The sequence below is a fragment of the Rhizobacter terrae genome (assembly GCF_003852895.1).
In the GTDB taxonomy this organism is placed as follows: Bacteria; Pseudomonadota; Gammaproteobacteria; order Burkholderiales; family Burkholderiaceae_C; genus Albitalea; species Albitalea terrae.
Genome location: NZ_QUSW01000004.1, coordinates 226518 through 457203 on the forward strand (window position 1 = coordinate 226518; position 230686 = coordinate 457203).

192 protein-coding genes, 5 tRNA genes and 2 riboswitches (2 of these 199 only partly in view) are annotated in these 230686 nt (G+C 66.1%); of the genes, 80 read left to right on the forward strand and 117 right to left on the reverse strand.

Annotated elements, in window-relative coordinates:
- Positions 1 to 138, forward strand: partial view of a glutamate racemase gene (gene murI, locus DZC73_RS15895; RefSeq protein WP_124541333.1) — the 3' portion only. The gene continues 702 nt to the left of window position 1, outside the view; the window shows 138 of its 840 coding nt (coding positions 703–840); the start codon falls outside the window, past its left edge; it ends in the stop codon at positions 136 to 138.
- Here the strand turns inward: murI and DZC73_RS15900 are convergent.
- The 11 genes from DZC73_RS15900 to DZC73_RS15950 all read right to left on the reverse strand — a co-directional run bounded on the left by DZC73_RS15900 (position 110) and on the right by DZC73_RS15950 (position 11915).
- Positions 110 to 490, reverse strand: a complete 381-nt coding sequence (locus tag DZC73_RS15900) for a hypothetical protein (protein WP_124541334.1) — start codon at positions 488 to 490, stop codon at positions 110 to 112. The genes murI and DZC73_RS15900 overlap by 29 nt on opposite strands.
- A gap of 381 nt (positions 491 to 871) precedes the next feature.
- Positions 872 to 963 (reverse strand) — tRNA-Leu (locus DZC73_RS15905).
- Between the two features lie 66 nt (positions 964 to 1029).
- Positions 1030 to 1103: transfer RNA gene (locus tag DZC73_RS15910), tRNA-Cys, on the reverse strand.
- A gap of 106 nt (positions 1104 to 1209) precedes the next feature.
- A tRNA-Gly gene (locus DZC73_RS15915) sits at positions 1210 to 1285 on the reverse strand.
- 134 nt (positions 1286 to 1419) lie between these two features.
- The gene (lon, locus tag DZC73_RS15920; protein ID WP_124541335.1) at positions 1420 to 3834 is read right to left on the reverse strand and encodes an endopeptidase La; all 2415 of its coding nucleotides are present in this window, start codon (positions 3832 to 3834) and stop codon (positions 1420 to 1422) included.
- A 91-nt stretch (positions 3835 to 3925) separates the two neighbouring features.
- Entirely contained in the window at positions 3926 to 5194 is a 1269-nt protein-coding gene (clpX, locus tag DZC73_RS15925) for an ATP-dependent Clp protease ATP-binding subunit ClpX (protein ID WP_124541336.1), read from the reverse strand.
- A gap of 115 nt (positions 5195 to 5309) precedes the next feature.
- Entirely contained in the window at positions 5310 to 5918 is a 609-nt protein-coding gene (clpP, locus tag DZC73_RS15930; RefSeq protein ID WP_124541337.1) for an ATP-dependent Clp endopeptidase proteolytic subunit ClpP, read from the reverse strand.
- Between the two features lie 140 nt (positions 5919 to 6058).
- Positions 6059 to 7366, reverse strand: coding sequence for a trigger factor (tig, locus tag DZC73_RS15935; protein WP_124541338.1), 1308 nt, complete (start codon positions 7364 to 7366; stop codon positions 6059 to 6061).
- Between the two features lie 28 nt (positions 7367 to 7394).
- A tRNA-Leu gene (locus DZC73_RS15940) sits at positions 7395 to 7481 on the reverse strand.
- A gap of 88 nt (positions 7482 to 7569) precedes the next feature.
- Positions 7570 to 10755 carry an efflux RND transporter permease subunit gene (locus tag DZC73_RS15945; RefSeq protein ID WP_124541339.1) on the reverse strand — a complete coding sequence of 1062 codons (3186 nt, stop codon included), beginning with the start codon at positions 10753 to 10755 and terminating at the stop codon, positions 7570 to 7572.
- A gap of 11 nt (positions 10756 to 10766) precedes the next feature.
- Complete coding sequence (locus tag DZC73_RS15950) at positions 10767 to 11915, reverse strand: efflux RND transporter periplasmic adaptor subunit (RefSeq protein ID WP_124541340.1); 1149 nt, start codon at positions 11913 to 11915, stop codon at positions 10767 to 10769.
- On the opposite strand from DZC73_RS15950, the gene DZC73_RS30470 reads away from it, so the two are divergent.
- The 4 genes from DZC73_RS30470 to hpnE all read left to right on the forward strand — a co-directional run bounded on the left by DZC73_RS30470 (position 11914) and on the right by hpnE (position 15144).
- Positions 11914 to 12045, forward strand: coding sequence for a hypothetical protein (locus tag DZC73_RS30470; protein WP_268879045.1), 132 nt, complete (start codon positions 11914 to 11916; stop codon positions 12043 to 12045). The two genes, DZC73_RS15950 and DZC73_RS30470, sit on opposite strands and share 2 nt — an antisense overlap.
- 83 nt (positions 12046 to 12128) lie before the next feature.
- Positions 12129 to 12992, forward strand: a complete 864-nt coding sequence (gene hpnC / locus DZC73_RS15955) for a squalene synthase HpnC (protein WP_124541341.1) — start codon at positions 12129 to 12131, stop codon at positions 12990 to 12992.
- Positions 12989 to 13837, forward strand: a complete 849-nt coding sequence (hpnD, locus tag DZC73_RS15960; protein WP_124541342.1) for a presqualene diphosphate synthase HpnD — start codon at positions 12989 to 12991, stop codon at positions 13835 to 13837. The genes hpnC and hpnD overlap by 4 nt, the downstream gene beginning before the upstream one ends.
- Positions 13837 to 15144, forward strand: coding sequence for a hydroxysqualene dehydroxylase HpnE (gene hpnE / locus DZC73_RS15965; protein ID WP_235835156.1), 1308 nt, complete (start codon positions 13837 to 13839; stop codon positions 15142 to 15144). The genes hpnD and hpnE overlap by 1 nt, the downstream gene beginning before the upstream one ends.
- Here the strand turns inward: hpnE and DZC73_RS15970 are convergent.
- Positions 15104 to 16087 (reverse strand): TIGR03790 family protein, encoded by a 984-nt coding sequence (locus DZC73_RS15970; RefSeq protein WP_235835157.1) that lies wholly within the window; start codon positions 16085 to 16087, stop codon positions 15104 to 15106. The two genes, hpnE and DZC73_RS15970, sit on opposite strands and share 41 nt — an antisense overlap.
- 113 nt (positions 16088 to 16200) lie before the next feature.
- Between DZC73_RS15970 and DZC73_RS15975 the strand changes: the two genes are divergently transcribed.
- Positions 16201 to 16989, forward strand: coding sequence for an IclR family transcriptional regulator (locus DZC73_RS15975; RefSeq protein ID WP_124541344.1), 789 nt, complete (start codon positions 16201 to 16203; stop codon positions 16987 to 16989).
- Positions 16990 to 17054: 65 nt separating this feature from the next.
- Here the strand turns inward: DZC73_RS15975 and pbpG are convergent, their stop codons facing one another.
- The 4 genes from pbpG to pssA all read right to left on the reverse strand — a co-directional run bounded on the left by pbpG (position 17055) and on the right by pssA (position 22469).
- Positions 17055 to 18029 carry a D-alanyl-D-alanine endopeptidase gene (gene pbpG / locus DZC73_RS15980; RefSeq protein ID WP_407924113.1) on the reverse strand — a complete coding sequence of 325 codons (975 nt, stop codon included), beginning with the start codon at positions 18027 to 18029 and terminating at the stop codon, positions 17055 to 17057.
- A gap of 135 nt (positions 18030 to 18164) precedes the next feature.
- Complete coding sequence (locus DZC73_RS15985) at positions 18165 to 19706, reverse strand: 2-isopropylmalate synthase (RefSeq protein WP_124541345.1); 1542 nt, start codon at positions 19704 to 19706, stop codon at positions 18165 to 18167.
- Between the two features lie 34 nt (positions 19707 to 19740).
- On the reverse strand, positions 19741 to 21432 hold the full coding sequence (leuA, locus tag DZC73_RS15990) for a 2-isopropylmalate synthase (protein ID WP_124541346.1): 1692 nt from the start codon (positions 21430 to 21432) through the stop codon (positions 19741 to 19743).
- Positions 21433 to 21635: 203 nt separating this feature from the next.
- On the reverse strand, positions 21636 to 22469 hold the full coding sequence (gene pssA / locus DZC73_RS15995; RefSeq protein WP_124541347.1) for a CDP-diacylglycerol--serine O-phosphatidyltransferase: 834 nt from the start codon (positions 22467 to 22469) through the stop codon (positions 21636 to 21638).
- A 222-nt stretch (positions 22470 to 22691) separates the two neighbouring features.
- Between pssA and DZC73_RS16000 the strand changes: the two genes are divergently transcribed.
- Both DZC73_RS16000 and DZC73_RS16005 read left to right on the forward strand, forming a co-directional pair.
- Complete coding sequence (locus tag DZC73_RS16000; RefSeq protein ID WP_124541348.1) at positions 22692 to 23495, forward strand: sensor histidine kinase; 804 nt, start codon at positions 22692 to 22694, stop codon at positions 23493 to 23495.
- Entirely contained in the window at positions 23492 to 25072 is a 1581-nt protein-coding gene (locus DZC73_RS16005; RefSeq protein WP_124541349.1) for a methyl-accepting chemotaxis protein, read from the forward strand. Before DZC73_RS16000 ends, DZC73_RS16005 begins: the two co-directional genes overlap by 4 nt.
- 66 nt (positions 25073 to 25138) lie before the next feature.
- On the opposite strand, the gene ilvC is transcribed toward DZC73_RS16005, so the two are convergent.
- From ilvC to DZC73_RS16020, 3 genes are all read right to left on the reverse strand, one after another.
- The gene (gene ilvC / locus DZC73_RS16010; protein WP_124541350.1) at positions 25139 to 26155 is read right to left on the reverse strand and encodes a ketol-acid reductoisomerase; all 1017 of its coding nucleotides are present in this window, start codon (positions 26153 to 26155) and stop codon (positions 25139 to 25141) included.
- Between the two features lie 39 nt (positions 26156 to 26194).
- Positions 26195 to 26686 carry an acetolactate synthase small subunit gene (gene ilvN / locus DZC73_RS16015; protein WP_124541351.1) on the reverse strand — a complete coding sequence of 164 codons (492 nt, stop codon included), beginning with the start codon at positions 26684 to 26686 and terminating at the stop codon, positions 26195 to 26197.
- Between the two features lie 162 nt (positions 26687 to 26848).
- Positions 26849 to 28624 (reverse strand): acetolactate synthase 3 catalytic subunit, encoded by a 1776-nt coding sequence (locus tag DZC73_RS16020; RefSeq protein ID WP_124541352.1) that lies wholly within the window; start codon positions 28622 to 28624, stop codon positions 26849 to 26851.
- 252 nt (positions 28625 to 28876) lie between these two features.
- Here DZC73_RS16020 and DZC73_RS16025 point away from each other — a divergent pair, with 252 nt between their 5' ends.
- Genes DZC73_RS16025 through DZC73_RS16050 form a run of 6 tightly spaced genes read left to right on the forward strand, consistent with a single transcriptional unit; the run spans position 28877 to position 32256 of the window.
- A complete protein-coding gene (locus DZC73_RS16025) occupies positions 28877 to 29443 on the forward strand; it encodes an RNA polymerase sigma factor (RefSeq protein ID WP_124541353.1) in 567 nt (188 codons plus the stop codon).
- A complete protein-coding gene (locus DZC73_RS16030) occupies positions 29440 to 29892 on the forward strand; it encodes a DUF3619 family protein (protein WP_235835158.1) in 453 nt (150 codons plus the stop codon). Before DZC73_RS16025 ends, DZC73_RS16030 begins: the two co-directional genes overlap by 4 nt.
- An 11-nt stretch (positions 29893 to 29903) precedes the next feature.
- Positions 29904 to 30680: a DUF3106 domain-containing protein gene (locus tag DZC73_RS16035; protein WP_124541354.1), complete on the forward strand. Its 777-nt coding sequence runs from the start codon at positions 29904 to 29906 to the stop codon at positions 30678 to 30680.
- On the forward strand, positions 30677 to 31198 hold the full coding sequence (locus DZC73_RS16040) for an RDD family protein (protein WP_124541355.1): 522 nt from the start codon (positions 30677 to 30679) through the stop codon (positions 31196 to 31198). Before DZC73_RS16035 ends, DZC73_RS16040 begins: the two co-directional genes overlap by 4 nt.
- Before the next feature lie 30 nt (positions 31199 to 31228).
- Positions 31229 to 31615 carry a diacylglycerol kinase gene (locus DZC73_RS16045; protein WP_124541356.1) on the forward strand — a complete coding sequence of 129 codons (387 nt, stop codon included), beginning with the start codon at positions 31229 to 31231 and terminating at the stop codon, positions 31613 to 31615.
- A 50-nt stretch (positions 31616 to 31665) separates the two neighbouring features.
- Complete coding sequence (locus DZC73_RS16050) at positions 31666 to 32256, forward strand: LOG family protein (protein WP_124541357.1); 591 nt, start codon at positions 31666 to 31668, stop codon at positions 32254 to 32256.
- Here DZC73_RS16050 and DZC73_RS16055 read toward each other — a convergent pair whose 3' ends face one another.
- A complete protein-coding gene (locus tag DZC73_RS16055) occupies positions 32257 to 32595 on the reverse strand; it encodes a P-II family nitrogen regulator (RefSeq protein ID WP_025495426.1) in 339 nt (112 codons plus the stop codon).
- Between the two features lie 74 nt (positions 32596 to 32669).
- Here DZC73_RS16055 and DZC73_RS16060 point away from each other — a divergent pair, with 74 nt between their 5' ends.
- Positions 32670 to 33845 carry a GNAT family N-acetyltransferase gene (locus tag DZC73_RS16060; protein WP_124541358.1) on the forward strand — a complete coding sequence of 392 codons (1176 nt, stop codon included), beginning with the start codon at positions 32670 to 32672 and terminating at the stop codon, positions 33843 to 33845.
- Here DZC73_RS16060 and DZC73_RS16065 read toward each other — a convergent pair.
- Entirely contained in the window at positions 33832 to 36552 is a 2721-nt protein-coding gene (locus DZC73_RS16065; protein ID WP_124541359.1) for a M16 family metallopeptidase, read from the reverse strand. The two genes, DZC73_RS16060 and DZC73_RS16065, sit on opposite strands and share 14 nt — an antisense overlap.
- Positions 36553 to 36707: 155 nt before the next feature.
- Positions 36708 to 37244 carry an inorganic diphosphatase gene (gene ppa, locus DZC73_RS16070; protein WP_124541360.1) on the reverse strand — a complete coding sequence of 179 codons (537 nt, stop codon included), beginning with the start codon at positions 37242 to 37244 and terminating at the stop codon, positions 36708 to 36710.
- Between the two features lie 248 nt (positions 37245 to 37492).
- On the opposite strand from ppa, the gene DZC73_RS16075 reads away from it, so the two are divergent.
- Positions 37493 to 39694 (forward strand): sodium-translocating pyrophosphatase, encoded by a 2202-nt coding sequence (locus DZC73_RS16075; protein WP_124541666.1) that lies wholly within the window; start codon positions 37493 to 37495, stop codon positions 39692 to 39694.
- Positions 39695 to 39792: 98 nt separating this feature from the next.
- On the opposite strand, the gene DZC73_RS16080 is transcribed toward DZC73_RS16075, so the two are convergent.
- The 6 genes from DZC73_RS16080 to DZC73_RS16105 form a co-directional block, all read right to left on the reverse strand.
- Positions 39793 to 41016: a DUF445 domain-containing protein gene (locus tag DZC73_RS16080; RefSeq protein WP_124541361.1), complete on the reverse strand. Its 1224-nt coding sequence runs from the start codon at positions 41014 to 41016 to the stop codon at positions 39793 to 39795.
- 82 nt (positions 41017 to 41098) lie between these two features.
- On the reverse strand, positions 41099 to 42346 hold the full coding sequence (locus tag DZC73_RS16085; protein WP_124541362.1) for a hypothetical protein: 1248 nt from the start codon (positions 42344 to 42346) through the stop codon (positions 41099 to 41101).
- 30 nt (positions 42347 to 42376) lie between these two features.
- Entirely contained in the window at positions 42377 to 43264 is an 888-nt protein-coding gene (locus DZC73_RS16090) for a hypothetical protein (protein WP_235835159.1), read from the reverse strand.
- A 204-nt stretch (positions 43265 to 43468) separates the two neighbouring features.
- On the reverse strand, positions 43469 to 45040 hold the full coding sequence (locus DZC73_RS16095; RefSeq protein WP_161974609.1) for a D-alanyl-D-alanine carboxypeptidase/D-alanyl-D-alanine-endopeptidase: 1572 nt from the start codon (positions 45038 to 45040) through the stop codon (positions 43469 to 43471).
- A gap of 22 nt (positions 45041 to 45062) precedes the next feature.
- On the reverse strand, positions 45063 to 46805 hold the full coding sequence (locus tag DZC73_RS16100; RefSeq protein WP_124541364.1) for a serine/threonine protein kinase: 1743 nt from the start codon (positions 46803 to 46805) through the stop codon (positions 45063 to 45065).
- A gap of 152 nt (positions 46806 to 46957) precedes the next feature.
- Positions 46958 to 48574, reverse strand: a complete 1617-nt coding sequence (locus tag DZC73_RS16105; RefSeq protein WP_124541365.1) for a hypothetical protein — start codon at positions 48572 to 48574, stop codon at positions 46958 to 46960.
- A 63-nt stretch (positions 48575 to 48637) separates the two neighbouring features.
- On the opposite strand from DZC73_RS16105, the gene DZC73_RS16110 reads away from it, so the two are divergent.
- Positions 48638 to 51214, forward strand: a complete 2577-nt coding sequence (locus DZC73_RS16110; protein ID WP_124541366.1) for an ATP-binding protein — start codon at positions 48638 to 48640, stop codon at positions 51212 to 51214.
- 60 nt (positions 51215 to 51274) lie between these two features.
- On the opposite strand, the gene DZC73_RS16115 is transcribed toward DZC73_RS16110, so the two are convergent.
- From DZC73_RS16115 to DZC73_RS16135, 5 genes are all read right to left on the reverse strand, one after another.
- The gene (locus DZC73_RS16115) at positions 51275 to 53332 is read right to left on the reverse strand and encodes an NAD(+) synthase (RefSeq protein WP_124541367.1); all 2058 of its coding nucleotides are present in this window, start codon (positions 53330 to 53332) and stop codon (positions 51275 to 51277) included.
- 20 nt (positions 53333 to 53352) lie between these two features.
- Complete coding sequence (locus DZC73_RS16120) at positions 53353 to 54540, reverse strand: GGDEF domain-containing protein (RefSeq protein WP_161974610.1); 1188 nt, start codon at positions 54538 to 54540, stop codon at positions 53353 to 53355.
- Between the two features lie 162 nt (positions 54541 to 54702).
- A complete protein-coding gene (locus DZC73_RS16125; protein ID WP_124541369.1) occupies positions 54703 to 55059 on the reverse strand; it encodes a hypothetical protein in 357 nt (118 codons plus the stop codon).
- A 154-nt stretch (positions 55060 to 55213) separates the two neighbouring features.
- Entirely contained in the window at positions 55214 to 55762 is a 549-nt protein-coding gene (locus DZC73_RS16130; RefSeq protein WP_124541370.1) for a peroxiredoxin, read from the reverse strand.
- A 35-nt stretch (positions 55763 to 55797) separates the two neighbouring features.
- Positions 55798 to 57405 (reverse strand): phospholipase D-like domain-containing protein, encoded by a 1608-nt coding sequence (locus DZC73_RS16135; RefSeq protein WP_124541371.1) that lies wholly within the window; start codon positions 57403 to 57405, stop codon positions 55798 to 55800.
- A gap of 98 nt (positions 57406 to 57503) precedes the next feature.
- Here DZC73_RS16135 and DZC73_RS16140 point away from each other — a divergent pair, with 98 nt between their 5' ends.
- A complete protein-coding gene (locus DZC73_RS16140) occupies positions 57504 to 59102 on the forward strand; it encodes a phospholipase D family protein (protein ID WP_235835160.1) in 1599 nt (532 codons plus the stop codon).
- A 46-nt stretch (positions 59103 to 59148) separates the two neighbouring features.
- On the opposite strand, the gene DZC73_RS16145 is transcribed toward DZC73_RS16140, so the two are convergent.
- The 16 genes from DZC73_RS16145 to DZC73_RS16215 all read right to left on the reverse strand — a co-directional run bounded on the left by DZC73_RS16145 (position 59149) and on the right by DZC73_RS16215 (position 73792).
- Entirely contained in the window at positions 59149 to 60090 is a 942-nt protein-coding gene (locus DZC73_RS16145; RefSeq protein WP_235835161.1) for a chitinase, read from the reverse strand.
- Between the two features lie 257 nt (positions 60091 to 60347).
- Positions 60348 to 60424, reverse strand: a tRNA-Pro gene (locus DZC73_RS16150).
- 51 nt (positions 60425 to 60475) lie between these two features.
- Positions 60476 to 60931 carry a MerR family transcriptional regulator gene (locus DZC73_RS16155; RefSeq protein WP_124541374.1) on the reverse strand — a complete coding sequence of 152 codons (456 nt, stop codon included), beginning with the start codon at positions 60929 to 60931 and terminating at the stop codon, positions 60476 to 60478.
- A 35-nt stretch (positions 60932 to 60966) separates the two neighbouring features.
- Entirely contained in the window at positions 60967 to 61332 is a 366-nt protein-coding gene (locus DZC73_RS16160; RefSeq protein ID WP_124541375.1) for an integration host factor subunit alpha, read from the reverse strand.
- Between the two features lie 3 nt (positions 61333 to 61335).
- Complete coding sequence (gene pheT / locus DZC73_RS16165) at positions 61336 to 63750, reverse strand: phenylalanine--tRNA ligase subunit beta (protein ID WP_124541376.1); 2415 nt, start codon at positions 63748 to 63750, stop codon at positions 61336 to 61338.
- Positions 63751 to 63774: 24 nt separating this feature from the next.
- Positions 63775 to 64818, reverse strand: a complete 1044-nt coding sequence (gene pheS / locus DZC73_RS16170; protein WP_124541377.1) for a phenylalanine--tRNA ligase subunit alpha — start codon at positions 64816 to 64818, stop codon at positions 63775 to 63777.
- A gap of 127 nt (positions 64819 to 64945) precedes the next feature.
- Entirely contained in the window at positions 64946 to 65302 is a 357-nt protein-coding gene (gene rplT, locus DZC73_RS16175) for a 50S ribosomal protein L20 (protein ID WP_124541378.1), read from the reverse strand.
- A gap of 23 nt (positions 65303 to 65325) precedes the next feature.
- Positions 65326 to 65529, reverse strand: a complete 204-nt coding sequence (rpmI, locus tag DZC73_RS16180; protein ID WP_124541379.1) for a 50S ribosomal protein L35 — start codon at positions 65527 to 65529, stop codon at positions 65326 to 65328.
- A 125-nt stretch (positions 65530 to 65654) separates the two neighbouring features.
- On the reverse strand, positions 65655 to 66206 hold the full coding sequence (gene infC, locus DZC73_RS16185) for a translation initiation factor IF-3 (protein WP_124541380.1): 552 nt from the start codon (positions 66204 to 66206) through the stop codon (positions 65655 to 65657).
- A gap of 93 nt (positions 66207 to 66299) precedes the next feature.
- The gene (gene thrS / locus DZC73_RS16190) at positions 66300 to 68219 is read right to left on the reverse strand and encodes a threonine--tRNA ligase (RefSeq protein WP_124541381.1); all 1920 of its coding nucleotides are present in this window, start codon (positions 68217 to 68219) and stop codon (positions 66300 to 66302) included.
- Positions 68220 to 68401: 182 nt separating this feature from the next.
- Positions 68402 to 68842 carry an outer membrane lipoprotein gene (locus DZC73_RS16195; RefSeq protein ID WP_124541382.1) on the reverse strand — a complete coding sequence of 147 codons (441 nt, stop codon included), beginning with the start codon at positions 68840 to 68842 and terminating at the stop codon, positions 68402 to 68404.
- Positions 68843 to 68946: 104 nt separating this feature from the next.
- Entirely contained in the window at positions 68947 to 70185 is a 1239-nt protein-coding gene (locus DZC73_RS16200) for a HupE/UreJ family protein (RefSeq protein WP_161974611.1), read from the reverse strand.
- A complete protein-coding gene (locus DZC73_RS29740) occupies positions 70157 to 71305 on the reverse strand; it encodes a tetratricopeptide repeat protein (RefSeq protein ID WP_161974612.1) in 1149 nt (382 codons plus the stop codon). Before DZC73_RS29740 ends, DZC73_RS16200 begins: the two co-directional genes overlap by 29 nt.
- 69 nt (positions 71306 to 71374) lie before the next feature.
- Entirely contained in the window at positions 71375 to 71641 is a 267-nt protein-coding gene (locus tag DZC73_RS16205; RefSeq protein WP_124541384.1) for a hypothetical protein, read from the reverse strand.
- Positions 71642 to 71652: 11 nt separating this feature from the next.
- Positions 71653 to 73179 carry a DUF4331 domain-containing protein gene (locus tag DZC73_RS16210; RefSeq protein ID WP_124541385.1) on the reverse strand — a complete coding sequence of 509 codons (1527 nt, stop codon included), beginning with the start codon at positions 73177 to 73179 and terminating at the stop codon, positions 71653 to 71655.
- A gap of 142 nt (positions 73180 to 73321) precedes the next feature.
- On the reverse strand, positions 73322 to 73792 hold the full coding sequence (locus DZC73_RS16215; RefSeq protein ID WP_124541386.1) for an acyl-CoA thioesterase: 471 nt from the start codon (positions 73790 to 73792) through the stop codon (positions 73322 to 73324).
- Positions 73793 to 73914: 122 nt separating this feature from the next.
- Here DZC73_RS16215 and DZC73_RS16220 point away from each other — a divergent pair, with 122 nt between their 5' ends.
- Positions 73915 to 74310: a sigma-70 family RNA polymerase sigma factor gene (locus DZC73_RS16220; protein WP_124541387.1), complete on the forward strand. Its 396-nt coding sequence runs from the start codon at positions 73915 to 73917 to the stop codon at positions 74308 to 74310.
- Here the strand turns inward: DZC73_RS16220 and DZC73_RS16225 are convergent.
- The 5 genes from DZC73_RS16225 to DZC73_RS16245 all read right to left on the reverse strand — a co-directional run bounded on the left by DZC73_RS16225 (position 74297) and on the right by DZC73_RS16245 (position 81147).
- Entirely contained in the window at positions 74297 to 74818 is a 522-nt protein-coding gene (locus DZC73_RS16225; protein WP_124541388.1) for a superoxide dismutase family protein, read from the reverse strand. The genes DZC73_RS16220 and DZC73_RS16225 overlap by 14 nt on opposite strands.
- Before the next feature lie 97 nt (positions 74819 to 74915).
- Positions 74916 to 75983: a patatin-like phospholipase family protein gene (locus DZC73_RS16230; protein WP_124541389.1), complete on the reverse strand. Its 1068-nt coding sequence runs from the start codon at positions 75981 to 75983 to the stop codon at positions 74916 to 74918.
- 7 nt (positions 75984 to 75990) lie between these two features.
- A complete protein-coding gene (locus DZC73_RS16235) occupies positions 75991 to 78330 on the reverse strand; it encodes a Tex family protein (protein ID WP_124541390.1) in 2340 nt (779 codons plus the stop codon).
- 92 nt (positions 78331 to 78422) lie between these two features.
- Complete coding sequence (locus DZC73_RS16240; protein ID WP_124541391.1) at positions 78423 to 79649, reverse strand: TIGR03862 family flavoprotein; 1227 nt, start codon at positions 79647 to 79649, stop codon at positions 78423 to 78425.
- Positions 79636 to 81147 carry a hypothetical protein gene (locus DZC73_RS16245; RefSeq protein ID WP_124541392.1) on the reverse strand — a complete coding sequence of 504 codons (1512 nt, stop codon included), beginning with the start codon at positions 81145 to 81147 and terminating at the stop codon, positions 79636 to 79638. The genes DZC73_RS16240 and DZC73_RS16245 overlap by 14 nt, the downstream gene beginning before the upstream one ends.
- Before the next feature lie 209 nt (positions 81148 to 81356).
- Between DZC73_RS16245 and DZC73_RS16250 the strand changes: the two genes are divergently transcribed.
- The 13 genes from DZC73_RS16250 (at position 81357) to DZC73_RS16310 (ending at position 97319) form a co-directional block, all read left to right on the forward strand.
- The gene (locus DZC73_RS16250) at positions 81357 to 82016 is read left to right on the forward strand and encodes a DUF1223 domain-containing protein (protein ID WP_161974613.1); all 660 of its coding nucleotides are present in this window, start codon (positions 81357 to 81359) and stop codon (positions 82014 to 82016) included.
- Between the two features lie 234 nt (positions 82017 to 82250).
- The gene (locus DZC73_RS16255) at positions 82251 to 85547 is read left to right on the forward strand and encodes a toxin-activating lysine-acyltransferase (RefSeq protein WP_124541394.1); all 3297 of its coding nucleotides are present in this window, start codon (positions 82251 to 82253) and stop codon (positions 85545 to 85547) included.
- Between the two features lie 58 nt (positions 85548 to 85605).
- Positions 85606 to 86877: an HlyD family secretion protein gene (locus tag DZC73_RS16260; RefSeq protein WP_124541395.1), complete on the forward strand. Its 1272-nt coding sequence runs from the start codon at positions 85606 to 85608 to the stop codon at positions 86875 to 86877.
- Positions 86878 to 87025: 148 nt separating this feature from the next.
- A complete protein-coding gene (locus tag DZC73_RS16265) occupies positions 87026 to 87352 on the forward strand; it encodes a hypothetical protein (protein ID WP_124541396.1) in 327 nt (108 codons plus the stop codon).
- 105 nt (positions 87353 to 87457) lie between these two features.
- The gene (locus tag DZC73_RS16270; RefSeq protein ID WP_124541397.1) at positions 87458 to 87844 is read left to right on the forward strand and encodes a hypothetical protein; all 387 of its coding nucleotides are present in this window, start codon (positions 87458 to 87460) and stop codon (positions 87842 to 87844) included.
- A gap of 8 nt (positions 87845 to 87852) precedes the next feature.
- Entirely contained in the window at positions 87853 to 90000 is a 2148-nt protein-coding gene (locus tag DZC73_RS16275) for a peptidase domain-containing ABC transporter (RefSeq protein WP_124541398.1), read from the forward strand.
- A 10-nt stretch (positions 90001 to 90010) separates the two neighbouring features.
- Positions 90011 to 91678, forward strand: coding sequence for a hypothetical protein (locus tag DZC73_RS16280; RefSeq protein ID WP_124541399.1), 1668 nt, complete (start codon positions 90011 to 90013; stop codon positions 91676 to 91678).
- Entirely contained in the window at positions 91675 to 92172 is a 498-nt protein-coding gene (locus DZC73_RS16285) for a toxin-activating lysine-acyltransferase (protein ID WP_124541400.1), read from the forward strand. Before DZC73_RS16280 ends, DZC73_RS16285 begins: the two co-directional genes overlap by 4 nt.
- Entirely contained in the window at positions 92169 to 93056 is an 888-nt protein-coding gene (locus DZC73_RS16290; protein ID WP_124541401.1) for a ChbG/HpnK family deacetylase, read from the forward strand. The genes DZC73_RS16285 and DZC73_RS16290 overlap by 4 nt, the downstream gene beginning before the upstream one ends.
- A 107-nt stretch (positions 93057 to 93163) precedes the next feature.
- Positions 93164 to 93976, forward strand: coding sequence for an IclR family transcriptional regulator (locus DZC73_RS16295; protein ID WP_161974614.1), 813 nt, complete (start codon positions 93164 to 93166; stop codon positions 93974 to 93976).
- 92 nt (positions 93977 to 94068) lie between these two features.
- The gene (locus DZC73_RS16300; RefSeq protein ID WP_124541403.1) at positions 94069 to 95121 is read left to right on the forward strand and encodes an NHL repeat-containing protein; all 1053 of its coding nucleotides are present in this window, start codon (positions 94069 to 94071) and stop codon (positions 95119 to 95121) included.
- Between the two features lie 69 nt (positions 95122 to 95190).
- Positions 95191 to 95649: a thioredoxin family protein gene (locus tag DZC73_RS16305; protein WP_124541404.1), complete on the forward strand. Its 459-nt coding sequence runs from the start codon at positions 95191 to 95193 to the stop codon at positions 95647 to 95649.
- Positions 95650 to 95675: 26 nt separating this feature from the next.
- The gene (locus DZC73_RS16310; RefSeq protein WP_124541405.1) at positions 95676 to 97319 is read left to right on the forward strand and encodes a GMC family oxidoreductase; all 1644 of its coding nucleotides are present in this window, start codon (positions 95676 to 95678) and stop codon (positions 97317 to 97319) included.
- On the opposite strand, the gene DZC73_RS16315 is transcribed toward DZC73_RS16310, so the two are convergent.
- Positions 97292 to 98293, reverse strand: a complete 1002-nt coding sequence (locus DZC73_RS16315) for a tRNA dihydrouridine synthase (protein WP_124541406.1) — start codon at positions 98291 to 98293, stop codon at positions 97292 to 97294. The two genes, DZC73_RS16310 and DZC73_RS16315, sit on opposite strands and share 28 nt — an antisense overlap.
- A 37-nt stretch (positions 98294 to 98330) precedes the next feature.
- Positions 98331 to 98627, reverse strand: a complete 297-nt coding sequence (locus DZC73_RS16320; protein ID WP_124541407.1) for a hypothetical protein — start codon at positions 98625 to 98627, stop codon at positions 98331 to 98333.
- A gap of 193 nt (positions 98628 to 98820) precedes the next feature.
- Here DZC73_RS16320 and DZC73_RS16325 point away from each other — a divergent pair, with 193 nt between their 5' ends.
- The 11 genes from DZC73_RS16325 to DZC73_RS16375 all read left to right on the forward strand — a co-directional run bounded on the left by DZC73_RS16325 (position 98821) and on the right by DZC73_RS16375 (position 112154).
- Positions 98821 to 100626: an acyl-CoA dehydrogenase gene (locus DZC73_RS16325; protein ID WP_124541408.1), complete on the forward strand. Its 1806-nt coding sequence runs from the start codon at positions 98821 to 98823 to the stop codon at positions 100624 to 100626.
- Positions 100627 to 100663: 37 nt separating this feature from the next.
- Entirely contained in the window at positions 100664 to 101494 is an 831-nt protein-coding gene (locus DZC73_RS16330) for an SDR family oxidoreductase (RefSeq protein ID WP_235835179.1), read from the forward strand.
- Positions 101495 to 101522: 28 nt separating this feature from the next.
- Positions 101523 to 102728 (forward strand): acyl-CoA dehydrogenase family protein, encoded by a 1206-nt coding sequence (locus DZC73_RS16335; RefSeq protein ID WP_124541410.1) that lies wholly within the window; start codon positions 101523 to 101525, stop codon positions 102726 to 102728.
- Positions 102729 to 102851: 123 nt separating this feature from the next.
- Positions 102852 to 104552, forward strand: coding sequence for a long-chain-fatty-acid--CoA ligase (locus DZC73_RS16340; RefSeq protein WP_124541411.1), 1701 nt, complete (start codon positions 102852 to 102854; stop codon positions 104550 to 104552).
- Positions 104553 to 104608: 56 nt separating this feature from the next.
- Positions 104609 to 105469, forward strand: a complete 861-nt coding sequence (locus DZC73_RS16345; RefSeq protein WP_124541412.1) for an IclR family transcriptional regulator — start codon at positions 104609 to 104611, stop codon at positions 105467 to 105469.
- A gap of 5 nt (positions 105470 to 105474) precedes the next feature.
- A complete protein-coding gene (locus DZC73_RS16350; RefSeq protein ID WP_124541413.1) occupies positions 105475 to 106365 on the forward strand; it encodes an acyltransferase family protein in 891 nt (296 codons plus the stop codon).
- Between the two features lie 46 nt (positions 106366 to 106411).
- A riboswitch (TPP riboswitch) is annotated at positions 106412 to 106511 on the forward strand.
- An 80-nt stretch (positions 106512 to 106591) separates the two neighbouring features.
- A complete protein-coding gene (gene thiC / locus DZC73_RS16355; RefSeq protein WP_124541414.1) occupies positions 106592 to 108469 on the forward strand; it encodes a phosphomethylpyrimidine synthase ThiC in 1878 nt (625 codons plus the stop codon).
- A gap of 3 nt (positions 108470 to 108472) precedes the next feature.
- The gene (locus tag DZC73_RS16360) at positions 108473 to 109576 is read left to right on the forward strand and encodes an FAD-dependent oxidoreductase (RefSeq protein WP_124541415.1); all 1104 of its coding nucleotides are present in this window, start codon (positions 108473 to 108475) and stop codon (positions 109574 to 109576) included.
- 8 nt (positions 109577 to 109584) lie between these two features.
- Entirely contained in the window at positions 109585 to 109785 is a 201-nt protein-coding gene (thiS, locus tag DZC73_RS16365) for a sulfur carrier protein ThiS (protein WP_124541416.1), read from the forward strand.
- A gap of 7 nt (positions 109786 to 109792) precedes the next feature.
- On the forward strand, positions 109793 to 110605 hold the full coding sequence (locus DZC73_RS16370) for a thiazole synthase (protein WP_124541417.1): 813 nt from the start codon (positions 109793 to 109795) through the stop codon (positions 110603 to 110605).
- Between the two features lies 1 nt (position 110606).
- A complete protein-coding gene (locus DZC73_RS16375; protein WP_124541418.1) occupies positions 110607 to 112154 on the forward strand; it encodes a bifunctional hydroxymethylpyrimidine kinase/phosphomethylpyrimidine kinase in 1548 nt (515 codons plus the stop codon).
- Positions 112155 to 112238: 84 nt separating this feature from the next.
- On the opposite strand, the gene DZC73_RS30005 is transcribed toward DZC73_RS16375, so the two are convergent.
- The 20 genes from DZC73_RS30005 to DZC73_RS16470 all read right to left on the reverse strand — a co-directional run bounded on the left by DZC73_RS30005 (position 112239) and on the right by DZC73_RS16470 (position 138016).
- Positions 112239 to 113447 (reverse strand): hypothetical protein, encoded by a 1209-nt coding sequence (locus DZC73_RS30005; protein WP_198414866.1) that lies wholly within the window; start codon positions 113445 to 113447, stop codon positions 112239 to 112241.
- A gap of 103 nt (positions 113448 to 113550) precedes the next feature.
- A riboswitch (cyclic di-GMP riboswitch) is annotated at positions 113551 to 113637 on the reverse strand.
- A 174-nt stretch (positions 113638 to 113811) separates the two neighbouring features.
- On the reverse strand, positions 113812 to 114648 hold the full coding sequence (locus DZC73_RS16385) for a hypothetical protein (protein WP_216629188.1): 837 nt from the start codon (positions 114646 to 114648) through the stop codon (positions 113812 to 113814).
- Between the two features lie 195 nt (positions 114649 to 114843).
- Positions 114844 to 115977 carry an ABC transporter substrate-binding protein gene (locus DZC73_RS16390; RefSeq protein ID WP_124541420.1) on the reverse strand — a complete coding sequence of 378 codons (1134 nt, stop codon included), beginning with the start codon at positions 115975 to 115977 and terminating at the stop codon, positions 114844 to 114846.
- 2 nt (positions 115978 to 115979) lie between these two features.
- Positions 115980 to 117146: a serine hydrolase domain-containing protein gene (locus DZC73_RS16395; RefSeq protein WP_124541421.1), complete on the reverse strand. Its 1167-nt coding sequence runs from the start codon at positions 117144 to 117146 to the stop codon at positions 115980 to 115982.
- Positions 117143 to 119497, reverse strand: a complete 2355-nt coding sequence (locus tag DZC73_RS16400; protein WP_124541422.1) for an efflux RND transporter permease subunit — start codon at positions 119495 to 119497, stop codon at positions 117143 to 117145. The genes DZC73_RS16395 and DZC73_RS16400 overlap by 4 nt, the downstream gene beginning before the upstream one ends.
- Positions 119494 to 120600, reverse strand: a complete 1107-nt coding sequence (locus DZC73_RS16405) for a WD40/YVTN/BNR-like repeat-containing protein (protein WP_124541423.1) — start codon at positions 120598 to 120600, stop codon at positions 119494 to 119496. Before DZC73_RS16405 ends, DZC73_RS16400 begins: the two co-directional genes overlap by 4 nt.
- 7 nt (positions 120601 to 120607) lie before the next feature.
- A complete protein-coding gene (locus DZC73_RS16410; RefSeq protein WP_124541424.1) occupies positions 120608 to 121957 on the reverse strand; it encodes a DUF1329 domain-containing protein in 1350 nt (449 codons plus the stop codon).
- Positions 121958 to 121976: 19 nt separating this feature from the next.
- On the reverse strand, positions 121977 to 123860 hold the full coding sequence (locus DZC73_RS16415; RefSeq protein WP_161974615.1) for a DUF1302 domain-containing protein: 1884 nt from the start codon (positions 123858 to 123860) through the stop codon (positions 121977 to 121979).
- Between the two features lie 709 nt (positions 123861 to 124569).
- A complete protein-coding gene (locus DZC73_RS16420; RefSeq protein WP_124541426.1) occupies positions 124570 to 125478 on the reverse strand; it encodes an SDR family oxidoreductase in 909 nt (302 codons plus the stop codon).
- A gap of 19 nt (positions 125479 to 125497) precedes the next feature.
- On the reverse strand, positions 125498 to 126433 hold the full coding sequence (locus tag DZC73_RS16425; RefSeq protein WP_124541427.1) for a glutathione S-transferase family protein: 936 nt from the start codon (positions 126431 to 126433) through the stop codon (positions 125498 to 125500).
- Positions 126434 to 126485: 52 nt separating this feature from the next.
- Positions 126486 to 128123: an isovaleryl-CoA dehydrogenase gene (locus DZC73_RS16430; protein WP_124541428.1), complete on the reverse strand. Its 1638-nt coding sequence runs from the start codon at positions 128121 to 128123 to the stop codon at positions 126486 to 126488.
- An 11-nt stretch (positions 128124 to 128134) separates the two neighbouring features.
- On the reverse strand, positions 128135 to 129151 hold the full coding sequence (locus DZC73_RS16435) for an NADP-dependent oxidoreductase (RefSeq protein ID WP_124541429.1): 1017 nt from the start codon (positions 129149 to 129151) through the stop codon (positions 128135 to 128137).
- A gap of 11 nt (positions 129152 to 129162) precedes the next feature.
- Positions 129163 to 129600: a PaaI family thioesterase gene (locus DZC73_RS16440; RefSeq protein ID WP_124541430.1), complete on the reverse strand. Its 438-nt coding sequence runs from the start codon at positions 129598 to 129600 to the stop codon at positions 129163 to 129165.
- Positions 129601 to 129610: 10 nt separating this feature from the next.
- Complete coding sequence (locus DZC73_RS16445; protein ID WP_124541431.1) at positions 129611 to 130399, reverse strand: SDR family oxidoreductase; 789 nt, start codon at positions 130397 to 130399, stop codon at positions 129611 to 129613.
- A gap of 10 nt (positions 130400 to 130409) precedes the next feature.
- Positions 130410 to 132377, reverse strand: coding sequence for a M3 family metallopeptidase (locus DZC73_RS16450; protein WP_124541432.1), 1968 nt, complete (start codon positions 132375 to 132377; stop codon positions 130410 to 130412).
- Complete coding sequence (locus tag DZC73_RS29745; RefSeq protein ID WP_161974616.1) at positions 132374 to 132529, reverse strand: hypothetical protein; 156 nt, start codon at positions 132527 to 132529, stop codon at positions 132374 to 132376. The genes DZC73_RS16450 and DZC73_RS29745 overlap by 4 nt, the downstream gene beginning before the upstream one ends.
- A 3-nt stretch (positions 132530 to 132532) precedes the next feature.
- Positions 132533 to 132727 (reverse strand): hypothetical protein, encoded by a 195-nt coding sequence (locus DZC73_RS16455; RefSeq protein ID WP_124541433.1) that lies wholly within the window; start codon positions 132725 to 132727, stop codon positions 132533 to 132535.
- Positions 132728 to 132741: 14 nt separating this feature from the next.
- Positions 132742 to 134568: an acyl-CoA dehydrogenase gene (locus DZC73_RS16460; RefSeq protein WP_124541434.1), complete on the reverse strand. Its 1827-nt coding sequence runs from the start codon at positions 134566 to 134568 to the stop codon at positions 132742 to 132744.
- A gap of 153 nt (positions 134569 to 134721) precedes the next feature.
- Positions 134722 to 135897: an acetyl-CoA C-acyltransferase gene (locus DZC73_RS16465; RefSeq protein WP_124541435.1), complete on the reverse strand. Its 1176-nt coding sequence runs from the start codon at positions 135895 to 135897 to the stop codon at positions 134722 to 134724.
- A gap of 25 nt (positions 135898 to 135922) precedes the next feature.
- Positions 135923 to 138016 (reverse strand): 3-hydroxyacyl-CoA dehydrogenase NAD-binding domain-containing protein, encoded by a 2094-nt coding sequence (locus DZC73_RS16470; protein ID WP_124541436.1) that lies wholly within the window; start codon positions 138014 to 138016, stop codon positions 135923 to 135925.
- 397 nt (positions 138017 to 138413) lie between these two features.
- Between DZC73_RS16470 and DZC73_RS30010 the strand changes: the two genes are divergently transcribed.
- Both DZC73_RS30010 and DZC73_RS16480 read left to right on the forward strand, forming a co-directional pair.
- Positions 138414 to 139061, forward strand: a complete 648-nt coding sequence (locus DZC73_RS30010) for a hypothetical protein (protein ID WP_198414867.1) — start codon at positions 138414 to 138416, stop codon at positions 139059 to 139061.
- Between the two features lie 140 nt (positions 139062 to 139201).
- On the forward strand, positions 139202 to 140014 hold the full coding sequence (locus tag DZC73_RS16480) for a hypothetical protein (protein WP_124541437.1): 813 nt from the start codon (positions 139202 to 139204) through the stop codon (positions 140012 to 140014).
- Between the two features lie 23 nt (positions 140015 to 140037).
- Here DZC73_RS16480 and DZC73_RS16485 read toward each other — a convergent pair whose 3' ends face one another.
- The 6 genes from DZC73_RS16485 to DZC73_RS16510 form a co-directional block, all read right to left on the reverse strand.
- A complete protein-coding gene (locus tag DZC73_RS16485; RefSeq protein ID WP_124541438.1) occupies positions 140038 to 140733 on the reverse strand; it encodes an ABC transporter ATP-binding protein in 696 nt (231 codons plus the stop codon).
- A gap of 6 nt (positions 140734 to 140739) precedes the next feature.
- A complete protein-coding gene (locus DZC73_RS16490) occupies positions 140740 to 141543 on the reverse strand; it encodes an ABC transporter ATP-binding protein (protein ID WP_407924114.1) in 804 nt (267 codons plus the stop codon).
- Positions 141544 to 141548: 5 nt separating this feature from the next.
- Positions 141549 to 142877: a branched-chain amino acid ABC transporter permease gene (locus tag DZC73_RS16495; RefSeq protein ID WP_124541440.1), complete on the reverse strand. Its 1329-nt coding sequence runs from the start codon at positions 142875 to 142877 to the stop codon at positions 141549 to 141551.
- 16 nt (positions 142878 to 142893) lie between these two features.
- A complete protein-coding gene (locus DZC73_RS16500; protein ID WP_124541441.1) occupies positions 142894 to 143919 on the reverse strand; it encodes a branched-chain amino acid ABC transporter permease in 1026 nt (341 codons plus the stop codon).
- Positions 143920 to 144062: 143 nt separating this feature from the next.
- Complete coding sequence (locus tag DZC73_RS16505; RefSeq protein ID WP_407924109.1) at positions 144063 to 145334, reverse strand: branched-chain amino acid ABC transporter substrate-binding protein; 1272 nt, start codon at positions 145332 to 145334, stop codon at positions 144063 to 144065.
- Between the two features lie 146 nt (positions 145335 to 145480).
- Positions 145481 to 147127 carry a 3-(methylthio)propionyl-CoA ligase gene (locus tag DZC73_RS16510; protein ID WP_124541442.1) on the reverse strand — a complete coding sequence of 549 codons (1647 nt, stop codon included), beginning with the start codon at positions 147125 to 147127 and terminating at the stop codon, positions 145481 to 145483.
- Positions 147128 to 147345: 218 nt separating this feature from the next.
- Here DZC73_RS16510 and DZC73_RS16515 point away from each other — a divergent pair, with 218 nt between their 5' ends.
- The 5 genes from DZC73_RS16515 (at position 147346) to DZC73_RS16535 (ending at position 151148) form a co-directional block, all read left to right on the forward strand.
- Entirely contained in the window at positions 147346 to 148848 is a 1503-nt protein-coding gene (locus tag DZC73_RS16515) for a protein adenylyltransferase SelO (protein WP_124541443.1), read from the forward strand.
- Complete coding sequence (msrB, locus tag DZC73_RS16520) at positions 148845 to 149279, forward strand: peptide-methionine (R)-S-oxide reductase MsrB (RefSeq protein WP_124541444.1); 435 nt, start codon at positions 148845 to 148847, stop codon at positions 149277 to 149279. The genes DZC73_RS16515 and msrB overlap by 4 nt, the downstream gene beginning before the upstream one ends.
- A 44-nt stretch (positions 149280 to 149323) precedes the next feature.
- Positions 149324 to 149983, forward strand: coding sequence for a septation protein A (locus DZC73_RS16525; protein WP_124541445.1), 660 nt, complete (start codon positions 149324 to 149326; stop codon positions 149981 to 149983).
- Positions 149980 to 150261: a BolA family protein gene (locus DZC73_RS16530; RefSeq protein ID WP_124541446.1), complete on the forward strand. Its 282-nt coding sequence runs from the start codon at positions 149980 to 149982 to the stop codon at positions 150259 to 150261. The genes DZC73_RS16525 and DZC73_RS16530 overlap by 4 nt, the downstream gene beginning before the upstream one ends.
- 92 nt (positions 150262 to 150353) lie before the next feature.
- Positions 150354 to 151148 (forward strand): peptidylprolyl isomerase, encoded by a 795-nt coding sequence (locus tag DZC73_RS16535; RefSeq protein WP_124541447.1) that lies wholly within the window; start codon positions 150354 to 150356, stop codon positions 151146 to 151148.
- A gap of 52 nt (positions 151149 to 151200) precedes the next feature.
- Here the strand turns inward: DZC73_RS16535 and DZC73_RS16540 are convergent, their stop codons facing one another.
- Positions 151201 to 151881 carry an ABC transporter ATP-binding protein gene (locus DZC73_RS16540; protein WP_124541448.1) on the reverse strand — a complete coding sequence of 227 codons (681 nt, stop codon included), beginning with the start codon at positions 151879 to 151881 and terminating at the stop codon, positions 151201 to 151203.
- Here DZC73_RS16540 and DZC73_RS16545 point away from each other — a divergent pair.
- Entirely contained in the window at positions 151880 to 152578 is a 699-nt protein-coding gene (locus DZC73_RS16545; protein WP_124541449.1) for an arylesterase, read from the forward strand. The two genes, DZC73_RS16540 and DZC73_RS16545, sit on opposite strands and share 2 nt — an antisense overlap.
- A 9-nt stretch (positions 152579 to 152587) precedes the next feature.
- Here the strand turns inward: DZC73_RS16545 and DZC73_RS16550 are convergent, their stop codons facing one another.
- From DZC73_RS16550 to DZC73_RS16635, 18 genes are all read right to left on the reverse strand, one after another.
- Positions 152588 to 154903: a FecR family protein gene (locus tag DZC73_RS16550; RefSeq protein WP_124541450.1), complete on the reverse strand. Its 2316-nt coding sequence runs from the start codon at positions 154901 to 154903 to the stop codon at positions 152588 to 152590.
- A gap of 114 nt (positions 154904 to 155017) precedes the next feature.
- Entirely contained in the window at positions 155018 to 155554 is a 537-nt protein-coding gene (gene def, locus DZC73_RS16555; RefSeq protein WP_124541451.1) for a peptide deformylase, read from the reverse strand.
- A gap of 20 nt (positions 155555 to 155574) precedes the next feature.
- Positions 155575 to 157659 (reverse strand): NAD-dependent DNA ligase LigA, encoded by a 2085-nt coding sequence (ligA, locus tag DZC73_RS16560; protein WP_124541452.1) that lies wholly within the window; start codon positions 157657 to 157659, stop codon positions 155575 to 155577.
- Positions 157660 to 157762: 103 nt separating this feature from the next.
- On the reverse strand, positions 157763 to 158569 hold the full coding sequence (locus DZC73_RS16565) for a CsgG/HfaB family protein (protein ID WP_124541453.1): 807 nt from the start codon (positions 158567 to 158569) through the stop codon (positions 157763 to 157765).
- 168 nt (positions 158570 to 158737) lie between these two features.
- Positions 158738 to 159154 (reverse strand): hypothetical protein, encoded by a 417-nt coding sequence (locus DZC73_RS16570; RefSeq protein WP_124541454.1) that lies wholly within the window; start codon positions 159152 to 159154, stop codon positions 158738 to 158740.
- 2 nt (positions 159155 to 159156) lie between these two features.
- Positions 159157 to 159885 (reverse strand): putative type VI secretion system effector, encoded by a 729-nt coding sequence (locus tag DZC73_RS16575; RefSeq protein WP_124541455.1) that lies wholly within the window; start codon positions 159883 to 159885, stop codon positions 159157 to 159159.
- Positions 159882 to 162740 carry a T6SS effector BTH_I2691 family protein gene (locus DZC73_RS16580; RefSeq protein WP_328589515.1) on the reverse strand — a complete coding sequence of 953 codons (2859 nt, stop codon included), beginning with the start codon at positions 162738 to 162740 and terminating at the stop codon, positions 159882 to 159884. Before DZC73_RS16580 ends, DZC73_RS16575 begins: the two co-directional genes overlap by 4 nt.
- Before the next feature lie 49 nt (positions 162741 to 162789).
- Positions 162790 to 163743, reverse strand: coding sequence for a DUF4123 domain-containing protein (locus tag DZC73_RS16585; RefSeq protein WP_124541457.1), 954 nt, complete (start codon positions 163741 to 163743; stop codon positions 162790 to 162792).
- A complete protein-coding gene (locus DZC73_RS16590) occupies positions 163740 to 166559 on the reverse strand; it encodes a type VI secretion system Vgr family protein (protein ID WP_124541458.1) in 2820 nt (939 codons plus the stop codon). The genes DZC73_RS16585 and DZC73_RS16590 overlap by 4 nt, the downstream gene beginning before the upstream one ends.
- Positions 166556 to 166885 (reverse strand): hypothetical protein, encoded by a 330-nt coding sequence (locus DZC73_RS16595; RefSeq protein ID WP_124541459.1) that lies wholly within the window; start codon positions 166883 to 166885, stop codon positions 166556 to 166558. The genes DZC73_RS16590 and DZC73_RS16595 overlap by 4 nt, the downstream gene beginning before the upstream one ends.
- Before the next feature lie 11 nt (positions 166886 to 166896).
- On the reverse strand, positions 166897 to 169620 hold the full coding sequence (tssH, locus tag DZC73_RS16600) for a type VI secretion system ATPase TssH (protein ID WP_124541460.1): 2724 nt from the start codon (positions 169618 to 169620) through the stop codon (positions 166897 to 166899).
- 38 nt (positions 169621 to 169658) lie between these two features.
- Positions 169659 to 170762, reverse strand: coding sequence for a type VI secretion system baseplate subunit TssG (gene tssG, locus DZC73_RS16605; RefSeq protein ID WP_124541461.1), 1104 nt, complete (start codon positions 170760 to 170762; stop codon positions 169659 to 169661).
- Complete coding sequence (tssF, locus tag DZC73_RS16610) at positions 170726 to 172573, reverse strand: type VI secretion system baseplate subunit TssF (protein ID WP_124541462.1); 1848 nt, start codon at positions 172571 to 172573, stop codon at positions 170726 to 170728. Before tssF ends, tssG begins: the two co-directional genes overlap by 37 nt.
- Before the next feature lie 5 nt (positions 172574 to 172578).
- The gene (tssE, locus tag DZC73_RS16615) at positions 172579 to 173076 is read right to left on the reverse strand and encodes a type VI secretion system baseplate subunit TssE (RefSeq protein WP_124541463.1); all 498 of its coding nucleotides are present in this window, start codon (positions 173074 to 173076) and stop codon (positions 172579 to 172581) included.
- Positions 173077 to 173134: 58 nt separating this feature from the next.
- The gene (locus tag DZC73_RS16620; RefSeq protein ID WP_124541464.1) at positions 173135 to 173677 is read right to left on the reverse strand and encodes an Hcp family type VI secretion system effector; all 543 of its coding nucleotides are present in this window, start codon (positions 173675 to 173677) and stop codon (positions 173135 to 173137) included.
- Positions 173678 to 173713: 36 nt separating this feature from the next.
- A complete protein-coding gene (gene tssC / locus DZC73_RS16625) occupies positions 173714 to 175207 on the reverse strand; it encodes a type VI secretion system contractile sheath large subunit (protein WP_407924110.1) in 1494 nt (497 codons plus the stop codon).
- Positions 175204 to 175716: a type VI secretion system contractile sheath small subunit gene (tssB, locus tag DZC73_RS16630; RefSeq protein WP_124541466.1), complete on the reverse strand. Its 513-nt coding sequence runs from the start codon at positions 175714 to 175716 to the stop codon at positions 175204 to 175206. The genes tssC and tssB overlap by 4 nt, the downstream gene beginning before the upstream one ends.
- Before the next feature lie 37 nt (positions 175717 to 175753).
- Positions 175754 to 176479, reverse strand: a complete 726-nt coding sequence (locus tag DZC73_RS16635; RefSeq protein WP_124541467.1) for an outer membrane protein assembly factor BamD — start codon at positions 176477 to 176479, stop codon at positions 175754 to 175756.
- 276 nt (positions 176480 to 176755) lie between these two features.
- Between DZC73_RS16635 and tssJ the strand changes: the two genes are divergently transcribed.
- The 7 genes from tssJ (at position 176756) to DZC73_RS16670 (ending at position 185915) form a co-directional block, all read left to right on the forward strand.
- Positions 176756 to 177427 (forward strand): type VI secretion system lipoprotein TssJ, encoded by a 672-nt coding sequence (gene tssJ / locus DZC73_RS16640; protein WP_124541468.1) that lies wholly within the window; start codon positions 176756 to 176758, stop codon positions 177425 to 177427.
- Positions 177428 to 177551: 124 nt separating this feature from the next.
- Positions 177552 to 178901 carry a type VI secretion system baseplate subunit TssK gene (tssK, locus tag DZC73_RS16645; RefSeq protein WP_124541469.1) on the forward strand — a complete coding sequence of 450 codons (1350 nt, stop codon included), beginning with the start codon at positions 177552 to 177554 and terminating at the stop codon, positions 178899 to 178901.
- Positions 178902 to 178904: 3 nt separating this feature from the next.
- Entirely contained in the window at positions 178905 to 179699 is a 795-nt protein-coding gene (gene icmH, locus DZC73_RS16650; protein ID WP_124541470.1) for a type IVB secretion system protein IcmH/DotU, read from the forward strand.
- 66 nt (positions 179700 to 179765) lie between these two features.
- Positions 179766 to 182714 carry a type VI secretion system Vgr family protein gene (locus tag DZC73_RS16655; RefSeq protein WP_124541471.1) on the forward strand — a complete coding sequence of 983 codons (2949 nt, stop codon included), beginning with the start codon at positions 179766 to 179768 and terminating at the stop codon, positions 182712 to 182714.
- A 9-nt stretch (positions 182715 to 182723) separates the two neighbouring features.
- Positions 182724 to 184145, forward strand: a complete 1422-nt coding sequence (locus tag DZC73_RS16660) for a DUF2515 family protein (protein WP_124541472.1) — start codon at positions 182724 to 182726, stop codon at positions 184143 to 184145.
- Positions 184138 to 185001: a hypothetical protein gene (locus tag DZC73_RS16665; protein WP_124541473.1), complete on the forward strand. Its 864-nt coding sequence runs from the start codon at positions 184138 to 184140 to the stop codon at positions 184999 to 185001. Before DZC73_RS16660 ends, DZC73_RS16665 begins: the two co-directional genes overlap by 8 nt.
- Before the next feature lie 89 nt (positions 185002 to 185090).
- Positions 185091 to 185915 (forward strand): hypothetical protein, encoded by an 825-nt coding sequence (locus tag DZC73_RS16670; protein ID WP_124541474.1) that lies wholly within the window; start codon positions 185091 to 185093, stop codon positions 185913 to 185915.
- Between the two features lie 45 nt (positions 185916 to 185960).
- On the opposite strand, the gene DZC73_RS16675 is transcribed toward DZC73_RS16670, so the two are convergent.
- The 7 genes from DZC73_RS16675 to DZC73_RS16705 all read right to left on the reverse strand — a co-directional run bounded on the left by DZC73_RS16675 (position 185961) and on the right by DZC73_RS16705 (position 193976).
- A complete protein-coding gene (locus DZC73_RS16675) occupies positions 185961 to 186140 on the reverse strand; it encodes a hypothetical protein (protein ID WP_124541475.1) in 180 nt (59 codons plus the stop codon).
- 149 nt (positions 186141 to 186289) lie between these two features.
- Positions 186290 to 187072, reverse strand: coding sequence for an EI24 domain-containing protein (locus DZC73_RS16680; protein ID WP_161974617.1), 783 nt, complete (start codon positions 187070 to 187072; stop codon positions 186290 to 186292).
- Positions 187073 to 187143: 71 nt separating this feature from the next.
- Positions 187144 to 188886: a T6SS phospholipase effector Tle1-like catalytic domain-containing protein gene (locus DZC73_RS16685; protein ID WP_124541477.1), complete on the reverse strand. Its 1743-nt coding sequence runs from the start codon at positions 188884 to 188886 to the stop codon at positions 187144 to 187146.
- 40 nt (positions 188887 to 188926) lie between these two features.
- Complete coding sequence (locus DZC73_RS16690) at positions 188927 to 189562, reverse strand: DUF3304 domain-containing protein (protein ID WP_161974618.1); 636 nt, start codon at positions 189560 to 189562, stop codon at positions 188927 to 188929.
- A 29-nt stretch (positions 189563 to 189591) separates the two neighbouring features.
- Positions 189592 to 190452 (reverse strand): DUF4123 domain-containing protein, encoded by an 861-nt coding sequence (locus DZC73_RS16695; protein ID WP_124541479.1) that lies wholly within the window; start codon positions 190450 to 190452, stop codon positions 189592 to 189594.
- A complete protein-coding gene (locus DZC73_RS16700) occupies positions 190449 to 193346 on the reverse strand; it encodes a type VI secretion system Vgr family protein (RefSeq protein WP_124541480.1) in 2898 nt (965 codons plus the stop codon). The genes DZC73_RS16695 and DZC73_RS16700 overlap by 4 nt, the downstream gene beginning before the upstream one ends.
- A gap of 33 nt (positions 193347 to 193379) precedes the next feature.
- On the reverse strand, positions 193380 to 193976 hold the full coding sequence (locus DZC73_RS16705; RefSeq protein WP_124541481.1) for a hypothetical protein: 597 nt from the start codon (positions 193974 to 193976) through the stop codon (positions 193380 to 193382).
- Between the two features lie 568 nt (positions 193977 to 194544).
- Here DZC73_RS16705 and DZC73_RS16710 point away from each other — a divergent pair.
- The 7 genes from DZC73_RS16710 to tssA all read left to right on the forward strand — a co-directional run bounded on the left by DZC73_RS16710 (position 194545) and on the right by tssA (position 204002).
- The gene (locus tag DZC73_RS16710) at positions 194545 to 195384 is read left to right on the forward strand and encodes a M15 family metallopeptidase (protein WP_235835163.1); all 840 of its coding nucleotides are present in this window, start codon (positions 194545 to 194547) and stop codon (positions 195382 to 195384) included.
- 53 nt (positions 195385 to 195437) lie between these two features.
- Positions 195438 to 195704 carry a PAAR domain-containing protein gene (locus DZC73_RS16715; protein WP_124541483.1) on the forward strand — a complete coding sequence of 89 codons (267 nt, stop codon included), beginning with the start codon at positions 195438 to 195440 and terminating at the stop codon, positions 195702 to 195704.
- Between the two features lie 64 nt (positions 195705 to 195768).
- On the forward strand, positions 195769 to 197220 hold the full coding sequence (locus tag DZC73_RS16720; RefSeq protein WP_124541484.1) for a hypothetical protein: 1452 nt from the start codon (positions 195769 to 195771) through the stop codon (positions 197218 to 197220).
- The gene (tssM, locus tag DZC73_RS16725) at positions 197217 to 201128 is read left to right on the forward strand and encodes a type VI secretion system membrane subunit TssM (RefSeq protein ID WP_124541485.1); all 3912 of its coding nucleotides are present in this window, start codon (positions 197217 to 197219) and stop codon (positions 201126 to 201128) included. Before DZC73_RS16720 ends, tssM begins: the two co-directional genes overlap by 4 nt.
- Positions 201125 to 202123: a type VI secretion system-associated protein TagF gene (gene tagF / locus DZC73_RS16730; protein ID WP_124541486.1), complete on the forward strand. Its 999-nt coding sequence runs from the start codon at positions 201125 to 201127 to the stop codon at positions 202121 to 202123. The genes tssM and tagF overlap by 4 nt, the downstream gene beginning before the upstream one ends.
- Before the next feature lie 5 nt (positions 202124 to 202128).
- The gene (locus DZC73_RS16735; protein WP_124541487.1) at positions 202129 to 202917 is read left to right on the forward strand and encodes an OmpA family protein; all 789 of its coding nucleotides are present in this window, start codon (positions 202129 to 202131) and stop codon (positions 202915 to 202917) included.
- A gap of 23 nt (positions 202918 to 202940) precedes the next feature.
- Complete coding sequence (gene tssA / locus DZC73_RS16740) at positions 202941 to 204002, forward strand: type VI secretion system protein TssA (RefSeq protein ID WP_161974619.1); 1062 nt, start codon at positions 202941 to 202943, stop codon at positions 204000 to 204002.
- Positions 204003 to 204044: 42 nt separating this feature from the next.
- Here the strand turns inward: tssA and DZC73_RS16745 are convergent, their stop codons facing one another.
- On the reverse strand, positions 204045 to 205097 hold the full coding sequence (locus tag DZC73_RS16745; protein ID WP_124541489.1) for a cell division protein FtsZ: 1053 nt from the start codon (positions 205095 to 205097) through the stop codon (positions 204045 to 204047).
- Between the two features lie 96 nt (positions 205098 to 205193).
- Positions 205194 to 208706, reverse strand: a complete 3513-nt coding sequence (gene smc / locus DZC73_RS16750) for a chromosome segregation protein SMC (RefSeq protein WP_124541490.1) — start codon at positions 208704 to 208706, stop codon at positions 205194 to 205196.
- A 209-nt stretch (positions 208707 to 208915) separates the two neighbouring features.
- Between smc and queF the strand changes: the two genes are divergently transcribed.
- Positions 208916 to 209344 carry a preQ(1) synthase gene (queF, locus tag DZC73_RS16755; RefSeq protein ID WP_235835181.1) on the forward strand — a complete coding sequence of 143 codons (429 nt, stop codon included), beginning with the start codon at positions 208916 to 208918 and terminating at the stop codon, positions 209342 to 209344.
- Between the two features lie 15 nt (positions 209345 to 209359).
- Here the strand turns inward: queF and DZC73_RS16760 are convergent, their stop codons facing one another.
- Complete coding sequence (locus DZC73_RS16760; RefSeq protein WP_124541492.1) at positions 209360 to 210370, reverse strand: porin; 1011 nt, start codon at positions 210368 to 210370, stop codon at positions 209360 to 209362.
- 302 nt (positions 210371 to 210672) lie between these two features.
- Here DZC73_RS16760 and DZC73_RS16765 point away from each other — a divergent pair, with 302 nt between their 5' ends.
- On the forward strand, positions 210673 to 211374 hold the full coding sequence (locus DZC73_RS16765; protein WP_124541493.1) for a response regulator transcription factor: 702 nt from the start codon (positions 210673 to 210675) through the stop codon (positions 211372 to 211374).
- Between the two features lie 16 nt (positions 211375 to 211390).
- Here DZC73_RS16765 and DZC73_RS16770 read toward each other — a convergent pair whose 3' ends face one another.
- Entirely contained in the window at positions 211391 to 211978 is a 588-nt protein-coding gene (locus DZC73_RS16770) for a CAP domain-containing protein (RefSeq protein WP_235835164.1), read from the reverse strand.
- A 117-nt stretch (positions 211979 to 212095) separates the two neighbouring features.
- Between DZC73_RS16770 and DZC73_RS16775 the strand changes: the two genes are divergently transcribed.
- The 9 genes from DZC73_RS16775 to DZC73_RS16815 all read left to right on the forward strand — a co-directional run bounded on the left by DZC73_RS16775 (position 212096) and on the right by DZC73_RS16815 (position 223203).
- Positions 212096 to 213082, forward strand: a complete 987-nt coding sequence (locus DZC73_RS16775; protein ID WP_124541494.1) for a DUF72 domain-containing protein — start codon at positions 212096 to 212098, stop codon at positions 213080 to 213082.
- Positions 213083 to 213090: 8 nt separating this feature from the next.
- A complete protein-coding gene (dapC, locus tag DZC73_RS16780) occupies positions 213091 to 214293 on the forward strand; it encodes a succinyldiaminopimelate transaminase (RefSeq protein ID WP_124541495.1) in 1203 nt (400 codons plus the stop codon).
- A gap of 27 nt (positions 214294 to 214320) precedes the next feature.
- Complete coding sequence (gene dapD, locus DZC73_RS16785; protein WP_124541496.1) at positions 214321 to 215142, forward strand: 2,3,4,5-tetrahydropyridine-2,6-dicarboxylate N-succinyltransferase; 822 nt, start codon at positions 214321 to 214323, stop codon at positions 215140 to 215142.
- Between the two features lie 93 nt (positions 215143 to 215235).
- Positions 215236 to 216276 carry an extracellular solute-binding protein gene (locus tag DZC73_RS16790; protein ID WP_124541497.1) on the forward strand — a complete coding sequence of 347 codons (1041 nt, stop codon included), beginning with the start codon at positions 215236 to 215238 and terminating at the stop codon, positions 216274 to 216276.
- 10 nt (positions 216277 to 216286) lie between these two features.
- Positions 216287 to 218011 carry a diguanylate cyclase domain-containing protein gene (locus DZC73_RS16795; protein WP_124541498.1) on the forward strand — a complete coding sequence of 575 codons (1725 nt, stop codon included), beginning with the start codon at positions 216287 to 216289 and terminating at the stop codon, positions 218009 to 218011.
- A gap of 31 nt (positions 218012 to 218042) precedes the next feature.
- Positions 218043 to 219230, forward strand: coding sequence for a PilT/PilU family type 4a pilus ATPase (locus DZC73_RS16800; RefSeq protein WP_124541499.1), 1188 nt, complete (start codon positions 218043 to 218045; stop codon positions 219228 to 219230).
- 12 nt (positions 219231 to 219242) lie between these two features.
- Positions 219243 to 220391: a succinyl-diaminopimelate desuccinylase gene (gene dapE, locus DZC73_RS16805; RefSeq protein ID WP_124541500.1), complete on the forward strand. Its 1149-nt coding sequence runs from the start codon at positions 219243 to 219245 to the stop codon at positions 220389 to 220391.
- Positions 220388 to 221275 (forward strand): 50S ribosomal protein L3 N(5)-glutamine methyltransferase, encoded by an 888-nt coding sequence (gene prmB, locus DZC73_RS16810; RefSeq protein ID WP_124541501.1) that lies wholly within the window; start codon positions 220388 to 220390, stop codon positions 221273 to 221275. The genes dapE and prmB overlap by 4 nt, the downstream gene beginning before the upstream one ends.
- A complete protein-coding gene (locus DZC73_RS16815; protein ID WP_124541502.1) occupies positions 221272 to 223203 on the forward strand; it encodes an ABC-F family ATP-binding cassette domain-containing protein in 1932 nt (643 codons plus the stop codon). The genes prmB and DZC73_RS16815 overlap by 4 nt, the downstream gene beginning before the upstream one ends.
- Before the next feature lie 8 nt (positions 223204 to 223211).
- Here DZC73_RS16815 and DZC73_RS16820 read toward each other — a convergent pair whose 3' ends face one another.
- Positions 223212 to 223580 (reverse strand): YXWGXW repeat-containing protein, encoded by a 369-nt coding sequence (locus DZC73_RS16820; protein ID WP_161974620.1) that lies wholly within the window; start codon positions 223578 to 223580, stop codon positions 223212 to 223214.
- Between the two features lie 229 nt (positions 223581 to 223809).
- Here DZC73_RS16820 and DZC73_RS16825 point away from each other — a divergent pair, with 229 nt between their 5' ends.
- Entirely contained in the window at positions 223810 to 224481 is a 672-nt protein-coding gene (locus DZC73_RS16825; protein WP_124541504.1) for a DUF1345 domain-containing protein, read from the forward strand.
- A gap of 10 nt (positions 224482 to 224491) precedes the next feature.
- Positions 224492 to 225190, forward strand: coding sequence for a hypothetical protein (locus DZC73_RS16830; RefSeq protein WP_124541505.1), 699 nt, complete (start codon positions 224492 to 224494; stop codon positions 225188 to 225190).
- Here the strand turns inward: DZC73_RS16830 and DZC73_RS16835 are convergent.
- From DZC73_RS16835 to DZC73_RS16850, 4 genes are all read right to left on the reverse strand, one after another.
- Complete coding sequence (locus tag DZC73_RS16835; RefSeq protein ID WP_124541506.1) at positions 225180 to 225824, reverse strand: tetratricopeptide repeat protein; 645 nt, start codon at positions 225822 to 225824, stop codon at positions 225180 to 225182. The two genes, DZC73_RS16830 and DZC73_RS16835, sit on opposite strands and share 11 nt — an antisense overlap.
- A 221-nt stretch (positions 225825 to 226045) precedes the next feature.
- Positions 226046 to 227272, reverse strand: coding sequence for a beta-ketoacyl-[acyl-carrier-protein] synthase family protein (locus tag DZC73_RS16840; protein WP_124541507.1), 1227 nt, complete (start codon positions 227270 to 227272; stop codon positions 226046 to 226048).
- A gap of 2 nt (positions 227273 to 227274) precedes the next feature.
- Complete coding sequence (locus tag DZC73_RS16845; RefSeq protein ID WP_124541508.1) at positions 227275 to 227517, reverse strand: acyl carrier protein; 243 nt, start codon at positions 227515 to 227517, stop codon at positions 227275 to 227277.
- A 3-nt stretch (positions 227518 to 227520) separates the two neighbouring features.
- Entirely contained in the window at positions 227521 to 228570 is a 1050-nt protein-coding gene (locus DZC73_RS16850) for an alpha/beta hydrolase (protein ID WP_124541509.1), read from the reverse strand.
- Between the two features lie 97 nt (positions 228571 to 228667).
- Here DZC73_RS16850 and DZC73_RS16855 point away from each other — a divergent pair, with 97 nt between their 5' ends.
- Entirely contained in the window at positions 228668 to 229996 is a 1329-nt protein-coding gene (locus tag DZC73_RS16855) for a TolC family protein (protein ID WP_161974621.1), read from the forward strand.
- On the forward strand, positions 229996 to 230686 hold the 5' portion of the coding sequence (locus DZC73_RS16860; protein ID WP_124541511.1) for an ABC transporter permease. The gene runs 452 nt beyond the window's last position; 691 of the gene's 1143 nt are visible here — the first part of the coding sequence; the start codon lies at positions 229996 to 229998; the stop codon falls past the right edge of the window. Before DZC73_RS16855 ends, DZC73_RS16860 begins: the two co-directional genes overlap by 1 nt.

The following is a 230686-nucleotide window of genomic DNA, read 5'->3' on the forward strand; positions in this document are numbered from 1 at the left end:
ACCACTGGCGACGTCCAGCGTCTGGAGGCCATTGCATCGGCCTGGTTGACGTTCCCGTGCACGGTGGAGCCCACGGGCAATGCAGCGGCGGCCAGCCCCATCGGCAACGTCAGCCTGTCACCACCGCCCCTCCCGTGAGCGTGTAGTTCGTCACCCAGTAGTGAGCCCGGCCGTTGTTGATTTGCTTGCGGATGTAACTCCACTGGCTCGACACCTGGACCCAGGTTCCATCAGTGGCGTACAGCACGCCCTCCACGCTCGTTTCAGTGACTGTTGCCGGACCACTGAACGTTTTGCCGTTGATGGTGATGTGGGCAGTCTGGTAGGTCGTGCTTGCGCCGAACGAGATTTCAGCGTTTGCATCATTGGGCACGTCGGCGCACTGGCGAGTGTTGCCGCAGGCATCGCCCCCCAGGTTGATGGTCGCAGACTGGGCGGATGCAGAGGCGACAAGGATCAAGGAGGCAATGATCGGGGTGAAGACTTTCATGATGGCTCCTAACTTGCTGGTAGTGGTACGTCAGTCCTTTCAAGGCGTCGCGGCAATGCTTTGCCGTTTCGGCCTTGGAGGTCCGCGTACATCTCGTTGCCCAGCACCCCGCGTGCCTCCTTCTTGACGAGGACAATGCGAGGCATTCGACGCAGGGGCTCTGCGAGCGAATGGAAATGCTCATGCCTGGCCAGCGGTCATGGCCTTCGTCGTTGACATCAAGGAGCAGTGAAGTTCTGGCGGAAGGCGGCTGGCGCATCTGGGCGCACGTACCGGCTGAACGCCTGGCGGTACCCGGCGTCGCGGCCAGGAACCCAACCTTGGAGGGGCACTGTGCCGGCAGCTCTTCGGTCCCACAGCGCTGCGATGAATCTTTGAATGTGGTGCCCCGGGGGGGAATCGAACCCCCACGCCGCGTGTGTTGCGGCCGCGGATTTTAAGTCCGATGCGTCTACCAATTTCGCCACCGGGGCCAGCGGCGCAGTGTATGCGCCAAAGCAAAACGCCTCGCGGGCAGAGCACGCGAGGCGTCGAAGATTTGGAGGCGCGGGCCGGAGTCGAACCGACCTACACGGATTTGCAATCCGGTGCATAACCGCTTTGCTACCGCGCCATCGAAGCGGAAGCGCATTCTCACACAACTGGCGCAAAGCCCTTCGGGTGATCAGCGTTTGACGCCCTGACATGAAAAAGGGAAGCAGCTGCTTCCCTTTTGAATCTGGAGCGGGAGACGAGTCTCGAACTCGCGACCTCAACCTTGGCAAGGTTGCGCTCTACCAACTGAGCTACTCCCGCGTCGCTTCGTTGCCTTGCAGATTCTCTCGTTTCCAAGAAAGTCTTGCTACCCAACGAAGTCTCGCATTCTATAGTGAAAAAAGGCCCGCTGTAAAGCGGGCCTCCGATTTTTTCTTCAACGACCGTTTCAGCGATCAGTGCTTGAGCGAATCGGACACCGTGGCCGGTGCTTCGGGCTTGGCCTCCACCTTGGCCGGCTCTTCTTCCGGCAACGGTTGCGGGGCCGTTTCGAGCGCCACTTCCAGCACGCGGTCGATCCACTTCACCGGCACGATCTCCAGGTGGTTCTTGACGTTCTCGGGGATGTCCTGAAGGTCCTTCACGTTCTCTTCAGGAATCATGACCGTCTTGATGCCACCACGGTGAGCTGCCAGCAGCTTTTCCTTCAAGCCGCCGATGGCCGTGACCTCCCCGCGCAGCGTGATCTCGCCGGTCATCGCCACGTCCGCACGCACGGGAATGCCCGTGAGCGCCGACACGAAGGCCGTCGTCATCGCGATGCCCGCGCTCGGCCCGTCCTTGGGCGTCGCGCCATCGGGCACGTGGATGTGGATGTCGCGCTTCTCGAAGAGCTCGTCCTTGATGCCCAGCAAGCGGGCTCGCGAACGCACCACCGATCGAGCGGCCTCGACAGACTCCTTCATCACGTCGCCCAGCGAACCGGTGCGGATGATGCTGCCCTTGCCGTTCATCACCGCGGATTCGATGGTCAGCAGGTCGCCGCCCACTTCGGTCCACGCAAGGCCGACCACCTGGCCGACCTGGTTCTTCTTCTCGGCGCGGCCGTAGTCGAACTTGCGCACGCCCAGGAAGTCGTTGAGGTTCTCGTCGGTGACGACAACCTTGCCCTCGTACTTCTTGAGCTGCAGGCCCTTGACCACCTTGCGGCAGATCTTCGAGATCTCGCGCTCCAGCGAACGCACCCCGGCTTCACGGGTGTAGTAGCGGATGATCCCGCGCACCGCGGCTTCGGTGACTTCCATCTCGTCATCGCGCACCCCGTTGTTCTTGCTCTGCTTGGGCAAGAGGTAGCGCTGGGCAATGTTGAGCTTCTCGTCTTCCGTGTAGCCCGACAGGCGGATCACTTCCATCCGGTCCAGCAGCGCCGGCGGAATGTTCATCGAGTTCGAGGTCGCGATGAACATCGTGTCCGACAGGTCGAAATCGACCTCGACGTAGTGGTCGCTGAAGGTGTGGTTCTGCTCCGGGTCCAGCACTTCAAGCAGCGCGGACGACGGGTCGCCGCGGAAATCCATGCCCAGCTTGTCGATCTCGTCAAGCAGGAACAGCGGATTGCGCGTGCCGACCTTCGACAGGCTTTGCAGCACCTTGCCCGGCATGGAGCCGATGTAGGTGCGGCGGTGACCGCGGATCTCAGCCTCGTCACGCACGCCGCCGAGGGCCATGCGAACGAACTTGCGGCCGGTGGCGCGCGCCACGGACTGCCCCAGCGAGGTCTTGCCCACACCCGGAGGCCCGACCAGGCACAGGATAGGCGCCTTGACCTTGTCGACGCGCTGCTGCACCGCGAGGTACTCGAGGATGCGGTCCTTGACCTTCTCCAGGCCGTAGTGATCCTCGTTGAGGACTTCCTCGGCATGCAGCAGGTCGTGCTTGATCTTGGTCTTCTTGCTCCAGGGCAAATTGACCAGGGTGTCGATGTAGTTGCGAACCACCGTCGCCTCGGCCGACATGGGCGACATGAGCTTCAACTTCTTCAGCTCGGCGTCGACCTTCTTGCGGGCCTCCTTGGGCATCTTGGCAGCGGTGATCTTCTTTTCCAGCTCCTCCATGTCGGCACCGTCTTCGCCGTCACCGAGTTCCTTCTGGATGGCCTTGACCTGCTCGTTCAGGTAGTACTCGCGCTGGCTCTTCTCCATCTGGCGCTTAACGCGGCCACGGATGCGCTTTTCGACCTGGAGGATGTCGACTTCATGCTCGAGCTGCTCCAGCAGCTTTTCCAGGCGCTTGTCGACCGCGAAGAGGTCGAGCACCGATTGCTTGTTCTCGAGCTTGAGCGGCAGGTGCGCGGCGATGGTGTCCGCCAGGCGGCCGGCATCGTCGATGCCTGCAATGCTCGTAAGGATTTCCGGCGGGATCTTCTTGTTCAGCTTGACGTACTGGTCGAACTGCTGCGTGACCGCGCGGCGCAAGGCCTCGATCTCGGGCTTGGTCTCGGCCTCCGGAGGAACCGGCGTGACGTCAGCGACGAAGTGCTCGCCATTGTCGGAAATGGCATGGGTGTTGGCGCGCTGGATGCCTTCGACCAGTACCTTCACCGTGCCGTCGGGCAGCTTGAGCATCTGCAGGATGCTGGAGACGCAGCCCACCTCGAACATGTCGTCGGGCTTGGGCTCGTCCTTGCCGGCGGCCTTCTGCGCGACCAGCATGATCTGCCGGCCGGCTTCCATCGCGGCTTCCAGCGCCTTGATGGACTTGGGCCGCCCCACGAACAGCGGGATGACCATGTGGGGGAACACCACCACATCGCGCAGCGGCAGAAGCGGCAGCGTGATCTTTTCGGCGGGGAGGATGGGATGTCCGGACATTGAGACCTCTCTTTCTCAGGCCTATTTAGGGCCCGAGCATTCGATTGCAAGAAGCCGGCCCACGCTCATCGGCAGGGTCCGGCACCGGACTTCACGCGCTGGCCTTGCTCTGCTCGCGGTACACGAGCAGCGGTTTCGCGTCATCTTCGATCGTGTGTTCGTCAAGAACCACCTTGGCCACGCCATCGAGCGTGGGCAAGTCGAACATGGTGTCGATCAGCGACTGTTCCATGATGGAACGCAGGCCCCGCGCGCCGGTCTTGCGTGCGAGTGCCTTGCGGGCGATGGCCGCGAGCGCCGAGGAGCGGATCTCGAGGTCCACGCCGTCCATGCTGAACAGCTTCTGGTATTGCTTGACGAGCGCGTTCTTGGGCTCGGTGAGGATCTGCACCAGGGCGTCCTCGGTCAGCTCGCCCAGCGTGGCGACCACGGGCAGGCGGCCGACCAGCTCGGGAATGAGGCCAAATTTGATGAGGTCCTCGGGCTCCACCTCGCGGAAGATCTCCGAGACGCGCTTTTCAGACTTGCCGTGAACCGTGGCCGCGAAGCCGATGCCCGACTTCTCGGAACGGTTCTGGATGACCTTCTCCAGGCCGTCGAAGGCGCCGCCACAGATGAACAGGATGTTGGTCGTGTCGATCTGCAGGAAATCCTGGTTCGGGTGCTTGCGGCCGCCTTGCGGGGGCACGGAGGCCATGGTGCCTTCGACCAGCTTGAGCAGCGCCTGCTGCACGCCTTCGCCCGACACGTCGCGGGTGATGGAGGGGTTGTCCGCCTTGCGGGAGATCTTGTCGATCTCGTCGATGTAGACGATGCCGCGCTGCGCCTTCTCGACGTCGTAGTTGCAGTTCTGCAGCAGCTTCTGGATGATGTTCTCGACGTCCTCACCCACGTAGCCGGCTTCGGTCAGCGTCGTGGCGTCGGCGATCACGAAGGGCACGTTCAAGAGCCGCGCCAGCGTCTGCGCCAGCAGCGTCTTGCCTGAGCCCGTGGGGCCGATCAGCAGGATGTTGCTCTTGGAGAGTTCCACATCCTCTTTCGAGCGGCCCATGTGCTTGAGCCGCTTGTAGTGGTTGTAGACCGCCACCGACAGCGTGCGCTTGGCCGCATCCTGGCCAATCACGTATTGGTCGAGGATGGACTTGATCTCTGTCGGGATGGGCAGGTCGGAGCGGGCTGCCTTCGCGTCGGTGCCCTCGGCGGGCACCTCGTCGCGAATGATGTCGTTGCACAGCTCGATGCACTCGTCGCAGATGAAGACGGACGGACCGGCGATCAGTTTCTTGACCTCGTGCTGGCTCTTGCCGCAGAAGGAGCAGTAGAGAACTTTCTCGCTGGAGGAGCCTTTTTTGTCGGCCATGGGAGCAGTGCGTAGGCGGGGTAAAGCTGGTTCAATGATAGTGGAAAAGAAAACGGGGCCTTGGTGGAAAGAAAGACCCCGTTTGCTGCCCAAATTCGTGCGAAACCTCCTGGTTTCAGGATCGTTTCTCGAGGACTTGGTCAATCAGCCCGTAATCCTTGGCCTCCTGGCCGGACATGAAGTAGTCGCGTTCCGAATCGTTACGAATTTTCTCGATGGGTTGGCCCGTGCGGTCCGAGAGAATCTTGTTCAGGCTTTCCCTGAGTTTCAGGATTTCCCGGGCCTGGATTTCGATGTCCGACGCCTGGCCTTGCGCGCCCCCCGACGGCTGGTGGATCATGATGCGCGAATTCGGCAGCGCGATGCGCTTGCCCTTGGCGCCGGCGGCCAGCAGGAAAGCGCCCATGCTGGCGGCCATGCCCATGCACATGGTGGACACGTCAGGCTTGACGAACTGCATGGTGTCGTAGATCGACAGGCCGGCGCTGACGCTGCCGCCCGGGCTGTTGATGTACAGGAACATGTCCTTGTCGGGGTTTTCGCTCTCCAGGAAGAGCATCTGGGCCACCACCAGGTTCGCCGTCTGGTCGTTCACCGGGCCGACCAGGAAGATGATGCGCTCGCGCAGCAGCCGCGAATAGATGTCGTAGGCGCGCTCCCCGCGACCCGACTGTTCGATGACGACGGGCACCATGCCCAGACCTTGTGTCTCCAGCGCGCTCATGTGAGTCCTTGGAAGTGAGAACGGAACAGGAAATGTTGGGCTTGATTATGTAGCCACAAGTGCACACCCGCAGAAACGAAAAAGGCACCCCGCCTCCCGGCGTGGTGCCTTTCCTTCGCGTGAAAGGCGGCGGCGTCGGATCAACCGGCCATCAGCTCGTCGAAGGCCACGGTCTTGTCGGTCACCTTGGCCTTGCTCAGCACGAATTCGGCCACGTTGTTCTCGATGACCACGGCTTCCACCTCGGCCATGCGCTGGCGGTCGCTGAGGTACCAGCGGACCACCTCGGCCGGCTTCTCGTAGCTCTGGGCCATTTCCTCGATGTGGGCCTGCAGCTGCTCGGGCTTGGCGTTCAGGTTGTTGGCGCGGACCAACTCGGCCACCACCAGACCAAGACGCACGCGCTTCTCGGCCTGGGGCTTGAAGATCTCGGCGGGGATGGGCGCGTTCTCGGCGTCCTTGATGCCACGCTTCTTCAGGTCGGCGCGGGCGTCGGCGATCATGCGCTCGGTTTCCTGGGCCACCAGGGCGTTGGGCACGTCCAGCTCGGCCACCTTCACCAGCGCGTCCATCACGGCGCCCTTGTTGCGGGCCAGAACGCGGAACTTCACTTCGCGCTCCAGGTTCTTCTTCACGTCGGCGCGCAGGCCTTCGACCGTGCCGTCCTGGATGCCCAGCGACTTGGCAAACGCCTCGTTCACTTCGGGCAGGTTCTGAGCCTCGATCTTCTTCACGGTGACGAGGAAGTCGGCTTCCTTGCCGGCCACGTCCTTGCCGTGGTAGTCGGCCGGGAAGGCCAGCGGGAAGGTCTTGGATTCGCCGGCCTTCATGCCGCGCACGGCCTTGTCGAAGGTCTCGAGCATCTGGCCTTCGCCGATCAGGAACTGGAAGTTCTCGGCCTTGCCGCCTTCGAAGGGCACGCCGTCGATCTTGCCTTCGAAGTCGATGGTGATGCGGTCGCTTTCCTGGGCGCCTTCGGCCGCGGGACGCTGGGCGAAGGTGCGGCGCTGCTTGCGCAGGATGTCGATGGTCTTGTCGATGGCGGCGTCACTCACCTCCGTGCCGATCTTCTCGACTTCGGCTGTGGCAAGGTCGCCGATCTTGACTTCCGGGTAGACCTCGAAGGTGGCGTCGAAGGTGATCTGGCCTTCGGGCGCGCCGTCCTTCTCGGTGATGCGCGGGGCACCGGCCACGCGCAGCTTGGCTTCGTTGGCGGCCTGCTGGAATGCCTGGCCGACCTTGTCGTTCATGACTTCGTACTGCACCGAGTAGCCGTAGCGCTGGGCCACCACCGACATCGGCACCTTGCCGGGACGGAAGCCGTCGGCCTTGACGGTGCGCGACAGGCGCTTCAGGCGCGACTGCACTTCGTTGTTGATGGTGTCAGCGGCGAGCGTCAGCGTGATGCGGCGTTCGAGCTTCTCGAGGGTTTCAACAGTCACGGCCATGATTCAATGGGCTTTCAAGATATCGTTGTGGTGCGCGGGGCGGGACTCGAACCCGCACACCATTGCTGGCGTCAGGACCTAAACCTGGTGCGTCTACCAATTTCGCCACCCGCGCTGGGCCTGCTACTTACAGAGGTCTCACAAGACGAGAAAGGGAGCCGAGGCTCCCTTTCTTTTCAAGGCGATCCGGTAAACCGCGTATTTTAGCCCGGAGCCAGCGCCTTGTTGCGGTGTTCGGCCAAGGACTTCTCCTGATCGGCCGGTTTCACACGGAACCAGGCTGCGTACATGGCCGGCAAGGCCAGCAGCGTCAGCACCGTGGCAACGATCAGGCCGCCCATGATGGCCACGGCCATCGGGCCCCAGAACACGCTGCGAGACAGTGGAATCATGGCCAGCACCGCCGCCGCAGCCGTCAGGATGATCGGCCGGAACCGGCGCACCGCGGACTCCACGATCGCCTCCCAGGTTGGGACACCACGCTCCCGGTCGTGCTCGATCTGGTCGATCAGGATCACCGAGTTGCGCATGATCATGCCCATCAGCGCGATCACGCCCAGAAGCGCCACGAAGCCGAACGGACGGTTCAGGATCAGCAGCGCTGCCGCCACGCCGGCGATGCCCATGGGGCCGGTGAGGAACACCAGCACCGCGCGGCTGAAGCTGTGCAGTTGCAGCATGAGCAGCGTGAACATGATGAACAGCATCAGCGGCGCACCCACGGCGATCGAGCCCTGCCCCTTGCTGCTTTCCTCCACCGCACCAGCCACGTCGATGTGGTAGCCCGGCAGCATCTTCTCGCGGATGGGCTTGAACAGCGGATCGAGCTGGGCCGTCACCGTCGCGCCCTGCAGTCCTTCGACGATGTCGCCCTGAACGGTCGCGGCATAGTCGCGGCCCTCGCGCCACAGCACGCCCGGCTCCCACACGAAGTTCGCCTTGGCGATCTGCGACAGCGGAATGCTGCGGCCAATGGCGGTAGGCACGTAGGCGCTGGCCAGGTCCGTGATGGCGTTGCGCTCGTCCAGCGGCTGGCGCAGCACGATGTCGATCAGGCGGTCGCCGTCGCGGTACTGGCCGATGGTCGAGCCGCTGTTGATGGTGCGCGCCGCCTGGGCAATGGCCTGGCTGCTCACGCCCAGCGCGCGGGCCTTGTCCTGGTCCACGTCCAGGCGCAGCGTCTTGACCGACTCGTTCCAGTTGTCGTTCACGCCACGCATGTTCGGGTTCTCGCGCATGATGGCCTTCACCTCGTCGGCATAGGCGCGAACCTTTGCCGGATCAGGGCCGACCACGCGGAACTGCACGGGGTACGGCACCGGCGGCCCGTTGGGCAGCAGCTTGGCCCGGCCACGGATCTCGGGGAACTCCGAGGCCAGCAGTTCCGGCAGCATCTTGCGCAGCTTCTCGCGCTCCACGTGACTCTTGGGCAGCACCACCAGCTGGCTCACGTTGCTCTGCGGGAAGATCTGGTCCAGCACCAGCGCGAAGCGCGGCAGGCCGCTGCCCACCCAGGTGGTCACGTGGTCCACGCCCTCGATCTTGGCGATGCGGGCCTCCACGCGCTTGGTGACTTCCTCATTGGCCGCGAAGGACGTGCCTTCGGGGAACCACAGGTCCACCAGCACTTCAGGCCGGCTCGAATCCGGGAAGAACTGGTTCTGCACCTTGCCCATGCCGACGAAGCCCAGCAGCAGTGTGCCGATGGTCAGGCCGATGGTGATCCAGCGGTGCTGCACGCACCAGTTCACCGTGCGGCGAAAGCGCGCATAGAACGGCGTGTCGAAGAGCTCGTGCGGCTGGTCGCCATCGGCATGCGGCTTGGTCTTGAGCAGCAGCGTGCCGAGGTAGGGCACGAAGTACACCGACACCAGCCAGGAAATGAGCAGCGCAGCCGCCGTCACCGCGAAGATCGCGAAGGTGTATTCACCCACCGCTGACTTCGCCATGCCGATGGGCAGGAAGCCCACTGCCGTGATCAGCGTGCCGGTCAGCATCGGCATCGCGGTCGCTTCGTATGCGAAGGTGGCGGCGCGGACCTTGTCGTAGCCTTCCTCCAGCTTGCGCACCATCATCTCGACCGCAATGATCGCGTCGTCCACCAGCAGGCCCAGCGCGATGATGAGCGAGCCCAGCGAAATCTTGTGCAGGCCCACGCCCCAGTAGAACATCGTGACGAAGGTGATGGCCAGCACCAGCGGAATGGTGATGCCCACCACCAGGCCGGGCCGCCAGTCGATGTGGAACTTCGGCTTGAAGTGCAGGCCCAGGCTGATGAAGCTCACGCCCAGCACGATCACCACCGCCTCGATCAGCGTACCGACGAATTCGTTCACCGACTTCGCCACCACCGACGACTGGTTCTGGAACTGCTGCATCTCGATGCCCACCGGCAGGTCTGCGCGGATCTGCTCGGTCGTCACCTTGAGCGCCTTGCCCAGCTCGATGATGTCGCCGCCCTTGGCCATGGAAATGCCCAGCGCGATGACTTCCTTGCCGCGGTCGCGCACCTTGACCTGCGGCGGGTCCACGTAGGCGCGCTTGACGGTGGCGATGTCGCCCAGGCGGAAGCTGCTGCCGTTGGCGCGGATGGCGAACGCACGCAACTGCTCGATGTTGTTGAACTGCCCGCCAACGCGCACCTGCAGGAAGTCGGTGGGCGAATCGATCACACCGGCGGACTCCACCGCGTTCTGGGCACCCAGCTGCGCGATGACGGCGTTGAAGTCCAGCCCCAGCTGGGCCAGCTTCTTCTGCGAGATCTCGATGAAGATCTTCTCGTCCTGTGCGCCAAAGATCTCGACCTTGTTGACGTCCTTGACCTTCAGCAGGCGCTGGCGCACCTGGTCGGCCTGCTCCTTGAGTTCCTCATAGGTGAAGCCATCGCTGGACAGCGCATAGATCGAGCCGTACACATCACCGAACTCGTCGTTGAAGAACGGGCCGACCACACCACCGGGCAGCGTGCCGCGGATGTCGCCGATCTTCTTGCGCACCGTGTACCAGATCTGCGACATCTCCTTGGGCGGCGACGAGTCCTTCACCTGGAAGATGATGAACGTCTCGCCCGGCTTGGAGTAGCTGCGGATCTTGTCGGAATACGGGACTTCCTGGAGCGTCTTCTCGATCTTGTCGGTGACCTGGTCGGCCATCTGCTGCGCGGTGGCGCCAGGCCAGTAGGCGCGCACGACCATCGCACGGAAGGTGAAGGGCGGGTCCTCGTCCTGGCCGAGCTGGAAGTAGGCGGCCATGCCCAGCACCATCAGCACCACCAGCAGGTAGCGCGTGAGGGCCGGATGATCCAGCGCCCACTTGGAGATGTTGAAGCTCTTCTTGCTGCTGGCGGGCGAGGCCGCGCCGGCGTGGAGATCGTCTGTAGTGGTGCTCACGCTGGCCTCGCTCACTTGACGGAAACAGCGGTGGCGTTGGCAGCGGCCGCGGCGGACGACTTGGCGGCGGCCACGGCCGGATCGGCGTAGAACTTCACCTTCTGGCCCGGATTGAGCACGTGCACACCGGCGGTCACGACGATCTGGCCCGCCTTGAGGCCACCGGCGATGACAGCCTCATTGCCGTCCGCGCCAGCCACCTGCACCTTCTGCGGCGACACGGTCATGCTGGACTTGTCGACCACCCACACGATGGTCTGGCCCTGCTCTTCCTTCAGCGCCGACAGCGGCAGCTTGTTCACGCCCACGGTCTTGGGCATTTCCACCAGCATGGTCGCCGTCTGGCCCAGACGCACGGCCTTGGAGGCCTCTCCATCCAGGTCGGCCTTGACGGTGAAGGTGCGCGTCACCGTGTCGGCGGCGGCGCCGACTTCACGGATGGAAGCGGCCAGCGTCTCGTTGCTGCCCCACATGCGCACCTTGAATCGGCCCGGCTGGGCGGCCAGGGCCTTCACGAGGTTGACCTTGTCTTCGGGCACGGAGAACACCACGTCGCGCGGGCCGTCCTGGGCCAGACGCACCACTGGCGCGCCGGCAGCCACCACGGTGCCGGGCTCGGCGTCCACGCCGGTGATCACGCCGTTGGCATCGGCCACGAGGGTGGAATAGGCGGTCTGGTTGCCCTGCACGCTGGCCTGGGCCTTGGCCTGTTCGAGTTGTGCCTGCGCTGCCTTCAAGGTGGTATCGCGGCGCTCCAGGTCAGCCGAGCTGATGAAGCCCTGGTCGCGCAAATCCTTGTAGCGCTTGTAGTCGGCGGCGCTCTGGTCGTAGTTGGCCTGGGCGGCGGACAGCGCGGCGCGAGCGGCGTCCTGGCCCAGGCGCAGGTCCTGCGGATCCAGCTGGGCGAGCACCTGGCCGGCCTTGACGGTAGCGCCGGCATCGACCATGCGGCGGATCAACTTGCCGCCGACGCGAAAGCCCAGCCGGGACTCGGTCCGGGCGCGCACTTCGGCGGCGTATTCGTAAGTACCGCCGGCGGAGTCGGTGGACACGACCATCGTGCGCACGGCGCGGATGGGTTCGGGCGCGGGTTCGGTCTTGGAGCAGGCGGCCAGCACGACGGCGGCGGCCAGGGTGGAAAGCGAGACGAGATGACGCATGGCTATCCTCGGCAATGCAGAAAAACGCGGAATGGACAACAGCGCGGTGAGCTGTGGCTGGCGGTCTGAACTGCTGGACGGCGCGAGCGGTGGGCTGCAACTGACTGACCGGTCAGTAATGTATTCGTGAGAACCCGCAGTGTCAATTCCGTTCGGCGGCTTTGTCGTGAACAAAGTAGTCATCAAAAGTAGCTGCCGATCTTCGCGACGACAATGCACGCCGTGAGCGTCGACCACTACGAAAACTTCCCTGTTGCCTCCGTCCTGTGCCCGCCCCGGCTGCGCCCCGCGGTGGCGGCCATCTACTGGTTCGCGCGGACGGCGGACGACATCGCCGACGAAGGAGATGCCTCGCCGGCCGAACGGCTGGCGGCGCTCGCACAGTATCGGGCGGCGCTGGAATCCACGGTAGCCGGGCAGGCGGTGACGGGCCCGTGGCAAGGGGTTTTCGGGCCGCTGGCCGAAGCCATGAAAGTCCATCACCTGCCGCCGGCGCTGCTTCGCGACCTGCTCAGCGCCTTCGAGCAGGACGTGGTCAAGCACGACTACGCCGACCGCGCCGAGTTGCTCGACTATTGCCGCCGATCGGCCAACCCGGTCGGACGCCTGCTGCTGCACCTGTATGGCGTGGATGACGACCCGGCCCGCCGACAGTCGGACGCCATCTGCACGGCGCTGCAGCTCATCAACTTCTGGCAGGACCTGGGCGTGGACACCGCCCGTGGCCGCCTGTATCCGCCGATGGTTGACGTGGCCCGTCATGGCGTGACCGCGCAGGCCCTGCTGGAGCGGCAGGACACCGCCGCCACCCGCGCGCTCGTCGCCGACCTCGTACGCTGGAGCCGTGAGCTCATGCTCAGCGGCGCCCCGTTGGCCCATCGTGTCCCCGGCCGTGCCGGCTGGGAATTGCGGCTTGTCGTGCAGGGCGGGCTGCGCATCCTCGACAGGATCGAAGGCATGGACTTTGCGAGCATCGCGAAGCGCCCCACACTGCGCTGGTTCGACGTCCCCCTCCTCTTCTGGCGGGCGCTGTGCATGCGCCCCGCCGCCGTTCCCATGGCCAGCAAAGCCACATGACTCCAGAACAATACGTGCAAGAGAAGGCCGCCAAGAGCGGCTCGAGCTTCTACTACGCCTTCCTCTTCCTGCCGCCGCCGCAGCGCGCCGCCATCACCGCCTTCTATGCCTTCTGCCGCGAGGTGGACGACGTGGTCGACGAGGTGAGCGACCCCGGCGTGGCCGCCACCAAATTGGCGTGGTGGAACAAGGAGGTCGCCTCCAGCTTCGCGGGCCAGCCCAGCCACCCGGCGATGAAGGCGCTGATGCCCCACGTGAAGGACTACGGCATCGAGGCTTCGCACCTGCATGCCGTGATCGAAGGCTGCCGCATGGACCTGGAGCAGTCTCGCTACCTGGACTTCGCCGGCCTGAGGCGGTACTGCCACCTCGTGGCGGGCGAAGTCGGCGAGGTGGCGGCCAACGTGTTCGGCCGCACCAGCGACAAGACCGTCGAGTACGCGCATCGCCTGGGCCTGGCGATGCAGCTCACCAACATCATTCGCGACGTGGGCGACGACGCTCGTCGAGGGCGCATCTACCTCCCGGTGTCGGAGCTGCAGCAGTTCGACGTGAAGGCGCACGAGATCCTCAACCGCCAGGCACCCTTCGGCTACAGCGAGCGCTTCACCGCGCTCATGAAGTTCCAGGCCGAGCGCGCCCACCGCTTCTACGACGAGGCCTTCGCCCTGCTGCCCGACGCGGACCGCGCCACGCAAAAGCCCGGGCTGATGATGGCCAACATCTACCGCACCTTGCTGCGCGAGATCGAGTCCGACAACTTCCAGGTGCTGCACCAGCGCACCTCGCTCACGCCGCTGCGCAAACTCTGGATCGCCATGAAGACGAACTGGAGAGGGCGCTAGTGCCGGCGCTGCAAGTCGCCGTGGTCGGCGGCGGCTGGGCGGGGCTGGCGGCGGCGTTGGAGGCCACCTCGCTGGGCGCGCAGGTCAACCTCTTCGAGATGGCCCCGCAGCTCGGAGGCCGCGCACGCAGCGTGCAGACCGATGGGCTGGTACTGGACAACGGCCAGCACATCATGATCGGCGCCTACGTCGAGACGCTGCGCATCATGCGCATGGTGGGCGTGGACCTCAAGCAGGCGTTCCTGCGCACGCCGCTGCGACTGCTGGATGCGTCAGGCGATGGCCTGGTGCTGCCGGGCGGTCATCCGATGCTTGCATTCGCACGTGGCGTGCTGGGCCGGCGAGGCTGGACGCTGCGGGAGCGCCTGGCCCTCCTCCAAGCTGCCACCGGCTGGATGCTGCGCGGATTCAGCTGCCCCGACGGCATGACCGTCGGTGAGCTGGTGCGCAGCCTGCCGGCCGCGGTGCAGGACGGCCTGATCGATCCGCTGTGCGTGGCGGCCCTGAACACGCCATCCCGCTCAGCAAGCGCCAAGGTCTTTCTCCGCGTGATCCGCGACGCGCTGTTCAGCGGTCAAGGGTCGGCGGACCTGCTGCTGCCGCGCCTGCGGCTGGGGGATTTGCTGCCGTCACCTGCACTGGATTGGCTGATGCGTTCAGGCGCGACGGTCCAGGTGGGGCGACGCGTCGAGCGCATCGAACGCAGCGGCACATGGCAGGTGGATGGACGCGCCTTCGATGCCGTGATCCTTGCCTGCTCCGCTGCCGAGGCATCGCGCCTGGCTGCACCGACCAATGAGGCCTGGGCTGCGCAAGCCGGCGCCCTGGGCTACGAGCCCATCGTCACGGTCTACATGCGATGTGATGGCACGGTGCTGCCCGAGCCGATGCTGGTTCTGCCCTCCGACGAAGAGACCCGGCCCGCACAGTTCGTGTTCGACCATGGGCAACTGGGCGGCAGCCCCGGCCTGCTCGCCTTCGTCATCAGCGGTGCCGCGCCATGGCTCGAACGCGGCACCGATGCCACCCGCGACGCCACACTGGCGCAGGCGAAGGAGTTGCTGCACCGGCATCTGAAGGCGCCTCCGGTCCACATCCGCAACCTCACGGAAAAGCGGGCCACCTTCCGCTGCGTGCCGGAGTTGGATCGACCAGCAGGCCACATCGCTCCCGGGCTCATCGCCGCCGGCGACTACATCGCCGGCCCCTACCCCGCCACCATCGAAGGCGCGGTGCGCAGCGCCATCGCCGCAGCGCGGCAGGCCGTCAGCGCCGAGCGAATGGCGCCGCCAGCGGCTCCCCAATGAACAGCCCCTGCTGCGGCCACGCGACGCTGCGCCAATAGGCCTCGATGGCCGTGCTGCCCATCAGGTAGCTGGACAGCAGCACCTTCGGATGCGGAAACTTCTGCTGGAACGCGCAGGGCTCCGACACCGTGCCATAGCTTGCCGTGGCGCCCGAGGCGATCCAGTCGAGGATGCTCATCTGGCCGCTCTTGCCGTCGAGCTGGCCGCCGAAGGACGTGAGGTGATCGGCCAGGGCGCCCGGCACCCATTTCAAGGTATCGAGCTTGTCCACCTGGATGGCGCCCGTCTCGTACAGCACGAGGTGCTCCACGCCTTCGATGGCCTGGGTGCGCTCTGTGCGGACCACCACGCCCGATCCCTGGATCGGCCCTGAAGGCGGGAACAGCGGCGCCCGCGAATTCCGGTCACGGTCCTTGGTAACGACGAAGTAGGCATTGGTCGATGGCGCGCCCCGCCTGAGCAGGCTGCGGTCGGACACGACACCGCGTTCGATCAAGGCCTTGGCGCCTGCCACGTCCGTCGCGGCCAGCAGCATGGACAGGCGCATGCCAAAGCTCGAATAGGGCTTGAGGCTGCGTGAGTCGAAATACGACGACGGCTTGGTGGTGAAGCAGGTGCGCGTCTGCTCGCAAGGCGTCGGGTCGTATCCCATGGTCACGGCCGCGGTGATGGAGTTGCAGGCGACGGCATAGGGCATCTTCCACGCGAGCGCCAGGGCCTGCGTGCCGCCGTTGAAGCGAGCGTCGATCTCCGTCTTGAGGTGTTCGAATTCTTCCGGCGTGAGGCTGGCCTTCACCGGAAACTCCACTCGAAGCACTTGCTCGGGCGTGAGCTTGCGCGCCTGGATGTAGAACTCGCCCACTTCGACCGAGTATGGGTCGGCGGTGTTGATGACCAGCCCGATGTCGCGGCTGGTCAGCGCGTTCGCGCCTGGGCTTGCCACGCCCACCCCGACGAGCAGGCAGAAGCGGAAAAAGATTGTGAAAAATCCATCCCAGGATGCAGTCGATCTTTTCGCCATGCAAAATTTCGGTTTTTTGGGGGAGAATCGGCGCCATGAAAACCACCGAATCCAAGGCCCCGACGATACAGGTGCTGGAGCGCATGTTTTCGCTTCTGGATGTATTGGCCTCGTACCAGGACCCGGTGTCGCTCAAGACCATCAGCGAGCAGACCGGCCTGCACCCGTCCACTGCCCACCGCATCCTCAACGACCTGGCCCTGGGCCGCTACGTCGATCGCCCTGAAGCCGGCAGCTACCGGCTGGGCATGCGGCTGCTGGAGCTGGGCAACCTGGTGAAGGCACGGCTGGACGTCCGCGACGCCGCGCTGGGTCCGATGCGCGAACTGCACAAGCTCACCCACCAGCCGGTGAATCTGTCGATGCGCCAGGGTGACGAGATCGTCTACATCGAGCGTACCTACAGCGAACGCTCGGGCATGCAGGTGGTCCGTGCCATCGGCGGACGCGCTCCGCTGCACCTCACCTCGGTGGGCAAGCTCTTCCTGGCCCACGACGACCCGCAGCGCGTACGTGCCTACGCGACGCGCACGGGGCTGGCGGGCCACACGCGCAACAGCATCACCAGCCTGCCGACGCTGGAACGGGCCTTGTCCAAGGTGCTGCACGACGGCACCGCCCGGGACGACGAGGAACTGGAGCTGGGCGTGCGCTGCATGGCCGCGGGCATCCTCGATGACCAGGGCAAGCTGGTGGCGGGGCTGTCCATCTCCGCGCCGGCGGACCGGCTGGAAGAGGCATGGCTGGAGCGATTGAAGGCGACGGCCGCGCAAATCTCCGCAGCCCTGGGACACCGACCTTCTGCTGCAGCTGCCGGCACCTGAGTCCCGCCACCGGAAAGCAAGAAGCCCGGCGGTTGCCGGGCTTCTTGCCTTGAGATTGCGTCAGATCAGGACGTGACCTTGGGCGCTGCGACACGGGCCGTCGGGTTGCTCTCGTTGATCCACTTGCGCACCCGCTCCGCATCGCCAATACGAGAACGCGAGCCGGCGGAATCAAGGAACACCATGATCAGCTTGCGGCCTGCCATCTGCGCCTGCATGACCAGGCAACGCCCGGCTTCAGTGATGTAGCCCGTCTTCTGCAGCCCGATGTCCCAGCTCGGGTTGCGCACCAGCATGTTCGTGTTGCGGAATTGCATGGGGCGGTTGTTGACCGCGACCTGGTACTCCGGCGACGTCGACAGCTCGCGGATGATCTGGTGCTGGTGCGCGGCCTTCACCAGCGTGGCGAGGTCACGCGCGCTCGACTGGTTCTTGCTCGACAGGCCGGTCGGCTCGACGTAGCTCGTGTCGGCCATGCCCAGCGCCTGTGCCTTGGCGTTCATCGCAGTCACGAAGGCATTCAGACCACCGGGGTAGCTGCGGCCCAGCGCATGCGCTGCGCGGTTTTCGGAAGACATCAGCGCCAGGTGCAGCATCTCGCCGCGCGTGAGCTGCGTGCCGACCTTCAGGCGCGAGCGGCTGTGCTTCTCGGTGTCCACATCGTCTTGCGTGACGGTGAGCACCTCGTCCAGCGGCTGCTTGGCTTCGGTCACGATGACCGCGGTCATCAGCTTGGTGAGGGACGCAATGGGCAGAACCGCTTCGGGGTTCTTGCTGAAGAGGACTTCGTCGGTGTCCTGGTCAAGGACCAGGGCGACACCGGACTTCAGATTGAGTTCATCCTGCGTGGCGTGCAGGCCGGCCATCTGGCCGTAGGACGGGTGAGCCGGCTCGACCTCGACCGCCGCACGCTGCTTGACGCTCTTGGAGGCGCGCGCAGAGGTGACCGCCTTTTTCTTGGCGGCCAGCGCTTCAGACGGTGCAGTCAGGCACAGGGTGACCGACAAGGCCACCACAGCTACCGACGCGAGTTTTGACAAGTACAACACGTGAACCTCTGCTCACACGGTGGCGCCAGTGTAGGCGAAAGGAAAACCACGCGCAAGATCAATAACTTACGTCACCCTTCTCAAGCTGAGCTTGAGTGCAGTCAGATTTGTGACAAGTGTCACAAATCAGCCCTGGGCGGCCACGCGTTCGGTCTTGCTGTGCAGCTTGTTCAACGCCGACAGGTACGCCTTGGCCGACGCCACGACGATGTCCGGATCGGCACCGACGCCGTTGACGACCCGGCCCCCGTGTTGCAGCCGAACCGTCACTTCGCCTTGTGATTCTGTGCTGCCGGAGGTGATCGCATTGACCGAATAGAGCAGCATTTCGGCGCCACTTTGCACTCTGGATTCGATGGCCCGAAGGCTCGCATCCACCGGCCCGTTGCCGTCGCTCTCGGCGTGCATCTCCTGTTCGCCGGCAGAGAAGGCCACCTTCGCGTGAGGACGCTCTCCCATCTCCGAATGCTGCGACAGCGCCAGCAGCCGGTAGTGCTCCTGCTCGTGGGTGACGGCCTCGTCCATCACGAGCGCGAGGATGTCCTCATCGAAGATGTCGCTCTTGCGGTCGGCCAGCTCCTTGAACTTCGCGAAGGCCGCGTTGATCTCGGCTTCCGAATCCAGCTCGATGCCCAGCTCCTGCAGGCGCTGCTTGAAGGCATTGCGGCCCGACAGCTTGCCCAGCACGATCTTGTTGGCCGTCCAGCCCACGTCTTCGGCACGCATGATCTCGTAGGTGTCGCGCGCCTTGAGCACGCCGTCCTGGTGGATGCCCGAGGCATGCGCGAAGGCATTGGCACCCACCACCGCCTTGTTGGGCTGCACCACGAAGCCGGTCGTCTGCGAGACGAGGCGCGAGGCCGGCACGATCTGCGACGGATCGACGCCGATCTCCAGCCCGAAGTAGTCGCGGCGCGTCTTCACCGCCATCACCACTTCCTCCAGCGAGCAATTGCCCGCGCGCTCGCCCAGGCCGTTGATGGTGCATTCGATCTGTCGCGCCCCGCCGATCTTCACGCCGGCCAGCGAGTTGGCCACGGCCATGCCCAGGTCGTTGTGGCAGTGCACCGACCAGACGGCCTTGTCCGCGTTGGGAATACGCTCGCGCAGGTGGCGGATGAAGTTGCCATACAGCTCGGGAATCGCGTAGCCAACGGTGTCCGGGATGTTGATGGTGGTCGCGCCCTCGGCGATCACCGCTTCCAGCACCCTGCACAGGAAGTCCGGGTCGGAGCGGTAGCCGTCCTCGGGCGAAAACTCGATGTCGTCAGTGAGGTTGCGAGCAAATCGCACCGACAACTTCGCCTGCTCGAACACCTGGTCGGGCGTCATGCGCAGCTTCTTTTCCATGTGCAGCGCACTGGTGGCGATGAAGGTGTGGATGCGCGAGCGGGCCGCGCCCTTCAAGGCTTCGGCGGCGCGCGAGATGTCGCGGTCGTTGGCCCGCGCCAGCGAGCACACCGTGGATTCCTTGATGTGATCGGCGATCGCTTTCACCGCCTCGAAATCACCATTGCTCGACGCGGCAAAACCCGCTTCGATCACGTCCACGCGCAGGCGCTCGAGCTGCCGCGCGATGCGCAACTTCTCGTCCTTGGTCATCGAGGCGCCCGGGGACTGCTCGCCGTCGCGCAGGGTGGTGTCGAAAATGATCAGCTTGTCGCTCATGGTGATTCCTCAGCGTTTTTCTCTCAGCGCGATCTTAGGCCAGCGCGACGGGCTCGAAGCGCAGCGATCCACGATGCGTGGCGCGTTGCAGGCCGGAAACGATGGCCTTGAGCGATGCCGACACGATGTTCGAGTCGATGCCCACGCCGAACAACGTGAGCGAATCGCCGATGCGCAGCTCCAGGTAGGCCACGGCCTTCGCATCCGCGCCGCTGCCGATGGCATGCTCGTGGTAGTCGAGCACCCGCACGGGCGAGCCGCCCATGTGGCGATTGATGCCGGTGACGAAGGCATCGATGGGTCCCGATCCCGTGGCATCCACGCTGAACTGCCGCCCGCCCACACGCACCACCGCCGACATGCGAATCGCCTCCCCCGCCATGCTGGTGTGCGACACGCCCGCCTTGGCATGTTCGCCCAGGCCGTACTCCCGCTGGAAGATGTCCCAGATCTCGCTGGCCGACTGCTCCTTGCCGCTGTCGTCCATCACGGCCTGCACGACCTGGCTGAACTCGATCTGCAGGCGGCGCGGCAACTCGATGCCGTACTCGGCTTCAAGAAGGTAGGCGATGCCGCCCTTGCCAGACTGGCTGTTCACGCGGATCACCGCGTCGTAGCTGCGGCCGAGGTCCTTCGGGTCGATGGGCAGGTAGGGCACTTCCCAGATGTCGTCATCCTTGCGGGCCGCGAAGGCCTTCTTGATCGCGTCCTGGTGCGAGCCGGAGAACGAGGTGTAGACGAGGTCGCCCGCATAGGCATGGCGCGGATGCACGGGCAACTGGTTGCAGTGCTCGACGCAGCGGCGCACTTCGTCGATGTCGGAGAAGTCCAGCTCAGGCGACACGCCTTGCGTGTAGAGATTCAGCGCGATGTTGACGAGGTCCACGTTGCCCGTGCGCTCGCCGTTGCCGAAGAGACAGCCTTCGATGCGCTCGGCACCGGCCATCAAGGCCAGCTCGCCCGCCGCGGTGCCGGTGCCCCGGTCGTTGTGCGGATGGACCGACAGGATCACGCTGTCGCGGCGCGCCATGTTCCGATGCATCCACTCGATCATGTCCGCGAAGACATTCGGAGTCGAATGCTCGATGGTCGTCGGCAGGTTGATGATGCACTTGTGCTCCGGCGTGGGTTGCCATACCTCGGTGACGGCATCGACCACCCGCTTGGAAAACTCCAACTCCGTTCCCGAGAAAGTCTCGGGCGAGTATTCGAACACCCAGTCGGTCTCGGGCTGCTTGGCAGCGAGTGCCTTGATGAGCTGCGCATGCGTGGTGGCCAGCTTCACGATGCCATCCTCATCGGTGCCCAGAACGACGCGCCGCATCACCGGCGCCGTGGCGTTGTAGACGTGGACCACCGCACGACGCGCGCCCTTCAGGGATTCGAAGGTGCGGTAGATGAGCTCCGAGCGAGCCTGCGTGAGGACCTGGATGGTCACGTCCTGCGGCACGAGGTCTTCCTCGATCAGCTTGCGGATGAAGTCGAAATCCGTCTGCGAAGCCGACGGAAAACCAACCTCGATTTCCTTGAAGCCGATGCGCACCAGCATCTCGAACATGCGCAGCTTGCGCGCGGCATCCATGGGCTCGATCAGCGCCTGGTTGCCGTCGCGAAGGTCCACGCTGCACCACAGCGGCGCGCGGGTCAGCTGGGCATCGGGCCAGGTCCGGTCCGCGAGCGCGACCGGCTTGAATGCTCGGTACTTGGTGTTCGGTTGCTTCAACATGGTTGCATCCCTCAGTGGAGTAGGTGTGGCAACCAGCAGGATGAAATGACGCAAGGAAAAGCAAAACGGCCCGCTGCTGGTTGCATACGGGCCGTTGAGACGAAAACGTGCAGACGTGAACGATCAGCGAACCCGTTGGTCTCCTAGTAGTAGCAGCGTGGTCGCGTGGCGGAACGTCATAGCGGAGCAATATAGCACGCCTTTCAGCGATGCAATCCTTGCTCGTCGGGTTCGTCGGTGGATGTCGCGATCACGCTCACCGGCTTGCCCTTCATGCGTTTGTACGCATAGACCACGTAGCCCGACAGGCCGTAGATCAGGAACAGGCTGAACAGCACGATGGGCGGGTGGATGGTGATGACCGCGAACGCCAGCGCGATCGCCACGATCACGATGAAGGGCACGGTGCGCTTGAAGCTCACGTCCTTGAAGCTGTAGAACGGCACGTTGGTCACCATCGTGAGTCCGGCATACAGCGTCACGCCGAAAGCCACCCACGACAGCCATTCAATCTTCGACACGCCCTTGAAGCCGGCATCGTCCATCACCCAGATGAAGCCGATGAGCACCGCTGCCGCTGCGGGACTGGGCAGCCCCTGGAAGAAGCGCTTGTCCACCACCGCGATGTTGGTGTTGAAGCGCGCCAGCCTCAGCGCAGCGCCGGAGCAGTAGACGAAGGCGGCGATCCAGCCCAGCTTGCCCAGGCCCTTCAAGGCCCACTCATAGACGATGAGCGCGGGCGCTGCGCCGAAGCTCACCATGTCCGACAGGCTGTCCATCTGCTCGCCGAACGCGCTTTGCGTGTTGGTCATGCGCGCGACGCGACCGTCCAGGCTGTCGAGCACGGCGGCGATGAAGATGCCATACGCGGCCTGCTCGAACTGCCCGTTCATCGCCATGACGATGGCGTAGAAGCCACCGAACAAGGCCGCCAGCGTGAAGAGGTTCGGAAGGATGTAGATGCCCTTGCGGCGCGGACGAACCAGCAGCGGCGTGGGCTCCCGCGATGGGGCTTGGGCGTCGGGACTGTCGCTCATGAGCCGTGCGGGTGGGGGATGGATTTCATGGGCCGGGAGGATACATCAGCGCCCTTCCCGGCCGTTGTCACGCTCGCATGGCGCTGTTGGGCAGATTGCACGACAAAGGAAGCCACACGCATCTCATCAGGGTTTCAACCTATGACAAAACGAATTCAAAGGAACTAAAACGAAAGAAAAGGAAACGCGGGGAGCGACCAGCCAACGGCTTCGGAGGTTCAGATGAGCGACGCATGGGTTTTGTCGGATGAGGCACAGCGGTGTCCGGCAGGCCGACTTCCGCGTTACTGCACAGGGTCGGCGCACACGGCGGATCTGCACGCCACGGTGCAGCGCCTGCGCAGTTTCAATCGCAGCGTGTCCCACGATCTGCGAGGTCCCTTGGGCGCCATGGGCGGCGCGGCGCGCCTGGCCATCGACGCCATCTCCCGCAGCGACACGTCGCGCGCCTTGCGCCTGCTGACGGCCACAGCCCGGCAGGCCGACATGCTGGCCGGACTGGTCAACGACCTGCTGGCGATGGCCGAAGCCGACGAGTTCAGTGAAGCGGACGTCCCGCTGGACCTCGCCGCCCACGAGGCCCTGGCCCAACTCGCCATGTCAGCGCCGGACGGCCGCGCCCCTGTGGCCTGCGTGCGCATCGGCCCCATGCCCGTGGCACTGGCATCCGCGGGCCTGATTCGTCAGGTTTTCGTCAATTTGATCGGCAACGCGCTCAAGTTTTCCAGTCGAGCTGCCGATCCTTGCGTCGAGGTGGATGCGACCGCAGGGGATGACGGGATTCATGTCGTCGTGAAAGACAACGGCGTGGGCTTTGACGCCTCTGCCGCGGCCACTCTCTTCCAGCCATTTCATCGATTGCACGGCAACGACTTTCCCGGTTCCGGCGTGGGCCTGAGCCTGGTCAAGCGGATCGTCGAGCGGCATGGGGGCCGGGTCTGGGCGCAAAGCCTTCCCGGCCAGGGCGCAAGTTTTCACTTCACGATCCGGGCCGCACGACAGAGCCCGGAAGGAGACAACGAATGAACTGGTTCAGGCAAATGACGGTGGGGCGCCGGCTCGCCCTGGCGTTTTCCGTGTGCACCGCGCTGCTGGTCATCAACGCCGGCGCGGCATGGTGGGTCATGTCCTCGCTCAAGCGCGGCGTGGATGTGATCGTGGCGGAGAACAACCGCAAGAGCGACCTCGCCTGGCACATGCGCTCCCACCTGGAGGAGATCGCCCGCGCCGTGCGCAACGTGATCGTCACGCGCGACACTGCCGTGCAGGCCAAGCAGAAGGAAACACAGCAAGCCGCTCGCACTCGCTTCGACGAGACCTATTCCGCCCTCTCGCCACTGCTGGTCGACGACGAAGAGAAGAAGCTGTACGCCACCATCGGCCAGTTGCGCGGCGTCGTGCTGCCGTTGCTCGATGAGTCCATGGACCAAGCCCTGCGCGGCATGAAGGAAGTCGCCAGCGAAACGCTGATCGACAAGGTGCAGACGCCGCAGACGCAATGGATCGACGCCATGCAGGCGCTGATCGACCTGCAGGCCAAGCGCACGCAGGACCGCGTGGCGACGATGTCACGCGACCATGCGGCCGCAGTGAGCGGGTTGGCATTGAGCGCGGTCGTCGCGCTGCTGTTGAGCGTGGGCTTGGGTGTCGCCCTCACCCGCTCGCTGTTGAAGCAGCTGGGCGGTGAGCCGCGCTACGCGGCGGATGTGGCGCGCCGCATCGCTTCGGGCGACCTCGGCGAGACGATCAACCTGCGCAAGAACGACAGCGACAGCGTGCTGGCTGCGATGCGCAGCATGCAGGGCGCCTTGCGCATGACAGTGTCCGACATCCAGAACTCTGCCGACGCCGTGGCCACGGCCAGCGCCGAGATTGCCCAAGGCAACTTCGACCTGAGCTCGCGCACCGAGCAGCAGGCGGGCAGCCTGCAGCGCACGAGCAGCGCGATGACGCAGCTGACGGAGACCGTGCGGCACAACACCTCGTCCGCTCGCCAGGCGAGCGACCTGGCGACCTCCGCATCGCAGGCTGCCGGACGCGGAAGCGATGCGGTGGGCCAGGTCGTGCAATGCATGTCCGAGATCCAGTCGTCCAGCCAGCGCATCACGGAGATCATCTCGGTGATCGATGGCATCGCGTTCCAGACGAACATCCTCGCGCTGAATGCAGCAGTGGAAGCCGCCCGCGCCGGCGAGCAGGGCCGCGGCTTCGCGGTGGTGGCCGGTGAAGTGCGCTCGCTGGCTCAGCGAAGCGCGGAAGCAGCCAAGGAAATCAAGGCACTCATCTCCGACAGCGTCGAGCGCGTGGACGGCGGCAGCCGCCTCGTGCAACAGGCTGGCGACACCATGACCGACATCGTGGAGCGGGTGCAGCAGGTCTCGACGCTGATCGGCGAGATCACCAACGCATCGGTGGAACAGGAGGCGGGAATCGGTGACGTCACCACCTCCGTGCATGACCTGGACTCCTCGACGCAGCAAAACGCGGCGCTGGTCGAGCAGAACTCCGCCGCCGCGAGCAGCCTGAAGTCGCAGGCGCAAAAGCTCAAGGAAACGGTCTCCCGGTTCCATCTGGAAGCCGGGATGGAAGCAGCGTCCGCATGACGGCGCTGTGGCGCTTTCCAAGAAAAAGGCCGCTCTCGAGCGGCCTTTTCACATCGGGCGACCCGATCAGTTGCGGCTCTTGTCGACCAGCTTGTTCGCCTTGATCCAGGGCATCATCGCGCGCAGCTTCTCGCCCACTTGCTCGATCTGGTGCTCGGCCGTCAGGCGGCGGCGAGACAGCAGCGTCGGGGCACCCGCACGGTTTTCCAGAATGAAGCTCTTGGCGTATTCGCCGGTCTGGATGTCCTTGAGGCACTGGCGCATCGCGTTCTTGGTGTCCTCGGTCACCACGCGCGGGCCGGTGACGTACTCACCGTACTCGGCGTTGTTGGAGATCGAGTAGTTCATGTTGGCGATGCCGCCTTCGTAGATCAGATCCACGATGAGCTTGAGCTCGTGCAGGCACTCGAAGTAGGCCATCTCGGGCGCGTAGCCGGCTTCCACCAGCGTCTCGAAACCCGCCTTGATCAGCTCGACGGTGCCGCCGCACAGCACGGCCTGCTCGCCGAAGAGGTCGGTCTCGGTCTCTTCGCGGAAGTTGGTCTCGATGATGCCGGCCTTGCCGCCGCCGTTGGCCGCGGCGTAGCTCAGCGCCAGGTCGCGCGCCTTGCCGGTCTTGTCGGCATGCACGGCGATCAGGTGGGGCACACCGCCGCCTTGGGTGTAGGTGTTGCGCACGGTGTGGCCGGGGGCCTTGGGAGCGACCATCCACACGTCGAGGTCGTCACGCGGCACGACCTGGCCGTAATGCACGTTGAAGCCGTGCGCGAAGGCCAGCGACGCGCCTTGCTTGATGTTCGGCTCGACGTCGTTCGTGTAGACCTGGGCGATCTGCTCGTCGGGCAGCAGGATCATGACCACGTCGGCGCTCTTCACCGCATCGGCCACTTCGGCCACCTTCAGGCCAGCCTTCTCGACCTTGGGCCAGGAAGCGCCGCCCTTGCGCAGGCCAACCACCACCTTCACGCCGCTGTCGTTCAGGTTCTGGGCGTGCGCATGGCCTTGCGAGCCGTAGCCGATGATCGCGACGGTCTTGCCCTTGATCAGGCTCAGGTCCGCATCCTTGTCGTAGTAAACCTTCATTGCTTTCTCCTTCGTCTCTTTCAGTTGCGGGCCAGGTGATCAAACGCGCAGGATGCGCTCGCCGCGACCGATCCCGCTGGTGCCGGTGCGCACGGTTTCGAGGATGGCGGCGCGGTCGATGGCTTCCAGGAAGGCATCGAGCTTGCCAGCGTCGCCGGTCAATTCAATGGTGTAGCTCTTCTCGGTCACGTCGATGATGCGCCCGCGGAAGATGTCCGCCATGCGCTTCATCTCCTCGCGTTCCTTGCCGACGGCACGGACCTTGATGAGCATGAGCTCGCGCTCGGTGAATGCCCCTTCCGTGAGGTCGACGACCTTCACGACTTCGATGAGGCGGTTCAAGTGCTTGGTGATCTGCTCGATGACGTCATCGGACCCGGTGGTCACGATGGTCATGCGAGACAGCGAGGAGTCCTCGGTGGGCGCCACCGTCAGGCTCTCGATGTTGTAGCCGCGGGCGGAGAACAAGGCCACCACGCGCGACAGCGCGCCGGGCTCGTTCTCGAGCAGCAAAGCGATGATGTGTTTCATGGTCTTGAAGCGCGCTCTTCAGACCGGCGGCGGTAACCGACGGCCCTTGGCCACGCTGTGGCGATGATTGAAGAAAGGTCAAAACGCCGAAGCTGATTCGCAGGCTCGGACGGCTCCTGGGCCGGCGCGGTAACGCCAGGCCCCTCGCCGCCCTCGCAGGCGTCACAGGTCTTCGGACCCCAGCAGCATCTCCGAGATGCCCTTCCCGGCCTGCACCATCGGCCAGACGTTCTCCGTCGGGTCGGTGCGCACGTCGAGAAACACGGTGCGATCCTTGAGCTTGATGGCTTCGCGCAACGCGCCTTCCACATCACCGGGCTTCTCCACCAGCAGGCCGACGTGGCCATAGGCCTCGGCCAGCTTCACGAAGTCAGGCAGCGCGTCCATGTAGCTGTGGGAGTAGCGGCCGCCGTAGTCCAGCTGCTGCCACTGCCGCACCATGCCCAGGTAGCGGTTGTTGAGCGAGACGATCTTGACCGGCGTCTTGTACTGCAGGCAGGTGGACAGCTCCTGGATGCACATCTGGATGCTGCCTTCGCCGGTGATGCAGAAGACGTCGGAATCGGGCTTGGCCAGCTTGATGCCCATGGCATAGGGCAGGCCCACGCCCATCGTGCCCAGGCCACCGGAGTTGATCCAGCGGCGCGGCTCGTTGAAGGGGTAGTACTGCGCCGCCCACATCTGGTGCTGGCCCACGTCGGACGTGATGTAGGTGTCGCGGTTCTTGGTGAGCTCCCAGAGTTTTTCCACCACGTACTGCGGCTTGATCACGTCGTTGCTGCCCTTGTAGCGCAGGCATTCGCGCTTGCGCCACTCGTTGATCTGGCCCCACCACTGCGACAGCACCTGCACGTCGGGCCGCGCCTGCGACTCCTTGATCTGGGCGATCAGCTCCTGCAGCACGTCCTTCACGTCGCCGACGATCGGAATGTCGACCTTCACGCGCTTGGAGATGGACGACGGGTCGATGTCGATGTGGACGATCTTGCGCTCGACCGAGGCGAAGTGCTTGGGGTTGCCGATCACGCGGTCATCGAAGCGCGCACCGACCGCCAGCAGGACGTCGCAGTTCTGCATCGTCATGTTGGCTTCGTAGGTGCCGTGCATGCCCAGCATGCCCAGGAACTTCGGATCGCTGGCAGGGAAGGCGCCCAGGCCCATCAGTGTGTTGGTGCAGGGCACGCCCAGCAGATCGACCAGCTCGCGCAGTTCGGCCGCGGCATTGCCCAGGATGACCCCACCACCGGTGTAGATGTACGGCCGCTTGGCGGCCAGCAACAGCTGCACGGCCTTGCGGATTTGCCCACCATGGCCCTTGCGCACCGGGTTGTACGAGCGCATTTCCACCGATTGCGGATAGTGGAAAGGCGCCGTCTTGAGGGACACGTCCTTCGGGATGTCGACCACCACCGGGCCAGGACGGCCGGTGCGGGCGATGTGGAAGGCCTTCTTGAGCGTCGTCGCCAGGTCGCGCACGTCCTTCACGAGGAAATTGTGCTTGACGATCGGACGGGTGATGCCCACGGTGTCGCATTCCTGGAAGGCGTCCAGGCCGATCGCCGGCGTGGGAACCTGCCCGGTGATGATCACCATGGGGATGGAATCCATGTAGGCTGTGGCGATGCCGGTGACGGCATTGGTGACGCCAGGCCCCGACGTGACGAGCGCGACGCCCACGTTGCCGGTCGCCCGGGCGTAGCCGTCAGCCGCGTGGACGGCCGCCTGTTCGTGGCGGACGAGCACGTGCTCGATGCTGTCTTGCTTGTACAGCGCGTCGTAGATGTAGAGAACCGCGCCGCCGGGGTAGCCCCAGAGGTACTTCACGCCTTCGGCCTGAAGACAGCGAACGAGGATTTCTGAGCCGTTCGGCTCGGGAGATTGAGAGGGGTGCGGTTGTGCCGAAGCGGCACGCTTGACTTCCGCGGCAGACATGTCCATGTTGAACCTTTGGGTTGATCTCTGACGAAAAACCATCGGTGCACCTTTCCTCGCTCTCGTGAAGCGGGTGTGGTACCTGCGCGATCAAAAAACGAGCCGTCCGGGTCGGACGGCCAGCTGTGACCAGTTACTGCGTTGTGCGAGGCAGCATTATGGCATTGGTTTCCACCAATTCGGAAAAGTCAGGATCGGGAAAGCCGTGGTGAGATAATCGCGCCCGCTTTTCGCCCGACTTCCGAGGGCACCTCTCTCTTGGCCTCCGAAAAAGAACTCTCAGACTTCCTCAAGAGCGTCGAAAAACGGGCTTTCAAACGTACCCTGTACGCCGTTCGCGACGACGAAGCCGCGCTGGACATTGTCCAGGACGCGATGATCCGGCTCGCCGAAAAGTACGCCGACCGCCCCGCCGCCGAGCTCCCGCTCATCTTCCAGCGCATCCTGTCCAACGCCACGATGGACTGGTTCCGCCGCCAGAAGGTGCGCGGCGCCATCATGAAAAATTTCTCGGACTTCGAGGCTGCCGGCGAAGACGGCGACTTCGACATCCTGGAAACTTTGGAAAGCGAAGATGGCTCTACCGCCACGGAAAGCGCGGCGGACAACGTCTCCCGGGCGCAGATCCTGCTAGCGATCGAAGGTCAGATCGAGCAGCTTCCAACCCGTCAACGTGAAGCCTTTTTGCTGCGTTACTGGGAAGAACTCGATGTTGCTGAGACAGCCGCTGCCATGGGCTGCTCGGAGGGAAGCGTCAAGACACACTGCTCCCGGGCGGTGCATGCCTTGGCCAAAGCCCTCAAGGCCAAGGGAATAGAGCTATGAAGAACCAGAACACCCACCTGTCACCCGGCGGAATGGAAGCCCTCCAGGCCCGGTTCGGTCTGCGCATCGCAGCCCGGCTGAGCGAAGGCTCCCGTGAACTGCCACACGACATCAGCGAACGCCTGAAGGCGTCGCGCGAACTCGCCCTGGAGCGGGCCCGCCTGGCGCGCCGCGTCGAGGCGGCCACCAGCACCCAGGTGTCGGGCAGCGGCCCTACCGCCACCCTGAGCTTGGGTGGCGGTTCCAAATCTGACTGGTGGCTGAAGCTGGCGTCGGCCCTGCCGATGGCCGCCCTGGTCGCCGGCTTCCTCTTCATCGCCCACGCCCACACCCGCCAGCAGATCGCCGCCGCCGCTGAAATCGACGCCGCGCTGCTGTCCGATGACGTTCCGCCGGTCGCCTACAGCGATCCGGGCTTCGTCGAATTCCTCAAGACCCCGCGCGATTGACGCGGATCGCCATGTGGCGCCGCGCCCTGACCCCTCCCGCCAAGCTGATCAGCGCACTGACACTCAGTGCGCTGATCGCCGTTTTGGGCGCCGCCGCGCCCAGCGCGTGGTCACAGGCGGCCGAAGCCGGCCCGAAGTGGTCCGAGTTGTCGGCCAGCCAGCGCAACTCGCTCAAGCCGCTGGAAAAAGACTGGGCCGGCATCGACGCCGACCGCAAGGAAAAGTGGCTGGAGATCGCCCAGCGCATCCCCAGCATGAAACCCACCGAGCGTGAGCGCGTCCAGGCGCGCATGACGGAGTGGGCTCGCCTGTCCCCGAACGAGCGTGGCCAGGCCCGCGTCGGCTTCCAGCAGGCCAAGCAGGTGTCGCCCCGCGACCGGCAGGCTCAGTGGGAGGCCTACCAGGCGCTCCCTCCCGAGCAGAAGAAACAGCTTCAGGCGCGCGCGGTGCCGCCGGCCCCGGTGGCATCGAAGGCGAATGGCGCCAACGGCCAGCGCACGGCGGAAAAGACCGAGAAGGCCCAGCGCAAGTCCAACATCGTGACCAGCCCGGCCGAAGCGGCGCCGCCGAAGTCCATTGGGCCGACCGTGGTGCAGGCCCAGCCAGGCGCCACGACCACGCTCATCTCCAAGCGCCCCACGCCGCCGGCCCATCAGCAGACCGGCATTCCCAAGATCGCCGCCACACCTGAATTCGTGGACAAGCGTACTTTGCTGCCCCAGCGTGGCCCGCAGGCCGCGGCCACCCGTTCCGCTTCGGCCTCCGCGCCGGCGTCGTCCCGCCAATGAGCGGCGAGGACGCGGGCAGCCTGGACTTTCCTGCCCCCAGCATCCGCCGGCGCCTGGCGTCCTTTGTCTACGAAGGCGTGCTGCTGTTCGGCGTGGTCATGACGACCGCCCTCTTCTACGCCGGCCTGGTGAACCAGCGCAATGCCATGCAAGGCCGTACCGGGCTGATGGCGGTGCTCTTCATCGTGCTGGGCCTGTATTTCGTCTGGTTCTGGTCGCATGGCGGGCAGACGCTGGCGATGAAGTCGTGGCGCATCCGCCTGGTGGACCGGGACGGCACGGCCGTCACGCCATGGCGCTCCCTGACGCGCTACCTGCTGAGCTGGCTGTGGTTCCTGCCCGCCTGCGTGGTGTTGTCGCTGTGGGGCGTGCACAGCGCACCGATGATCTTCACCGTGCTCTTCGTCGGGGTGCTGGGCTATGCGCTCACTGCGTTCTTGCATCCGCTGCGGCAGTTTCCGCACGATGTGATGTGCGGAACACGCATCGTCGACGCGCCCAAGAAGACGTCATCGTGACATCGCCCAGTCGCGGCACAATCGCGGCCGATGACGAATGAATTCAAAGGCCGCAGCGGACTGGACCGGATCGTCCGCGCCACCGGCTACTCCCTGACCGGACTTAAGGCCGCCTACATCGGCGAGAGCGCGTTTCGCCAGGAGACGTGGCTGGCCATCTTCCTCGTCCCCCTGTCATTCTGGGTCGGACGCAGCTGGGTCGAAGTCGCCCTGCTCGCGGGCTCGGTGCTGCTGGTGATGATCGTGGAGCTGTTGAACTCGGGCATCGAGGCGGTGGTCGACCGCGTGTCTTTCGAACTGCACGACCTGTCCAAGCGCGCGAAGGATTTCGGCAGCGCTGCCGTGTTCCTCAGCCTGCTGCTGTGCGTGAGCATCTGGCTGGGTGCCATCTGGCAGCATGTATCGACCGGAACCTGAGCTTGCCCCTGCCGGCACGCAGCCCGGCCGGCAAATGGGACACTCGACCCATGAAGGATCCCAAACTCTCGCTTTGTGTCTATTGCGGCTCGCGTGACGGCACGCAGCCTGCCTTTGCAGCCGCTGCCGAAGAGGTCGGCACGCTCATTGGCCGTTCGAATTGGCAACTCGTCTATGGCGGCGGCTGTGCGGGACTGATGGGCCGCGTGGCAGATGCCGCGATCTCCTCCGGCGCCCGGACAGTCGGCGTGATCCCGCAGTCGCTGATGCAGCGCGAACTGGGCCACCAGGGCCTGGACGAACTGCACGTCGTGGAGACCATGCACCAGCGCAAGCAGCTCATGGCGCAGCGCTCGGACGCCTTCCTCGCCCTGCCCGGCGGCATCGGCACCTTCGAGGAGCTGTTCGAGGTCTGGACCTGGCGGCAGCTGGGTTACCACGACAAGCCCGTGGCGTTGCTCAACGTGGATGGCTACTACGACAAGCTGGTCGAATTCCTCGACCAGACGACCACCCACGGATTCGTCCACGCCTCGCAGCGCGACCTGCTGCTGGTGGACGACGATGCGCCGCGGCTGCTCGCGCGCATCGCCGAGGCCGCGAAGGCCGCGACCTCGCCGGACGACTACCGGCGGATCTGATCAGACCGCGTCTTCGTCGGTCTCGCCGGTGCGGATGCGCACCACCTGCTCCACCGCCGTGACGAAGATCTTGCCGTCGCCGATCTTGCCGGTCTTGGCCGCCTTGACGATGGCGTCCACGCAGCGGTCGGTGTCGGCGTCCTTCACCACGACCTCGACCTTCACCTTGGGCAGGAAGTCGACGACGTATTCAGCGCCGCGATACAGCTCGGTGTGGCCCTTCTGGCGGCCGAAGCCCTTGACTTCGGTGACGGTGAGGCCAGTCACGCCGACTTCGGCGAGGGCTTCACGAACTTCCTCCAGCTTGAACGGTTTGACGATGGCAGTGATTTGTTTCATTCAAGGCTCCTCTGGTCGGCTGAGTTTAAGCGTGGGAATTCGAGGGATTGTGTCGAGGACCTAACATCCGCTGCATGCGAGAGGAAACAGGCTCGATCGATTATGTCATCCGGGTGGTCGACCGGCCTTCATTGATCGATGCGCAAGCATGGAACGCACTGGTGCAGTCGCACGGCGGTGACGCAACGCCCTTCATGCGGCACGAATACCTGAGCGCGATGCACGAGTCGGCCAGCGCCATCGGCGAGACTGGGTGGCTGCCGCAGTACCTGCTGGTCGAGCAAGGCACTGAGCTCATCGCCGCCTGCCCGCTGTACCTCAAGGACCATTCCTATGGCGAGTTCGTCTTCGACTGGGCCTGGGCCGATGCCTACCAGCGCCACGGCCTGAACTACTACCCCAAGCTGCTGTGCGCCGTGCCCTTCACGCCCGTGCCCGGCGCACGACTGCTGTCGAAGAACCAGGCCGCACAAGAGCTGATGCTTCGCGCCATGACGCAGATTGCGCGTGATGCCAAGCTGTCATCCGCCCACGTGCTCTTCCTGAGCGAGTCCGACCGCGCGGCCGCCGTGCAAGCTGGCTGGATGATGCGCAGCACCGTCCAGTTCCACTGGACCAATCGCGAACCCGAGCCCTACGCCGACTTCGCCGACCTGCTCGCCTCCATGCAGCGCGAGAAGCGAAAGAAGATCCAGCAGGAGCGTCGCCGCGTCCACGAGCAGGGCATCACCTTCACCCAGCATGCAGGCGCCGGCATCAGTGAGCGGGACTGGGACTTCTTCTACCGCTGCTACACACTCACCTACCGCGCCCACCACTCCACGCCCTACCTCTCGCGCGACTTCTTCCGCCTGATGGCGACGACCATGCCGGAAAACTGGGTGATGTTCGTTGCGTGGAAGGATGGCAAGCGCGTGGGCTCATCGCTGATCGCCGTGGACATGCCGCGCGGCGCAGCCTTCGGGCGCTACTGGGGCGCTGTCGAGCACATCCCCTTCCTGCACTTCGAGGCCTGCTACTACCAGCCGCTCGACTGGTGCATCGCCAACGGCATGCAGCGCTTCGAAGGCGGCGCGCAGGGCGAGCACAAAATGGCGCGCGGACTGCTGCCGGTGCAGACCTGGTCGGCCCACTGGCTGGCCCATCCGCAGTTCGCCCGCGCCGTCGCTGATTTTCTCGAGCGAGAGGGCGCGGGCGTCGAGAGCTACCTCGACGAACTCAACGAACGCGTGCCCTTCAAGGCGCCTTGAAGTCGCCGGCGAAGGCCGCGACGTAGGCGTCGGGCTTCACGTACTTGCGCAGCGCGGCGTTCACCTCGTCGACGGTGAGCTTCGCCAGCTGCGCATCCACCTCGGCGCTGCGCTTGAAGGTCATGCCGAGATACAGGTTGCGCACCCAGCCGCCCACCACGCTCTGGTCCTGCGCGCGGCCCAGCCGGCGGAAGTTCAGGAGCCCGCGCTGGCCTTCAGCAAGTTCCTGCGCAGTGAAGCCATCCTTCAAGGCACGTGCCAATTCCTCCTTGAAGGCCTTCTCCACCTTGGCCTGGTTCTGCGGCGCGAAGATGGCCGTGGCACGCCACTCGGAATGCTCTTCCACCGAGCCCCAGTCGACCATGCTGCGCACGTCGTACGACAGGCCCTCGCCTTCGCGGATGCGCTTCCACAGCCGCGAATTGCCGCCGCTGCCCAGCAAGTAGTTGGCCATCATCAGCGCGGGGTAGTCTGCGCTGCGGTCGTTCAGGGGCACGTCCTGTGCGAGCACCATGGTGGCGTTCTGGTTGTCGGGCACGCTCAGCATGAAGCGCTCGGGCTTCACCGGCACGATGGGGTTCGGAATGTAGACGAAGGGCACGCCGGCATTCCAGTCGCCCAGCGCCGCCTGCAAGGCCTTCTTCACCGCGTCGGCATCGAAGTCGCCCACCGCGGCGAACTCGCCCTTCTTCGCACCGTAGAAGCGAGAGTGGTAGTCGCGCACCTTCTCAAGCGTCACGGCGTTGACGTCCTCGACCATCTCGTCGAATGTGCTGACGTAGCGCGTGTCGCCGCGCGGGTACGGGTTGCCGGTGCGGCCCACCACGATCTCCGCCACCGCTTCAGGCTGCTTGCGCTGCTGCTCGATGCCAGCCAGCGCGCCGCGCCGCGTCTCTTCCAGCGCATCCGCCGGGAAGGCCGGCGTGCGCAGCATCTCGCCCACGAGCGCGATGGCCTGCGGCAGCGTGTCGCGGCGCGACACCAGGCCGATGCTCACCTGGCCGGGACGTGATTCGATGCCGATCTCCGTCTTGAGCTGGTCCAGCCTGTCCTGGAACTGCTCGCGACTGAGCTTGGCCGTGCCCTTGTTGAGCATGGCGGCCACGAAGTCCGACACCTCGCTGGTGCCGAACAGGGTCTTCTCGTCGCCGAAGCGAAGCACCAGTTGCGCATGCACCGCATTGCCGCGCGTGCCCTTGGGCAGCAGCGCCGCCTTGATGCCGCCGACCTGCACGATCTGCGTGCGGCGGTCGATGTTCTCCGGCGTCGCGTCGAAGGCCTCGGCCGTCTTGGCCGCCTCCTGCGGCTTGAAGGTCTTCATTTGCGCGGCCAGGTCCACCGTTCGTGGCTCGGGCGCGCGGGCCGGCTTGTCACTGGGAATGTAGGTCGCCATCGTCCGGTTGGAACCCAGCAGGTACTGCGTGCCCACGCGCTGCACGTCGGCGGTCTTCACCTCGCGGATGCGGTCGCGCAGCAGGAAGAACAGGCGCCAGTCGCCCTGCGAGACGTAGTCGCTCAGCGCCAGCCCCACCGACTCGGGATTGGTGAAGGACTGCTCCCAGTTCTTGAGCCACTTGGCCTTGGCGCGCGCCACTTCCTCGTCAGTCACCGGCTCGGCGGCCACGGATTCGACGGTCGCGAGCAGCTCGCTGCGGGCCTTGTCCACGTCCTGTCCCGGCGCGAACTCGGCACCGAACATCGCATAGCCCGGGTCGTGCATGGCCTGCGCAAAGGCGAAGGTGCCTGCGGCCAGCTGCTTCTCGGTCAGGCGCTTGTGCAGGCGGCCCGAGGGCGTGTCGCCCATGACGTAGACCAGCACCTCCATGGGTGCGTAGTCAGGATCCGCACCGGCACTCACGTGGTAGGCCGCGAACATCAGCGGCGAGCCACCCACGCGGCGCAGGATCACGCTGCGCTCGCCATCTTGCGACGGGTCCAGCGTGTACAGCGTGGGCAGCTTGCGCGTGGGCTTCTTGATCTTGCCGAAGGTCTGCGACACCATCGCCAGCACCTTGGCCGGCACGAAGCGGCCCGACACGATCAGCGCCGCATTGTCCGGCTGGTAGTACTGGTGGTAGAAGGCCTGCAGGCGCGGGATGTCCACGTTCTCCACGTCGGCCCGCGCGCCGATGGTGTCGTGCGCGTAGTTGTGCCAGTCGTACATCACGCCCAGCGTCTTCTTGAAGAGCGTGCGGCCCGGGTTGTTCTCGCCCATCTCCATCTCGTTGCGCACCACCGTCATCTCGGTGTCCAGGTCCTTGCGCGCGACGTAGCTGTTGATCAGGGCGTCCGACAGCCAGCCGATGTACCAGTTGAGGTTGTCCTCGTTGGTGGAGAAGCTCGCGGTGTAGTTGGTGCGGTCGAAGGCGGTGGTGCCGTTCGCGCGGAAGCCGCGCTTCTCGAACTCGGCCCACACCTTCGGATGCTTGGGCGTGCCCTTGAACATCATGTGTTCGAGCAGGTGCGCCATGCCGGTCTCGCCGTAGTTCTCCATGCGCGAGCCGACGCGGATGGTGAGGTTCACCGTGGTGGTCGGCTTCGATTCATCGGGCACCAGCAGCACTTGCAGGCCATTGGGCAGCCGGTACTCGTCAATGCCTTCGACCGAGGTGACCTTGGTAACGCCGGCGGGCAGCGGCTGGGCCGACACGGGGAGCGCAGCCGATGACAGTGCGATGAGCAACGCACAGGCAAGACGATGGAGCATGGTGTGTTTTGTCAGTCTGAGTGAGCGGGCGAGTTTAGAGCGCACTCGATGCGGAATCGTTCAATGCCCATGCAACAAGGCGTTCGGCCTGCCCCATGAAAAAGGGAGCCGAAGCTCCCTTTGTGTGCATCTTGTGCGCTTGTCGACGGCGTCGATTACTTCTTGGCCTTCGCATAGGCCTCGATGCCCGACAAGATCTCGGCCTTCGCCGCTTCCGGGCCTTCCCAGCCCTTGACCTTCACCCACTTGCCGGCTTCCAGGTCCTTGTAGTGCTCGAAGAAATGCTGGATGGCCTTCAGGCGCATCTGGTTGATGTCCTCGGGCTTTTGCCAGTGAGTGTAGATGGGCAGCACCTTGTCGATGGGCACCGCCAGCAGCTTGGCGTCGCCGCCGGCTTCGTCTTCCATCTGCAGCACGCCGATGGGGCGGCAGGTCACGACCACGCCGGGGGTCAGCGGGAACGGCGTGATCACCAGCACGTCCACCGGGTCGCCGTCGTCCGACAGGGTCTGCGGCACGTAGCCGTAGTTGCAGGGGTAGTGCATGGCCGTCGTCATGAAGCGGTCGACGAACAGGGCGCCGGAGTCCTTGTCGACCTCGTACTTGATCGGGTCGGCGTTCATCGGGATCTCGATGATCACGTTGAACTGTTCGGGCGCCTTGGCGCCGGGGGTGACGTTGTGCAGGCTCATGGTGTTCTCTGGAAGCTGAAAGGCAGTTTTCGGGAAAACCCGAATTTTAGCCGTGCGGCTTGCGGCGCCCTGACTGTGCGCAGGCAATGGCCGGAACAACCCTTCCCCTTGGAAAACCACCATGCCTGCATCGTTGCCATGTCATAGGCCATCCCGTAGAGTCCACCGGGCTGATCCGAGCGCCCTGCTTCGCTCTATCGGGGCGCATTCCTCCAATCATCCCCGGACAGAAGAAGGAGATTCCGTTGATATCCACTTCCGCAGCGCTCTACCTCGCGCTTGCCTGCGGCTTGGCCGCTGTCGTCTATGGCTTCGTACAACGAAGCTGGATCCTGGGTCAGGACGCGGGCAATCCCCGCATGCAGGAAATCGCCAGTGCGATCCAGCAAGGTGCGGCGGCCTATCTGGCGCGGCAATACCGGACCATCGGCCTCGTCGGCGTGGTCCTGGCCATCCTCATCGCGGTCTTCCTTGACCGCACCACCGCCGTCGGCTTCGTGGTCGGCGCGGTGCTGTCCGGCGCATGCGGCTTCATCGGCATGAACATCTCGGTGCGCGCCAACGTGCGCACCGCGCAGGCGGCGACGCAGGGCATCGGCCCGGCGCTGGCGGTGGCCTTCAAGGGCGGAGCCATCACCGGCATGCTGGTGGTTGGCCTGGGCCTGCTGGGCGTGACGGTGTTCTTCATGGTCATCACCGGCAACGGCACGGTACCGGCCGACAAGAACCTCCCCGAAGTGCTCAAGCCGCTGCTGGGCCTGGCCTTCGGTTCCTCGCTCATCTCCATCTTCGCGCGGCTGGGCGGCGGCATCTTCACCAAGGGCGCCGACGTGGGCGCCGACCTGGTGGGCAAGGTGGAAGCCGGCATCCCCGAGGATGACCCGCGCAACCCAGCGGTGATCGCCGACAACGTGGGCGACAACGTGGGCGACTGCGCCGGCATGGCGGCCGACCTGTTCGAGACCTACGCCGTCACCATCATCGCCACCATGGCGCTGGGTGCGCTGATGGTGACGTCCACTTCGCTGAACGCGGTCATCCTGCCGCTGCTGCTGGGTGCCGTGTCCATCATCGCCTCCATCATCGGCTGCGGCTTCGTGAAGGCCTCGCCCGGCATGAAGAACGTGATGCCGGCGCTGTATCGCGGCCTCATCGTCGCGGGCGTGCTCTCGCTCATTGCCTTCTTCTTCGTGGTGCGCGGCCTGTTCCCCGACGGCCTCACCATCTCCGATGGCACGACGGTCAGCACGATGTCGCTGTTCGGCACCTGCGTGGTGGGCCTCGTGCTCACCGCGCTGATGGTGTGGATCACCGAGTACTACACCGGCACCGACTACAAGCCGGTGCAGCACGTGGCACAGGCCTCCACCACTGGCCACGGCACCAACATCATCGCGGGCCTGGGCGTGTCCATGCGCTCCACCGCCTGGCCGGTGATCTTCGTGTGCATCGCCATCGTGGTGTCGTACAAGCTCGCGGGCCTGTTCGGCATTGCGATCGCGGCGACCTCCATGCTCAGCATGGCGGGCATCGTGGTGGCACTGGACGCCTACGGGCCGATCACGGACAACGCCGGCGGCATTGCCGAGATGGCCGAACTGCCCGACAGCGTGCGTGACATCACCGACCCGCTGGACGCGGTGGGCAACACCACCAAGGCCGTGACCAAGGGCTACGCCATCGGCTCGGCCGGTCTTGCAGCGCTGGTGCTGTTCGCCGACTACACGCACGCGCTGGCATCGCGCGGCCTGAGCGTGAGCTTCGACCTGTCCAACCACATGGTGATCGTCGGCCTGTTCATCGGCGGCCTCATCCCCTACCTCTTCGGCGCGATGGCGATGGAAGCGGTGGGCCGTGCGGCCGGCTCGGTGGTGGAAGAAGTGCGGCGCCAGTTCCGCGACATCAAGGGCATCATGGAAGGCACCGCCAAGCCCGAGTACGGCAAGGCGGTGGACATGCTGACGACGGCCGCCATCAAGGAAATGGTGGTCCCGAGCCTGCTGCCGGTGGTCGTGCCCATCCTCGTGGGCCTGCTGCTCGGACCGGCCGCGCTCGGCGGCCTGCTGATGGGCACCATCGTGACGGGCCTGTTCGTCGCGATCTCCATGTGCACCGGCGGCGGCGCCTGGGACAACGCCAAGAAGTACATCGAGGACGGCCACCACGGCGGCAAGGGTTCCGATGCGCACAAGGCGGCCGTGACCGGCGACACCGTGGGCGACCCCTACAAGGACACGGCGGGCCCCGCAGTGAACCCGCTCATCAAGATCATCAACATCGTGGCGCTGCTGATCGTGCCGCTGATCCCGGCCACTGTGGCCACCAGCGCAGCGACCAGCCATGGTGCGCCCGCCGCCATCACGGCGCCGGCCGCGTCGTCGGCCGCCACCACGCCCGCTCCCGCCGCCGCGGAGGCAGCATCGGCTGCCGCCTCCGCAGCTTCTCAGTAAGTCGATCCTCTCTCTCGATCATGTTTCATGAGCCCGCTTCGGCGGGCTCTTTCTTTTGCGGCGCGCGCCGGCGACACCACCCTCGCGGCGTGGACCCGTCAAGTCGACAGCAACTGAGTGACGGCGTGGATCCCCAGCCCCACGCAGCCGCCCACCAGCGTGCCGTTGATGCGGATGAACTGCAGGTCGCGCCCGATGTTGCGCTCCAGCTCCACCGTCATCTCCTGCGTGTTCCAGTCGGCCACGCGGGCAATGATGTACTGCCGGATGTCTTCCCGATAGCGATCGATCAGGCGAGGCGCCTGCGCAAGCAGTTGCTCGTTGATCCACGACTGCATGGCCACGTCGCCCAGCAGCCGTTCACCCACCATGCGGATGGCCTCGGCCGTGCGTGAACGCAGGCTGGAATCTTCGCGCTCCAGGTCGCTTCGCACCCAGGTGATGACCTCGCTCCACACGCCTTGAAGGTACTGACCCAGCGCCGGGCTTTGCAGCAGCTCGTGCTTGATCGCATCGATCCGTGCGCGCAAGTCGGGGTCCGTCTTCAGGCGTGCGGCGAAGGACGCCGTGAACTCGTCGAACTGCAAACGCAGCGGATGTTGCGGATCCTGCGCCATCTCGCCCACCAGGCTGATGAGGCCTGCCACCAGCTTGTTCGTGGCGTAGCGCCCGGCCACGTTGTCCAGCCCGACGAAGCGCAGGTACCGCACTTCGTTGGCGATGGCGTCGGACACGCGCGCCTTCACCTCGTCGTGGTCCAGCACGTCGGCCAGCTTGCGCAGCACCGCATCGAGCAGGGCCTGGTGGCGGCCATCGGTGGTCAGTACCTCGATGAACTGGCCCGAGAGCGTTGCCGCATCGAGCCGGCCGATCTGCTCCAGCACGTTGGCCTTGAAGAACTCGCGCACCCGAGCGTCGTCCAGTGCCGACAAGGCGTAGCGCACGAGCGCGCCCAGGTGCCAGGCCACCTGGGTCGCATGGGTCTCGTCGGCCAGCCAGCGCGCGAGCTTGAGGGCGGCATCGAAGCCGCGCAGCTTGTCGAGCACCTGCGGCGTGCTCAGGAAGTTCGAGCAGATGAAGGTCGCGAGGTTCTCGCCGATGCGGTCCTTGTTGCTCGGGATGATGGCCGTGTGATGAATCGGCAGGCCCATCGGATGGCGGAACAGCGCCACCACCGCGAACCAGTCGGCGATGGCACCGACCATCGCGGCCTCGCTGAAGGCCGCCACATAGCCCCAGGCCGGATGGCGTGCTCGAAGCACCGAAGCCGCGGCATACAACAAGGCCGCCACGCCCAGCATGGACAGGGCGATCAGTTTCATGCGTTCGAGGTTTGCGTTTCTCAAGCCGTGATGTCGTGCGCCAAGGGATGACGCAGTATCCGGCAAGCGTCGCGCCCGCCGCTCAAGGCCCCTTGCCGAGCTGATCCACGTGGTCCTGCGCGTTGCTGAGGTCCTTGTTCAGCTCGGTGAGGTAGCGCTGGCGCTCCTCGCTGGTCCAGGACGTGTCAGAGAAGCTGGTGAGCGGGTAAGACTTGCTCGTGTGCACCACCCCCGCGATGCGCGGCATCAGCCGTCGATCGGGGAATGCATCGGGCCGCAGCAGGAATCCATCGACGTCGCGCAGCGTCAATGGGAACGCCGGCTTGGCATCGCGCACCAGCTTGCCGAACACGGTGAGCTTGATGTCCTGCGAGCCCGCGGCCACCTCGTCGTTGAAGGTCAGCAAGGCGAAGGGCTTGCCATTGGCGTCGTCGATGCGGCCGGTGATGACGTACCGGCCGGCCTCTTTCACGTTGGCCTTCAGGTAGAGGTTGAGCGAGCCGTCCTCCATCGCCTCGCGCACGCCGCCGCTCCATGTGGCCGGCGGCTCTGGGGTGTACATCACGTCGAAGTAGGTGAAGCCCTGCTGGCCGCCGTACTGCAGTGCCAGCTCCACGCGGATCTGTCCGAACAGCCCGCCGAAGCCCTGCTGGGCAGGCTGCAACTGCGCGCTGTAGATCTTGTCGCTGGGGACCAGGTCGCCCGCCATGCCGTCGTCATTGAAGTTCATCGGCACGTCAGGGAACAACGATGCGGTGTTCGGCGCCGGCACCTCGTGCGCATTTGCGCGGACCACGCGCAACGGCAGCGCCATGCCGTTGCGGTCCACGACGGACACGGTGAACTTCACCGACTCGTTGCCCTGCACGAAGATGCGTTCCTGCGTTGTGCGAAGGCGCACACCGTCCGCGGCCTTGCCATCTTGCTGGCGCAACGCATGGTCTTCGACGACCGGATCGTTGGGCCGCATCTGGTCCACGTGATCGGATGCAGGTTGCGACTCGAAGGGATAGCGCGTGGAACGGTCGTAGGCCTGCAAGGCTTCCTTCGCGCGCTCCAGGCGCTGCTGCCAGACGGCGCGCTGATCCTGCCTCGCCTGGATGCCGCTGGCGCTGAACGGCACCGCCGGCGCGGCGGCGGCCGGTGTCGATGTCGCGGAGGCCTTCGCCCCCTCAGGTGGAATCGCAGACGACGTCACCACGGCGGCAGCCACCTGCGGCGCCGCATCCACCGAGCCCCAGATGATCCACGCCGCAACCAGCATCGTGGGCGCGAGCCACCACATCCAGTGCCCGCGGCTGTGTCGCCAGCCGCGGGGTGGACGTCTCATGCCACGGCGTGGCACGGTCATCGGCTCCGGCTAGTTCGCGTAGGACGCCATGTCGGCACGCACCTTGGAGATGATGCCGGCCCAGTTGCCGCTGGTGTAGTGGTTGAACGCCTCGGCGTCGTCGCGGAACGAGACGGTGTGGTTCGTCCACTTCACGCGGCCGCCTTCATTGGCCGCGGTGCCCAGCGTGAGGTCGTTGCAGAACCAGTCCGAGGGGTTGCAGTACGAGCCGCCGGAGCTGCCCGACACGCCGCCGCTGGAGTGGTAGGCCACGGCCTCGTCGTCCTGCCCCGGCAGGATGCCCGAGTACAGCGTGCCCTTGGCGCCTGCGAACATGTAGAACACCTTGCCGCGGGTGTTGTTGTGGTTGTACATGGCGCGCGAGGTCGAGGTCTTCAAGTCGCCCACCAGAGGTTCGGACAAGGCCCAGCTGCCCGCGTCGGCCAGCTCGGACCCGCCCGCAGCACCGCCACCGATGTCCACCCACTTGATGTTCCAGCCGGTCTGCGTCGTGCCGTCACTGTTGGTGCATTGGCCCGACGAGTTGGGCGACGGCGTCTTCTTGTACCGAGCCGTGCCGCCGTACAGATCGAGCGCGTAGCCGATCATCAGGTTGCCCGCGCTGTGCGCGGCGATGTAGCACCAGTTGTTGCCGGTGCAGTAGCAATCCAGAGCATCGCGAACCAGGTAGTTCTGCGAGGAGATGTGGTTGTAGCCGTCCCAGTTGACCGACTTCTTGTTCACGCCCGCTGCGGTGCTGGACGGCCCCCAGTAGGTGAAGTCCGCATGGTTGCCGACCTGGCCGCCGCCGGTGCGGCCATTGATCCACAGCGAATAGTTCGTCGCCTGCGACGACAGCGCCACCAGTGCGGCGATACCCATCGCCCACTTCAGGGCCTTGCGCAATCCTTGCCTCATCAACGCCTCCAGATCTCGTACGTCGTTCAAGGGTGGAATCACGGCACTGCGTGCGTGCTGCACGGGTCGTGTGGGAGGAAGTATCGAAGTGGTGCGCGATGCACCGCAGCGGGCTAACCCGCAACGAAGGCGCACCTCGTGGGTGAATGACGAAGACAGGTTCGCGAGGCCAATGGAATGGCTCGCGAGGCCAAGCTCAGCGGCTCATCCGTGCGCGGCGAGCCACTCGATGAAGGCATCGAGCGCAGGTGTCACCATGGCCGCCCTGGGGTGATTGACCATCATCGCGACGGCGTAGACCTGCCCGCTCTTGCCCTTCACGTAGCCGGCCAGCGCGCGGGTGTCCGACAAGGTGCCGGTCTTGAGAAAGGCCTGCCCCGTGGCCGGGCCTTTGAGCATGCGGTGCGCGAGCGTGCCGTCCACGCCTGCGATGGGCAGCGAGTCCACCAGTGCCTTGGCGATCGCGCCGTGCCATGCCTTGGTGAGCAGTTGCACCATCGCCCGCGGCTTGCCACGCTCGGCGCGCGACTGGCCCGAGCCGACGTCCACGTGGATGTCATCGTCCGCATACCCCTGCGAGTGCAGCCAGTCGTGGACACGGGCCTGCGCATCGCGAAGGCGCGCCGCCTCGCCCGAGCCGAATGCGACCTTCTTCAGCGAGCCGCCATCGGCCAGCGAAAGCAGCAGGCCGCGCGCCGCGAGGTTGTTGCTGGTCTTGTTCATCTCGCGCAGCACTTCGGCCAGCGGCACGGCGATCTGGCTCGCCCACGGCGACTGGCTTCGCAGCCGTTCGCTGCCGCCCCAGCGCGGCATCTCGATGACACGGCCCGCGATGCGGCCACCCGCCTCGCGCCACAGGTCGGCCACGATCTTCGGCGCCGCAGGCAGGGCCGGCGCGGGCGCCGTGATGGCGGGCAAACGCAGGCTGGGCATGGCTTGCTGCGGCGTGTCCTGCACCAGCTTCACGGAGGCCGGTGCACGCACCGCGGCCACATCGCGCTTGCCGCAGGCCGGGTCCCAGGTGCCACGCACGGCCAGTTGTGGCGGGCCGCCTTCATCGGGTGTCTCCCACACCGCGAAGGCAATGCAGCCTTCGCCCATGGACACGTCATTCACGATGGACGTGCCCGCAGGCCGCGGGCTCACCGTGACGATGGCGCGCGGCCCTTTGGATGGCGACACGGTCACCACCAGCGACCCAGGCGCGCCGCGACGCATCTGCGCGGCCACCGGCGTGGGCACCGGTTCCGGCTCGGGCTGCGCGTTGGCCTCCACCGTCTCGCGCCAGTCGTTGGACTCATGCAGGAAGGCCACGTGCTCCATCACGATGTTGCCCGCAATGCTCGTGAGTCCCTCGCTGCGCATCTGGCGGAACCAGCGTTCCAGTTCGCCGGGCGTGAGGCCCGCGCTGCCACCAACGATCACGAGGTCGCCCTGCAGGCGCCCTGCCCTCACCGGCGCGGTGGCAAACGCCCGCGTTCTCCACTCGTAGGCAGGACCAAGCAGTTCCAGCGCCGCCACCGACGTGACCAGCTTGGTGGTCGACGCCATCACGAAGGGATGCTCCGCGTTCAGCGATGCCATCACCGACGCGCCTTCGCCGTCCACGGGCATCACGTACACACCGAGGCTGGACAAGGGGACACCCGCTGCAGCCAGGCGTTGCGTCACTGGTGCGGGAAGGCCGCGCGGCGCATCGTCCAGTGCACGCGCAGCCGGTGCCAGGCAGCACGCCCACCATCCCAATATCAGGAACAGACAACGTCGAAACATCATGAGGTCGTCCATGTGCATGCGTTCAATGCTCCCAGCGATGCGATGTGTTCTCGCGCTGCTGGAGCAGCGCGACGCATTGCGGGTGGCGCCTGAACGCGGGCTCATCGCATTTGCGGTTCATGCAGATGGCCCGGCTGAAGAAATTCCGGTCGCCACAAGCTTCTCGCGGACTCGCGGCGGCCGCAACCCGCTGTGCCTTGGAACCCTCCCCTGGCTTGCGGGGGATCGGCGCTCTTTCCCTGGCTTTCTCCCTAGGCTTGGGGGGCGACTCGGACGCCACGCTCAAGGGCTTCGGACCGAAGGTGCCGGACCCCGACACCACGCTGGCCGCCTGCACCATCGACGCGGCGGCAGCCACGGGAATCGCCAGACCTGCGGAGCTGATCGTCACGGGGCGTGAGTCGCTCTCGCGCTCCTCGATGATCACGTCCTTCTTCGCATGCTTGGCCAGTGCATGCCAGGTGGCCGCGGTGGGCTCGGGGCGCCGGCTGCCCAGCCATGCAGCAGTGGCACCGCAGGCCAGCAGCACCAGAAACGACAGTGCGAGCGCCCCCGCCTTCGGCCATGTTGCCTGCTCGCGCAAGCGGGCCAGCTTCTCGCGGGCCGATGGCGTGGGCAACTTGGCTTGGGCAGGCTTGGTCGCACTGTCCTTCACCGCCTGCGGCGCATCGCTCAGGCGCAGGGTCGTGTCCCACGTGGCCCGCGAGGCCTGCATCCGATGCATCGACGGCTGCGTGCTGTGTTCGACGGGCTGCGCCGCCATCGGCGGAATGTCGAGGTAGATCTCTTCGTCAGGCACCAGGCTTTCACGCGGCGCGAACTCGGGAGTGGGAATGCGCCCGTCCAGCGCATTGCGAAACTGCTGCACGCTCTGCGGCCGGTCCTGCGGCCGCACGGCCAGGGCCCATTGGATGGCTGCGAGAAAGTTCACCGATACGCCGGCCGGCGGTTGTGCCAGCAGCCTCGGGACCTCGTCGTGCATGGACCTCACCGTCGAAGGCGGCGGCGGCAAGGCGTTGAGCATGTAGACCACCACCGCGCCGAGCGCATAGAGGTCGGTCCATGGCCCCTGGCGCAGCTGCGTGTCCTCGGCGTACTGCTCGATGGGCGCGTAGCTCGGCTTGAGCACCGCAGTGAGCGTCTGCGTGTGGTCGCCGATGACGCGGCGCGCGGCGCCGAAGTCCAGCAGCACCGGCTCGTGCGGGCTGGGCAGCAGGATGTTGTCCGGCGCGATGTCGCGGTGGAAGATGCCTTCCGCATGCAGCATCGCCAGCGCATCGAGCAGCGGGTCGATGATGCCGCGAAGCCAGGCTTCCGTGGGCGATTCCTTCATCGAGCGCCGCACGTCGCGCAGCGTGGGTCCGCGCAGGTAGGGCATGACCATGTAGGCCGTGCCGTTGGCCTCCCAGAAGCGGTGGACCTTGACGATGCCCGGGTGGTTGAAACGCGCGAGGATGCGCGCCTCGTTCACGAAGGAGCGCAGCCCGAGCTGGAAGCTCGCGCCGTTTGCCTGCGAGCGCAGCGTGATCTGCTGGCTGCCTTCGCGCCGGCAGGCGAGCTGCACCGGCAGGAATTCCTTGATCGCGACCTCGCGCTCCAGGCTGCGGTCGCGCGCCAGGTACACCGTGCCGAAGCCTCCGCTGCCGATGATGCGGATGATCTCGAAGTCGCCCAGCACGGATCCAGCCGCCAGCGCCTCCTGCGATGAGGCGTCGGGGCTGGAAGAGCCTGGCGATTCGCCTTCGGGCGACGGACACGGATCCATGGTGAAGCACTCCGTAAAAAGTGCGGCACCCCGGCTTGCCGGGTCGGAAAGCTTTGACCCGGCAGCGCGCCTGGAACGCCTGCACAATGCCCCGGGTGCAAGCGGCGTTCCCTGACATGCGTCGCAAGCCCGGGCGGCCAGCCCGTGCCCGCTCAGCTCACCTCGAAGTAGAAGGCGTACCGGCCCACGTCGCCTCCGTCATCCCTGCCGCTCAGAACCAGGGAGTGCGTGTAGGCGACCTGACGCGGGTCGTCGCTGCGGGACAGGATCTTGCGCTGGAAGTTCCTGGCCTTCAGGTCCTGCCAATGCAGCACCGTCGCTCCAGGATCGTAGGCATCGTCCGAGGCGCCGAGGAAGTTGCTGATCGCATTGAGCACGAACTCGGACAGCTTGCCGAGGAAGTCCTGTTGCGACGTCAGGTGCTCCGCATCCACGCCTGCGACCCCCGACAACGTCTTGGCCAGCGCGTCGACGGATTCGCGAATCGCCTGCTTCACTTCACCGACGTCTCCCGAATCGTGCTCGATCAGGTGGCACCCGATGACCAGGTCGGTCGGCGGGCCGGAATAAAGCTGCTGCGACATCTGTGTGATGCGCAGCCCGTCGGGGCCGAAGTCGAGGGTGCCATCCCCCTCGTCGGGAAACTTGACGGTTTCATGGGGGATGCTGCCGGCCACCTGGATGCCCGGGACCAGGATGCTGACGCTACCGTACATCTCATCGGTCTTCTCTTGCCGGATCTGGCATTCCAGCGCGACGAAGCGCAGGGTAATCCTGTCCTCGACCTGCACGGACGGAACGCCGTCGGCGTCGTCCAGGCGGATGGTTCCGCCGCGGAAGTTCATCAGGAAGGACTTGCCCGCACTTGCCAATGGCATCGCCGGATCGATGGGCAGGCCCAGCGCCGATGCTGCTCCACCGAGAGCCACGTACTGGGCCTGGATCTTCTCGCGGGCCCGCTCGGCCAGCACCTGCTGTGGAACAGGCTCGATCCGGATGGGAATCGACAGTGTCTTGCGTTCGAACCCGAACTGGTCGACGAAGATGGTGTTGCTGCCCAGCGGAGCGTCCGGTGCGATGCTGAGCGTGAGAGGAGCGGTGGTGAATCCGTGCCTGTCCAGGTGCACCAGCGCCGGTGGAATCGACACGCCTGTGTGAAGCTGGGTGCGCGACTGTTCGTAGCGGACATCCACCGCCGGTCCGGCGACGGATTTCACCAGCATCGGCACATGCGCCGTCTGCCCCTGGAAGACCGTCAGCGTGGGAATTCCCAGCGTCGTCTCCACATCGGCCGTGAACAGCGAGACGGCAACTTGCTGCAAGGCCCAGCCATCGCCTTCGATGTTGAGCATTGCCGTGGCAGAGGCGTCCGCGGACGGGGCGGCATACTGCACACGAACCACCAGGGTTTGCCCTTTCTGAATGGAAATGCTCGCGTTTCCAGGCGCGGTCGCCGCCACTTCCTGGACCCTCACCTTGGGCAGGGGACCTCTGTGGAAGGGCGGAAGCTCGCCGGGATCCACTTCTTCGAGGATCCAATCGAGCACAATCAGATCACGCACCTGAAACACGCCCGAGTCGCCCGAAATGTGGGCTCGCACGGTCGTGGAACTCGGGACGTTGTCGATGCGGACCGCGCCTTTGAAGCTGATGGCCGGCGGTCCGATCGAGGGATCTACCGAGATGTCGGGCCCGAGCGAGCCAGGCCGCACGCCACCGAATTGAAGGGCCGTGGTCAGTGCAGGAACAAGCGTGACGAGGGTGGTCATGGAGGTTGTCTCCCTTTGGATGGTTGCAACGAACGGTGAAGACTCGCCATACGGTCGGCGACCATGGCGGTCTCACCGGCTTCAATGTGCGGGGGCGGCATCGGCGGCGTCCTCAAACAAAATCAAACGATGTCAAGACGGCACTCTTCGAACAGCGACAGCGCAGCCCTCGCGCTGGATGAGAGGGACACCGGTCGCTCGCTGATGCGCTTTGGCCATGTTCAGCTGCTGCCGGCGCAAAGGCGTCTTTTCATCCATGGGCAGGCCGTCGCGCTAGGCGCTCGCGCCTGGGATGTGCTGATGACCCTGGTCGAACGGCGGGACCGGGTGGTCACGCGGCAGGAACTGATGGACCAAGCCTGGCCCGGCTTGATCGTCGAAGACCACAACCTGTCGGTACAGATCGGGACCTTGCGCAAGCTGCTGGGTCCCGGCTCGATCGCAACAGTGCCTGGGCGAGGCTATCGGTTCACGCTGTCCAATGCCTGGCTCCCGGTCACCAGCCGCGCCGCGCCAGGTGCTCCGCAAGACTTGGTGGGCCGGGAGGCGGATGTCCGGGCCATCTTGCACGGGATGACGATGGGTCCGCTGCTCAGCATCGTCGGCCCCGGCGGGGTCGGGAAGACGACGCTCGCCCGGGCATTGGTGACCCACGCCAATCTGCCCATGTTGTGCTGGCTGGACCTGGCCGTGCTGGAAGAGGGCCAAGGCATGGCCGAGAGCTTGGCCAGCGCCTTGGCCGTGGACTTGCGCGGAACGCCCTCTGACACCAGCTCTCTGCTGGCCTCCCTTCGCTTGAGCGAAGGATGCATCGTGCTGGACAACGCCGAGCGCGCCGTGTCCCGCGTTGCCGAGTTCCTCGCCACGGCGTTGCCGCAGGCATCCGATGTGCGATGGCTGGTGACTTCGCAACGCCCACTCGGACTGGATTCGGAGCAGGTCTACCGGCTGCAGCCGCTTGCCACGGCAGCGCACGAAACGCCATGGCCGGCCTGCGCGAACACTGCATCCGTCGACCTTCTGGTGCGCCGTGTGCGGCGGATGCGACATCACTTCACGCTCGACGAGAACAATGGTCCGGCCGCCGCCGAGATCTGCCGCCGCTTGGACGGCCTGCCCCTGGCCATCGAGATCGCCGCGGCACGCATACCGGTTTTCGGCGTGCAAGACACGCTGGACCAGCTAACGAAGCAGTCGCTTCCGTCGGCTGCCCGAGCGGACCGGGCGGCCCGCCACCAGAGTCTGGACACCGCGCTGGCCTGGAGCTACGACGATCTGGATGCCGCGGCTCAGCAGGCCTTCCGCACACTGGGCGTGTTCGAGGATGGTTTCAGTGCAGCGCTTGGAGCCTCGCTGATCGGCAGCGCCGATGCGCTCGATGTCCTCGCCGGGCTGGTGGACCGCTCGCTCGTGCAAGTCGACGACGGCGATCCGCCGCGCTGCCGGTTGATGGAAACGGCGCGTAGCTTCGCGCTCGAGCGGCTGCGTGCCCGCGGCGAACAGGCACGGGCACTCGCCGGCCATGCACAGGCCGTCGCCTCGGCTGTCGAACAGGCGCTGGGCGAGCACGGCCAACTGAACGACGCGCAGTGGCTGGCGAGGCATGCGCCCGAGCGCCAAAATGTGCGCAGGGCGCTCAGGCACTGCGTGACGACGGGAGACGCGGCGTCAGCGGCGAAGCTGGTCACCTACCTCGGGTTAATCGTGGCATCCAGCGGCGTGCATGAGTTTCCTCCAGAGGCTGCCTTGGAACTGGTCCACAGGGCGGCTCCCGCCTGGCAGGTCCAGGCAGCGCTCTGGAACGCGATGGCCGAGCGCGAATTTCGCAATCTTCGCGCTGGCACAACCCCCCTGCTTCCTCTGGTCGACCATTTCCGCCGGGAGCAAGACACTTCGAACCTTGCGCGCGCGCTCCTGCTCTTCATCCATACCGTCAAGCTGGAAGAGGGTCGCCTGCACGAGGTTCCTTCTCTGCTGGACGAACTGTTGTCACTGGACCCATCCGGTCTGTCGCGGCGAGCCTTGGCTGAGCGAGCCTGGGCTCGCATCGACCGGCTCTGGTATGAACAGATCGACACACCGGACAGTCCGGAACTCATCGCGGCCTTGCGTGCATTCATCGCCGATTGCGACCGTGACGGCTACCTGCATCTCGGGACGCTGGCGTATGCCAACCTGAGTGACGTGCTGCTGTGCTGCGGCGACCTGTCCGGCACGCGCGATGTCGTGCGCGCCATGCGTGCAGGGCCTGGGTCGCGCCCGCCCCGCCCGCTCGCCGTGGCCATTGCCAACGGCTCGGCAGCGGCGGCATTGGCTGGTGACGGCGACACGGCCCGGCGCGAGGCGCGCGACGCGTTCCGCCTCGTTCCGAACATCGATGTGCTGCACTTCGTCTTCTACTTCCTCGCCCATTCAGCCCTGGAAGAAGGCCGGCATGTGGATGCCGGCTTGCTGGTGGGGCATGCCAACGCGGTGGCGAGGCGGCTGCGCGTGCGCGTTCAATACGCCGAGCAACTGGTGCACGATGAGGTTCTCTCCAGGCTGGCCGCTTCGACATCCACGCACGAACTCGACGCACTGCTGCTGCGCGGCGCCCGCCTGGACGGCCAGCACGCCGTAGCGCTGGCACTGGGCATCTGAGTCGCGACGCCCGGGCGCATCGCCGCCTTCACCATGGCCGTCCCGACGGCCCAGCGACTTCTATTCGCTGTCGGGCACCCGCTCGAGGTCGGCCAGCCACAGGTCGGCGCCGGCATCGCTGGGTGCGCGCCAGTCGCCACGCGGCGAGAGCGAGCCGCCCGAACCCACCTTGGGCGAGTTGGGCACGCAGCTGCGCTTGAACTGGCTGGTGAAGAAGCGCCTGAGGAAGATGCGCAGGTTCTTCTTGATCTCGCCGATGCCGTATTCGTTGCGCGACACCCCCGGGCCATCGGGCCATCGTCCGGCCGCCGCGTCGTGCCACGCGTGGTGCGAGAGGAAGGCCACCTTGGTGGGCGAGAAGCCGTAGCGCAGGACGTGAAAGAGATTGAAGTCCTGCAGTTCGTAGGGGCCGATGGACGCCTCGGTGCTCTGCGCAGGCTGCGAGCCGCTGGTGCCAGGCACCAGCTCTGGGCTGATCTCGGTGTCGAGGATGTCGACCAGCACATCGCTGCCCGCATCGCCCACCTGCTTGGTCTCCGCCACCCAGCGCACGAGGTGCTTGATAAGTGTCTTCGGTACGCTGGCGTTCACGTTGTAGTGCGACATGTGGTCGCCCACGCCATAGGTGCACCAGCCCAGCGCCAGCTCGCTCAGGTCGCCGGTGCCCACCACGATGCCCTGGTGGTGGTTGGCCAGGCGGAACAGGTGGTTGGTGCGCTCGCCGGCCTGCACGTTCTCGAAGGTCACGTCGTACACCGGTTGGCCATCGGCGAAGGGGTGCCCCAGGTCCTTGAGCATCTGCTCGCAGCTCGGGCGGATGTCGATCTGCTGCGCGCTGCACCCCACGGCTTGCATGAGCCGCAGCGCCTGGTCCAGCGTGCGGCTGGTGGTGGCGAACCCTGGCATGGTGTAGCCCAGGATGTTGCTGCGTGGCAGGCCGAGGCGGTCCATGGCCTTGGCGCACACGAGCAGCGCGTGGGTGGAATCGAGCCCGCCCGACACGCCGATCACCAGCTTGCGGATGTTCGAAGCGGACAGCCGCTGCACCAGCGCCTGCACCTGGATGTTGTAGACCTCGTTGCAGCGCTCGTCCTTGCGCTTCGGGTCCGACGGCACGTAGGGGAAGCGCGCCACTTCGCGTTGCAACGCCAAAGGCTGGGAGTGGTCGCGCAGCAGCGCAAAGCCCACATGCCTGAATCGCTTCACCCGGTCGGCATGCTGGCTCACCGAATGGCCGAAGCTCGTCTGGCGCATGCGTTCGTGCGCGAGGCGTTCGAGATCCACATCCGCGGTGATGAGGTGCGACTCGTCGCTGAAACGCTCGGACTCGGCCAGCAGGTCGCCGTTCTCGTAGACCAGGGCCTGGCCGTCCCAGGCGAGGTCCGTCGTGGATTCGCCCTTGCCCGCCGATGAATACAGGTAGGCCGCGAGACAGCGTGCCGAATGGATGTTGACCAGGCGATGCCGGTAGTCCGCCTTGCCCACCGTGATGTTCGAGGCCGACAGGTTCAGCAGCACCGTGGCACCAGCCAGCGCGCCATAGGACGACGGCGGGATAGGCACCCACACGTCCTCGCAGATCTCCACGTGCAGCTTGAGCAACGGCAAGTCCTGCGCCTCGAACACCAGCTCGTTGCCAAAGGGCACGCGCTCGCCGAGCAGGTCGATGCTGTCACGCGTCGTGTCCGCTGCGGGATTGAACTGGCGTGCCTCGTAGAACTCCGCGTAGTTGGGCAGGTAGGTCTTGGGCACCACGCCCAGCAGGCGGCCGCGGCTGACGACGGCGGCGCAGTTGAAGAGCCGGCCATCGACGCGCAGGGGCAGTCCCACCACGCTCACGATGGGCAGCGAGGCGGATGCCTCGACCACGCGCGCCAGCGCCTTCTCGCAGGCATCGAGCAGCGTGTGCTGGTGGAACAGGTCGTCGCAGGTGTAGCCAGACAGGCCCAGCTCAGGGAACAGCACGACGGCGGCGCCAGTCCTGGCTGCATCGGCCATCATGCGGGTCGTCTGTTCGCCGTTGAAGGCTGGATCGGCCACCCGGCTCGCGGGCACGGCCACCGCCACGCGGGCGAAGCCGTGGGTGTAGAGATTGAAGAAGTGGGAGGCTGCGGTCATGGACCGCATTGTGTCGCCACTTACCCGCAGATCAGCCGGTTGCGGCCTTCGGCCTTGGCGCGGTACAGGGCCTTGTCGGCCCGCTCGATGGCGGCCACGATGCTCTCGCCGCCGTCGCACTGGGTGACGCCGGCCGAGCAGGTCGCCATCAGCGTGGCACCCTCGCCAACTTCGAACCGGCTGGACGACAGCCTGTTGAGCACACGCGTCACGCATTGCCGGGCGTGGTCGATGTCGCAGACCGGCAGCATCAGCAGGAACTCCTCGCCGCCCCAGCGGCCCAGCACGTCCGTGGCGCGAAGCTGGCTGCGTGCGGCCTCGGCGAAGCCACGCAGCACGAGGTCGCCCGCGGCATGACCGTGGACGTCGTTGATGCGCTTGAAGTGGTCCAGGTCCAGCAGGACCAGGCACATGCTGGTGCTGTTGCGAACGCAGCGCAGCGATTCCTCCGCCATGCGTTCGAGCATCGCGCGGCGGTTGAAGCAGCCGGTGAGCTCATCGCGCGTGGCCAGTTCGCGGATGCGTTCCAGCGCCGTGGACAAGGCCGCCTTCTGCCGCCGCGAGCGTTCCCGCATGCCGTGCAGGCGGCCGGTGAGCAGCACCACGCCGGCCACCATGATGGTGATGATCATCAGGTGGGCCACCTCGACACCGGGGGCATCGCTTGGGTGCGGGTGTTCCATCCAATAGGCGCCGGCGGCACCGAAGCACATCAGCGTGAAGATGCCGACGATGGTCACCTGCCGAAGCGTCATGCCGAACATGCCGAACATCAGGACCACGGCCAGGATGGGGATCACCGTGGCACGCGCCGAACCGGTGATGCAGTAGGCCAGCGCCGAACAGAGGATGGCGTAGAGCATCTGCTGCAGAGTGAGCGAGGGATCTCGCCAGTGCATGACGCGCCCGCTGCGGATCAGCGCGAACACGGCGACCATGCCGCCCACCGCGGACAGGGTCCATGGCCAGACGTAGGGGTGGTTGGTGGCGCCGGCTGCATCCAGCCAGTGCAGCATGCCCACGCAAGCCAGCATGAGCAGGTTGGCCAGGCCCGCTTGCGCCAGGCGGATCTGCTGGCGAATGTCGCGCGACAGCAGCAGGTTCTTGATGCGGATCAGGAGGGAGTCGTCGCCCTCGTGCAGCGTGCGCATGCCCGCCCGTCCATCAGTCGGGGCGCCTTGGTCGGCAGCCACGGGGAGGTCATGCATGCTCATCGCTGGACGGTATTTCGGCCGGTCATGCGGGAACTGAACCCCGAGGCGCGAATAGCGAACAAATGACCAAGAGGCGGTAGGGCCCCAAAAACAAAAAGGCTGGTGCAGTGCACCAGCCTTTTTCGCGATTCAACTCGGGTCAGGCCCGAGCGGAGATCACTTCTTGGCTTCGCCGGCCTCGTTGGTTTGGGGCAGCTCACCCTTCTTGTTGGCTTCGGCGTTGGCGGCGCGCTTCTTCTTGCGCTCGGCCGAACGGCTTTCGTGCGTGCCGGACGCCGGGGTGGCTGCGGGCTCGGCCGAGGCTTCACCAGTCTTCGGCACTTCGCCCTTCTTGTTGGCTTCGGCCATCTTCTTGCGGTTGGCCTTGCGCTCGGCCGAACGGCTTTCGTGGGTGGTGCCCGACGCGTTGGCAGCGGGCTTGTCAGCCACGGCTTCGGCAGCGACTGCGGAACCGTAGGCAACAACGCCGGAAACGATGGCGGCGATCGAGAGGACGATTTGGCGAATGTTCATGGAAATGAATCTCCGTTGTGATGAGTGGCTTGGCGCTGGACACAGTCGCCTGCGGCACTGTATCAGCGATCCACGCGGAGAATCCCGGGATGCCCCGGCTAGCCTCCAGCTTTGGACATGTCTTCAACTTCTACGCAACGTATCCGTTGACAGATCATTTCCCGGACTGCGCTTTTGACCAATCCTGAAGTGCCGCCAGCACCTTGGTGACATGGCTGTAGGGGTTCAGGCTCTTGTACTGGTAGATGATCTTGCCGTCGGGCGCAATGAGGTAGGAGATGCGATTGGCGTACTCCGGCCGCAGCGACATCACCGCGTCATATGACGCCATGATCTTCTTGCTGCCGTCAGAACCCACCGGAAACTTGCTCTGGCACTCCTGCACCGAGAACTTGGACAAGGTGTCGATGTCGTCTCCAGACACGCCAATGACGGTGGCCTTCAGCGCGGCGAACTTGTCGATGGATTCGGCAAAGGTGTGCGCCTCGATGGAGCAGCCGATGGAGAAGGCAGCCGGGAAGAAGTAGACCACCACCGGCCCCTTGGCCAAGGCCTCGCCGAGCGAGAACTGGTAGACCTTGCCGCCTTGCGCGGCCTGGGTGGTGAAGGCCGGCGCGGCTTCGCCGATGTCCAGCGCGGCGTGGGCCGCCAGAGGTGGCAGCAAGGCGGCCAGTGCCGCGGCGATGATGAACGAGCGCTTCATGTCCAACTCCTGATCGTTCGAATCTGAAACAAGGGCTACAACAGGCTTTCCGGCACGAAATGCGTCAGCAGCCAGAGCTTGAGCCGCAGCCAGCCCGAGGACTCCGGCTCGGTATCGTGAACCACTTCTTCATCGTCTTCGATGCTCAGCCACTGGAGTCTGCCGGTTTCCGGAATCAGGCGCAGGCGGTAGGCACTTTGCAACCTGTCGATGTCGATGATCCGGATGAGTTCCTTGGCGAGTTCGGGGCTGTCGATCACCGCGCCAAACTCGGTGTTGGTGGTGGCCGAGCGAGGATCCAGGTTCATCGAGCCGATGAAGGACGTCTGCCGGTCGATGACCACCAGCTTGGCATGCAGCCGCCCGAGCGAGGCGCCGAAGAGGTAGTTGCGCTTGTTCTTCTTCACCCGCACCGAGCTCAGTTCGTACAGGTCCACGCCCAGGCGAAGCATGTCTTCGCGGTAGGCGCTGTAGCCCAGGTGCACGACCGGTTCGTCGGTGGAGCCCAGGGAGTTGGTCATGAGCGTCACCTTCACGCCGCGTGAGCGCAGCGCCTGCAGCAGGGCCATGCCGCGCATGCCGGGCACGAGGTAAGGTGAGGTCGCCACGACCTCCTTCTTCGCCTTGCGGATGGCTTCGACGGCGTTGTAGGTGGCGCTGGTTTCCAGAAGCTCGTCGCCCGACTCGAAGGGCTTGTCCGGATAGTCGGCGAAGACGTAGGCACTGCCCCAGATGAGCCCCAGCCGGCCGCCTTCCAGGTCATCGGCGATGGGTCCATAGCCCAGGATGTCGTTGGGCGGCAGCGCCTCCGGCGGCATGGTGTTGGCCGGGCCGGTCCATTCCTCGAACTGGGCCAACAGCTGTTCGCGGCTCAGGTCCGTCTTGGCCACGGACTCCAGCGGATACACGGGGTCGCTGTTCCAGTAGCGATCGAACAGCGCCTGCATGGGCGCGATGATGAAGCCGGTGGCGAAGGCATCGACGTCGATGAAGTTCTCGGCCTTGTCGTTGCGCAGGAAGTATTCGTTGGCCACGTTGCGGCCACCGAACACGGCCATGGCGCCATCGGCGATGAACATCTTGTTGTGCATGCGGTGGTTTACGCGCGACCAGTCCCCGGTGGATGCAAGGAACCGCCCAGCCTGGCCACGGTCTCGCGCGCAACAGAATGGGTTGAACAGGCGCACCTGCACATTCGGGTGGGCGGCGAAGGCGAGGAACAGCTTGTCCTGGCCGCCGGTGTAGAGGTCGTCGATGAGCAGCCGCACCCGCACGCCGCGGTTGGCCGCGTCGCGCAGCGCCCGCAGCAGGTAGCGGCCCGAAGCGTCGTTCTCGAAGTGGTAGTACTGGACGTCCAGCGAGGATTCGGCACGGCGTGCGAGCTGCAGCCGCGTGTCGTACGAGAAGGTGCCCAGCGGCATCAGCCGGAAGCCCGACAAGTCAGGTGCCGGCAAGGAATCCTTGGCGATCTTGCCCAGTGCGGTCGTGGGCGACATGGGAATGGCTTCGCTGGCAATCGCCTCGCGGTCCACCTTGGGCAAAGAGGTGCAGCCGGCCAGCGCAAGGAACAGCGCGGCCATGAGCCCCAGGAGGATGAAGCGCGCGGTCGCGGGACGTGAAGTATTCGGTCGGGAATGAGTCATGGGCGGGATCGATTGACCACGAAAGCGTACACGGTTCGCACATTGCGGGGACAATCGGCGATCTTCAGTACAAGTCGATGATGGGCTGGTTGTCTTACATGCGCGCGAACCGTCGCGGGTCTTTGTTCCTCGTTTCCGTTCTGCTGGTCTTCCTCACCGCCTGCACCTCGCTGCCTCCGGCATCGGTGCAGCCGCCGTCGTCGGCAATCGCGGCGTCCACCGACACCGCGCTGGGTCGCGCCGCGGCAGCCGCCATGGTGGCGGCATCCGCCCCCGAAGGGCAATCGGGCTTTCGTCCGATTCCGCAGGCCAGCGTGGCGCTGGATGCCCGGCTCACGCTGATCAAGCGCGCCCAGTCGTCGCTGGACCTGCAGTACTACCTGCTGGGCAACGACGAAGTCGGCCATCTCGTGCTGCGAGAGTTGCGTGACGCTGCCAACCGTGGCGTGCGGGTGCGCCTCTTGATCGACGACTTCTACACCACGGGCATGGACCGCCTGCTGCTCGGGCTTGCGGCGCATCCCAATGTCGAGGTGCGGCTGTTCAACCCCTTCGGCCCGGGCCGCGTGAGCACGGGCGGGCGGCTGCTGAGCCTTGCGTCGGACTTCAAGCGGCTGAACCACCGCATGCACAACAAGCTGTTTGTCGCCGATGGCGCCATCGTCGTCGCAGGTGGCCGCAACCTGGCGGACGGCTACTTCCTGCGCGACCAGGGGGCGAACTTCATCGACTTCGACGTGCTGGCGGTGGGGCCGATCGTGCCGCGACTGACGGACATCTTCGACCTGTACTGGAACAGCCCGCTGGTGCGCGACATCGAGACGGTGGCGCGCATCACCGAATCGCCCGCGGACCTGCGCGAGGCCTTCGAGGCAGAAACCGCCGCCTACGCACGGCGCGCCATGTCACCGCCACCGGCGCTGGACTCCTACGGTGTTCCCACTGTGGGCAATGAGATCGACGCCAACCTGCCCCACCTGATCTGGGCACCCGCCACGGCCTATGCCGATGGTGCCGGCAAGGCGCTGGACGGCGACCGCACCGGACGCGCAATGCAAAGCGCGGCGTATCACAACCTGGAAACGTTCCAGACCGCCAGATCCGAGGTGATGCTGTTCTCGCCTTATTTCGTGCCCGGCGAACCCGGCATGAAACGGCTCCAGGTCGCCCGGGACCACAACGTCACCGTGCGCATCGTCACCAACTCCATGGCGTCCACCGACGAGCCCCTGGCTGCGCTCGCCTACGAGCGCTACCGGGTGCCGATGCTGAAGATGGGGGTTGAGCTGTACGAGCTCAGCGAGCAGGAGCTGCGCAAGGAAGACGACATGCGCCACTACTTCGGCAGTTCGCGGGCACAGCTGCATGCCAAGCTGGGCATCATCGACCGCAAGACGCTGATCATCGGCTCCACCAACCTCGACCAGCGCTCGGTCACGACCAACACCGAGCTGGCCGTCACCATCCACAGCCCCGAGTTGGCCCAGCGCACGCTGAAATGGTTCAACTCCGAGAACCCCGGCGATGCGCGAGGCGTCTACAAGCTGAGGCTGTCGGACGACGGCAAGAAGTTGCAGTGGATCGCGCTTCACGGCGAGCGAGGCTCGGAGCTGGTCGACGAGGAGCCGGAAGTCGACCGCTGGTTGCGATTCAAGCTGTTCCTGATGTCGACCTTCGTTCCAGAAGACTGGCTGTGATGCGACGCGGCCCGGTGAAGTGCCGCGTCTCGTCTTCAATGCCGCATCAGCAACCCAGTTGCTCACCCGGCGGAACACCCAGGATGCCGGTGAAGCGCCGATAGGCATCCACGCGCGACTGCACCTGTGCCGGATTGGCTCCGTTGCACTCCAAGCCACCATTGATGACCTGGATGGTGGTGCCAAAGCCCTGCCCGCTCACCATGGCGTTGTGCGGCGTGGTGCCGACTGCGCCGGTGGAGCTCATCCAGAACCAGACACCCGTCTTCCAGGAAATCTCCGGGTTGGTGGAGACCCATTCCGGATGATTCAGCAAGTCGATGCTCAAGGCATCACCGGCGGCCTTGTAGTTGTAGTTGTGGCTGAGCTGGATGGGACCCCTGCCGTGATAGGCATCGACACCCGCTGGGCAGCCGTAGGGCAGTTCGGGATGGCAGTAGCTGGCATAGACCGCCGTGTTGATCTCGTCGACGTAGACCAACCCGCCGGTCTCGTGGTTGACGTTGGCCAGGAACGCCGCCGCTTCCTGCTTGCGGGTCGTGTCCGAGCCGCTGGCTGCGAATTCCGGATAGGCACGCGCCGCCGCCACCAGGCCGGCATAGGTGTAGAAGCCGCCACCAGAGGGAAACATCTGGCGGAACTGGTCTTCGGAGATTGGGAAGCCTGAGGGGTCCGTCGGGCCGGTCGTGCCGCCGCTGCAGCTGGACGGGCTCCAGTACCAGGTGCTGATGGTGGGATCGGTCCCATCGCTGCCATTGGCGCCGACATTCACCAGCTTGTAGTAGCCGCCATTGCTGTACTGCACGACGGTTCCCAGCGGATAGAACTGGCCGTAGGCCCAGGCCACCGCATTGCATGAGGCGCTGGCCGCCTTGGCCTTCCCCACATGGCCAGCCGCACCGGCCGTTGAATCGGCCGAGCCACTTCCACCGCCGCATCCGGCCAACAAACCGGCCGTCAGCCCGCAGGCCAAGAGGCCTTTGACCACATTCCATCCAAATCCGAGCGCAGTTCTCATTGAGGTTCCCTCCAGAGTTGTCCCGACCAAGTCGTGCTCTTGTCGTGAACGCTCTTCGCACTCACGCCGGCAGGACACTGTGGAGCCCCAGGGAGAAATGCCTCTTTGGTAGAAACCAGTAAAGTACCAGTAATTACCAGTTAGATACCAATATCGAGGTCAAGGCTTCTTGTAGCGCAGAAAACAAAAAACCCGGTGTCCTGAGGACACCGGGTTTCTGCGTTCTATGGTCGGGGTGGCGGGATTCGAACTCGCGACCCCTTGCACCCCATGCAAGTGCGCTACCAGGCTGCGCTACACCCCGACTAAGCCTCACATTATATGGTGAAAAAGACAGCTCTGAACAGAGGCCCCATCAAACAGTCAGCAGGCCACGAATCGACATCAACTCTTCGCGCATCTGCATGAGTGAGACCTCGCTGGTCTCGACGACTTCCGGCGCGGGCTCGGAAGGCACTTCCATGGTGATCGCCTCGATCCCGGATTCGAGATCGGCAATTTCGGTGACTTCCACGTCCAGGCCATCGATGGGCGACGGCTCCAGGTGGCGCGGTGTGGGCGTTTCCGACAGGCGATTGCGCGCTCCGCTGATGGTGAATCCCTGCTCGTACAGCAGCTCGCGGATGCGGCGGATGAGCAGCACCTCGTGGTGCTGGTAGTAGCGGCGGTTGCCCCGCCGCTTCATGGGCTTGAGCTGCGTGAACTCCTGTTCCCAATAGCGGAGCACGTACGGCTTCACACCGCACAAATCGCTCACCTCACCGATGGTGAAGTAGCGTTTGGCCGGAATGGCGGGAAGCGCTTTCTCCATTGAAATCAACAAGTTCCGGAGAGAAAGCTAAGACTTTACTCGAACTCTTCCCCCGACGGTATGTCGCCTTGCACGACTCCCTTTAATTTGTGACTTGCGTGAAAAGTGACAACATTTCGCGCCTTGATGGGGATCGCCTCCCCAGTTCGGGGATTGCGTCCGGGCCGCGGCGCCTTCCTGCGGATGTTGAAGTTGCCAAATCCCGACATCTTCACGTCCTGGCCGGAGACCAGGGTCTGGTGAATGATGTCGAAAAAGGCCTCGACCATGTCCTTGGACTCGCGCTTGTTCAGGCCGAGCCGTTCGAACAGCAGCTCCGCCAGCTCGGCCTTGGTCAGCGTGGGCGTCTCCAGGCTGGGCAGCAGCACCCGGGAAGGTGTGGGTTGTTCCTGGTCGGACATGCCCTAGCCCCTCAGACGCCCGCCCAGGCGGGTGGCCACGGAATCCAGTACTTGCGCGACCGCCGCCTCGATACGCTCGTCGGTGAGCGTGTTCTCGTCGTCCAGCAGTTCCAGCCTCACCGCCATGCTGCGCTCGCCGGCGGCGATCTCGGCCGTGGAGGCTGCAGGCTTGTAGATGTCGAACAGCTGGGCCGAGCGAACCAGCGGCGTCGATGCCGCCTGGATGGCCTGCATCAGCGCGTCGTGGCTCACCGATTCCTTGGCGATCACGGCAATGTCGCGCCACACGGACTGGTGACGCGGCACCGCTTCAAATTTCGGCAGCTCTCGCGCCAGCAGCGCCGGCAGCTCAATCTCGAACAGCACGGGAGCCGACGGCAGCTCGTAGCCCTGGCGCCAGCGCGGATGCAGCTCGCCCACGAAACCCACGGACTTGCCATCCAGCACGATTCGCGCCGAGCGCCCCGGATGCAAGGCGGGATGCGCATCAGCCACGAAGCTCACGCACTTCGGCGCAAACAGGGCTTCAATGTCACCCTTCACATCGAAGAAGTCGACGTGACGCTCCTTGCTGCCCCACTGCTGCGAATCCGCACTGCCATGGGCCAGGCCGCCCAGCCGCATGGGCTGATGGATGCCGTTGACGCTCAGCTCGCCGTCCCTGGTGTTCGCATCGCGCTTGAACACACGCCCGACCTCGAACACGCGCACGCGCGTGGCCTTGCGGGCGAGGTTGTAGCGCAGCACGTTCACCAGGCTGCCGAAGAGGCTGGAACGCATCACCGACAACGGGCTGGCGATCGGGTTCAGCAGCTTGATCGGGTCCGCGTTACCCGCGAGCTCGGTCTCCCAACGCTCTTCCACGAAGCTGAAATTGACGGTCTCGACGTAGTCCAGGTCCGCGGCGCGACGACGCAGCGCATGCACGCCGCGCTGGCTCTCGCTGCGCACGTGCGCGGTGATGGGTGCAATAGGCGGCGTGTCGGGCAGCTTGTCGTAGCCCAGCACGCGGATGACTTCCTCGATCAGGTCTTCTTCGATCAGGATGTCGAAGCGCCAGCTCGGCGGCGTGACGTGGATGACGCCCTCGCCTTCGGTGTAGCGCAGGCCGAGCCGCTTCATCACGCCGACAGCCTGCTCCTGCGTCACCGGCATGCCGATGACCTTGGACGCACGATCCACCCGCAGCGTGACCGGCTTGCGCTCGGGCAGGGAGACGACGTGGTCGTCCATTGGGCCGGCCTCGCCACCGCAGATCTCGATGATGAGCTGCGTGATGTGCTCGATGTGCTCCACCGTCAGCGCGGGGTCCACGCCGCGCTCGAAGCGGTAGCCTGCGTCCGTGGAAAAGTTGAAGCGGCGCGAGCGGCCAGCCACCGCCTCGGGCCACCAGAACGCGGCCTCGACGTACACGTTCTTGGTGTCGTCCGTGACCGAGGTCTTGTCGCCGCCCATGATGCCGGCCAGCGATTCGACGGCCTGGTCATCGGCGATGACGCCCACGGCCTCGTCGACCTCGATGGTGTTGCCGTTGAGCAGCTTGAGCGATTCGCCCTTCTTGCCCCAGCGCACGGTCAGCCCGCCGTGGATCTTGTCCAGGTCGAAGATGTGGGATGGGCGGCCGTACTCGAACATCACGTAGTTCGAAATGTCCACCAGGGCCGACACCGAGCGCTGTCCGCAACGAGCCAGGCGATCCACCATCCACGCAGGTGTCTTGGCCATCGTGTTGACGTTGCGCACGATGCGGCCGGAGAAGCGGCCGCACAGGTCCGACGCCTCGACCTTCACACGCAGCTTGGCGTCATGCCTGATGGCCGTGGGCGTGAAGCTGGTCTGCTTGAGCGGCACGCCGGTCAGGGCCGAGACCTCGCGAGCGATGCTGTAGACGCTCAGGCAGTGACCCAGGTTGGGCGTGAGCTTGAGCGTGAACAGCGTGTCGTCCAGCGAGAGGTGCTCGCGGATGTCCTGTCCCACCTTTGCGTCATCAGCGAGGATGAGCAGGCCACCATGATCCTCCGACAGCTTGAGCTCGCGCGCCGAGCACAGCATGCCCTGGCTTTCCACGCCGCGCAGCTTGCCCAGCTTGATGACGAAGGGCTGGCCGTCTTCGCCCGGGGGCAGCTCGGCGCCCACGAGCGCACACGGCACCTTGATGCCGGCCTTCACGTTCGGCGCACCGCACACGATGTTCAGCGCAGCGCCCGTGCCGGTATTCACCTGGCACACATTGAGCCGATCAGCATTCGGATGGCGCTCGACAGACAGCACTTCGCCCACGACGATCTTGCTGAACGGCGGCGCCACGGGGCGCAGCTCTTCGACCTCCATGCCCGACATGGTGAGCAGGTCGGCCAGCTCGGCGGTGGTCAGGGGCGGGTTGCAGAACTCGCGCAACCAGGACTCTGGGAATTGCATCTTGGAATCGTTCCGCTGGAGGACTTACTTGAACTGGTTGAGGAAGCGCAGGTCGCCGTCGAAGAACAGGCGCAGGTCGCTGATGCCATAGCGCAGCATGGCCAGGCGGTCGATGCCCGAGCCGAAGGCGAAGCCGATGTAGCGCTCGGGGTCCAGCCCCATGTTGCGGATGACCTGCGGATGCACCTGACCCGAACCCGACACCTCCAGCCAGCGACCGGTGAGCGGGCCGCTCTCGAACATGATGTCGATCTCGGCGCTGGGCTCGGTGAACGGGAAGTAGCTGGGACGGAATCGCAGCTTGAGCTCGGTGGTCTCGAAGAAGGCCTGGATGAAGTTCAGGTAGACCGACTTCAGGTCCTTGAAGCTGACGTTCTCGCCCACCCACAGGCCTTCGACCTGGTGGAACATCGGCGAGTGCGTGGCGTCGCTGTCCACGCGATAGGTGCGACCCGGCGCGATCACGCGGATGTCGGGCATGTGGTCCTGGCCGGCGTACTTCTTCGCATGCGCCTGGGCGTAGCGGATCTGCATCGGCGAGGTGTGCGGGCGCAGGTTGTACCAGCGGCCCTCGTTATCCTTCATGTCGACGTAGAAGGTGTCCTGCATCGAACGCGCCGGATGGTTCTCCGGGTTGTTCAGCGAGGTGAAGCTCATCCAGTCGGTCTCGATCTCGGGGCCGTCGGCCACCTCGAATCCCATCGAGGCGAAGATCTGCTCGATGCGTTCCATGGTGCGGGTGATGGGGTGCATGCCGCCAGTGCCGCGCTGGCGGCCGGGCAGCGTCACGTCCAGCGCCTCGGCCTTGAGCTGTGCTTCCAGCTCCGCATCTGCCAAGCCCTGGCGGCGGGCATTCAGCGCAGCCTCGACCTGCTGCTTCGCACCATTGATCAACGCACCACGAGTCTTCTTCTCGTCGGGCGACAAGGCACCCAGCGCCTTGAGCATCTCGGTCAAGCGACCGGCCTTGCCGAGGTAGCGCGCCTTGGCGTTTTCCAGGTCCGCGGGCGTGTTCGCGCCGGCGAAGTCCCCTTGCGCATCCTGAACCAGTTGATCGAGGTCGTTCATCGAGTTCGAAAACATAAAAAAAGGCCGAACAGAATGTCGGCCTTGAGGAGCTTGCTCCCGGCGGCATTGCTGCCTTCAGGAGCCTGCCGCGATGCCCGCCGATTCACTCAACGGGCGATCACGGACATCAAGCGAGCTGGGCCTTCACCTTCTCGACGATGCTGCCAAAAGCGGCAGGATCGTTGACAGCCATGTCGGCGAGAACCTTGCGGTCGATGTCGATCGACGCCTTCTTCAAGCCAGCCATGAACTTGCTGTAGGTCAGTCCCAGACCCCGGCTCGCTGCGTTGATACGGGCGATCCAGAGTTGGCGGAAAACACGCTTCTTGTTGCGGCGGTCACGGTAGGCATATTGCCCGGCGCGCATGACCGCTTCCTTGGCAATACGGAACACGTTCTTGCGGCGACCACGGTAACCCTTGGCCAGTGCGAGAACCTTCTTGTGACGAGCGCGTGCGGTAACACCACGTTTGACGCGAGGCATATATCTTCTCCTTCAGCAGTGGGTCAGAGGCCAGCGAAGGGCAGCATCTGTGCGATGTGGCCCATGTTGGTCTCGTGCACGGCGACAGCACCACGCAGGTGGCGCTTGTTCTTCGTGGACTTCTTGGTGAGGATGTGGCGCTTGAACGCCTGACCGCGCTTGACGGTGCCACCCGGACGGACGCGGAAACGCTTCTTGGCGCCGCTCTTGGTCTTCATTTTGGGCATGACTGCTCCTTTTGATTTGCGCTGCAGGCGCCGGCAACACACTCGCCGTCTTGTAAGCCTTCAGTCGCTTCTGACAGCGGCCCGGTGACCAGACCGAACCGCTGAACTCTGTCTCGAAACCTGTCTTACTGCTTCCGCTTGGGCGCCAGCACCATGATCATCTGGCGACCTTCCAACTTGGGCATGTTCTCCACCACCGCCACATCCGCCAACTCGTCGCGAATGCGTTCCAGGAGCCGCATGCCGATGTCCTGGTGGGTGATTTCACGGCCTCTGTACCGCAGGGTCACCTTGCCCTTGTCACCGTCTTCCTCGATGAAGCGGCGCAGATTTCGCATCTTGATCTGGTAGTCGCCTTCGTCCGTGCCCGGGCGGAACTTGACTTCCTTGACCTCGATGACCTTTTGCTTGGCCTTGGCTTCCGCTGCGCGCTTTTGCTCCTGGTACTTGAACTTGCCGTAGTCCATCAGGCGGCACACCGGCGGATCGGCCTGGGCGGCGATTTCCACCAGATCGACGTCCAGGTCGCCTGCCATGCGCAGGGCTTCCTGGATCGGAATGATGCCGATTGGCTCGTTGTCGACGCCGTTCAGACGGACTTCCGGTGCCATGATCTCCCGGTTCAGGCGGTGCTTGCGCTCTGCATTGGGGGTACGGCGGTCAGCAAAAGTAGCGATGGTCTAACCTTTCAGCGGACTCCAAGGCCTGGAACCCAATAACGATGTTTGCGCGCTCGAGGCTCTCGTCGCGTGGCTCTCGGATGGGAGGGTTCACACTTTGAGGGCGATGTCGCTGGCGATCTTCGTCTGGAAGTCTGCCAGGGCCATCACACCCAGGTCTTGATTGCCCCGGGCGCGCACCGCAACGGCCCCGTTTGCCTTCTCCTTGTCGCCAACGACCAGGAGAAACGGGACCTTCTGCATGGAATGCTCTCGGATTTTATAGTTGATTTTCTCGTTGCGCAAATCGATTTCTGCTCTAAGCCCTTGTTTTTGAAGCGTTTTCACGACTTCCAGGGCGTATTCCGCCTGCGCTTCCGTGATATTCATGACCACAACCTGCACTGGAGCGAGCCAGGCGGGCAGCGCGCCGGCGTGCTGCTCGATCAGGATCCCGATGAATCGCTCCAGGCTGCCCACGATGGCGCGGTGCAGCATGATGGGCCGATGGCGGCCGCCGTCCTCGCCCACGAACTCGGCGTCCAGCCGCTCGGGCATGTTCGGGTCGACCTGCATCGTGCCGCACTGCCAGTGGCGGCCCAAGGCATCCTTCAGCGTGTATTCGATCTTCGGGCCATAGAAGGCGCCCTCGCCCTTGGCGATCTCGAATTCACAGCCTGAGCGGCGCAGGCTCTCCATCAGCGCGTGCTCGGCCTTGTCCCAGGACTCATCCGTTCCGATGCGGGCATCCGGCCGCGTGGCCACCTTGTAGATGATGTCCGTGAAGCCGAAGTCCTTGTAGACCTTCTGCAGCAGTTGCGTGAAGGCGGCGCACTCCTCCAGGATCTGGTCTTCCGTGCAGAAGATGTGGCCGTCGTCCTGCGTGAAGGCACGCACGCGCATGATGCCGTGCAGGCCGCCCGTGGGCTCGTTGCGGTGGCACTGGCCGAACTCGCCGAAGCGCAGCGGCAGGTCGCGATAGCTCTTGATGCCCTGCTTGAAGATCAGGATGTGGCCCGGGCAGTTCATCGGCTTGAGCGCGTAGTCGCGCTTCTCCGACTCCGTCGTGAACATGTTCTCGCGGTACTTGCCCCAGTGGCCCGTCTTCTCCCACAGCCCCTGGTCGAGGATCTGCGGGCCCTTGACCTCCTTGTAGCCGTTGTCGCGGTAGACGCCGCGCATGTATTGCTCGACGCCTTGCCACACCGTCCAGCCCTTGGGGTGCCAGAAGACCGTGCCCGGCGAGTGCTCGTCGATGTGGAACAAGTCGAGCTCACGGCCCAGGCGGCGGTGGTCGCGCTTCTCGGCCTCCTCCAGCATGGTGAGGTATTTCTGCAGCTCGTCCTTCGTGGCCCAGGCCGTGCCGTAGATGCGCTGGAGCATCTCGTTGCGGTGGTCGCCGCGCCAGTAGGCGCCGGCCACCTTCATGAGCTTGAAGTGCTTGAGCTTGCCCGTGCTGGGCACGTGCGGGCCGCGGCAGAGGTCTTCGAATTGGCCTTCGCGGTAGAGCGAGACATCTTCGTTGGCGGGAATGCTGGCGATGATCTCGGCCTTGTAGGCCTCGCCGATGCCCTTGAAGTACGCGACGGCCTCGTCGCGCGGCAACACGCGGCGCTCGACCTTCTCGTCTTTCTTGGCGAGCTCCGTCATCTTGGCTTCGATGGCGGCGAGGTCCTCGGGCGTGAAGGGACGTTTGTAGGAGAAATCGTAGAAGAAGCCGTTCTCGATGACCGGACCGATCGTCACCTGGGCATCGGGGAAGAGTTCCTTCACCGCATAGGCCAGCAGGTGGGCCGTGGAGTGGCGGATGACCTCCAGGCCATCTGCGTCCTTGTCCGTCACGATGGCCAGCGGCATGTCGCGGTCGATCGTGAAGCTCGTGTCGACGATGCGGGCGGCATCGCCCTCGCCGATGCGGCCGGCCAGCGCCGCCTTGGCCAGGCCAGTGCCGATGGACGCAGCGACATCGGCCACCGTCACGGGGCCGGGGTACTCACGCTTGGAACCATCGGGCAGTTGAATCGAGACCATGAAAAGTTGCTCCAGCAAAACAAAAAAGCGCGGGGGTGAGCCGCGCTTTGTTCGAGGGGGAAAGATGAAAAGTCGTGACGAGCCGCGGCCAGCTACAGCGAGGTGCTGCTGGGGGTAGTTCGCGGTGTCATAACCATGATGCCTTTCTCGCCCTTGTATTCTTCAGAAGCTGCGATTGTAGTTCACCAGCGGTAGAGCTGGTTGTTCTCGATGCGAACCCGATCACCCACACGCAGGTCGTTCAGCGAGGCGTAGTCGAAGCTGCGTACTCCGCCGCGCTCGGTCTGCACCGTGACACGGTAGACGTCGCGATAGCCGCGGTTGTTCTTCTCGATCTCGTTGCCGATCAGCGCCCCGGCCACCACGCCCACACCGGTGGCGAAGTCCTTGCGCGCACCATGGTCGACCTGGTGGCCGAGAAGGCCGCCGATGACGCCGCCCACCACCGCACCACCGCCGCTGGTCTGGCTCTGGGCGCGCACGTTCTCGATGTTCTGCACCACGCCGTACTGCACGCCCTGGTAGCTGCCCTGCGCAGCCTGGGGCGCGGGCTGGCGGGTGGCGCAGCCGGTGGCCAACACGGAGAACAGCACGATGCCGGCAAGCGCGATGGACGATTTCATGGAACAGCCTCCTGTGTGCCCCGGAAAGCGGGGCTTTCCGGTTGAACGCCCTGCCCCGGCGGCGCGGCGACGCCATCGGCCCAACTTTGCACACCGCAACATCGTTACATCGGCAACAAGGAGACGTTGGCCGTGCGCTCGATGAACCACAGCACGCCGACGACGATGGCCGCGCACGACCCGCCGCTGATGACCCAGCGCGGATAGCGCCTGCGCTGCCGCAGCAGGAACAGCAGCGCCACCACGACCGCGACGATGGCAAGCTGCCCGAGCTCGATGCCGACGTTGAACTGCAGCAAGGCCCAGGCGAAGTCCGCGGGCGGCAGGTTCAGTTCGGCCAGCACGTTGGCGAAGCCGAAGCCGTGGATGAGGCCAAAAAGAAACGTCACCAGTGCGCGCCGGTTCGCGAAGATGGGACGCAGGTTGTCGATGGCGGCCAGCACGATGGTGACGGCGATCGCAGGCTCGATGAAGGATGGCGGCAGCGAGACCCACTTCATCGCCGCCAGACCGAGTGTGATCGAGTGCGCAACGGTGAACGCCGTGACGATGCCCAGCACCGGCAGCAGCGCCTGAGACAAGCGCTCCACCGGCATCCAGCCCTGCGGACCGCGGCGCATCACGGCGGGCAGCATCAGGCAGATGAGGAAGAGCACGTGGTCATAGCCGGTGACGATGTGGGTGATGCCTTCGCGGATGAATTCGACTGGGCTTGCAATCCCCTCACCGCGGCGAGCGCCGGGGTCCATCGTGGCGCCATGATCCGCATCCATGGATCCGGGCGTTCGCCGGGATGACGGAGCTGGGGATGCGTCTGTCGCGCTTGACACGGCGGGCTGCAGCGGCTCCGCCCACTGCGCCGGCTTCGATGGATCAAGCACCATCAGCCGGGGCGCTCCACCCGCCGCCATCACATACGCCAACCCGCGATGCGTGGGATCGATCTCGCGCAGCACCGTGTATCGAATCGCGGGCGCCGAACCGTCAGCGCAACGCCCCTTCAAGGTCAGCGCCGCATACACCCCATCGGCACGACGCTCCAGCGCGCGCGAGGCTTCGCTCCACTCGCAGCCCTGCACCGCCACATTGCTGCGCAGGTAGGTCTCCACCGATGGCCAGGCGGCCTTGATCTCGCCCCAGGTCAGCCGCCCGTCGCCGTCGGCATCCAGGTCGAGCGCGACATCCAGGTCGCGCAGCGCCACGTCCACGCGCAGGGTCGACGACTCGCCCTTTGCATCGAGCTGCAGGTATGCATCGCTGGCCTTGTGCGCGAACGCGCGAGGCGCGACGAGCACCAGCACGAGCAGCAGCGCCCTACAGAAGTTCATCAAGACGGCGGTCATGGAGGCCCATGTCCTTTCGCAGGGAGTCGGCTTCGGCCATGGCGGCCTGTTGCCCGCTGGCGCGCGCAGCTTGCGCCAGCACCAGGAGGTCCAGCGGCTCGCGCTGGTGCTTCGCGTTCGCCCGCGCCAGCTGCAGGGCGCGCTCGGGCGATGCGTCCACCCACAGCGCGAACATGGCCTGCTCGCGGGCATGCGTGGTGCGCGCCTCGGGCCGCTGGTTGGCCAGGCGGATGCGCTCACGCATCTCGCGCACGTCGCGCGCACCATCGGGCGACTTGGCCACCGCCCCGGCGATGGCCAGGCGAAGCAGCACGGCATCGTTGCGCGGCTGTGTCTTCAGCAGTGCCAAGGCATCGGCCGCGCGCTGCCGGTTCAAGAGAAAGTCAGCGAAGGAGACCAGCGTGTAGCCATCATCGCGCGACGCCAATGCCGCGCGGTAGCTCGCCTCTGCGCGATCGAACTGCCCGGCTCGCGCCTGCGTCTCGGCCAGCGTCGTGAGCAGCCAGTTCCTGGTGCCGGCATCGATGCGCGGTGTGCGGGCCAGCCGGGTCAGCGTGTCGATGCCCGCATCGAAGTCTCCGCGCAGCCCCGCGTTCTCGGCCTTGCAAGCCTGCGCGTGCAAGGCCGCATTGGCAGCCGCCAGCGCCTCGCAGGCCTTGTCGGAATCGGCATAGCGCCCTTGCACGCGCCGCACCGTGGCAAGCGTCAGCCAGCCCTGCGCATGCGCCGGCTGGCGCCTCACCAGGTTCTCCAGATGCGCGCCGGCCTTGTCGAATTCATGCAGGTATTGCTCGATGGTGGCGACCATCAGCAGCACATCCTCAGGTGCCTTGTTCGGTTCAGGCCACGCCTTCAACGCGGCCAAGGCCAGGCCCGCCCGGCGCGGGTCGCCGTCGGCACGAGCTTGCTCCAGGTAGCGCTGCGACAGCGGCACGGCCAGCGAGGCATCGGCGGGATTCGCCGCCCATTCGCGGCGCAAACGGCGCTCCTCCGCGCGGTCCCCGCCGACGGCGGGAAGCACTTCGATGACTTGCGAATCGCTCGTGGGCACGACGGGCTCGGCATGTGCGGCAAGGCACGATGCAAGCACGCAAGCGGCGATCAATTCAAGGGGTTTCATCGACGTCAGTTGTTGGTGGGCCAGGACCACGGGCGCGACATCTCGCAGCCCGAGGCCCCGGCAATCAGGTCAATTCACCGGCTCGGGCTCGGTGTCGTCATCCTGCTTGGGCGAGAAGGTCGAGACGTCCAGGGCTTCCTTGGTGTCCGGCGTGTCTGCGCTCAGATCCACGAGGTAGCTCTTGAACTTCGCGGCCGTCGTGCCAGCGTCGCCGGGGATGGCGTCGGTGGCCGCCGTGGGCGGTGGAGGCGGCGCCGGAGCGTCGCTGCCGCCGCCGCAGCCGCTGAGCAAGGCCACCGACGAGAACAGCATGGCCAAAGTCTGCTTCTGGTTCATGGCAGGCCCTTTCAATGCGCGCCCGGGGCGGGCGTGTAGAGGTACGGGAACTTCGACAGCAGAGGCACCACCGCCTGGTCCACCGCGTCATGCAGCTTGAGCGACGTGCTGCCCAGCGGCACGTTGGCAGGCTTGCACTCCGTGCCCAGTCCCAGCGCATTGGTGTCGCCGTTGATCATGCACAGGCCGCCCATCACCGCCACGAGCGAGATGTCGACGACGTCGTCCTTCGGGCGGCGGCCGTTCGGGAATCCCGCTGCATCGCCACCGGCCAGGCCGAGGCGGTTCTGCGAGGCTTCCGCCGTCGCGGCCGTGCTGGTGTTCAGGCGCAGCATCTCCGAGGCCACCACGTTGGCCGGCTTGTTCACGCCGGCAATGCCGGTGAGGAACGTTGTCACGAGGTCGGTGCGCGGGATGTTCTTCGGCGCCGTGTTGGGCAGCGCGAGCGCGATCTCCAGCAGTGCGGGCAGGGTCGGGTTGGTCACGTAATCAGCGAACTGGGCGTCGTCCTTGGGCTTGGAGCCATTGAACTTGTCTTTGTCGGGCAGTCCGATGACAACTTCGTTAACCAGCGGCATGCCCAGGCGCGAGACCTGTGTCCAGGCGCCGCCCACCACGGCGGTCGTCTGGTAGCCGCTCTTGGGCTTGGGGTTGAGCAGGCTGCCCTGGCGCAGGCTGGCGGTGGTCCAGGCACCGATCACCGGGTCGCTGCCGGCCGTGAGGCAGGACTTGTGCACTTCCATCGCCAAGGTGGTGACGTTTGCATCGTCAATGACGTTGGGCACGGCGTTGATGAGCGTGGGATCGGTGATGACCGAGACCGGCGCGTTCACCAGGTCGAAGATGGTGCCCAGGTTCACCGCGAACGGGTCCTTGCGCTGGCCGACGAAGAGCTTGGCTGGCGTGTTGCACCCGGGGATGTTCACCGTGTAGATGTGCTTGGCGGCGTAGCCTTCGTAGTCGGGGATGGTCTTGGTACCGATGTTGTCCACCGGCTTGTCGAAGGTGGCGCTGCCGCCCGTGGCGTTGGTGATGGCAGCGCGCGTGCCGGTGCGGCGATCGCCCCGCACCACGTCCACGGTGTAGCTCTCGGAGACATTCAGCGACGGCGACTTCACGTCCGTCACCTGCCCCGCCTGGATCAGCGGAATGGCCACGTTCTTGCCGCCGATGGGCAGCGTCACCGAGTTCAGCTTGTTCTTGAAGCGGAACTGGAAGGTGATGTCTTCCTTCGCGTCGCCGTTGTTGTCGATGTGGATCTCGTACAGGGCGTTCTGGTCCAGCGTGAAGTAGTTCGGCCCGCCGTACGGAGCCTGCAGCGGCAGGTAGTTCGCGATCAGCGTGACGTAGCCTTCGCGGCCCGGCTCATAGCTGGCGAACATGTAGAGGTCGGTGGCATCGACCTTCGGCATGGTGGTGATGGACGGGGCCTCGCGGTGGCTGGAGGCCTGGGCGGGCGCGGCGATGAGTCCGGCGGTGGCGGCGCACAGGGCGGCCGCGAGCGGCAGCATGCGCCGCTTGGCAAAACGTTGAGTCATGGTCTGTCTTCCTTCTGGCTGTGGTGAAACACAAGGTCGGGCACCGCTTCGAATGCTTGCCTTGCGGCGCCTGACCGTGCTCTACGCAGCCTTTGGAAGACTGGATGCAGCGTGGCGATGCGCGCTGCCAATCACCTTGCTGTCAGGTGGACTTCAATCGCAGCTCGAATTCCTGTCGCAGCTGCCGGCGCGTGAGCGCCGCGGCATGGCGGCGCTTCTGGTCGTCGGTGACGGGGACCAGCGGCGGCACCGCAGAGGCCTTCCTGTTCTCGTCCATCGCCACCATGGTGAAGAAGCAGCTGTTGGCATGGCGCAGGGTCTGCGTCTGGATGTTCTCGGCCACCACCTTGATGCCCACCTCCATCGAGGTGTTGCCGGTGTAGTTCACGCTCGCGAGGAAGGTGACCAGCTCGCCCACGTGGATGGGCTGGCGGAACATCACCTGGTCCACCGACAGCGTCACCACATATTGCCCGCAGTAGCGGCTGGCGCAGGCGTAGGCCACCTGGTCCAGCAGCTTGAGGATGGTGCCGCCGTGCACGTTGCCGGTGAAGTTGGCCATGTCCGGCGTCATCAGCACCGTCATGGTGAGTTCGTGGTTGGGAAGATTCATGGACCCCGTTCCTCTGTGTTTCAACGATTGCCGCCAGTATGACGGCCCGACCTGCATCCACGGCAGCGGGTGACGCGTATACGGGGCACATTCGAACGGGCAGGCCCGTCTACAGGAGCGCGATGAGCGAGGAGAGGACGGCAGCGAACGCGGCATCGGCGGACGAAGATGCGGTGTTGCGGACCCTGCTGTCTCGCATCGCCCTGGGCGACCGCGCCGCACTCGCGGAGTTCTACGACCGCACGGTGTCGCGGGTTTATGCCTGTGCGCGTGCCATCGTGCGCGGCGACCGGGAAGCGGAGCTGGCCACCGAGGATGTGTACCTGCAGGTCTGGAAGCAGGCCTCAAGCGTGTCGCGCCACGGCTTTCACGTCGTGTCGTGGCTCTTGATCCTCACCCGCCACCGGGCCTTGCCGCCGGGCGAGGTCGCCAGGACAAAGGCCCGGGTTCGCCGGGCCTTGCTGGAATCAGGACACGGCGGACACGAGGGTCCGCCGGACGACCTCACGACGCCTTGATGACGCCGCAGGCGACGCGCGCGCCGGAGTTGCCGGTGGGCTGGGTCTTGTAGTCGTCCGGGCCGGCGTGGACGATGAGGCCGCGGCCGACCAGGTCCGACGTGCCTGAACCGATGCTGACGCCGCTCAGCTCGAAGCTGGTGTTGACGTTGCCGCTGGCATCGGCCGTCAGGCCGGGGAAGTCGCCGGCGTGATGGTCGTGGTCCTGCGGGCCATGGGGCTTGCCGCTCGGGTTGAAGTGGCCGGCGGTGCTCATGCCGTCGCCGCTGGAGCAGTCGCCCTTCTCATGGGCGTGGAAACCGTGCTCGCTGTTGGGCGCGAGGCCGGTGATGTTGGCGGTGACCAGCACCTTGTCGCCCTTTTGCTGGAAGGTGACGGTGCCTGCCACGGCGTTGCCCTTGGTGGGTTCGAGCGTGGCCACGGCCTTCGGGCCGCTGCTGCCGAAGGTGCCGCAGGCGCTGAGGGCCGCCGCGGCAGCGAGGATGGCGAGGGAGGTGCGTGCGTTCATTCGATCTCCTGGATGGTTCTTGGAACGGGACGGATGTTAGGCCCGTTGGACGTACGGAGTGGGATGCAGGACGGATGCATGCCGGCCTCCTCGAAACTCAAAGCGGCAAGGCCTCGACCTTGCCGCCTTCAACCAAGGCTGCGAAGTCATCGCGCAACTGCTGGCTTTGCTGCACCGCCTTCGACCACGCCTTCACGCGCGCCGCGGTGTCGTCGCCGTAGTGCTTGAAGTCATTGCGGTCGGGCAGCTTGCCGTTGGGCAAGGTGGCGATCCACTCCGGCGTTGGCGCCAGCACCACCACGTTGTCCAACCGCTCGGTCGCGCGGTGGCGGTGCTTGAAGGCCTTGTCCAGCCAGCCCGGGATCACCGTCTTCTGGAAGTGCGGGTACAGCACCAGTCCATCGGCCATGGAGGCGTAGTTCAGGTGCAGGTGGTAGTCGGTGATGCCACCGTCCCAGTACGCACCGCGCGGTGCACCGGGAATGTCATGCACCGCCTCCAGCCAGAACGGGATGGAGCAACTCGCGAGGATGCTCGCGGCCAGGTTGCTCGCATCCAGCGCCACGGTGTGCGTGCGGTAGTCGTGGAGATGCAGCGGCACCGCATCGCGCGCATCCGAGAAGATCACCCGCTCCAGCCAGCCGCCCATGGCCTTGCGGCTGATGGCGTTGGTGGCGAAGGCACCCAGGTAGCCCAGCGGCGTGGTGATGCGGCCTTCGCGCCGCATGATGTGCCGTCCACGGCTGGTGAACACATGCAGCCGGTAGCGCGGATGGTTCAGCACCTCGTGCGTGCGTCCGCCGAAGCGCTCCACCAGCTTCGCACCGAAGGCCTCGCTGACGTGCTTCGCCTTGGGCTGCTTGCCCGGCTCGTGCTCGTATTCCTGGTGGATGTAGTCGTCGGCCATCTGCGCAAAGGCAGCGGCCGGGTCGTCCAGGCAGGCGGTGGCCATGCGCCACGCGCCGATGGATGCGCCCATCAGGTGCACCGTGTGGCCGGTCCCCGCCAGCCATTCGCCGAAGATGAACTGGTCCAGCGGACTCAGCACCAGGCCCTTGGGGCCGCCGGCCGCGGCGGGAATCACCCGCACGTCCTGCGGCTTCAGGCCCTGCTCGCGGATGCGGGCAAGGGCCCGGGGCCCGGCGTGGACGGCGAGTGCCTTCATCGGCCCATCAGCGCTTGGTCTGCAGCTTCGCGAAGGCGGCGGCCATGGCCGACTGGCCCTGCGGTTGCGCCTGCTGGCGCATCGCGCCGGCGGACACGCGCTCGTTGCGGCCGGGCTGGCGGAACTGGTTGTTGCCACCTTCTCCCTTGGGCGCCGGCTTGGCATCGAGCTTCATGGTCAGCGAAATGCGCTTGCGGGCCAGGTCCACCTCCAGCACCTTCACCTTGACGATGTCGCCGGTCTTGACCACCTCGCGCGCATCGTTGACGAACTTGTTGCTGAGCTGGCTCACGTGCACGAGGCCGTCCTGGTGCACGCCCAGGTCCACGAAGGCGCCGAACTGCGCGACGTTGCTCACCGTGCCTTCCAGCGTCATGCCGGGCTGGAGGTCGGTGATCTCTTCCACGCCATCGTTGAAGCGCGCGACCTTGAAGTCAGGCCGCGGATCGCGGCCGGGCTTCTCCAGTTCGCCGAGGATGTCCTTCACCGTGATGGCACCGAACTTCTCGTCGGCGAAGGCTTCGGGCTTGAGCGTGCGGATCACGTCGCTGCGTCCCATCACCTCGTTGGCCGGCTTGTTCACCGTGCTGAGGATGCGCTCGACCACCGGATAGGTCTCAGGGTGCACGCCCGACTGGTCCAGCGGGTTGTCGCCGCCGCGAATGCGCAGGAAGCCCGCGCTCTGCTCGAAGGTCTTGGCGCCCAGGCCGCTCACGTCCAGCAACTGCTGCCGGTTGCGGAAGGCGCCGTTGGCATCGCGCCAGCGCACGATGCTCGCGGCCACCGCGCTGCTCAGGCCCGACACGCGCGACAGCAGCGGCGCGGACGCCGTGTTCAGGTCCACGCCCACCGAGTTCACGCAGTCCTCGATGACGGCGTCCAGGCTCCTGGCCAGCTCGCTCTGGTTCACGTCGTGCTGGTACTGGCCCACGCCAATGCTCTTGGGCTCGATCTTCACCAGCTCGGCCAGCGGGTCCTGCAGGCGGCGCGCGATGGACACCGCGCCGCGCAGGCTCACGTCCAGCTCGGGCAGTTCCTTGCTCGCGTATTCGGAAGCCGAGTAGACCGAGGCGCCCGCCTCGCTCACCACCACCTTCTCGATGTGCGTGCCCGGCGCCAACTGCTGGATTCGCTTGATGAGGTCTGCCGCCAGCTTGTCGGTCTCGCGGCTGGCGGTGCCGTTGCCGATGGCGATGAGGTTCACGCCGTGGGTGGCGCACAGGCGGCCCAGCGTGTGGATGGAGCCTTCCCAGTCCTTGCGCGGCTCGTGCGGGTAGACGGTCGAGGTGTCCAGCACCTTGCCCGTGTCGCTCACCACCGCCACCTTCACGCCGGTGCGGATGCCCGGGTCCAGGCCCATCACCACGCGCTTGCCGGCGGGTGCGGCCAGCAGCAAGTCGCGCAGGTTCTCGGCGAACACCTTGATGGCCACGCGCTCGGCTTCCTCGCGCAGGCGGGAGAACAGGTCGCGCTCCAGGCTCAGCGAGAGCTTGACCTTCCAGGTCCAGGCGATGGTCTTGCGGATGAGGTCGTCGGCGGCGCGCTTCGAATGGCTCCAGCCGAGATGAATCGCGATGCGGCCTTCGGCGATCGTGGGTTGGCCAGGCTGCGGCTCCTCGGCCAGCACCAGCTTGGCGTCGAGGACTTCCTGCGTGCGTCCACGGAACACCGCCAGGGCACGGTGCGAAGGCACGGTGCGGATGGGCTCGTCGTAGTCGAAGTAGTCGCGGAACTTCGCGACCTCGGCGTTGTTCTCGTCCTTGCCGTCCATCAGCTTGGAGCGGAAGAGGCCCTCTTCCCACAGCCATTCGCGCAGCTTGCCCACCAGCGCGGCGTCTTCCGCCCAGCGCTCGGAGAGGATGTCGCGCACGCCGTCGAGCACGGCGAAGGCATCGGCAAACCCAGCCTCGGCATTCACAAAGGCCGCGGCTTCGGCAGCGGGGTCGAGAGACGGATCGGCGAAGAGCTTGTCGGCCAGCGGCTCGATGCCGGCTTCGCGGGCGATCATGCCCTTGGTGCGGCGGCGCGGCTTGTACGGCAGGTAGATGTCTTCCAGTTCCTGCTTGGTGGGCACGGCTTCGATCGCAGCGCGCAGCTCGGGCGTCAGCTTGCCCTGCTCCTCGATGCTCTTGAGCACCGCCGCGCGGCGCTCTTCGAGCTCGCGCAGGTAGCCCAGCCGCGATTCGAGTTCGCGCAACTGGGTGTCGTCCAGACCGTCGGTGGCTTCCTTGCGGTAGCGTGCGATGAAGGGCACGGTGGCGCCTCCATCCAGCAGTTCAACAGCGGTGTTCACTTGGGCCGGGCGAACCTTCAGTTCGGCGGCGAGTTGCAACAGGATCTTGTCCAAGGTGATCAGGGGGCAGACTGCTATGAAGGCGCGCAGTTTGCCATAGGGGGTGGCGGCCGGCGCCGCTCGAAACGTGATAGGTGAAACGCGATTCAGCGCCCGGCGGCGGCGTGTCCAGCGACGAAGCCCGAAGCGAAACAGGCCGTGAGCAGGTAGCCGCCGGTGGGCGCTTCCCAGTCCAGCATCTCGCCGGCGCAGAACACACCGGGGATGTCATGCAGCATCAGGCCGTCGGTCATCGCGTCGAAGGCCACGCCGCCTGCGGAACTGATGGCCTCCTCCACCGGACGAGGCTTCACGAGCCGCAGCGGCAGCGACTTGATGGCTGCTGCGAGCTTCGCCGCGTCGTGGATCACGTCCTTGGGCAGCAGCTCATGCAACAGCGCGGCCTTCACGCCGTCAAGACCCAGCCGGCTCTTGAGGTGCGTCGACAGCGAACGCGATCCACGCGGGCGGGCCACTTCCGCGGCGACGAAGCCCAGGTCGCGCTGGGGCAGCAGGTCCAGGTGCACCACCGCCTCGCCCTTGGCGGCGATGGTGTCCCGCACCGGCCCCGAAGCGGCATAGACGAGGCTGCCTTCCACGCCCGCCTCGGTGATGACGAATTCGCCTGCCTGGTGGAAATGCTCGAAGGCCAGCGCCACGTTCTTCATCGGCGTTCCCGCGAATTTGCTGCGGAAGAAATCGGTCCAGGCTGCCACTTCGAAACCGCAGTTCGAGGGTGTCAGTGCGCGCACCGCGACGCCGCGCGATTCAAGCAGCGGCAACCAGGCGCCGTCGGAGCCCAGCCTCGGCCAGCTCGCACCGCCCAGCGCAAGCACCACCCTGTCGTGGCCTTGCACGAGCACGTCGCCCGCCTCGTTGGTGAAGCGCAGGCCGATGCCATCGTCCGCCCAGCCCGTCCAGCGATGCCGCATGTGAAAGCGCACACCCGAACCTCGCAACCTCGCAAGCCACGCGCGCAGCAGCGGAGCGGCCTTCATGTCGGTGGGAAACACCCGCCCCGAAGAGCCGATGAAAGTCTCCACGCCCAGGCCCTGCGCCCACACGCGCAACTGCGGCGCGCCGAAGCGGCAAAGCATCGGCTCGATGTCGCGCCGGCGGCCTCCATAGCGCGCTGCGAAGGCCTCGTGTGCTTCCGAATGCGTGAGGTTCAGGCCGCCCTTGCCCGCCAGCAGGAACTTGCGGCCCACCGACGGCATTGCGTCGTACACGTCGACCTGCACGCCGGCCTGCGACAGCACCTCCGCGGCCATCAACCCGGCAGGCCCGCCGCCGACGACGACGGCGCGGCGCGCGCCGGAATCAGCGGTAGCCATGCCCCGCCACGCCGAAGGTGAAGGCCATGGACAGCTCTGCTACCGGCGCTTCCAGCCCGCCCTGGCGCAGCGACTTGATGCGCCCGGCGCCGACACGCACGGACATCGACGGCGACACGGTCACGCCGAGGTAGGCATTGGGCTGCATGATCGCCCCGCCCTTGCTCTCCACGCCACCGCCGCCGGCGGCGCCCACGAGCATCTCGGCCCCCACGTGCACCGGCCCCCAGATGTGCGACTGCACGCCCACGCCGAACAGGCCCACGGTGTAGCCGCCCGCGCCGCCGCCCCAGCCGCTGTGGGCCTGGCCGGTGAGGTAGAAGTTCTGCGACACGAATCGGTTGGCCTTGAGCGTCACGTTCTGCAGGATGCGGCTGCTGCCGTCCTTGCGCAAGGCGTTGTAGCGCTCGCCGCCGCCCACCCATTCCGTGCGGGTGTTGCGCAGCGGCGCCGTCACGTCGGTGGGGTCATCGAGGATCCAGTTGAGCGAAGCGGCCGCATGCAGCGCCTTGAAGCTGCCCTGCGGCGCGCGGGTCACGCCGCCTTCCAGCGACAGGCCCAGCTCGCGCGTGAGGCGCACCGTGCCGTACACGCCGCCCTTGAGCAGCAGGCCACCGCCCACGCTGACATCGCCGCCACCGCCCATGCCCACCGCTGCACGCGCGCCCACGGTCAGCACGTTGGACCACACGGTCGTCTCGGTGCCGACAGAGCCCAGGTATTCCGCATAGCCCGCCACGCCGCCGCTGGCCGCGCCCGCGGCTTCGATGCCCCAGTAGGCGTGGTCGCTGATGGCGCGCTCCAGACGCGCGCCGACGAAGCCGATCTTCCCTTCATACGGCAGGCCGCTGTTGCGCTTGGCGCTTGCCCGCGGCGAGTACACGCCGAACACCGCCTGCACCCGGTCGAAGCCCATGCCCGACCGCCCGCTGATCTCCGAACGCTCGCCGATGCGGTTGCCCGCCACGTAGCGGAAGTCCGTCTTCGCGCTCCACACCAAGCCCAGCTGGCGACTGTTGATGTCGCCATTGGCAAAGCGCACTTGGGACGCCGAGAGGCCGGCGAGGAAAGGCCCGAAGTCCCACAGCAGGTCCAGGTGCGGGCGAAGCATCAGGCCACCACCCACCGGCGCCACGCCGCCACCGCCGCCGCCGACGTAGCTGCCCAGTTCCAACGTGAGCGGCCCGCCCAGGCTGCGCTGCCATGACACTTCACCGCCCAGGGTGAAGAGGCCGCCGCGCTTGCCGCTGATCGCGCCGTAGGCCGCAGGCCCCACGCTCAAGCCATGGCCGACATCGATGAGATAGGTCGTACCCACGAGGCCCATCTTCTCGTCGCCCGGCAACGACACCTTTTCGATGCCCAGCCTGATCTGCGCCGGTGTGGTCACCAGCGGGTCGGTGGAGGTCTGTGCCCACGACAGCCCGGTGGTGGCCATGCCAAGACCCGCAAGCCAGTGGCGCAGGTACCGTGCCCGGAAGGAAGAAGATGTGCTCATGCGCGGTCGATTCGATCTGGGCGCGGATGGTACTGGGTGGCGGCCCGGGCGTAAGAAACTGAGGCGTCGAAACGACATCCGGTGTGGCCCGCCGGGGCGCCAATGAACCGAGGTTTTCCATCATGGCAATGTCGACTCCGTTTTCGTTCTGCATGGCAGCCGCTCTGACAGCCACGTCGGTACACGCCGTGGCCGCAGGAACGGCCTGCATGGCGTCCAGCGGAAACACCGCGGCAACGCTGGTGGAGCTGTACACCTCCGAAGGCTGCAACAGCTGCCCGCCGGCCGACCGCTGGCTCAGCAGCCTGAAAAGCCGTGTGGATGTCGTCCCCCTCGCCTTCCACGTCGACTACTGGGACCGCCTGGGATGGAAAGACCGTTTCGGCAGCGCCGCGTTTTCGCAGCGGCAGGGGCAGCAACTGGCGGTCAACGGCTCGCGCTTCGCCTACACACCGCAGGTGGTGGTCGACGGCGCGGACCAGCGCGGCGGGCCCCGGTTGCCTTCGAGCCGGCATGCGTCACCCGTGGCGATCGAGATGACGCAGGCGCCAGCGGGGGGCGACACGACGGCATCGATTTCGCTCGCCGCGCCCGCCGGCATGACGCTCGCTGCGTACTGGGCCGTCACGGAATCCGGGCACCGCAGCGACGTGAGCGCAGGCGAGAACCAGGGCGTGACCCTGCTGCATGACTTTGTGGTGCGGCAACTGGTGGACGTGCCCGCCTGGATGGCAGCGCCGGGGCAGCCCCATGCGCTGCGACTGCCCGCCCTGTCGGCACCTGACCACGACACGCGCATCGCGCTGGTGGTGCTGGACGGCCGCAGCGGCAAGCCCTTGCAGGCACTGGCGATGAAGGCCTGCCGATGAACGAAGGCAGGAATATTTCCGATTGATGAAATGGGGCCCCTGCAGGAACTTCCTAAGGGACAGCCCCAGGGTCTATTTCAGGCCTGAAACGTCGACAAGTGGTACTCGAATGGTTATGCTGAATGGCAACCACTTGATGCACTTGCCATCGCGATTTCAGGCAACGGGCATGCGAGTTTCAAAGACAGGCGCACTGGCAGTTTCAGGACGCCGCATCAGAGACCTCACGTCGCTATGCTCGACTCACTGCCAGACTCTTCGTTCGTGCCGTTCAGCGCCCGAAAGCTGAGCCAACCCCTGCTGCACTGGTCGAATCCCGACATCGCCGGCCATCTGGATTTTTTCGAGCATTCCTATTGCATTCCGCACCCCAACGATCCTGAGGAATATTTTTCCACCGAATGGAAAATTTTTCAAGCGGAACGTTATGGCGGCCGGGGCGTCGGCAGCAATGGCGGCGGCGCGCGTTGCGGGTTTGATGGAAAAATTCAAATCAAGGGAATTGGCCGAAACCCGTTGGTAGGCCGAGATACTGACTTCTGGCACGCCCACGGCGGCGCCAATCTCGAAGAAGCGATTCGCGAAGCCGTTTGGGGAGAAATATGCCACCGTGTGTTGCCATTCGGTGGCGTGCGCTGCCTGCAGATCATCGGAACGGGCACGCAAAGCCATTTTGAAAACAGCCAGGGAAACCGCACCCTTCCCCGCGCCCTGATCGTGCGCGAAGCCGCGGTGCGTCCCGCGCATTTCATGCGGGCCATCAACCACGCGCCTTCAGACGGCATGGACGGCCAGCCGCATGACACCGAACGCACCCGCGCCGCCGCGGCCGTGATCGGCACCCAGTTCAAGGCCATGCTGGGGTGGCCGCAGGAGCAGCCGGTGGATGCGCAACTCATCCAGGCCGGGCTGTCGGAGATGGTCAAGCGCTTCGCCTGGCAGGTCGCCGCGGCCCGCGCCAAGCGGATGCCGCACGGGGCGCTGAACTGCTCGAACATTGCGCTGGATGGGCGCTTCCTCGACTACGAGACCATCAGCACCTTGCCCGATCACGGCCGGGTGATCACTGCCCGAGGCAACCCTGACAGCTGGAACGGGCACACCAGCTTGAGCGCCACGCTGGTCCACCTGCTGTTCTACCTGCGCAACTACCTGCCCGGCGGACTTGGAAAACAGCTCGATGGCGCTCAGCGCTGGATCAGCGAATATCTGGACCAATACCAACAGCGCCTGGAAATTGAATACCTCAAGTTGACGGGGTTGGGCGAAGGCGACATCCACGGTATTGATCCAGCACCGAGGGCGTTGCTGTGGAAAAGCATTCAAAGTCTGATCGCCCAGGGAAATGCCGAGCCGTTCAAAATTCCCGCAATGCCGCCTCAGACTGGCCGATTCCACCTGAATTCCATCATTCAATCAGCGGCACGAGGTTTCGGAAAAGCCGACCTCGCTCAGGTATTGATTGATGAAATACCAGACCCTGATCTGAGAAATGATTTCTGCCGTGCCTTGGGTGCCATCTGGCCCCGACATCTTCAATCATTCCCCGGCGGATCAGATTGGAAAAATCACGTCATCCGCCTGAACACCAGCCTCCCGGAACTGGCGCACCCCTACCTGGAAAAATCGATACTGTGTGAAATCGACTCCCATGATTCATGTGAATGGGTGGCACCATTCATCGAGGACCTGATCGAGCGAGGATCCTACTTTCTCTCCGATTCAGTGAATACAACATTGGATTCACAGTGGTATCTATCAAGCTCCAAAACCACTTTTCCAGCCCAGAAAGCTCCAGCCAGCCACTACCGCGTCCAGCCTGACGGAAGCGAGACCGTCACCGACCGCGCCGCCTTGCTGGGCTACGCCGCCAAGCTGATGTCGCAAAGCCCGGCCCATGTGGGCGCGGCGATGAGATCCCTGCGGCTGCTCGTGACACCTGCCCTGGCGCAGCACCGCATCAAGTTCTACTTCAATGAAGACGGCCAGCCGGTGGGCTTCGTGGTGTGGGCGTTCCTGGACGAGGACGTCGAGCAGCGTGTGATTTCCACCGCCGGTTTTCAACTTCACGAAAGCGAGTGGAACGAAGGCCGGCGGCTGTGGATCGTGGACCTCGTCGCCCCGATGGGCAACGCCCGCTACATCCTGCGCGACCTGCGCGACGCGGTCTTCGCCGATGCGCCCGAGATCCAGTACCTGCGCAGGCGGCGAGCCGGTGCCATGCAGCACAAGCACCTTCGCCGCCGCCACACCACGAGCTTCTTCGGCCGGATCGCAGCCGCCAACGTGACGGCGGTCCCGGCGCCCGTGCTGCGCGCCAGGCCTTGCGGGCTGGCGCAGGTGGAATCGCAGGCCGTGGGCATCGCGGACCGTCCCTTCGAGGACGACGACGATCGCGACCTCCATGCTTTCGGCGAAGCGGTCGGCGACGCCACCCTGGTGGTGCTGGGCCAGCAGACCCATGGCTGCGCCAACGCCATGACGCTGAAGGCGCGCATGGTGCGCTATCTCCAGGCGCACAAGGGCTTTCGCGTCCTCGCACTGGAAGGCGGCTCCTTCGACACCGCCCGGACCGGGGAACTGGTGGATGGCGGCCTGCGCCACGAAGACGCCGCACAGGGCGCGCTCTTCCACATGGTGGCGCAGGCCAGCTGCATGGCGCCCTTCTTCGACTACCTCGACCAGCAGCGCGCCCGGCCGCAAGGCTTGCGCCTGGAGGGCTTCCACACCAAGCACACCGGCGTCCACGCCATGTCCGGCCTGTGCGATCGCCTGCGCCAGTTGCTGGCCCCGACCCATTCGATGCTGTTCGACGAGGCCGGCTGGCAGTTCTTCCAGCGCCACGCCGAATCAGCGATGCGCATGGATGCCGCGCCGCCGGAACCCGGGCAGCTCGAACGCCTGGCGGGCATGTTCCGCTCGCTGCACGACGCTCTGAAAACCTTGCCCGAAGGGGATGGAGAAGGTGACGGCCCGCTGCTGCAATCCCCCGCCTACTGGCGCAGGACGCTGACGGAACTGGAGCGCCAGGGCGAGCGCTACTGGGGCATCCGCGACGATTGGGTCAGCCGCGAGCGCTGGCTGGCGCAGTCGCTGCTGTGGTTGCAGCGCGAGCGCTACCGCGGCGACAAGATGATCGTGTGGACCCACAACATCCACGCCCAGCGCAATGCGCCCTCGTTCAAGATGGGTGCGACCTTGTCGGCCGCGCTGGGCGAGTCAATGGTCAGCGTGGGGTTCACGGGTGGCACCGGCCGCTTCACCGACTGGATCAGCGGCGGCATCGCGGAGATTCCCGAGCCGCCCATCGGCTCGCTCGAAGAGCAGCTCGGCCGCCGCAAGCATCCCGCCTGCCTGCTGGACCTGCGTGCGCCGGCCATCGCGCAGGCCTTGTCCACGCTGGAGAACTGGCGCTACAAGAACTACGGCCACGCCGGCTTCCCTGTCACGCAGGCCTTCGACCTGGTGGTGCACCTGCAGCAGGTGCAGCCGGTGATGCGGCGCCAGACGGCGCTGAGGGAGGCGGCATGAGCCACGCACGGCCGCCCGAAGTGGCTCGCACCGCAGTGCGCAGCACGGAGGTTACCCAATGACCACGCCGCTCTTCCGCATGGAAGCGCTCAACGCGCGCAGCGGCCGGTGGACGGGCCGCATCGTGCTGGCCCGCCCCGTGCCCATGCGGGTGGCGGCCTGGGTCTCGGCGGCCCTCGTTGCCACGTTGGTGGCGTTCGCGGTGATGGGCGAATACACCCGCACCGTGCGCGTGGCCGGGCAGCTCGTGCCTGCCGCGGGCACGCTGCAGGCGGTGTCGCCGCAGTTCGGCCGCGTCACCCACAAGCGGGTGCATGACGGCGAGACGGTCCGCGCCGGCCAGGTGCTGTACGAGCTGTCGTCCGAACGCGCCAGTGATGGCGACGGCATCGACCGGCGCATCGAGATGGCACTGAAGATGCGCGGCGACATGCTCGCCCAGGAGCGCGATCTCCAGACGCGGCAGTTGCAAGACCGCGAGCGTTCCCTGTCGGCGCGTTCGCGCATGCTCGATGGCGAACTCGCCAGGCTGGACCAGGAGCTGGTCCTGCAGAAGGCGCGGGTGGACAGCGCGCTGCGCATGGCAGATCGCTTCCGCGGGCTGCGCCAGCAGGGCTTCGTGTCGGAAGTGCAGCTCACCCAAAGCGAGAACGACCTGAGTGACCAGCAGTCGCGCCTGCAGTCGCTGGAGCGCGCACGGCTGGCCTCCTCGCGCGACCTCGTGCAACTGCGCGAGGAAGCCGGCCAGATCGCCGGGCAGATCCACCTCAACGGCGCGCAGACCGAACGCGCCATGGCCATGCTGGAGCAGGAGGCCGCCGAGCACCAGGGGCGCAGCCGCATCCAGGTGTTGGCCCCGGCGGACGGCACCGTCACCGCGCTGGCGGCGGAGCCGGGGCAGACGGTGCAGGCCGGCACGGTGCTCGCGAGCGTGATTCCCGCCGGCAGCGACCTCGAAGCGCACCTGCTGGTGCCCTCGCGCGCCGTGGGCTTCATCGAACAGGGCCAGGACGTTCGGCTGCGCCTGTCGGCCTTCCCGTACCAGAAGTTCGGCCAGGCCACGGGCACCGTGCTTCGCGTGGAGCACAGCCCCCTGACGCAAAGCGCACAGGGCGACGGCACGCCCGCCGCGGGGCAGCAGGCAGGCAACGAGACGATGTACCGCGTGGTCGTGCGCCTGGCCCGCCAGACGGTGCTGGCCTACGGCCGCGAACAACCCTACCGCGCCGGCATGACGCTGGACGCGGACATCCGCCAGGACCGGCGGCGGCTCGTCGAGTGGGTCATCGACCCGCTGCTGAGCGCCGCGAAGGGACGCGCGGGCTCATGAGACATCACACAGGTTTTGCCGGAACCGGGCGGCCCGCGAGGCCCGGAACGCACGGTCCGGCACATGGCGAGGGGCGGAAGACGTTTCTTCCCTCGAAATTTCACTGCCCCACAAGGGCGGCAACTCAACCAAGCAAGGAAGGCAACACATGAGAATCCTGTCCAACATGGAACTTCAGGCGGTGGGCGGCGGCGACGACGAACTCCAGACCGTCACCATCACCGGCCTGCGCATGGACCCGGGCATGACCCCGGCCCAGATCTTTGCCTACAACCAGGCGGCCAACAACCAGGCATCGGCCACGCTGGGCATCGGCGGCGCAGCCATCATGGTCGGCGCAGCCGTGCTCACCGCACTGGCCACGCCGGAAATCCTCGCCGGCGCCATCGTCGTCAGCGTGGCCACCGGCACGGTGATGCTGCTGGGCGCAGCGGCCATCCGCTTCCAGGGCGCCTTCGGCGGCCCCGGCGGCTGATCGCCCTGAAGCCGCTTCACTGACCTGAAGCGGCGGTGCAGGCGCTCGACGCGCGAATCGCCTGCACCGCCCGCCCAGCCGTCCCACACACGCCACGCCATCGCCATGTCCAACGACCTCATCCTCAAGACATTCCCTGCGCCCGTGCTCATCACGGGCGGCGCCCGCTACGGCACGCTGCTGCGCGCGCTGCCCTGGGGTGCGTTCGCCGCAGGGGCGCTGCTGTCCTGGCCGCTCTTTTCGCACAGCCTCGCCCGCGCCGGTTCGGCCGATGCCTTCGTGGCCATGCTGCTGATGTCGGCCGCCGCGCTCAGCCTGGTCGTCACGCTCGCCGCGGTCAGCTACTTCATGTTCACGAGCACGCTCTCGGCCGACGACATGAAGGCCCGCAGCGGCGATGCCACGGTCTCGTGGAACACCTTCTACCTCTTCGAAGCGCTGGTGTGCAGTGCTTCGGCGTACATCCTCTACATCCGCCAGTTCGCCGGCTGACACCACCCATGTCTGCGCTCTCGCGTCTCGAATGGGGCGGCAAGCGGCTGCCCTTCGTCTTCCAGGCCGAAGCCGCCGAATGCGGCCTGGCCTGCCTGGCCATGGTGGCCGGCTACCACGGCCACCGCACCGACCTGGGCCACCTGCGAGCGCGCTTCTCGGTGTCGCTGCGCGGCGTGAACCTGCAGCACATGGTGGACATGGCCGACGCGCTCAGCCTCGCGTCGCGCCCCGTGCGGCTGGACATCGAGGAGATGCCCGAGCTGAAGACGCCGTGCATCCTGCACTGGGACCTCAATCACTTCGTGGTGCTGCACAAGGCCGATGCGCGCGGCATCGTCATCCACGACCCCGCCATCGGCGTGCGGCGCCTGGCCTATGCCGAGGTCAGCAAGCATTTCACCGGCGTGGCGCTGGAGCTCACGCCCAACGATTCCTTCGAGGCCGTGGACAGCCGCCGCAAGGTGACCTTGCGTGGCCTGATGGGCAAGACCGAAGGCCTGGGCCGCGCGCTGTCGCTGGTGCTGGTCATGGCCCTGGCGCTGGAGGCCTTCGCGCTGCTCGCGCCGATGTTCAACCAGTGGGTGGTCGATGAAGCGCTGGTGTCCAGCGACCGAGGCCTGCTGAACCTGCTGGTGATCGGCTTCGCGCTGATGCTGGTCGCGCAGACCGCGATCTCGCTGGCGCGCGGCTGGACGGTGATGTACCTGTCCACCCACGTGAACCTGCAATGGGCGGCGAACGTCTTCAGCCACCTGCTGCGCCTGCCGGTGGCCTGGTTCGAGCGGCGCCACCTGGGCGACGTGGTGTCGCGCTTCGGCTCCATCGCGTCCATCCAGCGCACGCTCACCACCGGCTTCGTCGAGGGCATCCTCGACGGGCTGATGGCGCTGGCCACCGGCGCGATGATGCTGCTGTACAGCCCGGCGCTGAGCCTGGTGGTGTTCGCGTCGGTGGTCCTCTATGCCTTGCTGCGCATGGTCTCGTACCGGCCGCTGCGCGAGGCCAACGTCGAGAGCCTCGTGCTGTCGGCGACGGCGCAAAGCTGCTTCCTTGAAACCCTGCGCGGCGTTCAGGCCATCAAGCTCTTCGGCCGCGAGCTGGAGCGGCGCACCCGCTGGCTCAACCTCACGGTCGATTCCGTCAACCGCGACGTGCGCACGCAGAAGTTCATGCTGTGGTTCGGCATCGCCAACACCCTGGTCTTCGGCCTGGAAAAACTGCTGGTCTTCTGGTTCGGCGCCCACATGGTGATGGATGGCAGCTTCACCGTGGGCATGCTGTTCGCCTTCGCCTCCTACCAGGGCCAGTTCACCGCGCGGCTGGGCTCGCTCATCGACAAGGGCATGGAGCTGCGCATGCTGTCGCTGCACGGCGAACGCCTGGCCGACATCGTGCTCGAGCCGCCCGAGCAGGATGAAGCGCGCGTCAGCCGCGGCGCCGAACTCACGCCGCGCATCGAACTGGTCGACGTGGGCTTTCGCTACTCCGAGATGCAGCCCTGGGTGCTGCGCCACCTGAACCTCGCGGTCGAGCCCGGCGAGTCGCTCGCGCTCGTCGGTGCATCCGGCTGCGGCAAGACCACGCTGGTCAAGCTCGTCCTCGGCCTGCTGCCGCCCACCGAAGGCGAGATCAGGTACGGCGGCGTTCCCATCGACCAGCTCGGCCAGCGCGCCTACCGCGAGTTGCTGGCAGTGGTGATGCAGGACGACCACCTGCTGTCGGGCTCGCTCGCCGACAACATCGCCTTCTTCGACCCCAAGCCAGACGCCACGCGCATCGAGATGTGCGCCCGCATGGCCGCGGTGCACGACGACATCGCCGCCATGCCCATGGCCTACCACACGCTCACCGGCGACATGGGCACCACGCTGTCGGGCGGGCAGAAGCAGCGCGTGCTGCTGGCCCGTGCGCTGTACAAGTCGCCGAAGGTGCTGGTGCTCGACGAAGCCACCAGCCACCTGGACGTGGAGCGCGAGCGCCTGGTCAACGACTCCATCCGCAGCCTGCAGGTCACGCGCATCTGCGTGGCGCACCGGCCCGAGACCATCGCCATGGCCGACCGCGTGGTGGTGATGGCCGGCGGCTGCATCGTGCAGGACCTGCGGCAGGTGCGCTCCGAGCCACCCGCGGCCCGTGAACTCGAAGTCGCCTGAGGACCACGCCATGCTCGACACCCTGCCCGCCAGTTCCTTCGTCCCTTTCGCCGCGCGCCGCGTCGCCGGCGCCCGGGTGCTGTGGCACTCCGGCACGCTGTCGCCGCAGGCGCTGCTGGAACGCCATGCCTTTGCCATCGGCAACGACGCCGATGCCACGGGCGACATCGGCACCTTCCTCGCCGAACGCTACGGCGGCGCGGGCCTGGTCAACAACGGCGGCGGCGTGCGTTGCGGCCTGCGCGACGGCTACCAGGTCAAGGGCATCGGCCGCAATCCGCTCAGCGGCCGTGACGCCAGCTTCTGGTATTCGCATGGTGCGGCCGCGCTGGAGGAAGCGGTGCGCGAAGCCATCTGGGGAGAGGTGTGCGCTGCGGTGCTGCCCCACGGCGGCGTGCGCGTGCATGGCGTGATCGCCACCGGCCGCGAGGTGCCGTACGACGCAGGCGGCGGTGCCATGCGCACGCTGCCCGGCGCGCTGATCGTGCGCGATGCGGTGCTGCGGCCGGGCCACTACATGCGTGCCGTCTACTACCAGCCGAACGAGGACGTGGCTCGGGAGCATCCATCTGACGCCATGCGCACGCGGCTGGCCATCCTGCAGCTGGGCACCGGCCTCGCGTCGGCGCTGGGCTGGCCCGTGCAGTCCTGCGCCGATGTGGCGGGGATCAATCGCGCATTGCTGGAAGTCGCCGAGCGCCTCGCGACCCAACTGGCGGCGTGCCGCGCACGCAAGATCGTGCATGGCGCCCTCACCTGCTCCAACGTGGCCCTGGATGGGCGGCTGCTGGACTACGGCACCATCACGGCCGTCTCCGACTACGGCCGCGTGATCGTCGCCCGCGGCTTTCCGGACATGCTGTCGGACCACGCGGGGTTTGTCACCACGCTGCGAAATCTCGCGTTCTACGTCCACAAGTACCTGCCCGGCGCGAGCCGCCAGGGACTGGTTCAACCGGAAGAACTGGTGCACCGCTACCTGGCCCGGCTCAACGACCGGGCTTGCATGGAGTTCCTCAAGCTCACCGGCGTGACGCAGCAGCGGCTGGAACAGGTCCCCGAGGCGACGAGGCTTCAGGTCTACGCCTGCATCAACGACATCGTGGCCGCAGGCAACGGCGAGCCGTTCAAGCTGCGCGACATGCCGGCACGGATGGGCCGCTACCACCTCAACACGATTCTTCGCGAAGCCGCGCTGAGCGGCGAGGCCGACATGGATGCCCGCCTCGCCCCCAGCCTGCCCGACGCAGCGCTGCGCCAGCGGCTCGTGCAAAGCCTGCTGCAGCTGCGGCAGGAAGCGCCGCTGCCGCAGGACGAGACCCAGCGCCGGCATGCCCAGGCCTTCACCGCGCTCAATGCCTGCCGCCTCAACAGCAACATGCCGCGCCTGTACCGCGCAGCACTGATGCAGCACATCGAGCAGTGCCTGGCCGCGGATGACCCGGTGCCCGTCATCGACGCTGCGATTCGCTCGCTGCGCGACGAGGCACATGCCCTGCTGGCCGATCCGGTCGACGGCGCCTTCACCCTGCTGGCCCGGCACGGCAAGCCGGTGCAGGTCCACGAGCAGCAGGGACCGCTGGTCGACGGCAGCCCCATGCCCTGGTCCAACCTGTTCGGCGAGATGGAAGCACCGGCCCTGTCCCACGAAGACGCCCAACGGATTCCCCAGCCATGATCACCAGCCATCTCGAAGTGCGCGGCGAACCGGCCGACGACGAGCGCCGCAACTGCACGCTGCTGGGCCTGGTCAGCGGACTGATGTCGGAAGCCCCCAGCCACAGCCACCTGCCATGGGCCCACGTGAGCACCGTGCTCATTCCTGCCATCTCGCACCGGCAGGTCAAGGTCTACTTCAATGAGGACGGCGACCCGGTGGGCTACGTGGTGTGGGCACACCTGGCCGACGACGTCGAGCGCCGCGCGATGCAGACCGGCCAGTTCAGCCTGCACGAGAGCGAGTGGAACGAAGGCAACACGCTGTGGGTGCTGGACCTGCTCGCCCTGCCCGGCCATCTCAAGTACATGCTGCGCGACATGCGCGACTCGCTGTTCGCCTCCGACGAGGCGGTGCGCTACCTGCGCATCAAGCACAACCGCCGCATGGCCAAGGAGATCGGGCGGGAGGAGCGCTTCGGCTTCTTCGCGGCCGGCCGCCGGCAGGTGGCATGAGCCGGCAGACGTTCCTTCGCCGTCTTGGGCTCGCCGCGGGCGAGCGTGCGGTGGTCCTGCATGCGGATGACATCGGCCTGGGCGAAGCCAGCGTCAGGGCCTACGCGCAGATCCACCAGGCCGGCCTGCTGGGCAGCGCCTCGGTGATGGTGCCATCAGGCTGGTTCCCCGCCGTGGCAGACCTCGCCCGCTCGGGCGTGCACGACCTCGGCGTGCACCTGACCCTCAACAGCGAATGGCCGAACTACCGCATGGCGCCGTTGCTGGGGCCTGCCGCCGCGAGCCTGGCCGATGCGCAGGGATGGTTCCACCCGCTGGCCGTCCACACGCATCGACACGCATCGGCAGACGAAGCATTCGCCGAACTGAGTGCCCAGGTGCGGCGAGCCCGCACGGCGGGCCTGGCGCCCACCCACATCGACAGCCACATGCTCACGCTGCTGCACCCGACGCTGTTCGAGGTGTACGTGCGGCTGTCGCGGCAGGAGCGCCTGCCCGCCACGCTGATCCGCATGGATGCCGATCAGCTGGAGCGCCTGTGCCGCATTCCCCGGTCCGATGCGGTGCAGTTGCACGAACGGCTGCAGGCGGTCGACGAGGAAGGCCTGGTGGCCTTCGACACCTTCGCCGAGCTGCCGCTGGATGCCCACGACCGCCGCCTGGACGCTGCACACCGCATCCTCGATGGCCTGCCCGAGGGGCTCGCCATGTTCATCTGCCACCCCGCCTGCGACGGTGTGGAGCTGCGCGCGATGACCACCGACTGGGCCGCCCGCGCCGCCGACCACCGGCTGTACCTCGACGACGGCTGGCGACGAGCGATCGAGTCCTCGGGCATCCGCACCCTGAACATGCGGCAGGTGCGGGACGCGATGTTCCCTTGAGCTCGGGGCGGATGCAGGCGCCGCGCTTGTCGGCGATTCCGCATTGGTCTACAGTGTATGCAAAACGGAATCATGTTCCGTTATTCAGAACACCAGAGCAGGCCGCCATGACCAGGACCATTGCCCCCTCCGTGCTTCCGGAAACCCCCGAGCAGCGCGACGACCCGGAATTCATCACCTCGGTGGCGCGGGCCTTCGCGGTGCTGCGCTGCTACCGCCGAGGCGAACGCGCGCTGGGCAACAAGGATCTGTCGTACCGCACCGGCCTGCCCCGCTCCACCGTCGCCCGGCTCACGCACACGCTGACCTCGCTGGGCTACCTCGAATACCTGCCCGACTCGGAAAAGTACGGCCTGGGCATCGGCGTCGTCGGCTTCGGCCAGACCTACCTCGGCGCGCTCGACCTGCGCGAGGTGGCGCGCCCGCTGCTGCGGGACCTCGCCCACGAGGTGCAAGCCACCGTCGCCATGGCGGCGCGTTCGGGCGACGACATGATGCTGCTCGAAGTCGCCCACGGAAACCCGACCTTCGCGCTGGGCGTGTCGGTCGGTGAGCGGGTACCACGCGGTACCTCGGCCTTGGGCCGGGCCTGCGCCGCCGGCCTGTCGGTGCAGGCGCGCGAAAAGCGGCTCGATGAATTCCGGCAGGCCTTCCGGCCGCGGGACTGGCCCGACGTGCTCCGCGGTTTTCGCGAGGCCTTCGCCGACTTCGAGACCTATGGCTTCTGCTTCTCGCTGGGCGACTGGAACAAGGAGGTGTGGGGCGTGAGCGTGCCGCTGGATTGCGGCGAACCGCACCGCATGATGGCCTTGAGCTGCAGCATGCCGGCGCGCTCGGTGACGCGCGAGCAACTCATCATGCAGATCGGCCCCAGGCTGAAGCTCACGCGCGATCGCATCCTCCAGGGCATGGGAGTCTGAACCCAAGCATTTGGCCTGCGCAGTCATTCACGCCGTGCGGCTGCCGCGCGACGCTTGCGGTCCTTTTCCAACCGACCCAAGGACCGACGCCCATGCCACGTAACGCCCTGCGCGCCGTTGTTGCCGCGCTCTTGCTGCCTTTGCTGTCCGGCTGCATCGACAAGGAAAAACTCACCGCCGTTCCCGATGCGGAGAACCAGATCTTCACCCCCGACGGCCGACTGATCGTCACCGGCGGCGACGGTGTCTACGAGATCAAGCGCAACGGCACCGGCTACGTCGCCGAGCGCATCGCCAGCGACGTGACCGGGTGCAACCACACCGGACTCGCGCAGATCGGCGCCTGGCTGTTCAGCCCCTGCCAGGCGCGGCCCAACGGCCTGCTGGGTGCGCCCGACAATCACCTGCTCGCCGCCAAGGTCATCGCCGGGCAGCCGCTTCACTTCGTGGAGGTGGACCGCTCCTCGCCGGACCCGATGGACCAGCTGTCCCTTCCCAACGGCCTGGCCGTGTCGCCCAACGGCAAGCTGCTGCTGGCGGACTTCAACCTGCTCGCCACTGCCGGCCTGGCACGACTCACGGTGGACCTGAGCGGCACGAAGCCGCGGGTGACGAGCTTCGAGCAGAACTGGGTGACATGGCAGCACGGCGTCTACCACCCCAACGGCGTGCGCGTGCTGGGCAACGAGCTCTTCGTGAGCGAGGTCAACAGCGTCAAGCGCTTCGCCTTCGACGCGAGCGGCAACGTGCCCATCAACCTTCCCGCACCTGGCGGGCGAACGGTGAAGAACGAAGTGCTGGTCTACCAGGGCGTGACGGTCGTGGACGACATCCAGCCCATCTGCGGCGGCGTGGCGGTGGATGATTTCGCAGGCGGCCGGCTCATCTACATGGCGCCCACCGGCCCGGACGGCAACGGGCTGCCCACCTACCGGCAGGGCCTGAGCTCCGGGCTGGCCTCGCTGGAGTCCCCCAGCTCCGTCATGCTGGGCCGCGGCCCGATGTTCACCGGCCGGGACATCCTCGTGACCGAGAAAGGCATCATCGGCGAGTTCACGTCGGGCATCGGCAACAAGATTACCCGTGTGAAGTCCTCGGTGGACCTCAGCACCCCCGCGGGCTGCGCCACGCTGAACGCGAGCTGATTGGCCCTCGCCGGCAGGGGACGCGGCGGCCTTGGATAGAGTCGGGGCTTTCCACTTCGCGCCCCTCTCATGAACCTCCTGCGCAGGATCTTCGCCGCCGTGCTCGTCTCGGGCACGGCGCTTGCGACCGCGGCGCCCAGCCTTCCCTACGACGAGAAGGCCGACGCACGCGCCGATCTGACCCAGGCACTGGCCGCTGCCCAGGCCAAGCACAAGAACGTGCTGGTGGTCTTCGGTGCGAACTGGTGCCCCGACTGTCGCGAACTCGCCACCAAGATGAACAGCGGCCCGCTGGCCACGCACGTCGCCCAGCGCTACGTCGTGGCCAAGGTGGACGTGGCACGCTTCGACAAGAACACCGACATCGCCCAGCAGATGGGCAACCCCATCCGCAAGGGTATTCCCGCCGTGGCCGTGCTGCGTGCGGACGGTACGCTCGTGAAAGCCACGATGGGTGGCGAGCTGGCCAGCGCGCGCCGCATGGGCGACGACGAGGTGCTGAAGGTGTTGGAGGGTCTCGCGAAGTAGGCCCCTTTTCCAAGGAGGTCTGCGTCATGGTCGACTACATCGTCATCGGCGGCGGGTCTGCGGGCAGCGTGCTCGCCGCCCGCCTGAGCGAGGACCCGGATGTGTCCGTGTGCCTGCTGGAAGCGGGCGAGGCGGACAAGAGCGTGCTCATCCACTGCCCGGCGGGCCTCGCCCTGCTGGCCAAGAACGGCATGGCGAACTGGAAGTTCGAGACCGTGCCGCAGCCGGGCCTGAACGGGCGCAGCGGCTACCAGCCCCGCGGCAAGGTACTGGGCGGTTCCAGCTCGGTCAACGCGATGATCTACATGCGCGGCCAGCGCGAGGACTACGACCACTGGGCCGAACTCGGCAACCCCGGCTGGGGCTACGACGAGGTGCTGCCGTACTTCAAGAAGGCCGAGCACAACGAGCGCGGCGCCGATGCCTTCCACGGCACCGGCGGCCCGCTGAACGTGATGGACCTTCGCAGCCCCAACCGCTTCGGGCCCCTCTTCGTCGAAGCGGCGGCGCAGGCGGGCTTCCCCGTCAACCCGGACTTCAACGGGGCCACGCAGGAAGGCGTGGGGATGTACCAGGTCACCCACAAGAACGGCGAGCGCTTCAGCGCGGCCAAGGCCTACCTGCGGCCCAACCTCGCGCGGCCGAACCTGCACGTCATCACCGGCGCGCACACCACGCGCATCGTGCTGCAGGGCAAGCGGGCCACGGGCGTCGAATACATGCACGGCGGCGAGCTCAAGCGCATCGACGCGAACAAGGAGGTGCTGCTGTGCGCCGGCGCCATCCAGTCGCCGCAGATCCTCATGCTGTCAGGCATCGGCCCCAAGGCGCACCTGCAGGCCACCGGCATTCCCACGCTGCATGACCTGCCCGGCGTGGGCCGCAACTTCCATGACCACGTGGACGTGGTGCAGGTGTTCAATGCGCCGCAACTCACCGAGCTCTTCGGCCTGAGCTTCACCGGCATCGTCAACACGGTGCGCGGCATGTCCGAATGGCGCCGCCAGCGCAGCGGACCGCTCACCACCAACTTCGCCGAAGCGGGCGGGTTCATCAAGAGCCAGCCGGGTGAAGCCACGCCCGACCTGCAACTGCACTTCGTCATCGGCAAGCTGGTGGACCATGGCCGCAAGACGGTGTTCGGCCACGGATTTTCCTGCCACGTGTGCCTGCTGCGCCCGCAGGCGCGCGGCAGCGTGAAGCTGGCCAGCAAGGACCCGCTGGCCGCGCCGCTGATCGATCCGAACTTCCTGGGCGACCGCGACGATGCGGACCGGCTCATCCGCGGCTTCAAGCTGATGCGCCAGATCCTCACCCAGCCGGCGCTGGCGAAGTACGGTGCGAAGGAAGCCCCGGGCTCGGCGCGCGCGCAGACGGACATGGAGATCGAGCAGTTCATCCGCGACCGCGCGGACACCATCTACCACCCGGTGGGCAGCTGCCGCATGGGCTCGGGCGAGATGGACGTGGTGGATGCCCGCCTGCGCGTGCACGGCCTGCATGGGCTGCGCGTGGTGGACGCCTCCATCATGCCGCAGGTGATTTCGGGCAACACCAATGCGCCGGTCATCATGATTGCCGAGAAGGCAGCCGACATGATCAAGGCCGACGCGAAGCGCCCGGCCACCTCCGTGCCGCTGGATCAATCGACCGAAGCCGTGACGAGCTGATCCCGGGTGGGCTCGGCGGGCGGCAGCTCGCCGAACAAGTGCCGGCACAGCAGGTCCGCGTCATTGATCGTGCGCACCGTGGCGTAGGCTTCGCCCGCTTCCGGGTAGCGGCGCCTGAGGTAGTTCAGCCACTGCTTGAGCCGCCCCGCACGCGCATGGCGGTCGATCTTGACGCGCACCAGCTCCCAGAACTGGCGGAAGACGGGCAGCATCTCTTCCCAGGTGAGTCCCGCATGCGACGGATGCCGGATGGCCAGTGCCAGGCCCGGGTCGCTCACCATGCCACGGCCGAGCATCAGCGAATCGCAGCCTGAGACCTCCAGGCAGCGCAGTGCCTCGTGCGGCGTCCACACCTCGCCGTTGGCAATCACCGGCACCCTTACCGCGCGGCGGATGTCGTCGATGCGCTCCCAGTACGCCGGCGGCTTGTAGCCATGCAGCTTGGTGCGCGCATGCACCACGATCTCGTCCGCTCCGGCATCGGCCATGGCCTGGGCACACTCGATGGCGCGGCTGTCGCAGCGCACGCCCAGCCGCATCTTGGCCGACACCGGCGTCGGGCGCGGCACCGCACGCCGCGTGGCGCTGATGATGCGCGCAATGGTCTCGGGCTCGTCCAGCAGCGCCGCGCCGCCGCCATGGCGGTTGACCACCTTGGCCGGGCAGCCGAAGTTCAGGTCCACGCCGTGCGGCCCCATGCCGGCCACGCGCGCCGCGTTCTCGGCGATGCACGCCGCATCCGAGCCCATGAGCTGGGGCCGCACCGGCACGCCGGCTGGCGTCAGCCCGCCATGGCGCAGCTCGGGCACGATGCGCAGGAAGACCCGCTCCGGCAGCAGCGTGCCGGTGACGCGGATGAACTCGGACACGCAGCGGTCCACGCCACCCACTCGAGTGAGGATGTCGCGCAGCGTGAAGTCCAGCAGCCCCTCCATCGGGGCGAGCAGGATCAGGCGCGGCGGGGTCGGGGACATCCAGCGATTGTCCCCCGAGCCGGCCGGCGGCCAGCCGTCAGGGTGCTCGGGACGCCATCGGCGAGGCGCCGAGCCGGGCATCGGCCAGGTCGGCATCGGCCTGCATGGCGGCCGCGCCCATCACGAGGGCCGCGTGGTGCACGTCCTTTTGCGCCACGGCGACCGAGATCGCCGAGGTCGGCGGCAGGTTGTCCAGCGACTGCCACTTGGCCGATGGCTGGGTCAGGTGCAAGGCGCACAGCAGCACGGCAGCGAGCCCCGCGCTGGCGACGAATCCCCGGGTGATGCGGCGGTCGCGGTCCTCCCGCACCGGCCGGCGGCGGTTTTGGTTCATGTGTTTTCTCCCCTCTAGGCACGGCCCCGCCCGACTGAAGTCGCCAGGACCTGCAGGGACAGACGGAATGGCGACGCCAAACCGGACACGTCGCGCGCGTGCTTGCGGCCGGATTTGATTTGCACTAGGCTTCTTCTATATTTCGGAATCATATTCCGCTATACGGTTCAAAAAGAAGCATTCAGAGCCATCCATGCCAGACACCCTCATCCGCCGCCGGGACCTGAGCTTTCTGCTCCACGATGTGCTGACCGTCAGCCAGCTCACGCATGCGCCCCGCTACGCCGAGCATTCGCGCGAGACCTTCGATGCCGCCATCGACGCCGCGTACCGCCTCGCCGAAGAGCAGTTCGCCCCGCACAACCGCGCCGGCGACAGCCGCGAACCCGAACTCGTCGACGGCCAGGTGCAGCTCATTGCCCCGGTCGGCCGTGCGCTGAAGGCGTTCGCGGATGCCGGCTTCCTCGCTGCCACCTTCGGCGAGGCCGATGGCGGCATGCAGTTGCCGCGCGTGGTCGCCAACGCGTGCTGGGCCTTGTTCAAGGGCGCGAACGTCGCCACCGACACTTACGCCACGCTGAGCATCGGCGTGGCGAACATGATCGACGCCTTCGGCACGCCGCGGCAGCGCGAACGCCTGCTGCCTGCCCTGCTGAGCGGCCGCTTCTTCGGCACCATGGTGCTGACCGAGCCGCATGCCGGCTCCTCGCTGGCGGAGATCACCAGCAGCGCGGCCCCGACGGGCGACGGGCGCTACCGCATCAAGGGCAACAAGATCTTCATCACCGCGGGCGACCACGAGCTGGGCGAGAACATCATCCACCTCGTGCTCGCCCGGCTGCCCGACGCGCCGGCCGGCGTGAAAGGCATCTCGCTGTTCGTGGTGCCCAAGTTCCGCGAAGACGGCAGCACCAACGACGTGAGCCTGGCCGGGCTCATCCACAAGATGGGCAGCAAGGGCACGACCTCGGCCATGCTGAACTTCGGCGAGCGAGGCGAGTGCATCGGCGAACTGCTGGGCCAGCCGCACCAGGGACTGGCCTGCATGTTCCAGATGATGAACGAGGCGCGCATCAACGTGGGCATCGCCTCGTCGGCGCTGGCCTGTGCCGGCTACCTGCATTCGCTGGCCTATGCCCGCGAACGCATGCAGGGCCGTGAGACGCCGGATCCGCGCTCGCCGCAGGTGGCCATCGTCAAGCATGCGGATGTGCGGCGCATGCTGCTCGCGCAGAAATGCGTGGCCGAGGGCGGGCTGCTGCTGTGCCTGCACGGCGCCCTGCTGTCGGACCTGCATGACGTGGCGCCCTCCGCCGCCGAACGAGACAACGCCCGGCTGATGCTGGACCTGCTCACGCCCGTCATCAAGGCCTGGTGCGCAAAGCACGGCACGCTGGCCAACTCGCTGGCGGTCCAGGTCCACGGCGGCTACGGCTACACCCGCGAATACGCGGTGGAACAGTTCTACCGCGACAACCGGCTGAACTCCATCCACGAGGGAACGGATGGCATCCAGGCCATCGACCTGCTGGGCCGCAAGGTGGGCATGGCCTCAGGCGGCGCAATGCAGGCACTGGGTGCGCAGATGGCCGCCACCATCACCGAAGCGCGGGATGTCGCGCACCTCACAGCCGCACCCGAGCCGACCCGTGCCGCCCACTGGGCCACGCAGCTCGAACAGGCGTGGGTGGCTTTGGAGAGCACCACGCAGACCCTGCTCGCATTGCTGCCTCACGAGCCCCGGCGCGCGCTCGCGCACGCCAGCCTCTACCTCGACACCTTCGGCCACACCGTGGTCGCGTGGATGTGGCTGCGGCAAGCGCTCGCCGCCATCCGCCTGCTCGGCACTGCGCAAGGCGACGACATCCCTTTCCTGCGCGGCAAGCTCGCCGCCGCCCACCACTTCTTCCACGCCGAACTGCCGATGGCGATGGCCGCCCATGCCGTGCTGCGCAGCCTGGACCCCGCGCTCGCCGAACTCGACGACGCCTGGCTTTGAACCACCGACCCTGGACCCCAAGGAGATTTCCGTGATCGTGCAACACCACCTGCCCCGCGACCTGTTCAAGGGCAAGACCGTCTTCGTGACCGGCGGCGGCAGCGGCATCAACCTCGGCGTGGCATCGAACTTCGCTGCGCTGGGTGCCCACATCGCCATCTGCGGCCGCACGCAGGACAAGCTCGACCAGGCCGCCATCGGCCTGCGCGAACTCAACGCCCATGCGGGCGCCAAGGTGCTTCCCGTCGCCGCCGACGTGCGGGACCCGGCGGCCGTGAACGCCGCCATCGCGCGCACGCAAGACGAGATCGGCCTCATCGACACGCTGGTCGCGGGTGCCGCCGGCAACTTCCTGTGCCCGGCCGAAGAGCTGACGCCCAACGGCTTCAAGACCGTCATCGACATCGACCTGCTCGGCTCCTTCCATGCCTCGCGCGCCGCCTTCGAGCACCTGCGCGAGAAGCGCGGCAGCCTCATCTTCATCTCCGCGCCGCAGGCCTTCGTGCCGCAGGCGTTCCAGTTGCACGTGGGGGCCGCCAAGGCCGGCGTGGACCAGCTCATGCGCAACCTGGCCGTGGAATGGGGCAGGTACGGCATCCGCGCCAACAGCATCGTGCCCGGACCCATCCTCGGCACGGAAGGATTGAAGCGCCTGTCCTCGCCCGAGGTGGACGAGCAGGCCCGCGAGGCTGTGCCGCTGCGCCGCTACGGCACGGTCGACGACATCGGCCAGGCCGCCGTCTTCCTCGCTTCGCCGCTGGCGGGCTACGTCACCGGCACGGTGCTGCTGGTGGATGGCGGCTCCTCGCTGGTGGGCTCGGCCCTGTGGAACCAGACCGTGGAAACACTGCCGCGCGGCAAGCGCTGACCCCTGCACACGACCTCCGGAGCCATTGATGAATTTCGACTACTCACCCAAGACCCAGGACCTCATCGCACGCGTCACCGCGTTCATGGACGAACACGTCTATCCGAACGAGGCACGGCATGCGCGCGAAGTGGCCGAGGGCAACCGCTGGGCGCCCATCCCGTTGATGGAGGAGCTCAAGGAGAAGGCACGCGCACAGGGCCTGTGGAACCTGTTCCTGCCGCATTCCGACGTGGGCGGCGGGCTCACCAACCTCGAATACGCGCCGGTGTGCGAGGTGATGGGCCGCGTGCTGTGGGCCTCCGAAGCGTTCAACTGTTCGGCGCCCGATACCGGCAACATGGAAGTGCTGGAGCGTTACGGCACGCCGGAGCAGAAAGCGCGATGGCTCAGGCCGCTGCTGGACGGGAAGATCCGCTCCTGCTTCGCGATGACCGAGCCGGGCGTGGCTTCCAGCGATGCGACGAACATCGAATGCGCCATCGTGCGCGACGGCGACGAGTACGTCATCAACGGCCGCAAGTGGTGGTCTTCGGGCGCGGTGGACGAGCGCTGCGCGGTGTTCATCCTCATGGGCAAGACCGATCCCGCGAACCCGGACCGCCACAGGCAGCAGTCGATGATCATCGTGCCGCGCGACACGCCGGGGGTGAAGATCCTGCGCGCGCTCAAGGTGTTCGGCTACGACGATGCGCCACACGGCCACGCGGAGATTGCGTTCGAGAACGTGCGCGTGCCGGCCGCCAACCTGCTGCTGGGCGAAGGCCGCGGTTTCGAGATCGCGCAGGGGCGGCTCGGGCCCGGACGCATCCACCATTGCATGCGCACCATCGGCATGGCCGAGCGGGCGCTGGAGCTGATGTGCCGCCGCTCGCTGTCGCGCGTGGCCTTCGGCAAGAAGCTCGCCGAGCAGACGGTGACGATGGAGCGCATCGCCGAGTCGCGCATCCTCATCGACCAGGCGCGGCTGCTGGTGCTGCGTGCGGCGCACATGATGGACACCGTGGGCAACAAGGCGGCGGCCAAGGAGATCGGGATGATCAAGGTGGCCGCACCCACCATGGCGTGCAAGGTGATCGACTGGGCCATCCAGGCGCACGGGGCGGCCGGCGTGTCCGATGACTTTCCGCTGGCCTACGACTACGCCCAGGTGCGCACGCTTCGCTTCGCCGACGGGCCCGACGAGGTGCACCGCAACCAGATTGCGAAGCTGGAACTGGCGCGGTATCGCTGAAGCCAACGCTGAAGATCGTTCTCAGGGTTCTCACCAGCGGCGCGTTGACACCTTGGCGACGCACCGCCGCGCGGTGCGCTCCTAGCATCAGGTTCATCCCCCGCGACAAGAGGAGACAATCGCATGACCGCTCATCCGTGGACCCAGTCCTACCCCGACGGCCTGCGCTGGGACGTGGACCTGCCGGTCCGCCCGGTGCACGACATCATCGATGCGTCCGCCGCGCAGTGGCCTGATCTTCCCGCCCTCGACTTCATGGGCCGCAAGATCAGCTACGCCGAACTGAAGACGCTGACCGACCGCGCGGCCAAGGGTTTCCAGAAGCTGGGCGTGAAGCCCGGCGTCCATGTGGGCCTGTACCTGCCCAACACGCCGCACTACGTCATCGCCTTCTTCGGTGTGCTCAAGGCCGGCGGCGTGGTGGTGAACTATTCGCCGCTGGACGCCGAGAAGGTGCTGGAGCACAAGGTGGAAGACAGCGAGACCGACCTCATGGTCACGCTGGACCTGCAGGCCATGACACCGCAGATGCTGCGCCTTCTGGACAAGACAAGGCTGAAGAATCTCGTCGTCGGCAACGTCGCAGAGATGAGCGCCGCGCCCGGCCCCATCCACGAGAAGATGAAGCAGGCAGGGCAGGTCGCCACGCTGCCGGACAACACGCGCATCGTCTCCTTCGCCGCGCTGCTCGACAACGACACCGGCTACACGCGCCACGACATCGGCGACCCGCGCGAGGCCCTGGCCGTGCTGCAGTACACCGGAGGCACCACGGGCCAGCCCAAGGGCGCGATGCTCACGCACGGCAACCTCACCACCGCCTGCAGCCAGATCTGGGTGCTCACGCAAGGCGACCCGAAGGTGCTGGAACTCGGCAAGGAAAAGCTGCTGGTGGTGCTGCCGCTCTTTCACATCTATGCGCTCACCGCCGACATGCTGTTCGGCCTGCAGATCGGCGCGGAGCTGGTCATTCACCTGCGCTTCGAGCTGGAGGCCGCCATGCGCGACCTGTCGGACAAGCGCATCACCTGCTTCCCTGGCGTGCCCACGATGTTCACGGCCGTCATCTCGCATCCGGACATCGCGAAGTTCGACCTCAAGGCGCTGCGCCACTGCAACTCGGGCGGCGCCCCCTTGCCGCTGGAGGTGCAGCAACGCTTCCAGTCGCTCACCGGGTGCTCGCTCAACGAGGGCTGGGGCATGACGGAGACCTCGCCCACCGGCACCTTCACGCCGACCTTCGGAAAGCGCAAGCCCGGTTCCTGCGGCCTGCCCGTGCCGCAATCGGTCATCAAGATGGTGGACGTGAACGACCCGTCGCGCGAGGTGCCGCTGGGCGAGCGCGGCGAGATGTGCATCAAGGGCCCGAACGTGATGAAGGGCTACTGGAAAAACCCGGATGCGACGCGCGCCTCGATGACGCCCGACGGCTTCTTCCGCACGGGCGACGTGGCCATCATGGACGAGGACGGCTTCGTCTTCATCGTCGACCGCACCAAGGACATGATCCTGTGCGGCGGCTACAACGTGTACCCACGCAACATCGAGGAGGCGATCTATGCGCATCCGTCGGTGGCCGAGGTGAGCGTGATCGGCATCGCCGACGAATACCGCGGGCAGAGCCCCAAGGCCTTCATCAAGCTCAAGGATGGCGCCGCGCCGTTCACGCTGGATGCGTTGAAGGCCTTCCTTGCCGACAAGCTGGGCAAGCACGAGATGGTGCAGGCGATGGACATCCGTGCGGAGCTGCCCAAGACGCCGGTGGGCAAGCTGTCGAAGAAGGAGTTGTACGCGGAGGAGGCGGCCAAGCACACTTCCTCGTAGGGTTGCCCATTTGTGGAATACATTTCCGAATATCGGAACCACAGATTCGGGCCGCCATGACCACCGACCCTCGCCCTGCCAAAGTCAAGAAGACCCGCCTCGCCGGCGAGACCGCCCACACCTCGCACGTGGTGACCGAGATCGACGACGACGATCCGGATTTCGTCAGCGCCATCGGCCGCGGCTTCGCCCTGCTGCGCTGCTTCAAGCACAACACCAAGGTGCTGGGCAACAAGGAACTCGCCGAGCTGACCGGCCTGCCCAAGTCCACAGTGGCCCGACTGACCTACACCCTCACCAAGCTCGGCTACCTGGAGTTCCTGCCGACCACCGAGAAGTATTCGCTGGGCATGGGCGCCCTCACCCTGGGCCAGACCTACCTCGCCGGCCTGGACGTGCGCGAGGTGGCACACCCATTGATGCAGGCGCTGGCCAACGAAGTCGGGGCCACCGTCACCCTGGGTGCGCACCACGGCCAGGACATGGTGTTCCTGGACATCGCCCACGGCAACCAGGTCTTCATGATGCGCGTGGCGGTGGGCCAGCGCGTGCCGCACAACATGACGGCGCTGGGGCGCTCGTACATCGCGGCCTTGTCCGAAGAAGAACGGGAAGCCTTCAGCCGCGACTACAAGAAGCGCGTGAAGCCTGGCGACTGGCCGCAGGTGGAAGCCGTGACCCAGCAGGCGATCAAGGACTACGAGAAATACGGCTTCTGTTTCTCGCTGGGTGACTGGCGCGAGGACGTGTATGCCTGCGGCACGCCGATGATCTCCAACGACCGCTCGAAGATCCTCGCATTCAGCTGCAGCGGGCCGATCCACGAGATGACGCGCAAGCGCCTGATCGGGGAAGTGGGGCCGCGGCTGATGGCCTTGAGAGACCGCGTGCACGCGACCTTGGGCGGCGTCTTCTGAATCGCATGGGCGCCGTGTCGCCACGCCGGCAGGACATCGAACTGCTGCGCGTGCTCAGCGCGTTCGGCATCGTCTGGTTCCACTCGCGGGCGTTCGGCGGCGCGGTGGCCTACAGCGGCCTCATCGCCTTCCTGATCCTCTCCATCACCCTGGGCGGGAAGTCCGGCAGGCCGGATGTTGAAACCTTCACGCGACGGGTTGAGCGGCTGCTGGTTCCCTGGGCGTTCTGGTTCGCCATCTACGGTGCGTGGAACGTTTGGCAGGGGCAGGCCATCGTTCCTCTCGAACACGGCGTGGCCGCAGGGATCATGGCCGGACCGAGCATCCATCTGTGGTACCTGCCCTTCGTGTTCCTGGTGCTGATCGCCCTGGATTTCATCAAGGCGCACATTCCAGCCCGCGCATTGGCCCTTGCGGCCGGGGCCCTGGCATTGGTGAACCTGGCCACGGCGCCATGGTGGCGCCCCATCACCCTCACCTGGCACTACCCGCTTCTTCAATGGGCGGACGCTGCCGGCCCGGTGCTGGTCGGGGTCTTCCTGCTTTGCGCGGGCACCATGCCCGCATGGCAAAGAAATGCCATCTCCGCGCTGCTTGTCATGAGCGCCATCGTCGTTGCGGGCTTCAATTCGATCGGCGTGTCGGATGCCATCGGCATCGCCGCCTGCCTGCTCATCAGCTGGCGAGTGCTCGACGGGCGCATCCCTGTGCGGGTCGAGGCCTTGTCCGAGGCGACCTTCGGGATTTATCTCTGCCACATCCTCGTCCACCGGATGCTGCTGATGTACGGCAACGTGCCGGGCGAATGGCTGCCGCCGGCGATCTTTCTCGTCAGCGCGGCATTCGTGATGACGCTTCGGAAGCTGTTCCCGCGATTTGCGCGGGTCTGGTCCTGACCCGCACGCCAGTCATTGACTGCCTCAAGGAAGATGCCCGACAATCCGCCCCGCTCCGGGGTGCACATGTCGTGCTGAGATGGTGAATCCGAACCCGTGAACTTGAACCGGCTAGTACCGGCGTAAGAAGAGCTGTCAGACCCTTCCTGGCTGTCGTGCCCCTCGCGGGAACAGGCAGCCCGTGCGGGGCGACCTTCGGAGCACCCCACGACTCGAAGGATCGCCCATGAACGCACCCGACAAGCTGCCCTCCATCGCCTCCGAAGCGCTCGCACTCGCGCGGGAGCCGTTCCCTGCCTCGCGCAAGGTCTACGCCGAGGCGGCGCGCCCCGACCTCCCCTCGCCGCTGCGCGTGCCCATGCGCGAGGTGAGCCTCACCAACGGCGAGGTCGTGTCGGTGTACGACACCTCGGGGCCGTACAGTGATCCGCACGCGAAGATCGACGTGCGCCAGGGCCTGCCGGACGTGCGCAGTGGATGGATCACCGCTCGCGGCGACACCGACACCTACGAGGGCCGCAGCCGCACGCTGGTGGACGACGGCGCCACCCACGCCGATCGCGACGGCGAGCGCATCGACCAGTTGCGTGCCGAAGCTGCCGCCCTGCAGCGCACGCCGCGCCGCGCCAAGTCCGGCGGCAACGTCTCGCAGATGCACTACGCACGCCGCGGCATCGTCACGCCGGAGATGGAGTTCGTCGCCATCCGCGAGAACGGCAAGCGCGAGTGGATGCGTGAGTACCTGGCCGATGCCGAGCGTGAGCAGCGCCTGAAGGGCAACGCCATGGGCGCGCGCATCCCCGAACTCATCACCCCCGAGTTCGTGCGCGACGAGGTGGCCCGCGGCCGCGCCATCATCCCCGCCAACATCAACCACACCGAGCTGGAGCCGATGGCCATCGGGCGCAACTTCCTCGTGAAGATCAACGCCAACATCGGCAACTCGGCGGTCACCTCCAGCATCGAGGAAGAGGTGGAGAAGCTGGTGTGGGCGATCCGCTGGGGCGCGGACAACGTGATGGACCTGTCCACCGGCAAGAACATCCACACCACGCGCGACTGGATCGTGCGCAACTCCCCCGTGCCCATTGGCACGGTGCCCATCTACCAGGCCCTGGAGAAGGTGGGCGGCATCGCCGAGGACCTCACCTGGGAGATCTTCCGCGACACGCTCATCGAGCAGGCGGAACAGGGCGTGGACTACTTCACCATCCACGCCGGCCTGCGGCTGCCGTTCATCCACCTCACGGCCAACCGGCGCACGGGCATCGTGTCGCGCGGCGGCTCGATCATGGCCAAGTGGTGCATTGCGCATCACCAGGAAAGCTTCCTCTACACCCACTTCGAGGACATCTGCGACATCATGAAGGCGTACGACGTGAGCTTCTCGCTGGGCGACGGGCTGCGCCCGGGCAGCGGCGCGGACGCGAACGACGAAGCGCAGTTCGCCGAGCTGCGCACGCTGGGCGAGCTCACGCAGATCGCCTGGAAGCACGACGTGCAGACGATGATCGAAGGCCCGGGCCACGTGCCGATGCACCTCATCCAGGCCAACATAGACGAGCAGCTCAAGCACTGCCACGAAGCGCCCTTCTACACCCTGGGCCCGCTGACCATCGACATCGCCCCGGGCTACGACCACATCGCCAGCGCCATCGGCGCGGCGATGATCGGCTGGATGGGCACCGCCATGCTGTGCTACGTCACGCCCAAGGAGCACCTGGGCCTGCCCGACCGCGAAGACGTGAAGCAAGGAATCATCGCGTACAAGATCGCCGCGCATGCCGCCGACATCGCCAAGGGCCACCCGGGCTCGCGCGCCCGTGACGATGCGCTCTCCAAGGCACGCTTCGAGTTCCGCTGGCACGACCAGTTCAACCTCTCGCTGGACCCGGACACCGCGCGCGACTTCCATGATGAGACGCTGCCCAAGGATTCGAGCAAGGTCGCGCACTTCTGCTCCATGTGCGGACCCAAGTTCTGCTCGATGAAGATCACGCAGGAGGTGCGCGACTTCGCCGCTGCGCAGGAAGGCATGGCGGCCAAGTCGGCGGAGTTCAAGGCGGCCGGCGGCGAGATCTACATTCCCATCGCCAAGGGCTGAGCGATGGACGCTCGTCTTCACATCGGCATCGCCGGCGCGGGGCTGCTGGGCCGGTTGCTGGCCTGGCGGCTCGTGCGGCTGGGGCATGCGGTCAGCGTGTTCGATGCCGCGCCCGAGCCCGGTCCGCGCTACGGCAAGCGGCAGGCGGCGGCCTTCAGCGCCGCGGGCATGCTCAGCCCGCTGGCGGAGTTCGAGAACGCCGGCGCATCGGTGGCGCATTGGGGCATCCGTTCGCTCGGCATGTGGGAAGCCATGGCCACGCAGCTCAGCGGCGCGCCCTTCCACCAGCGGCGCGGCAGCCTGTTGCTCGCACACGCCGGCGACCTGGGCACCGCCGTTCGAATGCTCTCGCGGCTGAAGAACGCGCCGTCGCAGCTGCAGGCACCGCAGATGCTGGAGCGCGCGCAACTCGCGCGCATTGAGCCGGCGCTGCACGGCATCGCCCACGCCTGGCTGCTGCCCGACGAAGGCCAGCTCGACCCGCCGCAGATGATGGCCTCGCTGCACGCCGACGCGAGCGCGGCCGGCGTGCTGTGGCGCTGGAACCAGCCCGTCACCCAGGTCGCCCCACATGCCATCGCCACCGCCGACGGCAGCATGCATCGCTTCGACATCGCCTTCGACGTTCGCGGCGTCGGTGCCAAGACGGACTCGTCCGACGCGATGCCTGTGCGCGGCGTTCGCGGCGAGACGGTGTGGCTGCATGCCCCCGAGCACGGCCTCACGCGGCCGGTGCGGCTGCTGCATCCGCGGCACCGCGTGTACCTGGTGCCGCGGCCGGGCGACATCGTGGTGGTGGGCGCCACCGAGATCGAGAGCGAGGACCGTTCGCCCGTCTCGCTGCGCAGCGCGGTGGAGCTCATGGCCGCGGCGCACAGCATCATGCCGGCGTTGGCCGAAGCCCGCATCCTGCGCATGGACAGCAACCTGCGCCCGGCCCTGCCCGACAACGAGCCGCGCATCGAGCACCAGGATGGCCGCGTTCGCATCAACGGCCTGTTCCGGCATGGCTGGCTCATCGCGCCCGCGGTGGTGCAGGACGCCTTGGCGGCCTGCGGCCTGGTGCACCAGCCGCAGCTGCATCAACTGGCGGAGGCGGTGCTGTGAACGAGGGCGTGGACATCCTGCTTGACGGCCAGCCGCGCCGCGTGGACGCAGGCATCAGCCTGCAATCGCTCATGGATGAACTGGGCCTGGCGCCCACCGACGCCGCCACCGCCATCAACGGCGAGTTCGTGGCGCGCGGATCTCGCGCAGACCGCTTGCTGCAAGGCGGCGATTCGGTGATGCTCTTTCGCGCAATCGTCGGTGGATAGGACGAACATGCACAACCCTTTACACACGGACCCCTGGAAGGTCGGCTCGGTGGAGCTCGCCAGCCGCTTCCTGCTGGGCACCGCCGGCTACCCGTCGCCGCAGCACCTGCGTGATGCCATCGAGGCCGCGGGGACCCAGGTGGTTACCGTCGGCCTGAAGCGCAGCCTGGGCGCGGCCGGCGACAACGGCTTCATTGCGATGATCCTCACCGCTTTACGCGAGCAAGGCGCCCGGCTGCTGCCCAACACCGCCGGCTGCCGCCAAGCGCGCGAGGCGGTGCAGCTGGCCCACATGGCCCGCGAGCTATACGACACCGAATGGATCAAGCTCGAAGTGGTGGGCGACGAGCACACCCTGCAGCCCGACCCGTTCGAGCTGGTCGACGCCGCCACGCAGCTCGTGCGCGAGGGCTTCACCGTGCTGCCCTACTGCACGGACGACCTGGTGACCTGCCGCCGCCTGCTGGACGCCGGCTGCCCGGTGCTCATGCCCTGGGCCGCGCCCATCGGCTCGGGCCAGGGCATCATCAACCCGCAAGCCCTGCGCACGCTGCGCGAGCGGCTGCCGGATGCGACGCTCATCATCGACGCCGGCATCGGCGCGCCCTCGCATGCGGCGCTCGCGATGGAGATGGGGTTCGATGCCGTGCTGCTCAACTCGGCGGTGTCGCAGTCGGGCGATCCGGTGCTCATGGCCCGCGCCTTCCGGCAAGCCATCGAGTCCGGCCGCGCGGCGCGCCTGGCGGGCGTGATGGCCAGGCAGGACTTCGCCGTGCCGAGCACGCCCGTCACCGGCCAACCCTTCGTGCTGGGTGCCTGAGATGAGCGACAGGCCGCCGGTCATCTGGAGCATCGCCGGCACCGACAGCGGCGGCGGCGCCGGCCTGGCGGCGGACCAGCGCATGGCCGATGCCTTCGGCGTGCACCTGGGCAGCGTGGTCGCGGCCATCACGGCGCAGAACTCGCAGCGCATCACGCACATCGCGCCGGTGGGCAGCCAGCGGCTGGACGTGCAGCTCGCCGCCCTGGAAGAAGACATGCCGCCGGCCGTGGTGAAGACCGGGCTGCTGGGCACGGTGGAACACATCGAGCGCGTCGCGGCCTGGATCGACCGGCTTCGCTCGCGCGCCCCCGTGGCGCTGGTGGTGGACCCGGTGCTGGCGGCCAGCACGGGCGCCTCCTTTGCCACCGGCGATTCACTGCGCGCCTACCGCGAGCTGCTGCTGCCGCGCACCACGGTGCTCACGCCGAACCGCTCGGAAGCAGCACGCCTGCTGGGCGAGGAGGCCGAGGTGCCGGTGATGGCGCAACGCCTGCAGGCGATGGGCGTGCCCACCGTGTGCATCAAGGGTGGAGACAACGCCGACGACAGCGGCTTGTCGCTGGACTGGCTGTCCAGCCCCAACGCCGACGGCTGGCTGGCCAGCGAGCGCATCGCCACGCCGCACAACCACGGCACGGGTTGCAGCTTCGCCACCGCGGTGGCATCGGCCATGGCGCTGGGTTTCGTGAGCGCCGACGCGGCAGTGCTGGCCAAGATGGCGACCACGCATGCGCTCGTGCACGGGTACGCGGCCGGTGCGGGTGCCGGGCCGGTGCGCGCGAGGCCGGGCTTTGCATCGCTGCCCGAGCGGCTGCCGCGCATGTCGTGGTCGGCATCGCCGATGTTCATGCCGCGCAAGCCAGCGCCACCGCGGCGGGCACTGGGCCTCTACGCCATCGTCGACAGCGCGGACCGCTTGGCCGCCGTGCTGGATGCCGGCGTGCGCACCGTGCAGCTGCGCATCAAGACCCCGGCAGATGCGAACGACGCCTGGCACGAGGGCCTGCGTGAGCAGATCGGACGCAGCATCGCCGCCTGCCGCGCGGTGGATGCCGAACTGTTCGTCAACGACCACTGGCAGCTCGCACTGCAACTGGGCGCGCGCGGGCTGCACCTGGGGCAGGAAGACCTCGCCGCGCTCACCGACCACGAACGCCACGAGCTGACGCATGGCGGCATCGCGCTGGGCATCAGCTCGCACAGCCTGTGGGAGCTTTGCCGCGCGGCGACGATGAATCCGCGCTACGTCGCCTGCGGGCCGGTGTGGCCCACGCTCACCAAGGCGATGCCGTGGCGGCCTCAAGGCACGCACAACCTCGGGTGGTGGTGCGACATGTCGCCGGCGCCCGTGGTGGCCATCGGCGGCATCCTCGACACGAGCCTGGCGCACGAGGCCGCGCGCTGCGGCGCGGATGGCGTGTGCATCGTGCGCGGCATCGGCGAGGACGCAGCCCACACCGTGCCGGCCTTCGAGGCCGCGATCGAATCGGGAAAGAGAATGCCGCGCATCGCGCGGCATTCGGAGCTCCCGCATCCCAGCCTCTGACGAGGCCTGCGCCCGGCGAGTGTTTTTCAGGCGCGGGGATGCGAGACGAACATCGTCGGGCCGGCCGTGCCGGCCCGGGTGGCGTCAGTGCTTGCCGTCGCCACCTCCCACCGCGCCCTTCATGGCGTTCACGAAGGCGGCATCGTTCAGGAAGCTGTTCCACTTGGTCATCAGCTCGTTGAACGCAGCCTGGGTGACGATCTTGGCGTTGACGGCCTGGGTGATGGCGGCATTGAGCCGCACCAGTTCGTCATACCGCGCATAGCCCTTGCCCTTGAGCTGGGTCACGCCGTAGTTGCTGTAGCCGAAGGCGGTGTAGAGCTGGTTCCACTGGGCCGAGCCCGGGGCGTACTTCACCTCGGTCACCACCGGCGGCTTGGGCGTTTCCGGGGCCTTGGGCGCAGATGCGGGGGCGGGAGCCGGCGTGGTCGTCTTCGGGGGTTCCGGAGCCTTCGGCGCAGGGGCCGGGGCCGGAGCAGGCTTGGGCGGCTCGACGGGCTTCGGTGCGGGTGCGGGTGCGGGTGCGGGGGCCGGCGCAGGCGCCGGAGCAGGCGCGGCCTTCGGAGGCTCGACCGGCTTGGTCGGCTCGACAGGCTTCGGAGCGGGCGCAGGGGCCGGTGCGGGCGCAGGTGCCGTGGTCTTTGCCGGCTCAGAGGCCTTGGGCGCGGGTGCCGGCGTGGGGGCCGGCGGGGTGGTGGTCTTGGGCGGCTCGGCCGTCTTGGGCGGCTCGGCCGGCTTCGGAGCGGGAGCCGGTGCGGGGGCAGGCGCGGGAGCCGGAGCAGGAGCCGGCGCGGTCACGCCGCCGCAACTGCCCGTCACGTTCACGCGGATCCATCCGGTGCTGGGCTTGTCGCCTTCCGCATTGATCACGATGCGGATGTTGTTCATGCCCGCGAACAGGTACGGCTGCGTCCACACCGTCTTGAGCTTGCCGGCCTCGAGGTCGAGCTTGGTGTTCTGGGCGATGAGCGTGTCGTTGGAGTACAGCCGGTTGGTGGTGTTGAGCGCTGCGGTGGACGACTGCTCGTCGTACTTCACGTTGAATGCGCAGCGGCCGCTGCCGGAGCTGATCGCATCACCGCCCGACATGGTCAGCGTCGCGATGCCGCTGGTGCTGGTCGTCACCGTGCCCTGCGTGATGACCGTGTTGCCATCGGCCTTGACGAAGCGGAAGCTGCCGGTCACCTGAGGGCCGCCGGCCACGGTGGTGACGGGCGGCTTGGAGACCTCCACGGCATGGGCGGATGCGGCTGCGGCCAGCGCGGTGAGGGCGAACAGAACTTTGGATTTCATCTTGCGTCCTTCAGATGAAGCCCTTGCGGAGCTTCGGTTTCATGGGGTTGAAGCAAGCGGAAACCGTGGGACGCTACATGTGCAGAACGCGTCCGTTCTGCTCTTGCGCAACCCCGCTATCTTCTGCGTCGCCGCAGGAAGACCGGAGGCTTTGCGTCCCCGCCTTTCGACGGGTTTGCCAACGTGCAAGCGAAGGATAAAAGCGCTCGCATTACTTTTGGTAGCAGATTGGGACGAGCGGTTGCAACTCATCGCCGAGCGGCGACGACACCGATGCGTGGCGCATCAGATGCAAACTAGCTCACACATCGGTTGTCAGAAGAAGGTCAGGCATCGTCGGATGCCTGCATGCGGGGCGAATCGGCTAAGCCTGGACGCACATCTGCGCGGCTTCGAGCACCACCGCCAGGCGCTGCTCCGGGCTTTGCACGAGCAGCTGGTCGGCCGGCCCGTTGACGAAGGCCACGCCGCGCAACACCTCCAGCGGCGTGAGCTCGCCGAGGATCTGCAAGGGCGTGGTGAAGAAGGCATGGATCTCTTCGCCCGCACGCTCGGCGAACACCCGCAGCACCGCATTCAGCGCCCGGCCCTGGATGCCGTTCTCCAGCTGGTATTCGGGATACTCGCGCCCGCGCTGCCGGTTGGGCCGCAGGATGGAAAAGAGCTTGCCTTCCTTCTCGCGAATGCGCACCGTCTGGTCGCTGAGGTTGCCCAGGCGGATGCCCACGTCGCGTGCATTGAGCATGCGCAGCGAAGCGGCCGTGGCATTCGCGAATGCAGGCGCCGAGCGGATCTGCTCGGCGATGCGCTTCTCGATCAGCGCGTTGAGGGCGTCCATGCCCGAGGGCACCAGCCCCACGCCGTCGGAGGCCGCGCGCTGCGGGTCGTGCGTGCCGTGGCCCTGCCCCTGCAGGTTCACGCGGCGCACCAGGTGCAAGGCGATCATCTCGTCGGCGATCATTTCCGACTGCAGCGCGGTGATGGTGGCCCGGTCGCAGCGCAGGCACATGCGCACCACGCGGCCACGGCTGGTCCGCGGTCCGGCATCGGCCTCGCAGCGGCGGACCTCGCCGCCGGCGGACAGCACCATGCGGCGGTACCTGTCGATGGACGACAAGGTGAAGCGCTCATCGACTTCCCGGGCAAAGGACCATTCGAGGTCGAACTCCAGTTTCTCGACGGGCGCAGGATGCTGGGGCATGAGCGACGGCAAAGGTGACATGGCAACTCGCAGGATGGACCTGCCAGCCCAAAGGCCCGCCCGGTCCGGTATCGACAACTGTCACGCCACTGGCTGACAAGCCGCTGAACCGCAACCCGCCTCGCTGCCTGCGCGTGACACCTGCCCGAACATACGGAGCCCGCGCGAACTGAGATACAGGGAAAATTACCTCAATCAGCGCCGCACCCGGCCACCCTGCCCGATCACGGTGAGATCCACGAAGCGCGAACCATTGTGGTCACCGGGGGAATAGTTCACGCGGAACCCGCCCAGGTCGTGGTTGCGCATGGACTCCAGCACCTGCACCAGCTTGTCGCGCGTGAGGTCGCGGCCCAGGCGGCGCAGAGCATCCACCATCAGCTTGGCGGTCACGTAGCCCTCCAGCCCGCTGTAGGAGTAGGCACTGGCGTCGGCCTGCGGCAACAGCCTCTGGTATTCCCGTACCACCGGTACGGTGTCGTTCCACGGATAGGGCATCACCTGCGACAGGCCGATGCCCCGGGCATCCTCGCCCATCAGGGAGATGAGCTGGTCGACGCCCACGGTGGAAACGGCCAGGTAGCGCGGACGCTGCCCCGCCGCCCGCATGAGCTTCATGAACTCCGCAGCGGGCTTGTAGGGCGCGACCATCACCACCGCTTGCGGTTCGGCCCGGGCGATGGCCTCGGCCGCGGCGGCCATGTCCAGCGAACCGCGCTCCACCGCCATCGCGGCGACAGGCGCCAGGCCGCTCTGCTTCAAGCCATGGACCACGCCTTCCAGCCCCGATTTGCCGAAGCTGTCGTTCTGATAGAGCACGGCCACGCGGGTGATGCCGATGGTGAGCATCTGCCGCACGATGGCCGTGGTCTCGTCCGCATAGCCGGCTCGCACCGCGAAGGTGTAGCGGTTGGCCGGCCGGCGCAAGGCCTCGGCGCCGCTCACGCCGCCGATCATGGGCACCCGGGCCTGGCTGTAGACCTGCGAGGCGGAGGCCACCGACTCGTCGCCGCAATAGCCCACGAGCGCGAAGACCTGGTGGTCGCCGATGAGCTGTCGCGTGTTGGCAGCGGCCCGGTCGGGCGTGTAGCCGTCGTCCAGCGCGACGAGCCTGAGCTGGCGGCCCTGCACGCCGCCCGCGGCATTGACCTGCTCGAAGTAGGCGCTGATGGCTTCCTTCATCTCCAGGCCAATCGCGCCGTTGGGGCCATGGAACGGCGCCGACATGCCCAGGGTGATGCTGGTGTCGGTGATGCCGGGGTCCGCCGCCCTGGCGACACTGACGATGAAGGCGCTGGCCGCCAGCAGCACCACGCGCAGTGCCCGCATGCTCACGCCACCAGCGCCGCGACGACCATGTCGGACACGCGCTGCATGCGGTCCACGTTGCGCAGCTCGCAGGTGATGAGGCCGGTGGTGAGGAAGACGCAGCTGAGGTCGCGCTGCGGATCGACCCAGAAGATCGTCGAGCCCGCGCCCATGCCGCCGAAGCTGCGCGGGCTGGTCAGCGTGCCGAGGAAGTTGGGCGTGACCGTGTCGCCGCGCAGGTAGAAGCCCAGGCCGAGGTAGGCGGGCACCGGCTTCCATCCGCGAGGCCCGGACGCGAAGGACCAGGTCTCGTTGGGCAGGGTGCCGGTGTGGTTGCGGGTGGCGAGGTCCACCATGGCCGGCGAGAGGATGCACGCGGCGTCCAGTGCACCGCCTGCGCGCAGCATGTTGGCGAAACGGCTCAGGTCGGCGGCGGTGGTCACGCAGCCCAGCGCGGGAATCTCCGCTTCGGCAGTGACCATCGCGCCGAACATCTCGTACTCCTCGGCGAAAGACAGGCCGGGCTGCCGGTCGCGCGCCACCACCGGGCACAGGCGCGCGGCGAGATCGGGCCGCGTGCCCAGCGCGCTGTCCTTCATGCCCAGCGGCGTGAACAGGTCCTGCGCGAGCACGTCGCGATACGCCCGCTTGCCGCCTTCCACGCGGCGCAGCACCTCGGCCAGGATGGCCGTGCCGATGATTCCCGAATACCACACGCGCTCGCCCGGCACGCTCTCCACGGCGCTCATGCAGGCTGCTGCGACGACGGCGTCCAGGCTGCCCAATTGCATCGGGTCCATGGCCGGCAGCTTCAGCGTCAGCCCCGCCGTGTGGGTGAGCACCTGCAGCAGCGTGATGTTCTCCTTGCCGCGGTTGGCGAACTCGGGAATGACATCCGCCACGCGCTGCGTCAACGCCAGTTCACCGCGCTCGATGCGCTGGAGGATCAGCGTGTGCGTGAACTGCTTGGCGATGGAGAAGGTGCAGAACACGTCGTCCGCCTTCATGCGCCGCCCGCTGTCGCGATGGGCCCAGCCGAACGATTCCGTGAGCACCGGCTTGCCGCCGCGGTGGATGGCCAGCACTGCGCCGTCGAAGCGCTGTGAATCGATGTCGCGCCGGATGCTCGCGCCCAGGTGGCCGAGGCGGTCGGCATCGAAGCCTTGGGATGCTGCGTGGTCGAGGTTCATGCGAATGCCTCCTGGTTGGAAGGTTGAGCCTGGGGCACCGGCCGCACGATCAGCGCGGCCAGGGCGGGAATCATCACGATGGCGCCGACCATGTTCCACAGGAACATGAACGTCAGCAGCAAGCCCATGTCGGCGTGGAACTTGATGGCGGAGAAGATCCAGGTGGACACGCCCAGCGCCAGCGTCACGCCGGTGAGCGCCACGGCCACGCCGGTGGAGGTGAGCGTGCGGAAATACGCCTCCTTCAGCGGCAGGCCCTGCCGCAGGAAATGCTCAAGCCGGTTGACGATGTAGATGCCGTAGTCCACGCCGATGCCCACGCCCAGCGCGATCACCGGCAGCGTGCCCACCTTCACGCCCAGGCCGAGCAGCGCCATGAGCGCCTCGCACAGCACCGAGGTGATGGCCAGCGGCACCATGATGCACAGCGCCATGCGCCAGGACTTGAACTCCCACCACACCAGCAGCGCGACGATGCCGTATACCAGCAGCAGCATCAGGCGCTCGGCCTGCTTCACGACGATGTTGGTGGCCGCCTCCACGCCGGAGTTGCCCGCGGCCAGGATGAACTTCACGCCATCATCGTTGTGTTTGGCCGCGAAGGCCTCGGCGGCAGCGACCACGCCGGCCAGGGTGTCGGCCTTGTGGTCCTTGAGGAAGAGAAGAACCGGCAGCATCGAGCATTCGCTGTTGTGCAGCACGCCGGGCAAGGCCTTGTAGACCGAGTTGGAGATGTAGCGGTCGCGGCTGATGGCATTCCACTTCAGGTCGCCGCTGTAGGTGGCGGCGATCATGGCCTTCATGCCGGTGAAGAGCGAGACGCTGGACTCCACGCCCGGCACGTTCTCCATCTCCCACTGGAAGCGGTCCACCGCGGCGGCCACCGGGTAGGCGCCGCATTCGCCGACGGGGGTGGTGACCATCACGACGAACACGTCGGCACTGGTGGAGTAGTGCGAGGTCATGAAGGCGACGTCGCGGTTGTAGCGGGACTCCCGGCGCAGCTCCGGTGCGCCGGGGTCGAGGTCGCCGATCTTCAGGTCGCGCGCCAGCAGCAGGCCGATGCCCAGCAGCACGAGCGCAGCCAGCGCCGCCAGTTTCGCCTTGCCCGGCTCCGCGACGCCGGAGATCGCGTGGGCCACCACCTGCCGGCTTTGCGCCTTGCGTTCCTGATGGCGCAGGCACGCCTGCGACACGCCCGCATACGACATCAGCACCGGCAGCAGGAACATCTTGGTGAAGATGATGACCGCCACGCCCACGCTGGCACTGACGGCCAGTTCCTGGATGGCGCCGATGCGGATCACCAGCAGCGTGGAGAAGCCCACCGCGTCGCACAGCAAGGCGATGGTGCCGGCCACGAAGAGCGTGCGGAACGTGGCCTTGGCCGCATCGAGCGTGGAGCGCCCGAGCCAGCGCTCGGTGGCCATGGTGTTGATGTTCTGCACCGCATGGCTCACGCCGATGGCGAATGTGAGGAAGGGCACGAGGATGGCGTAGGGGTCCAGCCCGAAGCCCAGCAGCCGCACGATGCCCAGTTGCCACACCACGGCCAGGCTGCAGCACAGCAGCGTGATCAAGGTGCTGCGCCAGCAGCGCGAGTAGGCCAGCAGCAGCGCGAGCGTCATCGCGAAGGTGATGCCGAAGAACATCGCGATGCTCGATGCCCCGTCGATCAGGTCGCCCACGATCTTGGCCATGCCGGTCACGTGGATCCTGACGTGCTCGTTCTCGTACTTGGCGCGCACCAGCGCTTCGAGCTTGCGCGAGAAGGCGCCGTAGTCGAGCTTCTCGCCGCTGTCCGGGTCGCGCTCGAACAAGGGCGCGACGATGACCGACGACCGGCCGTCGTTCGCGACGATGCTGCCGATGGCGCCCGAACGCAGCACGTTGGTCTTGAGCTGTTCCAGCTTGCCGGGCGAGCCGTCGAAATCCTTGGCGATGACCGGGCCGCTCTGGAAGCCCTCCTCCGTCACCTCCACCCAGTCCATGTTGGGCGTCCACAGTGACTTCAGGTTGCCGCGGTCCACGCCGGGGATGTAGAACACCTCGTCGGTGATCTTCTTGAGCGTGTCGAGGTATTCGCGGCTGTAGATGTCGCCGTCAGTCGTCTCCACGGCAATGCGCACCACGTTGCCCAGCGGACGCAGCTCGTTCTCGTAGTGCAGGTAGTTGGCGATGTACGGATGGCTGGCCGGCACCATCTTCGCGAGGCTTGCATCCGGCCGCAGCAGCGAGGCCTGCCAAGCCAGCAGCGCCGACACCGCCAGGAAGAACAAGAGCACCGGCACGCGGTGCGCGAAGAGCTGTCGCTCGAAGAAGGCCTCGATGCGGTCGGTGGTGCGGCTCATGGTTTGATGGCGCCGGATGCGGCGTCGAAGAAGATGGTCTTCACGCCACCCAGGCCGGCAATGGCGATGCCGCCGGGCACGAGGGTGACGGCGACGGCGGGGAACGGTGTTCCACCCACGGCGCGCAAGTGCCGGCCGTGGTCACTGCCCAGCAGCAGCCGGCCGTCCTGGCTCAGAAACGCCGGCTCGCCGTTGGGCAGAACGATGCCGGCGGTGAGGTTCTTGGCCGTGCCCGAGGCGATGGCCTCCCAGGCCTTGCCGCCTGCGGCCAGGCGGAACACATTGCCCTTGAAGCCGAAGGCGATGATGTCTTCGCCGCCGGCTTCGTTGCGCACGCCCAGGGCGCCGTAGAGCTGGCCCTTGTAGCCGGTGTTCGAGGTCTCCCAGGTTGCGCCGCCGTCGGTGCTGCGGTAGACGCGGCCCGCTTCACCGGCCATGAGCAGGGCGCCGGAGGCCGTGGGCATCAATGAATTGAAGTGATAGCCATCGGGGTTGTCGACGCGCCCGGACCACAGGGCCCAATGGGCGCCTGCGTCTTCGGTGTGCAGCAGCAGGCCATAGGAACCCGCGGCGAAGCCTTCACGCTCGTTCCTGAACCACACCGCGAGCAAGGGCCGCGAAGGACCGAACTTGGCAGCGGCCTTGGCGTCCTCCAGCGCATGCGCTGCCTGCTTGATCGCGTTGGCGTCGTTGGCGGCATTCGCCTGCTTTTCACGCTCGGTGGCGGCCGCGAGCAACATGGTGTTGGTCATGTTGCCGTCGAGCTGCTTCACCCAGGTCAGTCCGCCATCGGCGCTGTGCAGGATGACGCCGTCATGCCCCACCGCCCAGCCGTGCTGCGCCGTCGGAAAGTGGACGCCCGTGAGCGTGGACGACAGCGGCAGGACCGATTGCGTCCAGCTCGCGCCGCGGTCATCGGAACCGACCACGATGCCTCGTTCGCCGACCGCCACCAGCCGCGCACCGGCAGCGCTCACCCCGAGCAGCACCGACGATGCCGCACGCGGCGACATCAACGCCGGCGTCGTGAGCTGGTCCAGTCCCGCCCACGCCGCCGGCGCGAACGCCAGCGCCGCACAGCAACACCACTGCATCCACCGCATGCCGGCCTCAGTTCGCCATCCGGCGCAGGTTGTCGGTGCTGAAGAAGGCCAGGTCGGGCTTCAGGCCGAACTTGATGGGCTTCTCCTGGTTGGACACGCCCACCACGACGTAGCGGCGCGCCTGCAGGTCGTACACCACGTCGCCGGTGTTGAAGAGCACCGGGGCGTCGTAGAACTGCATCAGGTGCTCCTCGTGGATGCGCCAGAGTTCGCCGCGGCCGTCGTACTGGTCGGCATGGGCCAGGTGCCAGGAGTCCTCGTCGAAGTAGAAGGTGCGCTTGGCGTAGGCGTGGCGCATGCCCTGCTTGAGCGTGGCCTCCACCACCCACACGCGGTGCAGCTCGTAGCGCACGAGGTCCGGGTTGAGGTTGGTGGGCCGCACGAGGTCGGTGTACTTCAGCGACTTCGAATTCAGCCGGTAGTTGTTGTAGGAGATGAGCATTTCCTTCTTGCCCACCAGCTTCCAGTCGTAGCGGTCGGTGGGGCCGAAGAAGCCGTCGTAGTCGTCGGTGGTGCGCAGGCCGTCACTGCCCTGCCCCGGCGTGTCGCAGCACAGGTCAGGTGCGCGCAGCACGCGGCGCTGGCCGGCGTTGTAGACCCAGATGAGGTTGGGCTCCTTGGTCTGGTCCTGCGGCGAGTGCAGCATGTCCAGCTCGCCCGCCTGGCTGGACGGCCCCGTCACATGGAAGAGCGCGTACAGCATGCGGTTGTTCTCGGGCTTGTCGAGCACGGCCGACTGCAGCGTGTACTCGGAGCGCGTGAGCGGCGTGAAGGAACCGCTGGCCTGCACCGGGAACTCCGCGCTGTAGCGCACGAAGCTGCCGCCGCGGTAGCGCATCATGTGGTTCCACATCACCTCCACGCCCTGCTTCGGGATCGGGAAGGGCACGGTGGACTTCGCCACGCCGGACACGCCGGTGCCGCCGCCGGTGATGACGGCCTTCACGCCTTCGGCCTTCACCGCGTCGTAGATGGACTGCGGGTAGGCCGCGGTGCGGTGGGTCGGGTAGACGTTGAGCTTGTAGCCGGGGTAGCGCTTCATCAGCTCCATCTGCCCCGGCGCGAGCACGTCCTTGTACTGCGCCATGTTGGCCGCGGAGATGGTGTAGAGCGGCTTCTCGCCGGCGAAGGGGTCGGCGTAGCCCTTGGAGAGGTCGGCCCCGGCCGGTGCCTTGTTGAGGCCGCCGTCCCATGCGGGGATGCTGCCCGCCTTGTTGCCGGCCCGCTCTGCGCCGATGGGCGTGAGGTCCTTGCCCAGGCGGGCGGCCTCGTCGTCAGTCATCGCGGCGCCTGCGTGGCCCATGGCGGCCCAGGCGGCCATCGCCACCAGCGAGCGGATCGTGTGTCGTGCATTCATGCGTTGTCTCCTGGTCTTCTCAGAAGTTGATGCCCACGACCAGCGAGAAGAAGTCGCGGTCGTGCTGGAAGTCGTACTTGGCGCCGTGGTTGAAGCGGTTGTAGGAGAGGTCCACGTAGGCCTTGTTGTTGTATTCAGCGCGGACGCCGGGGGCCACCGACCAGCGGCCCTGCGAGAACACGCCGTCGGCGGAGTAGCCGTGCACGTCGTGCGAGAAGAACACGCGCGGCTTGAGGTTCACGCCGGTCATCACGTTGGAGTAGCTCCATTCGAGGAAGACGCGGTAGCCCCATGAGTTGGCGGTGGCGTAGCCATCGTTCTCGCAGTAGTCGGGATTGGCCTGCGTGGGGCACACGCCCGGCGCGAGCGGGCCGGGGCCGTACACGCCGTGGCGGCCATAGCGCACGGAGGTGGCCGGGTCGCCGATGCCGCCCCAGTGCTGGAAGCCCACCTCGGCGAGGAAGCTCAGGGTGTCGGCACCCATCACGTGGGGGAAGGCCTTGAGCGTGGACAGCTGCACCTGCGTCTTGCTCTTGCGGTCATAGCCGATGAGCTGTTCATTGGCCGCGCCGGTGAGTCGGCTGGCCAGCGGACCGGCGCCGAAGAAGGCGTTCACGGCATCGGGTCCGTTCACGCTGACCGGGAAGTCCTTGGTGTGGCTGGCCTCGCCGAAGAACGACCAGTTGGCGAGCACCGTGGAGGCGCTCACGCCGAAGACCTTGATGTTCTCGCCGCTGTAGTCGAAACGCGCGGAGAGGCCGGGCAGCGGGATGGCCGGTGCGAAGGAGCCGTTCCACACCGACAGCGGATCGTTCGTGGGCGTGCGCTGGATGGTGAAGGCCGGCGTGTTCTGGTGGTAGTTGACGAAGTAGGCGCCGAACTCGGTGTCCAGCGGCTTGGAGAAGAACTTGGTGGACAGGCCGAACTGCCCGCCGTCGCGCGGCTTGCGGTCGGCCAGCAGGCTCAGGCGGCCGTTGAGCGGCGCTGGAAACGGCGCGCCGTAGCCGTTCCAGCCCAAGGCGTCAGGGCCGCCCAGCGGATCAAAGGCCACATACTTCTGGCCGGAGTCGTCGCCCTTGGTGCAGTTGATGATGTCGCCGAAGCTGAAGTAGGTGCCGCAGCCGTCGAGCACGGTCTTGGTCCACTTGAGCTCGTAGAACGCATCGATGCTCAGGCCATCGGCGATGCCGAGGCTGGCCGAGATCTGCGGGATGGGCAGAAGGATTTCCTTGACCTGCGCGCCAGGGCGGCGCGCGGCCGGCACGTCGACCGCGCCGTACTGGTTGATGCCGCCCGAGATGAATGTGCTCTCGCCCCAGTTCACCACGTGGTTGCCCAGTTTCAGGTTCAGCGGCGTGCCGGCCTCGCCGAGTTTCCAGTTGCCGAAGACGTAGGCATCCTGCACGGCAGCGCCCGAGAACTTGGAGAGGCTGTCGAAGCCGCTGTCGTCGAGCTTGGCATCAGCGGCGTAGTTGTTCGCGGCGCTGCCATGCGGCACCGACTTGTTCTTGGCCTGCAGGTCATACCAGGCCTTGGCGCGAATGAAGAGGCCGAGCGTCTCGCCCTTGAGTTGCAGGTCGCCGACGAGCTTGGCGGTGGTGGAGAACACCTTGCCTTTGCCGTAGTTGAGTTCGCCATCGTCAGCACCCGCGTTGCCGGTGCCGCCGTTGTTGGCGCCGATGAGCGCCGGATCGGGGCTGGTCGCACGCCAGTTGGTGCCGAGTGCGGCGGAGAGGGTCCAGATGCCCTCCACGCCGTTGTCCATGGTGAAGGTGCCCGCACTCACCGGCAGCGCCAGGCCGGCCGCCATGGCGGCGCAGGCGGTGCGGCAGGCCCGGGCCACGGTCGTGGCGCGCGGCCGGTGGCTGCCGGACGGGTTGTTCCTGTTGTCCACTGATCGCATCGAGAGTCTCCTTGTGAGCGTCGTGTGTGCCGTGGCGCCGAGTGATGCGCCCTTCCTCGTTCTTGCGGCCCTCGCTGTGCTGTTTGCCGCTTGTTCCATTTACCGGAACTTGATTCCGTTTTTCTGAAGAGACGATACGAGGCGGCTTGAGGGCTGTCAAGCGATCTGGCGTCGGGGTTTTCCGAGGTGCGGTTGTTTATTCCGTTATGCGGATTCTTGCGCGGTGGGTGGGATGGGCAAAGGCGTGGGTGGGCTGGCTGGGGCGCGCGGCGGAAGCGGTCGGCCTGCGGCCGACTTCGCTGCGGTGCTCGGGCTTGTGGTCCGGCGCAGAACTCACTCCGCGCCCCTGCGGTGCGCTGCGTTCAAACAACCGCGCCGAGCTAGAAGACGAAGCGCGCTGCGCGCGCGACCACAAGCCCTGCGCTCCTCGCCGCTTCCTGATGCGCGCCCCAGCCAGCCCACCCACGCCTTTGCTGTTGCGGCTTCGGGTTTTCTCGTCGAGCACACCCATCGGTTGTTGAGCGGCAGGCGGCATGGGCCAGGGGCTGCGGCTGTGGCGGCGAGCAGCGCAGCGAAGTCGGCGCTCCGCGCCGACCGCCACAGCCGCAGCCCCTGGCCCATGCCGCCTGCCGCGGATCAACCAAACAGAGGCGAAAACCAAAAAAGAAGGGCGCCCACAGCGCCCCTTCCCTTCAAACAGCCAGCAGCATCACTCCACCGCCCGAATCGCCTCACGCAGTTGCTCGCCAATCTGAGGCCTGTCCTTGAACGGATCGCTGGGGTTGCGTCCGAGCATGATGTCTTCCAGCCGCGTCTGCACCGCGCCGAGCGCGTGCGGGTGGCTGAAGATGTAGAACTTGTCGTTCGCGACTGCGTCCATCACCATCTTGGCCACGTCGGCCGCGGTGAGCTTGCCTGATGTCACCGCCTTGGTACCCAGGGCCTGGGCGATGAGCTGGCTCTTCGTAGGCCGGACCTCGTCCTTCATGTCCGTGGGTCGGTTGCGCTCGCTCAGGTGGATGCCCGTGGGCACGAAGAAGGGGCACAGCACCGAGCAGTGGATCTGGTCGGTGACCAGCGCCAGGTCCTGGAACAGCGTCTCGCTGAGCGACACCACCGCCTGCTTGGTGACGTTGTAGGACGCCATGTTGGGCATGTTCACCACGCCGGCCATGGACGCCGTGTTGACGATGTGGCCCTCGTACGCTGGGTCTTTCTTCGCAGCCTCCAGCATCATCGGCGTGAACACGCGCACGCCGTGGGCCACGCCCATGAGGTTCACGCCGACCACCCACTCCCAGTCCTTGAGCGAGTGTTCCCAGATCAGGCCACCTGAGCTCACGCCGGCGTTGTTGAACACGAGGTGCGGGGCGCCGAAGCGATCGACCGTGGCGCGGCCCATGGCCTCGACCTGCTCAGCCTTGGACACGTCCAGCCGGAACGGCAGCACCTTCGCGCCCAGCGATTCGATCTCGGCGGCGGCCTTGTCCAGCGCGTCCTGCTGCACATCGGCCATCACGATGTTCATGCCGGCCTGCGCAGCCAGGCGGGAGGTTTCCAGGCCGAAGCCGGAACCGGCTCCGGTGATGACCGCTGTCTTGCCCTGAAAGCTTTTCATTCCTGCTCCTTGATGGGGTTCACTGCGCCGCTTCGGCCTTCTTCACCTGGTAGCCCAGGCGCGGGAAGTGCACGACCACGCGGCCGGCACGTTCGTCGCGGCGTTCGATGGCGACTTCATCGTTGGCAAGGCCCACAAGGCGGCCCGTCACGGCGTCCTGCGCATAGTCGGTGGGGGTCACGGTGACGGCATCGCCGGCCGCGAAGCCCTGGTCGGGCGCGACGGAGGTGGCCACGGTGCCGATGGCCGAGCGCGCAGCCTCGATGGCCTCTTCGCTCGTGAACTTCTGCTTCTCGCCATGGCCGAAGGCGCGCATGCGCTCGAACCATTGCAAGGTCTTCGGGAAGGCCTGCAGCACCGCGGCCACCGGCGGCACACGCTCGATGTACCAGACGGACTGCACCGTGGCGAAGTCGGCGATCGACGGCAATGCGCCACAGATGAACTCTCGACCGTCGCCGAGTTGCTGCTCCAGCCAGCCCAGTTGCAGCCTCAGGTTGGCGCCGGCATCGGCCATGGTCGAGCGGCGCATGCTGCCGGCCATGGCGGCGCGGTCGGCGGCGAAGGCCTTGATGGCTTCCGGCGGCAGGCCGGCGAAGATGTGCTGCGCGCCGGCCGGCTGCATGGTGTACGGAATGGCCGCCCAGAACAGCGCCGTGTCGGCCCAGTGCGCCACCATGTGCTGCGCGCCGCCGGCCTCTGCCGGGAACAGCGGGGGTGTGGGAAACAGCTTGTCGATCACGCGGCACATGAGCGCGGTGTCGCAGTAGATGTCCGCGCCGATCTGCATGAAAGGCGTGCGGCGGTAGCCACCGGTCAACGCCACCACGTCAGGCTTGGGCAGCATGGTGGGCACGGTCACCGACTTCCAGGCGATGCCTTTCATGCCGAGCACGAGGCGGACCTTTTCGGAGAAGGGTGAGTTGGCGTAGTGATGGAGGATGAGGTCTTGCATGGTCGGCTCCTTCTGGCCCTTGTCGGCCCGGCGGGCAAGACCTTCCGCAGATTCAGACCTGCGGCATCGCCCGGCGGATGATCGACTCGAAATCCACCACCGAGGGTAGCGTGCCGAACGCAAAACCCCAGTCACCTGCGAGACGCGAACGGCAGAAGGCGTCGGTCACTTCAGGCGTGGAATGCTGGCGCAGCAAGGCGGCCTGCACGGCGAGCGCCACGTCCTGCGCCAGGCGACGCGCATCGGACTCGCTGCTCGCGTCCTCGATGCGTGCGGGCAGCGCGTCGGCGAAGCGGTCGAAGGCCGCGTTCGCACCGCGTGCCGGGGCCAGTTCGGCGGCGAGTGCCGCGGCCATGTCGCCCTTGCGGACCGCACGCAGCAGGTCCAGCGCCATGATGTTGCCGGCACCTTCCCAGATGGAATTCAGCGGCATTTCGCGGTAGATGCGCGCCATCACGCCCTCCCCGCCCGACTCCACGTAGCCGTTGCCGCCCAGGCACTCCATGGCCTCCTGCGCGAAGTGGCTGCCGCGCTTGCAGATCCAGAACTTCGCCACCGGCGTGAGCAGGCGGCGCATCAGGGTTTCGTGCGGATCGGCCGGTGCATCGAAGGCGCGGGCCAGGCGCAGCGCAAGCGCAGTGGCCGCCTCGCTTTCGAGCGAGAGATCGGCCAGCACGTTGCGCATCGCCGGCTGCTCGATGAGCAGCTTGCCGAAGGCCTGGCGCTGCGCGGTGTGGTTGAGCGCGAGCGACAGCGACTGGCGCATCAGCGCCGCCGTGCCCAGCGAGCAATCGAGCCGCGTGAGGTTGCCCATCTCGAGGATCTGCGGCACGCCGCGTCCTTCCTCGCCCACGAGCCAGGCGTGGGCGCCCTCGAACTCCACCTCGGAACTGGCATTGGCCTTGTTGCCCAGCTTGTCCTTCAGCCGCTGGATGCGGATGTCGTTGACCGTGCCATCGGGCCGCCAGCGCGGCAGGAAGAAGCAGGTCAGCCCCGCGGGCGCCTGCGCGAGGATGAGGAACGCATCGCACATCGGCGCGCTGAAGAACCACTTGTGGCCGGTGACGAGGTAGCGCTCGCCCCAGGCATCGCGGCCGTCGTGGCGCGCCTGCGTGGTGTTGGCCCGCACGTCGGAGCCGCCTTGCTTCTCCGTCATGCCCATGCCCATGGTCACGCCCTGCTTCTGCGAAGCCGGTGCGAAGCGCGGGTCATAGACGCGGCTGGTGAGCTTGGTCGCCCATTCCCTGGCGATGGCTGCATTGCCCTGCAAGGCAGGCGTCACCGCGTAGGTCATGGAGATGGGGCACAGCGTGGAGGGCTCCGTCTCGGTGAAGAGCATGAACCCCGCCGCGCGCTTCACATGCGCATGCGGCCCGCCGGCCCAGGGCGTGCCATGCAGGCCCGAGCCCACGGCCAGCGACATCAGCGCGTGGTAGCTCGGATGGAACTCCACCGTGTCCACGCGGTGGCCGAAGCGGTCGTGCGTGCTCAACACTGGCGTGTGCACGTTGGCCAGCCGCGCATGGGTCTGGAATTCCTCCGAACCCAGCGTTGCGCCCAGCTGCGACAGATCATCCGTCGCCAGCGACGCCGCGTTGAAGCGCAAGGCATCGCGCATCGCCGCGTTGCCGTCGAACAGATTCGTGTTCGACAGCGGCGCGACCTGGTTGAAGACTTGATGCGTGCCCATGGCCGACGCCGTCAGACCAGCTTCACCAACTGCTTCCCGAAGTTCTTTCCCTTGAGCAACCCCAAGAACGCTTCAGGCGCGGAGGCAATGCCCTGCGCCACGCTCTCGCGGAACTTCAGCTTGCCCATGGCGACCATGCCGCCCAGTTCCTTCAGCGCCTCGGGCCACACCTCCATGTGCTCGCTCACGATGAAGCCTTCGAGCCGCAGGCGCGACTGCAGGAGGACCTGCGGGTACTGGATGGGAATCGGCTGCCCGTTGTAGCCGGAGATCATTCCGCACAGGGCAATGCGGCCGAAGGCGTTCATGTTCAGCAGCACGGCGTCGAGGATGGTTCCGCCCACGTTCTCGAAGTAGCCGTCGATGCCCTGAGGGCACGCGTCCTTGAGCGCGGTCTTCAGCGACTTCAGGTCGCCATGCAGCTTGTAGTCCACGCAGGCATCGAAGCCCAGTTCCTCGGTCACGTAGCGGCACTTGTCGGCGCCGCCCGCAATGCCCACCGCGCGGCAGCCCCTCGCCTTGGCGAGCTGGCCGACCACGCTGCCCACCGCGCCGCTGGCCGCGCTCACCACCACCGTCTCGCCGGCCTTGGGTTCGCACAGCTTCACCAGGCCATACCAGGCCGTCACGCCGGGCATGCCCACCGAGCCCAGGTAGGCCGACAGCGGGATGTGCGTCGTGTCCACCTTGCGCAGCATGCCGGGCTGGTTCGCATCGGCCACGGCGTATTCCTGCCAGCCGCCCATGCCCACCACCTTGTCGCCGGCCTTGTAGCCGGCATGGCGCGACTCCACCACCTCGCCCACGGTGCCGCCGATCATCACCTGGTTCAGCGGCTGCGGCTGGGCGTAGCTCTTGGCGTCGTTCATGCGGCCGCGCATGTACGGGTCCAGCGAGAGGTAGTGGTTGCGCACCAGCACCTGGCCGTCGGCCAGCGTGGGCACGGGAGATTCCACGAGCTTGAAGTTGTCGGCGCTGGCCTCGCCTTGTGGACGCGAGACGAGATGGATCTGGCGATTCGTGGTCATGGTGTGTCCTTTCAGTCGGAGGCGTTGAGCCTCTTGAGTTGGCGCCCGCCCGCGGGCAGCGCCTTGAGGTACTTGAAGGTACCGGTGGCATGCGCGATGAGCGTGCCGTCCTCGGCATGGATGCCGCCTTCGCAGAAGGCGAAGCTGCTGGTCTGGTGCAGGACCCGGGCCTTGGCGAGCAGCCGGCCCAGCCCGGGCTTCATGAAGCTGGTCTTCATCTCGATGGTGACCACGCCGCGCGGATCGGGCGTCCCGCCGTCGCGCGGGCTGCGTGCGGCGTGGGCCATGGCCACGTCCAGCAAGGTCATGGACACGCCGCCGTGCACCACGCTCCAGGAGTTCATGTGCTCCTCGCGCGGCTGCATGGCGATCTCGGCCTCGCCGTTCTCGAAGCGAAGCAGCTCGAAGCCCAGGGCTTCGACGAAGGGGATGTGGACCTGGAACTTCATGGTGTCGGGGTCAGTGCGAGTGGACAGCGCTCACGCCGCCATCCACCGCGAGGATCTGCCCCGTGATGTGCTTGCCCGCGGCCGACGCGAACAGCAGCGCGGCGCCCTTGAGGTCGTCATCGTCGCCGATGCGGCCCAGCGGCGCCCCCTTGGCGAGGGCATCCACGCCAACCGCCTGCAGCGTGCCCTTGGTCATCTTGCTCGGGAACATGCCGGGCGCCAGCGCATTCACGGTGATGCCGTAGGCGCCCCACTCACCCGCCAGCGCCCGCGTGAAGTTCACCACCGCGCCCTTGCTCGTGTGATAGGCCAGCGCCTTCAGCGCGATCGAGCCCGACAGGCCTGCAATGGAGGCGATGTTGATGATGCGCCCCTGCTTGCGAGGAATCATGCTCGCCTTGCCGATGGCCTGGCTCATCAGGAAGATGCTGCGCACGTTCAGGTCCATCACCTTGTCCCAGGCCTCCAGCGGATGATCCTCCGCCGTCGCGCCCCAGGTGGCGCCTGCGTTGTTGACGAGGACGTCCACGTGCCCCATGCGCTGCAGTGTCTCGCTGGCCACGCGCTGGATGTCCTCGGGTTGGCTCGCATCGGCCGCGATCCAGCGCGTGTCGATGCCCTTGGCCTGCAGGTGGGCCGCGGCCTCTTCGAGGTCACCCGCCTTGCGCGATGTCAGCATGATCTTCGCGCCCGCCTCGCCCAGCGCCTCCGCGATCTGGAGCCCCAGGCCGCGCGAGCCGCCGGTGACGAGGGCGACCTTGCCGGAAAGATCGAAGAGTTGCTGGACGGGAGTGCTCATGGATGATTGGCTACTTGTTGAGTGACTTGAAGAACGCCCGGCTGTCCGTCGGGCGTCCGAGGAATTGCTTGACCAGGTCCTGCGGCGCCACCTGGCCGCCGTTGGCCAGCACGGTGTCGCGGTAGCGCTTGCCGACCTCGGGGGACAGGCGCTTGCCCTCGAAGGCCGTGCGCAGGTCTTCCGCCACGACCAGGCTCCACATGTAGCTGTAGTAGCCGGCCGCATAGCCGCTTGCAAGGTGGCCGAAGCTGGCCGGCAGCATGGTGCCGTCGACGTGGCCCAGCGGCGTGTCGCCTTCCATGGCAGCCCACAGTGCGAGCGGGTCGCGCGCATCGCGGCCGTACAGGGCCAGGTCATAGCTGGCGTACAGGTGCTGGCGCGAGACGCGGATGCCCTTGGCGAAGTGGTGCGCCTTGTCAGCCCGCTGCAGCAGGGCCGCCGGCACCGGCTTGCAGGTCTTGCAGACCTCCTGGAACAGCGCCAGCGTCTTCGCGTCGTACACCCAGTCTTCGAGCATCTGCGAGGGGGCTTCGACGAAGTCCAGCAGCACGTTGGTGCCGCCCTGGCTGCCATAGCGGGTGTGCGAGAGCACCTGGTGCAGCCCGTGCCCGAACTCGTGCAGCAGCGTCTCCAGCTCACCGATGGTCAGGCCCTGGCGGTTGAGGTTGGCCACCAGGCCGCCGGCGGGCAGGCGGTTCACCAGCGTCGAGGGATTGCGGAAACCCCACATCGCCGCATGGGAGAACTTGTCTTCGCGCGGATAGAGGTCCACGTAGAACGTGGCGATGGGTTGCCTGGTCGCGAGATCCACCACCTCGAAGGCTTGCGCATCCGGGTGCCACAGCGTTTCCTTCACCGGCACGAAGTCCACGCCGAACAGGCGCGTGGCCAGGCGGAAGACGAACTTCACGCTGGCGTCCGACGGGAAGTACGGGCGGAACTGCTCTTCATCCACCGCGAACTTCGCCTTGCGGGCCTTCTCGGTGTAGTAAGACGAATCCCAGCGTTCGATCTTCGTGTCGGCCAGCTTCTGCTTCGTGTCCTTCGCCTTGAAGCTGCGCAGCACTTCGATGTCGGCACGCTCGCGGGCCTGCACCGCATCCTTCACCGTGCCGAGGAACTTCTGCACCGTCGCCTCGTTCTGCGCCATGCGGCGGCGCGTGGCGAAGTCGGGGTAGGACTGGAAGCCGAAGAGGCTCGCGTACTCGCGCCGCAAGGCCACCAGCTGCGACAGCGTCTTGATGTTCTCGGCACCGGCACGGCTGCTGAAGGCCCGCCACATGCGCTCACGGGTCCTGGGGTTCACCGCCCGCTCGATCACCGGGCCGGACACCGGGTAGGCCATGCCCAGCAGGTAGCGCCCCTGCTCGTCGCGCTTGGCCGTCTTCCACGCGTCGGCGGGCACGCCCTTCAGTTCGGCTTCGGTGAAGGCTTCCTGCGTCTTGTCCTCGCGCACGCGGCGCTCGAACTCCTGCGACAGGCGGTTGATCTCGTTGTTGATCTCCTCGGCGCGCTTTTGCTTCTCGGGGCTGAGTCCGGCACCGGCATCCTCGAAGGCGTTGAGCGTGTCGGTGAGGAAGCGGCGGTCGATGTCGTCGGCCGGCTGCACCTGCTTGAGCAGCGCATAGACCTTGGCGCTTTGCTGGAACTTGGCGTTGAAGGCCTGGTAGCGCAGGTCGCAGGCTTCGGTCGCGTCGCGGATGGCCTTGTCCGGATGCACCGCGGTGAGCAGCGACATGGGCCCGTCGCTGTCTTCGTAGCGGCGGTACATCGCGTCCAGCTCTTTCAGCAGCGCGACGCCGCTGGTGTCGGGCATCGCCTCGATCTTCTGCTGCCCCGCAGTGAGGTCGGCCATCATGCGGTCGCAGTCGGCGTTGACGTCGGCCGCGTTCGCATAGACGGGCATCGTGTACGGCGCGGCATGCGCGGCCAGGCCCACGGCCGCGGTGGCCACCAGGGCCAGCAAGTGCTTCTTCAAGTGGTCTCCGTGAAGTGATCAGGCTGGCTGCGCGCGTGGCGCAGACGCCCGGTGGTCGCACCGGCCGGCTTGTAGCGCGGACGGTGCAGGAACGCATCCAGCGCGGACGGGTTGGTCACGCAGGATGCAAAAGCCACGAGACGGCGCGGCATGGCTCAGGCCTTGTCGTCCTTCATGCGGGCGCGCACGAACACCAGCAGCACGCCCACCGCGGCAGTGATGCCGCCCCCGCTGGTGATGGTCCAGCCCAGCGCGTCGTCGCTGCGGGCCACCGACAGCCCGAGCCCCACGCTCAACAAGCCGCCGTAGATGAGAACCCAGATGAGCGTGTCGAGCGTGGAGGTCTTCATGTCTTTGTGGGTGCCTAGAACCAGGCGTCGTCCATGGAACGGCAAGTATCGTCGCGCGTCTCCACCACTTTCAACCACGCGGGCACTTTGGGCAGCTCGTAGTGGAAGAAATAGCGGGCGGCTGCGAGTTTTCCCTGGGTCAGGTCGCTTTCAGGCTGGCGCCGTGCGCACAGCGCGACGTCCAGCCAGATCCACGCCAGCACCGTGTGGCCAAAGGCCTGCAGGTAGGGCGTGGCATTGGCCAGCGCCTCTTCGGGGTTGCCCGTGGCCCAGGCGGACTTGGTGGCATTGCCCACGGCCTTGAGCGCGCCGGCCAGCGCGTTGCCGTGTGCAGCGAGCTCGGGCACTGCCATCGCCCGCTCGATGGTGCCGTTCATCTTGGACGCCAGCAGCGCGAGGCCCTTGCCGCCATCCATGACCACCTTGCGGCCCAGCAGGTCCAGCGCCTGGATGCCATGCGTGCCCTCGTGGATCATGTTCAGCCGGTTGTCGCGCCAGTACTGCTCCACCGGGAAGTCGCGCGTGTAGCCGTAGCCGCCCAGCACCTGGATGGCCAGGCTGTTGGCCTCCAGGCACCACTCGCTGGGCCAGCTCTTGGCGATGGGCGTGAGCATCTCCAGCAGCAGGTGGGCTTCCTTCGCGCCCGCCTCGTCGCCGGTGTGCAGCTCGTCCACCAGCCGCGCGCAGTACAGCTCCAGCGCCACGGCACCTTCGCAATAGCTCTTTTGCGCCAGCAGCATGCGCTTCACGTCCGCGTGCTGGATGATGGGCACCTGCGGCTGCTTCGCGTCCTTGCCGCCCACGCCCATGGGCCGGCCCTGCGGGCGGTTGCGGGCGTACTCCAGGCTGGCCTCGTAGCCGGCATAGCCCAGCGTGGCCGCGCCCAGGCCCACGGCGATGCGGGCCTCGTTCATCATGTGGAACATGCAACGCAGGCCGTCGCCGGCCTTGCCGACGAGGTAGCCGATGGCACCGGCACTGCCGCGCACCGGGTACTTGCCTTCACCGAAATTCAACAGCGTGTTGGGAATGCCGCGGTAGCCCAGCTTGTGGTTGAGGCCGGCCAGCGCCACGTCGTTGCGTTCGCCTGTGAGCTGGCCTTGGGCGTCCACCAGCTTCTTGGGCACGATGAACAAAGAGATGCCCTTGGTGCCCGGCACCAGCTTGCCCTCGGCATCGGGAATCTTCGCCAGCACGAGGTGGATGATGTTCTCCGACAGCTCATGCTCGCCGTTGGAGATCCACATCTTGTTGCCGCGCAGGCGGTAGCGCGGGCCGAAAGGGTCGCTCTCGAAGTCGCTGCCGTCGGGCGTGGCGCGCGTGACCACATCGGACAGGCTGGAACCTGCCTGCGGTTCGCTCAGGCACATCGTGCCGTAGAAGCGGCCGGCGAATTCATTGCGCGCGAACACCTGCTTCTGCAGCTCGGTGCCGTGTGCCATCAGCAGGTTGGCGTTGCCGCTGGTGAGCATGCCACCGCCGCCGATGCCGATGCCCGCCTTGGAGAAGAAGCTGTTGGCCGCCATCTCCACCACGCAGGGCAGCTGCATGCCGCCGATCTCGTAGTCCTGCGCGGCGGCGAGCATGCCGCTTTCCTGGAAGGCGCGTGCCGCGGCGTGGCTGCTCTCGGGCAGGTGCACCTTCTCGCCATCGAACCACGGCTCCTCGGTATCGGCGATGCGGTTGAACGGCGCGAACTTGTCGCGGGCGATCTTCTCGCAGGTGTCGAGCACGGAGTCGAAGGTCTCGCGCGAGTGGTCGGCAAAGCGCGTGCGCTGGTTGAGCGACTCGACGTTCAGCCAGTCGTAGAGGAAGAACTCGGTGGTTTGGCGGTAGGTCATGGGTGGGCACGTAGGGTGGGTCAAGCGAAGCGGACCCACGCGTTGGTCATCGAAGTGGCACCGTACCGCGTGGGTCCGCTTCGCTTGACCCACCCTACGGTGCCTGTCATCCCCTCGCACCGGGCGGAGGGGATTGATCAGGACCGACAGGGTTTACAACACTTCGAAGACACCGGCAGCGCCCATGCCGCCGCCGATGCACATCGTGACGACAACCTTCTTCGCGCCGCGGCGCTTGCCTTCGATCAGCGCATGGCCCGTCAAGCGCTGGCCACTGACGCCGTAGGGGTGACCCACAGCAATCGCCCCGCCGTTGACGTTGAGCTTGTCCATCGGAATGCCCAGCTTGTCCGCGCAATACAGCACCTGCACCGCGAAGGCCTCGTTCAACTCCCACAGGTCGATGTCGTTGACCGTGAGGCCCAGGCGCTTGAGCACCTTCGGAATGGCGAAGACCGGGCCGATGCCCATCTCGTCAGGCTCGCAACCCGCGACCGCGAAGCCGAGGAAGCGGCCCAGCGGCTTCAGGCCCTTTTGCTGCGCGAACTTCTCGTCCACCACCACGCAGGCACCGGCGCCGTCGCTGAACTGGCTGGCATTGCCCGCCGCGATCACGCCGCCGGGGATGGCCGGGCGAATGCCCGACACGGCCTCGAAGGTCGTGCCCGGACGGATGCCTTCATCCGCACTGACGGTGACTTCCTTCGTGCGCAGGCCCAGCACCGGGTCGGCATAGCCCATCACCGTGGTGACGGAGATCAATTCGTCGTTGAACTTGCCGGCCTCTTGCGCGGCCGTGGCGCGCTGCTGGCTTTGTGCGCCGTACTGGTCCATGCGCTCGCGGGCGATCTTGTAGCGCTTGGCCACCTGCTCGGCGGTCTGCAGCATGTTCCAGTAGATCTCGGGCTTGTGCTCCACGAGCCACGGGTCGGCCAGCATGTGCTTGTTGGCCTCGTTCTGCACGCAGGAGATGCTTTCCACGCCGCCGGCCACGTACACCTCGCCTTCACCGGCGATGACGCGCTGCGCCGCCGTGGCGATGGTCTGCAGGCCGCTGGAGCAGAAGCGGTTGATGGTCATGCCGCTGGTGGTGATGGGCAGGCCGGCGCGCAGCGCGATCTGGCGGGCGATGTTGCTGCCGGTCGCGCCCTCGGGCGTGGCGCAGCCCATGATCACGTCGTCGACGAGCGCGCCGTCGATGCCCGCGCGCTCGACCGCCGCCTTGACGGCCAGGCCCCCGAGCGTCGCACCATGGGTCATGTTGAAGGCGCCCTTCCAGCTCTTGGCGAGCGGCGTGCGGGCGGTAGAGACGATGACTGCATTGGTCATGATTCGTGTCCTCGATGGTGTTCGATCAGGAGAAGGTCTTGCCTTCGGCGGCGAGCTTGGCGAGCAGCGGAGCAGGCTGCCAGAACTCGGCATCGTCGTTGGGGTTCTTGGCAAAGCGCTTCATCGCCGCTGCCACGTTGAACAGGCCCACCTCGTCGGCGTATTGCATCGGGCCGCCGCGGTGCATCGGGAAGCCGTAGCCGGTGAGGTACACCATGTCGATGTCCGAGGCGCGGGCGGCAATGCCTTCCTCGACGATCTTGGCGCCCTCGTTCACCAGCGAGAACACCAGGCGCTGCACGATCTCTTCATCGCTGATCTTGCGCGGCGTGATGCCCAGCGAGGCGCGATGCTTGTCGATCATCTCCGTCACCACCGGCGAAGGAATCGCATCGCGCTTGCCCGGAACGTAGTCGTACCAGCCGGCGCCGGTCTTCTGGCCATAGCGGCCGATCTCGCACAGCAGGTCGGCCGTCTTCGAGTAGCGCATGCCGGGCTTCTCCACCGAACGACGCTTGCGGATGGCCCAGCCGATGTCGTTGCCGGCCAGGTCGCCCATGCGGAACGGGCCCATGGCGAAGCCGAACTTCTCGATGGCCTTGTCCACCTGCTCGGGCGAGGCGCCTTCGTCCAACAGGAAGCCGGCCTGGCGGCTGTACTGCTCGATCATGCGGTTGCCGATGAAGCCATCGCACACGCCCGAGACCACGCAGGTCTTCTTGATCTTCTTGCCGATCTGCATCACCGTGGCGAGCACGTCCTTTGCCGTCTTCTCGCCGCGCACCACCTCCAGCAGCTTCATCACGTTGGCCGGGCTGAAGAAGTGCATGCCGACCACATCCTGCGGGCGCTTGGTGAAGGCGGCGATCTTGTTCACGTCCAGCGTGGAGGTGTTCGACGCGAGGATGGCACCGGGTTTCACCACCTCGTCCAGCGTCTTGAACACCGCCTCCTTCACGCCGAGTTCTTCGAACACGGCTTCGATGACCAGGTCCGAATCCTTCAGGTCGGCGTAGTTCAGCGTGGTCGACAGCAGCGCCATGCGCTGGTCGTACTTGTCCTGCTTGAGCTTGCCCTTCTTGACCTGCGCCTCGTAGTTCTTGCGGATGGTGGCGACGCCGCGGTCCAGCGCTTCCTGCTTGGTCTCCAGGATGGTGACCGGGATGCCCGCGTTCAGGAAGTTCATGGAGATGCCGCCGCCCATGGTGCCCGCGCCGATGACGCCGACCTTCTTGATCTCGCGGGTGGGTGTGTCCGAGGGGACATCGGGAATCTTGCTGGCGGCGCGCTCGGCCATGAACAGGTGGCGCAGCGCCTTCGACTCCGGCGTGAACATCAGCGCCGTGAACAGCTCGCGCTCGGCGCGCATGCCGTCGTCGAACTTCTTGGTGAAGGCGGCTTCCACGGCATCCACGCACCTCAGCGGCGCCGGGAAGTTCTTGCTCATGCCGCCCACCATGTTGCGGGCGAACTGGAAGTAGGCCTCGCGCTGCGGATGCTGTGCCTTCAGGTTGCGCACCAGCGGCGCGGGGCGCACGTCGGCCTTTTCTTGTGCGAAGGCGATGGCGGCGTCGAGCACGTTGGCATCGACCAGCTTGTCGAACAGCTTCTGGCCGGGCGCCTTGGCCAGCATCTCGGCGGGCACGGGCTCGCCGCTGACGATGATGTTGAGCGCGTTCTCGGCGCCCAGCACGCGCGGCAGGCGCTGCGTGCCGCCGGCGCCGGGCAGCAGGCCCAGCTTCACCTCAGGCAGCGCGATTTGCGTGCCGGCCTGCACCACGCGGTAGTTGCAGCCCAGCGCCAGCTCCAGGCCACCGCCCATGCACACGGTGTGGATGGCCGCGACGGTGGGCTTGTCGCTGGCTTCGATCGCCAGGATGACGCTCAGCAGGTTCGGCTCGGCCAGCGCCTTGGGCGAGCCGAATTCCTTGATGTCCGCGCCGCCGGAGAAAGCCTTGCCGGCCCCGGTGATGACGATGGCCTTGACGTTCGCATCGGCATTGGCCTTCTCCAGGCCTTGCGCGATGCCCAGCCGCGTGGCGTGGCCGAGGCCGTTCACAGGTGGGTTGTCGAGGGTGATGACGGCGACGTTGCCGCGAACTTCGTAATTGGCGCTCATGAGGACCTCGTGAGGTGGTTCGAGTGCGGGCGGAGGAGCGGGCTCTTCCTTGAAATAGAACGGTCGTGCGATTCTAGGTTTGTCTTGGGAGAAAGGCCTGTCTCTGCGGCGACAGAGTTGGCCGGATGGCGGGAGAGACGCTACTACCTTGGGTGGGGGTTGGGAAGGGTGGGAGGATGAGAGCCATGGGTTAGGGTTTCCTCGGGGGCATCGATCAGCCAAACGATCGCAACTCCGCCAGGACCACGCAAAATCCGATCGGTAGAAACTTCAATCAAGCCTCATGCCACGTGCTCGTACGCCACTTGAAGCTGCTGCGGGCAAACTCGTTTCGGCCATACAGCGGGAATGGAATGAGGAGCTAGGGACAGCCACGGCTGCAAGCAGTGAGCAGGTCATGCATTCCTCGCACGATCTGCTTTACGCCGCCAAGATCGGCAATCTTGCGGGTGTGGTGGGAACGGGGTCGGTGACCGAGTTCTTAGGGAAGCAGTGGGTCGCTGAGCATCCAAGGATATGGCCCGATATCCAGACGCTGGAAGCGCTGGCCCTCTTCTGTACCCAGCAGGCGTCGGTTAATGAACTCGACACTCTTTTGCAGAGATCCGACTCCGATTCGATGAGGTGGGCCGATGGCGGGGACGCAGAGATCGCCGAGGAAATGCTGGCTTCACTTCCGAAGGAGGACTGGTTACGGGTCAAAGATCTTTGTTCAAGCCGTGACTCGCAATGGCGGGCTTGCCTGGCATCCATACTCCGCCCACAGCAAGGAGAATTCGCGCAACGCTTGCTGCTCGACCTCGCGTGGGACCAAGAGCTTGAGGTTGCCTTTCTCGCCGTGTCGGGAATCGCCTTCTACTGCGGCGTGAACGATGGGCGACAGGGTCCTTTTATCGATCTCAAGACCCGAAATCCCACCTTTCTCTCTCGAGCAAAGTCTGCTGCAGATCTAGTGGTACAAGTTCGCAAGGTGAGTGCATTGTGTTATCCAACAATCCAAGCGCGATTCGAACTGCTCGCACAGACGCTTGAGAAGCAATCCTGATCAATTGTGGCGGCCGGCCTCCTCCGCGTACCCGTCAACTGGATCTGCCCGTCTTCCCGACCGCGCGGTCTTTGTCGTCCACTGAACAAACTTGCTCCGCCATTCAAAAGCTACTGTCCACATAGCGCCAGTACACGCAAATGACATTCAGCACCACATTCGTCCTACTACAACAAGAAGCATATTTGACGAGAGGAATTTTGGCCGAAGGTCTAACCGCTCTTCGCACCGCGGCCTTCCCTGACAAGGCAACCTTCTATTCGGGCTTCTTCAATACGGCGGTGGCATTCGAACGTGTCATGAAGCTGGTCGTAGTTGCGGACCACATGCTTCAACACTCATCGGCTGTGCCAACGAAAACCGACCTGAAAGCCTACGGCCACGACTTGGTCTCTCTCTACAAGTCCAGCATTGCAGCGGCATCGAGGGTAGGAGTTGGAAACTTGGGCTTTCCTCCCTCGGGATCCATCGAGGCCGGCATTCTTTCTTTTCTCTCGGAATTTGCCAGAACAACTCGGTATTACAACCTTGATGCGCTCTCATCACCTTCTGTGCAGAGCGATCCACTGGCAAGTTGGGAGGCTATCCTGAATGATGTTCTCGTTCAGGACGTCCCTCAAAGAAAGATGCAAGCTCAACTCGATTTAGCCAAGCAGATGCATGACCTGATGGCGGGAAGCATCCGCGCGATTCAACACGGCATGGATGGCAAGCAGCTTTCTTTACTGGAGGTATTTAATCTTCCTGTGAAACACCAACTAGCCGTGCCATACACCATGGTTAGAGTATTTCGATTGCTGACGCCGCTACTCACCATCATCGGTGAACAGGGACGTCAGCTCTTCTACTGTCAGCCAAGATCCTCCAATCCGCAAGCACCGCTCTTTCACGAGTTCTTTGTTCACTTTGGTGGGAGTGATGCCGAAATTCGCCGAAAGAAGCGATGGCCATAAATCCTCGCGGAATTTGAAGGCACTCAGACCTCCAGCCACTCCTTACGGATATACGCATTGGCCCGCAGATCTGCCGGCGTCCCTTCGAACACGATCCGCCCATGCCCCATCACGTAGCACCGCTCTGAAATCTCCAGCGCTATCGTGAGCTTCTGCTCCACCAGCAGCACGGACACCCCGCGGTTCTTCAGCTCCTTGAGGTACTGCGCCACCAACTCCACGATCTTGGGCGCCAGACCTTCCGTCGGCTCGTCGATCATGATGAGGTCCGGGTCGCCCATCAGCGTGCGGCACAGCGTGAGCATCTGCTGCTCCCCTCCGCTCATCACGCCCGCTTCCGTGTGCTGACGCTCCTTCAACCGAGGGAACATCTTGTACATGTCCTCGTAGGTCCAGCGCGGCTTCTTCTTGCCGCGCTTCTCGCCGAGCATCAGGTTCTGGTGCACCGTGAGCTTGGGGAAGATGTCGCGGTTCTCCGGCACGTAGCCGATGCCGTGGTGCGCGATCTCGTAGGCCTGCTGTCCCAGCAGCTCCTTGTCGCGAAACTTGATGGAGCCATCGCCCTCCACCAGCCCCATGATGGTCTTCACCGTGGTCGATCGCCCGGAGCCGTTGCGGCCCAGGAGGCTCACGATCTCGCCTTCGCCCACGTGCATCTCCACCCCGTGCAGGATGTGGCTCTTGCCGTAGTAGGCGTGCAGGTTGTGCAGCTTGAGCATGTCCGTTCAGCCCTTCGCCTGGGTGGCCGTCGCTGCCTGCTGCTCGGCCAGCACGGAGCCCAGGTAGGCCTCCTGTACCGCCGGGTTCGCCCGCACCTTGTCCGGCGTGTCGAAGGCGATCACCTCGCCATACACCAGCACCGCGATCTTGTCGGCCAGGCCGAACACCACGCCCATGTCATGCTCCACCGTCAAGAGCGTCTTGCCCACCGTCACCTCGCGGATGAGCTCGATGAAGCGCTTGGTCTCGCTCTTGCTCATGCCGGCGGTGGGTTCGTCCAGCAGCACCACGTCGGCACCGCCGGCGATGGTGATGCCGATCTCCAGCGCGCGCTGCTCGGCATAGGTGAGGTTCATGGCCAGCGTGTCGCGCTTCTTGTCGAGCTTGATCATCTCCATCAGTTGCTCGGCGCGTTCGTTCGCATCACGCAGCCGCGACAGCCGGTTCCAGAACGAATACTTGTAGCCCAGCGACCAGAGCACACCGCAGCGCAGGTTCTCGAACACGCTCAGGCGGCCGAAGATGTTGGTGATCTGAAAGCTGCGCGCCAGGCCCAGGCGATTGATCTCGAAGGGCTTCTTGCCGTCGATGCGCTTGCCGTTGAGCGCGATCTCGCCCGAGGTCGGGCCGAAGCGTCCGCTGATGAGGTTGAACAGCGTGGACTTGCCCGCGCCGTTGGGCCCGATGATGGCCACCCGCTCGCCCGGTCGCACCGCCAGGTTGGCACCGCGGATGATTTCGGTCTTGCCGAAGGACTTGCGCAGGTCCTTCAGCTCGACGGCATAGGGCGCCGCGTTCAAGGCTTGCACGGCGCTCACAGCGTCTCCCTCCGGCGAATCTCTTTTTCGATCTCGCCTTGCACTTCACCCCATTGGTGAGCGAACTGCCGTCGCGACATCTCGAACATCGCCACGCCCACCAAGGTCACGAAGGCCGCGCCGAACCAGCTGTCGACCCGCGCCGCATCGATGTTGACCCACAGGTACTTGATGGTGGTGCCCAGCGCCTGGTTGAGCTGCAGGTGGTAGACCATCTCCACCATCGCCGCGAAGCCCAAGAGCGCGACGAGGGCCGATCCGCCCAGCGCGAGATAGGCCGTCCACAGGCGCCCAAGCTTGCCGAAAGCGGCCACGCGCAGGTTCATCATGATCAGGCTGGCGATGCCGCCCGGCGCATACATCACCATGAACAGGAAGATGAAGCCCAGGTACAGCAGCCAGGCCTTGGTGAACTCCGACAGCAGCACGCCAGCCAGCACCATCAGCACGCCGCCGATGATGGGTCCGAAGAAGAAGGTCGCGCCGCCCAGGAAGGTGAAGAAGAGGTAGGAGCCGGAGCGGAACCCGCCCACCACCTCGGCGGTGGCGATCTCGAAGTTCAGCGCATACATGCCGCCCGCGATGCCGGCGAAGAAGCCGGAGATGATGAAGGCGATGTAGCGCACGCGCTGCGTGCTGTAGCCGATGAACTCCACGCGCTCGGGGTTGTCGCGCACGGCGTTGAGCATGCGGCCCAGCGGCGTGCGCGTGAAGGCGAACATGGCCGCGGTGCACACGAAGGTGTAGATGGCCAGCAGGTAGTACACCTGGATCTGCGGCCCGAAGGTGATGCCCCACACCGCCTTGCCGACCACGCGGTTGGTGTTCACGCCGCCTTCGCCGCCGAAGAACTCCGGCACCATCAGCGACATGGCGAACACCAACTCGCCGACGCCCAGCGTGATCATCGCGAAGGTGGTGCCGGCCTTCTTGGTGGTGACGAAGCCGAGGATGATCGCGAAGAACATGCCGGCGAAGCCGCCGACCACGGGCACCAGGCTCACCGGCAGCGCCAGCCCGCCGCCGATGGCGTTGAGCACGTGGATGCAGGTGAAGGACGCGAGCCCCGTGTACACCGCATGCCCGAAGGTGAGCATGCCGCCCTGCCCCAGCAGCATGTTGTACGAGAGGCAGGCCACGATGCCGATGCCCATCTGCGAGAGCATGGTCATCGACAGGCTGCTGGTGAAGAACATCGGCGCGACCAGCAGCACGAGGGCGAACAGGGCCCACACCACCACCCGCCCCACGTTGTAGGGACGGAAGCTGTAGACCTGCGCCGACTTGGGAGGCACCGCGGGAATCGGAGCGGGCGAAGAAGACATGACGGCAGCCATCGCGTCAGCCCTCCCGCGTTCCGAGCAGGCCCTTGGGCCGGAAGATGAGGATCAGCACGAGGAAAAGATAAGGAAGGATGGGCGCGATCTGCGAGATCGTGAGATTCACGAAGGTGTTGGAGGCCTTCACGTCGGGCATCACCGTCTTGATCATGCTGAGCACCGAGTAGTCCAGCGCCACCGCGAAGGTCTGGATGACGCCGATGAGCAGCGAGGCGAGGAAGGCCCCGGCGAGCGAGCCCATGCCGCCCACCACCACCACGACGAAGATGACGGAGCCCACGGTGCCGGCCATCGCCGGCTCGGTGACGAAGGTGGAGCCACCGATCACGCCGGCCAGGCCCGCCAGCGCAGCACCTGCGCCGAACACCAGCATGAACACACGCGGCACGTTGTGGCCCAGCGCCTCGACCATCTCCGGATGCGTGAGCGCACTTTGAATGACCAGGCCGATGCGCGTTCTCGTGAGCATCAGCCACAAGGCCAGCAGCATCAGCAGCGCCACGAACATCATGAAGCCGCGGGTGGCGGGGAATGGCGAGCACACCACCTTCACCGCCGCGTCGGCGGCGGTGCACATCGCGGCAGGCGCCGCGCCCCACAGCACATGCAGGCCATCGACCGACGAATTCACCAGCGTGAAGGCCGGGCCCTGCAGCTTCGAGGGCGGCTGGAACTCCAGCGCCGTGCGGCCCCAGATGAGCTGCACCAGCTCCAGGATGACGAAGGACAAGCCGAAGGTGATGAGCAGCTCAGGCACGTGCCCGAACTTGTGCACGCGGCGCAGTGCGAAGCGCTCGAACAGCGCGCCCAGCGCGCCGACGACCAGCGGGGCCAGCAGCAGCGCACCCCAGAAGCCGGTGAGCTTCGCGATGGAGTAGCCCACGTACGCGCCCACCATGTAGAAGCTGGCGTGCGCGAAGTTGAGCACGCCCATCATGCTGAAGATCAGCGTGAGGCCTGAGCTCAGCATGAACAGCAAGAGCCCGTAGCTCAGGCCGTTGAGCATCGAGATGGTGAAGAACTCCATGTGTGCTTCGCGTGATGGCTGGATCGTGCCAGGCACGGCACGAATGGCACAGGAACGGGAAAACGGCAAGACACAACGTGGCGGGGCGTGGGCCCCACCACGTTTTACCTCTCAACCGTGAGGTAGCGCAAGACGGCAGGAAATCAGCCTGCCGACGGCCTCTTCATCTGGCAGCTCGTCGGCGTGCTCGAGATGTACGACGGGAACTCCTTCACCGGCGCCAGCGTCATGCCCGTCTTCTCCGGGCTGTACGGGTGCTTGGCATCGGCCTTCTGCCACACGGTCATGTACAGCGGCTGCTGGAGCTGGTGGTCGGTCTTTCGCACTTCCACTTCGCCGTTGAAGCTCTTGACCTTCAGGCCTTCCATGGCCGCGGCCACCTTCACCGGGTCGGTGGACTTGGCGTTGGCCATGGCCTGCGACAACACGGTGAAGACGTGGATCACCGAGCCGGTGTAGAAGTCGTCGTTGAACTTCGTGTTGAATTCCTTCATCCACGTGTCCATCTGGCCGCCCATGTTGTAGTGGGAGTAGGCCACCTGGAACACGCGGCCCGCACCGCCCTGGCCCAGCGCCGTGGGCGTGCCGGTCACGCCGGTGTAGTAGGTGTAGAACTTGCCGTTGTAGCCGCCTTCGTTGGCCGCCTTCACCAGCAGCGCGAGGTCGGAGCCCCAGTTGCCGGTGATCACGGTGTCTGCGCCCGATGCCTTGATCTTGGCGATGTACGGCGCGAAGTCGCGCACCTGCGCGAGCGGGTGCAGGTCTTCGCCGACGATCTGGATGTCAGGCCGCTTGCGGCCCAGCATCTCCTTGGCGAACTTGGCCACCTGCTGGCCGTGCGAGTAGTTCTGGTTGAGCAGGTAGACCTTCTGGACGTCCTTCTGGTCCTTGATGAAGCTGGTCATGGCTTCCATCTTCATCGAGGTGTCGGCGTCGAAGCGGAAGTGCCAGTAGCTGCACTTGCTGTTGGTGAGGTCCGGGTCCACCGCGGCGTCATTGAGGTAGATGACTTCCTTGCCGGGGTTGCGTTCGTTGTGCTTGTTGATCGCATCGATCAGCGCCAGCGCCACCGACGAGCCGTTGCCCTGGATCACGTAGCGCACGCCCTGGTCCAGCGCGGACTTCAGCGCGTTGAGCGTCTCGGTGGGGCTGAGCTTGTTGTCGATGCCGGTGACTTCGAACTTCACGCCGGCGGGGTTGTTGGCGCTGAACTTCTCGGCGAAGAACTGGTAGCTCTTCAACTGGTTGCCGCCGACGGGCGCCATGAGGCCCGACAGCGCATCGATTCGAACCATCTTGACGGTCTCGCCGGCCAGGGGCTTGGCGCCACCCTTGGCCTGGGCCATCGCGAGGTTGGCGGACATCAGCAAGGACGTTCCGACGAGGATGCTGAGAGAAACTTTCGTGAGCTTCATGTGCTTATCTCCATGCTGCATTGACCACAGCGTTCAACAGTACTGGAATCAAGCTTCCACGGGGCCCCGGGACTACCCCCAAGCCTTGTCGCGCCCGAGACAAGGGACATGAACCGGGCGCGACAAGCGCATGGTCGACGTGCACGTCACACGCCGGGCAGCTTGTGCTCCTTGAACTGATCGCGCAACTTCAGCTTCTGGATCTTGCCCGTGGCGGTGTGAGGGATTTCATTCACGAACACCACGTCGTCAGGGATCTGCCACTTCGCGATGCGCCCTTCGAAGAACCCGAGGATGTCTTGCGCACTTGCCTCGGCTCCTGGCTTCTTCACCACCACCAGCAGCGGGCGTTCGTCCCACTTCGGATGCTTGCAGGCGATGGCCGCCGCCTCGTGCACCGCGGGGTGCGCCATGGCGATGTTCTCGAGGTCGATGGAACTGATCCACTCACCGCCGGACTTGATCACGTCCTTGCTGCGGTCGGTGATCTGCATGTAGCCGTCTTCGTCGATGGTGGCGACGTCGCCGGTCGGGAACCAGTCCTGCCCGTTCACCTTCACCAGCGGCGAACGCTCGTGCCTGAAGTAGCGCTGGATGATCCACGGCCCGCGCACCACCAGGTTGCCCGAGGCCTTGCCGTCCCAGGGCAGCGGCTTCTCGTCGTCGTCGAGGATCATCATGTCCACGCCGTAGACCACGCGGCCCTGCTTCTCCAGCAGGCGGTGCTTTGCCTCGGCATCGAGCTTCTCGTGCGAGGCCTTGAGCTTGGACACGGTGCCAATCGGCGACATCTCCGTCATGCCCCAGGCGTGGATCACTTCCACGCCGAAGTCGTTCTCCAGCGTGCGCATCATGGCCGGCGGGCAGGCGCTGCCGCCGATCACCGTGCGCTTGAAGGTGCTGAACTTGAGCTTGTTGCTCTGCGCGTAGGTGATGAGCCCCAGCCAGACGGTGGGCACGCCCGCGCTGAAGGTGACCTTCTCGGTCTCGAAGAGCTCGTAGAGCGACTTGCCGTCCAGGTGCGGGCCCGGGAACACCAGCTTGGCCCCCACCAGCGGCACCGAGTACGGCAGGCCCCAAGCGTTGACGTGGAACATCGGCACGACCGGCAGGATCACGTCCTTGGCGGAGCAGCCCAGCGAATCGGGCAGCGCCGAGGCGTAGGTGTGCAGCAGGGTCGATCGGTGGCTGTAGACCGCCCCCTTGGGGTTGCCGGTGGTGCCGGAGGTGTAGCAGATGGTGGCGGCGGTGTTCTCGTCGAACTCGGGCCACATGTAGTCGCCGTTCTCGGCGTCCACCAGGTCGTCGTAGCACAGCAGGCCGGGAATGGCGGTGCTGGCCGGCATGTGGGCGCGGTCGGTCATCAGCACGAAGTGCTTCACCGTCTTGAGCGCCGGCGCCAGCTTGTCGATGAGCGGCAGGAAGGTCAGGTCGAAGCACAGCACCTTGTCTTCGGCGTCATTGACGATCCAGGCGATCTGCTCCGGAAAGAGCCGCGGGTTCACCGTGTGGCACACCAGCTGCGAGCCGGAGGTGGCGTAGTAGATCTCCAGGTGCCGGTAGCCGTTCCAGGCCAGCGTGGCGACGCGGTCGCCGGCCTCGCAGCCCAGCCTGGCCAGCGCCTGGGCCAGTTGGCGCGCGCGCAGTTCGGTGGCCTTCCAGGTGGTGCGGTGGATGTCGCCCTCGGCCCGCTTGGACACGATCTCGGTGTCGCCGTAGTGCCTGGCCGCGTGGACGATCAGCGAAGAGATCATCAAGGGCATTTGCATCATCTGACCCATCAGGGCTGCCATGTCTCGTACTCCGTGGAATGCGCCTGGGCGACGCGACGATCATAGGAAGGCACCTCTGGAGGTTGCCTGCGGTTTACCCCGATGATCGCCGCGGCTCGCCCGCGCGCTTGTCGTCGGCACGACAGATGGGGCTGGTGTTTACTCGTAGGTTGCGGCGGGTGAAGCGGCCCCACCCTACGGCAGAGAGGGCAGCCACGCACCACATAAACTGGCCACCAATGAGCGCCCTTCCCCTGCCCCCCGTCCTCAGCGAAGCCCCGCCCCTGCGCTTCGCCGACACCTTCCACGCCCTCGGCGATCGCTTCCACACCGCGCTCCCCGCCCAAGGCGTTCCCGACCCGCACTGGGTCGTCACCAGCGACGCCTGCGCCGCGGACCTCGGCCTGCCGCCCGACTGGACGCAGCGCGAGGAATGGCACGCCCTGCAGGTCTTCAGCGGCAATGCCGTGTGGCCCGGCATGCGCACGCTGGCCGGCGTCTACAGCGGCCACCAGTTCGGCGTGTGGGCCGGCCAGCTGGGCGATGGCCGCGCACTGCTGCTGGGGGAGGTGGACTCGCCCACCGGCCCGCTGGAAATCCAGCTCAAGGGCAGCGGCCTCACGCCCTACTCGCGCATGGGCGATGGCCGGGCGGTGCTGCGTTCGTCCATCCGCGAGTTCCTGTGTTCGGAGGCGATGCATGCCCTGGGCGTGCCCACCACGCGTGCACTGTGCGTCACCGGCTCGCCGCTGCCGGTACGGCGCGAGACCATCGAGACCGCCGCCGTGTGCACGCGGGTGTCGCCGAGCTTCATCCGCTTTGGCCACTTCGAGCACTTCACGCACACCGCGCAGGACCCGGACGCCCTGCGCACGCTGGCCGATCACGTCATCGACCGTTTCGAGCCGCAATGCCGCAGTGCAGCACAGCCTTACGTCGCCCTGCTGGAGACCGTGGCACGCAAGACGGGCGAACTGATGGCGCACTGGCAGAGCATCGGCTTTTGCCACGGCGTGATGAACACCGACAACATGTCCATCCTGGGCCTGACCATCGACTACGGCCCCTTCGGCTTCCTCGACGGCTTCGACCCCGGCCACATCTGCAACCACTCGGACCACCAGGGCCGCTACGCGTACGCCCGGCAGCCCAATGCGGCGTTCTGGAACCTGCATGCGCTGGCGCAGGGGCTCATGCCGCTGATCGACGAGGACGACGATGCGCTCGACGCGCTGGAGGCGTTCAAGCCGGCCTTCGCCAACACCATGCAGTCGCGCATGCGCGCCAAGCTGGGTTTGCGCACTGCACAAGACAGTGACCCGGCGCTGATCGACAGCCTGCTCAAGCTCATGGCCGCCGAGCGCACCGACTTCACCATCGCCTTTCGCCGGCTGTCGCGCTTCCAGACGGCCGATGGTGCGGACAACGCCCCGGTGCGCGACCTGTTCGTCGACCGCGAGGCCTTCGACGCCTGGGCCGCGCAATACCGCACCCGGCTGGCGGCCGAGAACAGCATCGACGCCGAGCGCGCCCTTGCGATGGACCGGACCAACCCCAAGTTCATTCTTCGCAACCATCTCGCCCAGGAAGCCATCCACAAGGCGGAGCAAGGCGACTTCAGCGAAACCGCGCGCCTGCTGAAAGTTTTGCAGCGCCCGTTCGACGAACAGCCTGAGCACGCGGCCGACGCCGACTTCCCGCCCGACTGGGCGCAACACATCGAGGTGTCCTGTTCATCATGAGTTCTTCTTCGCACGACCCGCACGACGACCCCCGCTACAAGGTCCACAAGACGGACGCCGAGTGGCGCGACCAGCTCGACCCGATGCAATACCAGGTCGCGCGCCATGCCGCCACCGAGCGCGCCTTCAGCGGCAAGTACTGGGACCACTGGGAAGAGGGCAAGTACAACTGCGTGGGCTGCGGCATCCCGCTGTTCGATTCGGGCACCAAGTTCGACGCCGGCTGCGGCTGGCCGAGCTATTTCCAGCCCGTCAACAGCGAGGTGGTGGAGCGTGTCGTGGACCGTTCCCACGGCATGGTCCGCGTGGAAGTGCGCTGCAACAATTGCGGCTCGCACCTGGGCCACGTCTTCGAGGATGGCCCCGCGCCGACGGGTGAGCGCTTCTGCATCAACTCGGCAGCGATAAACTTCGCCCCCGACAAGACATGATTTGCCGGGCGCCGGGACAGTAGCGCCCCTTCCTGGCGCCCTTGATGAAACTATTCCTCGACTTTCTTCCACTGGTCCTCTTCTTCGGCACCTTCCAGTACGCCGACAAGCACAAGGAGTGGGCCGCCGCCATCGCCACCAGCGCCCTGGGCTTCATGGTCTCCGGTGGCGTGGTGGGCACCGAAGAGGCCCCCATCCTGCTGGGCACCATGGTCATGAGCGTCATGACGCTCGTGCAGGTGGTGGTGCTCAAGCTGATGCGCCAGAAGGTGCACCTGATGCTGTGGATCACTTTCGCGCTGGTGCTCACCCTGGGCAGCGCCACGGTCTACTTCCACAACCCGGACATCATCAAGTGGAAGCCCAGCATCGCCTACTGGGCGCTGGGGCTGTCGTTCTGGATCAGCCGCATGGTCTTCCACAAGAACCTGCTCCAGGAGATGCTGGGCGCCGAGATGGTGCTGCCCCCCGCCGTTTGGCAGCGCCTGAACTTCGCGTGGGTCGCCTTCCTGGGCCTGATGGGCCTGCTCAACCTGTACGTGGCCTACACCTTCTCGACGTCCACCTGGGCGAGCTTCAAGGTGTTCGGCGCCACGGGGCTGATGATCGCGTTCTCGGTCGGCCAGGTCGTGTACCTGAGCAAGTACATGAAGCCCGAGGAGGAAGACCCGCCGCAGGACAAGCCCAAGGAGAGCGCGCCGTGAGCGCTGCACCGCAGGGCGTGGCAGCGGCAGACATCGAGGCCGCGCTGCGCGACGCGCTGACGCCCGAGGCCTTGGAAGTGCAGGACGACAGCCACCTGCATGCAGGACACGCCGGGGCGCGCGAGGGGCGCCATTTCACCGTGCGCATCACCACCACCCGCTTCAACGGTTTGTCACGAATCGGGCGGCATCGGCTCGTATATGATGCCCTGCAATTTTTGATCCCGCGAGGCATCCACGCGCTGGCCATCGAAGCCCGCGCACCGGGTGAGCGTTGAACCTTCCTCCAGTCTTCCACTCCACAGTTTTCCAACCACAGCCCGGGCGGTCTGCCGCGGGCACACCTCCCGAGTTTGAAAGGCTCATGCCCATGAAGAAGATGTCCGCCGCCGCCTGCGTGGCGCTCGCGCTGATCGTCCCGGCCGCCGCGATGGCCCAGAACGTTGCCATCGTCAACGGCAAGCCGGTGCAGAAGTCGCGCGTCGACACGCTGATCAACCAGGCCGTGAAGCAGGGCCAGCCCAAGACGCCTGAACTCGAGAAGCAAGCCCGCGACGAGGTGGTGCTGCGCGAGATGTTCATGCAGGAAGCCGAGCGCCGCGGCCTGACCAAGTCGCCCGAAGTGCAGACCCAGCTCGACCTGGCCCGCCAGACCGTCATCATCCGCGCCCTGTTCGACAACGAGCGCGAGAAGAGCAAGGTCAGCGATGCCGACGTGCAGGCCGAGTACGACAAGCTCAAGGCCCAGAACAGCGGCACCGAGTACCGTGCCAGCCACATCCTGGTCGAGAAGGAAGACGACGCCAAGGCGCTGATCAAGCAGCTCAACGGCGGCGCCAAGTTCGACGAAGTGGCCAAGAAGAATTCGAAGGACCCCGGCTCCGCTGAAAAGGGCGGCGACCTGGACTTCGCCAAGCCCGATTCCTACGTGCCTGAGTTCAGTGCCGCGCTGACCAAGCTCAAGAAGGGCGAGATGACGCAAGACCCCGTCAAATCGCAGTTCGGCTACCACATCATCAAGCTGGAAGACACGCGCGAATCGCAGTTCCCCCCGCTGGCTGACGTGAAGCCCCAGATCGAGCAGCGCCTGCTGCAGGCCAAGCTGGCGAAGTTCCGCGACGAAATCAAGGCCAAGGCAAAAACCGACTACAAGTTCAGCAACTGAACTCCTGGTCGAGACAAGGCGCTTGCTCTTCAGGCAAGCGCCTTTTTCTTTTTTACGAAGCTGAGGTGACGAGGCGGCCCGCCTCGATCTGCAGTTGCCGATCGCACCTCGCCGCGATACCTCGGTCGTGCGTGACCAGCACGAGCGTCGTCCCGGCTTCGCGGTTGAGGTCGAACATCAGCTCCATCACCTTCTCGCCGGTCGCGAAGTCGAGGCTGCCGGTGGGCTCGTCGGCCAGCAGCAGTGCCGGCCGCACGACGAAGGCGCGGGCCAGGGCCACGCGCTGCTGTTCGCCGCCGGACAGCACCTTGGGGTAGTGCCTCAGGCGTTCGCCCAACCCCACCCGCTTGAGCATCTCGGTGGCCTGCATGCGTGCATCGCTGCGGCCTTGCAGTTCGAGCGGCAGCATCACGTTTTCCAGCGCGGTGAGGTTGCCCAGCAACTGGAAACTCTGGAACACGAAGCCCACCTTGGAAGCACGCACCCCGGCCCGGGCGTCTTCGTCGAGCGCGAAGAGGTCGGTGCCGGCCAGCCGGACAGTGCCGGTGGTGGGGGTGTCCAGGCCCGCGATGATCGACAGCAGCGTGCTCTTGCCCGACCCCGATGCGCCCACGATGGCCGCGGACTGGTTGGGCAGCAAGGTGAAATCGATCTCGTGGAGAATGGTCAGCGTGCCCGTCGAGTCCTGCACCTGCTTGGTGACGTGCTCGACCGCAATGATGGGTTGTGACATGAATGAGGTGGCCGGTTTGAATCTCTCGCGCCGCGCGTGGCTCGCGCACTGTACATCGCTGGCTGCGCTCACGGCCTTCGCAGGCCTGGCCGCGCAGCCACTGGACGCACATGCGGCCGCCTCGGCGCCAGGCAAGATCCTCGTGGTGGGCGACAGCCTGTCGGCCGAGTACGGCCTGGTTCGCGGCAGCGGCTGGGTGAGCCTGCTGGAGAAGCGCCTGGCCCAGGAGAAGATCGATGCATCGGTCGTCAACGCCAGCATCAGCGGCGACACCACCTCGGGCGGGCGTGCCCGGCTGGCTGATCTGCTCAAGCGGCATCAGCCGACGCTGGTCATCCTGGAGCTGGGCGGCAACGATGCGCTGCGCGGGCTGCCGCTGTCGATGACGCAGGAGAACCTGGACACGATGGCACGCACTTCCAAGGACGCCGGCGCGCGCGTGCTCATCGTTGGCATGCAGGTGCCGCCCAACTATGGCCGCAAATACAGCGACGAGTTCGCTGCGCTGTTCAGCACCGTCGCAAAGAAGCAAGGGGCACAGCTCGTGCCCTTCCTGCTCAAGGGCGTGGCAGACGTCCCCGATTCGGAGAAGCTGTTCCAGCCCGACCGCATCCACCCCAAGGCCGAGGCCCACCCGACCATTCTTGCCAACGTCTGGCCGGTGCTGCGGCCGATGCTGGCGGCCGGAAAGAAGTAGCCCGAACGATCAGTTGTTGTTCTCGCGCCGCTCGCCACGCTGGTGGCCGCGCTGCTCGCGTTCGCGCTCTTCCTTGGCCTGCTGGCGTTCCTGGGCGTTCTGGCCGGGCTCGGGCTTGGCCGGCTTCTGTTCCTGCGGTTGGGGCTTTGCGGCCTGCGGTTGAGGCTGGGCCTGCTGCTGCGCCTGAGGCGGCGGCGGCACCGCGCGACCGCGCTGTTCCTGCTGCAGCTCATGCTGACGGCGGACCTCCGCCTGGCGCTGCTGCTCGGCGCGGGCTGCAGCCTCCTGCTGCTGGCGCTGTGCCTCCTGCTGGCGGCGCGCTTCCATCTGCCGCTGCTGCTCGGCGCGCATCGACGCCTCCTGCTGGCGTTGGGCCTCTTGCGCACGCAGGGCTTCCTGCTGCTGGCGTTGCGCGTCCTGCTGCCGCTTGCCTTCCATCAGGCGCTGCTGCTCGGTGCGCATCGCCGCTTCCTGCTGCTGGCGCTGGGCCTCTTGTGCACGCTGCGCGTCCTGCTGCTGGCGCTGTGCGTCCTGCTGCCGCTTGCCTTCCATCACGCGCTGCTGTTCGGCGCGCATGGCCGCTTCCTGCTGCTGGCGCTGGGCTTCCTGTTGACGGGCCAAGTCAGCCGGCTGCTGGCCGGGCTGGGTCGTGGGCATCGCGAGTGCCGGCTTGCCGGCTTGAGCGGGCAGCGTCTGCACGCGGCCATCATCACGCCCGTCGCGGCGACCGCGATCGGGGCCTCGCTCGAAGCGGCCACGCTGTTCGGCATCAGCACCTCGTGCGCCTTGTGCACCTTGCGCATTCGCGCGATTGGGCGGCAGCGGGATGTTGATGCCACTCTGGGGAGCGAGATTGGCGGCCGTCACGGGTGCCTGCCCCGCGGCGGCGGTGATCGCAGGACGCTGTCCATCCGGCGAGAAGCCATGGCGGCGGCGGGTCTCGTCAACCTTCGGCGCCGGCACTGGCGGTGCCGCCACCACTTGCTGTTGCTGCGGCTGCAGGTTCGCCGGCAGCGTGACCGGGCCCGCGATCGCGCGGTCATGGTGCCAAGGCAGAACAGCCGGGCCCACCGGCTGGCGGTTCACCATCACCGTCTGGGGCACCACGGTCACTGCATGCGGCAGGTGGCGGTTGCGGTAGTCGACGTTCACCACCGCCTGCTGCGGGTTGTTGACGATGGTCGTGATGTTGGTGATGTTCGTGACCTGCGTGACGTTGACCTGCCTGACGTAGGTCGGGCTCACGCGGTAGGCCGGCACGTACACCTCACGCGGCGCCAGCGGGAACCAGCCCACGGCCGGCGCGGTGTTGCCGATGGAGATCGACACGCTCAGGTGCGGCCCGCCCACCCAGCCCACCAGTGCCGGCGCATACACCGGGCGGCGCACGTAGGTGCCGGGCACCCAGCACCAGCGGTCACGCACGGTCACCCAGCGGCCGTAGTGGAAGGGAGCGAAACCCCAGGGCTGATCGTCGATCCATGTCCAGCCCCAGGGGCTGACCCAAGCCCAGTGGCCCGCGCGATACGGCGCCCAGTCCACGGGCACGGCGCGCGGGATCCACACCGCGCCGTACTCCGGCTCCTGCTCCCAGCGGCCATAGCGGTCCAGGTCTTCGGCGCCGGTCATCTCCGGGGAGACGTAGCGGGCCGACGCGCTGCGGTCATCGCGGCGGTCCTGGTCGGCACTCCATGAGGCGAAGGCATCGCGCACGGGGTCGGTGATGCTGTACTGCGCGGCGTTGTTCTCCAGCCAGAACTCGGCACGCTGGCCTGTGTTCACGGTGAGGGCACTGCCCGGGCCTTCGAACAGCGCACTGCCGCTCAGCACGGTGACGTGGCTGGCCTCGTCGGCGCGGTCGAAGCGGTAGCGGCCGGCACGCGGGGTGGTGAAACGGCCTTCCCCCGTGCGCAATTCGAACTCGCGGGCCGATTCGCCAGAGCGCAGGCGGGTCGCGATGCTGCCGCTGTGCAGCTGAAGGGAGATGTGGTCGTCGTCGATGCGCAGCACTTCCAGCTCAGTGCCGGAGTCCAGCCGAACGGTGCTGGAGCCGATGCGCACCTCGGCGCGCGCGCCGTCGTCGGTGGACACGCGGTCGCCGTCGGTCAGCGGCCGGTTGCGCACCGCACTGACCCATTCGCCGGCGTCCGGCGAGAAGAACCAGACCTGTCCGTTCATGTCACCCAGGCGGCCCACGCGTCCGGGCGGGTCGGCCCAGGCGGCCGTCGTGAATGCGGTGCACAAAAACACCAGCAGGCTGGCGGCCAGGCGCCACGTTTTCAGGAAGGACGATCGATCAGGAAGGGGGCTCGTCGTCGGGTTCATGCTGTCGGCCTCGTGAAAAGGGATCCATTCGGGCAACGCAAAGGGCGCACCGACCGCTGACGGGACACCCCCGATAGAAACGATGCTTTACACACCTTCCCCTTTCGAAGGGGGTCAGTCGTCCTCGTTCGGGTCCAGGTCAGGAAACAGCACGCTGGTGAAACCGAAGCGTGTGAAATCCCGAACACGCATCGGGTAAAGCTTGCCGATCAGGTGGTCGCATTCATGCTGGACCACCCGGGCATGGAAGCCGTCGGCCTCGCGGTCGATGGGCTGGCCCTGCGGGTCGAAACCGGTGTAGCGGATGCGCGCCCAGCGGGGCACCACGCCGCGCAGGCCGGGCACCGACAGGCAGCCCTCCCAGCCCTCCTCCTCCAGCGAGGACAAGGGCGTGATCTGCGGGTTGATGAGCACCGTCTCAGGCACCGGTGGTGCGTCCGGATACCGGTCGTTCTTCTTGAAACCGAAGATCACCAATTGCAGGTCCACTCCGATCTGCGGCGCGGCCAGGCCGGCGCCCTGGGCCGCATGCATGGTGTCGAACATGTCGGCGATGAGCGCATGCAGCTCGGGGGTGTCGAAGCGGGCGATGGGCTGGGCCACGCGCAGCAGGCGCGGATCGCCCATCTTGAGAATCTCTCGAACGGTCACTGCGGGTCCTTGGGTTGCGGTCACTGCGGCAGCAGTGCCTTCAAACCTTCTTCGTCCAGGATGGTGACGCCAAGTTCCTGCGCCTTGTCGAGCTTGCTGCCCGCCTCGGCACCGGCCACCACGTAGTGCGTCTTCTTGGACACCGAGCCCGACACCTTGCCGCCGGCGGCCTCGATCAAGTCCTTCGCCTCGTCGCGGCTCATGGTGGGCAAGGTGCCGGTGAGCACGAAGGTCTTGCCGGCCAGCGGCTTGGGGCTCAGGTCGCCGGTGCCGTCGTGTTCTTCCCAGGTGATGCCGCAGGCACGAAGCTGCTCGGCCACCTCGCGGTTGTGCGGCTGCGCGAAGAAGGTGTGGATGCTCTGCGCCACCACCGGGCCGACGTCGTTGACCTCCAGCAGTTGCTCCACCGTCGCGTCCATGATGCGATCGAGTGCGCCGAAGTGCTTGGCCAGGTCCTTGGCCGTGGTCTCGCCGATGTGGCGGATGCCCAGCGAGAAGAGGAAGCGGCCCAGCGTCGTCTTCTTGCTCTTCTCCAGCCCGTCCACCAGGTTCTGCGCGCTCTTCTCGCCCAGGCGGTCCAGCGCGACGAGCTTGGCCACGCCCAGCTTGTACAGCTCGGGCAGCGTGCGGATGAGCCCGCTGTCCACGAGCTGGTCCACCAGCTTGTCGCCCAGGCCTTCCACGTCCATCGCCCGGCGAGAGGCAAAGTGCAGGATGGCCTGCTTGCGCTGCGCGGCGCAGAACAGGCCGCCGCTGCAGCGCCAGTCCACCTCGCCTTCTTCGCGGGTGATCTCGCTGCCGCACACCGGGCACTTGCCGTTCAGCCGGTTGTAGATGCTGAAGGACTGTGCATCGGCCGGCCGCTTGTCGGCGATGGTGCCGACGACCTCGGGAATCACGTCGCCGGCGCGGCGCACGATCACCGTGTCGCCGATGCGCACGTCCTTGCGGTCGATCTCGTCCTGGTTGTGCAGCGTGGCGTTGCTGACCGTCGTGCCACCCACGAACACCGGCTCCAGCTTGGCCACCGGCGTGAGCTTGCCGGTGCGGCCGACCTGGATGTCGATGTCCAGCAGCCGCGTCATCTGCTCCTGCGCCGGGTACTTGTGCGCCACCGCCCAGCGCGGTTCGCGCGAGACGAAGCCCAGCTTGTCCTGCAGGGCGCGGTCGTTGACCTTGTAGACGACACCGTCGATGTCGAAGGGCAGCGCATCGCGCTTCTCGCCGATGCGGCGGTGGAAATCGACCAGGCCTTGAGCGCCCTGCACCACCGCGTGATCGCCGTTCACCGGCATGCCCATCGCCTGCAGCGCATCCACCATGCCACTGTGGGTGCCGGGAATCTGCCAGCCCTGCACATCGCCCAGCCCGTACGCAAAGAAGCTCAGCGGACGCTTGGCGGCCATGGCCGGGTCCAGCTGCCGCACCGCACCGGCAGCGGCGTTGCGCGGGTTCACGAAGGTCTTCTCGTTCTTCGCCCCCTTGGCGATGAGCTCGCGCTGGCGTTCGTTGAGCTTGTCGAAGTCGTCGCGGCGGATGTAGACCTCGCCGCGCACCTCGATCACCGCTGGTGCCGCGTCGGTGTGGCGAAGCTTGAGCGGAATCTGCGCGATGGTGCGGATGTTCTGCGTCACGTCCTCGCCGGTCTCGCCGTTGCCGCGCGTGGCGGCCTGCACCAGCACACCGTGCTCATAGCGCAGATTGATGGCCAGGCCATCGAACTTCAGCTCGGCGGCGTATTCGACGGGCGGCGCGGATTCATCCAGCCCCAGCTCGCGGCGCACGCGGGCATCGAAGGCAATGGCGCCGCTGTCTTCGGTGTCTGTCTCCGTGCGGATGGACAGCATCGGCACGGCATGCTGCACGGGCGTGAAGCCGTCCAGCACCTTGCCGATCACGCGCTGCGTGGGCGAATCGGCGGTGAGCAGCTCGGGGTGCTCGGCCTCGATGGCCTGCAGTTCCTGGAAGAGCTTGTCGTACTCGGCGTCCGGCAGTTCCGGATCGTCGAGGACGTAGTAGCGGTGGGCGTGGTAGTGAAGCTGCTCGCGCAACTCGGCGGCACGCGTCGCGGCGGCCGAGTCGGAGATGGGAGAAATCGGACTCATCCGGCAAGCATGCCACGATTGAAAGCAAGCGGGGCACGCCCCGGTGAGGGTGTGCCCCGCATGTGAGCGAGTATCGGACGAGAGGACGCGTGGTCGCGGCCGATTACTTCTTGTCGTCCGCCTTCAGCACCACGCGCTCGGTGATGCTGTTGGAGGCGACGTTCTCGGTGATGAACGAGGTCGAGCGCACCAGCAGGTCGCGGGCCACTTCTTCCAGCGGCGAGCCGCTGATGGACGCATGGTTGCCGCCCAGGCCGACGCCGCCGCCCCAGCCGGCGCCGCTCAGGCCGAAGCCGCTCTTCTGGTTGTCGGCCTGCAGCGTCTTGGAGCCGACGATCTTGGCCTTGCTCACGTTCACGACACGCAGGTCCATGTTCATGTGGACCTTGGTCTTCTTCCAGTCCACGCTGCCGGCCACCAGCGACAGCGGGCCCTTGAACAGGCCGCCCAGCGCCCCCAGGCCGGTGGAGCTCTGCTCGAAGCCCAGCGAGGTGATGGAGCCGGTGATGAGGAAGTCGGCGGCCTCGGCCTCGACCTTCTTGCCCACCAGGGCGAGTTCCTTGTTCAGCTCATCGAGCGATGCGCGTTCCTGCACTTCGAAGCAGCCGGTCTGCTGCAAGGCGGTGGAGAGCATTTCCGTCATGCCGGTGCCCACGCCGGTGTAGGTGGGCTGGTTCACGTTGCCGCCGTGGCCGTAGTACTCCCACCAGCGGTAGCGCTTCGGGTCCTGCTGGCCGGCGCCGGACGAGCAGTCGGCCGACTTGCACTTGATCTCGCTGACGATCACCTTCGCGACCGGCTTGGCGCACTTGGGGACGCTGATTTCGCGCTCACGGACCTCGCTGGTCTCGGCATGGGCGAGCGTGAAGAACAAGGCGGCAGCCGCGCCCAGGGCGATCTTGGAACTCATGGACTTCCTCCGGGAAATGCTTGATGTGTGGAGCGCTCGGTGCTTGTGGCACGAGGCGGGGGAAGTATAGGGAGCCAAGTGCGCGATCACGGCCTCGGAGGCCCCCTCCTTTTGGGGGCGGGACCGGACGAACGTGAAACAAAACGTTGCGCGCTCTACGGACGCCCTCTACGGCGCCGCACGCTTGCCAGCAATCGCTGCCGCCAGGTTCGGATACGCAAACGAATGGAAGCGGATTTGCGCCTCCTTGTTCTTCTCGCACAAGGCAATGGCGTCGCCCAGCTTCATGCTCCTGTCGAGCAGGTTGGTGAACTTCGTGGTCACCAGAAAGTAGGCCTTGAATGTCGGGGTCGCGCCGATGGCGTTGAGGCTGGCGGTGGCCTGCTCGACCTGGGACTGCCACAGCTTTTCGACCAAAGGAAGCGTGTCCGGCACCAACGAAAGGCAGGTGGCGTAGAGCCGGTACTCCGCCACCGTGGCGTCAAGGGCCAGAACAGCCTTCTTCTCATCGAAGGGCTGGGCATCCGGCGCAGCAACGCTGGACAAGGTTGTGGTGGCCAAGGCAAGCGCCAGGAAGTATTTCATGCTCAGTATCGAAAGTAGAAGGTTCCCAATTCACCGGGGTCACCCGTCCTGCGACTGGCCTTGGTGGCTCTGGCAAGGTCGATGTCGCCTGGCTTGTCCCATCCAAATGCCGCAAACGCCTTTTCTGCCAGCGTGACAAATGGCATCCATCGTCTGGCGAGGCTGAAATTCATCAGACCAAAGAAGGCGGCCACGCCTAACGCGACGAGATCACCTCCTTCGCTCCAGGCGTCTGCCAGACGCTGCGTGGAACCTGCCAACAGCAGAAATCCCAAGGGCACGCAGACAAAGAACATCGTGAGGTACAGCCACCACTTGATGGCATTCTTGATGTGGCGCGTCCTGCCACGAGAGCAATGCGGATAGAGCGCCACAGTCCGATCACTCGGCCTGGCGATGGCGATTGCATTCATGGCTTGGCCCTGCAACTCGCCCACCACCTCCACCTGGTCGCCCTCGCCAAACGGACTGCGCCACACCCAGCCCTTGACGCTGATTCCGTCCAGCGCGAACTCGACGAAGTCCGCATCTTCCTCGACGCTGGTGGCGTGTGACGCGGCCGACACCGCCTGGCCACCAAGACCCGCCACGCCAGCGGCTATCGCCACCACCCCCAGGCTCGTCGTGTCCCGATCAGTGAAAACAAAGCTCGCAGCCTGCCGCGTCGCCTTGTAGCCCTGGATCGTCCCGGCAATGCGGGTTACCGACTTCACTGGGGGGTTGATCGTCATTGGAGACCCATTTCCTTCAACGCATCGGCAAGCCCTTGCTCCTGGTCCTTGACTGCCACGTACCCTCCGGTCTTGCGCTTTTTCCCGAAGGCTGTGTGGTCGGCCCACTTCTCCAGGGCGTCAGGGGTCATCTTCCAGATCACCACCTGGATGACCAGCGTGCCGACCGTGATCCACCCGCCCGCTGCCATTCCAAGGATGCGCAACCCGATCAACGCCGCGGCCCGCTCCCCCACGGCCTCGACCGCTGCACCTGCCGCCGCCCGGCCCGTCAACCGCGCCACGAGAGGCGCCGCATAGGTGAAGGTCACAGCCAAGGTGATGGCGCCGGACGCAATGCCCGCCAACCCCTTGACGCTGCACATGATGAACAACAGGTCGTAACCCTTGCCAAAATTCTTGCCTGCATCGATCAAGTCCAGGACGCCGCCCATCAATGACGCCGTCCCGCTCAAGGCCCCGCCCCAGCCCTTTAGCGACTGGTAGGTCCAGCTTTCCGAGCCCAGCCCCGGCAAGCCGGCGGACTCCTTGGACGGCAGGTTCTTCGTGATGGTCGCCGCCACGTCGAACAGCGCGCTCGTGATCGACATGCCGGACGCAACAAGGCTGAAGTATGACTTGAAGTCCCCCTTCATTTTGCAGTCTGCGATCAGCTTCGCGAAGTTCACGCCTTCGATCAGGCCGACGACCAGCGCAAGGCGTGCGTCCTTCAGCGCCTGCGAGACTTTCGCATCGCCACTGGTCTTGAATTTCGCCCACGCCTGATTCAACGCTTCCGTTTGCGCCGTGCGGATTTCCGGCGTGTCCAGCTTCATGAAGTTGCGCGTGGTGCGCAAGCGCTGCAGGGTCTGCTCGCGGCTCAGCTGCTCGCCCATGGCTTGGGCCTGCACCAGGCGTTCACTGTCCAGCGGGTCGACCAGGGCGCGAATGGAGAAGATGTGCTGAATGACTTTTTCGGCCGCGTAGTCACCCAGCTTGTCGAAGGCGAAGTGCCTGAAGGCCCAGTCGCCGGCGCCGATCATGAATCGATCCGCCCCACGCATCTTGATCGGATTGATGGTGGCGCCGAAAGCCGTCGACCCGGCGGCGGATGACGCTTTCTCGACGGCATCGAAAACGCTTTGCGCCTTCTTGTAGGTGTCGGCAAACCCCTTGAGGACCTTGGCGGTGTAGCCCACCCAGGTCACGGTCTTGGACAGCGTCTGTTCGCTGCGGTGCTTCTCCGCCTCCTTCAGCGCGGCATTCAAGGAGGCGATGCCGACATCCTGGTTGAGCGCAACCGCCCGCCAGTAGAGGTTCTTTTTGTCGGCTTCGGTCTGCGCCACCCATTCCTTGAGCTTCTTGGCACCTGCGGGGCTGGAGCCGATCGCAAAGAACGCCCTACTGACCTTGTCCTCGAACTGGACGCCGTCGGAGATGTTGGCGCCGTGGAAATCTTCCAGCGTGTCGATCAGCAGTTGCGATCCCAGCCAGGCCACGACCGCCTCGGTGCGCTGATCGATCAGCTTATTGACCGACGTGGACAGGCTCTTGTTGTTCTTCTCGAACAGGTCGAGTGCCGGACGATCGATGCGTGCCTCGTACTTCGGCCAGGCCTCCCGTTCTTCATGCTTGATGTTGGCGTCGTAGTTCTTCGCGCGCCTCTTGAGGAAGTCCTCGACCTCCGCCTTGATCTTGTCGATCTCCTGGCGGCGCTCGGGCTCGTTCGCCAGGTTCGCGTGCTGCAGCCGTGCGCCGTAACCAAGCATCGGCACCTTGCGCCGACCCCAATCGTCGAGGATGTCGCAGATCTCGAGTTGGCGGCTTCGCTGCGGCTCGGGAAGTTTTTCAGCGTTCTTGCGGCGCGCCTTCGCGTCCTCGTCGGTGTTCCAGTTCGAGGCATTCTTCAACTGCTCGTCCTGGCTGGCCTTCTGGATGCCGCCGGCCCGCGACTCGAGCGCCTTGCGAAGACCATCCAGGTTGTTGGCCGCGTCCAGCTGGAATGCGCGCTCTTCCCCGTAGAGTTTGACCCAGCCGGCCGCATCGTTGCGGAAGGCGTTCAACTCACTGACGATGCCGATGGCGTCCCACAGCGCCAGCACATGAGGCGTCCCGTGGCTGCCGTTGGCCCGGGTCGCGCGCTGCTGCATCGCCTTGAAGTCGGCGTCGGCCTGCCCCTGGCGCAATGCCCAGGGATACAGGGTGCTGACCGTGTTGATGCGCCCGGCATCGAAGCCGCCGTCTTCCTGGCTGAACTTGCCCGTGATCTTCGCGTCATGCGGCAGCTTCGCATCCGGCGCCACCGCCGCGTACTCCAGCACGTCCTGCAGCGCTGCCGCCGATGCGGGCGTGCCGTGTGAATGCTTGGCGCCGGTCATCATCTTGGCGGGATACAGCGTCTGCATCCGCGAATCGCGCAGCTTCGCGTTCTTCGTGTACTCCTTGATCGTGTCCGCACTCCACTTGTGCTCGCTGAATGCGATCCAGGTCTTGCCGCACTTGTCGGGCCGCTCGATCACCAGGTGACGCAGCCGGGCATCGGAGTGCCCCTGCCTGGCACAGGCCCTCGCCGTGCGCTCGGGCGCCGACACGGCCATCAGCGGATCGGGCTGCTTGTACAGCACCCCGTCGCCCGTGACCATGTAGCACTCCCACTTGTTGCTCCCGGCCTGGTTCTTCGAATAGAAGAGGTAGACATACCCAGCGCGAAGCAGGCGCAAGGCGTAATGGAACTCGGCGCCCAGGGGCACGCTGGCAATGCGGTCAGCGCTGGCCCAGCTGGGAACACCCGGTGTCACTGAGGCCGGAACCGGACAGTAGCGCACAGGGAAAATCGGCAAGCCGGTCGCGTTGCAATCGTTGCACAGGGTTGACATGGTGAAAGCTCGTCCTCCGTTCACCGAACGAATGATTGTTTGAAGGCCTTCAGGCGAGGCCGTTTTCTTGTCGCACTTCTTGTCGCACTCTTTCCCAGGCCGCCTCGTCCACCGCCTCGATCAAGGCGGTGTAACGGTCATCGGCCTGGCGGGATTGCAGCACCTGCGCGATGGCAGGATGCTTGTCGAACATCGGGTGAATCGTCATCGCATGGATGGCGAATGCGCTGAGGTCATGCACATGCCCGAAGCCGAGTTCACGGGCGCGGCGCATGGCATCGAATGCGGCACGGCGGGCCTGGTCCAAGGGCATGGGTTTGTCGCATTCGCGCAAGGCCGCATTCAACGGTGCCACGAGGTCGACGTCGTCCCAGGAACGCACGGTCCAAGTGGATCGAACGCCATCGGCCGGCGACGTGAAGGCGGCGAGCTCACCTTGCGGATCCAGCAACCACCATGTGGACACCGGCCCAAGCAGTTGCGACCGCTCCTCGGCAGACAGCAAGGCCCACAAGGCCCACAGCACCGCCGGGTCGTGCAGACGCAGCAGCGCGGCGCCCCCGCCCGGGCGACGCTGGATCATCTGCCTGGCCCAGTGGCGGATCGCCAATCCCGCATCCGCGCGAAGGGCCAGCCATCCACCGATCCGCCGCCCCTTGCCCTGCTTCAACTCATCGACAGCCAGTTCAGCGACGGCTCGGTCGATGCTGTCCTGCAGTGCCATGCTGCCTTTCGCGGTGCGGGTGTCCAGCGGAACCCACTGCGGTTGGAAAGACGGATCAACGCCCGGGTGTTGCAGGCGAATCGTCCTGACCTCGTCGCCATCCAGCAGACCTTGCAGCGAATCAGGCAGAGGCTCGGACTCGGGCGCGCCCGCATCCACCGCCAGCCACAGCAAGCCGTCGCTTTGCGCATGAGCGGCACGATGCAGCCGGTCGCTGATGTCGGCACCGCTCGTGCCGGCATCAGCAGCGTGTGAGTCCGCGCTGTCGTGCGCCGTCATCCCAGGTCCACGGCCGCGGACTGCTGGGCCGCAGCATCGGACACTGATTTGGCGCAACCCTGGAGCGTCGCGGGTGGGGGCAAGCTCAGGCTCGCATTCGCGCTCGCTCCGCCCGCCAACTCCTTCATCGCCGCCTTGAACTCCACCTTCCCCGGCCCGTTCAAGGTGATGTCGCCGCCTTCAATGCGAAGCGCCGCCCCGGCCGCCGTCAGCAGCACATGGTTCGGCGCTGCCACCTTCACCATCGCACTGACACTGCTCACCTCCACGCTCTTGCTCGCGGTGAGCTTGGTCGCCGCCGACTGGCTTTGGGTGTTCACGCTGCCGCTGGCCGCATGCAGCTTGATGCCGGTTTCCTGGTTGGGCTTGTCCGCGTCCTGCGCCTTGCCATAGGTGAACAGCACCAGACCCTTGGCCACCGCCGTCGCGTGGTTGGCCTGGGCCAGCGCCTGCAAATCCTGCCCGGCCACGACGCTCATGGTCTTGCCCGCGCTCATCAGCGTGCTGGCAGGCGTCGTGCTGCCGATGCCACCAGGCGCCGCGGCCACCAGGTGCGGGCTGCTCCACGCACTGACCGTGCCCGCGCCGCCACCGATGGGCTTGTCGCCGCTGCCCTGGTCATCGTTCAGGCTGGCGCTTTCCATCAGCGCCTTGGCCGACGCATCCAGCGCCTTCACCACGTCCACCTCATCGGGCGCCACCTCACCGGCCAGCTTGGCCTGGTGATCCTGCGCAGACTGCCACAGCGTCTTCGCCTGTCCCATCGCCAGCGCGATGCTGGCCTGAGGCTCGCGGGCATCGATCTGGTTCGCACTCGTCTGGCTGCCGCCACGCACGTGCGCGCTCAGCAGCAGGCCGCTGCCGGCCCGCACCGCGCCCCAGGCCGCGCTGCTCAAGTCCAGTCCGTGCCCGCGTTGCTGCAGGCGCTGGTTGTCGGTCTGCTGGATCAGGTGCCCCAGCTGCAGCCGCGTGCTCGCACTGGTGGTCGACAGCTCGATGCGGCCTGCCGACGGCGTGTCGTCGAACACGAGCTGGTTGTAGCCGCCCGTGCCGCTCTGGCTGGCCGACAGTTCCTGGCTCTTGAAGCCGGCCATCACCGCCGCATGCTGGTGGGCCTGCAAGTCGCCGCGGCCCTCATCACCCGGAAACCATGCATTCGCATTACCGGTGCTGGTAGCGGCACCGCCGCCCACCTGGTTGGCCTGCGCATTGGCTTGGCCCGCGCCGTTGTAGACGCTGCCCAGCACCACTGGCCGATCCATGTCGCCGCCAAGGAACGCCACCACCACTTCCTGGCCCAGGCGCGGCACGAAGTGGCCGCCCCAGTTGTCGCCCGCCACCGTCTCGGCCACGCGCACCCAGGTGCCGCTGGCGTCGCTGCCCGGCGCGTTGTCGTCCGCTGCGGGATTCAGCCGATGGCTGGACTGCCCGCCACGCTGCCAGTGGAACTGCACCTTGATGCGGTGGTCGCGGTCGGTGTGCACCGGTTCGCCCAGGCCGACGACGATGGCCGTCTGCAGGCCATGCACGGTGGGCCGCACGCACAGGCGCGGGTCGGGCTGGCCGTGCTCGTCCAGCGTCACCGGCCGCACCGCGTTCGCCGCCGGTTGAGCCACGATCTCGCACGCATACAGCGGTTCATCGCTGTCATTGGCCAGGCCCTGCTCGGGCGCATGCACCCGGCGGATCGCGCCCAGCAAGGTCTCGACCTGCGCCTTCGCATCGGCCGCCAGGTTGTTGCGCGCCGTGTGCTTCACCGACAGCACCACGAAACGATCACGGTTCGAATCGCTGCCATCGTGGACGGGATGGTCCAGCAAGGTGAAGAGGCTGCCCGGCGCGATGGTGCGCACCGTGCCGCTGCCGCTCACGCGCGAGCGCCAGGCATCGATGGCCTGGGCCTGCCGCAGCGCGAGCCGTTCGCCCTGGGTGGAATCCTCGTAGGCATACACGCCCGGCACGTCGCTGATGCCCAGTGACGGCAGCGGCGCATCCACGCCCTGCTGGCTGACGGGCCGAGCGTCCACGCTGCGGTAGTCCAGGCTGGCCATCTGCACGGCGCCCGTGCGCACATGCACCTCGTCATCCCACTCGGTGAGGCTGTCTTCGGCCAGCACCGAACTGCTCTGCGTGTAGCGGATGCGCTCCTGCACGTTCGGCTTGAACGCGCCGTTGTGGTCGGCAATCACCAGCGTGTGTGCATCGCCGGTGTGTTCGAACCAGTGGAACAGCCCTTCCTCCAGCAGCAGGCGCTGCACGAAGGCCAGGTCCGTCTCCTGGTATTGCGTGCACAGGCTGCGCTGCGGGTACACCGCCGGGTCTGCCAGGTCCCAGCGCCAGGCGGGCACCAGCGTGCCCTGGCCCTGGTAGCCAGCCAGCACGTCGTCGACGATCTGCGGCACGGTCTGCCCCTGGAAGACCCAGCTGTCCTGGCGATGCGCCAGGAACGCCAGCCACGGCTCGACGACCAGCCGGTAGCGCGCCAGGCCACCATCGCTTCCGACCATCGCCGCGCTGGTGACGTGCCCATGCCACGGGCGCAGATCGGTGCGGCTGTGGCTGGTCAGCAGCTCCACCAGCACCGGTTGGCCGATGAGCTGCTTGAGCTCGATGTGCGCATCGGTGGACAGCGCATGCACGACCAGCCTGAAGCCCGCGCCGGATTGCGCGTCAGCGCCGGGGCCCACGCCTTCGAAGGCCTCCAGGCGCTCTGCCGCGAGCACGTCAGTGCCCAGCGGCGTGTGCAGCTTGATCAGCCGGTCGGTCTGCGCAGGCTTGCCACCCAGGAACGACAGGAGCTCATCGATGAGCTTCATGCCACGGCGCGGTCCGCGCGCTCGATGTGATGCACGTGGTGTTCCGGCAGCTCATGCAGGTGAAGGTTCCAGCGTGAGTTGTCCAGCAGGCTCACCACCATGTGCTCGCGCGACACGACCTCGATGCGCCAGGGCTGCGCAGCCATCTTGGACACCAGCAGGCGGGCATCGCGCAGCGCACTCGGCAAGGCCTGTGCGAGCCATGCAGTCACGATGGCGGGCTGCGCGTCATCGTCGATGTGCAAGCCGGACAGCAAAGGCGCAGCTCGGTGCCAGCTGTCGGGTTGGCAGTTGTCCGCTGCACGTTCGAGCAGGATCTCATCCATGAACATCTCCCTCAGGCCACGTTGTATTTGAAGTCGCCGTTCTTGGCGGCGGACACCTTGATGCGCTCGATGGCGCTCGCTGCTGCCATGCGCGCCAGCACCTGCTCGGCGATCTCGGGCAGCAAGGTGCCGTTGAGGATGTGGTCGACGTTGCGCGCGCCGGTGTCCACCTCCGTGCAGCGGGCCAGCACCGCCTCCACCAGCTTGGTGTCGTACTCGAAGCTCGCCTTGTGGTTCTCCTTGACGCGCGCAGCGATGCGGTCCAGCTTCAGCCGGATGATCTTCTCCAGCACGTCGTCGCTGATGGCGTAGTACGGCACCACCTTCATGCGGCCGAGGAAGGCCGGCTTGAAGCTCTTGTAGAGCACCGGCCGCAGCGCCTCGCCCAGGGTCTGCGCATCGGGAATCTCTTCGGGCGCCTTGTTCAGGCAGGCCTGCATGATCTGCGAGGAGCCGATGTTGCTCGTGAGGATGATGACGGTGTTGCGGAAGTCGATCTCGCGACCTTCGGCATCGTCCATCACGCCCTTGTCGAACACCTGGAAGAAGAGCTCCAGCACGTCGGGGTGGGCCTTCTCCACTTCATCGAGCAGCACCACCGAATACGGATTGCGGCGCACCGCCTCGGTGAGCACGCCGCCTTCGCCGTAGCCCACATAGCCCGGGGGCGAGCCCTTGAGGCCGGACACGCTGTGCGCCTCCTGGTACTCGCTCATGTTGATGGTGACCAGCTTGCGCTCGCCGCCGTACAGGATGTCGGCCAGCGCCAGCGCCGTCTCGGTCTTGCCCACGCCGCTGGGCCCCACGAACATGAACACGCCCTTGGGCTTGTTCGGGTCTTCGAGGTTGGCACGCGCGGTGCGCACGCGCTGGGCCACGGACTCCAGCGCATGCGACTGGCCGATCACGCGCTCTTCCAGCAGCGGCTTGAGGTTGAGCACGGTCTTGATCTCGTCCTTGACCATCTTGCCCAGGGGAATGCCCGTCCAGGCCGCGACGATCTCGGCCACGACGTGGGCATCGACCTGCATCGGCACCATGGGCGACTCGCCTTGAAGCGCGGTGAGTTCCTGCAGCTTGGCCTGCAGCTCGGTATGCGCAGGGCTGGCAGGCGCTGCGGCGACCTTGGCAGCCTTCTTCGTGGACTTCTTCTTGCCGTCGGCAGCTTCCGTCTCCTCGGGCTGGGCCGCAGCCACGGGCTGAGCCTCCAGGTTCTTGCGCAGCGTCTGGATCTCGCCCACCAGCGCCTTCTCGCGCTCGTAGCGGGCCTTCAGCGCATCGAGGTCGGCCTGCACGCCGTCGCGCGTGGCGCGGAGCTCGGCGAGCTTGTCCGCATGGTCGGTGCCCGCAGCCGCCTCGCGTTCGAGCGCGGCAATCTCCGCGCCCAGCCGCTCGATGCTGCGGATGTTCTCCTCCATCGCGGCGGGCACCGCACTCTGCCCCAGTGCCACCTTGGCGCAGGCGGTGTCCAGCACGCTGATGGCCTTGTCCGGCAGTTGCCGGCCGCTGATGTAGCGTGCCGACAGGCGCACGGCTTCGGTGATGGCCTCATCGAACACGCGCACGTTGAAATGTTTTTCCATCAGCGGCGCCATGCCGCGCAGCATGGCGGCGGCCAGCGGCTCGCTGGGCTCTTCCACCTTCACCACCTGGAAGCGCCGTGCCAGGGCCGCGTCCTTCTCGAAGTACTTCTTGTACTCGCTCCAGGTGGTGGCGGCCACGGTGCGCAGCTCGCCGCGCGCCAGCGCCGGCTTGAGCAGGTTGGCGGCGTCGCTCTGTCCGGCCTGGCCGCCCGCGCCGATCATGGTGTGCGCTTCGTCGATGAAGAGGATGATCGGATGCGGGCTCTTCTTCACCTCGTCGATCACGTTCTTCAGCCGGTTCTCGAACTCGCCCTTCACGCTGGCGCCGGCCTGCAGCAGGCCCATGTCCAGCGTGTGCAGTTCGACGCCTTGCAGCGGCGGCGGCACGTCGCCGGTGGCAATGCGCAGGGCCAGCCCTTCCACCACCGCCGTCTTGCCCACGCCCGCCTCGCCGGTGAGGATGGGGTTGTTCTGGCGGCGGCGCATGAGGATGTCGATGGACTGGCGGATCTCCGGATCGCGGCCGATCACCGGGTCGATCTTGCCGTCGCGCGCACGCTGCGTGAGGTTGGTGGTGAACTGGTCCAGCGCGGGCGTCTGGCCCGGCGTGGCGGGCGCCTGCAGGTCGGCGTCGGAAGTAGCGCGCGGTGCATCGGCCGGGCGCAGGGCATCACCGGCTTCCTGCGATGCGCTCGTCATGTCCGCATGCTTGTGCTTGAGCTCATCGAGGCGGAACTTCACGAACTGTTTGCTGCCCCTGAAGGCCAGCTGGTTCAGGCCCGGCTCGGTCAGCAGCGACAGCAGCAGGTGCGCGCTGCGGATGCGGCTGTTGTGCGCATCGAGCGACGCGATCAGCCACGCGTGCTCCAGCAGTGTGGGCAGGTGCGGGCTGAACACCGGCGTGCGGGTGTTGCCGTTCTTGAAACGCTTGATCTCGGTTTCCAGGTCGCGCTGCAGCTCGGTCGGGGCGATGTCGAAGCGCTTGCACAGCAGCGCAAAGTCGCTGCGCGGCTGTTCCAGCAGCGCGAGGAAGAGGTGCTCCACGTCCACCTCGTAGTGGCCTTGCGCCATGCACAGGCTGGCTGCGCGCTCCAGCGCCTTGCGGCTGGTGTCGTTCAGCTTGGAGATCAGAGTCTTCAGGTTGTTGCTCATGTCGTTCTTGTCGTCCCTTGTTCGTTCGTGACTGGCCTTCAGGCCAGCGCGTGGATGTCGTAGCCCGCGTCGGCGCGGTCGTCGTTGGCGGCGCGTGTGACGAGGAAGCCGTCCCAGCCCAGGCGCGCACCGCTGGCCTGGGGCGATCCGCCCAGGCGAACGCCCTGCACGTCCTTGGCCCGCAGCGCCAGGCGCACTTCGTATTCGATGGACACGCCTGTCATCATCGTGAGCAGTTCGCGCAGCGCGAGCGCGCCCTCGCCGCCGGGCAGGAAGCGCTTGAACTTGTCGCGCGGCATCGGGCCGAGCGTGAGCCGCATGCGCAGGTCGCGCTGCCAGATGCGCTCGCCCGCCACCGCGCCCATGCCCAGCTGCGCGCCGCCCAGGCCCAGGCGGGTCTGGTTGTCTTCGGGCAGCTGGAACCAGCGGCCGACGAACTGCTCCAGCGTCACCGGCACGCCGAAGTACTGCTGCAGCACGCGCTGCATCACCGCTGCGGACGTGGGCCGGCGCTGCAGGGCGCCGCTGAAGTAGGCCAGCGTGTCGTCCGACACGCCGCCGCTGCGGGCATGCAGGCGGTCGCGCAGCGATGCATGCCCCACGCCGGCCACCGACAGCAGCATCGGCAGGAAGTGGTTCTTGCGGTCCGCTTCGAACTGGATGGGCAGGCGGTGCTTGCGCCAGGCCTGGTAGAACAGCACCACCGCGCGGTGCAGGAAGATGTCCATGAAGGCCCGGCCGGCGGAGTCCTTGTGGAACAACTCGCGGTTGGCCAGCAGCTCGGTGTAGAACGCCGGCAAGGCGCCGCCCACACCCAGCAGGCCCATGAACGCCGGCGTGAGTTCGATGTGGTCCACGTCGCGCGACTGGCGCCTGTTGTCGGTTTCGGCATCAGCATCCACCGCCTCATCACGCTCGGCGGCCACCGGCTGCAGATGCGCGATTTCACTGGCAGGGAATGCCAGCGACAGCGAGTTGCGAAAGCGCAGGCGCTTGCCCAGCACTTCTGCGGGCGACAGCCGTTCCTGCTGCACGAACCAGCGTTCGAGCAGCCGCACCGCCTGGAAGAAGCCGAACCGGTGCGGCTCCTCCAGCAGGCGGTCGATCACACCAGTGGGCTGTGGCCGCTGCGCCGTGGACATGCGATCAACTCTTCGTGGGTGCGCGAGGAAACCAGCTTCAGCTGCGTGAAGCTGTTGGCGTGCGCATACAGGCCAAAGAAGTGGTCCAGCACCTGGGCAAACAGGCGCAGGCCGATGCCGACGAAATTCTGTTCGTCCACGCTCAGCACGATCTCGGTGCCGCGCACGAACACCGGGAACGGGTTGCCCGGCAGGCAGGCATTCGCCGGCTTGAAGTCGATGGCCACGATGCCGTCGAGCTGGCGCCGCGACGCCGCGCTGCGCGGCAGGTCGTACAGGCGCAGCAACTCCTTGAGCGCATCGATGCCGCCCGACGAGAGCGTGAGGTGGTTGAGCGACAGGTGCGAGATGAGCCGCCAGTGCGCCCCGCGGCCAGATTCGAAGCGGTGGCTCAAGGTCGGCTTGCGCATCAGGCGGATCTCGCGCGCGACGCTGCCGCCTTCCATGAACAGGTCGCCACCCGACTGGCCGAAGGACAGCAGGCTGGGCAGGTCGCGGTTGGTCGCGGTCACGTCCACAGACAGCGTGTCGGTCTGCGGCGCAGCCGGGTCGAAGTCGATGTCCACGATGGACAGCTCGGTCTCGTAGCCTGGGCTTTGCTGGGCCAGTGTTTCGTCGCGGTGCACGTACCAGTAGCGGCCGCCGGACTCGCCTTCGCGCAGCAGGTGGTCGTGCTGCAGCGAATAGAACGGCCGGAACTCGGCGATCGACTCCCCCTGCGGCGTCTGCTGCACGCGGAACACGCGGTCCACCGAATGCACTTCATAGCCGAAGGCGCGGCGTGCGTCGGGCAGCACCGGATAGCTGTTGCCGGTGTGGGTGATGCGGATCGGGTCGGCCCGCTGCGCGAAGAGGTTCACCACGGGCGTGCAGCCCAGCACGATGTTCTTTTCGTCGAGCGTTTCAAGCAGCTGCGCATCGTCCGAATCGGACCGCAGGCCGGACATCATGTAGTGCAGCGTCACCGTGCGGGCGCCGGACTCGGCCATGGCCTTGGGGCACGGGAGGTCGACGAAGTTGAACTTCTCGGGAAAGGCGAAGTACTCGGTGAGCAGGCGGTAGGCCGGATGCGAGCGCGCATCGAAATCGATGAGCGCCTCGTGCTCTTCAAAGCCCACGGCCTGCGGCAGGCTCTTGCCGCCGCGCTGCCATGGGCCGGTGGGTGCGGTCTGCACAAGCGCACCCAGCACGCGGCCGCACAGGGCCTCGCGCAGCACGCTCACCTGCGAGGGCTCGCCGTCCAGGTACACACGCAGCGACTGCATGCCCAGGCTGGCCCAGGTGGCCTGCGCCGAGGTCAGTTCGAGCTGGATGAAGAAGCAGGAGGTGGCGCCCTTGGGCACCACGGTGCCGTCCGGCGCGGCAGCCGTGCCGCGGAAGCCGGCGGCCGTCACGCGCACCGGCAGCAGGTCCACGTCGTAGGCCGTCTTGAACTTGCACGGCACGCCGCGCACCGGGCGCGTGTTCAGGCTCGTGCCGCGCTCCACCTTCACCGGCTTGGTGAGCTGGCTGGCATTGGCGCTCGCATCGAAGCAGGCGATGGAGCACGACGGAAAGGGCCGCAGGTAGTGCGGGTACAGCACGTCCAGCAGCGACTCGGTGAACAGCGGGAAATCGTCGTCCAGCCGCTTGTGGATGCGCGCCGACAGCAGCGCGAAGGACTGGATCAGCCGCTCGACGTGCGGGTCCTCGCCCACTTCGCCGTTGAGCAGCAGCTGGCTCGCGATCTTCGGATAGCGCTGCGCGAACTCGCCGGCGTGCGAACGCAGGAAAGCCAGTTCTCGCTCGTAGCTCGGCAGCAGTCCGTGCATGGCGCTCAGTGCCTCGCCTCGGCGGCGGACGGCCTGCCCTGGGTGATGGAGTACTGCAGCGTCAGCGGCTGCAGCAAGGCGTCGAAGCTCACGTGCTCACGGCCCTTGTCGACGACGAGGATCGCCTTGATCACGAAGTACAGGCGGTTCATCGTGGACGACTCCACGCTCAGGCTCACGTCGACCTGGCGCAGGCGCGGCTCATGCAGCGCAATCGCCTGCTCGATGGAGCGGCAGATCTCGCGGCGGTGATTGGGGTTGGCCAGGCTCTGGCTGGAAAAGTCGGCGATGCCGAAGCTGAGGATGGACTTCCTCGCTTGCGGATAGGCCTCGAGCTCGGACGCATCCTGGCCGTGCCGCGTATTCAGCAGCGCTTCCAGGTCGCGGGCGACGTTGTCCTTGATCTGCACGAGGCTGGCCAGGCGGACGTGGTGTTCCGAACCCGGGCGGCCATGCGTGTCGATCAACCGATCGAGAAACGATGGGCTGTACTTTTCGTTCATCCAGAAAAAGGGGCGGCCAGGCCGCCCCTTCTCTCGCTTGTTGACGAAGGGGCGTGGATCAGAACGCCACTTGGTTGTTGGCGAGGTTCCAGGAGCCCTGGATGTTGTTGCCGCTGGACTCGATGCCCGAGCCGTCGATCTTGGACTGGTTGTACGTCCAGCGGATGGACGAGTACTTCAGGCCGAAGGTTTCGGTCGGGATGGACTCTTCAGCGACCGTCGTGGACACCGACGACACCAGCGCGTTCTTCAGCTCGATCTTCAGGTAGTTGACGCGGTTGTTCGAACCCGTGCCGGTCGAGTTGCTGCCGCCCACGGCGCGATAGAAATAGATCACCACGCTCGGGTAGATCGTGCCGGCCGAGCAAGCCTGCAACAGCTTGGTGGTGGCCTTGTCGATGTCCTTGGTGAAGATCAGTTCGCCGTGTTCGGTACGCTCGGCAGTGTGGCCGCCGGCGCTTGACGAGGTGGCCGACTTGGGCTGCCGGATGAGGTGCGTGAAGGTGCTGACTTCGACCGCATTCGCCGACTTGTGCTTGGCGTCGTTGGTTTCGCCCTTGATGTCGGCACTGCTGCCGAACTCAACGTAGATGTCTTTCATAGTTCTTCGCTCCTTGCGTAGTTAATTCGGGGTTGTTCAAGCCCCACTGGCTCCAGGCAGCTCTGCGACGAGTCGCAGGGACACCGAGAGTTCATCAAGCTGGAAGTGAGGGCGAATAAAGGAAACCGCTCTGTACACGCCCGGCCTTCCGGGTACTTCCGAGACCTGCACGGACGCTTCACGCAGCGGGTACTGCGCCTTGACGTCCTGTGTTGCAGCGTCATCTCCTGTGACGTACTGAGCTATCCAACGATTCAAGAACTCTTCGACGTTCGCCGCGGAAGCGAAGCTGCCGATCTTGTCGCGCATCATGGCCTTCATGTAGTGGGCGATGCGGCACACGGCGAACATGTATTGCAGCTGCGCGGCCAGCGCAGCATTGGCATTGGCGGAATCGGAGTCGTACTTGCGGGCCTTCTGCGCAGATTGCGCGCCGAAGAAGGCGGCGTAGTCCGAGTTCTTGCAATGCACGAGCGGAATGAAGCCCAGGTCGCTGAGCTCCTTCTCGCGGCGATCGGTGATGGCGATCTCGGTGGGGCACTTGAGCGCCACTTCGCCTTCATCGGTCTTGAAGGTGTGCGTGGGCAGGTCTTCGACCAGGCCACCACCTTCCACGCCGCGGATCGCCGCACACCAGCCGTAGTTCTCGAAGGCCGAGGTCAGGCGGGCGCCGAAGGCATAGGCCGCGTTCACCCACAGGTACTTGGCATGGTCGCTGCCGTCCACGTCCTCGACGAAGTTGAAGCCTTCGACCGTGGTGCCGTCCTTGGGGTTGTACGGCAGGCGGCCCAGGAAGTGCGGCACCGTGAGGCCGACGTAGCGCGAGTCTTCCGATTCGCGGAAGGACTTCCACTTCGCGTATTCGACCGTGTCGAACACCTTGGACATGTCGCGCGGCTTGCCCAGCTCGGTGAAGCTTTCCAGGCCGAACATTTCAGACGACGCGGCGGAGATGAACGGCGCATGGGCCGCGGCGGCCACGTGCGACATCTGCTCCACGAAGTACATGTCTTCGGGCTGGCGGCTGACTTCGAAGTCGCCGATGAGCGTACCGAACGGCGCGCCGCCGAAGGTGCCGAATTCTTCTTCGTAGACCTTCTTGAACAGCGCGCTCTGGTCGAAGTCGATCGCGGTCTTGAAGTCCTTGACCAGTTCCTTCTTGCTGGCGTTGAAGACCTTGATCTTCATCATCGCGCCGGTGGACGTGTGCTTGCACAGGTACTGCAGGCCCGTCCAGGACGACTCCAGGCGCTGGAAGTCGGCGTGGTGCATGACTTCGCTGAGCTGCTCGGAGATCAGGCGGTCCAGCTCGGCGACGCGGGCGTCCAGCGTGACGCTCAGGTTCTCGGAGACGACCACGGTGCCTTGCAGCACTTCGCGCACGAGCTCGGAGATGATGTCCTTCGCGCGGGTGTGCTCGGCCTGCGAGCGCGCGACGCGGCTTTCCTCGACGATGGAGTCCAGGAGGCTGCGCTCCAGGGTCTCCGTTTCGCCTTGCGATTGCAGTGCGGCTTGCGTCATGGCGTTCACTCCTCGACCTTGGTTTCTTCGCCGAGCAGCTTGAGCTTCTCGGTGTTGCTCAGCACATCGCCCAGGATGTCTTCGAGCTTCTCGTTGCCGGCGAGCTTGTTGCGCAGGTCGGCGAGCTTGGTGCGCGCCTCCAGCAGCTTCTTCAGCGGCTCGACCTGCTGCACCACGGACTCGGGTCGGAAGTCATCGATCTTGTTGAATTCGAGGTTCACCGCGAACTCGCCGCCGTCGCCGCTGAGCTTGTTCTTCACGCGGTACGACGCCTTGGGCGCCATGCCCTTCATGACGTCGTCGAAGTTGTCCAGGTCGACGCTCACGAACTTGCGGTCCTTGAGCTTTTCGAGCGGCTTGTTCGGGTCCTGCTTGCCGGTGAAGTCACCGAGCACGCCCGTCACGAAGGGAATCTCCTTCTTCTCGATCGCATCACCGATCTCGACGTCATAGGTGAGCTGCACGCGCGGCGGCCGGACCTTGTCGAGCCGCTTCTGGATGCTGTCTTTCTTGGCCATGGGGTTCCCTTTGCTAAAACGGGGTGGGTCGCGCTTGCTACTTGAGCTTGTCGAAAGGATTGCCACCGCTGCTCTTGGCGGCCGTGGTGGCAGGTGCTGCGGCGGGCGCCTTCGCGCTCGTCGTGGACGGGGTGGCCGCTGCCGGCGTGGCGGCAGTGGTTGTGGCAGCGGCTGCCGCTGCTGCGCGGGGCCGCGGACGCGGAGCCGGCGCCGGATCGGGTCGCGGCACCAGCACGTTCTCGCCCAGCAGTTCACGCAGGTTGCGCGTGAGCGTCTCGGCTTCGCCGCGCGTGCCGGCGGTGATGTTGTTCTGCTGGCGCAGCACGGTGATCGCTGCGGTGGAGATGCGCAATCCGCTCACGGCCAGGATGCCTGCGCCGACGTTGTCGGTGTTGTCGCGGTGGAGCACTTCCTGCGCGGCCAGCACCGCGTTGCCGTAGTCGGCGTCTTCGAAGTAGCCCTCGGCGAGCTTCACCCACGGCGCCTTGCTGGTGGGATCGATCTTCGTGGCGGCCTGGTAGAGCTCGCGGCCCTTGGCCTTGTCGCCCGCGGCCATGGCGGTGTCCGCCTTGTGCATGAGGTCGGGCAGCGTTTCAGTCTGCGGCGCCGGCGCCGGCTCGGTGGGCTTGATGGCACAGGCCGCAAGGCTCACGCACACCACCACCACTGCCAGCTTGCATGCGAGTCGGTGGAACCGGTTTCCGGCTGCACCTTCCGACGGTGTGCTGCGCACGAGCGCAGGCCCCCCTGTCACCGCGATCATTGACTTGTACTCCCCTGTGTTCCCTACTTCTTCCTCGCATCGCCGTTGGAACGGCATTGCAAGAGCGGCGAACTTTAGTCGAAGGGTTTCTTCACGCCATCCCCCGAAAGGCGGGGAAAGGGGAATACAAATTGATGCACTGTTAATGAACGATCCAGGCTACACGTTCATACACATGCAAGCGCATCGATACTCGCGTTCGCATTTGTTCCAGACAATACAGGCGGGGCGATTCAACAACGCGGACAAGCCCCCACATCAACCGACACCACACCCATGAGTCACTCATCCACATGCTCGAACGCATCGTTCGCAGCGCGCTTCTTCACTCGTAGATTCATCACCCTTGCAGCCTGCGCCGCCGCAATCTTGTCCACAGGCGGATGCGCCTCGTCGAGCGGCAGCGGCGGCATTCTCGACAAGGCCATGGAGGTCGTCGGCTTGAGCAAACCGGCGCCGCCCGAGATCAACGCAGACACCATCAAGCTGCCGCCCAAGCCAAAAACAGTGACCTTGCGTTTACATGCGGCTGACATTGTGAACACCGACACGAGCGGTAGACCGCTTGCACTTGTTGCACGTGTTTACAAGCTGCGCAGTCCGACGGCCTTGATGCAGGCTCCTTACGACGCATTCAAGGACTCGACGTCCGAACGCATGCTGCTTGGCAATGACATCGTCGAGTCGCGCGAAGTCGTGCTCACACCCGGCAAGAAGTACGAAGTCATCGAGACCATGCCCAACGACGCCACGCAGATTGCGGTGGTCGCACTGTTCAGGGCCCCCGACCCTCAGCGCTGGAAGTTCGTGTTCGACACGCAGAGCGCGACAAAGACCGGTGTCACCCTGGGTCTTCACGCTTGTGCGATGAGCGTCGCGGAAGGCGAGCCCATCGGAACATCGATCGAAGTGCGGCGGCTCGCGGGCATGCAATGCCCTCATGACTAGCACCCGAAATGGGGGTGTCGCACGCCCCACAAAAAACACTACTTAACAAGCTTTTTTAGTACGCTCAGCCGCCGCGCATCGCGGGCACTTCGCGAGGACATCGCGGGCAAATTCCGAGGCAGTCTTGATTCAGTCATCCAAAGTTCTCTGGGGCGAAGGCCTCTTCCTGAGGCCCCAGCACTTCCAGCGTCAAGATGCCTACCACGAATGGCGCACGGCTGAACTGGGCCGGGTGCTGCATCCGTACTCATGGGGCGTGCGCCGTGCGCGTATCGACACCGACGCGCTGGCCAGCGGGGTCCTGCGCTTCACCGAACTGCAGATCGTGTTCCCCGATGGCGAGATGTACTCCGCGCCGTCGGAAGACGAACTTCCGCCGCCCGTGTCGCTGGCATCGATTCCTGCAGGCGTGTCCGAAGTCGTGTTCCACGCCACCATCGCGCCGCTGCGTTCGGGCGGCCGCAACTTCACTGCTGCCGACGACGAGCCCGATGGCTCGCTTCGCTACGCACAGCAGAACGTGGAGGCCGGTGACTGGTTCACCACCGCCACCGAATCCGAAGTCGCCGTGCTGCGCCGCTGCGTGCGGGTGCTGGCCGACACCGAGCCGCGCGACCACCTGGTGAACCTGCCGCTGTGCCGCATCCGGCGCTCGGCCACCGGTGGCTTCGAGGCCGACGCCCGCTTCGTCCCGCCCTCGCTGTCCATCGCGTCGTCTCCGGCGCTGCAAGCCGTGCTGCGCCGCCTGCTGGACCTGCTGCAGGCCAAGGTGGATGCGCTCTATGGCTTCCATCGCGAGCCGTCCAAGCACATCATCGAATTCCGTTCCGGCGACATCGCATCGTTCTGGCTGCTGCACACCGCCAGCGGCGCGTTCGCTTCGCTGTCGCACCTGCACATGCATCCGGCGCTGCATCCGGAACGGCTGTACGAACGCATGCTGGAACTGGCGGGCGCCCTGCTCACCTTCTCCAAGAGCTACACCCTCGCCGACCTGCCGGCCTACCGGCACGAAGCACCCGGCCCGTCGTTCGCGAAGCTGGACCACATCATCCGCGACCTGCTGGAGACGGTGATCTCCACGCGCTACTTCTCCATCACGCTCAACGAGGTCAAGCCCTCGTTCCACCACGGCCGCCTCGAGTCCGACAAGATCAGCGCCAACACCAACTTCTACCTCGGCGTGCAGGCTGCCATGCAGCCCAGCGAGCTGGTGGAAGCCGTGCCGCTGCGCTTCAAGGTCGGCGCCCCCGACGACGTCGAGAAGCTCGTGCTGTCGGCCATGGGGGGCGTTCGCCTCACCCATGCCGCGCAGGTGCCGGCGGCCATCCCCGTGCGCCCGGGCGCCTACTACTTCGCGCTGGAACCGCGCGGCTCGCTGTACGACCGCATGCTGCAGGCGCAGACCATCGCGCTGTACGTGCCGGCGGGCATCAACGACCTGCAGATCGAACTGTTTGCGCTGAATCCGTAATCCATGGCACAGACCTTCACGCCTTCACTCTTTGGCATCGGCGGCCCGGGCCTCGGCCCCAAGTTGCCGGCGCCCTCTTCCGCCGCGCCCGTTGAAGCCTCCACGCTGCTGGACCTGCTCTACGACGGGTTCTACATGATCTTCCTGCTGCGCAACCGCTGCGCGCCGGTGGACGCCGAGTCCTTCCGCGACCGGGTGCGCGAGTTCCTGATCAGCTTCGAGCGCAACGCGAAGAAGATCGCCGCCTCGTCCAAGGACGTGTACCTGGCCAAGTTCGCCTACTGCGCCCTGGTGGACGAAGTGGTGCTGATGTCGCAGTCCAAGATCCGTGGTGAATGGGAGCGCAAGCCGCTGCAGCTGGAATTCTTCGGCGAGCAATTGGCCGGCGAGCGCTTCTTCGAACACCTGGACAAACTGCGCGAAGGCGGTGCCGCGCACCTGCACCTGCTGGAGGTCTTCCACATGTGCCTGCTCATGGGCTTCCAGGGCAAGTACATCATCGAAGGTTCCGAGAAGCTGGGCTACCTCACCGGCCGCGTGGGCGACGAGATCGCGGCCCACAAGGGCAAGAGCCATGGCTTCGCGCCCCACTGGGCCGCACCCGACCGCATCAGCCACGCGCTGCGCGGCGAAGTGCCGCTGTGGGTGATCGGCTCGGTGTTCGCCTTGCTGGGCCTGCTGGGATTCCTGGGCGTGAAGGCCCTGCTCGACAAGCAGACGGTGGGTGACCTGAACAAGTACAACGAAGTGGTGAAGCTCGCACCGGCACCCGCCCATGTGACGATCACCTTGCCTTGACCTGATCCGACCGGTGCACAAGCACCGGCGGCGTTCCTCCAACAAGACAACAAAGGGAGTGGGAACATGATGTCAGCCTCCGGCGTGCTGCCGGGCCTTGCCAGTTCACTGGCGTCGTCGGCCAGCGGCCTGCTCAGTGGTGCCTTGCAGTCGCTGACTTCGCGGCTGGACTTCTTCAAGCTGCTGGACCAGCACGGCCGCATGCTGCAGGTCGAGACCGCCCTGCCCAGCCTGTCGCTCATCCCCGAGCGGGTGGTCATGCGCGAGGCGGTGTCGCAGCCCTTCGAGCTGGAGATCGACGCGCTGTCCACCAGCGTGAACTTCGAGCTCAAGCGCTTCATCGGCGAGCAGATCAGCGTGCGGCTGCTGCAGGCCGACGGCAGCTACAAGCCCTGGCACGGCTACGTCTTCGATGCATCGCAGCTGGGCGGCGACGGCGGCCTGGCCCGCTACCGCCTGCGCATGCGTCCGTGGATTTCGTTCATGGGCCTGCGGCGCGACTGCTTCGTCTACCAGGACAAGGATGCGCGGCAGATCATCGACGACCTCACGCGCGACCATGAGCAAGCCAACCTGCGCTGGGAGGTGAGCGAGACCTTGCGCCTGCGCAGCCTGTGCGTGCAGTACCGCGAGACCGACCTGGAGTTCGTGCAGCGGCTGCTGGCTGAAGAAGGCCTCAGCTATCACTTCGAGCACCTGGACGGCGAGGCCGCGAGCACCGCGGACAGCAAGCGGCAGGCCAAGCATGTGATGGTCATCACCGATCGCCTGGCGGAACGTCCGTCGCTCGGCGAGGCCCGCTTCACGAGCCAGCATGCGAGCGCGACCGTCCTGGGCCAGCGCGATGCCGTCACTGCGTTCTCGACCCTGCGCGACGTGACGCCCAACGCCGTCACGATGGGCGCCTGGGACTACCGGAAACTGGCCGGTACCAGCGCGCAGGACGCATCCACCCTCGCCCTGGGCGACCTGCCCACGCTGGAGGTCTACGACGGCGCCGGCGCCTACCGCTACGAGAACGCGGCTCATGCGGGACGCGCCGCGAGCCTGGCGCTGGCCGCGCTGGAACTGGACATCAAGCGCTTCGAAGGTCAAGGCAGCGGCCGGCACTTCGAAGCTGGCCGGCGCTTCCAGCTGGTCGACCATCCGCTGTACGGCGCCAATACGACGGCGTTCAACTACGCCGGCGCCGTGACGGCCAGCCACTCGCGGCCTGACAACGAGTTCACCCTCGTGGCCGTGGAGCACCACGCACGCAACAACCTTGGGTCGGAAGCGGCGAAGGCGCTGGCCTTGTCCGAGCAGGAGCTGACCGAGCTGGAACACGGCACCTACAAGAACCACTTCTTCGCCGTGCCGGCTGCGGCGGCGGTGGTGCCGAAGTTCATCCGCAAGCCCTCGGCCCATGGCGTGCAGACCGCACTCGTGGTGGGCGTGAATGGCGAGGCGCTGACCACCGACCGCGACCATCGGGTGAAAGTGCAGTTCCCCTGGCAGCGTGGTGAGTCCCCGCTGCCGGGCGGCCTCTCGCACGAGTCCGCCGTGGATGCCGTCGGCAACGCCACGGGCAACGAACGATCGGGCACCTGGGTGCGCGTGGCGCTGCCCAGCGCCGGCGCCAATTGGGGCGCGGTGCTCACGCCGCGCATCGGCACCGAAGTCGTGGTCGAGTTCATCGAAGGCGACATCGACCGGCCGCTCATCGTCGGCCAGCTCTACAACGGGCAAGACCTGCCGCCCTTCAGCGCCGGCGAAGACTCCGGCGTGAACCACCCCGGCGTGCTCAGCGGCATGCACACCCAGGGCCTGGATGGGTCCGGCTTCAACCAGTGGGCCGTCGACGACGCCACCGGCCAGTTGCGCATGCGGCTGCTGAGCAGCTACACCGCGGCCGAGGTCGGCTTGGGCCATCTGATCCAGCAAGGCACGGGCGCGCAGCGTGGCGCGTGGCGCGGCAGCGGCTTCGAGGCGAATGCCACGGCGTGGGCGACCGTGCGCGCAGGCAAGGGCTTGCTCGTGAGCAGCACCGCGCGCGCCGGCACCTATGGATCGGCGCAGAGCACGCAGATGGATGCGGCTGAAGCCATCGCCCAGCTCCAGGCCATGCGCGATCTGGGCCAGCGCCTGAGCAGCGCGGCCAAGGCCTCGCAGGCCGCCTCGCTGAGCACCCATGACTCGGGCAAGTCGGTGGAGCAGTTCATCGACTCCGTGGACCCGGCCAAGCAGGGCAAGCACGACGGCAACGTCAACGGCCAGGCAGCGAAGAAGGCCCAGGGCCGCACGCTGACCGATCCGGTGGAAGCCTTCGCGGCACCCGTGGTGGTGCTGGACACGCCAAGCTCGGCACTGTTCACCAGCGAAGCCAGCATCGCGAGCTTCAGCGGACAGGACCTGAGCGTCGCCGTGCAAGGCGACGTGCAACACACCGCGGTGCACACCTACGCGAGCGTGTCGGGCCAGACGACGAGCCTGTACACCAGCGACGGCGGCGTGCAGGTGAAGGCAGCCAACGGGCCGGTGAGCCTGCGGGCGCACACCGACGAGCTGCAGATCCTGGCGGACAAGGACGTCACGGTGATCAGCGTGAATGACGAGATCCGCATCCAGGCGAACTCGCGCATCGAGCTGGTGGCCGGGCAATCGTCGGTGGTGCTGGATGGCGGCAACATCGACTTCACGTGTCCGGGCAAGTTCGAGGCGAAGACGTCGACGCATGCGTTTCTTGGTGGCGGAAATGCGGCGGCATCGCCGGCTGCACTGCCCTCGGGCATCGTCAAGCCGCAGCCGCCTGAGAACTCGCTCTTCGTCAAGTATGACGAGCAGGTCGTCTTCAAGGACAACCTGGGCCAGGCGGTCGAGGGCCGGTTGCGCTATCACGTCGCCAACAAGGCGGACCCGACGCAGAAGATCACCGGCAATTCACCCACGGAAGGCGAGACGCCGCGGATCGACACGGCGTCGGCCCAACCGCTGGAACATGCGCTGCGCTACGCACGCTTTTCTTTCGACACCTGATCCACCGACATGGCCAAAGACGACATCGACGCCGAGGGCTATCACATCGAGGTGCTGGGCAGCTGCACCACGAATGAACGCGCCGGCTCCCAGTTCAACCAGGACGTGGATGCCAAGTACCTGTGGTCGTATGCGCAGGAAGAAGCCCTCATCGCCGTCAGCGAACAGGGCCCCGACAAGTGCTGGCGCTTGATCACGGACCCCGAACGCCGCGCCAAGCGCATCGCGGCACGCTACGCTGACCTGTACTTCCGAAGCGCGGAAAAGTCCAAAGGGCAGATGCAGCTGTACTGGCCGGCACTGGCCGGGTTCGTGGTCAAGGACATCGTGGAGGCCTTCCGCTACACCCGCGCCAACGTGTTGACCGGTGGCTGGCGCAACGCCATGCGCACCTCCACGATCCCGAGCATCGTGTCGGAGCTGTGGACCGACGGTTCGCCCTATGAGCACGGCCTGCGGGTCTACACCGCCCTCGCCAAAGGCAACCTCTGGCTGTTCATGGACATCTACCCGTGGCTTTGGTACGTGCTGGAGTACGGCCTGAACAAGGACGGCAGCCTCAACGACGACCGGCTGAATGCCCATGTCGGCTTGCGTGATGCCGCCCAGTTCCAGCAGCAGTCGCAGCAAGCCATGAAGGAATTGCCGTTCAGCGCGAACTGGATGGGAAGGCTCAAGCAGCGCATCGCGGCCGACCCTGTCTACGCGAAAGCCAACTCGTTCTTCCAGACCACGCCCACGTGGTCTGGAATGGATGGCGGCTATGGCCAGCACGAGGCCAATGCGTACCAGGCGCATGCCTACGTCAAGGCGCACGTGAAGGAATACGACTCAGGCTACCGCTTGCCGCCTTCGCCGTATTGGCCGGCCTTCAATGAGGCTTTCTACGTGATGGAAGAAGAACGCCGCGAGCTGTCGCGGGTCGTGGCGGATGGTGCGGCCGCGGGCAGGCTGCAGAAGATCGCGCAGTTCAAGGTGACCAAGGAAATGGAGACGACCTACAGCACGCTCATCTCAGAATTCAAATCCAAGGTGAAGAGCACCAAAGTCTCCAAGCAAAAGGACGAACTGCGGGTCGTCGCGAAGCAGGAGCAGCTCAATGTGCTGCAGCCGCTGATCTATGACGACCCCAAGCTGGTCGTGACCATGGACGCCAATCATGCGATCAGCCGACTCACGCCGTTTTCGCCGAAGTACGCCGTGTACTACAGCGCGGCAGCACACAACGACGCCCCCCAGCGACAAACCGTCTTTGACGCCCCAACCGGCGCCTGGGACTACGTCACCGGTGCCAAGCACAGCCTTCCCAACCCGGCTGATCGCATGGGGTTCGTGGCCGACATTGCCCGCGACTTCGATCGCCTCATGGATGAAAACCGTGCATACATGGAAGGTGAACTGCAAAAGATCCGGGGCTGGCTGAATGCTTAGGCGCAACTCGCTGATCCTCGCGACAGCAGCGCTCGTTGCCACTGTCGGCGGTGGTCTCTCGTTGTTCAATCAAGCCCAGGGCCAGAAGATGCAAGAAGTGAAATTCGATCTTGGCAAGAACATTGTCGAGACCGCGCGTGCCTCCGGTGTGCCGCAATTCCAGACCCGTGACATCGCGGGCCTCGTCAGCTATGGCGTGACCGCCATCCCGCCTCAGGTCGCCCTGCGGTACATCAGGGCCGGGTATGAGATCCGCTGGCAACCCGTGTTCGCCATGACCATGTACTCCAACAAGGAGCGCGATCCGGGATTGGCCGTGCAGAGCGTCGACCTGCAGCTCGGACAGCGCTTCGAAACGCATGAGGCGGCGCAGACGTTCGTCGAACAAACCCTTGCACAGTTCGTCCAAGGCAAGTGGGTGCGTTATCACGAGCCGGAGTGGACGACCTTGCTGACTGGGCGGTCCAGCATGCTCGACGAGGCGGGCCGAATAGCCGACGAGCTGACCACGGTCGACCCGGCGTACAAGATTTCTCCAGAAGACTGGCGATCCGCCATGCGCCACGGAATCATCTGGCGCTGGTCCGGCGATGGGGTGCTGGCCACACTGACCGTGAACAACGACGGCAGCCAAACCGGCAAGGCAGACTACAACATCGAACTGCAGTTCGATCTGCTGGACGTCAAGCTCAAGCGCGACGCCGCCAACCTCGCTCGCGACCTGAAAGAAGGCGATGCGAAGGGCTGGGGAAGCACGGCCAAGCATGAAGCCGACAAGAAAGCCGCCCAGGCCCGAAACAAGGTGCTGGAGGAAAACGCCGTCAAGCGTGGCGATTCCGTGGTCACGGCACGATGAAGGCGCTCGATCGAGTGCAGTATCTGAAGATGGCCTGAAGCGGTGAGTAAGTGCCTCGACGGCAATCCTTGAATTTCCGGACAGTGTTCTTGGCCGCAGCGGCTGGATGGGCGGCGTTGCTCCTTTTTCAATCTCAAGGCCAAGGGGCCCAAGACATCAAGTTCGATCTCGGCAAGAACATCACCGAAACGGCACGCAACTCGGGTGTGCCGAAGTTCCAGACCCGCAATGTGGCAGGGTTGGTGAGCTATGCTGTGGACTCGATCCCGTCACAATTGCCCGTGCGCTACGTCCGCCCTGGCTATGAGATCACATGGCAGCCTGTGTTTGCGCTGACCCTGTACGCCGACAAGGACGTCGACGCCAGCCTTCCGGTGCAAAGCGTCGACCTGCAACTGGCCCGGCATTTGAAGACACACGAGGCGGCCAAGGCCTTTGTCGAACAAACCATCGCGCAGTTCATGCGCGGAAAGTGGCACCGCTATCACGAGCCTGAGTGGACCACTTTGCTGACAGGTCGGTCCAGCACGCTGGATGAATCCGGTCATCTCGCCAATCCGTTGCGCAATGTCGACCCCGCATACCAGATTCCGATGGAAGACTGGCTGGTCGCCGCTCCCAGGGGCATCATCTGGCAATGGGCAGGTGACGGCGTGCTTGCAACCTTGACGGTCGCCGACATGACAGGCTCGAATGGTTCGCCAGCCTACGACGTTGACCTTGAATTCGATGTGCTGGCCGTCAAGCTCAAGAGAGATGCCGACAACGAAGCTCAGCGTCGCAAGGAAGGTGACGCCAAAGGCTGGAACAGCACCGCCAGGTACGAAGCAGACAAGAAGGCCGCCCAGGTGCGCAATCGGGTCTTGGAGGAGAACGCAGTCAAGCGTGGCGACGCAGTCGTCAAGGCCCCCTGATCCGCAAGGACGCCGGTACTGCGTCCTGCCCCCATGGCAGCGGTCTCAGCGGCCCAGCACCCGATAAAGCGCCAGCGCCGCGACTCCCACTACACCACAGGCGACGACCACCAACATCGCCTTGAAGAGCCTGCCCGTCACGCGGTCAATCGTTGGCAGCACGGATGGACGAAGCGGAGGAAGTTGGCTGTCGGTCTTTTGGGGGACTTGAATGTTTGGATTCATGGGGGTGCCTCTCCTGGGTAAAGCCTTTGGCGCGACCCCATTTGATTCCCCCTCATGCGCCGGCACGCAGTCTACGGTCATCGGGCGTGATTCGCACAAGACCGTTGCACTTCGCAACACCAATTCGCAAGTGCGCTTGCGGTCGTGGCTCAGCGCACGGCAGCCACGCCTTGCGCCCGGCCGTCCTCTCCCTCGCGGGCATGGGCCAGGGCCCGCATGCCCAGATGGCAAACGCCCGCGCCCAGCACCACGGGGCTGAGAAAACCCGCAAACGGCACAAGGGTGAACACACCCACGAGCACACCCAGCATGGCCATCTCCACACGCCGTGATTGGATGATGGCCCGACGCTGTTCATCTGTGGCCAGCCCATCCACGGCATCGTTCACCAGCCCGCGCACGTTGAGGTAGCTGGCCAGTACGAAGAACAAGAGGCCGCCGATGATCGGAATGATCAGGCAGAGCAGGCCGCCAATCACCAACGTTGCAGTCGCACCCATGGCGTCCCTCACACCGGCGGCCATGCTGGACGGCACGCCAGTCCTGAGCGACGGATAGCGCGTCAGGCAATAGCGCTGGATGCGCGCCATAAGGATGAATTCCAGCAGGATGCGCACGGTGACCATCACCAGGATGATGAACACCGCCGTCGCGAACAGGTAGGCGAAGGCACGGCCGACGGAGAGCATCAGCACGCTCGGCGACGCGCCCTGCCCGGCCAAGCGGCCGAGGATCGCGTTGGACAGCAAGTCGCACCAATGGACGATGCGGCCACCCCAGATGGAGAACACCAGCAGCCACAGGCCCAGCGACACGGTGCCGATGACGATCGACACCAGGGCCAGGCCCGGCCGGATGGCTTCGCGCAGGGCGAGGCCGAAGCAGGTGAGGCTTTCGGCGAGGGCGGAGACGGGACGACGGATGGGCGTCATCGACATCGAGTCAAGGTCATGAAACAGCTCAGACCGTCATCTTGATGTTCACTACCCCCGGCTACGCTCCATCACCTCGTCCACTGAAACTCCCGCGCTTCCAGCGCGCCCTGTCGAGCTCGACGCGCTTCTTCGCTGTCGTAGTTCTCATCCACGTCGTTGTCGTCGAACCGCACTCCCGCATAGGCAGTGCCATCACTCTCGTAGCGCCAGTACAAGAACCGCTTGCCACGTTTGCCCATGAAGTATTTGCGGTTGATGCTCCAGCGGCTGGCTTCAACGACCCGCAAACCAGTCCAGGCCTCAATCATCTGCTGCTTGAAACCCGCGATCGAGTCATGAACGTATCGATCGAAAAACAGGTCGAAATCGGCCCGCTCCTGCGGCTTCATCGTGTCCATGAGCTTGTGCTTGTATGCGTCATAGATGGCGTGCTGCTGCACACCAATCTGGCTCCTGAAGTACCCCGTCTGCGATTCCGCGATGTTCTGGACATCGTCGGCCCAGTCCTTGTCAGTCATCTCCATGTATTTGTCCTGGACGGCAATCTTGAGACGGCCGTCATTCAATCGGCGCCGGCGGCTTTCGCGCCATTCGTAATAGTGCTGCATGTGCCAGACCACAGCGGTTTCCAGGCTCTCCATCGCCCAGGAAGGCGCGGGTCCCATATAGGTCCAATAAGTGCGTTCGAGCTCTTCTGAAATGTCAAAGAGCGTACCCGCGCGTTTGAGCACCGCATCGGGCGGGTCCAGCGGCACACCTGCCTTGTACGCCTCTATGAACATGTGGCATAGCGGAATTCTGGCCAGTTCGTTGCTTCGGCCTTCCTGGTAGGACGGACTGGCCCAGCCATAGCCACCGCCGACGTCTGAATGCATGCCGGGGTAGACGAGCTCGACACTGTTGGCCGGAAGATCTTTGTTTCGGCGAATGGAGTCGCTGGGAAACTTCTCGCGAACCTCATGCCCTGCCACGAAATGGACACAGCGGTCGACATAGGGCGTAATCGTCAGATCGTGTGCCCATGCCGCATGCCCTCCTTCATCGATTTCATGAAGCACACCGCCGGCAGCCGGTCCAATGACAATGCCACCAGGCAACAAGACTGTCGCTGCCGCAGGGGCGACGTACTTCGCAACTGTCTCCCCCTTGCTTCCGCCAAAACCGGTCGAAGACACCGTATCAAAAATCCCGAGGAAGTAGACGACGACCCGAGGGTGCTTGCCGTCCAGACCGGCCTGGTTCCACAGAAGGGACTGACCGTCCCAAGCGCCCATCTCCTCACCCAGCATCCTGACAAACGCCCGGGCCTGAGTTGCCCCACGGGAGAATCCGAAGACGGCGATGTTGATCTGATTCACAAAGGGCATGTGTTGGTCGACATGCTTCTTCAGCTCACGCATCATCCAGCGGATGCGCGCCTCTCCCTTGGCGGCGGCAGACATCCCCAGTGTGTTGTCCATGCCTTTTCCCGAGTCGCTCACACCTTCCTTGTTGCAAGGGGTGCCAACGCCTTCAATGTACTGAAACGCGGTTCGTGAAGAGGGCGCGTTCTTGCAATGCGCAAACTGGGCCAGCTTTGCAACGTTGCTGTACTTGACTTGCTTGGGATCCACCTGACCGAACCCGTCAACCGTGAAGTTGTTTCCTGTTCCGTCAAAGAATGCGGTGAACCAAACCGGCTTTGGACAGGTCTTGCAGTTCTCGACCAAATCGGCGTGAAGTTCGAGCGCAGCACGGGTGGCCTTGCGAACGCTGGTCTCGGGAAGTCCGACGTCGGAAATCCTGCGAACCTTGAAGGGCGACGATGCCATATGAGTCTTTCTTGACGAAGTGTTCTTGCCGGACTGCTGCTCAATACATTCCAACTGGCTTCGGTTTGCCGAAGTAGGGATTCGAGACCTCCTTCAAGCAGGCCTTGCCCTCCAACTTCGCCTGCTCGTCACGCTTTCGCAGCTCTACCTTGGGAACAACGCCTTCGTTCGGCACGATGTCGCCCTCGATGTGTCCATCTGAAAAGAAGTGAATGACCAGGTCTTCCTTCTTGTCCCTGCGAGGCACATGCTGCACCTGGATCTCGGCCTCGCACCATGCGGTCCCGGGTGCAGATTCCTTCATCGTGTATTTGTCGTAGGTGCCTGCGGACCGCGAGTAGGTTTCGCGATCGAATACCCGCAGCCACCAAACCTTGAATGCCTTGGGGGTGGTCCAGCGATAGTCCCACGCCAGGTCGGGGCTGCTGGGCGCATGCATCCACCACTCTTTCTCGTCACGCGGGGTCGCACGGTTTCCACTGGCAAGCGCTGCAAACTTGATGTCAGACTTGTCCACAGGCAAGACAAACGTGTCGAACAGATCGTCGTTGGTGTAGTTGAACGTGCCGATTCCGACAATGGCGTAGTTGGGATCATTCCATTTCGCCACATCCCCTGGCGCAAGACTCTGCTCATCCGTCTTGTCGTGGATGCAACCCGACAGGGCCAGCGTCAACCCTGCCCAAAGCGTCAACCATCGAGGCCTCATTTTTCACACCTCATCGTTGCCCAGTCGTTATCGTCCAGCCGGGAGAGAGCTTCCCCCAAGGAGCAGCCCGCATTGACTTCAGCCAGGCACCGGCCAAACGCGGCGGTTTCATCGAAGGCCTGCCCGACCTCGATGGCGAGCCCGCAATAGACCTCAATGTCTCCCATGGACTCCAGCCCGCGACTTCTGCAACGTTCTATCTGCTGCGAGAAGAATGAATACTGCTGGTTCAACGGGACCTTCCTTAGTGCCTGCGGATCTTCCTTGGAGAAGCGGGCAATGACGGTGTATGGCAGGCAGCGATCCATCAAGCGCTGCTCGTCCTGTGCCGCAACAGCCCAAGGGAACTGCGCAGAAGTGGGTTCCTGCAGGTCGAAGCACCACGATCGCATTTCCAACGAGTGGTCCCGATAAAGCCATCGGCTGACGACACTGCCAAGTTCGGCCTTGTACTGATCGGGCAGCACTTCCAGCCAAGCAGGCAGAACCCGTGGATCGAAGAAGCGCATCACCATCATCGAGCCATCATCCAGCCGGACATCCAGGAAGCGGGACAGGCGCTTCGCGAGGTCGACGCCGGGCAGCTCAGACTCCACGACACTGCCCGCGCACATGCCCATGGTGTCATCAACCATGCCCAACGGAAACTCGTCCGCATCAGCGCCGGCATTCAATTCGAACAACAAAGGACCGACCTCGGTTGCCGCAGCGTCCGCGTCATCACCGAACAGGGACACACCTGCAGCCAGCAACCAATGGCGACGCGTCTGTTGCGAGAAGCCCTTCAAGAGCGCGCCGTCAAGCAATGCATAACGTCGTGCCGCAAGCACTGCGTCCGACCGAAAGCTTGTGCTCATGACTTGGCCGCGAACGGAGACGCCATCGAGGCCGCGCTAAGCAGACAGGACGCACAGATCTTTTGCGGCAAGGCCGGCAGCGCAAAGCTCTCCTGCGCCGGCCCCACAAAGCTCTTCTTCCCCGCCTTCACCGTGATCTTCCCGGGGCACTGAACCGTGATGTTCCCACCCTCGATCGTGATGTTCGCGCCGCCGGCCGTGCTCATCGTGATCCGCTTGGCCGCCGCCCAGTCCACATGCGCACTCGCGCTTTGCACCGTGACGTTGTTCTTCGCCGCGATCTGCATCGCATCGGACTGCGCCTGCATCTCCACATCACCGTGTCCGGCGATGAGCGTGAAGCCCTTCCCGGCAGCCTCCGCGCCCGCCTTGACCGCCCCCGCCAGCATGCCGATGGCCTGCCCCGCATGGATGCGCGCGGCACCGCCCACTGCCCACTGCGTGTCCTCGGCGCTCGCGAGCGTGATGGTTTCGCCGGCCGCGAGTTGCATGTCCTGCCCGGCCACGGTGGCGATGCCCGCCTTGCCTGCGATGGCCAGCAGCGGGTCTGTCGTGTGAGGGGTCTTGTCCTTGCCGGTCGCTGTTGCCTTGGCGCCCGCATCGGCGGCCGCCTGGTCGACGCCCTTCGAATCCACCATGCCGCGCAAGGCCGTGTGCAAGGCCTTCAGGGGCGCGGCCTGCTGGTCAATGGCGCTCTGCCCGGCCTTGAAGCTGCCAACCTGTGCCGCCAGCGCCACCGCCTCGTGGGTCTTGGCCGCGCCGCTGAACATCTGCGCCAGCGTGCCGGCCTGCTGCGCCAGCGCGATGCCCGCGGCGTTGTCGCCGGCCGGCTCGCTGGCCTGGGTGCCGAAGGTGCTCAACAGCACGCCGCGTCCGCCGCGCACCGCGCCGTAGGCATCGGTGCGCAGTTCAAAGCCCAGCCCGCGGAAGCTGCCACGGTGGTTGTCGACCTGGTGCACCAGGTGCCCCAGGTTGAGCTGAGTGCCATGCTGGCTGGTGGACCACTGCATGCGCAGCTGCTGGTCGCTGTCGTCGAACACGAGCTGGTTGAAGCCCTCGCCGCCGAACTCGCGGCTCTTCACGCCGCTCAGCGCCGACGCATTGCGTTGGCCGGCCTCATCGGCGCTCGCGCCATGCCAGGCCGGGCTGTTGCCGCCGGCCAGGTTGCCTTGTGCGCTCGGGCTGTGGTCGCTGCTTTGCGTGAAGGCGCTGGTGTCGCTGTCTGCACCTCGGCCGCCAGGCGTCGCGCTGATGCCGGCTTCACCGCGGCCGTTGTAGAGCGCTGCCACGACCATCGGACGATCGATGTCGCCCTCGCAGAAGTCGACCATCACCTCCTGGCCGATGCGCGGCACGAACTGCAGGCCCATGCCGGCGCCGGCATAGCGCTGCATCACCCGCACCCAGGTCGAGGCCTGGCTGGTGTTCTCGCCTTGCTGGCCACGCTGGAATTCGAACTGGATCTTCACGCGGCCCAGCGCATCGGTGTGGATTTCGTCGGCACCCTGCGCCCGCGACTGGCCTTGCGGTCCCACGACCGTGGCCAGCAAGGGGCCGCCCACCAGCGGCTTGGGGTTCACGCGCGCGCCGGTGTCGTCGGTGAGCAGCGCACGCCACGGCACCCGCGCACGGATGAGTTCGGCGCTGTTGCCGTAGCCGCTCTTGCGCGCCTGCGCACGCACCGACTCCGACACCCACGGCTGAAGCTGGCTGGCCGGGTCGGCCGCCTGGGACCGCTCGCGATTGGAGAAGTTGCCCAGCAGGTCGCGCGGCAGGTTGTTGATGCCCGCATGCGTGACGGCGGTGATCAGGAATCGCTTGTCCGGCTCGGACGCACCCTCGATGAACGACAGCGCATCCAGCGTGCTCTGGGTCACTTCGAAATGCGTACCGGCCGTGAAGCTGCGCACCGTGCTGCGGGCGATCCACACCTTGTGGCGCGCCTCGATGGCCTGCTGGGCCAGCCGCGCGCTGCGGTCCGCCTGCGAGGTGTCGGCAAAGGCGTAGGCACCGGCGTGGTCGTAGCTTTCCAGGGCGGGGGCGGTCTCGCCGGCAAAGCGTGCGGCCGTGGGCATGCTCGTGGCCACCGCGCGCTTGCCGCGGTAGTCCCACGACAGCAGGCTCACCACTGCCGGCGCCATGCTGCGGCGTGCCACCAGCGCCTGGATGGCGTCCTGCTCTTCCAGCGGCGAGTTCTGGTGGAAGCGAATGCCCTGCCCGCCCAGCATCGACTGGCTGCTCGCATCCTCGGGGCAGCTCTGTGCATTCGCGGTGTCGGCCAGCAGCACGAGCACATGGCCCAGCGGCGCGGATTCATCGCGCTCGAAGCGGTACACCAGCCCCTCCTCGGCCAGCACGCGCTGCACGAAGTCGAAGTCGGTTTCGCGGTACTGCACGGTGTAGCTGCGCACGCCGGCGTTGCCGCTTTGCTGAAGATGCTGCGCCACGTCGTCGGCCCAGCGCCAGGCCGCATGCTCGCGGTAGGCACCAAAGACGCTCTCGATGATCTCGGTGACGCTGCGCTCCTGCCAGACCTGGCTGCGCCGGTTGAATTGCAGCAGGGCCAGCCAGGGCTTCACCACCAGCCGGTAGCGCACGAGGCCGCCATCGGCCTTGCCCGACACGGCCGACACCACGATGCCAGCACGCGCAGCCTCGCTGCCATCGCTCAGCCGGGTGAACACGGTCACCGGCTTGGCAATCATCGAGCGCACGGACAGTGCCGTGCTCTCGCTCAGCGCCGTGACGTGCAGTTCCCAGGGCTCGTTCAAGGCCTCGCGGCAGCTCCAGGTTTCCAGCAGCAGGCTGGCCAGCTCGCCATCGCCCTCCAGGCGATGCAAGCGCTTGGACGCATCGAAGACGTCCAGCAGTGAGATGGGCAGATCGAAGTTCATGTTGTTGTGTTTCTCCCTTGGCACGTTCTTCGGCTATTCGCGCTTGGATGCGGTGGGTGCCGGACAGGCCTGCGCCTTGCCCCAGTAGCCGTCGCAGATGCGCTTCTGGCATTGCGCAGCCTCGTCACCGCTCAGGCTCTCGCAACGCTTGACGAGCTTGGCGATGCTGGTGTCGTCCAGGTTCGGCTTCGCACCCTTCGCATCGGGCTGGCCCAGGTGGGCCATCAGCGCGGCCAGCAGGTCGACGTCCGGGTCCCGGCCATTGGTGGCGGTCTTGGCAGGCTTGGCGTCACGCGCCGTGCTGTCAGCGGCGGTGTGGTACTTCTGGCTGGCCACCACTTCGGCATGCGCATGCGCCGGCCTGTGCGATGCGGGTTTGACCGCCTTCGCCGGGACGACGGGCTGATGAGTGGCCATCGCAGTCACCACCGGTGCGCTCGCGGCGCTGGCCGAGGCCGAAGCCACCACCGGGGTGGCCGCATTCGACGACGCTGCACTGGCAGCAGCCAGCGGCGTACTCGCGGCATTGGGTGCGGTCGCCAGGGCAGCGAAGGGATCGTTGCCCGAGGTCTTGGCCACGGCAGGTTCGACAACCTCGATGCGCGCCGGTGCCGATGCGGGAGCCGTCACCGCAGAGGCAGCTGAAGCCGCAACAGGTAACGAATTTGTTTCAATTGCTTGTGCGACTTTCGGCGGTTGATTCGATCCCGCAGCAGAAGGTAAAGCAATCTTTACTTTCTCGGCGCTGTTTCGAGCGCCCAGCAGCTCGCCCGCATTCATGAAGACGTAAGCAACGGCAACAGAACTCAGGGCGATGAAACCAAAGATCCAAGGTGCCTTGGACGATGAACGGCGAGGCGAGAAGAGATCGCGTTCGCGGGTTTCCAGGCTCGCAAGAATGCTCAGCCGATCTTCCTGCACACCCCGGGCGCCGGTGAGGCTGGGACGTGCCTTGTCCTGCGTGCGAGACGCGTCGAGCGATGGTTCTGGACTCGTCAAGCGAACGGCCTCCCGTGGCGTACTTCTTGTGGCGAAGCGGTCGCGATTCTAGACAGGGGATTGCATTTCCCCATCCCCCAACAAGGAGGGTTCCATCTCGCGTGTTACCTCGGGCAAACTGCGCGTCCCCATGTGGTGCCGAGAGTTGTAAGACGGTATGGTATTTGGTGTCCTTTTGTATTTTGTTTTGGTGACTGCCGTGCTGGCCATCGCCTTCCTCGCGCCTGTGCGCGCATGGGCGTGGTCGCGTGCGCACCGATTCATGCAAGGAGGCAAGGCCGCTGCTTCAACGGCACTCTCGTCAAGCCAGGCAGGCCTTCAGCAGGTGGCCCATGCAGCCAACGGCCACGCCACGCAGGCGAGCCGAGTCGCCAGGCGGTACGGCAAGTGGATGCTGATGGCCATGTCACTGCTGGCGGGCATGCCCCTGCTGGCACTGGCCCTGCACCAATGGCAGCAGCTCGACGGCTTTGACCACACACGCAGCCATGAGGTGAACGAACAGGTCGCCGCACTGCTGCACGGCGAGCAGCTCGTTGCGCCTCCGCCGCTGCCGCCCGAACTCTTCACCACGCGCGAGGTCGAGCAGGCCATTCCCTTCGTGCACCAAGCGAGCCGCCAGTGGGAACTGCTGGACGAGGACTTCCGCCAGCGCATGCTGCTGGCCTTCAAGCTGATGCGCGAGCAGCACGGCATCGAGATGGTTTTGCTGGAGGGCTACCGCAGCCCCGAGCGCCAGGCCCAGCTCGCGGCCATGGGGCCTCAGGTCACGCAAGCCGGCGCCTTCGAGAGCTACCACCAGTACGGCCTCGCCGCCGACTGCGCCTTCATGATCAACGGCCGCATCGTGGTGAGCGAGGCGAACCCGCAGGCCGCACGCGCCTATGACCTGCTGGGCGGCATCGCGAAATCGCTGGGCCTCACCTGGGGCGGCGACTGGCGCTCGCTGAAGGATCTCGGCCACGTCGAGCTCTCGCGGCCCGGCGTTCTTCGCACACGCACTGCAGGCGCGGCGCCCGCTTCATCTCAGGCACACTGAGGCTCTTCAACAGGCATGACGCCCATCAACACACGTCCAGGGAGGACGACGACATGAGCAAACCCTTCATCGTCATCGGCGACAAGACGGACCATGGCGGCCAGGTGATCGAAGGCTCGCCCACCACCGATGCGGCCGGCAAGGCCATCGCACGCGTGGGCGACAAGGTCACCTGCCCGAAGCGCGGCCACGGCGGCACGACGACCATCGTGTCGGGCGACCCCACCTGCATCATCGACGGCAAGGCCGCGGCCCGCCATGGCGACAAGACCGCCTGCGGCGCCACGCTGATCGCCACGCAAGCCGTCACCACCGACTGATCCCGCGCCCGGCGGCACACCGCCTTCATCGCAGGTCCTGCACACGGCCTGCCGACACCTTGTCATGAGTCGAATCCTCAAGCCTTTGCTGCTGTTCGTCCTGGTCACGTTCGTGATCTGGGTGGCCGTGCTGTGGCAATGGGAAAAGACGCATCGCGACATGACGGTCACCGACATCGTGCTCTACCTGGGCGTGCTGCCGGTGCTGGTGTTCGGCCTGCTCGTGGCGCTGCGATGGGCCTGGCGCAGCGCGGGCGAGCGGGCGAGCGCAGCAGCCCAGGCCGCTGCTGCAGCGGCGGCCAGTCCCGCCGGTGCAGCAGCCACGCCGGCACAGGCGCAGGAGGCCGCGGCACGTCACACCACGGTGAAGGTGCTGGCCACCTTCGTCGCGAGTCCCACGGGCCGCGCGGCGAGCGACATCCTCGACGCGGCGGCCGAAGGCACGCCGCGCCCCGACCTCGATGCGGAACTGAAGGACGAAGACGGCATGCCCGTGATGTGCGCTCGCATCGCGGAGCTGCAGACGCAGGATCTCGACGACCAGATCGAGCCCATCGTCACCGCCACGCGATCGCAGCAGGCCGCATGGGCCGACGCGCGGATGAGCACGCATGCCGTGCGCGCCCTGTGCGCCATGCAGCAGCCGCTGCAGCGTTCCATCGACGCGCTGCGTCCGTGGGAAGACCGCTTCAGTGCCGCCGACTCCACGTCCATGGTCCGCGTCCTCGTCGGATGGCCCGCCGACTGGACCCCGTTCGAGCAGGCCGTGGCCCTCGCCTGGGTGCGCCTGCTGATGACCGAGCACGCCGGCCCCTGCATCGCGGCGTCGCGCTTTGCCTTCGAGGCCCAGCCCGGCACCGGCGAGCAGTTGTGGATCAAGGCCGACCAGTTGCTGCAGGTGCTCGCGCGCGACAAGCGCGAAGACGTCCTCCTCGTGGCCGCCTGCCACAGCGGCATCAGCGACGCTGCCGTGACCGAACTGGCCAAGCAGCGCAGGCTCTTCTCCGCGGCCACGCACCCCAAGGGCCTGATGCCGGGCGAGGCCGCCGCCGCACTGCTCCTCGCACCGGTCCAATGGCCCAAGTCGCCCGACGACGACACGCCGCCCGTGCACCTGCACCGCCCTGCCGTGGCCAAGCGCGACAAGTCCATCGAAGCCGGCGGCCGCATCACCGCCGACTGCCTGCGCGAGACGCTCACCCAGGCGCTGGCCGCGAGCCAGCTCGACGCCTCGCACGTCGGCTCGCTGGTGTGCGACGCCGACCAGCACAGCGCACGATCCACCGAGCTGTTCGGCACCACGCTGGACATGCTCGCTCATCTAGACCCCACCGAAGACATGCGGCTCATCGGCGTCGGCAACGGCCACACCGGCGTGGCCAGCACGCTGCTGGTCGTGGCTGCCGCCGCCGAGCGCGCACGCAGCGTCGACAAGCCGACGGTGGCCCTCACCCTGGGCGACGCCTTCATGCGTCTGGCCCTGCTCGTCAGACCCCAAGCTCCCACCGTGTCATGAATCGCATCTGGACCTACCTGCTCGACGCGCGCGTACTCGGCGTCCTGGGCCTTGCCGCGCTGGTCGCGTTCCTGTTCCTGGGAGCCAGCACGCTCAAGATCGCGGCGTTCTATGCCGTGGCCGCCATCATCCTGGTGCTGCTCATCTGGTTCACGGTGTGGGTGGTGAAGAAGGTCCGCGCACGGCGTGCGGCGAAGAACCTCGAAGCCGCGCTGGAGGAAGACGCCAGCAAGGCACAGAAGTCCGCCGGCAAGCAGAACAAGGCCGAGGCCAACGTGCTGCGCGGGCGCCTGCTCGAAGCCGTCAAGACGATCAAGACCTCCAAGCTGGGCGAGACCACGGGCGCGGCCGCGCTGTACGAACTGCCGTGGTACATGATCATCGGCAACCCGGCGGCGGGCAAGAGCACGGCCATCGTCAAGTCGGGCCTGAAGTTTCCCTTCGCCGACAACAACGGCAGCAGCCAGATCATCCAGGGCATCGGCGGCACGCGCAATTGCGACTGGTTCTTCACCAGCGAAGGCATCCTGCTGGACACGGCCGGCCGCTACTCGGTGCACGAGGAAGACCGTGGCGAATGGCTCGACTTCCTCTCGCTGCTCAAGCGGCATCGCAGCAAGGCGCCGATCAACGGTATCCTCATCGCCGCGAGCCTGGCGGAGTTGTCGCAGGCCAAGCCTGAAGCCGCCATCCAGCTCGCAAAGAACCTGCGCCAGCGGGTTCAGGAACTCACCGAGAAGCTGGAAGTCTTCGCGCCGGTCTACCTCATCTTCACCAAGGCCGACCTCATCGCCGGCTTCGCGGAGTTCTTCGAGGACAGCGACCGTGCCGAGCGCGACAAGGTGTGGGGCGCGACGCTGCGCTACGACCCCGAGGCCAAGACCGACGCGGTCGCCCAGTTCGACGAGCACTTCGACGAACTGCACAACGGCCTGAAGGAGCTGGCCATCGCGCGCATGTCGCTGCACCGCGGCCAGGCGCTGCCGCCGGGCGTGCTGACCTTCCCGCTGGAATTCGCTGCGTTGAAGCCCGCGTTGCGCTCCTTCGTCACCACGCTTTTCGAAGAGAACCCCTACCAGTTCCGTCCGGTGTTCCGCGGCTTCTACTTCACGAGCGCCGTGCAGGAAGGCACCGCGAGCAACCGCGCCAGCGACCGCGTGGCGCAACGCTTCGCGCTCACGCCGCGCGCCGAGCACACCACCGCGATGGTGGTGGCGGAGAACGGCCTCTTCCTCAAGGAGCTGTTCTCGCGCGTGATCTTCGGCGACCGCAACCTCGTCAAGCAGTTCGCCAGCCGACAGAAGGTGCGCGCCCGCGCCATCACCTTCGGCGCGGCGGTGGTGGTGCTGGCGCTCGCGCTGGGCGGATGGAGCTGGTCGTACCTGGGCAACCGCCAGCTCGTGTCCAACGTGCGCGCGGACCTGGACAAGGCCATGAAGCTGCAGCAGGACCGCGTGGACCTCGCCTCGCGCCTGGAAGCCATGGAGCTGCTGCAAGACCGCATCGAGCAGCTGCAGGCCTACCGCCACAGCCGGCCGATGGCCATCAGCCTGGGGCTGTACCAGGGCGAGGAGATCGAGCGCAAGCTGCGCGCCGAATACTTCAACGGCGTGCGACAGATCATGCTGGTGCCGGTGGGCCAGTCCATCGAGGACTTCCTCGGCGAGCTCAACGCCAATGCCTCCAAGCTGCAGCCGATGACCAAGCCGCCCGAGTCGGGCGCCGCCAGCGCCACCAACCGCCCGGCGCAAGGCAGCCGCTTCAGCGAGGCCTCGGCCGAGAGCGTCGAAGACGGCTACAACGCGCTCAAGACCTACCTGATGCTGGCCGACCGCCAGCGCTCGGAGCCCGGCCACCTCACCGACCAGATCACGCGCTTCTGGCGCGGCTGGCTCGAAGCCAACCGCGGCGCCATGCCGCGTGACCAGATGATCCGAAGCGCCGAGCGCATGATCTCCTTCACGGTGGCCAACCTGCAGGATCCGGCCTTCCCCGCCGTGCCCAACAACCTCGCGCTGGTGGACCAGACGCGCGAGAACCTGAGCAAGGTGGTGCGCGGCATGCCGGCGCGCGAGCGCGTGTACGCCGAGGTCAAGGCGCGCGCCGCGACACGCTACGCGCCCATGACCGTCGCGCGCATCGTGGGCGATGCCGGCCGAGACAGCGTGGCCGGCAGCTACGCCGTCTCGGGTGCCTTCACCAAGGAAGCATGGACGGAGTTCATCGACCCCGCCTTCAAGAAGGCCGCCACGACCGAGCTGCAATCGGTGGACTGGGTGCTGAAGACCTCGGCACGCGACGACCTCTCGCTCGAAGGCAGCCCTGAGCAGATCCGCAAGGCGCTGACCGATCTCTACAAGACCGAGTACGTGCGCGAGTGGCAGCGTTTCATGCAGGGCGTGAGCATCGCCGACTTCAACAACTTCGAAGGCGCGGTGGCCCACATGAACCGGCTGGGCGATGCCACCAACTCGCCCATCAAGAAGCTGATGACCACGCTGTTCGACCAGACCTCCTGGGACAACCCCTCGCTGCTGAACCAGCGCCTGGAGCAGGCGCAGGGCGGCTTCGTGGAGTGGTTCAAGCAGACCATCATGCGGCAGGCGCCGTCGTCGGTGGAGGTCAAGGTCGACATGACCACCGGCAAGGCCGAGATCCCCATGGGCCCGGTCGGCCGCGAGTTCGCCGCGCTGTCGCGCATCATGATGGCGCGCGAGAACACGCCGGCGCTCCTGAACAACTACCTGCAGACGCTGGGGGCCGTGCGCTCCAAGTTCAACCAGGTGAAGGTGCAGGGCGACCCCGGCCCGGCCTCGCGCAAGATGATGGCCGGCACGCTGGACGGCACGAATTCCGAGCTGAGCGAAGCGCTGAAGTTCGTGGACGAGCAGATGCTGCTGGGCATGACCGACACCGCGCGCAGCGCACTGCGTCCGATGCTGGTGAGGCCGCTCATCCAGTCCTTCTCGGTGATCATCGTGCCCACCGAGACCGAGGTGAACCGCCTGTGGGCCGCGCAGGTGAACGAGCCCTTCCAGCGCACGCTGGCGGGCAAGTACCCGTTCGATGCCTCGTCCAAGATCGAGGCCACGCCGCAGGAGATCGCCAAGGTGTTCGGGCCGGCCGGCGCCATCGCGAAGTTCAGCGATGAAGCCCTGAGCGCGCTGGTGGTGCGCCGCGGCGACACGATGACGCCGCGCACCTGGGCCGACATGGGCGTGCGCGTGCGGCCCGAGTTCGCCGCCGGCTTCGCGTCGTGGGTGGCGCCGCTGGAAGGCGCCGCGGGCGCAACAGGCACGGCGGCCGCCGGAGGAACGACGGGTGCTGCCGGCGGAGGCGCTGCCGCGGTGGCCGATGCCTCGCAGACGGCATTCCAGATCCTGCCGCAGGGCTCGCCGGGCCTGATGGAATACACCATCGAGATCGACGGCCAGGTGCTTCGCTACCGCAACACGCAGCCGTCGTGGACCAACTTCGTGTGGCCCAATGCCACGGGCTCGCCGGGCGTGCGCATCGTGGGCATCACCAACTCCGGACGCAGCGTCGAGATCTTCAACGAACCCGGCCGCTTCGGCCTCACGCGGATGTTCGAAGTGGCGCAGCGCAAGAAGCTGGCCGGCGGCATCAACGAGCTGAGCTGGACGCAGAACGGGCAGACCGTGACCTTGCAGCTGCGGGTCATCAGCCAGCCCGGATCGCCGACGGCACCGGCCGGTACCACGGCCAGCGGCGGCAGCCAGGGCAACAGCGCCCCGGCACCGGTCACGGGCACCAGCTTCCGGGGCCTGAAGCTGCCCGCGCTGGTGGTGGGCGCCGACGCGCCCGCCCAGGTGGCCGATGCCACCGCCGCCCCTTCTTCCATCGTCAAGAGCACGGCCGCCGTCGCCGCCTCGGGAGCATCGCGATGAGCCAACCCACCGCGGTGTCCCTCGTCTACTTCGGCAAGATTCCGTCGCGCGGCGACTTTGTTCGCAGCAGCCAGCAAGGCGGGCTCATCCAGACGCTGGACCGCTGGCTCACGCAAGGCGTGGAGCTGCTGGCCACCGATGCGCGCTGGAAGGAGATCTACGACCGCACCAGCCCGCTGCACTTCGCCTTCCTGGGCGTGAGAAGCCGCGTGGCGCTGGCCGGCCACCTGGTGGCAAGCTCCGACGCTTCAGGCCGGCGCTTCCCGTTCATCACCGCCGGCAGCTTCGAGGTGGGCCAGCCCGACGAATTCGTCGCCCGCAGCCCGATGGTGCTGGCGCGTCCCTGGCAGCGCCTGGAACGTGTGGCGCAGCAGGCCACCACCGCCAACGACGCGAGCCCGGTGCTCGGCGAAATGTCGAGTGCGCAGGTCGAGCTCGACGTGGCCCCGCAAGCCTACGAGGCCAGCTTCCGCGACTTCCTCGAACTGCAGACCGTCGGCTCGCTGGAAGCCATGCTGCGCCAGGCCGGCCACCCGATCGACCTGCGCCAGACGCTGCTGGCGCTGGGCCTGCTGCTGCAGCCCGTGCCCGCCAGCGGCAGCAGCCAGCTCGACAAGGGCCTGCGCCTGCCGCTGCCGGCCGACCCGCTGTACCAGCCCTACGTCTCCACGCTGTGGCTGGAGCTGGTGTCGCGCTTCCTGCGCCATGGCGATTTCGAGCTGCTGCTGTTCGTCGCGCCCGGCCCCGGACAGACACCGGATCGTTCACCGACCTTGACGCTGGGCTTCAGCGGCGGCTCGCCCACCGTGCTGCAGGCCGCGCTCGACCCGCAGGTGGGCGAGCGCGTGTTCGTGGACCTGCGCGATGCCGAGTGGGTGGAGGAGCACGTGCAGCAGGACTACGGCGTGAAGAAGCTGTCGAGCTACCTGCAGCAGCCGCAACTTTCGCTGAAGCAGGCGCAAGCCACCTTCCGCGAAGCCTTCCTGGGAGAGTGACACACATGGCCGCCGCATTCCGTCAATTCGCCTGCCTGGGCTTGCTGGCATCCGTGCTGTCCACGCAGGCCTTCGCCGCCGCACCGCGCGAGCCCGCGGCACCCGGCAAGGTCGTCGTCGCGGGCGTGGTGCCCGACGAAGCCACGCGCCAGGGCATCCTCGCCAGGACGCGCGAGATCTACGGTGCCGACCGTGTGGTCGATCAGCTGGGCGTGAGCAACCTCGTCGCGCCGCCGAACTGGAACCAGAACGTGCAGAAGCTGATCTCGCCCGACCTCAAGCACGTCGTGCGCGGCCAGTTGAAGATCACCGGCAACGTCATCGATCTCACCGGCGAGGTCGAGAACGAGGCCACGCGCCAGCAGGTCGTGAGCCAGATGTCGGCGCAGCTCAACCCCACCTACACCGTGCGCAACGGCCTGCGCGTGTCGGCCGCCGGGCAGGACGTGGTGGATGCGACGCTGGCCAACCGCATCATCGAATTCGAGCCGGGCAACTCCACGCTGACGACCAACGGCCTGCAGGTGCTGGACCTGCTGGTGCCGGTGCTGCAGAAGCTGCCGGGCCGCAAGTTCGAGGTCATCGGCCACACCGACGCGCAGGGCGGCCGCTCGCACAACATCGCCTTGTCCGCCGCTCGTGCCGACTCGGTGAAGGCCTACCTCGCAAGCAAGGGCATCGCTGCCGAGCTCGTGCAGACCTCGGGCGTGGGGCCGGACCGGCCCGTCGCCCCCAACGACACGGCCGAAGGCCGCGCCCGCAACCGCCGCATCGAACTGCGCGTGATGCAGTGACCACGACACCAAGGACGACGCACGTGGACCTCACCCTCTTGCTGCAACCCATCTCTGGCAGCGCGCCCTGCGGCGACGACATGTCCTTCTCCAGCGAGTTCGACACCGTTGCCGAGCTGCGCCGAGAAGACGATCCCACCTTGCCGCAGGGCGACTTCGTCACCGAGCTGAAGGTGGCCGACTGGCGCGGCGTCGCCACGCTGTGCGAGGAGCTGATGGCCAAGCGCAGCAAGGACTTGCGCATCGCCGGCTGGCTGATGGAATCGTGGACGCACCTGAACGGCTTCGGCGGACTGGCCGACGGGCTGGGACTGCTCGACGAGTTGTGCAAGCGCTACTGGCAGGAGGTGCATCCGCAGGCCGACGATGGCGAGCTGGAACTGCGCGTGGGCAACCTCTCGTGGGCCATCTCGCATGTCGAGGCCCTGGCGCAGCATGCGCCACTGCTGAAGTCGCCCTTGAAGGCGCTCGGCTCGCTCGACCTGGAAGCCGCCCGCACACGCGGCGCCGCAGCCAAGACCGGCGAATCGACCTCTGCAGGCAGCGGCGATGACGGCCCGCTCATGCCCGACGACGTCGCGCGCATCCAGCGCGAAACGCCCAAGGCCTTCTTCGCGGAAAACCTGGCGCAGGCCAGCCGCGCCCTCGATGCGCTGAGCGACCTGCAAGCCACGCTGGACCCCCTTCTGGGCGACGACTCGCCCGGCTTCGTCGCCGCGCGCAAGGTGTTGGAGTCGGCCCTGCACACGGCCAAGCGCTACGCCAAGGAAAGCGGCGCCATCACCGATGCATCAGTGCCTGATGAAGTCTCTGCGTCCGAAGAGGCGCGACACGTCATCGCGCGCGCCGGTGCGGTGCACGATGGTCCGCTGCACAGCCGCGCCCAGGCCCTGCGGCAGTTGCGTGACGTGGCGGAGTTCTTCCGCCGCACCGAGCCGCACAGCCCGGTGGCCTACCTCGCCGACAAGGCCGCCAACTGGGGCGAGATGACCCTGCACGACTGGCTGCGCGCGGTGATGAAGTCAGGGACCACGCTGGAGCAGATCGAAGAACTGCTGGGCGTACCGCCGCGACAAGCCGAATGATGGGTAGGGTGGGTCAAGCGAAGCGGACCCACCCTACGAAAATCAGGAAAACAGTCGACGTGCTGCAGGCGATCCCGCGGCCAGGTCACGCTCAGCCAATTGCGCGTAGAGCTGCTCCAGCTCACGACCGATCGCCGTGAAGCCCTCGGGGCTCAGCGGCCGGCCGTTGTCGTCCACGATGGCCGCATCCATGCCCAGCGACAGCGCCTGCGCGCTGGCCTGCCAGGCCACGAAGGGCTCGGCCTTCGGGTCGGTCTGGGGCACGTCGAAGCTCAGCATCACGTTGCGCACCGCGGCCTTGTTCGGGTCGTCGGCAAAGGCAGCCTGCGAGTCGAAGGTCAGCGTCAGCACGGGGGGTGCGCCCTCCTCCGCAGAAGGAAGCACGAGACGCCCGGGCACCACGCCGGCGACGAAGCCATGACGGCTCGCATGCTGCTGGATGTAGCCCACGCTCCACGCCGCCGACCTTGCCTGCAGCTGCACCGCGAGCTGCGCATCGTGGTCGCCGGCGAAGGCGTCCAGCTCACGCGCCCGCGATGCCACGTCCAGCATGTCAGGGAAGTCGGCCATCGCGCCGATGGCTTCGGCAAAGGCCTGCACCTTCTGCACGAACTCGGAGTATTCGATCTCGTTGAGCGCGCCGGTGCGGTTGGCCAACTGCACGCCGGCCTGGAATTCGCTGTAGCGCTGACCCGGCGCGGCCGGCTCCCATTCGCCGGTCTCGGCGTTGAGGCCTTCGACGAGGAAGGGCTTGCTCCCCGCACGGCGCGTCGTCGGCAAGTGCAGCAAGGCCAGCTCGCCGGCGATGGGCGATTCCACCGTCAGCGGCGCGATGGCATCGATGAGCGCATCCAGCTTCGCGCTCGGCCGCTTGGGCACACGGGCCTCCAGTGCGGGCTCGGGCAGCTCGGCCGGGTGGCTGATGCCCCCGTCCAGCACGGGCTCCTGCGGCTCGGCACGAGGCGGTGGCGCCGGCTGGGGCTCGACCACTGCCCGCTTCGGCCCCGCCTTGCGCGCCTGCCAGGCGCCATGCGCCACCACGCCGGCCAGCACGAGGCCGCCGAGTGATGCCAACGCGATCGTCAAACTACTCATGTTCCGTTTCGATCAAGCGGCCACCGCGGATCCGGTTTCGCCGGTCCGCCAGTGGCGCCCCCTTGAGGGGGAGCGACGCAGTCGCTCCGGGGACGGTCATACTTCAACCATGCCGATGGCGGCTTCCATGTCGACTGCGACGATGCGCGACACGCCTTGCTCCTGCATCGTCACGCCGATGAGCTGCTCGGCCATCTCCATCGCGATCTTGTTGTGGCTGATGAACAGGAACTGCGTGCCGGCCGACATCTCGCGCACCAGCTTGGCGTAGCGCTCGGTGTTGGCGTCGTCCAGCGGCGCGTCCACTTCGTCCAGCAGGCAGAACGGCGCGGGGTTGAGCTGGAAGATGGCGAACACCAGCGCGATGGCGGTGAGCGCCTTCTCGCCGCCCGACAGCAAATGGATGGTGCTGTTTTTCTTGCCCGGCGGCTGGGCCATCACCTGCACGCCGGCGTCGAGGATCTCGTCGCCCGTCATCACCAGCCTGGCATTGCCGCCGCCGAAGAGGCTCGGGAACATGCGGCCGAAATGGTCGTTCACCTGCTTGAACGTGGTGCCCAGCAGGTCGCGCGTTTCCAGGTCGATCTTGTGGATGGCGTTCTCGAGCGTGTGGATGGCCTCGTTCAGGTCCGCGGATTGCGCGTCGAGGAAGGTCTTGCGCTCGCGTGCCGAGGTGAGCTCGTCCAGCGCCGCGAGGTTGACCGCGCCCAGTGCATTGATGTCGCGGTTGATGCGGTCGATCTCGCCTTGCAGGCCGTACAGCTTCACGCCGTTGTCGTCGATGTTCTTCGCCAGCGCTTCCATGTCGACCTGCGCGGCGGTGAGCTGCTCCATGAACTGCGCGCCGCCCAATTGCGCGGCCTGCTCTTCGAGCTGCAGCTTGGTGATGCGGTCGCGCAGCGGCTGCAGGCTTTGCTCATGGGCCATGCGCTGCTCGTCGGCGCGGCGCAGGCGCAGGGTCAGGTCGTCGTATTCGCTGCGCTTGGCACCCAGCGCCGCCTCGCGTTCGAGCTTGATGGCCAGCGCTTCCTGCAGGCCGGCCTGGGCGGCGGCGTCGGTCAGCACCGTCAGCTCTTCCTGCAGTTGCGCGGCGGACTGCTCGTTGGCCGCGACCTGCTGCACCGAGGTCTCGATGCTGCGCTGCAATTCGCCACGGCGCGCCGCCAGGGCGCGCGACGAGAACTGCGCTTCCTGTGCCTGCCGCTCCAGCGCGCGCAGCTGCTCGCGCGCCTCGGCCAGCTTGCGCTCGGCGTTGATCACGCCCTCTTCCAGCTCGGCATGCCGCTCCTGCGTGTTCGCGAGCTGCATGTCCAGCTCCTCGAACTTCGCTTCGCCGGTGGCGCGGCGCTCGTTGAGTTCTTCCAGCTGCGCGTCGACCTCGGCCAGTTCGCTGTCGAGCTGCGCGCGGCGGTTGCTCGTCTGCTCGGCCTGCTGCGTGAGGCGAAGCAGCTCCACCTGCAACTGATGCGCCTTGGTCTGCGCTTCGGCCGCCTCGCGGCGCGCCAGCACCAGGCGTTGCGACGCATCGGTGTAGGCCGCATCGGCACGCACCATCGCGCTGCGCGCCTCTTCGGCGATGAGCGCCTGTGCCTTGGATTGCCGCTCCAGGTTCTCGATCTCCTGCGCGCGGGCCAGCATGCCGGCCTGCTCGGAATCGGGTGCATAGAAGGACACGGCGAACTGGCTCACCGCATGGCCTTCACGGGTCATGATGACCTCGCCGTGCGTGAGCTTGGAGCGCGCGGCCAGCGCGTCGTCGATGTTGGCCGCGGTGTAGACGCCTTCGAGCCAGTCGTTGAGCAGCGCCTTCAGGCCGGCATCGCCCAGGCGAAGCAGGTCCGACAGGCGGGGCAGCGTCTGGTGGGTGTTGGCAATGGACGCCTGCGGCGGCGTGTAGAACGCGAGCTTGGCGGGCGGCGCATCGGTGGCGAAGGCCCGCACGGTCTCGACGCGGCCCACCTCCAGCGCGTTGATGCGCTCGCGCAGCGCGGACTCCAGCGCCGTTTCCCAGCCCGCCTCGATGTGGATCTTGGTCCACAGGCCGGGCAGGCCGTCCAGGCCATGCTTGGCCAGCCACGGCTTGAGCTTGCCTTCGGTCTGCACCTTCTCTTGCAGGGCCCGCAATGCTTCGAGGCGCGCGGAAATGTCGGACTGCTTGCCCGATTCCGCGTTCACCTGCTCCTGCCGGGTACGACGCTCTTCATCGAGCGCCGGCACCTGCTCGGTCAGCTCATGCAAGCGCGCGTCGGTGACCACGTGCGCTTCTTCGGCCACGGCGAACTGGCCCTTGAGTTCTTCCAGCCGCTGCAGGTCGGGTGCGGCGAGTTGGCGGCGCTCGGCATCCAGCCGGTCGCGCCGGGCATTCAGTTGCCGTCGCTGGTCGTCGATGTTGCGACTCTCCGCGGCCAGCACCTGGATCTGCTGCTGCACGCTTGCGACCACGTTGCGCTGCTCGCTGCTCTTGGCCTGCGCCGCACGCACGGCATCTTCGGCATTGGGCAGGTTGGCGGCCTGCTCCTCGGCTTGTGCGGCCAGGATCTCGCTTTGCTCGTCTGCTGACGCGATCTGCTCGGCGATCTGCTCCAGCTCGTCCTGCGCCTGCGTCTGCCGCTCGCCCCACTGCTCGCTTTGCGTCTTCAGTTCGAGCAGGCGGTTCTCGATGCGCTGGCGGCCTTCCACCACGTAGCGGATGCGCTCTTCGAGCCGAGACACCTCCAGCGACGCCTCGGCCAGCGTGCCCTGCGCCGCATGCAGCTCGTCGCTGGCCGCGTAGTGCGCCTGGCGGATGTGCTCCAGCTCCGCCTCGCCGTGGCGCAGCTCGGCCATGCGCTCTTCCAGCGCGTTGGTGGCGGCCAGCACTTCCTTCTTCACGCGCTCCTGCTCGCTCGCGGCATCGCGGTGCTTGAGGAACCACAGCTGGTGCAGCTTGAGCGTGCCCTGCTCCTGCAGGCCGCGGTACTGGCTGGCCACCTCGGCTTGCTTCTCCAGCTTCTCGAGGTTGTTGTTGAGCTCGCGAAGGATGTCTTCGACCCGCGTGAGGTTCTCGCGCGTGTCCTTCAGCCGGTTCTCGGTCTCGCGGCGGCGTTCCTTGTACTTGGACACGCCCGCCGCTTCTTCGAGGAACAGGCGCAGCTCTTCGGGCTTGCTCTCGATGATGCGAGAGATGGTGCCCTGCCCGATGATGGCGTAGGCCCGCGGCCCGAGGCCGGTGCCCAGGAACACGTCCTGCACGTCGCGGCGACGCACCGGCTGGTTGTTGATGTAGTAGCTGCTCGTGCCGTCTCGCGTGAGCACGCGCTTGACGGCGATCTCGGTGAACTGGTTCCACTGGCCGCCCGCGCGGGCGCTGGAGTTGTCGAACACCAGCTCCACGCTGGAGCGGCTGGCGGGCTTGCGGTTGCCCGAGCCATTGAAGATCACGTCCTGCATGGACTCGCCGCGCAGTTCGCTGGCCTTGCTCTCGCCCAGCACCCAGCGCACCGCGTCCATGATGTTGGATTTGCCGCAGCCGTTGGGGCCGACCACGCCCACGAGCTGGCCAGGCAACTGGAAGTTGGTGGGTTCCGCGAACGACTTGAAGCCGGACAGCTTGATCGAGTTCAGGCGCATGGGGGGAAACTTGAGCGCCGCAGGGCGTGCGCTTAAGTCGTTGATTTGATTGAGAAAACCCGCTCGGAAGCGGGCTTGCAGGCGGGTCGGATGATACCATCGCGCCCCTGCACGACACCCTCTCGAAAAGTACCGACATGGCCAAGACCGCCGCCCGCCAGAAGCAGGCCAAATCAGCCCCCGCCAAACCGGCGCCGAAGCAGCGCGAGATGCCGCCCAATCCGCCGTCCGCGCCCAGCAAGGAACTGCATGTGTTCCCCAACCCGGCGCCCCAGCGCGACTACGTCATCCAGTTCCAGGTGCCCGAGTTCACCTGCCACTGCCCGCTCACCGGGCAGCCCGACTTCGCGCACTTCACCATCGACATGATCTGCGACGAACTGTGCGTGGAGCTCAAGAGCCTGAAGATGTACTTCTGGAGCTACCGCAACGAAGGCGCGTTCCACGAGAAGGTCACCAACACGATCCTCGACGACATCGTGAAGGTGACCGACCCGCGCTTCATCCGCATCACGGCCAAGTGGTACGTGCGCGGCGGCATCTACACCAACGTGGTGGTGGAGCACCGCAAGAAGGGATGGAAGCCGCAGCCGGCGGTGGAGCTGCCCCGGCATGCGGCTGAAACCGGGATGCTGTGAGCATCCCGCTCGCGTTCAGAACGAGTGCGAGACACCCATCTCCACGCCCGTGGAGCTTTGACCGGCTGAGAGCGGCGCGCCACCAGGAATCACGAAGGTAGCCGCGGCCTTGTTCTTGATCTGCGCGGCGGAGGTGTACAGCGCGGTGCGCTTGCTCAGCCAATACACGTAGCCCACGGCGAGCTGGGTCGCGTCGTCCGGCGAGTTGGCCTTGTCGGCATGGATCCAGCTGGCCCGCAATTCGCCCGCGCCGATGGGCATCGTGAAGCCCAGCAAGGTCGTGGTCTGCTTCGCGGTGGTCTGCATGCTGACGGAGTAGATGCCCATCAGCTTCACCACGCCGAAGTCATACGAGCCGCCGAGGTTGAAGTTGTTGAACTTGTCGCCGGCGGCGTTGTTGACGGTGTCGGACGCGGCGACCGCGACATCGACCGGACCGCTGGCGAAACCCAGCCGCACGCCGTGGAACTTGCCGGTGGGCGCACCTTCGCCCAGCGCCACCATGGCCTGGCCGTACACGCCGCCCAATCCCTTGGGCAGGAAGTAGCCCACGGAATTGTCGGAACGCACGATGGTGGGTGCGGTCGACGACTTGCCGCCGAAGCCGTAGATGAGGTTGCCCGACGAGCCCACGCCGTTGGTGCCGAAGGGGCTGAACACGCTGTAGTTCCAGAAGGTGGGCGTGTAGTCGCGGCCCAGGCGCAGTTCGCCGAGCGTGCTGCTGGCCAGGCTCACCGTCGAGCGGCGGCGCCAGTTCATGCCTGCCGCGTTGCCGTCGTCGGGCGAGAGTGCGCCTTCGAGGTGGAAGCTTGCGGACAGGCCGCCGCCCAGGTCCTCTGTGCCGCGAAAGCCCAGGCGGCTGGTCCTGAGGCCGTCGATGGATTGCAGCCAGCGGGCCTGCGAGCCGTTCTCCAGGCGCTGGACGCCGGCATCCAGGATGCCGAACACCGTGACGGTGGACTGCTGTGCGAAGGCGCTGCTGCACGCCACGGCGGCGATGGCGAGGGCGATGGGTCTGAGTGTCATGTCGACTCCGTATTGCTTTGTTGGTGATGTGCCGTTGAAAAGGCCCGCGCATCTTCTGGGTCGATGCCGCAAGCCCGTCTGCGGGCCATCCCTGCGCAGTGGGGCGCAATGTTTCAGAGGCGTATCAATAGCCGAACAGCCGCTGTCGATTGGCTGTCGTGGCTGCGAAGCCACCATTCATCACCATCCATTTCAGGCGGCTGTCGAACTCGCGGGGCAGGCTGTCATTTGGCTGTCCGGGTCGGCCAATCGCGGGGGAACCCGATGCATGCCCATGGCAAAGCCTTCGCACACTGCGCCGCATGAGATTGCTGCTGGCAGAAGACGACCCCACGCTGGCCCAGGCACTGCGCCTGGCGCTGGAGCGCCGCGGCTTCGACGTCGAGTGGTGCAGCGACGGCACGCAAGTGCTGGTGCACCTGCGCTACTACCGGCCACGCGCCGCCATCCTCGAACTCAGCCTTCGGGGCCTGGACGGCTTGCAGGTGCTGCACCGTGCGCGCCAGGAGGGACTGCGCGTGCCCATCCTCGTGCTGAGCTCGCGCAATGCAGTCGGCGACCGTGTCGCGAGCCTCAATGCCGGCGCGGACGACTACCTCGTCAAGCCCTACGACATCGACGAACTGGAAGCGCGCATCCGCGCCTTGCTGCGTCGCTCGCACGGGCATGACGGATCGGAGACGGCGCGCTGCGGCGCACTCACCATGGACCTGTCATCGGGAACGTTCCATCTGCGCGGCGAACTGCTCGAAGTCACGCCGCGCGAGCATGCATTGCTCAAGGCGCTGCTGCTGCACCGCGGGCATGCCTTGTCCAAGGAACGGCTGCTGATGGTGGTGTTCCCGAGCCACCACATGGTGCAGGACTCGGCGCTGGTGGTGGTGGCATCGCGCCTGCGCAAGAAGCTGGAAGGCAGCGGGGTGAGCTTGAAGACGCTCAGGGGGATCGGGTATTTGCTGCGGGAGGAGCCGGTGAACGAGCTGGCCCCGCCGTCGGTGGCTTGACCGGCTCGCTGCAAGCCTAGAACGGTTTGCCCAGGTCCATCGTCCAGTAGGTGGAATAGGTGTCGGAGGCCGTGCCGTTGATGCAGGCCACGCCAAGGTGCACGAAGGCCGGGTTCATGATGTTGGCGCAATGACCGGGGCTGGCAATCCAGCCATCGACCACGTTGTTGATGCTCGACTGCCCCGCGGCAATGTTTTCTCCGTACGAACTCCACACGTAGCCGGCGGCGGTGATGCGGTCGCCAGGGCTGCTGCCATTGGAGCCGGCGTGGTCGAAGAAGTTGTGGCTCACCATGTCCTGCGAGTGGACCGCGGCCGCCTGGGTGAGCAGGTCGTTCCACGCGAGCGCGGGTGCCGGGCCGTAGGCGGTGCTGCCGCACGTGGCGCCGCTGGCACGCCATTGGTTCACGCGGGCCAGCATCGTGCTGGTGAAGTTGGACAAGCCGCAGGTGGCCACGGCCGGCGCGGGCGGCGGCGGGCTGGGGGTTGGCGTGGGCGTGGGCGTGGGAGCGGCGCTCGCACTGCCTCCGCCACCGCAGGCGCCGAGCAGGCTGCACGCCAGGACGGACACGAAGATGCCAGCCAGTGAGGATCGTTTCTGCATCGAATGCGCGGGATGAGACATCATCAAAGACTACAGGCCAGGTGAGGACTCGGCGTAACTGAACGTCACCCCTTGTGCATGCAATGACCCCCGGCATCGCGATTGCCCGTGAAGGCCATGCGAGCAACCCACGGCAACATCCGCATCGGCATCTCCGGCTGGCGCTACGAACCCTGGCGCGGCGTGTTCTATCCCGAGAAGCTGCCGCAGCGGCGAGAGCTGGAATACGCCTCGCGCATGCTGCCCACCATCGAGATCAACGGCTCGTTCTACTCGCTGCAGACGCCGGCGTCGTACGCCCAGTGGCACGATGCGACGCCCGATGACTTCGTGTTCGCGGTGAAGGGGCCGAAGTACATCACCCACATGCGCCGGCTCAAGGAGATCGACACCCCGCTGGCCAACTTTTTCGCCAATGGACTGTTCGAGCTGCGGCACAAGCTGGGCCCCATCCTGTGGCAGTTCCCGCCCATGCTGCCGTTCAAGCCCGACCGCTTCGAGGCCTTCTTCGCCCAATTGCCGCGCGACACGGACGAGGCAGCACGCATGGCCCGCCACCACGACCACCGCATCGACGGCCGCGTGAGCGTGGCACCGCCGGACAAGCCGGTGAAGATCAGGCACGCGGTGGAGATCCGCCACGAGAGCTTCCGTGACCCGGCCTTCATCGCCATGCTGCGCAAGTACCGCATCGGCCTGGTGGTGGCCGACACCGCCGGCAAGTGGCCGCTGCTGGAGGACCTCACCTCGGACTTCGTCTACCTGCGCCTGCATGGCGACAAGGAGCTGTATGCCAGCGGCTACAGCGACGACGCGCTGGAGCGCTGGGCGCACCGCATCCGCACCTGGAGCGAAGGCGGCCAGGTGGACGATGCGCGGCTCGCATCCGGCAAGCCCGCACCGCAACGTACCAAGCGCGACGTGTTCGTCTATTTCGACAACGACGTGAAGGTGCATGCCCCGTACGACGCCGCCACGCTGTTGCGCAAACTGGGCATGCAGACCTCGCTCGGCGACAAGACCCATCCCGTGTGGCCGCCCGGCTGGCAGGCACCGGCGCTGCGCACCGGCTCGGAGGGCTTCAGCCGGCGCGCTCACCGATAATCGGCCGCATGAACCCGCTGCTGGCCAAGCTCCACCCCTATCCCTTCGAGCGGCTTCGCGCCCTCACCCGCGACATCACGCCCAATCCTGAGTACAAGCCGATCAGCCTGGGCATCGGCGAACCGCGGCATCCCACGCCGGAACTCATCAAGACGGCCATCGTCGAGAACCTCAAGGGCCTGGCCTCGTACCCAGCCACGGCGGGCGAGCCCAAGCTGCGCCAGGCGATGGTGGACTGGGTGACGCGCCGCTACGGCGTGGTGCTGGACCCGGCCACGCAGGTGCTGCCGGTGAACGGCTCGCGCGAGGCGCTGTTCGCCTTCGCGCAGACGGTGATCGACCCGACCAGGCCCGGCGCGACCGTCGTCTGCCCCAATCCGTTCTACCAGATCTACGAGGGCGCGGCGCTGCTCGCCGGTGCGCAGACCGCTTTCGCCAACAGCGACCCGGCGCGCAACTTCGCCGCCGACTGGGACGCCATCCCCGAGGAGACCTGGGCCCGCACCCAGCTCATCTTCGTGTGCTCGCCGGGCAACCCCACCGGCGCCGTCATGCCGATGAGCGAGTGGACGAAGCTCTTCGCGCTGTCGGACAAGCACGGCTTCGTCATCGCCTCTGACGAGTGCTACTCCGAGATCTACTTCCGCGACGAGCCGCCCCTGGGCGCGCTGGAAGCCGCCCTGCAGCTGGGCCGCAACGACTTCCGCAACCTGGTGGTCTTCACCAGCCTGTCCAAGCGCAGCAACGTGCCGGGCATGCGCTCGGGCTTCGTGGCCGGTGACGCGGCCATCCTCAAGAACTTCCTGCTGTACCGCACCTACCACGGCAGCGCGATGAGCCCCACCTGGCAGCAGGCCAGCGCCGTGGCCTGGAGCGACGAGCAGCACGTGGTCGACAACCGCGAGCAGTACCGCCGCAAGTTCGCGCAGGTCACGCCGCTGCTGTCCGAGGTGCTGGACGTTGCCCTCCCGGATGCGGGTTTCTACCTCTGGGCCGGGGTGTCCCGCCTTGGGGTTGACGATGTGGCCTTCGCCCGTGGATTGCTGGCTCAATACAATGTGGCGGTGTTGCCGGGCAGTCTGCTGGCGCGCGAAGCCCACGGCGTGAATCCGGGTGCCGGACGCATCCGCATGGCGCTCGTGGCCGAAACCGACGAATGCCTGGAAGCGGCTCAACGAATCGTTGCCTACGCCCGGTCCCTGGGCGCCTGAACCCTCTCCCCCTCAACCACCCCACCCATGACCCAGCAGCTCCAATCGATCATCGAACTCGCGTGGGAGTCCCGCGCGACGCTCAACACCACCAACAGCCCCGAAGTCCGCGACGCGGTCGAACACGTCATCGCCGACCTGAACAAGGGCCGCATCCGCGTGGCCGAGCGCCAGGGCGTGGGCCAGTGGACGGTGAACCAGTGGGTGAAAAAGGCGGTGCTTCTGTCGTTCCGCCTGAACGACAACCAGCTGATGCATGCCGGCGAGCTCGCCTTCTTCGACAAGGTTAGACCCAAGTTCTCGCACCTGTCGGACGAGGAAGTGCGCGCCAGCGGCGTGCGCATCGTGCCGCCGGCCGTGGCCCGCCACGGCTCCTTCCTCGGCAAGAACGTGGTGCTCATGCCCAGCTTCGTGAACATCGGCGCCTACGTCGACGAAGGCACGATGGTGGACACCTGGGCCACCGTCGGCTCCTGTGCGCAGATCGGCAAGAACGTGCACCTGTCCGGCGGCGTGGGCATCGGCGGCGTGCTGGAGCCGCTGCAGGCCAACCCGACCATCATCGAGGACAACTGCTTCATCGGCGCCCGCTCGGAAGTGGTCGAAGGCGTGATCGTCGAGGAGAACTCGGTGATCTCCATGGGCGTGTTCATCGGCCAGAGCACCAAGATCTTCAACCGCGAGACGGGCGAAGTCACCTACGGCCGCGTGCCCTCGGGCTCGGTGGTGGTAAGCGGCAGCCTGCCCAGCAGCGATGGATCGTGCCAGCTGTACTGCGCGGTGATCGTCAAGCGCGTGGACGCGCAGACCCGCTCGAAGACGAGCATCAACGACCTGCTGCGGTCATGACCCACCCCCGAGGCGCCTCCGGCGCTTCCCCCTCAAGGGGGCGCCGCCAGCGGACCGGCAAAGCCGGATCCGCGGCAGCCGCTTGATGACGCGATGAGGATCTGTCGGCTGCGCCTCCTGATCTTTATCGCGGCGTGGCTGGCATGCCCGGCCCAGGCCGCCGACGTTCTGCGCGTGCTGGCCTGGCCAGGCTACGCAGACCCGGACATCGTCAAGGTGTTCGAGCAGCGCCACAAGGTGTCGGTGCAGGTCACCGTCGTCAGCTCCGACGAGAACCTCTGGGACCGCGTCAGCGCCAACAAGGGCGCCGACTTCGACGTCTTCGCGGTCAACACCGCCGAGCTCAAGCGCTACCAGGATGCCAGCCTGGTCGTGCCGCTCACGCTGGCCAACATCCCGAACATCGCCACGCAGCAGCCGCGCTTTCGCGACCGCCAGGCCATTCCCAACATCGCCCGCGGCAGCGATGTATACGCCGTGCCCTACACCTACTCGGAGATGGGCATCATCTACGACCGCCAGCAGGTGAAGTCGCCGCCGGACTCCATCAGCGCGCTGTGGGACCCGCAGTACAAGGGCCGTGTGCTGGCCTTCGACACCGGCGGCCACAACTTCTCCATCGCGGCGCTGTCGCTGGGCCGCGCCAATCCCTTCCAGCTCGACGAAGCCGGCTACAAGGACGCCACCGCGCACCTCGTGGCCCTGCGCCGCAACGTGCTCACCTTCTACAGCCTGCCCGAGGAATCGGTGCAGCTCTTTCGCGACCACAAGGTGGCCCTGCTCTTCGCCAACTACGGCACGCAGCAGGTGCAGCAACTGAAGAAGGCCGGCGCGGACATCGGCTACGTGATTCCCAAGGAAGGCGCACTGGCCTGGCTGGACTGCTGGACGGTGACGCGTGGCGCGAAGAACCGGGCGCTCGCCGAGGCCTGGATCGACTACATGCTGGAAAAGCCGGTCGGGCAGGCTCTGGTGGAACGCCAGGGCCTGGCCAACACCGTGGACACGAGCCCCAGCGCCGACCGCAGCAACAAGATCATCTGGCTGGAGCCGGTGGAAGATCCCAACCGGCGCTCCTCCATCTGGGCGCGCATCATCTCGGGCGACCGGCTGGTTGCGCTGGACAAGCCGTAGCACAGCCACCATGAAACTCGGCCTGCACATCCGCCTGGGCGCCTTGCTGGCGGCCTTCGGCGTGCTGGCCACCGGCTTGACGGGGCTGTACTCGTACACGCAAAGCCGCGAGCTGCTGGTCAAGGCGGCCGAGCGGGACCTGATGTCGTCCGTGCAGATGTTCTCGCGGCGCTTCGCGACTGCCGTGCACAACATCAGCGACGACGTGCGGCTGGTGGGCGAACTGGAGGTCACCCGCAGCATTCCGGCCTCATCGGGCGAGCTGGCCGAGGCGGGCAAGACCTCGCTGGCCGACACCTTCCACGCCCTGCTGCGGGCCAACCCGGCCTACTTCCAGGTGCGGCTGATCAGCGCCCGCGACCATGGCCTGGAGCTGGTCCGCGTGGACCGCGAAGGCCAGGGCACGGTGCGTGTGCTGGGCGACATGCTGCAGGAGAAGGCGCACTTCCCCTACGTCTTCAATGCGCTGGCGCTCAAGCCCGGCGAGGTGTTCCTGTCCAAGATCGGCGTGAACCACGACGTGGGCTCGCACGCGGCGCTGAACCGCCCGGCGATGTACATCTCCAGCCCCGTGACCACGCCTGACGGCATGGCGCTGGGCCTGGTGGTCATCACCGTGGACATCACCCGCGTGTTCGACGAACTCAAGGCGGACCTTCCCACCTACCGCAAGCTCTTCATCGCCAACGAGTGGGGCGACTACCTCGTCCACCCCGACCCGGCGCAGGCCTTCGGCTTCGACCAGGGCCGGCGCGTGCTCATCCAGGAGAGCATCGCGCAGGTGCAGCCGCTGCTGGACGGCAAGGCGCAGCAGGTGCTGGCCCAGGCGGAGCTGGGCGACAAGCCCGAGCCGGCGCTGGGTGCCTTCATGCGCATGCCGCTGGGCCGCGACGAGATGCGCAGCTTCGTGGTCCTGGGCATCGCCGAGCCGCTGTCGGAGATCCTCGAATCCACCCGCACGCTGGCCCGCACGACCTTGCAGATCGTGCTGGGCTTCAGCGCGATCGCCATCGTGCTGGCGCTGTTCGCCGCCCGCGTGGTGACCCGTCCGCTCAACCAGATGACGCAGGAGGTGCGGCGCTTTTCCAGCGACCGCCCGGTGGGCGATCTGCCCACGCAGCGGCAGGACGAGATCGGCGAGCTGGCCCGCGGCTTCGACGAGATGCAGCGGCGCATCTCGCTGACCATGTCCGAGCTGGACGCGAGCCGCACGCACCTGGCCCACATGGCACGGCACGACAACCTCACTGGCCTGGCGAACCGCTCGGTGTTCATCGACCGGCTGGAGCACGCCATCCTGACGGCCAAGCGCAGCGGCGGCTGCCTGGCGGTGCTCTTCGTGGACCTGGACCGCTTCAAGCACATCAACGACACCTACGGGCATGGGGTGGGCGACGTCGCACTCGTGCAGGCCGCGAGATTGCTCACGAGCAGCGTGCGCGAAGTGGACACCGTGGCGCGCTGGGGAGGCGACGAATTCGTTATCCTCCTCGAAGCCATGGACGAGGAACATGAGGCCCGGCGCGTCGCCCAGACCCTGCTGGACCGCTTCGGCCGGCGCATGGACGTCAGCGGCCATGCACTGGACCTGGGCGTGAGCATCGGCATCAGCATGTACCCCCGGGATGGCTTCGAGGCCTCGGAACTCATCCAGCGGGCCGACGAAGCCATGTACCTGGCCAAGCACCGGCAGGGCAATCGTTACAGCGTGTTCGGCAACGAAAGCCTGACATGATTGAGGGTGGAACCACATTGAAGGACGAAACATGAGCGGCAACATGGAGCGCGTGCTACGCCTGATGGCGGACAAGGGCGCGTCGGACGTGTACCTCTCGGCCAACACGCCGATCCTCATCAAGATCAACGGCCAGATCCTGCAGCTGAGCGACCAGCCGCTGACGCACACCCAGCCGCGGCAGCTGCTGTCGGAGCTGCTGAGCCCCTCGCAGCTGGAAGAGCTGGACGACACCGGCGAACTCAACGTGGGCGTGGGCCTGGCCGGCGTGGGCAGCTTCCGCCTGAGCGGCTTCAAGCAGCGCGGCTCGGTCGCGGCGGTGCTGCGCTGCATCCCGCACCACATCCCGGCGCTGGAGACGCTGAACCTGCCGCCCCTGCTCAACACCCTCGTGCTGGAAAAGCGCGGGCTCATCCTGATGGTGGGCGCCACCGGCACCGGCAAGACCACCACGCTCGCCTCCATGCTGGAGCAGCGCAACCAGCAGCTCGCCGGGCACATCCTCACCATCGAGGACCCGATCGAATTCCTCTTCGCCAACAAGAAGTCGGTGGTCAACCAGCGCGAGGTGGGCCGCGACACGCAGTCGCTGCAGGTGGGCCTGAAGAACGCGCTGCGCCAGGCGCCGGACTGCATCCTCATCGGTGAAATCCGCGACCGCGAAACCATGACCGCGGCCATCTCGTATTCACTGTCGGGCCACCTGGTGCTGTCCACCCTGCACGGCAACAACAGCTACCACGCACTGGGCCGCATCCTGTCGTTCTACACGCCGGAGTCGCGCCCTGCCCTGCTGGCCGACCTGGCCTCAGGCCTGCGCGCCATCGTCTCGCAGCGCCTGGTGCGCGCCACGGCCGGCGGCCGCGTGCCGGCGGTGGAAGTGATGCTCAACACCAAACTCGTGTCCGAGCTGATCGAGCAAGGCGACTTCAACGGCGTGAAGGAGGCGATGGAAAAGTCGCTGGCCGAAGGCTCGCAGACCTTCGAGCAGGACCTGGCACGCCTCATCACCCAGGGTGTGATCACCCGCGACGAAGGCCTGGCCTTCGCCGACTCGCCGACCAACCTGATGTGGCGCCTGCAGAACGACATGAGCCCCGTGTCGCGCGTGGCCGCCAAGAAGGAAGAATCGGACGACCAGCCGACCTTCACCGAGATCACGCTGGACGTGCGCCCCGATGAAATCAACACCCGCAGCGCCGGGCTCTCGCCCTACTGATTTTCTTGCCCGATGTCCCGTACCCTGCAGTTCACCGAGCAGCTGATTGCCTGCCGGTCCATCACGCCCGATGACGGCGGTTGCCAGGCGCTCATCCAGGCGCGGCTGAAGCCCCTGGGCTTTTCCTTCGAGACCATCGTCAGCGGGCCGGACGACTTCCGCGTGACCAACCTCTGGGCCGTCCGCCGCGGCAGCGACGCGAAGGCGCCGGTGCTGGCCTTCGCCGGCCACACCGACGTGGTGCCCACCGGACCGCTCGCGGCATGGCGCAGCGACCCGTTCGTGCCCACGCACCGCGACGGCAATCTCCATGGCCGCGGCGCAGCGGACATGAAGACCTCCATCGCCGCCATGGTGGTGGCCATCGAGGAGTTCGTGGCCGCGCAGGCGGCGCATCGCGGGTCCATCGCCTTGCTCATCACGAGCGACGAGGAAGGCCCCGCCGTGGACGGCACGGTCAAGGTCGTCGAATGGCTGAAGGCCCGCGGCGAACGGCTGGACTGCTGCATCGTCGGCGAACCCACCTCGGTGGAGCGCGTGGGCGACATGGTGAAGAACGGCCGACGCGGCAGTCTCTCGGGCAAGCTCACCATCAAGGGCGTGCAGGGGCACATCGCCTATCCGCAGCTTGCGAAGAACCCGATCCACCTCGTGTCGCCCGCACTGGCCGAGCTGGTGGGCATCGAGTGGGACCGCGGCAACGACTACTTCCAGCCCACGAGCTGGCAGATGTCCAACATCCACGGCGGCACGGGCGCGACCAACGTGATCCCGGGCGAGCTGGTCATCGACTTCAACTTCCGCTTCTCGACCGAGTCCACGCCGGATTCACTGAAGAAGCGCGTGCATGCGGTGCTGGACAAGCACGGCCTGGACTACGACCTGGCCTGGACGCTGGGCGGCGAGCCCTTCCTCACGCCGGTGGGCAGCCTGAGCCAGGCGGTGTCGTCGGCCATCGAGGCGGAGACGGGCGTGAAGACGCAGCTGTCCACGACGGGCGGCACGTCGGACGGGCGATTCATCTCCAAGATCTGCCCTCAGGTGATCGAGCTGGGCCCGGTGAACGCCACCATCCACAAGATCGACGAACACGTCCGCGTGGCCGACATCGAACCTTTGAAGAACATCTATCGCCGGACGATGGAAAATCTGCTCTCATGACTCTGATCGACTTCATCACGGCTGAAGCCGCCCGCCTCAAACAGGCGGGCGTTTCTTTTGGGCACGGCACGACCAACGCCTTCGACGAGGCCGCATGGCTGGTGCTGTGGGCGCTGGGCATGGACCTGGACGAGCTGGAGCCTCATGCGAGCAAGGTGCTCACCGCCGAGGAGCAAGCCAAGGCCAGCGCCCTCGTGCAGCAGCGCATCGATACGCGCAAGCCCGCGGCCTACCTCACCAAGGAGGCCTGGCTGCAGAACGTGCCCTTCTACATCGACGAGCGCAGCATCGTGCCGCGCAGCTTCATCGCCGAACTGCTGGCCGACGGCGAGCAGACGGGCGAACTGGATTCGTGGCTGTCCGACCGCACGAGCAAGGTGCTGGACCTGTGCACCGGCAACGGCAGCCTCGCGGTGATCGCGGCCATGGCCTACCCGGACGTGGTGGTGGATGCCGCGGACATCTCCGACGACGCACTGGCAATTGCGAAGATCAACGTTGACAGGCACAAGCTGGGCAAGCGCATCACGCTGGTCAAGTCGGACCTGCTGGCCAACGTGAAGGGCCCGTACGACCTCATCGTCTGCAACCCGCCCTACGTGAACGCCAGGAGCATGGGCGAGCTGCCGGAGGAATACCGTCACGAGCCCGCGCTGGCCCTGGCCGGTGGCGACGACGGCATGGACCTCGTGCGCAAGATCCTGCGAGACGCGCCGGCCAAGATGACGCCCGATGCCGTGCTGGTGCTGGAGATCGGCAACGAGCGCGCCCACTTCGAGCACGCCTTCCGCCGCCTCGAAGTCGCGTGGATGGAGACCAGCGCCGGTGCCGACCAGGTGCTGCTGGTCACGCGCGACGCGCTGGCCCGCTGGAGCCGCGCATGATCACCTTGCGAGACATCACGCTGCGTCGCGGCGTGAAGGTGGTGCTGGACGCCGCGTCCGTCACCTTGCAGCCCGGCGAGAAGATCGGCCTCGTGGGCCGCAATGGCGCCGGCAAATCGTCGCTCTTCGCGCTGCTGGCCAACCGCCTGCATGCGGACTCCGGCGACGTGGACATGCCCCCGCGCTGGCGCATGGCCGAGGTCGCGCAGAACATGCCCGAGACCGACGACGGCGCGACCGACTTCGTGCTGCAAGGCGACATCCCCCTGATGGAGGCCCAGGCCGCGCTGGCCAAGGCCGAGGCGGCCGACGACGGCCACGCCATCGCCGAAGCCCACCACGCCATCAGCGATGCGGGCGGCTTCGACGCCCGCGCCCGCGCACAGGCCATGCTGCTGGGCCTGGGCTTCAAGATCGACCAGCTCGATGCGCCGGTGAACAGCTTCTCCGGCGGCTGGCGCATGCGCCTTCAGCTCGCCCGCGCGCTGATGTGCCCGGCCGACCTGATGCTGATGGACGAGCCCACCAACCACCTGGACCTGGATGCCCTGGTCTGGCTGGAAGCCTGGCTGCAGCGCTACGAAGGCACGCTCATCGTCATCAGCCACGACCGCGAATTCCTGGATGCGATCACCCGTGTCACGCTGCACCTGGACGACGCCAAGCTCACGCGATACGGCGGCAACTACACAGCCTTCGAGGAGATGCGTGCCGAACGCATGAGCCTGCAGCAGGCCAGCTACGCCAAGCAGCAGGAAAAGATCGCCCACCTGCAGAAATTCATCGACCGCTTCAAGGCCAAGGCCAGCAAGGCCAAGCAGGCGCAAAGCCGAGTGAAGGCACTGGCACGGATGGAAAAGCTGGCGCCGGTGCTGACGGCGTCGGATTTTTCTTTCGAATTCCGCGAGCCGCAAAGCCTGCCCAACCCCATGCTCGCCATGCAGGACGTGGTGTGCGGCTACAAGACCGACGCGGGCGACAAGATCATCGTGCGCGACGTGAACCGCTCGGTGCTGGCGGGACAGCGCATCGGCATCCTCGGTGCGAACGGCCAGGGCAAGTCCACGCTGGTGAAGACGGTGGCGCGCATGCAGCCATCGCTGGGCGGCACCGTGACCGAAGGCAAGGGCCTGGCCATCGGCTACTTCGCGCAGCAGGAGATGGACGTGCTGCGGCCCAACGACACGCCGCTCAACCACATGATCCGCCTGGCCCGCGACGCCGGCCCGCCGGGACGCGAGCAGGACCTGCGCAACTTCCTCGGGCAGTTCCGCTTCGAGGGCGACATGGTGAACCAGCAGGTGGGCACCCTGAGCGGCGGCGAGAAGGCCCGGCTGGTGCTGGCCATGCTCGTGTGGCAGCGCCCCAACCTGCTGCTGATGGACGAGCCGACCAACCACCTCGACCTGGACACGCGCGAGGCCTTGTCCATGGCCTTGAACGAGTTCGAGGGCACCGTGATGCTGGTCAGCCACGACCGCGCGCTGCTGCGCGAGGTGTGCGACGAGTTCTGGCTGGTCACCCAAGGCGGCGTGACGCCTTTCGATGGCGACCTGGACGACTACCAGCGCTGGCTGCTGGACACGGCCAAGGAACAGGCCAAGGCCGTGCGCGAAACGGCCGTGGTCGAGAAGCAGGCGGCGGCGTCATCGGGCAACCGCAAGGAAGACCGCAAGGCCGCCGCGCTGGCCCGCCAGCAGAAGGCCGAAGAGGTCAAGCCGCTGCGCAAGGAACTCAACAAGGTGGACAACCGCTTGGGCGTGCTGTTCGCGGAGCGCGACCAGATCGAAGAGCTGTTCGCGCAGAACACCTTGTCGCCCGAGGCATTGGCCGACAAGGGCAAGCGGCTGAAGGTGGTCACCGACGAGATCGAGGTGCTGGAAGGCCGGTGGCTGGAACTCAGCACCAAGATCGACGAGATGAGCTGAACGCGAGCTCAGCGCAGCCAGCGCCCCGGCATCCAGACCCAGCCCGCGCCGTCGTGCCGCCAGACCCAATGGCCGGGCACCCAGTAGTGGGCGGGTGATGGCGGCGGCGACACGGTCTCCACCACGATCGCCGGCATCGGCGGCACGAGGTCGGGCACCCACTTGCCGTGCACCCAGGCCCAGTCGTGGCCTTCCCACTTCCAGTGGCCGGGCACCCAGTTCCAGCCCACCGTCGGCGGCGCGCCGCGCTCTTCGTGGATGGGTGCGGGAACGCGCATGATGGTCGGCTGCACGACCACCTGCTCGCGCACGACCACGCGTTCATGCGTTGCGCAGCCGGTGATTGCCAACGTGGTGACGAGGCCGATGATGCTCATCAAGGCCGTCGCTGGCCGAGCCGGTGCCAGGGGCACAGATATTTTCATGGACATGCTCCGTGTCGTGAGGGTTCAAGTGCTTCACGAACGGCACGCGCCGCAGCATCGTTGACCCCGCCCTCACGCGAGCGAAGAGGAATTTTCTGAGGAGAAGCTGACGCCACAACACGCGGCGCAGGCGCTCAGTGGCCGGTCAGCCAAAGTGTGGATGATCGCCCGACCCACTCCCATGAACTGGCAACGAAATCGATTCCTGCGGCTGGTGCGCGCTCGGCCGCGGGTGTTCATCGCCACCTTGGCGAGCATCGCGGTGTCGCTCCTGCTGCCCACCAGCATCGCGAGCCACACGGTCACGCGGCTCTTGATCGCGTGGAACTTCGGCGCCTTGCTGTACGTGCTGCTCGCCGGCGTGATGATGATGCGCTCGTCGAGCCAGCACATGCGCCGGCGCGCGCAGCTGCAAGACGATGGACAGATCGTTCTGCTGGTGCTGGTGGTGGTGTCCGCGGTGGCGAGCCTTGCGGCGATCGCCACCGAACTCACGGTGGTGAAGGACATGCACGGCTGGCTCAAGATCGCGCATGTCTCGCTGGCCGGCCTCACGGTGCTGTCGTCGTGGGCGTTCATCCAGGTGATGTTCACGCTGCACTACGCGCACGACTACTACGCGGCGGTGTGCCACGGCCGGCCCGCAGGCTTGCAGTTCCCGGATGAAGAGCAGCCCGACTACGGCGACTTCTTCTACTTCTCATCGGTGATCGGCACCTCGGGCCAGACAGCCGATGTGTCCTTCGCGACCAAGCCGATGCGGCGCATCGGGTCGGTCCATTGCATCCTCGCCTACTTCTTCAACACGACCGTGCTCGCGCTGCTGATCAACATCGGCGCGAGCATGCTCTGAGAGCGGCGTCGTGCGCATCGTTTTCCGCTGCGACCCGGCGCTCGTGGATGTGCTTCCGCCACCGGTGCCCGCCCGGGATGCCATGCCCACCTGGCTCAAGGAGATGGCGCCGCGCATGGACAGCGCGCTGCATGCACGGCCGGTGCGCACGCTCAAGCAATGCCCGCCCTTTGTTGATGCGATGCGCCACGGCTTCATGATCCTGCTGCCTTGCGACGTGCAGGTGAGCGGCGGTCGCTTCTCATGGAACTGGGACTGCCCGCCGAGCAGCGTGGACTGCATGCCCCGCTCGCCGCTGTCGTTCCACGTGCATGAGCAACTGGCCGGCAGCCCGCAAGGCCGCGCCGGCCAGGCGGCGATCAAGTTCAACAGCTTCTGGACGATCGAGTTGCCGCCCGGCTGGTCGCTGTACTGCACCCACCCGGCCAATCGCGACGATCTGCCGTTCCGGCTGCTCAGCGGCGTGGTTGATGCCGACCGCTTCTTCGACGCCGGCATCAACTTCCCGGCGGTCTGGACTGATCCGCACTTCGATGGGACCTTGCCCAAGGGAACGCCAGTCGCGCAGTGTTTTCCGGTGTCGCGCGAAAGTCTGGCGCTCGATTGCCAGCCCTTCGATGCTGCAACGGCAGCGCGCTTCACCGACACCGTCACCCACATGCTGGAGACGCCGGGCGTCTATCGCAAGCGGTACCGCGTCAAGCGCTGAGCGCTGGGGCTTGTGCCTGCAAGGCCTCGACGGCCTGGTCCGTGCGCAGCCACAGGCAGCCGCAACGCTCGGAACTGAGCGCACCCAGGATGCGCGGCAAGGCCGATGGGTCCTCGCGGTTGGCACGTCCGAAGTGCCGCATGGCGTCGTCAAGCGAGCCCAGTTGCTGCTCGATGATGCCCAGGTTCAGGCGAGCACGCCCATGCTGCGGATGCAGGGCCAGCAACTGAAGGAGGGCATGCCGTGCCTCGTCCAGCGCGTGCAGGTCTTGCTGCACCAGCGCCAGCGCAAACCAGCTCTCGCAGGCGGTGGGCACCAGGGCCACACAGCGCTCGAAGGCTTGCCGTGCACCGGTCATGTCGCCGGCCGCATGGCGTGCGCGCCCGACTTCGTGGCACAGCTGCGAGGCCAGTTCGACGGAGGGGCCATGATCCGGGCGCAGGCGCAGCGAGGCTTCGATGGCCTGCAGCGCCTCGTCCAGCGAGCCGCGGGACCGCAGCAGCACCGCTTGCAACTGCAGCGCGCCCGGGTGCGCGTGGCGCCGCACGATGGCGTCGCACAAGCGCAAGGCACCGGCAGCGTCACCGCCATTGAACAAGGCAATGGCCGCGCCAAGGTCCTGCTCGATGCCCATCGATCTTCTCAGGCGTGGTGATCCGCCTGGCCGATCACTTCTTCGCGGGCTGCGACGCCGCTTCCCGGCGTTGCTGCCGGGCTTCCTTCTTCAAGGCCTTCGCCCGCTTCTGCTTTTCACGGCGGATGCCGCGGTCCTTGTCTGCGCTCATGGGTGCTCCTGGAGTGAGTGGATAGAGGCCGATGTTGTACCACCGTTATGGAGGCCACCAGACGCCTGCGCTACGCCCTGGCGAAGACCAGTGTCGAGTTGGTCCCGCCGAAGGCGAAGGAATTGCTCACCGCAAAACCGAGGTTGCTGGCTGGCACGCCTTCGCCCAGAACATGGCGCAGGCCGGTGCAGGCGGGATCGAGGTCATGGACTCCACGCGTGGGAGGAATCTCCTGACGCCGAAGGGCCATCACGGTCAAGAGTGCTTCGAGCGCGCCAGCGCCACCGAGCAGGTGGCCGTGCGCGGCCTTCGTCGAACTCACATGCAACCGAGCCGCGCTGTCGCCCCAGACCTGCCGCAGTGCCTCGCATTCGACGGGATCGCCGGCGACAGTCGCGGTGCCGTGTGCGTTGCAGTAGCCGATGTCGGACGGAAGCAACTGCGCCGAGCGGAGCGCAGCCTGGAGAGCCGCCACCTGGCCGCGGACATTGGGGTTGGTGAGATGCGCGGCGTCGCAGCGCACTGCGCTTGAAACGAGCCACGCATGCGGCTCCCGCTGGGCCTCGGCAAGGTCTTCTTCTCGACGAAGCACCAGGAAGGCGGCCCCCTCTCCGAGGACCAATCCGTTGCGGTCTGCGGAGAAAGGACGGCAACTGCCTTGCACGTCATCGGCGCGAGGCGGCGCCAGCGTGCGCAACGCCTGCCATGCCGCCACGGTGCCGCGCACCAGCAACGCTTCAGCACCGCCGGCAATGGCGACGTCGACCTCGCCGCGCCGCAGCGCGTGCGCCGCCTCCGCGATCGCCACGGAACTCGATGCGCAGGCGACGGCATAGGTGACCACGGGTCCGAGAATGCCGCAGTGCATGGCGATCACCGCCGCAGGACCGTTGACCATGCCGGCCGGCACGGTCAGCGGCGGAACGCGGGTACCGCCGTACATCGCGGCGTAGCCCGTGTCGATGGTCGATGCGCCACCCAGGCCGGTGCCCACGTACAGGCCGACACGTTCGCCGTCGCCGATCTCGGACAGCCCTGCATCTTCCAGCGCCCGGGCTGCTGCGCTCAAGGCCATCTGGCTGACGCGCTCGGTGCCCACCTGCTGCAGCTTGGTCAGCACGGTGGCGGGGTCGAAGTCGACGCTCGCCGCCGCGATGTCGGGCAAGCCTTCGAAGCTCATGCGCCGGACCGCGCCCTCGCCGCGCATCAGGCGCTGCCACGCCGCGTCAACATTGTCACCCAGGGGGCTCACGAGCCCCAGGCCGGTCACCGCGATCCGCGAGGGCTTGGCCCGCATGGTCAGGCTGCCTTGGTGGCGATCAGTCCGTCCAGCAGGGTGGCCAATCCCGTCAGGTTGGTCACGCTGGTGGCAGCTTCATCCGGCACGACGACGTGGAAGTTGTCTTCAATGGCGAACAGGAGTTCAGCCAGGGTGAGGGAATCGAGGTTGTAGCTGTCGAACGCGGCCTCGGCATCGATCGTCGCGGGATCGATGTCGAACTGCGCTTGAATGAGTTGCTTGAGTTCTTCGACGGTATTCATTGTTCAGACGGAGGAGGCGCCCGACACCATCAGTGGCTTTCCGTTCGCGGACAAGCTGCTGTTGCGTGAGGCAGGCACTGACAGCGACCGAACGAACGCCGCCAGTTCATCGGCGACCTCCTTGCGGTCGTTGTCGGCGGTGATCATGTGGTAGCTGTTCTCCAGCACCTTCAGTTGCAGTGACTCCGGCCGCATCGATGCGAGCGCCTGGCGCACGCTCGCCAGCCGGCAGATCTCGTCGTCACGCGCATGCAGCGCGAGCGTGGGCAGGTGAAGGCCGGCCAGGACCGAGCGCGCATGTGCCGACAGCCGCTCGCTCTCGCGAACGACCTGCAGCGACACCTCGGCGGGCCCCACGACGCTCGCGCTGGTCTTGTCCTGCAACTGCGTGCGGACCATTTGCCGCATGCGCTCGTTCTTCAGGCCAAAGGGAGAGCGCTCGCGCATCACGTAGCGGTGCTCAAGGCGCAGGAGATAGGCGAGGTGGCGAAACCCATACCACCACGGCAGCGACCAGCCGTCGTATGAAAACAGGGGCGACAGCAACGCGAGTCCCACCAGCCCTGCATGACGGCGCCGCGATGCCACCGCGAGGGCCAGCATGGCACCGGTGCACAGGCCGCCGAGCACGATGGGTTCATTGGAACTGTCGAGTACCGCATCGACTCGGGCACACGCCGCGTCGACCCAGTCTTGCCAGCGCGCGCGATCGGGCATGGTGCCATGCGTGTAGCCGTTGACGTCGAGCGCATCGAAGCGCACGCCGGCGCGGCGCAGCGGATGCACGAGCAGTCCGAATTCCTTGGATGAACTCGCAAGTCCGTGGAAGAGAAGCAGTCGCGGCATCGTCGAAGGACGGCGCGAATTCATCGGAGCAAGACCTCGATGCGAGACGAACATGGCGAAGGAATGATCGAGATCAGCGGCCGAATTGAAGCCTAGAATTATTTCATGTCCTCGCCGTTTCGGCACCGTCAGGCACCGCTCAGGAACGAGTCGGTACCACTCGATTCGAGACCCCTCCAAGCCCCTGCACACCATGCCGATTCCCACGCGAACAGGCCCATGCCTCAAGCCTCTTTCGCATGGGGCCCTGTGGCTGTTGATCGCTGCATCGGCGGGTTGCAGCTCGCCGCTTCGCGCGCCTGAGTTGAAGGCGCAAACACCTGCAGCATGGCGCGAGACAACGGCGTCTGCAGAAGCGGCGAAGGTCGTCGAACCCGACCTCGATCAATGGTGGCGAGCTTTCGGCGACGAGCAGCTCGATGCATGGGTCATCCGCGCCAGGGGCGGCAACCTGAGCATCGCCGCAGCGGCACAACGAGTCCGCGCAGCGCGTTCGATGCTGCAGGCCTCGCAAGCCGGCGCCTCCCCTGTGCTGCGCTTCGACACCTCGGCCATTCCAAGCCCTGACAGCCGGCGCAACTACTTCATTGCGGGGTTTGACGCGCAGTGGGAAGCAGGCTTGTTCGGCCGCACCGCTGCCGAGATCGATGCGGCGCAAGCGGACGCGCAGACCGCGTCGGCAGACCTGAAGGCGGCCCGCGTGGCCGTGGTCGCGGAGGTCGTGCGCACCTGGCTTGGGTGGCGCCATTCAGCATGCCGTCAGGCGTTGCTGGCTGACAGCGTGTCCGTCCAGGAACGCCGCCTGGCACTGTGGCAATCGCGCGTGTCCGTGCGCCAGGCCTCGCAGGACGACGTGGCCCGTGCGCGGCGCGAGCTCGAGCAGTTGCGTCTCGAGGCGTGGGAAGCTTCGACCGTCGTGGCGGGAATCCGGTCGCAGATGGCGGTGCTCGCTGGAGACCACAACGCCACGGGCCCCGACACGCTGCCCTGCACCCGCTTCGATCTGCCGGCGGTGCGAATCTCGCAGTTGCCGGCAGACATCATTCGCACACGGCCCGACATCCAGCGGGCCGAGCATCAGGTCATGAAGGCCTTCGGTTCGGCCCGTGAGGCCGAGGCCAACCGTCATCCGCGCCTCTCGCTGAACGGCACCTTGAGCGTGGCCGTGCCGCTGAGCGGGGCGGGTTCCACCAGCCACGGCATTCTTTCTGCGGCGCCCTTCGTGGACATTCCGCTGTTCGATGCCGGTGCGCGCCAGGCGGTGTCGCAGGCGCGCCTGGCGCAGATGCAGGCCGCCGTGCTGGACTATCGGCAGAGCGTGCTCGAAGGCATCGCCGAGGTGGAATCGGCCATGGCCTCGCTGAGCACGCAGCGTGAACGCCGCGAGCGCCTGTCGGCCATGGAACGGGATGCGGAACAACTGGCCCTGCGCGCCGAACAGCGCTTTCGCCTGAAGCAAGCCGACCGATTCGACCTGGAGGATTCGCAGGAAGCCTTGATCAAATCGCGGCTGGCGACCCTCGATGCCGAACTGGCACAACAACTCGCCTTTGTGCGGCTCTACAAAGCACTGGGCGGCGCGAATCCAATGGCCGACGAAGCACGCGTGCAAGCCATGCGAGACGCCGGCTGATGCGCGCCAAGGTCGCGCTCGCGCGAAAGACGCTCGTCCACGAGTGGAGGCGGTTTGCGCCGGCCACCTTGTCCGTCGCGTTCTCCGCGCTCCTGCTGCTCGTGCAGACCGCCCTCGTGCTCGGCATCTTCGGCAGTGCCGCCGTGTTCATCGATCGATCGGGCGGTGACCTGTGGATCGGCGCGCCCGGAACGCAAAGCGTCGAACTGGGCCGTCCGCTTCCCGCGGACACCGACACCTGGCTGCGGATGCATCCGCAGGTGCGTTCGCTCGAACCATTTCTCTGGGTCGATGCCGACTGGCGATCCGGCACCGGCCGAGGTGCCGTGTCGGTGTCGGTGTCGGGCATTGCCACCAAGGCAGGCAGCGTGATGTTCTCGCGGTCCATTTCAGACGACATGCGGGCACGGCTGGCCGAACCCGAAGGCGTGATCGTGGAACGCGCGGACCTGGCCAAGCTGGGCGTGGACACCGGTTCGCGCGTGCAGCTCAACGGCCACAGCGTGCGCGTCGTCGGCATTGCGACGGGCCTTCGCGCACTTGGTGGCGTGAACGTGCTGGCATCGGTCGACACGGCACGGCGGATCCTTGGAAGCCCGCCATCGGACGAACGGAATACCTACTTCGTGGCGACGCTGCGCGAACCCGCCAAGGCTGTGCAGGTGCGGGCCCAACTCGATGCCGACGGAC

Bases quoted from the DNA above. Each gene is read 5' to 3' on its own strand.
- DZC73_RS16375 (WP_124541418.1), top strand. From the start codon at position 110,607: ATGAGCGACAGGCCGCCGGTCATCTGGAGCATCGCCGGCACCGACAGC.
- DZC73_RS16700 (WP_124541480.1), bottom strand. From the start codon at position 193,346: ATGAACTTCGATCTGCCCATCTCACTGCTGGACGTCTTCGATGCGTCC.
- leuA (WP_124541346.1), bottom strand. From the start codon at position 21,432: ATGTTGAAGCAACCGAACACCAAGTACCGAGCATTCAAGCCGGTCGCG.
- clpX (WP_124541336.1), bottom strand. From the start codon at position 5,194: ATGGCCGACAAAAAAGGCTCCTCCAGCGAGAAAGTTCTCTACTGCTCC.
- DZC73_RS16290 (WP_124541401.1), top strand. From the start codon at position 92,169: ATGAGCCGGCAGACGTTCCTTCGCCGTCTTGGGCTCGCCGCGGGCGAG.
- DZC73_RS16655 (WP_124541471.1), top strand. From the start codon at position 179,766: ATGATGTCAGCCTCCGGCGTGCTGCCGGGCCTTGCCAGTTCACTGGCG.
- DZC73_RS16035 (WP_124541354.1), top strand. From the start codon at position 29,904: ATGTGGCGCCGCGCCCTGACCCCTCCCGCCAAGCTGATCAGCGCACTG.
- DZC73_RS16580 (WP_328589515.1), bottom strand. From the start codon at position 162,740: ATGTCAACCCTGTGCAACGATTGCAACGCGACCGGCTTGCCGATTTTC.
- DZC73_RS16760 (WP_124541492.1), bottom strand. From the start codon at position 210,370: ATGACACTCAGACCCATCGCCCTCGCCATCGCCGCCGTGGCGTGCAGC.
- DZC73_RS16050 (WP_124541357.1), top strand. From the start codon at position 31,666: ATGAAGGATCCCAAACTCTCGCTTTGTGTCTATTGCGGCTCGCGTGAC.
- DZC73_RS16000 (WP_124541348.1), top strand. From the start codon at position 22,692: ATGAGCGACGCATGGGTTTTGTCGGATGAGGCACAGCGGTGTCCGGCA.
- DZC73_RS16095 (WP_161974609.1), bottom strand. From the start codon at position 45,040: ATGATGTTTCGACGTTGTCTGTTCCTGATATTGGGATGGTGGGCGTGC.
- DZC73_RS16160 (WP_124541375.1), bottom strand. From the start codon at position 61,332: ATGTCCGACCAGGAACAACCCACACCTTCCCGGGTGCTGCTGCCCAGC.
- ilvC (WP_124541350.1), bottom strand. From the start codon at position 26,155: ATGAAGGTTTACTACGACAAGGATGCGGACCTGAGCCTGATCAAGGGC.
- smc (WP_124541490.1), bottom strand. From the start codon at position 208,706: ATGCGCCTGAACTCGATCAAGCTGTCCGGCTTCAAGTCGTTCGCGGAA.
- DZC73_RS16620 (WP_124541464.1), bottom strand. From the start codon at position 173,677: ATGAAAGACATCTACGTTGAGTTCGGCAGCAGTGCCGACATCAAGGGC.
- DZC73_RS16130 (WP_124541370.1), bottom strand. From the start codon at position 55,762: ATGAAGCGCTCGTTCATCATCGCCGCGGCACTGGCCGCCTTGCTGCCA.
- icmH (WP_124541470.1), top strand. From the start codon at position 178,905: ATGGCACAGACCTTCACGCCTTCACTCTTTGGCATCGGCGGCCCGGGC.
- hpnC (WP_124541341.1), top strand. From the start codon at position 12,129: ATGCACGCCGTGAGCGTCGACCACTACGAAAACTTCCCTGTTGCCTCC.
- hpnD (WP_124541342.1), top strand. From the start codon at position 12,989: ATGACTCCAGAACAATACGTGCAAGAGAAGGCCGCCAAGAGCGGCTCG.
- DZC73_RS16250 (WP_161974613.1), top strand. From the start codon at position 81,357: ATGGCGTCCAGCGGAAACACCGCGGCAACGCTGGTGGAGCTGTACACC.
- DZC73_RS30010 (WP_198414867.1), top strand. From the start codon at position 138,414: ATGCATTCCTCGCACGATCTGCTTTACGCCGCCAAGATCGGCAATCTT.
- DZC73_RS16465 (WP_124541435.1), bottom strand. From the start codon at position 135,897: ATGACCAATGCAGTCATCGTCTCTACCGCCCGCACGCCGCTCGCCAAG.
- tig (WP_124541338.1), bottom strand. From the start codon at position 7,366: ATGGCCGTGACTGTTGAAACCCTCGAGAAGCTCGAACGCCGCATCACG.
- DZC73_RS15950 (WP_124541340.1), bottom strand. From the start codon at position 11,915: ATGCGTCATCTCGTCTCGCTTTCCACCCTGGCCGCCGCCGTCGTGCTG.
- DZC73_RS29745 (WP_161974616.1), bottom strand. From the start codon at position 132,529: ATGCCGCGCCGTCTCGTGGCTTTTGCATCCTGCGTGACCAACCCGTCC.
- DZC73_RS16040 (WP_124541355.1), top strand. From the start codon at position 30,677: ATGAGCGGCGAGGACGCGGGCAGCCTGGACTTTCCTGCCCCCAGCATC.
- DZC73_RS16425 (WP_124541427.1), bottom strand. From the start codon at position 126,433: ATGCAAGACCTCATCCTCCATCACTACGCCAACTCACCCTTCTCCGAA.
- DZC73_RS16195 (WP_124541382.1), bottom strand. From the start codon at position 68,842: ATGAAATCGTCCATCGCGCTTGCCGGCATCGTGCTGTTCTCCGTGTTG.
- clpP (WP_124541337.1), bottom strand. From the start codon at position 5,918: ATGAGCGCGCTGGAGACACAAGGTCTGGGCATGGTGCCCGTCGTCATC.
- DZC73_RS16515 (WP_124541443.1), top strand. From the start codon at position 147,346: ATGAGCGCCCTTCCCCTGCCCCCCGTCCTCAGCGAAGCCCCGCCCCTG.
- DZC73_RS16440 (WP_124541430.1), bottom strand. From the start codon at position 129,600: ATGAAGTTCCAGGTCCACATCCCCTTCGTCGAAGCCCTGGGCTTCGAG.
- DZC73_RS16720 (WP_124541484.1), top strand. From the start codon at position 195,769: ATGAGTCGAATCCTCAAGCCTTTGCTGCTGTTCGTCCTGGTCACGTTC.
- tssH (WP_124541460.1), bottom strand. From the start codon at position 169,620: ATGAGCAACAACCTGAAGACTCTGATCTCCAAGCTGAACGACACCAGC.
- DZC73_RS16055 (WP_025495426.1), bottom strand. From the start codon at position 32,595: ATGAAACAAATCACTGCCATCGTCAAACCGTTCAAGCTGGAGGAAGTT.
- msrB (WP_124541444.1), top strand. From the start codon at position 148,845: ATGAGTTCTTCTTCGCACGACCCGCACGACGACCCCCGCTACAAGGTC.
- DZC73_RS16045 (WP_124541356.1), top strand. From the start codon at position 31,229: ATGACGAATGAATTCAAAGGCCGCAGCGGACTGGACCGGATCGTCCGC.
- DZC73_RS16570 (WP_124541454.1), bottom strand. From the start codon at position 159,154: ATGAAATACTTCCTGGCGCTTGCCTTGGCCACCACAACCTTGTCCAGC.
- dapD (WP_124541496.1), top strand. From the start codon at position 214,321: ATGACCCAGCAGCTCCAATCGATCATCGAACTCGCGTGGGAGTCCCGC.
- DZC73_RS16510 (WP_124541442.1), bottom strand. From the start codon at position 147,127: ATGGCAGCCCTGATGGGTCAGATGATGCAAATGCCCTTGATGATCTCT.
- DZC73_RS16240 (WP_124541391.1), bottom strand. From the start codon at position 79,649: ATGGCTACCGCTGATTCCGGCGCGCGCCGCGCCGTCGTCGTCGGCGGC.
- DZC73_RS16455 (WP_124541433.1), bottom strand. From the start codon at position 132,727: ATGAAGACCTCCACGCTCGACACGCTCATCTGGGTTCTCATCTACGGC.
- DZC73_RS16445 (WP_124541431.1), bottom strand. From the start codon at position 130,399: ATGAGCACTCCCGTCCAGCAACTCTTCGATCTTTCCGGCAAGGTCGCC.
- DZC73_RS16315 (WP_124541406.1), bottom strand. From the start codon at position 98,293: ATGTCCCCGACCCCGCCGCGCCTGATCCTGCTCGCCCCGATGGAGGGG.
- DZC73_RS16005 (WP_124541349.1), top strand. From the start codon at position 23,492: ATGAACTGGTTCAGGCAAATGACGGTGGGGCGCCGGCTCGCCCTGGCG.
- DZC73_RS16665 (WP_124541473.1), top strand. From the start codon at position 184,138: ATGCTTAGGCGCAACTCGCTGATCCTCGCGACAGCAGCGCTCGTTGCC.
- tssM (WP_124541485.1), top strand. From the start codon at position 197,217: ATGAATCGCATCTGGACCTACCTGCTCGACGCGCGCGTACTCGGCGTC.
- DZC73_RS16105 (WP_124541365.1), bottom strand. From the start codon at position 48,574: ATGACCACCCTCGTCACGCTTGTTCCTGCACTGACCACGGCCCTTCAA.
- DZC73_RS16675 (WP_124541475.1), bottom strand. From the start codon at position 186,140: ATGAATCCAAACATTCAAGTCCCCCAAAAGACCGACAGCCAACTTCCT.
- queF (WP_235835181.1), top strand. From the start codon at position 208,916: ATGCCGCCCAATCCGCCGTCCGCGCCCAGCAAGGAACTGCATGTGTTC.
- DZC73_RS16115 (WP_124541367.1), bottom strand. From the start codon at position 53,332: ATGACCGCAGCCTCCCACTTCTTCAATCTCTACACCCACGGCTTCGCC.
- DZC73_RS16460 (WP_124541434.1), bottom strand. From the start codon at position 134,568: ATGACCTACCGCCAAACCACCGAGTTCTTCCTCTACGACTGGCTGAAC.
- rplT (WP_124541378.1), bottom strand. From the start codon at position 65,302: ATGCCTCGCGTCAAACGTGGTGTTACCGCACGCGCTCGTCACAAGAAG.
- DZC73_RS15985 (WP_124541345.1), bottom strand. From the start codon at position 19,706: ATGAGCGACAAGCTGATCATTTTCGACACCACCCTGCGCGACGGCGAG.
- DZC73_RS16270 (WP_124541397.1), top strand. From the start codon at position 87,458: ATGTCCAACGACCTCATCCTCAAGACATTCCCTGCGCCCGTGCTCATC.
- DZC73_RS16155 (WP_124541374.1), bottom strand. From the start codon at position 60,931: ATGGAGAAAGCGCTTCCCGCCATTCCGGCCAAACGCTACTTCACCATC.
- DZC73_RS30005 (WP_198414866.1), bottom strand. From the start codon at position 113,447: ATGAAATCCAAAGTTCTGTTCGCCCTCACCGCGCTGGCCGCAGCCGCA.
- DZC73_RS16265 (WP_124541396.1), top strand. From the start codon at position 87,026: ATGAGAATCCTGTCCAACATGGAACTTCAGGCGGTGGGCGGCGGCGAC.
- DZC73_RS16030 (WP_235835158.1), top strand. From the start codon at position 29,440: ATGAAGAACCAGAACACCCACCTGTCACCCGGCGGAATGGAAGCCCTC.
- DZC73_RS16695 (WP_124541479.1), bottom strand. From the start codon at position 190,452: ATGAGCACAAGCTTTCGGTCGGACGCAGTGCTTGCGGCACGACGTTAT.
- DZC73_RS16405 (WP_124541423.1), bottom strand. From the start codon at position 120,600: ATGCGGTGGATGCAGTGGTGTTGCTGTGCGGCGCTGGCGTTCGCGCCG.
- DZC73_RS29740 (WP_161974612.1), bottom strand. From the start codon at position 71,305: ATGAAACCCCTTGAATTGATCGCCGCTTGCGTGCTTGCATCGTGCCTT.
- pheS (WP_124541377.1), bottom strand. From the start codon at position 64,818: ATGAACGACCTCGATCAACTGGTTCAGGATGCGCAAGGGGACTTCGCC.
- DZC73_RS16140 (WP_235835160.1), top strand. From the start codon at position 57,504: ATGCGCGCGAACCGTCGCGGGTCTTTGTTCCTCGTTTCCGTTCTGCTG.
- DZC73_RS16535 (WP_124541447.1), top strand. From the start codon at position 150,354: ATGAAGAAGATGTCCGCCGCCGCCTGCGTGGCGCTCGCGCTGATCGTC.
- DZC73_RS16685 (WP_124541477.1), bottom strand. From the start codon at position 188,886: ATGGCATCGTCGCCCTTCAAGGTTCGCAGGATTTCCGACGTCGGACTT.
- DZC73_RS16585 (WP_124541457.1), bottom strand. From the start codon at position 163,743: ATGACGGCGCACGACAGCGCGGACTCACACGCTGCTGATGCCGGCACG.
- lon (WP_124541335.1), bottom strand. From the start codon at position 3,834: ATGTCCGGACATCCCATCCTCCCCGCCGAAAAGATCACGCTGCCGCTT.
- tagF (WP_124541486.1), top strand. From the start codon at position 201,125: ATGAGCCAACCCACCGCGGTGTCCCTCGTCTACTTCGGCAAGATTCCG.
- DZC73_RS16500 (WP_124541441.1), bottom strand. From the start codon at position 143,919: ATGGAGTTCTTCACCATCTCGATGCTCAACGGCCTGAGCTACGGGCTC.
- DZC73_RS16285 (WP_124541400.1), top strand. From the start codon at position 91,675: ATGATCACCAGCCATCTCGAAGTGCGCGGCGAACCGGCCGACGACGAG.
- DZC73_RS16840 (WP_124541507.1), bottom strand. From the start codon at position 227,272: ATGCGGGCCAAGCCCTCGCGGATCGCGGTGACCGGCCTGGGGCTCGTG.
- DZC73_RS16255 (WP_124541394.1), top strand. From the start codon at position 82,251: ATGCTCGACTCACTGCCAGACTCTTCGTTCGTGCCGTTCAGCGCCCGA.
- DZC73_RS16395 (WP_124541421.1), bottom strand. From the start codon at position 117,146: ATGAACCTCGACCACGCAGCATCCCAAGGCTTCGATGCCGACCGCCTC.
- pssA (WP_124541347.1), bottom strand. From the start codon at position 22,469: ATGAGCGACAGTCCCGACGCCCAAGCCCCATCGCGGGAGCCCACGCCG.
- DZC73_RS16200 (WP_161974611.1), bottom strand. From the start codon at position 70,185: ATGACCGCCGTCTTGATGAACTTCTGTAGGGCGCTGCTGCTCGTGCTG.
- tssF (WP_124541462.1), bottom strand. From the start codon at position 172,573: ATGCACGGACTGCTGCCGAGCTACGAGCGAGAACTGGCTTTCCTGCGT.
- DZC73_RS16550 (WP_124541450.1), bottom strand. From the start codon at position 154,903: ATGAACCCGACGACGAGCCCCCTTCCTGATCGATCGTCCTTCCTGAAA.
- DZC73_RS16325 (WP_124541408.1), top strand. From the start codon at position 98,821: ATGCCAGACACCCTCATCCGCCGCCGGGACCTGAGCTTTCTGCTCCAC.
- tssE (WP_124541463.1), bottom strand. From the start codon at position 173,076: ATGAACGAAAAGTACAGCCCATCGTTTCTCGATCGGTTGATCGACACG.
- DZC73_RS16205 (WP_124541384.1), bottom strand. From the start codon at position 71,641: ATGAACCAGAAGCAGACTTTGGCCATGCTGTTCTCGTCGGTGGCCTTG.
- DZC73_RS16660 (WP_124541472.1), top strand. From the start codon at position 182,724: ATGGCCAAAGACGACATCGACGCCGAGGGCTATCACATCGAGGTGCTG.
- DZC73_RS16595 (WP_124541459.1), bottom strand. From the start codon at position 166,885: ATGGATGAGATCCTGCTCGAACGTGCAGCGGACAACTGCCAACCCGAC.
- DZC73_RS15975 (WP_124541344.1), top strand. From the start codon at position 16,201: ATGAAAACCACCGAATCCAAGGCCCCGACGATACAGGTGCTGGAGCGC.
- DZC73_RS16415 (WP_161974615.1), bottom strand. From the start codon at position 123,860: ATGCGATCAGTGGACAACAGGAACAACCCGTCCGGCAGCCACCGGCCG.
- DZC73_RS16410 (WP_124541424.1), bottom strand. From the start codon at position 121,957: ATGAATGCACGACACACGATCCGCTCGCTGGTGGCGATGGCCGCCTGG.
- DZC73_RS16090 (WP_235835159.1), bottom strand. From the start codon at position 43,264: ATGAGGCAAGGATTGCGCAAGGCCCTGAAGTGGGCGATGGGTATCGCC.
- DZC73_RS16525 (WP_124541445.1), top strand. From the start codon at position 149,324: ATGAAACTATTCCTCGACTTTCTTCCACTGGTCCTCTTCTTCGGCACC.
- DZC73_RS16345 (WP_124541412.1), top strand. From the start codon at position 104,609: ATGACCACCGACCCTCGCCCTGCCAAAGTCAAGAAGACCCGCCTCGCC.
- DZC73_RS16575 (WP_124541455.1), bottom strand. From the start codon at position 159,885: ATGACGATCAACCCCCCAGTGAAGTCGGTAACCCGCATTGCCGGGACG.
- DZC73_RS16320 (WP_124541407.1), bottom strand. From the start codon at position 98,627: ATGAACCAAAACCGCCGCCGGCCGGTGCGGGAGGACCGCGACCGCCGC.
- DZC73_RS16800 (WP_124541499.1), top strand. From the start codon at position 218,043: ATGAGCGGCAACATGGAGCGCGTGCTACGCCTGATGGCGGACAAGGGC.
- DZC73_RS30470 (WP_268879045.1), top strand. From the start codon at position 11,914: ATGGCTATCCTCGGCAATGCAGAAAAACGCGGAATGGACAACAGCGCG.
- DZC73_RS16360 (WP_124541415.1), top strand. From the start codon at position 108,473: ATGGACGCTCGTCTTCACATCGGCATCGCCGGCGCGGGGCTGCTGGGC.
- DZC73_RS16505 (WP_407924109.1), bottom strand. From the start codon at position 145,334: ATGAAGCTCACGAAAGTTTCTCTCAGCATCCTCGTCGGAACGTCCTTG.
- ilvN (WP_124541351.1), bottom strand. From the start codon at position 26,686: ATGAAACACATCATCGCTTTGCTGCTCGAGAACGAGCCCGGCGCGCTG.
- rpmI (WP_124541379.1), bottom strand. From the start codon at position 65,529: ATGCCCAAAATGAAGACCAAGAGCGGCGCCAAGAAGCGTTTCCGCGTC.
- prmB (WP_124541501.1), top strand. From the start codon at position 220,388: ATGACTCTGATCGACTTCATCACGGCTGAAGCCGCCCGCCTCAAACAG.
- tssB (WP_124541466.1), bottom strand. From the start codon at position 175,716: ATGGCCAAGAAAGACAGCATCCAGAAGCGGCTCGACAAGGTCCGGCCG.
- DZC73_RS16060 (WP_124541358.1), top strand. From the start codon at position 32,670: ATGCGAGAGGAAACAGGCTCGATCGATTATGTCATCCGGGTGGTCGAC.
- DZC73_RS16230 (WP_124541389.1), bottom strand. From the start codon at position 75,983: ATGAAGGCACTCGCCGTCCACGCCGGGCCCCGGGCCCTTGCCCGCATC.
- DZC73_RS16280 (WP_124541399.1), top strand. From the start codon at position 90,011: ATGCTCGACACCCTGCCCGCCAGTTCCTTCGTCCCTTTCGCCGCGCGC.
- DZC73_RS16305 (WP_124541404.1), top strand. From the start codon at position 95,191: ATGAACCTCCTGCGCAGGATCTTCGCCGCCGTGCTCGTCTCGGGCACG.
- DZC73_RS16430 (WP_124541428.1), bottom strand. From the start codon at position 128,123: ATGGGCACGCATCAAGTCTTCAACCAGGTCGCGCCGCTGTCGAACACG.
- DZC73_RS16745 (WP_124541489.1), bottom strand. From the start codon at position 205,097: ATGAGTAGTTTGACGATCGCGTTGGCATCACTCGGCGGCCTCGTGCTG.
- DZC73_RS16495 (WP_124541440.1), bottom strand. From the start codon at position 142,877: ATGTCTTCTTCGCCCGCTCCGATTCCCGCGGTGCCTCCCAAGTCGGCG.
- DZC73_RS16210 (WP_124541385.1), bottom strand. From the start codon at position 73,179: ATGACTCAACGTTTTGCCAAGCGGCGCATGCTGCCGCTCGCGGCCGCC.
- DZC73_RS16335 (WP_124541410.1), top strand. From the start codon at position 101,523: ATGAATTTCGACTACTCACCCAAGACCCAGGACCTCATCGCACGCGTC.
- DZC73_RS16350 (WP_124541413.1), top strand. From the start codon at position 105,475: ATGGGCGCCGTGTCGCCACGCCGGCAGGACATCGAACTGCTGCGCGTG.
- DZC73_RS16680 (WP_161974617.1), bottom strand. From the start codon at position 187,072: ATGACGCCCATCCGTCGTCCCGTCTCCGCCCTCGCCGAAAGCCTCACC.
- DZC73_RS16845 (WP_124541508.1), bottom strand. From the start codon at position 227,517: ATGAATACCGTCGAAGAACTCAAGCAACTCATTCAAGCGCAGTTCGAC.
- DZC73_RS16480 (WP_124541437.1), top strand. From the start codon at position 139,202: ATGACATTCAGCACCACATTCGTCCTACTACAACAAGAAGCATATTTG.
- DZC73_RS16260 (WP_124541395.1), top strand. From the start codon at position 85,606: ATGACCACGCCGCTCTTCCGCATGGAAGCGCTCAACGCGCGCAGCGGC.
- DZC73_RS16715 (WP_124541483.1), top strand. From the start codon at position 195,438: ATGAGCAAACCCTTCATCGTCATCGGCGACAAGACGGACCATGGCGGC.
- DZC73_RS16545 (WP_124541449.1), top strand. From the start codon at position 151,880: ATGAATGAGGTGGCCGGTTTGAATCTCTCGCGCCGCGCGTGGCTCGCG.
- DZC73_RS16310 (WP_124541405.1), top strand. From the start codon at position 95,676: ATGGTCGACTACATCGTCATCGGCGGCGGGTCTGCGGGCAGCGTGCTC.
- tssG (WP_124541461.1), bottom strand. From the start codon at position 170,762: ATGTCCACGGCGCAGCGGCCACAGCCCACTGGTGTGATCGACCGCCTG.
- DZC73_RS16835 (WP_124541506.1), bottom strand. From the start codon at position 225,824: ATGGGCATCGAGCAGGACCTTGGCGCGGCCATTGCCTTGTTCAATGGC.
- DZC73_RS16470 (WP_124541436.1), bottom strand. From the start codon at position 138,016: ATGAGCGCCAATTACGAAGTTCGCGGCAACGTCGCCGTCATCACCCTC.
- DZC73_RS16390 (WP_124541420.1), bottom strand. From the start codon at position 115,977: ATGCGGGCACTGCGCGTGGTGCTGCTGGCGGCCAGCGCCTTCATCGTC.
- DZC73_RS16540 (WP_124541448.1), bottom strand. From the start codon at position 151,881: ATGTCACAACCCATCATTGCGGTCGAGCACGTCACCAAGCAGGTGCAG.
- DZC73_RS16020 (WP_124541352.1), bottom strand. From the start codon at position 28,624: ATGGACATGTCTGCCGCGGAAGTCAAGCGTGCCGCTTCGGCACAACCG.
- DZC73_RS16300 (WP_124541403.1), top strand. From the start codon at position 94,069: ATGCCACGTAACGCCCTGCGCGCCGTTGTTGCCGCGCTCTTGCTGCCT.
- DZC73_RS16275 (WP_124541398.1), top strand. From the start codon at position 87,853: ATGTCTGCGCTCTCGCGTCTCGAATGGGGCGGCAAGCGGCTGCCCTTC.
- tssJ (WP_124541468.1), top strand. From the start codon at position 176,756: ATGAGTCACTCATCCACATGCTCGAACGCATCGTTCGCAGCGCGCTTC.
- DZC73_RS16215 (WP_124541386.1), bottom strand. From the start codon at position 73,792: ATGAATCTTCCCAACCACGAACTCACCATGACGGTGCTGATGACGCCG.
- DZC73_RS16775 (WP_124541494.1), top strand. From the start codon at position 212,096: ATGCGAGCAACCCACGGCAACATCCGCATCGGCATCTCCGGCTGGCGC.
- DZC73_RS16735 (WP_124541487.1), top strand. From the start codon at position 202,129: ATGGCCGCCGCATTCCGTCAATTCGCCTGCCTGGGCTTGCTGGCATCC.
- DZC73_RS16370 (WP_124541417.1), top strand. From the start codon at position 109,793: ATGCACAACCCTTTACACACGGACCCCTGGAAGGTCGGCTCGGTGGAG.
- DZC73_RS16065 (WP_124541359.1), bottom strand. From the start codon at position 36,552: ATGCTCCATCGTCTTGCCTGTGCGTTGCTCATCGCACTGTCATCGGCT.
- DZC73_RS15900 (WP_124541334.1), bottom strand. From the start codon at position 490: ATGAAAGTCTTCACCCCGATCATTGCCTCCTTGATCCTTGTCGCCTCT.
- pheT (WP_124541376.1), bottom strand. From the start codon at position 63,750: ATGCAATTCCCAGAGTCCTGGTTGCGCGAGTTCTGCAACCCGCCCCTG.
- thiC (WP_124541414.1), top strand. From the start codon at position 106,592: ATGAACGCACCCGACAAGCTGCCCTCCATCGCCTCCGAAGCGCTCGCA.
- DZC73_RS16770 (WP_235835164.1), bottom strand. From the start codon at position 211,978: ATGCAGAAACGATCCTCACTGGCTGGCATCTTCGTGTCCGTCCTGGCG.
- DZC73_RS16435 (WP_124541429.1), bottom strand. From the start codon at position 129,151: ATGACCACGAATCGCCAGATCCATCTCGTCTCGCGTCCACAAGGCGAG.
- DZC73_RS16245 (WP_124541392.1), bottom strand. From the start codon at position 81,147: ATGAGCACATCTTCTTCCTTCCGGGCACGGTACCTGCGCCACTGGCTT.
- DZC73_RS16795 (WP_124541498.1), top strand. From the start codon at position 216,287: ATGAAACTCGGCCTGCACATCCGCCTGGGCGCCTTGCTGGCGGCCTTC.
- DZC73_RS16385 (WP_216629188.1), bottom strand. From the start codon at position 114,648: ATGCCCCAGCATCCTGCGCCCGTCGAGAAACTGGAGTTCGACCTCGAA.
- DZC73_RS16635 (WP_124541467.1), bottom strand. From the start codon at position 176,479: ATGATCGCGGTGACAGGGGGGCCTGCGCTCGTGCGCAGCACACCGTCG.
- DZC73_RS16825 (WP_124541504.1), top strand. From the start codon at position 223,810: ATGAACTGGCAACGAAATCGATTCCTGCGGCTGGTGCGCGCTCGGCCG.
- dapC (WP_124541495.1), top strand. From the start codon at position 213,091: ATGAACCCGCTGCTGGCCAAGCTCCACCCCTATCCCTTCGAGCGGCTT.
- DZC73_RS16765 (WP_124541493.1), top strand. From the start codon at position 210,673: ATGAGATTGCTGCTGGCAGAAGACGACCCCACGCTGGCCCAGGCACTG.
- DZC73_RS16420 (WP_124541426.1), bottom strand. From the start codon at position 125,478: ATGAAAAGCTTTCAGGGCAAGACAGCGGTCATCACCGGAGCCGGTTCC.
- DZC73_RS16085 (WP_124541362.1), bottom strand. From the start codon at position 42,346: ATGAGACGTCCACCCCGCGGCTGGCGACACAGCCGCGGGCACTGGATG.
- DZC73_RS16485 (WP_124541438.1), bottom strand. From the start codon at position 140,733: ATGCTCAAGCTGCACAACCTGCACGCCTACTACGGCAAGAGCCACATC.
- DZC73_RS16340 (WP_124541411.1), top strand. From the start codon at position 102,852: ATGACCGCTCATCCGTGGACCCAGTCCTACCCCGACGGCCTGCGCTGG.
- DZC73_RS16080 (WP_124541361.1), bottom strand. From the start codon at position 41,016: ATGAAACTGATCGCCCTGTCCATGCTGGGCGTGGCGGCCTTGTTGTAT.
- DZC73_RS16295 (WP_161974614.1), top strand. From the start codon at position 93,164: ATGACCAGGACCATTGCCCCCTCCGTGCTTCCGGAAACCCCCGAGCAG.
- DZC73_RS16120 (WP_161974610.1), bottom strand. From the start codon at position 54,540: ATGCATGACCTCCCCGTGGCTGCCGACCAAGGCGCCCCGACTGATGGA.
- DZC73_RS16100 (WP_124541364.1), bottom strand. From the start codon at position 46,805: ATGGATCCGTGTCCGTCGCCCGAAGGCGAATCGCCAGGCTCTTCCAGC.
- DZC73_RS16790 (WP_124541497.1), top strand. From the start codon at position 215,236: ATGAGGATCTGTCGGCTGCGCCTCCTGATCTTTATCGCGGCGTGGCTG.
- DZC73_RS16820 (WP_161974620.1), bottom strand. From the start codon at position 223,580: ATGAGCATCATCGGCCTCGTCACCACGTTGGCAATCACCGGCTGCGCA.
- DZC73_RS16225 (WP_124541388.1), bottom strand. From the start codon at position 74,818: ATGAACGCACGCACCTCCCTCGCCATCCTCGCTGCCGCGGCGGCCCTC.
- DZC73_RS16125 (WP_124541369.1), bottom strand. From the start codon at position 55,059: ATGAACATTCGCCAAATCGTCCTCTCGATCGCCGCCATCGTTTCCGGC.
- DZC73_RS16815 (WP_124541502.1), top strand. From the start codon at position 221,272: ATGATCACCTTGCGAGACATCACGCTGCGTCGCGGCGTGAAGGTGGTG.
- dapE (WP_124541500.1), top strand. From the start codon at position 219,243: ATGTCCCGTACCCTGCAGTTCACCGAGCAGCTGATTGCCTGCCGGTCC.
- ligA (WP_124541452.1), bottom strand. From the start codon at position 157,659: ATGAGTCCGATTTCTCCCATCTCCGACTCGGCCGCCGCGACGCGTGCC.
- DZC73_RS16400 (WP_124541422.1), bottom strand. From the start codon at position 119,497: ATGAGCCGCACCACCGACCGCATCGAGGCCTTCTTCGAGCGACAGCTC.
- thrS (WP_124541381.1), bottom strand. From the start codon at position 68,219: ATGGTCTCGATTCAACTGCCCGATGGTTCCAAGCGTGAGTACCCCGGC.
- DZC73_RS16110 (WP_124541366.1), top strand. From the start codon at position 48,638: ATGGCGGTCTCACCGGCTTCAATGTGCGGGGGCGGCATCGGCGGCGTC.
- ppa (WP_124541360.1), bottom strand. From the start codon at position 37,244: ATGAGCCTGCACAACGTCACCCCCGGCGCCAAGGCGCCCGAACAGTTC.
- DZC73_RS16590 (WP_124541458.1), bottom strand. From the start codon at position 166,559: ATGAAGCTCATCGATGAGCTCCTGTCGTTCCTGGGTGGCAAGCCTGCG.
- DZC73_RS16135 (WP_124541371.1), bottom strand. From the start codon at position 57,405: ATGACTCATTCCCGACCGAATACTTCACGTCCCGCGACCGCGCGCTTC.
- DZC73_RS16565 (WP_124541453.1), bottom strand. From the start codon at position 158,569: ATGAGTTCCAAGATCGCCCTGGGCGCGGCTGCCGCCTTGTTCTTCACG.
- DZC73_RS16220 (WP_124541387.1), top strand. From the start codon at position 73,915: ATGAGCGAGGAGAGGACGGCAGCGAACGCGGCATCGGCGGACGAAGAT.